This is a genomic window from Peptoclostridium sp. AF21-18 (genome assembly GCF_003478825.1).
Taxonomy (GTDB): Bacteria; Bacillota; Clostridia; order Peptostreptococcales; family Peptostreptococcaceae; genus Peptacetobacter.
In genome coordinates, this window is record NZ_QUGE01000001.1 from 1 (window position 1) to 230,686 (window position 230,686).

Annotated in this window: 219 protein-coding genes, 1 riboswitch and 4 other annotated features (1 of these 224 cut by a window edge); of the genes, 29 read left to right on the forward strand and 190 right to left on the reverse strand. The window is 31.2% G+C overall.

From position 1 onward, the window contains the following. A partial coding sequence (gene hflX, locus DWX74_RS00005; protein ID WP_118547951.1) for a GTPase HflX occupies window positions 1-956 on the forward strand: 956 nt, incomplete at its 5' end. A 245-nt stretch (window positions 957-1,201) separates the two neighbouring features. Here the strand turns inward: hflX and hdhA are convergent. From hdhA to DWX74_RS00055, 10 genes are all read right to left on the reverse strand, one after another. Next, window positions 1,202-1,999, reverse strand: coding sequence for a 7alpha-hydroxysteroid dehydrogenase (hdhA, locus tag DWX74_RS00010; protein ID WP_118547953.1), 798 nt, complete (start codon window positions 1,997-1,999; stop codon window positions 1,202-1,204). 155 nt (window positions 2,000-2,154) lie between these two features. Then, window positions 2,155-4,515: a ferrous iron transport protein B gene (feoB, locus tag DWX74_RS00015; protein WP_118547955.1), complete on the reverse strand. Its 2,361-nt coding sequence runs from the start codon at window positions 4,513-4,515 to the stop codon at window positions 2,155-2,157. A 181-nt stretch (window positions 4,516-4,696) separates the two neighbouring features. Next, window positions 4,697-5,623 (reverse strand): DUF4097 family beta strand repeat-containing protein, encoded by a 927-nt coding sequence (locus tag DWX74_RS00020; protein WP_158573201.1) that lies wholly within the window; start codon window positions 5,621-5,623, stop codon window positions 4,697-4,699. 369 nt (window positions 5,624-5,992) lie between these two features. After that, entirely contained in the window at window positions 5,993-6,415 is a 423-nt protein-coding gene (locus tag DWX74_RS00025) for a flavodoxin (RefSeq protein WP_118547959.1), read from the reverse strand. 64 nt (window positions 6,416-6,479) lie between these two features. After that, window positions 6,480-7,073, reverse strand: coding sequence for a DUF3793 family protein (locus DWX74_RS00030; RefSeq protein ID WP_118547961.1), 594 nt, complete (start codon window positions 7,071-7,073; stop codon window positions 6,480-6,482). A gap of 282 nt (window positions 7,074-7,355) precedes the next feature. Continuing rightward, window positions 7,356-8,312: a GTP 3',8-cyclase MoaA gene (gene moaA, locus DWX74_RS00035; RefSeq protein WP_118547963.1), complete on the reverse strand. Its 957-nt coding sequence runs from the start codon at window positions 8,310-8,312 to the stop codon at window positions 7,356-7,358. A gap of 171 nt (window positions 8,313-8,483) precedes the next feature. After that, window positions 8,484-9,851, reverse strand: a complete 1,368-nt coding sequence (locus tag DWX74_RS00040) for a GTP pyrophosphokinase (protein WP_118547965.1) — start codon at window positions 9,849-9,851, stop codon at window positions 8,484-8,486. A 170-nt stretch (window positions 9,852-10,021) separates the two neighbouring features. Then, window positions 10,022-10,948, reverse strand: coding sequence for an alpha/beta hydrolase (locus DWX74_RS00045; protein ID WP_118547967.1), 927 nt, complete (start codon window positions 10,946-10,948; stop codon window positions 10,022-10,024). Between the two features lie 30 nt (window positions 10,949-10,978). After that, on the reverse strand, window positions 10,979-11,926 hold the full coding sequence (locus DWX74_RS00050; protein WP_118547969.1) for a peptidylprolyl isomerase: 948 nt from the start codon (window positions 11,924-11,926) through the stop codon (window positions 10,979-10,981). A gap of 12 nt (window positions 11,927-11,938) precedes the next feature. Further along, on the reverse strand, window positions 11,939-12,823 hold the full coding sequence (locus tag DWX74_RS00055) for a polysaccharide deacetylase family protein (protein WP_118547971.1): 885 nt from the start codon (window positions 12,821-12,823) through the stop codon (window positions 11,939-11,941). A 207-nt stretch (window positions 12,824-13,030) separates the two neighbouring features. On the opposite strand from DWX74_RS00055, the gene DWX74_RS00060 reads away from it, so the two are divergent. Next, window positions 13,031-13,219, forward strand: a complete 189-nt coding sequence (locus DWX74_RS00060) for a hypothetical protein (RefSeq protein ID WP_006440214.1) — start codon at window positions 13,031-13,033, stop codon at window positions 13,217-13,219. 543 nt (window positions 13,220-13,762) lie between these two features. Here DWX74_RS00060 and DWX74_RS00065 read toward each other — a convergent pair. The 5 genes from DWX74_RS00065 to DWX74_RS00085 all read right to left on the reverse strand — a co-directional run bounded on the left by DWX74_RS00065 (window position 13,763) and on the right by DWX74_RS00085 (window position 19,501). Then, window positions 13,763-14,224 (reverse strand): MarR family winged helix-turn-helix transcriptional regulator, encoded by a 462-nt coding sequence (locus DWX74_RS00065; RefSeq protein WP_118547973.1) that lies wholly within the window; start codon window positions 14,222-14,224, stop codon window positions 13,763-13,765. A 356-nt stretch (window positions 14,225-14,580) separates the two neighbouring features. Further along, the gene (locus DWX74_RS00070) at window positions 14,581-16,863 is read right to left on the reverse strand and encodes a bifunctional dihydroorotate dehydrogenase B NAD binding subunit/NADPH-dependent glutamate synthase (protein WP_118547975.1); all 2,283 of its coding nucleotides are present in this window, start codon (window positions 16,861-16,863) and stop codon (window positions 14,581-14,583) included. A gap of 579 nt (window positions 16,864-17,442) precedes the next feature. Then, the gene (locus DWX74_RS00075) at window positions 17,443-18,180 is read right to left on the reverse strand and encodes a hypothetical protein (RefSeq protein ID WP_118547977.1); all 738 of its coding nucleotides are present in this window, start codon (window positions 18,178-18,180) and stop codon (window positions 17,443-17,445) included. A gap of 1 nt (window position 18,181) precedes the next feature. Next, entirely contained in the window at window positions 18,182-19,054 is an 873-nt protein-coding gene (locus DWX74_RS00080; RefSeq protein ID WP_118547979.1) for an ATP-binding cassette domain-containing protein, read from the reverse strand. Between the two features lie 87 nt (window positions 19,055-19,141). After that, the gene (locus DWX74_RS00085; protein ID WP_118547981.1) at window positions 19,142-19,501 is read right to left on the reverse strand and encodes a GntR family transcriptional regulator; all 360 of its coding nucleotides are present in this window, start codon (window positions 19,499-19,501) and stop codon (window positions 19,142-19,144) included. Window positions 19,502-19,770: 269 nt separating this feature from the next. Here DWX74_RS00085 and DWX74_RS00090 point away from each other — a divergent pair, with 269 nt between their 5' ends. After that, on the forward strand, window positions 19,771-20,625 hold the full coding sequence (locus DWX74_RS00090) for a sulfurtransferase (protein ID WP_118547983.1): 855 nt from the start codon (window positions 19,771-19,773) through the stop codon (window positions 20,623-20,625). A 232-nt stretch (window positions 20,626-20,857) separates the two neighbouring features. Here DWX74_RS00090 and DWX74_RS00095 read toward each other — a convergent pair whose 3' ends face one another. The 15 genes from DWX74_RS00095 to DWX74_RS00165 all read right to left on the reverse strand — a co-directional run bounded on the left by DWX74_RS00095 (window position 20,858) and on the right by DWX74_RS00165 (window position 35,315). Continuing rightward, window positions 20,858-21,574 (reverse strand): hypothetical protein, encoded by a 717-nt coding sequence (locus tag DWX74_RS00095; protein WP_118547985.1) that lies wholly within the window; start codon window positions 21,572-21,574, stop codon window positions 20,858-20,860. 410 nt (window positions 21,575-21,984) lie between these two features. Further along, window positions 21,985-23,040 carry a flavodoxin-dependent (E)-4-hydroxy-3-methylbut-2-enyl-diphosphate synthase gene (ispG, locus tag DWX74_RS00100; protein ID WP_118547987.1) on the reverse strand — a complete coding sequence of 352 codons (1,056 nt, stop codon included), beginning with the start codon at window positions 23,038-23,040 and terminating at the stop codon, window positions 21,985-21,987. 53 nt (window positions 23,041-23,093) lie between these two features. After that, entirely contained in the window at window positions 23,094-24,128 is a 1,035-nt protein-coding gene (gene rseP, locus DWX74_RS00105) for an RIP metalloprotease RseP (protein WP_118547989.1), read from the reverse strand. A gap of 37 nt (window positions 24,129-24,165) precedes the next feature. Then, on the reverse strand, window positions 24,166-25,323 hold the full coding sequence (locus DWX74_RS00110) for a 1-deoxy-D-xylulose-5-phosphate reductoisomerase (RefSeq protein WP_118547991.1): 1,158 nt from the start codon (window positions 25,321-25,323) through the stop codon (window positions 24,166-24,168). Window positions 25,324-25,722: 399 nt separating this feature from the next. Beyond that, entirely contained in the window at window positions 25,723-26,502 is a 780-nt protein-coding gene (locus tag DWX74_RS00115; RefSeq protein ID WP_118547993.1) for a phosphatidate cytidylyltransferase, read from the reverse strand. Between the two features lie 3 nt (window positions 26,503-26,505). After that, window positions 26,506-27,237: an isoprenyl transferase gene (locus DWX74_RS00120; RefSeq protein ID WP_118547995.1), complete on the reverse strand. Its 732-nt coding sequence runs from the start codon at window positions 27,235-27,237 to the stop codon at window positions 26,506-26,508. Window positions 27,238-27,265: 28 nt separating this feature from the next. After that, the gene (locus tag DWX74_RS00125; protein WP_118547997.1) at window positions 27,266-27,469 is read right to left on the reverse strand and encodes a hypothetical protein; all 204 of its coding nucleotides are present in this window, start codon (window positions 27,467-27,469) and stop codon (window positions 27,266-27,268) included. A 2-nt stretch (window positions 27,470-27,471) separates the two neighbouring features. Further along, window positions 27,472-28,029, reverse strand: a complete 558-nt coding sequence (gene frr / locus DWX74_RS00130; RefSeq protein ID WP_118547999.1) for a ribosome recycling factor — start codon at window positions 28,027-28,029, stop codon at window positions 27,472-27,474. Window positions 28,030-28,123: 94 nt separating this feature from the next. Next, complete coding sequence (gene pyrH / locus DWX74_RS00135; RefSeq protein WP_118548001.1) at window positions 28,124-28,828, reverse strand: UMP kinase; 705 nt, start codon at window positions 28,826-28,828, stop codon at window positions 28,124-28,126. Window positions 28,829-28,923: 95 nt separating this feature from the next. Next, on the reverse strand, window positions 28,924-29,832 hold the full coding sequence (gene tsf, locus DWX74_RS00140; RefSeq protein ID WP_118548003.1) for a translation elongation factor Ts: 909 nt from the start codon (window positions 29,830-29,832) through the stop codon (window positions 28,924-28,926). An 84-nt stretch (window positions 29,833-29,916) separates the two neighbouring features. Then, window positions 29,917-30,651, reverse strand: coding sequence for a 30S ribosomal protein S2 (gene rpsB, locus DWX74_RS00145; RefSeq protein ID WP_040410441.1), 735 nt, complete (start codon window positions 30,649-30,651; stop codon window positions 29,917-29,919). A 180-nt stretch (window positions 30,652-30,831) separates the two neighbouring features. Continuing rightward, window positions 30,832-31,851 (reverse strand): protein kinase domain-containing protein, encoded by a 1,020-nt coding sequence (locus DWX74_RS00150; RefSeq protein ID WP_118548005.1) that lies wholly within the window; start codon window positions 31,849-31,851, stop codon window positions 30,832-30,834. 168 nt (window positions 31,852-32,019) lie between these two features. Further along, window positions 32,020-33,435 carry a VanW family protein gene (locus DWX74_RS00155; protein ID WP_158573202.1) on the reverse strand — a complete coding sequence of 472 codons (1,416 nt, stop codon included), beginning with the start codon at window positions 33,433-33,435 and terminating at the stop codon, window positions 32,020-32,022. A gap of 171 nt (window positions 33,436-33,606) precedes the next feature. Beyond that, window positions 33,607-34,152, reverse strand: coding sequence for an NADH peroxidase (locus DWX74_RS00160; RefSeq protein ID WP_118548009.1), 546 nt, complete (start codon window positions 34,150-34,152; stop codon window positions 33,607-33,609). Window positions 34,153-34,433: 281 nt separating this feature from the next. Beyond that, on the reverse strand, window positions 34,434-35,315 hold the full coding sequence (locus DWX74_RS00165) for a DMT family transporter (RefSeq protein ID WP_118548011.1): 882 nt from the start codon (window positions 35,313-35,315) through the stop codon (window positions 34,434-34,436). 298 nt (window positions 35,316-35,613) lie between these two features. On the opposite strand from DWX74_RS00165, the gene DWX74_RS00170 reads away from it, so the two are divergent. Beyond that, window positions 35,614-36,285 carry a TetR/AcrR family transcriptional regulator gene (locus DWX74_RS00170; RefSeq protein ID WP_006440190.1) on the forward strand — a complete coding sequence of 224 codons (672 nt, stop codon included), beginning with the start codon at window positions 35,614-35,616 and terminating at the stop codon, window positions 36,283-36,285. Between the two features lie 46 nt (window positions 36,286-36,331). Here DWX74_RS00170 and tyrS read toward each other — a convergent pair whose 3' ends face one another. The 3 genes from tyrS to DWX74_RS00185 form a co-directional block, all read right to left on the reverse strand. Further along, the gene (gene tyrS, locus DWX74_RS00175) at window positions 36,332-37,546 is read right to left on the reverse strand and encodes a tyrosine--tRNA ligase (protein WP_118548013.1); all 1,215 of its coding nucleotides are present in this window, start codon (window positions 37,544-37,546) and stop codon (window positions 36,332-36,334) included. A gap of 48 nt (window positions 37,547-37,594) precedes the next feature. Further along, window positions 37,595-37,835: a binding site (T-box leader), on the reverse strand. A gap of 56 nt (window positions 37,836-37,891) precedes the next feature. Continuing rightward, complete coding sequence (locus DWX74_RS00180) at window positions 37,892-38,899, reverse strand: hypothetical protein (RefSeq protein WP_118548015.1); 1,008 nt, start codon at window positions 38,897-38,899, stop codon at window positions 37,892-37,894. A 145-nt stretch (window positions 38,900-39,044) separates the two neighbouring features. Then, window positions 39,045-39,542, reverse strand: a complete 498-nt coding sequence (locus tag DWX74_RS00185) for a DUF6560 family protein (protein ID WP_118548017.1) — start codon at window positions 39,540-39,542, stop codon at window positions 39,045-39,047. A gap of 151 nt (window positions 39,543-39,693) precedes the next feature. Here DWX74_RS00185 and DWX74_RS11050 point away from each other — a divergent pair, with 151 nt between their 5' ends. Further along, the gene (locus tag DWX74_RS11050; RefSeq protein WP_158573203.1) at window positions 39,694-40,719 is read left to right on the forward strand and encodes a GNAT family N-acetyltransferase; all 1,026 of its coding nucleotides are present in this window, start codon (window positions 39,694-39,696) and stop codon (window positions 40,717-40,719) included. A gap of 57 nt (window positions 40,720-40,776) precedes the next feature. On the opposite strand, the gene DWX74_RS00195 is transcribed toward DWX74_RS11050, so the two are convergent. Continuing rightward, a complete protein-coding gene (locus DWX74_RS00195; protein WP_118548019.1) occupies window positions 40,777-41,727 on the reverse strand; it encodes a helix-turn-helix transcriptional regulator in 951 nt (316 codons plus the stop codon). A 171-nt stretch (window positions 41,728-41,898) separates the two neighbouring features. Here DWX74_RS00195 and DWX74_RS00200 point away from each other — a divergent pair, with 171 nt between their 5' ends. Then, window positions 41,899-42,120 carry a hypothetical protein gene (locus DWX74_RS00200; RefSeq protein ID WP_118548021.1) on the forward strand — a complete coding sequence of 74 codons (222 nt, stop codon included), beginning with the start codon at window positions 41,899-41,901 and terminating at the stop codon, window positions 42,118-42,120. A gap of 96 nt (window positions 42,121-42,216) precedes the next feature. Here DWX74_RS00200 and DWX74_RS00205 read toward each other — a convergent pair whose 3' ends face one another. From DWX74_RS00205 to deoC, 4 genes are all read right to left on the reverse strand, one after another. Then, complete coding sequence (locus tag DWX74_RS00205; RefSeq protein ID WP_118548023.1) at window positions 42,217-43,494, reverse strand: zinc ribbon domain-containing protein; 1,278 nt, start codon at window positions 43,492-43,494, stop codon at window positions 42,217-42,219. A 154-nt stretch (window positions 43,495-43,648) separates the two neighbouring features. Continuing rightward, window positions 43,649-44,521 (reverse strand): SDR family oxidoreductase, encoded by an 873-nt coding sequence (locus DWX74_RS00210; RefSeq protein WP_118548025.1) that lies wholly within the window; start codon window positions 44,519-44,521, stop codon window positions 43,649-43,651. A 2-nt stretch (window positions 44,522-44,523) separates the two neighbouring features. Next, window positions 44,524-45,468 (reverse strand): class I mannose-6-phosphate isomerase, encoded by a 945-nt coding sequence (locus DWX74_RS00215; protein WP_118548027.1) that lies wholly within the window; start codon window positions 45,466-45,468, stop codon window positions 44,524-44,526. Further along, window positions 45,468-46,151, reverse strand: a complete 684-nt coding sequence (deoC, locus tag DWX74_RS00220) for a deoxyribose-phosphate aldolase (RefSeq protein ID WP_118548029.1) — start codon at window positions 46,149-46,151, stop codon at window positions 45,468-45,470. Before deoC ends, DWX74_RS00215 begins: the two co-directional genes overlap by 1 nt. A gap of 201 nt (window positions 46,152-46,352) precedes the next feature. Here deoC and DWX74_RS00225 point away from each other — a divergent pair, with 201 nt between their 5' ends. Next, window positions 46,353-47,060 carry a GntR family transcriptional regulator gene (locus tag DWX74_RS00225; protein WP_118548031.1) on the forward strand — a complete coding sequence of 236 codons (708 nt, stop codon included), beginning with the start codon at window positions 46,353-46,355 and terminating at the stop codon, window positions 47,058-47,060. Between the two features lie 49 nt (window positions 47,061-47,109). Here DWX74_RS00225 and DWX74_RS00230 read toward each other — a convergent pair whose 3' ends face one another. The 6 genes from DWX74_RS00230 to DWX74_RS00255 all read right to left on the reverse strand — a co-directional run bounded on the left by DWX74_RS00230 (window position 47,110) and on the right by DWX74_RS00255 (window position 55,275). Further along, window positions 47,110-48,510: a L,D-transpeptidase family protein gene (locus DWX74_RS00230; RefSeq protein ID WP_118548033.1), complete on the reverse strand. Its 1,401-nt coding sequence runs from the start codon at window positions 48,508-48,510 to the stop codon at window positions 47,110-47,112. 293 nt (window positions 48,511-48,803) lie between these two features. Further along, a complete protein-coding gene (locus DWX74_RS00235) occupies window positions 48,804-50,003 on the reverse strand; it encodes an argininosuccinate synthase (protein WP_118548035.1) in 1,200 nt (399 codons plus the stop codon). Window positions 50,004-50,207: 204 nt separating this feature from the next. Continuing rightward, window positions 50,208-50,422, reverse strand: a binding site (T-box leader). Between the two features lie 81 nt (window positions 50,423-50,503). Continuing rightward, the gene (locus DWX74_RS00240) at window positions 50,504-51,943 is read right to left on the reverse strand and encodes a sensor histidine kinase (RefSeq protein WP_118548037.1); all 1,440 of its coding nucleotides are present in this window, start codon (window positions 51,941-51,943) and stop codon (window positions 50,504-50,506) included. Continuing rightward, complete coding sequence (gene walR / locus DWX74_RS00245) at window positions 51,944-52,642, reverse strand: cell wall metabolism DNA-binding response regulator WalR (protein WP_118548039.1); 699 nt, start codon at window positions 52,640-52,642, stop codon at window positions 51,944-51,946. 24 nt (window positions 52,643-52,666) lie between these two features. Further along, complete coding sequence (locus DWX74_RS00250; protein WP_118548041.1) at window positions 52,667-54,103, reverse strand: hypothetical protein; 1,437 nt, start codon at window positions 54,101-54,103, stop codon at window positions 52,667-52,669. Window positions 54,104-54,114: 11 nt separating this feature from the next. Further along, the gene (locus DWX74_RS00255) at window positions 54,115-55,275 is read right to left on the reverse strand and encodes a THUMP domain-containing class I SAM-dependent RNA methyltransferase (protein ID WP_118548043.1); all 1,161 of its coding nucleotides are present in this window, start codon (window positions 55,273-55,275) and stop codon (window positions 54,115-54,117) included. Between the two features lie 260 nt (window positions 55,276-55,535). Between DWX74_RS00255 and DWX74_RS00260 the strand changes: the two genes are divergently transcribed. Next, on the forward strand, window positions 55,536-56,255 hold the full coding sequence (locus tag DWX74_RS00260; RefSeq protein ID WP_118548045.1) for a hydrolase: 720 nt from the start codon (window positions 55,536-55,538) through the stop codon (window positions 56,253-56,255). A 280-nt stretch (window positions 56,256-56,535) separates the two neighbouring features. Here DWX74_RS00260 and DWX74_RS00265 read toward each other — a convergent pair whose 3' ends face one another. The 7 genes from DWX74_RS00265 to DWX74_RS00295 all read right to left on the reverse strand — a co-directional run bounded on the left by DWX74_RS00265 (window position 56,536) and on the right by DWX74_RS00295 (window position 64,828). Beyond that, window positions 56,536-57,567, reverse strand: a complete 1,032-nt coding sequence (locus DWX74_RS00265) for an ABC transporter permease subunit (RefSeq protein WP_158573205.1) — start codon at window positions 57,565-57,567, stop codon at window positions 56,536-56,538. After that, a complete protein-coding gene (locus tag DWX74_RS00270; RefSeq protein ID WP_286164108.1) occupies window positions 57,549-58,610 on the reverse strand; it encodes an ABC transporter permease subunit in 1,062 nt (353 codons plus the stop codon). The genes DWX74_RS00265 and DWX74_RS00270 overlap by 19 nt, the downstream gene beginning before the upstream one ends. Further along, a complete protein-coding gene (locus tag DWX74_RS00275) occupies window positions 58,603-60,183 on the reverse strand; it encodes a sugar ABC transporter ATP-binding protein (protein WP_118548049.1) in 1,581 nt (526 codons plus the stop codon). The genes DWX74_RS00270 and DWX74_RS00275 overlap by 8 nt, the downstream gene beginning before the upstream one ends. Before the next feature lie 78 nt (window positions 60,184-60,261). Continuing rightward, complete coding sequence (locus DWX74_RS00280; RefSeq protein WP_118548051.1) at window positions 60,262-61,395, reverse strand: DUF3798 domain-containing protein; 1,134 nt, start codon at window positions 61,393-61,395, stop codon at window positions 60,262-60,264. Window positions 61,396-61,697: 302 nt separating this feature from the next. Next, complete coding sequence (locus DWX74_RS00285; RefSeq protein WP_118548053.1) at window positions 61,698-63,692, reverse strand: fructose-1,6-bisphosphatase; 1,995 nt, start codon at window positions 63,690-63,692, stop codon at window positions 61,698-61,700. 211 nt (window positions 63,693-63,903) lie between these two features. Continuing rightward, complete coding sequence (locus DWX74_RS00290) at window positions 63,904-64,335, reverse strand: CBS domain-containing protein (protein ID WP_199647488.1); 432 nt, start codon at window positions 64,333-64,335, stop codon at window positions 63,904-63,906. Window positions 64,336-64,627: 292 nt separating this feature from the next. After that, entirely contained in the window at window positions 64,628-64,828 is a 201-nt protein-coding gene (locus DWX74_RS00295; RefSeq protein WP_006440166.1) for a cold-shock protein, read from the reverse strand. 286 nt (window positions 64,829-65,114) lie between these two features. Here DWX74_RS00295 and DWX74_RS00300 point away from each other — a divergent pair, with 286 nt between their 5' ends. Both DWX74_RS00300 and DWX74_RS00305 read left to right on the forward strand, forming a co-directional pair. After that, complete coding sequence (locus tag DWX74_RS00300) at window positions 65,115-65,978, forward strand: pyridoxamine kinase (protein ID WP_118548057.1); 864 nt, start codon at window positions 65,115-65,117, stop codon at window positions 65,976-65,978. A gap of 25 nt (window positions 65,979-66,003) precedes the next feature. Continuing rightward, window positions 66,004-67,140 (forward strand): MGDG synthase family glycosyltransferase, encoded by a 1,137-nt coding sequence (locus DWX74_RS00305; protein WP_118548059.1) that lies wholly within the window; start codon window positions 66,004-66,006, stop codon window positions 67,138-67,140. Between the two features lie 76 nt (window positions 67,141-67,216). Here DWX74_RS00305 and DWX74_RS00310 read toward each other — a convergent pair whose 3' ends face one another. After that, window positions 67,217-69,118: a glutamine synthetase gene (locus DWX74_RS00310; RefSeq protein WP_118548061.1), complete on the reverse strand. Its 1,902-nt coding sequence runs from the start codon at window positions 69,116-69,118 to the stop codon at window positions 67,217-67,219. Window positions 69,119-69,387: 269 nt separating this feature from the next. On the opposite strand from DWX74_RS00310, the gene DWX74_RS00315 reads away from it, so the two are divergent. Then, window positions 69,388-70,200 carry a 3'-5' exonuclease gene (locus DWX74_RS00315; RefSeq protein WP_243411943.1) on the forward strand — a complete coding sequence of 271 codons (813 nt, stop codon included), beginning with the start codon at window positions 69,388-69,390 and terminating at the stop codon, window positions 70,198-70,200. A 58-nt stretch (window positions 70,201-70,258) separates the two neighbouring features. Here the strand turns inward: DWX74_RS00315 and DWX74_RS00320 are convergent, their stop codons facing one another. Next, on the reverse strand, window positions 70,259-71,011 hold the full coding sequence (locus DWX74_RS00320) for an exodeoxyribonuclease III (protein WP_118548065.1): 753 nt from the start codon (window positions 71,009-71,011) through the stop codon (window positions 70,259-70,261). A gap of 19 nt (window positions 71,012-71,030) precedes the next feature. Continuing rightward, window positions 71,031-71,999 carry a galactose-1-phosphate uridylyltransferase gene (locus DWX74_RS00325; RefSeq protein WP_243411944.1) on the reverse strand — a complete coding sequence of 323 codons (969 nt, stop codon included), beginning with the start codon at window positions 71,997-71,999 and terminating at the stop codon, window positions 71,031-71,033. 355 nt (window positions 72,000-72,354) lie between these two features. On the opposite strand from DWX74_RS00325, the gene DWX74_RS00330 reads away from it, so the two are divergent. Beyond that, window positions 72,355-73,554 (forward strand): pyridoxal phosphate-dependent aminotransferase, encoded by a 1,200-nt coding sequence (locus DWX74_RS00330; protein WP_118548069.1) that lies wholly within the window; start codon window positions 72,355-72,357, stop codon window positions 73,552-73,554. Window positions 73,555-73,737: 183 nt separating this feature from the next. Next, complete coding sequence (locus DWX74_RS00335) at window positions 73,738-74,550, forward strand: undecaprenyl-diphosphate phosphatase (RefSeq protein WP_118548071.1); 813 nt, start codon at window positions 73,738-73,740, stop codon at window positions 74,548-74,550. Between the two features lie 56 nt (window positions 74,551-74,606). Here DWX74_RS00335 and DWX74_RS00340 read toward each other — a convergent pair whose 3' ends face one another. Continuing rightward, window positions 74,607-76,412 carry an AAA family ATPase gene (locus DWX74_RS00340; protein ID WP_118548073.1) on the reverse strand — a complete coding sequence of 602 codons (1,806 nt, stop codon included), beginning with the start codon at window positions 76,410-76,412 and terminating at the stop codon, window positions 74,607-74,609. Between the two features lie 128 nt (window positions 76,413-76,540). Further along, window positions 76,541-78,082 (reverse strand): ribonuclease Y, encoded by a 1,542-nt coding sequence (rny, locus tag DWX74_RS00345; protein ID WP_118548075.1) that lies wholly within the window; start codon window positions 78,080-78,082, stop codon window positions 76,541-76,543. A 410-nt stretch (window positions 78,083-78,492) separates the two neighbouring features. Here rny and DWX74_RS00350 point away from each other — a divergent pair, with 410 nt between their 5' ends. Next, window positions 78,493-78,717 carry a hypothetical protein gene (locus tag DWX74_RS00350; protein ID WP_118548077.1) on the forward strand — a complete coding sequence of 75 codons (225 nt, stop codon included), beginning with the start codon at window positions 78,493-78,495 and terminating at the stop codon, window positions 78,715-78,717. A 70-nt stretch (window positions 78,718-78,787) separates the two neighbouring features. Here DWX74_RS00350 and recA read toward each other — a convergent pair whose 3' ends face one another. From recA to DWX74_RS00450, 20 genes are all read right to left on the reverse strand, one after another. Beyond that, window positions 78,788-79,867: a recombinase RecA gene (gene recA / locus DWX74_RS00355; RefSeq protein ID WP_118548079.1), complete on the reverse strand. Its 1,080-nt coding sequence runs from the start codon at window positions 79,865-79,867 to the stop codon at window positions 78,788-78,790. A gap of 256 nt (window positions 79,868-80,123) precedes the next feature. Then, window positions 80,124-80,666: a CDP-diacylglycerol--glycerol-3-phosphate 3-phosphatidyltransferase gene (gene pgsA / locus DWX74_RS00360; protein ID WP_118548081.1), complete on the reverse strand. Its 543-nt coding sequence runs from the start codon at window positions 80,664-80,666 to the stop codon at window positions 80,124-80,126. Then, window positions 80,650-81,987, reverse strand: a complete 1,338-nt coding sequence (rimO, locus tag DWX74_RS00365; RefSeq protein WP_118548083.1) for a 30S ribosomal protein S12 methylthiotransferase RimO — start codon at window positions 81,985-81,987, stop codon at window positions 80,650-80,652. Before rimO ends, pgsA begins: the two co-directional genes overlap by 17 nt. Window positions 81,988-82,048: 61 nt before the next feature. After that, window positions 82,049-84,394 carry a DNA translocase FtsK 4TM domain-containing protein gene (locus DWX74_RS00370; protein WP_442952062.1) on the reverse strand — a complete coding sequence of 782 codons (2,346 nt, stop codon included), beginning with the start codon at window positions 84,392-84,394 and terminating at the stop codon, window positions 82,049-82,051. 247 nt (window positions 84,395-84,641) lie between these two features. Then, window positions 84,642-85,844, reverse strand: a complete 1,203-nt coding sequence (gene dapG / locus DWX74_RS00375) for an aspartate kinase (protein ID WP_286164109.1) — start codon at window positions 85,842-85,844, stop codon at window positions 84,642-84,644. 25 nt (window positions 85,845-85,869) lie between these two features. Continuing rightward, window positions 85,870-87,114 carry a M16 family metallopeptidase gene (locus DWX74_RS00380; RefSeq protein ID WP_118548085.1) on the reverse strand — a complete coding sequence of 415 codons (1,245 nt, stop codon included), beginning with the start codon at window positions 87,112-87,114 and terminating at the stop codon, window positions 85,870-85,872. Window positions 87,115-87,246: 132 nt separating this feature from the next. Further along, window positions 87,247-89,334: a polyribonucleotide nucleotidyltransferase gene (pnp, locus tag DWX74_RS00385; protein ID WP_118548087.1), complete on the reverse strand. Its 2,088-nt coding sequence runs from the start codon at window positions 89,332-89,334 to the stop codon at window positions 87,247-87,249. A gap of 98 nt (window positions 89,335-89,432) precedes the next feature. Then, on the reverse strand, window positions 89,433-90,275 hold the full coding sequence (locus tag DWX74_RS00390; protein WP_118548089.1) for a DegV family protein: 843 nt from the start codon (window positions 90,273-90,275) through the stop codon (window positions 89,433-89,435). A gap of 135 nt (window positions 90,276-90,410) precedes the next feature. Then, on the reverse strand, window positions 90,411-90,671 hold the full coding sequence (gene rpsO, locus DWX74_RS00395) for a 30S ribosomal protein S15 (protein WP_040410435.1): 261 nt from the start codon (window positions 90,669-90,671) through the stop codon (window positions 90,411-90,413). A 128-nt stretch (window positions 90,672-90,799) separates the two neighbouring features. Then, window positions 90,800-91,738 carry a bifunctional riboflavin kinase/FAD synthetase gene (locus tag DWX74_RS00400; RefSeq protein ID WP_118548091.1) on the reverse strand — a complete coding sequence of 313 codons (939 nt, stop codon included), beginning with the start codon at window positions 91,736-91,738 and terminating at the stop codon, window positions 90,800-90,802. 64 nt (window positions 91,739-91,802) lie between these two features. Continuing rightward, on the reverse strand, window positions 91,803-92,711 hold the full coding sequence (truB, locus tag DWX74_RS00405; protein WP_118548093.1) for a tRNA pseudouridine(55) synthase TruB: 909 nt from the start codon (window positions 92,709-92,711) through the stop codon (window positions 91,803-91,805). Between the two features lie 10 nt (window positions 92,712-92,721). After that, window positions 92,722-93,723, reverse strand: coding sequence for a DHH family phosphoesterase (locus DWX74_RS00410; RefSeq protein WP_118548095.1), 1,002 nt, complete (start codon window positions 93,721-93,723; stop codon window positions 92,722-92,724). Further along, a complete protein-coding gene (gene rbfA / locus DWX74_RS00415) occupies window positions 93,713-94,096 on the reverse strand; it encodes a 30S ribosome-binding factor RbfA (protein WP_118548097.1) in 384 nt (127 codons plus the stop codon). The genes DWX74_RS00410 and rbfA overlap by 11 nt, the downstream gene beginning before the upstream one ends. Before the next feature lie 94 nt (window positions 94,097-94,190). Beyond that, entirely contained in the window at window positions 94,191-96,122 is a 1,932-nt protein-coding gene (infB, locus tag DWX74_RS00420) for a translation initiation factor IF-2 (RefSeq protein ID WP_006440142.1), read from the reverse strand. A gap of 16 nt (window positions 96,123-96,138) precedes the next feature. Then, on the reverse strand, window positions 96,139-96,456 hold the full coding sequence (locus DWX74_RS00425) for a L7Ae/L30e/S12e/Gadd45 family ribosomal protein (RefSeq protein WP_118548101.1): 318 nt from the start codon (window positions 96,454-96,456) through the stop codon (window positions 96,139-96,141). Then, window positions 96,449-96,721: an RNase P modulator RnpM gene (rnpM, locus tag DWX74_RS00430; protein ID WP_178411637.1), complete on the reverse strand. Its 273-nt coding sequence runs from the start codon at window positions 96,719-96,721 to the stop codon at window positions 96,449-96,451. Before rnpM ends, DWX74_RS00425 begins: the two co-directional genes overlap by 8 nt. 20 nt (window positions 96,722-96,741) lie before the next feature. Continuing rightward, the gene (nusA, locus tag DWX74_RS00435) at window positions 96,742-97,914 is read right to left on the reverse strand and encodes a transcription termination factor NusA (RefSeq protein ID WP_118548105.1); all 1,173 of its coding nucleotides are present in this window, start codon (window positions 97,912-97,914) and stop codon (window positions 96,742-96,744) included. 23 nt (window positions 97,915-97,937) lie between these two features. Beyond that, window positions 97,938-98,402, reverse strand: a complete 465-nt coding sequence (gene rimP, locus DWX74_RS00440; RefSeq protein ID WP_118548107.1) for a ribosome maturation factor RimP — start codon at window positions 98,400-98,402, stop codon at window positions 97,938-97,940. 210 nt (window positions 98,403-98,612) lie between these two features. After that, window positions 98,613-102,914, reverse strand: coding sequence for a PolC-type DNA polymerase III (locus DWX74_RS00445; RefSeq protein WP_118548109.1), 4,302 nt, complete (start codon window positions 102,912-102,914; stop codon window positions 98,613-98,615). 138 nt (window positions 102,915-103,052) lie between these two features. Continuing rightward, window positions 103,053-104,654 (reverse strand): SH3 domain-containing protein, encoded by a 1,602-nt coding sequence (locus DWX74_RS00450; protein ID WP_158573207.1) that lies wholly within the window; start codon window positions 104,652-104,654, stop codon window positions 103,053-103,055. A 138-nt stretch (window positions 104,655-104,792) separates the two neighbouring features. Between DWX74_RS00450 and DWX74_RS00455 the strand changes: the two genes are divergently transcribed. Next, window positions 104,793-105,548, forward strand: coding sequence for an NAD-dependent protein deacylase (locus DWX74_RS00455; RefSeq protein WP_118548113.1), 756 nt, complete (start codon window positions 104,793-104,795; stop codon window positions 105,546-105,548). A gap of 86 nt (window positions 105,549-105,634) precedes the next feature. On the opposite strand, the gene DWX74_RS00460 is transcribed toward DWX74_RS00455, so the two are convergent. The 7 genes from DWX74_RS00460 to DWX74_RS00490 all read right to left on the reverse strand — a co-directional run bounded on the left by DWX74_RS00460 (window position 105,635) and on the right by DWX74_RS00490 (window position 111,679). Beyond that, window positions 105,635-106,075: a MarR family winged helix-turn-helix transcriptional regulator gene (locus DWX74_RS00460; RefSeq protein ID WP_118548115.1), complete on the reverse strand. Its 441-nt coding sequence runs from the start codon at window positions 106,073-106,075 to the stop codon at window positions 105,635-105,637. Window positions 106,076-106,125: 50 nt separating this feature from the next. Continuing rightward, window positions 106,126-106,656 carry an SMC-Scp complex subunit ScpB gene (gene scpB / locus DWX74_RS00465; RefSeq protein ID WP_118548117.1) on the reverse strand — a complete coding sequence of 177 codons (531 nt, stop codon included), beginning with the start codon at window positions 106,654-106,656 and terminating at the stop codon, window positions 106,126-106,128. 1 nt (window position 106,657) lies between these two features. Further along, window positions 106,658-107,407 carry a segregation and condensation protein A gene (locus tag DWX74_RS00470; RefSeq protein ID WP_118548119.1) on the reverse strand — a complete coding sequence of 250 codons (750 nt, stop codon included), beginning with the start codon at window positions 107,405-107,407 and terminating at the stop codon, window positions 106,658-106,660. A 44-nt stretch (window positions 107,408-107,451) separates the two neighbouring features. Continuing rightward, window positions 107,452-108,042, reverse strand: a complete 591-nt coding sequence (locus DWX74_RS00475; RefSeq protein WP_243411946.1) for a site-2 protease family protein — start codon at window positions 108,040-108,042, stop codon at window positions 107,452-107,454. A gap of 202 nt (window positions 108,043-108,244) precedes the next feature. After that, window positions 108,245-109,519, reverse strand: a complete 1,275-nt coding sequence (locus DWX74_RS00480) for a glucose-6-phosphate isomerase (protein WP_118548123.1) — start codon at window positions 109,517-109,519, stop codon at window positions 108,245-108,247. A 190-nt stretch (window positions 109,520-109,709) separates the two neighbouring features. Next, the gene (locus tag DWX74_RS00485; RefSeq protein WP_118548125.1) at window positions 109,710-109,916 is read right to left on the reverse strand and encodes a hypothetical protein; all 207 of its coding nucleotides are present in this window, start codon (window positions 109,914-109,916) and stop codon (window positions 109,710-109,712) included. A gap of 86 nt (window positions 109,917-110,002) precedes the next feature. After that, window positions 110,003-111,679: a ribonuclease J gene (locus tag DWX74_RS00490; protein ID WP_118548127.1), complete on the reverse strand. Its 1,677-nt coding sequence runs from the start codon at window positions 111,677-111,679 to the stop codon at window positions 110,003-110,005. 508 nt (window positions 111,680-112,187) lie between these two features. On the opposite strand from DWX74_RS00490, the gene DWX74_RS00495 reads away from it, so the two are divergent. Beyond that, window positions 112,188-112,925, forward strand: a complete 738-nt coding sequence (locus DWX74_RS00495; protein WP_040410431.1) for a metal-dependent hydrolase — start codon at window positions 112,188-112,190, stop codon at window positions 112,923-112,925. A gap of 91 nt (window positions 112,926-113,016) precedes the next feature. Here DWX74_RS00495 and DWX74_RS00500 read toward each other — a convergent pair whose 3' ends face one another. From DWX74_RS00500 to DWX74_RS00580, 16 genes are all read right to left on the reverse strand, one after another. Beyond that, a complete protein-coding gene (locus DWX74_RS00500; protein WP_083780557.1) occupies window positions 113,017-113,472 on the reverse strand; it encodes a Fur family transcriptional regulator in 456 nt (151 codons plus the stop codon). A 96-nt stretch (window positions 113,473-113,568) separates the two neighbouring features. Further along, window positions 113,569-113,835: a DUF1292 domain-containing protein gene (locus DWX74_RS00505; protein WP_050754671.1), complete on the reverse strand. Its 267-nt coding sequence runs from the start codon at window positions 113,833-113,835 to the stop codon at window positions 113,569-113,571. A 173-nt stretch (window positions 113,836-114,008) separates the two neighbouring features. Further along, window positions 114,009-114,431, reverse strand: a complete 423-nt coding sequence (ruvX, locus tag DWX74_RS00510) for a Holliday junction resolvase RuvX (protein ID WP_006440123.1) — start codon at window positions 114,429-114,431, stop codon at window positions 114,009-114,011. Next, entirely contained in the window at window positions 114,418-116,637 is a 2,220-nt protein-coding gene (locus DWX74_RS00515; RefSeq protein ID WP_118548129.1) for a hypothetical protein, read from the reverse strand. The genes ruvX and DWX74_RS00515 overlap by 14 nt, the downstream gene beginning before the upstream one ends. 4 nt (window positions 116,638-116,641) lie before the next feature. Further along, window positions 116,642-116,899 carry an IreB family regulatory phosphoprotein gene (locus tag DWX74_RS00520; protein WP_006440121.1) on the reverse strand — a complete coding sequence of 86 codons (258 nt, stop codon included), beginning with the start codon at window positions 116,897-116,899 and terminating at the stop codon, window positions 116,642-116,644. Window positions 116,900-116,928: 29 nt separating this feature from the next. Beyond that, entirely contained in the window at window positions 116,929-119,565 is a 2,637-nt protein-coding gene (gene alaS / locus DWX74_RS00525) for an alanine--tRNA ligase (protein ID WP_118548131.1), read from the reverse strand. A 68-nt stretch (window positions 119,566-119,633) separates the two neighbouring features. Continuing rightward, window positions 119,634-119,856: a binding site (T-box leader), on the reverse strand. Window positions 119,857-119,943: 87 nt separating this feature from the next. Beyond that, on the reverse strand, window positions 119,944-121,017 hold the full coding sequence (gene mnmA, locus DWX74_RS00530) for a tRNA 2-thiouridine(34) synthase MnmA (protein WP_118548133.1): 1,074 nt from the start codon (window positions 121,015-121,017) through the stop codon (window positions 119,944-119,946). Between the two features lie 35 nt (window positions 121,018-121,052). Further along, a complete protein-coding gene (nifU, locus tag DWX74_RS00535; RefSeq protein ID WP_040410429.1) occupies window positions 121,053-121,493 on the reverse strand; it encodes a Fe-S cluster assembly scaffold protein NifU in 441 nt (146 codons plus the stop codon). Between the two features lie 99 nt (window positions 121,494-121,592). Then, window positions 121,593-122,789 (reverse strand): cysteine desulfurase NifS, encoded by a 1,197-nt coding sequence (nifS, locus tag DWX74_RS00540; RefSeq protein WP_040410428.1) that lies wholly within the window; start codon window positions 122,787-122,789, stop codon window positions 121,593-121,595. Window positions 122,790-122,906: 117 nt separating this feature from the next. Continuing rightward, complete coding sequence (locus DWX74_RS00545) at window positions 122,907-123,374, reverse strand: RrF2 family transcriptional regulator (protein WP_118548135.1); 468 nt, start codon at window positions 123,372-123,374, stop codon at window positions 122,907-122,909. Between the two features lie 89 nt (window positions 123,375-123,463). Next, window positions 123,464-124,756 (reverse strand): replication-associated recombination protein A, encoded by a 1,293-nt coding sequence (locus DWX74_RS00550; protein ID WP_040410427.1) that lies wholly within the window; start codon window positions 124,754-124,756, stop codon window positions 123,464-123,466. A 96-nt stretch (window positions 124,757-124,852) separates the two neighbouring features. Beyond that, window positions 124,853-125,638 carry a GTP-sensing pleiotropic transcriptional regulator CodY gene (gene codY, locus DWX74_RS00555; RefSeq protein WP_040410426.1) on the reverse strand — a complete coding sequence of 262 codons (786 nt, stop codon included), beginning with the start codon at window positions 125,636-125,638 and terminating at the stop codon, window positions 124,853-124,855. A 304-nt stretch (window positions 125,639-125,942) separates the two neighbouring features. Further along, the gene (gene topA / locus DWX74_RS00565) at window positions 125,943-128,018 is read right to left on the reverse strand and encodes a type I DNA topoisomerase (RefSeq protein ID WP_118548139.1); all 2,076 of its coding nucleotides are present in this window, start codon (window positions 128,016-128,018) and stop codon (window positions 125,943-125,945) included. Window positions 128,019-128,046: 28 nt separating this feature from the next. Continuing rightward, the gene (gene dprA, locus DWX74_RS00570; RefSeq protein ID WP_286164113.1) at window positions 128,047-129,168 is read right to left on the reverse strand and encodes a DNA-processing protein DprA; all 1,122 of its coding nucleotides are present in this window, start codon (window positions 129,166-129,168) and stop codon (window positions 128,047-128,049) included. Between the two features lie 52 nt (window positions 129,169-129,220). Next, the gene (locus DWX74_RS00575) at window positions 129,221-130,777 is read right to left on the reverse strand and encodes a YifB family Mg chelatase-like AAA ATPase (RefSeq protein ID WP_118548143.1); all 1,557 of its coding nucleotides are present in this window, start codon (window positions 130,775-130,777) and stop codon (window positions 129,221-129,223) included. A gap of 12 nt (window positions 130,778-130,789) precedes the next feature. After that, a complete protein-coding gene (locus DWX74_RS00580) occupies window positions 130,790-131,137 on the reverse strand; it encodes a YraN family protein (RefSeq protein ID WP_118548145.1) in 348 nt (115 codons plus the stop codon). Between the two features lie 166 nt (window positions 131,138-131,303). Here DWX74_RS00580 and DWX74_RS00585 point away from each other — a divergent pair, with 166 nt between their 5' ends. Beyond that, window positions 131,304-131,810: a flavin reductase family protein gene (locus tag DWX74_RS00585; RefSeq protein WP_118548147.1), complete on the forward strand. Its 507-nt coding sequence runs from the start codon at window positions 131,304-131,306 to the stop codon at window positions 131,808-131,810. Window positions 131,811-131,927: 117 nt separating this feature from the next. On the opposite strand, the gene DWX74_RS00590 is transcribed toward DWX74_RS00585, so the two are convergent. The 56 genes from DWX74_RS00590 to DWX74_RS00865 all read right to left on the reverse strand — a co-directional run bounded on the left by DWX74_RS00590 (window position 131,928) and on the right by DWX74_RS00865 (window position 185,019). After that, window positions 131,928-132,173, reverse strand: coding sequence for a hypothetical protein (locus DWX74_RS00590; RefSeq protein WP_006440104.1), 246 nt, complete (start codon window positions 132,171-132,173; stop codon window positions 131,928-131,930). 220 nt (window positions 132,174-132,393) lie between these two features. After that, window positions 132,394-133,410 carry an alpha-hydroxy-acid oxidizing protein gene (locus DWX74_RS00595; protein WP_118548149.1) on the reverse strand — a complete coding sequence of 339 codons (1,017 nt, stop codon included), beginning with the start codon at window positions 133,408-133,410 and terminating at the stop codon, window positions 132,394-132,396. An 87-nt stretch (window positions 133,411-133,497) separates the two neighbouring features. Further along, on the reverse strand, window positions 133,498-134,268 hold the full coding sequence (locus tag DWX74_RS00600) for a ribonuclease HII (RefSeq protein ID WP_118548151.1): 771 nt from the start codon (window positions 134,266-134,268) through the stop codon (window positions 133,498-133,500). Between the two features lie 146 nt (window positions 134,269-134,414). Beyond that, the gene (brnQ, locus tag DWX74_RS00605) at window positions 134,415-135,686 is read right to left on the reverse strand and encodes a branched-chain amino acid transport system II carrier protein (RefSeq protein WP_006440101.1); all 1,272 of its coding nucleotides are present in this window, start codon (window positions 135,684-135,686) and stop codon (window positions 134,415-134,417) included. A 406-nt stretch (window positions 135,687-136,092) separates the two neighbouring features. Continuing rightward, window positions 136,093-137,376 (reverse strand): branched-chain amino acid transport system II carrier protein, encoded by a 1,284-nt coding sequence (brnQ, locus tag DWX74_RS00610; protein ID WP_118548153.1) that lies wholly within the window; start codon window positions 137,374-137,376, stop codon window positions 136,093-136,095. A gap of 653 nt (window positions 137,377-138,029) precedes the next feature. Beyond that, window positions 138,030-139,328, reverse strand: coding sequence for a branched-chain amino acid transport system II carrier protein (gene brnQ, locus DWX74_RS00615; protein ID WP_118548155.1), 1,299 nt, complete (start codon window positions 139,326-139,328; stop codon window positions 138,030-138,032). 670 nt (window positions 139,329-139,998) lie between these two features. Then, window positions 139,999-140,892: a ribosome biogenesis GTPase YlqF gene (gene ylqF / locus DWX74_RS00620; RefSeq protein WP_006440098.1), complete on the reverse strand. Its 894-nt coding sequence runs from the start codon at window positions 140,890-140,892 to the stop codon at window positions 139,999-140,001. Between the two features lie 113 nt (window positions 140,893-141,005). Then, a complete protein-coding gene (gene rplS / locus DWX74_RS00625; protein ID WP_040410422.1) occupies window positions 141,006-141,359 on the reverse strand; it encodes a 50S ribosomal protein L19 in 354 nt (117 codons plus the stop codon). Window positions 141,360-141,476: 117 nt separating this feature from the next. After that, window positions 141,477-142,163: a tRNA (guanosine(37)-N1)-methyltransferase TrmD gene (trmD, locus tag DWX74_RS00630; protein ID WP_118548157.1), complete on the reverse strand. Its 687-nt coding sequence runs from the start codon at window positions 142,161-142,163 to the stop codon at window positions 141,477-141,479. A gap of 9 nt (window positions 142,164-142,172) precedes the next feature. Continuing rightward, on the reverse strand, window positions 142,173-142,691 hold the full coding sequence (rimM, locus tag DWX74_RS00635) for a ribosome maturation factor RimM (protein ID WP_118548159.1): 519 nt from the start codon (window positions 142,689-142,691) through the stop codon (window positions 142,173-142,175). 91 nt (window positions 142,692-142,782) lie between these two features. Then, the gene (locus DWX74_RS00640; protein WP_040410536.1) at window positions 142,783-143,010 is read right to left on the reverse strand and encodes a KH domain-containing protein; all 228 of its coding nucleotides are present in this window, start codon (window positions 143,008-143,010) and stop codon (window positions 142,783-142,785) included. 23 nt (window positions 143,011-143,033) lie between these two features. After that, the gene (gene rpsP / locus DWX74_RS00645; RefSeq protein ID WP_040410420.1) at window positions 143,034-143,285 is read right to left on the reverse strand and encodes a 30S ribosomal protein S16; all 252 of its coding nucleotides are present in this window, start codon (window positions 143,283-143,285) and stop codon (window positions 143,034-143,036) included. 39 nt (window positions 143,286-143,324) lie between these two features. After that, window positions 143,325-144,686 (reverse strand): signal recognition particle protein, encoded by a 1,362-nt coding sequence (gene ffh / locus DWX74_RS00650; RefSeq protein WP_118548161.1) that lies wholly within the window; start codon window positions 144,684-144,686, stop codon window positions 143,325-143,327. Continuing rightward, window positions 144,683-145,051 carry a YlxM family DNA-binding protein gene (gene ylxM, locus DWX74_RS00655; protein WP_118548163.1) on the reverse strand — a complete coding sequence of 123 codons (369 nt, stop codon included), beginning with the start codon at window positions 145,049-145,051 and terminating at the stop codon, window positions 144,683-144,685. Before ylxM ends, ffh begins: the two co-directional genes overlap by 4 nt. Before the next feature lie 221 nt (window positions 145,052-145,272). Further along, complete coding sequence (gene ftsY / locus DWX74_RS00660; protein ID WP_118548165.1) at window positions 145,273-146,616, reverse strand: signal recognition particle-docking protein FtsY; 1,344 nt, start codon at window positions 146,614-146,616, stop codon at window positions 145,273-145,275. Window positions 146,617-146,639: 23 nt separating this feature from the next. Then, window positions 146,640-150,194 (reverse strand): chromosome segregation protein SMC, encoded by a 3,555-nt coding sequence (smc, locus tag DWX74_RS00665; protein WP_118548167.1) that lies wholly within the window; start codon window positions 150,192-150,194, stop codon window positions 146,640-146,642. Window positions 150,195-150,235: 41 nt separating this feature from the next. Beyond that, window positions 150,236-151,303: an elongator complex protein 3 gene (locus DWX74_RS00670; protein WP_118548168.1), complete on the reverse strand. Its 1,068-nt coding sequence runs from the start codon at window positions 151,301-151,303 to the stop codon at window positions 150,236-150,238. A gap of 9 nt (window positions 151,304-151,312) precedes the next feature. Next, window positions 151,313-152,026, reverse strand: coding sequence for a ribonuclease III (gene rnc, locus DWX74_RS00675; protein ID WP_118548373.1), 714 nt, complete (start codon window positions 152,024-152,026; stop codon window positions 151,313-151,315). A 163-nt stretch (window positions 152,027-152,189) separates the two neighbouring features. After that, window positions 152,190-152,717: a CD1247 N-terminal domain-containing protein gene (locus tag DWX74_RS00680; protein ID WP_118548169.1), complete on the reverse strand. Its 528-nt coding sequence runs from the start codon at window positions 152,715-152,717 to the stop codon at window positions 152,190-152,192. Window positions 152,718-152,799: 82 nt separating this feature from the next. After that, complete coding sequence (gene efp / locus DWX74_RS00685) at window positions 152,800-153,363, reverse strand: elongation factor P (protein ID WP_006440085.1); 564 nt, start codon at window positions 153,361-153,363, stop codon at window positions 152,800-152,802. A 134-nt stretch (window positions 153,364-153,497) separates the two neighbouring features. Continuing rightward, the gene (locus DWX74_RS00690; protein WP_118548171.1) at window positions 153,498-154,016 is read right to left on the reverse strand and encodes a hypothetical protein; all 519 of its coding nucleotides are present in this window, start codon (window positions 154,014-154,016) and stop codon (window positions 153,498-153,500) included. Beyond that, complete coding sequence (locus tag DWX74_RS00695) at window positions 154,003-154,428, reverse strand: hypothetical protein (RefSeq protein WP_118548173.1); 426 nt, start codon at window positions 154,426-154,428, stop codon at window positions 154,003-154,005. Before DWX74_RS00695 ends, DWX74_RS00690 begins: the two co-directional genes overlap by 14 nt. A gap of 42 nt (window positions 154,429-154,470) precedes the next feature. Further along, the gene (locus DWX74_RS00700; protein WP_118548175.1) at window positions 154,471-155,115 is read right to left on the reverse strand and encodes a hypothetical protein; all 645 of its coding nucleotides are present in this window, start codon (window positions 155,113-155,115) and stop codon (window positions 154,471-154,473) included. Then, complete coding sequence (locus tag DWX74_RS00705) at window positions 155,108-155,353, reverse strand: hypothetical protein (RefSeq protein ID WP_118548177.1); 246 nt, start codon at window positions 155,351-155,353, stop codon at window positions 155,108-155,110. The genes DWX74_RS00700 and DWX74_RS00705 overlap by 8 nt, the downstream gene beginning before the upstream one ends. 180 nt (window positions 155,354-155,533) lie before the next feature. Next, on the reverse strand, window positions 155,534-156,388 hold the full coding sequence (gene aroE, locus DWX74_RS00710; protein ID WP_286164115.1) for a shikimate dehydrogenase: 855 nt from the start codon (window positions 156,386-156,388) through the stop codon (window positions 155,534-155,536). Between the two features lie 180 nt (window positions 156,389-156,568). Beyond that, on the reverse strand, window positions 156,569-157,816 hold the full coding sequence (locus tag DWX74_RS00715; RefSeq protein WP_118548181.1) for a peptidase U32 family protein: 1,248 nt from the start codon (window positions 157,814-157,816) through the stop codon (window positions 156,569-156,571). 2 nt (window positions 157,817-157,818) lie between these two features. Continuing rightward, complete coding sequence (locus DWX74_RS00720) at window positions 157,819-158,475, reverse strand: O-methyltransferase (protein ID WP_006440078.1); 657 nt, start codon at window positions 158,473-158,475, stop codon at window positions 157,819-157,821. Window positions 158,476-158,495: 20 nt separating this feature from the next. Beyond that, the gene (mltG, locus tag DWX74_RS00725; protein WP_118548183.1) at window positions 158,496-159,563 is read right to left on the reverse strand and encodes an endolytic transglycosylase MltG; all 1,068 of its coding nucleotides are present in this window, start codon (window positions 159,561-159,563) and stop codon (window positions 158,496-158,498) included. A 136-nt stretch (window positions 159,564-159,699) separates the two neighbouring features. Beyond that, complete coding sequence (locus DWX74_RS00730; protein ID WP_199647490.1) at window positions 159,700-160,578, reverse strand: tyrosine-type recombinase/integrase; 879 nt, start codon at window positions 160,576-160,578, stop codon at window positions 159,700-159,702. A gap of 88 nt (window positions 160,579-160,666) precedes the next feature. Beyond that, entirely contained in the window at window positions 160,667-161,737 is a 1,071-nt protein-coding gene (locus DWX74_RS00735) for a DUF3866 family protein (protein WP_118548187.1), read from the reverse strand. A gap of 6 nt (window positions 161,738-161,743) precedes the next feature. Then, window positions 161,744-162,568 carry a glycosyl transferase gene (locus DWX74_RS00740; RefSeq protein ID WP_118548189.1) on the reverse strand — a complete coding sequence of 275 codons (825 nt, stop codon included), beginning with the start codon at window positions 162,566-162,568 and terminating at the stop codon, window positions 161,744-161,746. Next, complete coding sequence (locus tag DWX74_RS00745) at window positions 162,568-163,266, reverse strand: glycosyltransferase family 2 protein (protein ID WP_118548191.1); 699 nt, start codon at window positions 163,264-163,266, stop codon at window positions 162,568-162,570. Before DWX74_RS00745 ends, DWX74_RS00740 begins: the two co-directional genes overlap by 1 nt. 10 nt (window positions 163,267-163,276) lie before the next feature. Beyond that, window positions 163,277-164,149, reverse strand: coding sequence for a copper transporter (locus DWX74_RS00750; RefSeq protein ID WP_118548193.1), 873 nt, complete (start codon window positions 164,147-164,149; stop codon window positions 163,277-163,279). A gap of 21 nt (window positions 164,150-164,170) precedes the next feature. After that, window positions 164,171-165,292 carry a putative cytokinetic ring protein SteA gene (gene steA / locus DWX74_RS00755; protein ID WP_118548195.1) on the reverse strand — a complete coding sequence of 374 codons (1,122 nt, stop codon included), beginning with the start codon at window positions 165,290-165,292 and terminating at the stop codon, window positions 164,171-164,173. 155 nt (window positions 165,293-165,447) lie between these two features. Beyond that, window positions 165,448-165,924: a sporulation initiation factor Spo0A C-terminal domain-containing protein gene (locus DWX74_RS00760; protein WP_158573209.1), complete on the reverse strand. Its 477-nt coding sequence runs from the start codon at window positions 165,922-165,924 to the stop codon at window positions 165,448-165,450. Window positions 165,925-165,988: 64 nt separating this feature from the next. Next, window positions 165,989-167,674 carry a DNA repair protein RecN gene (gene recN / locus DWX74_RS00765; protein ID WP_118548199.1) on the reverse strand — a complete coding sequence of 562 codons (1,686 nt, stop codon included), beginning with the start codon at window positions 167,672-167,674 and terminating at the stop codon, window positions 165,989-165,991. A 143-nt stretch (window positions 167,675-167,817) separates the two neighbouring features. Next, window positions 167,818-168,630 (reverse strand): TlyA family RNA methyltransferase, encoded by an 813-nt coding sequence (locus DWX74_RS00770; RefSeq protein ID WP_118548201.1) that lies wholly within the window; start codon window positions 168,628-168,630, stop codon window positions 167,818-167,820. 44 nt (window positions 168,631-168,674) lie between these two features. Next, the gene (dxs, locus tag DWX74_RS00775; protein ID WP_118548203.1) at window positions 168,675-170,531 is read right to left on the reverse strand and encodes a 1-deoxy-D-xylulose-5-phosphate synthase; all 1,857 of its coding nucleotides are present in this window, start codon (window positions 170,529-170,531) and stop codon (window positions 168,675-168,677) included. A gap of 19 nt (window positions 170,532-170,550) precedes the next feature. Then, complete coding sequence (locus DWX74_RS00780) at window positions 170,551-170,988, reverse strand: divergent PAP2 family protein (RefSeq protein ID WP_118548205.1); 438 nt, start codon at window positions 170,986-170,988, stop codon at window positions 170,551-170,553. A gap of 21 nt (window positions 170,989-171,009) precedes the next feature. After that, window positions 171,010-171,897 carry a polyprenyl synthetase family protein gene (locus DWX74_RS00785; RefSeq protein ID WP_118548207.1) on the reverse strand — a complete coding sequence of 296 codons (888 nt, stop codon included), beginning with the start codon at window positions 171,895-171,897 and terminating at the stop codon, window positions 171,010-171,012. Window positions 171,898-171,918: 21 nt separating this feature from the next. After that, window positions 171,919-172,137 (reverse strand): exodeoxyribonuclease VII small subunit, encoded by a 219-nt coding sequence (xseB, locus tag DWX74_RS00790; RefSeq protein WP_118548209.1) that lies wholly within the window; start codon window positions 172,135-172,137, stop codon window positions 171,919-171,921. Between the two features lie 21 nt (window positions 172,138-172,158). Then, window positions 172,159-173,559, reverse strand: coding sequence for an exodeoxyribonuclease VII large subunit (gene xseA / locus DWX74_RS00795; RefSeq protein ID WP_118548211.1), 1,401 nt, complete (start codon window positions 173,557-173,559; stop codon window positions 172,159-172,161). A gap of 28 nt (window positions 173,560-173,587) precedes the next feature. Next, complete coding sequence (locus DWX74_RS00800) at window positions 173,588-174,553, reverse strand: O-sialoglycoprotein endopeptidase (RefSeq protein ID WP_118548213.1); 966 nt, start codon at window positions 174,551-174,553, stop codon at window positions 173,588-173,590. Continuing rightward, entirely contained in the window at window positions 174,540-175,061 is a 522-nt protein-coding gene (gene nusB, locus DWX74_RS00805) for a transcription antitermination factor NusB (RefSeq protein ID WP_006440061.1), read from the reverse strand. The genes DWX74_RS00800 and nusB overlap by 14 nt, the downstream gene beginning before the upstream one ends. Window positions 175,062-175,206: 145 nt before the next feature. Beyond that, the gene (locus DWX74_RS00810) at window positions 175,207-175,551 is read right to left on the reverse strand and encodes an Asp23/Gls24 family envelope stress response protein (RefSeq protein WP_006440060.1); all 345 of its coding nucleotides are present in this window, start codon (window positions 175,549-175,551) and stop codon (window positions 175,207-175,209) included. Between the two features lie 239 nt (window positions 175,552-175,790). After that, a complete protein-coding gene (fabF, locus tag DWX74_RS00815; protein WP_118548215.1) occupies window positions 175,791-177,029 on the reverse strand; it encodes a beta-ketoacyl-ACP synthase II in 1,239 nt (412 codons plus the stop codon). A 57-nt stretch (window positions 177,030-177,086) separates the two neighbouring features. Beyond that, complete coding sequence (gene acpP / locus DWX74_RS00820; protein ID WP_270839983.1) at window positions 177,087-177,326, reverse strand: acyl carrier protein; 240 nt, start codon at window positions 177,324-177,326, stop codon at window positions 177,087-177,089. 111 nt (window positions 177,327-177,437) lie between these two features. Further along, the gene (gene fabG, locus DWX74_RS00825) at window positions 177,438-178,196 is read right to left on the reverse strand and encodes a 3-oxoacyl-[acyl-carrier-protein] reductase (RefSeq protein WP_118548217.1); all 759 of its coding nucleotides are present in this window, start codon (window positions 178,194-178,196) and stop codon (window positions 177,438-177,440) included. Continuing rightward, window positions 178,186-179,151 (reverse strand): ACP S-malonyltransferase, encoded by a 966-nt coding sequence (fabD, locus tag DWX74_RS00830; protein WP_118548219.1) that lies wholly within the window; start codon window positions 179,149-179,151, stop codon window positions 178,186-178,188. Before fabD ends, fabG begins: the two co-directional genes overlap by 11 nt. A gap of 12 nt (window positions 179,152-179,163) precedes the next feature. Further along, complete coding sequence (gene fabK / locus DWX74_RS00835; protein ID WP_118548221.1) at window positions 179,164-180,090, reverse strand: enoyl-[acyl-carrier-protein] reductase FabK; 927 nt, start codon at window positions 180,088-180,090, stop codon at window positions 179,164-179,166. An 8-nt stretch (window positions 180,091-180,098) separates the two neighbouring features. Further along, window positions 180,099-181,085: a beta-ketoacyl-ACP synthase III gene (locus DWX74_RS00840; protein WP_118548223.1), complete on the reverse strand. Its 987-nt coding sequence runs from the start codon at window positions 181,083-181,085 to the stop codon at window positions 180,099-180,101. A 24-nt stretch (window positions 181,086-181,109) separates the two neighbouring features. After that, the gene (plsX, locus tag DWX74_RS00845) at window positions 181,110-182,141 is read right to left on the reverse strand and encodes a phosphate acyltransferase PlsX (RefSeq protein ID WP_118548225.1); all 1,032 of its coding nucleotides are present in this window, start codon (window positions 182,139-182,141) and stop codon (window positions 181,110-181,112) included. Between the two features lie 12 nt (window positions 182,142-182,153). After that, the gene (gene fapR, locus DWX74_RS00850; protein ID WP_006440052.1) at window positions 182,154-182,711 is read right to left on the reverse strand and encodes a transcription factor FapR; all 558 of its coding nucleotides are present in this window, start codon (window positions 182,709-182,711) and stop codon (window positions 182,154-182,156) included. Window positions 182,712-182,967: 256 nt separating this feature from the next. Next, window positions 182,968-183,144: a 50S ribosomal protein L32 gene (gene rpmF, locus DWX74_RS00855; RefSeq protein ID WP_006440051.1), complete on the reverse strand. Its 177-nt coding sequence runs from the start codon at window positions 183,142-183,144 to the stop codon at window positions 182,968-182,970. A 16-nt stretch (window positions 183,145-183,160) separates the two neighbouring features. Beyond that, on the reverse strand, window positions 183,161-183,694 hold the full coding sequence (locus tag DWX74_RS00860; RefSeq protein WP_118548227.1) for a YceD family protein: 534 nt from the start codon (window positions 183,692-183,694) through the stop codon (window positions 183,161-183,163). A 128-nt stretch (window positions 183,695-183,822) separates the two neighbouring features. Next, on the reverse strand, window positions 183,823-185,019 hold the full coding sequence (locus DWX74_RS00865) for an acetate/propionate family kinase (RefSeq protein WP_118548229.1): 1,197 nt from the start codon (window positions 185,017-185,019) through the stop codon (window positions 183,823-183,825). A gap of 208 nt (window positions 185,020-185,227) precedes the next feature. Here DWX74_RS00865 and DWX74_RS00870 point away from each other — a divergent pair, with 208 nt between their 5' ends. Continuing rightward, window positions 185,228-186,574 (forward strand): nucleotidyltransferase, encoded by a 1,347-nt coding sequence (locus tag DWX74_RS00870; protein WP_118548231.1) that lies wholly within the window; start codon window positions 185,228-185,230, stop codon window positions 186,572-186,574. 175 nt (window positions 186,575-186,749) lie between these two features. Here DWX74_RS00870 and mscL read toward each other — a convergent pair whose 3' ends face one another. The 9 genes from mscL to DWX74_RS00915 all read right to left on the reverse strand — a co-directional run bounded on the left by mscL (window position 186,750) and on the right by DWX74_RS00915 (window position 195,048). Next, entirely contained in the window at window positions 186,750-187,169 is a 420-nt protein-coding gene (mscL, locus tag DWX74_RS00875) for a large conductance mechanosensitive channel protein MscL (RefSeq protein WP_118548233.1), read from the reverse strand. Between the two features lie 34 nt (window positions 187,170-187,203). Beyond that, on the reverse strand, window positions 187,204-187,731 hold the full coding sequence (locus DWX74_RS00880; protein ID WP_118548235.1) for a hypothetical protein: 528 nt from the start codon (window positions 187,729-187,731) through the stop codon (window positions 187,204-187,206). Window positions 187,732-187,898: 167 nt separating this feature from the next. Next, entirely contained in the window at window positions 187,899-189,089 is a 1,191-nt protein-coding gene (locus DWX74_RS00885) for a coenzyme F420-0:L-glutamate ligase (protein ID WP_118548237.1), read from the reverse strand. A 131-nt stretch (window positions 189,090-189,220) separates the two neighbouring features. Then, window positions 189,221-189,742, reverse strand: coding sequence for a hypothetical protein (locus DWX74_RS00890; RefSeq protein WP_118548239.1), 522 nt, complete (start codon window positions 189,740-189,742; stop codon window positions 189,221-189,223). Between the two features lies 1 nt (window position 189,743). Next, entirely contained in the window at window positions 189,744-190,247 is a 504-nt protein-coding gene (gene coaD / locus DWX74_RS00895; protein ID WP_118548241.1) for a pantetheine-phosphate adenylyltransferase, read from the reverse strand. After that, window positions 190,240-190,809: a 16S rRNA (guanine(966)-N(2))-methyltransferase RsmD gene (gene rsmD, locus DWX74_RS00900; protein ID WP_006440042.1), complete on the reverse strand. Its 570-nt coding sequence runs from the start codon at window positions 190,807-190,809 to the stop codon at window positions 190,240-190,242. Before rsmD ends, coaD begins: the two co-directional genes overlap by 8 nt. Window positions 190,810-190,883: 74 nt before the next feature. After that, complete coding sequence (recG, locus tag DWX74_RS00905) at window positions 190,884-192,950, reverse strand: ATP-dependent DNA helicase RecG (RefSeq protein WP_330415583.1); 2,067 nt, start codon at window positions 192,948-192,950, stop codon at window positions 190,884-190,886. 102 nt (window positions 192,951-193,052) lie between these two features. Then, on the reverse strand, window positions 193,053-194,687 hold the full coding sequence (locus tag DWX74_RS00910) for a DAK2 domain-containing protein (RefSeq protein WP_118548245.1): 1,635 nt from the start codon (window positions 194,685-194,687) through the stop codon (window positions 193,053-193,055). 10 nt (window positions 194,688-194,697) lie between these two features. Continuing rightward, a complete protein-coding gene (locus DWX74_RS00915; protein WP_118548247.1) occupies window positions 194,698-195,048 on the reverse strand; it encodes an Asp23/Gls24 family envelope stress response protein in 351 nt (116 codons plus the stop codon). Window positions 195,049-195,431: 383 nt separating this feature from the next. On the opposite strand from DWX74_RS00915, the gene rpmB reads away from it, so the two are divergent. Further along, window positions 195,432-195,620, forward strand: a complete 189-nt coding sequence (gene rpmB / locus DWX74_RS00920) for a 50S ribosomal protein L28 (RefSeq protein ID WP_006440038.1) — start codon at window positions 195,432-195,434, stop codon at window positions 195,618-195,620. Between the two features lie 694 nt (window positions 195,621-196,314). Here the strand turns inward: rpmB and pyrR are convergent. The 5 genes from pyrR to DWX74_RS00945 all read right to left on the reverse strand — a co-directional run bounded on the left by pyrR (window position 196,315) and on the right by DWX74_RS00945 (window position 200,514). Beyond that, window positions 196,315-196,848, reverse strand: coding sequence for a bifunctional pyr operon transcriptional regulator/uracil phosphoribosyltransferase PyrR (pyrR, locus tag DWX74_RS00925; RefSeq protein WP_118548249.1), 534 nt, complete (start codon window positions 196,846-196,848; stop codon window positions 196,315-196,317). A 69-nt stretch (window positions 196,849-196,917) separates the two neighbouring features. Then, window positions 196,918-197,874 (reverse strand): RluA family pseudouridine synthase, encoded by a 957-nt coding sequence (locus DWX74_RS00930; protein ID WP_118548251.1) that lies wholly within the window; start codon window positions 197,872-197,874, stop codon window positions 196,918-196,920. A 29-nt stretch (window positions 197,875-197,903) separates the two neighbouring features. Continuing rightward, entirely contained in the window at window positions 197,904-198,356 is a 453-nt protein-coding gene (gene lspA, locus DWX74_RS00935) for a signal peptidase II (RefSeq protein WP_118548253.1), read from the reverse strand. 409 nt (window positions 198,357-198,765) lie between these two features. Then, window positions 198,766-199,767: a tryptophan--tRNA ligase gene (gene trpS, locus DWX74_RS00940; protein WP_118548255.1), complete on the reverse strand. Its 1,002-nt coding sequence runs from the start codon at window positions 199,765-199,767 to the stop codon at window positions 198,766-198,768. A 48-nt stretch (window positions 199,768-199,815) separates the two neighbouring features. Then, a complete protein-coding gene (locus DWX74_RS00945) occupies window positions 199,816-200,514 on the reverse strand; it encodes a 5'-methylthioadenosine/adenosylhomocysteine nucleosidase (RefSeq protein WP_118548257.1) in 699 nt (232 codons plus the stop codon). 55 nt (window positions 200,515-200,569) lie between these two features. Then, window positions 200,570-200,778: a binding site (T-box leader), on the reverse strand. Window positions 200,779-200,963: 185 nt separating this feature from the next. On the opposite strand from DWX74_RS00945, the gene DWX74_RS00950 reads away from it, so the two are divergent. Next, the gene (locus DWX74_RS00950) at window positions 200,964-201,290 is read left to right on the forward strand and encodes a putative heavy metal-binding protein (protein WP_118548259.1); all 327 of its coding nucleotides are present in this window, start codon (window positions 200,964-200,966) and stop codon (window positions 201,288-201,290) included. Window positions 201,291-201,501: 211 nt separating this feature from the next. Here DWX74_RS00950 and DWX74_RS00955 read toward each other — a convergent pair whose 3' ends face one another. Next, window positions 201,502-202,152 (reverse strand): ECF transporter S component, encoded by a 651-nt coding sequence (locus DWX74_RS00955; RefSeq protein ID WP_118548261.1) that lies wholly within the window; start codon window positions 202,150-202,152, stop codon window positions 201,502-201,504. 181 nt (window positions 202,153-202,333) lie between these two features. Beyond that, window positions 202,334-202,476, reverse strand: a riboswitch (FMN riboswitch). A 152-nt stretch (window positions 202,477-202,628) separates the two neighbouring features. Here DWX74_RS00955 and DWX74_RS00960 point away from each other — a divergent pair. After that, on the forward strand, window positions 202,629-202,844 hold the full coding sequence (locus tag DWX74_RS00960; RefSeq protein ID WP_118548263.1) for a heavy-metal-associated domain-containing protein: 216 nt from the start codon (window positions 202,629-202,631) through the stop codon (window positions 202,842-202,844). 125 nt (window positions 202,845-202,969) lie between these two features. Here DWX74_RS00960 and DWX74_RS00965 read toward each other — a convergent pair whose 3' ends face one another. The 3 genes from DWX74_RS00965 to DWX74_RS00975 form a co-directional block, all read right to left on the reverse strand. Then, window positions 202,970-203,614, reverse strand: coding sequence for a cyclase family protein (locus DWX74_RS00965; RefSeq protein ID WP_118548265.1), 645 nt, complete (start codon window positions 203,612-203,614; stop codon window positions 202,970-202,972). Window positions 203,615-203,763: 149 nt separating this feature from the next. Continuing rightward, window positions 203,764-206,151, reverse strand: a complete 2,388-nt coding sequence (locus DWX74_RS00970) for a histidine kinase dimerization/phospho-acceptor domain-containing protein (RefSeq protein ID WP_147382051.1) — start codon at window positions 206,149-206,151, stop codon at window positions 203,764-203,766. Then, entirely contained in the window at window positions 206,138-206,857 is a 720-nt protein-coding gene (locus DWX74_RS00975; protein WP_118548269.1) for a response regulator transcription factor, read from the reverse strand. Before DWX74_RS00975 ends, DWX74_RS00970 begins: the two co-directional genes overlap by 14 nt. Before the next feature lie 310 nt (window positions 206,858-207,167). Here DWX74_RS00975 and DWX74_RS00980 point away from each other — a divergent pair, with 310 nt between their 5' ends. The 5 genes from DWX74_RS00980 to DWX74_RS01000 all read left to right on the forward strand — a co-directional run bounded on the left by DWX74_RS00980 (window position 207,168) and on the right by DWX74_RS01000 (window position 210,068). Beyond that, window positions 207,168-207,998, forward strand: coding sequence for a histidinol-phosphatase HisJ family protein (locus DWX74_RS00980; protein ID WP_118548271.1), 831 nt, complete (start codon window positions 207,168-207,170; stop codon window positions 207,996-207,998). 180 nt (window positions 207,999-208,178) lie between these two features. Further along, window positions 208,179-208,475 (forward strand): DUF2089 family protein, encoded by a 297-nt coding sequence (locus DWX74_RS00985; protein ID WP_118548273.1) that lies wholly within the window; start codon window positions 208,179-208,181, stop codon window positions 208,473-208,475. Between the two features lie 2 nt (window positions 208,476-208,477). Then, window positions 208,478-208,768, forward strand: a complete 291-nt coding sequence (locus DWX74_RS00990; protein ID WP_118548275.1) for a hypothetical protein — start codon at window positions 208,478-208,480, stop codon at window positions 208,766-208,768. 9 nt (window positions 208,769-208,777) lie between these two features. After that, entirely contained in the window at window positions 208,778-208,966 is a 189-nt protein-coding gene (locus DWX74_RS00995) for a cysteine-rich KTR domain-containing protein (protein WP_199647491.1), read from the forward strand. A 271-nt stretch (window positions 208,967-209,237) separates the two neighbouring features. Next, complete coding sequence (locus tag DWX74_RS01000) at window positions 209,238-210,068, forward strand: histidinol-phosphatase HisJ family protein (protein ID WP_118548277.1); 831 nt, start codon at window positions 209,238-209,240, stop codon at window positions 210,066-210,068. A 227-nt stretch (window positions 210,069-210,295) separates the two neighbouring features. Here DWX74_RS01000 and DWX74_RS01005 read toward each other — a convergent pair whose 3' ends face one another. Then, complete coding sequence (locus DWX74_RS01005; RefSeq protein ID WP_118548279.1) at window positions 210,296-210,931, reverse strand: HAD family hydrolase; 636 nt, start codon at window positions 210,929-210,931, stop codon at window positions 210,296-210,298. A gap of 315 nt (window positions 210,932-211,246) precedes the next feature. Here DWX74_RS01005 and DWX74_RS01010 point away from each other — a divergent pair, with 315 nt between their 5' ends. Continuing rightward, window positions 211,247-211,447: a helix-turn-helix transcriptional regulator gene (locus DWX74_RS01010; protein ID WP_006440023.1), complete on the forward strand. Its 201-nt coding sequence runs from the start codon at window positions 211,247-211,249 to the stop codon at window positions 211,445-211,447. Window positions 211,448-211,542: 95 nt separating this feature from the next. Further along, entirely contained in the window at window positions 211,543-212,010 is a 468-nt protein-coding gene (locus tag DWX74_RS01015) for a DUF6773 family protein (protein ID WP_118548281.1), read from the forward strand. A gap of 414 nt (window positions 212,011-212,424) precedes the next feature. On the opposite strand, the gene DWX74_RS01020 is transcribed toward DWX74_RS01015, so the two are convergent. The 3 genes from DWX74_RS01020 to rsgA all read right to left on the reverse strand — a co-directional run bounded on the left by DWX74_RS01020 (window position 212,425) and on the right by rsgA (window position 214,675). After that, window positions 212,425-213,075 (reverse strand): thiamine diphosphokinase, encoded by a 651-nt coding sequence (locus DWX74_RS01020; protein WP_118548283.1) that lies wholly within the window; start codon window positions 213,073-213,075, stop codon window positions 212,425-212,427. A gap of 61 nt (window positions 213,076-213,136) precedes the next feature. Next, window positions 213,137-213,790, reverse strand: a complete 654-nt coding sequence (rpe, locus tag DWX74_RS01025) for a ribulose-phosphate 3-epimerase (RefSeq protein ID WP_118548285.1) — start codon at window positions 213,788-213,790, stop codon at window positions 213,137-213,139. 3 nt (window positions 213,791-213,793) lie between these two features. After that, on the reverse strand, window positions 213,794-214,675 hold the full coding sequence (gene rsgA, locus DWX74_RS01030) for a ribosome small subunit-dependent GTPase A (protein WP_118548287.1): 882 nt from the start codon (window positions 214,673-214,675) through the stop codon (window positions 213,794-213,796). Between the two features lie 307 nt (window positions 214,676-214,982). Here rsgA and DWX74_RS01035 point away from each other — a divergent pair, with 307 nt between their 5' ends. Further along, a complete protein-coding gene (locus tag DWX74_RS01035; RefSeq protein WP_118548289.1) occupies window positions 214,983-216,092 on the forward strand; it encodes an acyltransferase family protein in 1,110 nt (369 codons plus the stop codon). 261 nt (window positions 216,093-216,353) lie between these two features. Here the strand turns inward: DWX74_RS01035 and pepI are convergent, their stop codons facing one another. The 13 genes from pepI to coaBC all read right to left on the reverse strand — a co-directional run. Beyond that, complete coding sequence (gene pepI / locus DWX74_RS01040) at window positions 216,354-217,238, reverse strand: proline iminopeptidase (protein WP_118548291.1); 885 nt, start codon at window positions 217,236-217,238, stop codon at window positions 216,354-216,356. A gap of 187 nt (window positions 217,239-217,425) precedes the next feature. After that, window positions 217,426-218,157: an elongation factor P 5-aminopentanone reductase gene (gene ymfI, locus DWX74_RS01045; protein WP_199647492.1), complete on the reverse strand. Its 732-nt coding sequence runs from the start codon at window positions 218,155-218,157 to the stop codon at window positions 217,426-217,428. A gap of 82 nt (window positions 218,158-218,239) precedes the next feature. Continuing rightward, window positions 218,240-220,144 (reverse strand): Stk1 family PASTA domain-containing Ser/Thr kinase, encoded by a 1,905-nt coding sequence (pknB, locus tag DWX74_RS01050; protein WP_118548295.1) that lies wholly within the window; start codon window positions 220,142-220,144, stop codon window positions 218,240-218,242. Between the two features lie 18 nt (window positions 220,145-220,162). After that, window positions 220,163-220,909: a Stp1/IreP family PP2C-type Ser/Thr phosphatase gene (locus DWX74_RS01055; RefSeq protein WP_118548297.1), complete on the reverse strand. Its 747-nt coding sequence runs from the start codon at window positions 220,907-220,909 to the stop codon at window positions 220,163-220,165. A 19-nt stretch (window positions 220,910-220,928) separates the two neighbouring features. After that, complete coding sequence (gene rlmN / locus DWX74_RS01060) at window positions 220,929-221,957, reverse strand: 23S rRNA (adenine(2503)-C(2))-methyltransferase RlmN (RefSeq protein ID WP_118548299.1); 1,029 nt, start codon at window positions 221,955-221,957, stop codon at window positions 220,929-220,931. Window positions 221,958-221,973: 16 nt separating this feature from the next. Next, a complete protein-coding gene (gene rsmB / locus DWX74_RS01065) occupies window positions 221,974-223,299 on the reverse strand; it encodes a 16S rRNA (cytosine(967)-C(5))-methyltransferase RsmB (protein WP_118548301.1) in 1,326 nt (441 codons plus the stop codon). A gap of 323 nt (window positions 223,300-223,622) precedes the next feature. Then, window positions 223,623-223,823 (reverse strand): hypothetical protein, encoded by a 201-nt coding sequence (locus DWX74_RS01070; RefSeq protein WP_118548303.1) that lies wholly within the window; start codon window positions 223,821-223,823, stop codon window positions 223,623-223,625. A 409-nt stretch (window positions 223,824-224,232) separates the two neighbouring features. Next, the gene (locus DWX74_RS01075) at window positions 224,233-224,940 is read right to left on the reverse strand and encodes a zinc metallopeptidase (protein ID WP_118548304.1); all 708 of its coding nucleotides are present in this window, start codon (window positions 224,938-224,940) and stop codon (window positions 224,233-224,235) included. Between the two features lie 15 nt (window positions 224,941-224,955). Next, window positions 224,956-225,690 (reverse strand): DUF116 domain-containing protein, encoded by a 735-nt coding sequence (locus DWX74_RS01080; protein ID WP_118548305.1) that lies wholly within the window; start codon window positions 225,688-225,690, stop codon window positions 224,956-224,958. Between the two features lie 8 nt (window positions 225,691-225,698). Then, the gene (gene fmt / locus DWX74_RS01085; RefSeq protein WP_118548306.1) at window positions 225,699-226,628 is read right to left on the reverse strand and encodes a methionyl-tRNA formyltransferase; all 930 of its coding nucleotides are present in this window, start codon (window positions 226,626-226,628) and stop codon (window positions 225,699-225,701) included. Between the two features lie 45 nt (window positions 226,629-226,673). Then, window positions 226,674-227,114, reverse strand: coding sequence for a peptide deformylase (gene def / locus DWX74_RS01090; RefSeq protein WP_118548307.1), 441 nt, complete (start codon window positions 227,112-227,114; stop codon window positions 226,674-226,676). Between the two features lie 71 nt (window positions 227,115-227,185). Next, a complete protein-coding gene (gene priA, locus DWX74_RS01095) occupies window positions 227,186-229,678 on the reverse strand; it encodes a primosomal protein N' (protein ID WP_118548308.1) in 2,493 nt (830 codons plus the stop codon). Between the two features lie 71 nt (window positions 229,679-229,749). Then, on the reverse strand, window positions 229,750-230,686 hold the 3' portion of the coding sequence (gene coaBC / locus DWX74_RS01100) for a bifunctional phosphopantothenoylcysteine decarboxylase/phosphopantothenate--cysteine ligase CoaBC (protein ID WP_040410404.1). It continues 266 nt past the right edge of the window; only the last 937 of its 1,203 coding nucleotides appear in the window; the start codon falls outside the window, past its right edge — the gene reads right to left on this strand; its stop codon occupies window positions 229,750-229,752.

The following is a 230,686-nucleotide window of genomic DNA, read 5'->3' on the forward strand; positions in this document are numbered from 1 at the left end:
ATAGGACAGCTTTAATACTAGATATATTTGCAAATAGAGCAAAAACAAGAGAAGCTAAGTTGCAAGTAGAGGTTGCAAGACTTCAGTATGAACTTCCAAGGTTAATTGGTGCAAATGAAAACCTAGGTCGTCAAAGTGGTGGAGTTGGTACTAAAAATAGGGGAGCAGGAGAAACTAAGTTAGAACTAGACCGTAGACGTATAGAAGATAGAATAGCTAGTTTAAACAAGGAATTAGAAATACTGAAGTATCAAAGAAATACTCAAAAAAATAAAAGAAAAAAATCCAACATACCTAATGTAGCACTAGTAGGATATACTAATGCAGGTAAATCATCAGTTATGAATGTATTAGTTGAAAATTTTATCAATAAAGAAGATAAAAAAGTATTTGAAAAAAACATGCTATTTGCAACATTGGAGACTTATGTTAGAAATATTAAACTGCATAATAACAAATCTTTTTTACTGTATGATACAGTTGGATTTGTAGGCGATTTGCCTCATAACTTAGTTAAAGCTTTTAGATCGACACTGGAAGAGGTTTGCGATGCAGACTTATTAGTTCATATTATAGATATATCTAATCCTAATTATAAAAATCAGATAGATGTTACTAATGAAACATTAAGCCAAATAGGAGCTGATAATATTCCTATGATTTATGTATATAATAAGATTGATTTAATTGATTTAGATAAATTAGATAATAATAAAATATTAATTTCAGCTAAAAGAGATATAGGAATAGATAGATTAATAGAATCTATTTGTGAAAAAGTATTTGAAGATTATATAAGATTTAAGTTAAAAATTCCATATTCAGAAGGAAAGATGATATCTAATATAATGGAGAATGCAACTATCTTAGACTCTGAATATATAGAGGATGGAGTAATACTCAATATTGAATGTAGTGAAAAAGAGTATGTTCAATATAAACAATACATAATTTAGCATTAACTTAGATATATGATATAAAGTATATTACTATAGTTGAGAATTAATTAAATTACAAAATTAATATATTACGAACAATTTATAATAAGCTATAGAATTAACCACATCTTAGAATTCAATGTATTGAAAAGTCTAAGGTGTGGTTATTTTTATGATATACTTATCACGAAGAAAGCTAACATAGCCAAATAAAAAAAAGTTAGGCATTACTTAAAACGCCTAACCTTTCATTTTGTATTAAATTATCTTCTGCTCTTCATTTCTATCATATCGCCATATACTGGTGTAGGCATTCCAAATCCACCAGATACGTCAACAACCTGTCCTGTTGTAAATGCTCCATCATCACTAGCAAAGTATAATACTGTTCCTGCTATTTCTTCTGGAGTTGCCATTCTCTTTATAGGAGTATGTTTTAAGAAGAATTCTTTGAAATCATCACTTAAGTTATCGCTTACTGCATCAGTTGCTGTCATTCCTGGAAGTACAGCATTGCATCTTACGTTATCTCTAGCTGCATGAGTAGCTATTATTTTTGTTAAGTAGTTTATTGCTGCTTTACTTGTTCCGTAAGCTATCTGAGATATATCTGGGCGTATACCACCTACTGAAGATATATTTATTATGCTTCCTCCACCGTTTTTAGCCATATGAGGTATTACAGCCTGAGAAGTTATAAATACACTTGCTAAATTTAAATCTATAGTTTTTATAAATGTTTCATATTCAGTTGCTTTTATATCTAAGTCTTTTTTAGGATTAGATGTACCAAAGTTATTAACTAATACGTCTATTCTTCCTTCTTTTGCTATTACTTCATCTACCATAGTCTGATATGATTCTTTTTCTGTTGCATCATTATACACTATATCTACTTTGCATCCTTCAGCATTTAATCTATCAGCCACACCCTGAGCTCTTTCTAGATTTCTTGCACCCATGTATACTTTTGCTCCTTCTCTTGCAAATCTTTCTACACAAGCAAGACCTATACCTCTTGTTGATGCTGTTATAAGAACTACTTTACCTTCTAATCTCATTTTAAAGTCCTCCTTAAATTGAAGTTATAATTTTTCGTGAAATAAAATCACTCTCATCTACAATTATACCCACTCCAATTAAGAACTTAACGACAAATAATGACAAAATTAAAACAACCGAGATACCGTTTTCTATATATAATACAACAAATTTGTTAAATTATTAGTGTTAATATTCCATAAGTTGCAAATGCTACAATCCAAGCTAAAACGCACTGCCATACAACTACTCCAATTGCCCATTTTACACCTAATTCTCTTTTTATAGATGCTACTGCTGCAACACAAGGAGTGTATAATAGGCAGAATACTAATAATGATCCAGCTCCAGCAGTTGTAAGTGTTTTTAATAATGCATCTGTGCTTCCGAAAAGAACTGTTAATGATGATACAACACTTTCTTTAGCTAAGAATCCAGATATTAGAGATGTAGTTATTCTCCAATCCCCAAATCCTACTGGAGTAAATATTGGAGCCATCATTCCTGCTATGTGAGCAAGTATACTCTGTTGTGAGTCGGCTACCATGTTGAAATTGTAGTCGAAGTTCTGTAAGAACCATATAACCATTGTTGCTAAGAATATTACTGTAAATGCTCTCTGTAGGAAATCTTTTGATTTATCCCATAGTAAGTGCATTATGTTTTTAGCTGCAGGTAATCTGTAATTTGGAAGTTCCATAACAAAAGGAACTGCCTCGCCTTTAAACATTGTCTTTTTCATTAATAATGCCATTAATATTCCAAGAGCCATTCCAAGTACATAAAGTCCTATCATTACTAATGCTCCATTATCTGGGAAGAATATCGCTGTAAAGAATGCATATATCGGTAATTTAGCTGTACAGCTCATGAAAGGTGTTAATAGTATAGTTACCTTTCTATCTCTCTCTGAAGGCAATGTACGGCTCGCCATGACCCCAGGAACAGTACATCCAAAGCCTATTAACATAGGTACTATACTTCTTCCAGATAATCCTAGTTTTCTAAGAAGCTTATCCATTATAAATGCAACCCTAGCCATATATCCACTATCTTCTAAGATTGATAAGAAGAAGAATAGTGTAACTATTATAGGTAGGAAACTAAGCACTCCACCTACACCGTTGAATATACCCTCTATTATAAGTGAGTGTAGTGCATCATTTACATTAGAATTTTTAAGGAATTGATCTACAACCTCTGTCAAAGAAGCTATTCCCATTTCCAATAATCCCTGTAAGAAACTTCCTATTACATTAAATGTAAGCCAGAATATTATTCCCATTATTCCTATAAATATCGGTATTCCTGTATATTTTCCTGTTAGAAACTTGTCTATTTCCTTACTTCTAACTCTTTCCCTACTCTCTTTTGGTTTTATAACTGTAGCATCGCATACAGATAGTATAAATTCAAATCTCATCTTAGCTATAGACGCAGATGCATCTAGTCCTGTTTCTTCTTCTATCTGTTTTACAATGTCGTTTAATATTCTTTTTTCTGTATCTGAAAGCTCAAGTTCTTCTAAAATTCTATTATCGCCTTCAACAATTTTTGTCGCAGCAAATCTAACTGGTATATTTTTTTCTTCTGCGTGATCCTCTATTAAATGCATAACTGCATGTAATCCTCTGTGTAATTCCCCTTTTGGAGTACAGAAATCGTGTCTTAGAGGCTGTTCTTGGTATTTTGCAACGTGAACAGCGTGTCTAGTTAGCTCATCTATCCCTTCATTCTTAGCTGCTGAAATAGGGACAACTGGCACGCCTAGTAGCTCTTCTAAATCACTTACCAATACAGAACCGTCATTTTTCTTTAGCTCATCCATCATATTAAGAGCTACAACCATCGGTATATCTAATTCTAGTAGCTGCATTGTTAAGTATAAATTTCTTTCTATATTTGTAGCATCTAGTATATTTATTATTCCTTTAGGTCTATTATTTAATAAAAATTCCCTTGTTACTATTTCCTCGCTACTATATGGTGACATAGAGTATATTCCAGGTAAGTCTGTTATTAGAGTATTACTGTATCCTCTTATAACACCGTCTTTTCTATCTACTGTGACCCCTGGGAAGTTACCTACGTGCTGATTTGATCCTGTTAACTGGTTAAATAATGTTGTTTTACCACAATTCTGATTACCTACTAAGGCAAATGTAAGAACTTCCTCATCTGGAAGAGGATTTTCTGTTTTTTTATCGTGGTATTTTCCTTCTTCTCCATATCCTGGATGGTCTTTTTCTATATTAAGAAATTTCTTTATCTTCATATCTTCTAAATTTTCATCTTTTTTAGATTTATGATGATGATTTTCTACAATTTCTATTTTTTCTGCATCTGCTAGTCTTATTGTCAGCTCATATCCATGAATTTTTAGCTCTATTGGATCTCCCATCGGAGCGTATTTAACTACACTAACCTCTACTCCAGGAATTAATCCCATATCTAAAAAGTGTTGTCTTAGCTGTCCTTCTCCACCAACTGACACTATTTGGGCACTTTTCCCAATTGGTAAATCTTTTAATGTCATACTTCCATTTCCTTTCTAAATCTTTAACTTTTGTTGAATCTCTACTGCTATAATATATACCTTTTGAGAATTTTTTTCAACAAAAAAATCACACCTGTTACAGTGTGATTTTTAATCGGCAAGTGTGTATCCTTTTAATTAATTCTTTATTTTTACTTTATGGTTTTAATTTTTACTTTTTTTAGTTTTTATTTACAAGGTCTAAGCTTATATCTCCGTCAACTGTATACATTTCTAATGAATGTTTAGGATCTTTAGCTTTCCATACATAAGAACTATTGCTTGAGTATTCATCTTCTGAAGTACTTCCACCTAAGTTCTGTTTAACTACACCAGCTGTAGTATCTGCATTTATACTCATATGATCTAAATCTTCTTTCATAAATTTAGCACTTAAATCACCTGTTGATGATTCTAAGACAGTTTTTCCTTCAAATTTACTTTCTGTTGAGGTTATATTACCGTCAGATACTTCTACACCAGAATCTTTTATTAAACATCTAGTTAAATCTACATCACCTGAAGATAATTTTATTTTTAATTCTTTAGAATGTAAATCTTCAACAGTTATTTTCCCTGAAAGTAAGTCTATTTTTGTTTTCTTTAGTTCTGCTCCTTCTGGAACATATATTGTTATATTATTTTTAACTTCTTTTTTATCTGTTAATTCATCTTTATTTGCGTCGGCATTGTCTTTTTTATCTTTGTCTGTTTTTTCTGTTTTAGTATCTTTCTTTTCGAAGTCTCCTTCTTTATTTGGATCGTCTCTTCTCTTGTCTTTTATAACTAATTTATCCCCGTTATCGCCTTCTGTTTTATAGACAAGCGGATCCTTTCCATTTTCACCTTCAAAATTGTAAGACATATAGAATTTGTTGTCTTCTGATCTTTTTATATTTATATTTGCGTCTAATACATCAGCTTTGATTTCTTTTAAATCATTTAAAGCTATGTGGTCATCAGAATATTCTTTTAAGTCTTCAGTTTTTTCTTCTTTTTTTACACTAGGTTCGTCTGAGTGATCTTTCCCGAATTTATCTCTCATTCCATATCCTACAGCCCCTATAATACATATTGCACAAACTATTGCTACAGCTTTTTTATTCATAACTATCATCCCTTTTCAGTATAATTTTATGCTTGTTATTCAATACCCCTGTTTTAAAGCTATGTAAGTTATTATATTTCATATAGAAACTTTACTGCACAAGCTGCCGACACATTGAATATAACGCTCAAGCTATATATAGTCAACAAGGTTTCTTGTTTTATCATTTAATTCTCAAATAAAATACACACTAAATTCTAATAGCTTTTTGTATATAGTATTTATATTTTCTTTAAATATTTTAAATATATTTTTTATTTTCAATTTATATTTAAAAGTATAGTTTTTAACAAAAGAAAAAGCACCCTTTTTGAAGAGATTTTCTCTTATAGGGTGCTCATTTTTATGCTAGATATATTTTATTTTTTATTATATTGCTTTTACTAATTTATCTGCTAGTTCTTTTAATTCTTTTTCTTCAGCTACTGTAGGTGCCTCGTTACTTATTACTGTACCTAATACTTCAGCTCCAGCATTTGTCATTCTCTCAGCCCAAGTTTCCATCCATTCTCCAGATCCCCATCCATATGATCCAAATAGAGCAATTTTTTTGCCAGATAATCCAGCTTCTAACTCTTCAACAAATGGCTCCATTTCTCCTTCTTCTAGTTCTTCATTTCCCATAGATGGGCAACCTAGTGCAAATACTGTATCTTCTAGTAATGTATCTTTATCTATATCAGAAACGTTAAATAACGCCGCTTCATTTCCTACTTCTTTTATCCCTTCAGCTAACATATTAGCCATACTTTCTGTATTTCCTGTTCCACTCCAGTAAACAACTTTAACCATTTTTCTATTCCTCCTTTGAGTCGATAAATTTTTTATTTAGCTACATTCTATATATTCTTTTGATTTATGCAGCTCTTACAGCAAATTCTCTACATTCAGAGCAAATCTGATGTATCTGTCTGCCGTTTTCAATTTGTTCTACAAAATATTTCTTTATATCTTTATATATTTTAAATAGCTGAATTTTTTCTTCAGCATTTTTGTAGACTTTCCAATAGCCAGAGTATATATAATTTTTTCCATTATTTTCTATAAACCCGGAAACATCTTCTAGTGGATATCCAAGAACTATACCCATTTCATGAGGAAACTCAGCTCTTCCTTCTTTAAATCCAGTATATCTACCTGCTAATTTTTCAATAACTGAATTAACACTAAAATCTTCGTATCCATACTGCTTTATAAATTTTCTGTTTTCCTCATCTAAAAGTGCTTTTTCTAGTTTTTCTCTGTTAAAAATTATTGATACAGATTCTTTTGACCCAGTATACAATTTCATATGTTCTGCTCCAGTGTTTTTAAGTTCTTCTGATATACACCCTTCACAATGATTGCTATATATTAATAAGTTTGAAGGTTTTATACCCGATAACACTAGTGAACACTGTAAAGCTATATTTCCTTTTATACTGCATCTTAGACATGATATATTATTCATTTCTTTATTCTCCTCTCTGTATCAATTATTTCTATTTTGAATATTTATTATTTGTATTTTATTGATATTGATTATCGTTTTTATTTTCTATGTTTATTATATTACTACATGTCTAAAATTAAATCAACCTTTTATTTGATAATTAGTATCATTTATTTATCATTTTCTATTTTCTTTTATCAATAACTCCTACAATCCTTGATTTAACTAGACTTATTTTCATCTGAAAAATTATATTTTCGCATAAAAAAGACACCTACCTCTCGATAAGTGTCGTTTATTTTATTTATTAACTTTTAAATCATTTTTTACAAATTGTCTTTTTATAAGATCATTATGTCTTGGTTTTATCCATATCAGCTTTTGAATATTTTCATTAAATAAATACGGCTTATTCAAGTAAGGTTTTAGGTCTATTTCACTTTTTGAATGTATGCACAGCCTCATCATACCATCAGCTGTTACATTTATCTTGTTGCATTTATTACAAAAAGAACATTCTAAAGGTGTTATTACACCTATTCTTCCTTTTGATCCTTTTACCTTGTAATAGCTGGCTATGCTTCCTTTATCAGTGTTTTCTATTTTTCTTATACCTGGTAGCTCCTCTATTACTGATTTTATATCATAATGTCCTCTGTTATAGATAGCTTTTGCTTCTCCATAAGGCATAAACTCTATAAACCTCACATCTACTGGTATTCTCCTAGATATCTGTATAAAATCTATAATCTCATTATCATTGAAGTCATTTATAGCAACACAGTTTATCTTTACTTTCATACCTAATCTAAGACATGAATCTATCCCGGTTAATACCTCATTTAAGTTGCCATTTCTTGTTACAGCGTGGTATTTATACTGTTTTAGAGAATCTATACTCACATTTACACTTGTAAGCCCGCTATCTTTTAGTTTCTGTGCTATTCTAACAAGAGTTGTTCCATTTGTAGTTAGAGATATATCTCTTATGCCACAATCTCTCGCACATTTTATAAAATCTGGCAGGTTTGGATGTAATGTTGGCTCTCCTCCTCCACCTACAAATTTTATTTTTTTTATTCCATTTTCGGCAAATGCTTTTATTAAGAATTTTATATCGTCAGCGCTTAATGTATCGTTTATATAATCAGGTCTGTATTTTGTATCTGCTGATTTACAGTACACACATTGTAAATTGCATCTATCTGTTATAGCTATCTTTAGGTAGTCAACTACTCTACCGTATCTATCTAGCATTTATCCTCTATCCTAAGATCAATTTATAAATCTTATAGCAATTTTTCGATTTTCTAAATATATGCAATTTTTTTCGTACATTTCAATCAACACTTTATTTTTCATATTATTACACTCCTGATTATTTTCATTTTTTATTATCTTTTTCTTTTAAAATTATAACATATAATCCTAATCTAGGATATCTCTTAATTTTTCGCTGAATACTGATTCAAATTCTCCTATTTCATTTTCAAACTCTTCACAGCTATCGTAGTTTTCACATATGTATATTACTACATCGTCTGTTGTAGCTGCTATCTTATCCAATGTTTCTTTGTAAAGTATTTCTATTCCTGTTATCTCTTCAAAGAAATCACCTATTACATCGTATATATCGTCTATTATTTTGTTTCCTTCTTCTCTTCCAAATTTATCTTTTATTTCATTTCTAGCCTCTCCGCCTAAAACAGTATCTCTTATATAGTAGATAAAGTTTTCAAAGTCACCTGTATTGCTACAAGGCTCTATTTCAAATAGTATTCTAAAGAATAAATTCCATGGGAATTCTGTATTAAGTCTTTTTCTAAACATTGTACCAAGTCTTTCGCCAAATGCTCTTCTAAATACTGGCTCTCTTTCAAATTCTATTTCAGAGTTGAAATCTATATCCTTAGTCACTATCTGACCAAACATACTAAATTCACTAAGCATATATTCTGGTATTTTTTCCTCAGATTCTACCTTATCTAGAGAATAGCCTATTATAGTTTCACATGGTTTTTTGAAGTCAACTATAAATCCTATGCTCTGAAGCATTTTCTGTGAGAATATATCATATACAAACTTAGCAAATAGTTTTTCTATCTCACTTCTACTTATATCCCGATTGAATACATGGGGTGTGTGGAACGTTTTGTAAAGACTAAGAAGCTGTTTATCTATCATTGTAAGGCTTTGCTTTATAGTCTTCATCATATCCTTTATAAATCCATCCTGTAGAAGATATGTGTTGTTTTTGTATATTACTTTATGTTCTATTTCACCCCAGAATACATTTACCATTGATTTTATCTGCAATTCAAAGTTTATATTTCTGTTAAGTATTTTGTATATTCCGTCAATTTTATAGATTTCAAATCCATTTTTCTGTCTGCACGGCTGTTTTTCAGAAAGTTTTAACTGTATATTTTTATTCGATTTATTGTAGTAATATACTTTATCATCTGTTTTATTAAAATATCTTCTAATAGCTCTATAAACCTTGTTTTCCTCTTCAATAAATCTGCACTCTATTCTTATCCCTATTAAATCTGGTAAAAAGTCCATCATTTCTGACGCAGCATCAAATTTAACTAGGTATCTATTTCTAATTATCTTTTCTCTTAAACTAGATTCTGATTTGACTCTAGATGACATACTTATATATTCTTGTTCTTTTTCTTGAAGTATTTTTTCAAAGTATGTTTCTATCTCATCTGCTATGTCTAAAAGCATAGGAGTCATATCATCGAGTATATTTACGGCATTGTCTATAAATTCAAATTCCTTTAATCCCATTTTATATTCCTTTCGAGTTTAAAATTATTATTACTTATAATCTATATTATAATACTTTATGAGATGTAAATCTATGCAAAAAAATATTGCACCCAAACTATTTTAGCTGAGTGCAATATTTTACTTTTATATTGTTTAGTTTTTTATTCGTTTTTGAGATAATTTTTAACTTATTTTGTTCCAAGCCATTCTACAATGTCCTGCATTACCTCATCACGATTGATTTCATTTAATATTTCATGTCTAGCATCTTTATAAAGCTTCATTGAAACATCTTTTAAACCGTATTTTATATATCTATCGTACAGATTTTGTACACCTTTTCCATTTTTTCCAACTGGATCTTTTTCTCCAGATATTATTAAAACGGGTACGTGATTAGTTAATTTTAATAAATTTCTTTTGTCTTCAATATATTTTAGACCATTTATAAAATCTCTATAAAATCCAGTAGTACATATAAAGCCGCATTTTTCGTCGGCTATATATTTGTCTACCTCTTTTTCATCTCTAGAAAGCCAGTCAAAGTTTGTTCTAGGATTTTTAAATTGTCTATTATTTCCACCAAAAATCAATTTATCTAAGAATTTGCTTCTATGTCTATCTCCGTGTACTAGCTTTACACATGATATTACAGGCGTTGCTAGTTTTAAAACAGACCCAAAATCTCCGCAAGACCCTGAAAGAATTATCGCATTTACAGAATCAGCATAGTCTATAAGATATTTCTGTGCTGCAAATGAGCCCATACTATGTCCGAAAAGATATACTGGGACTCCTTGATTTTCAGCTTTTATTATGTCTGTGAGAATCTTCATATCCTTGACAAGTATATCAAAGCCATCACTTTCAGCAAGATATCCTAAATCATCAAGGCATTTTTCACTTTCCCCATGACCTCTATGATCATTTATATATACTATATATCCAGATTTTGTAAGCTTTTCTGCAAAACGTTCGTATCTTTTTGCATTTTCAGCCATTCCATGAGAGATTTGAACAATACCTTTTATCTTGTATTCGTCTTCATTTTCCCATCTAATAGCAGATATTTCTTTCCCATCCGCTCCTTCGAATCTGAATTCTCTACACTTCAAATTAATACACCTTCTTAATTATCTAACCCTTTATTTTACTTCAGCTTTTTCTACAAGCTGTTCTACATGTTTTATATATTTTTCATCTAATATTTTTTTCTTTATTTCTTCTTTACATTTATCTAATTCTTTTATTTCAGATTTTATATCGTTTATTTTTACTATTTCATAGCCGTTGTTAGTAGCTATTAATTTAGATACATCACCTTTTTTAAGCTTGAACACTTCTCTTGTAAATAATGCATCTTTTGCATCTTTAGTGAAGTAGCCTAAATCCCCACCTTTTTCACCAGTTTTTTTGTCATCAGAGTATTTTTTAGCAAGTGCTGCAAAATCTTCTCCTGAAGCTGCTCTTTTCTGAACTTCTTCAGCAGTTTTTTTGATTTCTTCTTTTTTCTCATCTGAAACTGCATTCTGGTTTCTATCTACTGTTGCAAATAATATGTGTGATGCGTCTACCATATCCTTTTTGAATTCTTCTCTATGTTTAGCATAGTAAGCACTTATTTCTGCATCTGATACAGTCTGCTTTTCATTAAATGCATCTCTGTATGCATTTATTACATTATCTTTAGCTATGAAGTTTTCTAATGCTTCTTCTGTAACTCCATTATCCTCTAAATCTTTTTTGAATTTTGGATTTTCTTTTAGAGCTTCTTTTAATTCTGATGTTCTACTATCATTATCTTCAGATTTTACAGTTATTCCATCAGCTATTGCCTGCTGATATACAACTTCACTATCTACAAGGAATGTAGCTGCATTTTTTTCTAATTCTTCCTCTTCTTCTTTAGACATATCTTCTGCGCCTTTTCCTGTTTTATATTCGTTTACAGATGTTATTATCGCTTTTGCAACTTTTAAATCATCTGCTGTTATTTCTGTATCGTTTACTTTGGCTACAGTTCCCTTTGAACAAGCTGTTAGAGAAAGAACCGCTACCATACCTAAAGCTATTGCTAATTTCTTTTTAAACATTTTTCTTCCTCCTTAGTTTAAACTTAAATTCTGTAACCAGAAGTTTTTAGGTTTTTCGTTCTGCCCTACTGCTGCAAATTCGTATCCATTGTCAGCATAGTATTTTACTAAAGCATCAAATGCTTCTAGTGTCTGTGGTTTTTCATGCATTAATATTATTACATTGTGACCATTTCCATAAGTTTTTACTACATTCATTATCTGAGCTGCGTTTCCTCTCCAGTCGTTTGTATCAACGTTCCAGTCCCAGATTTTATATCCAGCAGCCACCATATTGTCATATGAAGCCTGTGTAGTATATGGTTTACTACCAAACGGTATTCTTATTACTTTTGAAGTTTTTCCAGTTATGTCTGTATAAGTTTTAGAGCACTGGTCAAATTCTTTCTTAGCTGCATCTGGAGCTTTGTATAACTGTTTTACATCATGAGTTACACTGTGGAATCCAGCTGTACTTGTACTATTTGCTATGTTTTTAACTTGCTGTGGGTAAGCTTTCATATTTCCATTTATCATGAAGAATGTAGCTTTAGCGTTATATTTTTCAAGTATTTTTAACATCTGATCAGTATATTTTGATGGTCCATCATCTATTGTTATATATACTGTTTTTCCTGATGTTTTTTCTGGACCTTTTTCAGCCTCTTTTGAAGTATTTTCAACCATTTCTGTAAGTGTTGTAGTTGTTAAATCCGCGCTTCTTGGATTTGACTTGTCATACACATTATTACCAGCAAGTACATTGAATAGTACCGCACAAACTGCAACTATTAAAACTACTGCACCTATTATAATTATTCTCTGCTGCTGTTTTTTCTTTCTTTTCTTAGCAGCTTTTGCAGCTGACTTCTTTTTACTCTGAGAAGTCGATTTTTTTGTTTCTTTATTGTCTGTCATCTTTAATCCTCCTAAAAAATTACCAACAAATATTACTCAATCACACAACTTATTACATTATACTACAAAATCATCTTTATATGTATTAAACTAAACTTTTTTCACCAAATTGTAACTCTCTCATTTGAAAATTGGTAATTTAATTATAGAAATTAACTTTTTTTTGTAGTATAATTAACTTACATTATAAATATAGGGGATGATTTTATGTATCAGTATGACGATTATATTAACTTAGAAAATTCGTTAGATTTGCCTACCGAGATAAGAGGTAAGTGTGTTCGTGTTGTTAGCGTTTTAGAAAATCTCGAAGATATTGTGATTGTACATAAATTCAAACTTTATGTAGTAAATGAAAAGTATATAGTAGGAATAAATTCAGATTTAAATAGATAAACGTAAGTACATATTAATGTATTAAATTAAAACTAAATAGCTTTTAATCAGTACCGTTTTTTAACGGTACTTTTTTTATTTTATTCTATTTTTATAATTTTTTGTTATCAATTATATTAAAATACAATTTCTTTACTACTCATTTTTTTTAATGACATTAAAAAAGAGATTGTTACAATTTTGTAACAATCTCTTCCACTTCGCAATATACGAGTTCAATCAATTATATATTATTTTTTAATAATAATAAAACAATATTACCCTTATTAGTATTTACAAATATATAGTTTTATAAACACCAATACACGTAATCTTATTCTTTTTCTGCTTAAATTTACTCTATTAAGTTTTTCAAATCACAAAATTTCAAAATTTATATCTTGGGATTGACTTATTGTCAACCTATTAAGATTTTTAATAGTTTAAAACTATTACACTCATTTCTTCTCTCTAAAAATGACCCTATATTGAAATTTAATAAATCATTTGAGTAAACTCAGTTTTAAGTTTTTAACCTTAGTCTATATTTCTTAATATAAGTAATTATTTTCTTTTCTTCTTATATATTCTTTTTTTATAGTTTTCAGTTATTGTTGTTAATACTTTTTCATATACTTCTTTTTCTTCTTCATTTACACCTTCGTATATGATTTCGTATATTTTGTCCATTATTTCATAGTATTCATTTTTGTATTTGCATCCTTCTTCTGTTGGATAGAATAATACATTCTGAATATCTGTTCCCTGGGCCACTCTATATATTAGCCCCTGTTCTTCCATATTTGAAAGCATTATTGAAACTGTTGATTTTGCAAGATCTGTTTCCTGGCATATTCCACTGAATACAATTCCTTCTTCTTTATTCTTCCATAATACTTCAAGAACTCTGAATTTAGATATAGATATATTTTTTATTCCTTTTTCTCTTAAAAATGCATTAAATAATCTTTCCTGAGAAAAATGTATTCCTGCTGAATATCTTATAACATCTTCTTTTTTTAACATAGTTCTCTCCTTCCTTATCGAAAAACTTTAATCAATTTAAGTCAGTTATAGTCAAAGTGATGTAACCATATATCCCTAAGTTTAGCTTACCTTAAATTTAAAAAATTGTAAAGATTTTGTAACAATTTTTGTCCTTATTTTTTTAATTTTTTACAAATTAAATTTTTTTGCGCGTGCAAAATTTATTAAAACTATAACTTAACTATTATTATAGTCTTTTTGTGCATATTTTTAAAGCTGTCAACTACTTTTTATAAAAAAAATACAGTGATTATAAAAAACTAATCACTGTATTTTTATTCTAAATTAATAATTTTTTTGTATAATTTTTAATATCTAATATTTTACTTTATATATTATTTATTTGCATGTTTTTCTTTTAAGTATTTATCTATAGAAGCTGCTGCTGTTTTTCCAGCACCCATAGCAGATATTACTGTTGCAGCACCTGTTACTGCATCCCCACCTGCATATACACCTTCTTTAGAAGTCTGTTCATTTTCATTAACTACTATACATTTCTTTCTGTTTACATCTAGTCCTTTAGTTGTTGAAGATATTAATGGATTTGGTCTTGTTCCAAGAGCCATTATAACTGTATCTGCTTCCATTTCAAATTCAGAACCTGGTATTTCTATAGGTCTTCTTCTTCCTGATTCATCAGGTTCACCTAATTCCATCTTAACGCATACCATACCTCTTATAGAACCATCTTCATTTACTAATATTTCTTTTGGATTAGTTAATGTATGGAAGATTATTCCCTCTTCTTTAGCATGGTGTACTTCTTCTGCTCTTGCTGGAAGCTCTTTATCACTTCTTCTATATACTATAGAAGCTTCTGATCCTAGTCTAAGTGCAGTTCTAGCTGCGTCCATTGCAACGTTTCCTCCACCAACTATAGCCGCTTTCTTACCTATATTTATAGGAGTGTCGTAAGAATCATCGTAAGCTTTCATTAAGTTTACTCTTGTTAAGTATTCATTTGCAGAAAGAACACCGTTAGCATTTTCTCCTGGTATTCCCATAAATGTTGGAAGTCCTGCTCCTGAACCTATAAATATAGCTTCAAAGCCTTCATTTTCTATTAATTCATCTACTGTTATAGTTCTACCTATAACAACGTTAGTTTCTATTTTAACACCTAGTTTTTTGATGTTGTTTATTTCTGACTGAACAACTTTCTGTTTTGGAAGTCTGAATTCTGGTATTCCATAAGTTAAAACTCCACCAGCTTCATGGAACGCTTCGAATATTGTAACATCGTATCCTTTTTTAGCTAAGTCACCAGCACAAGCAAGACCTGAAGGTCCACTACCTACTACAGCAACTTTTATTCCATTAGCTTCTTCTTCTACACCAAAGCTAACTCCATTTTCTCTCGCCCAGTCACCAACAAATCTTTCTAGTTTTCCTATTGCTAATGGGTCATTTTTTATACCTACTACACACTGACCTTCACACTGGCTTTCCTGTGGACATACACGACCACAAACAGATGGAAGTGAACTTGATATAGATATTACTTTTGCAGCACCTTCTATATCTCCTTCTTTAACTTTAGAGATAAATGCTGGTATGTTTATTTTTACTGGACATCCTTTAACACATCTAGGATTCTTACAGTTTAGACATCTTTCAGCTTCTCTCATAGCTTCTTCTTTATTATATCCTAAACAAACTTCTTCAAAGTTTTTAGCTCTTTCTTTTGGATCCTGTTCTCTTACTGGAACTCTTATTGATTTTTTCTTATCTTCCTGACATCCACAACTACCATTGCTGTGAGTATCTCCTTCTTCCATTTTTAGTATAGCTCTACCTTCAGGAGTTTTGAACATTGTCTGTCTTCTCATAGCTTCGTCGAAATCTACAAGATGTCCGTCAAATTCTGGTCCGTCACAACAAGCAAATTTAACTTCATCGCCAACAGTAACACGACATGCACCACACATACCTGTACCATCAACCATTATAGTATTTAAACTAACTGTAGTCGGTATATTAAGTTCTTTAGTAAGCATACACATAAATTTCATCATTATCATTGGGCCGATAACTATTGCTCTAGTGTATTTTTTACCTTTATTATCTATTAAGTCTTTTAAACAATCTGTAACTCTTCCGTTAAATCCATAAGAGCCATCATCAGTAGACACATAAACATCTCTAGCTATTTTTTTCATTTCATCTTCTAATATTATAAGGTCTTTAGATCTAGCACCTATGATAACATCACAGTCTATACCATGTTCTTTTAACCATTTAACCTGTGGATAAACTGGAGCTGCTCCTACACCACCGGCCACGAATATGATATTTTCTTTTTTAAGTTCTTCTATATCTTCATATATAAATTCACTTGGATTTCCTAAAGGACCAACAAAGTCATTGACAAAATCGTTTTCCTCAATCTCGGCAAGTTTTATTGTTGATGCCCCAACAGTCTGTAGCACTATTTTAACTGTACCCTTTTCTTTATCATAGTCAGCTATTGTTAGAGGAACACGTTCACCCTTCTCATCTATTTTGATGATTATAAACTGACCAGGGTTTGCTGCCTTAGCAACTCTAGGAGCTTCAATTTCCATTGCAAAAATCTTGTCTGTTAAGCGTTCTTTTTTTACTATTCTAAAACTCATATCACATTCTCCTATCTTTATTAAAAGAGTAAAATTTATACCTTTTCATAAAATTCGTAAAATTTTATGAATTATAAATCTTCTAGTTCTTATTTTTAATTATACTATATTTTTGTTCATAATGATAGTAATTATATCTTGTCAATTTTTTAGATATTTATTTTTTTATATGTATTTATACGTTTTTTTAACAATCTATATTGCACACTTTTGATTTATTTTTTTCTGAAAATTCCATAAAACAATTGAAATCTAGGCATTTTTATGTGATAACTCAGTATTTATTTTCGTTAATTTTTTATTTTTCTTTCTATTTTATTATTATATTTTTTTATCATTATATTAAATTATCATAAAAAAGTTTTTTGATTCTCTGTCGTACAAAAATATTTTTCTGAATATTTTTACATTTTAAAAGGTGTTAAAACCTTGTCATAGCCTAATTTCAATATATTTTTAACATTCTGTATTGTATTCTGTACTTGTTAACACAAAAAATAAAAACGGTTTAAAGCTTTGATAAATTTAAAACTTCAAACCGTTTCATAAGTTTACAAAATGAACTATAATTTTTAAATACTATTCATCTATTCTTAGTAAATTCTTTTTAGAGTATTCTTTTATAGGTGCTTTTCTCATAATTAACCAGTAAATAGTATACATTAATAGAGTAAATATAACAGTTAATATAACTTCATAGTTTTCTAAAGCAATTTCAATATAGTATAATATTTTATACCCTAGTGCCTGTATAAAACTACTTGGACTTACACCAAATAGTACTATTATTGATGCTAGTACAGTAATTCCTATCATCATTTTTATTCCGCCAAATCTGTAGAATAATGCTCCTAAAACAAGACCTGCAGAAGACTGAATTATTATCAATCCTAAATACTCCATAATATCCAATCTTTTATACACTAGTGGAATTGGACTTATTGCTTGCATTAGGTTCTCAGCTCCTATTAGAAGTATTGAGAATATAATCATACTAATAATTGTAAATTCTATTAAAGATATTGTTGATGCAATTATTATAGATTTTCTATCCGCTCTCATATTCATCATTGTGCTAAATTCTACTGTCGAAAGTAATATTCCATATACCATAGCCACTCCAGACATGCTACTATACATAGAGCTGAACGACATTCCACCGGCTTTTGTAGCAGCTCCACCCTGCACTGAGTCTAAGTATATATAGCTCATAACAAATCCAATTCCTAGTATTAATAACATTACAGTTGTTACTACTACGAAGTATGTCTTCATGTTTATCTTCAAATAATTTAAGTAAGGTTTTAATGCTGTCATCTTAATTCACCTCTTTCGTAATTGTTACGAATGCATCTTCAAATTCTGCCTTCCCAACTTCTATTCCCTTTTCTTTTATTGTTTCTAAATCATCACCTGATATATTTCCATAGTAGAAAATTGTCTTTGTAGATCCAAACTTTTTAAATTCCTTTGACTCTCCATAAAATGATAATTTCTTTAAATCTTCATCTTTTCCAGATAATAAGTTTGATTTACTTTTGAAATTATCTACATCTGTATCTATTGCAATTTTATTTCCGCCGATTATTATTAACTTTTCTATTATTCTTTCTATTTCTCCAACTTGGTGAGTTATTATGATGTATGTACCCATATCTTCTGAATATTTTTCCATCAACTCTTCATAGAATATTTTTCTATTAGCTACATCTAATCCTGTTGTTGGTTCATCAAGTATTGTTATTTCGGCATTTGATGCAAGCGCTGCTGTAACTGTTACAGCTGATTTTTGTCCTCTTGAAAGCTTTCCGTATGCTTTTTTAGTATTTATGCCAAATCTTTTAACTAATCTTTCTTCAGTTTCTTTATCGTAGTTTTCAAAGAAATAGCTATATGTTTTGAATATGCTTTTGACCTTAGTATCTGTAGAAAAAACATCGGCTTCTTTTACATGGCATATTCTTTTTAGCTGCTCTGGATTTTTTGCTATTTTTTCTCCGTCTAATGTAATCTCTCCCGTATCTGCAAATAGTTTGTCTGTTATTATATTGCAAAGAGTTGTTTTACCTGTACCATTTCTACCAAGTATTCCGTATATATGTCCTGGCTCTAATTCTAAATTTATATTATCTAATACTACTTGTTTTCCAAATTTTTTACTCAATCCTTGTATTTTAAGAGTTGCACTCATGATAATTCCTCCTTTTCATTTATATTGTTTACAATTTTTTTATCTTGTATCTTTTGTTATTCTATTCATCTCATTATTCTATATATCTTACTCTTTTCTAATTATGTCTACTAATTCTTCTCTACTTATCCCTAATTTTTTAGCTTCTTCTAAAAAAGATACTAGCGATTCATTTATAAATTTTTCTTTTCTCGCCTTTATTATTATTTCTTTTGCTCCTTCTGCCACAAACATTCCTCTACCTCTTTTTTTATATAGTATTTCTTGTTCTACCAATATATTCATTCCTTTTAGTACTGTAGCTGGATTTATTTCATACGTCTTTGAAATCTCGGTTGTAGATGGTACTTGCTCATTTTCTCCTATTCCATCTATGAGTATTTCATCCTCTATTGCCCTAGCTATCTGTATAAATATAGGTTCTTCGCTATTCAAAACAAATTTCATACGCTCCTCCTTTCTCAAATAACTATTTATTTGGTTGAAATTAATTTCTAGTTTATTGGTTAGTTAGTTGAGTAACTAACTCCTCAACTAAAATATATACTATACTTCCCTATATGTCAATATTTTTCAAAAAATTTTATTTTTTTGTTTTTATATATATTTACTAGTTATTTCTTTTGTACTAATATTAAAGTATACGGTGAATTTTTTAACACCTATATAATATGTTATTCTGCAATAATTGTAGATATAATACGGAGGCGATTTTTTTGAAAAACTTAATATCAGCAACTGATTTAATAAAAAAATTAGAAAATAACGAAGATATGGTACTTATAGACTGTAGATTTGACCTTATTGACAGAGGATACGGAGCTAGAGCATATAAAATGGGACATATCAAAGGAGCGTATATCTTAGATGTAGATAAAGATTTATCTGCTCCAATAACAGAACATGGTGGTTTTAACCCACTTGCAAACCCAGAAGAACTTGCTGCTAAGTTAGAAAAAATGGGTATAGACAACGATACATACATAGTTACTTACGATGAAGGTGATTTAAACGGACCTTCAAAACTTATGTATCAGCTTATGTATATGGGAATTAAAAATGTAGATGTTTTAGATGGTGGTCTTCCTGCATTTGTACATGCTGGTGGTAAATTAGAGTCTAAAATACCAGAAGCTAATCATACAGACAAGAAAATAACTTTAAACTTAGATAAAAATACAATGGTAGATATGGAATACGTTAAAGAAAGATTGTACGATCCAAATACTATAATAATAGACTCTCGTTCAAATGAGAGATATCAGGGAATAGTTGAACCTGCATATTCTAAAGCGGGTCATATTCCAAGTGCTAAAAACTACTTCTTTAAAGATATTTTAAATGATAATTTTGAAAATGGTTCATACAAAGATGCTGAATTCTTAAAAGAACATTTTAAAGATTTAATAAATACTGATAAAGAGATAATTTTATCTTGTGGTTCTGGTATAGCTGCTTGTGTTAACGGTTTAGCATTAAAACAGTTTGACGTACCACATAAAATATATCCTGGAAGCTTCTCAGACTGGATTACTTATGAAGAAAATGAAATAAAAACAGGAAACGAATAAAAATATATAGAGACTAAAAGAGATAAGGTATAACTGCTATCCGCTTCAGGCTTCGACGATTTCTTTCTTCTAGTTCGAACTCCGTTCGAATCTAGTGATGAAATCGTCTGTAGATTGGCGCTGGATTAGCAATTATAACCTTATCCCTATTTTTTATTCCTATATGAGTTATTTTTCTAGTTTCCTGTTATTTTATTTCATTTACTTCATTGCGTTGAGATGAAAAATTTATTTATATCTTCCACATTTCTCCGTTTGGCATTCTAAAAATACTTCCTTTTTCTACACTCTTAACTTCTCCACTCTCATAATCCCTAACAACTATAAAATCTTCATATTCAGGATTTTCATCCCAACTAGCAAAGTACATATCATCTCCATTTCTAAAATCAAATCCTTCTCTAACATCAATATTATATCTTTTCTTTTCAGGATAAATTATTTCAAAATATCCATCATTTCCCGCTCTTGTAATCATCATAGGACTAATTTTAAGCATTAAATTATAGCAATCCTCTACCTCTGATAAACTAATCTCAGCTTCAACATGCTTTATATCTTCAATACTTATATTACAAAATTTATCTTCATTACTTTCTTTGCCATCTTCAAAATTACTACTTATCAATTCTTCACTGTCTATATAAATCACTCTCATAACTTTTTTATCAAAATCAACTTCTAAGAAATAAATCTTCCCATTTAAAAAAACTGGCTTTTCTACATAAATATTCTCTTTAATTTCAAAAGGCTTAAATACTTTACCATCTGGATAATGAATAAGTGCACAACCCATACCAACAAAAGTATATCCATCATTAACAATCTCCTCGGCCTCATATAAATCACAAAAAGACTTACTTGAAACATGAGAATAATACCACTCAGAAGTACCTTCAATATTCTCAAAATAACCATTTTCCAAACCTTTAATCTCTCTAATAACCATAACCTACCTCCATAAAATACTTTTTAACAGTATAACCAAAACTAAAATCTCTATCAACATACTTTTAAAATAATTCAATTAAAATTCTATCTCTTAGCAAATAATATATTTTAAAATTAATAAAGTCATATTAATAAAAATTCATTCAAAGTTTGCATTATATCTCAATTATTCTGTCCCCCTCAAAATAGAAACATTTATAAAAGTAGTCTATTGCAAACTTTTTCCAAGTTTACTTACTTTTTGATTAAGCTCGCAAATAAATTTCCACCGACAATCTGCAAGCGACTCGCAACTGATAAATGTGTTACATAAAATTGCGAGTCGCTGAAGCCTGGAGGGGAAATTATTTGCGAGCTTAATCCCCAAAAGAAAAAGACTGTCACAAAATTTGCAACAGTCTCTCATTTTTATAAAGTTTCTATCTCTTTAACTAACTCATCTATTAAATTTTCAGCAGGTATTTTTCTTATTATCTCACCTTTTTTAAATAACAGTCCTTCTCCTTTTCCACCAGCGATTCCAATATCAGCTTCTCTAGCTTCTCCAGGACCATTTACAACACAACCCATTATAGCAACAGTTATGTCCTTATCAAGATTTCCTATTCTTTCCTCAGCTTCATTAACCATATCAATCAAATCTATCTGAGTTCTACCACAAGTTGGGCAAGAAATTATTTTTATCTTATCGTTTAAAAGTCCAAGACTTCTAAGTATATCCTTACCTACTTTCACCTCTTCAACAGGATCTCCTGTAAGTGAAATTCTCATAGTATCTCCTATGCCTTTCATTAAAAGACTTCCGACACCTATTGAAGATTTTATAGTTCCTCTTTTAATACTTCCAGACTCAGTTATACCTATGTGTAGTGGGTAATCGACCTTTTCAGACATAAGTTCATAAGCTTCAACAGTTCTGAATATATCTGAGTTTTTAAGTGATATAACTATATCGTGGAAATCTAAATCTTCAAGAATTTTTATATGTCCCATTGCACTTTCAACCATAGCTTCTGCACAAGGTTCACCGTATTTTTCTAAAAGATGTTTTTCAAGAGAACCTCCGTTTACACCGATTCTTATTCCTATATTATTTGCCTTACAAGCTTCGACAACTTCTCTAACTCTTTCCTTATCGCCTATATTTCCTGGGTTTATTCTAACTCCATCAATTCCCTGTTCTATAGCTTTAAGTGCAAGTCTGTAGTCAAAGTGAATATCGGCTATTAACGGAATATTTATCCCTGCTTTTATTTCTGCTATTTTTTCGGCAGCTTCCATATCAGGAACAGCAACCCTTACTAATTCACAACCAGCTTCTTCTAATCTCTTTATCTGTGCTATTGTGGCTTTTGCATCTCTAGTATCAGTATTTGCCATAGACTGGACTGATATTGGATTATCTCCACCAATTTTTACATTTCCACAAGTAACTACTCTTGTTTTCTTTCTCTGATAACTCAAAATTATCCCTCCTAATTTATATTATCTAAATATTTATTCTATATAAATTATATCTATCTAATCAGTTTTAAAATATCATTGTAAGTGATAAACACTATAAATGCCATTAGTGCAGCAAATCCTATCATATTCACAAATCCTTCTTTTTCTGGATCTAGTTTTTTACCACCTCTCAAGAATTCTATAAGAAGCATTAATAATCTAAATCCGTCTAATGCCGGGAATGGAACAAGGTTTAGTATACCTAAGTTTAAGCTTAATACAGCTATTACGTATATAAGATTTAAAACTCCTACCTTGCTTGCTTCATTTACCACAGAAACAACCGCAACTGGTCCACCAACAGCATCAGTCAATTTCATAGGAAGGTTTCCTGTAAATAACTGAACTACAAATGTAACCATCTGAACACTCATCTGCCAAGTAGATACTACGGCATTTTTAATAGCTGTAAAAGGATTTCTACTCATCTTAGCTTCTATACCAAGTATATATCCATTGTCCTTTGATTTTTCTGGAGTTATTTCAAATGTTTTTTCTTTTCCATCTCTGTCTACTACTATTTCTGTTTTCTTATTTCCTGATTTATCTACAGCAGCTGAAACATCTGCCCAATTTTTTATTTCCATTCCGCCTATTTCAACTACTTTATCGCCTGGCTCTATACCTGCTTCATAAGCTGGAGTTCCTTTAACAACATTTGCAAGCTCTGTCTGAGGAGTTCCCATATATGTAAATACCCCAGCTAAAAGTATTACTGTAAGTATTATGTTGAATATAGGCCCTGCTGCTATAGTCTGAACTCTCTGCCATATTGTTTTATCTCCAAATGAATCCATATTAGTTTCTTCTGGATCATTTTCTGCTCCGTCTTCTCCTGCCATAGCTACAAATCCACCTATTGGTATAAGTCTTATAGAATACTCTGTTTCACCTTTTTTAGTGCTCCAAATTTTTGGCCCCATACCAACTGCAAACTCTAAAATACCTATTCCACTTCTTTTAGCAAATATAAAATGCCCTAATTCGTGGAATAGTACCATAAAGCTGAATAACAATACTATAAAAAATATTTTTAAAATACTCATAGATTTCCCCCTTTATATTTTCTAACTTAATTTATTTCTAATTATTTTTTATTAAACCTTTTACATATTCTCTTGTATCTAGGTCTATTTTTAATATCTGTTCAAGAGTAGCATTTTCTATACTTTCATGTGCATCAAGTGCCATTTTTATGTATTTAGGTATATCGTAGAACCCTATTCTATCTTCTAAAAATTCATTTACAACTATTTCATTAGCTGCATTTAACACAGCACAATATGTTCCACCAGCTTTTAAACATTCATATGCAAGTTTTAAGCATGGGAATGTTTCTAAATCCGGTTCTTCAAATGTAAGCTGCGATGCTTTTCTAAAGTCTAGTCTTTCAAAATCAGTTTCCATTCTATCTGGATAAGTAAGTGCATACTGAATAGGAAGTCTCATATCTGGGCAACCTAGCTGAGCTATTACAGAGCTATCTCTATACTGTACCATTGAATGAACGATACTCTGTGGATGAACTACAACGTCTATATCCTCAGATTCTACTCCAAATAACCATTTAGCTTCTATAACCTCAAGTCCTTTATTCATTAACGTAGATGAGTCTATACTTATCTTTCTACCCATATCCCAGTTAGGATGTTTTAGAGCTTCATTTTTAGTTATATTTATTAAATCTTCTTTTTTCTTACCTCTAAATGGTCCTCCAGATGCAGTTAATATTATTTTTTCCACATCTCTTTTGTTTTCTCCATTTAAACTCTGGAATACTGCACTGTGTTCGCTATCCACAGGAAGTATTTTTACTCCATTTTCTTTTGCTGCCTTCATAACTAATTCTCCAGCAGTTACTAGAGTTTCCTTATTTGCAAGTGCTATGTCTTTTTTGCTTTCTATAGCACACATTGTCGGAACAAGTCCTATCATACCTACAACAGCAGTAAGTACAACGTCTATTTCATCTAGTGAAGATATTTTTTTAAGTCCTTCCATTCCAGATAATACCTCTGTTTCACATTCTTCTGGAAGTAAACTTTTTAACTCTTCTGCCTTTGATTCTTCATACATTACAGCGTATTTTGGTTTAAATTCTTCTATCTGTTCAAGTATCATTTTTACATTGCTATTTGCTGATATTGCAACTGCCTCAAAATCGCTTGGGTTCTTTCTTATTACGTCTAGTGTCTGTGTTCCTATCGAACCTGTTGATCCTAATATAGATATTTTTTTCAAAATAATATCTCCTTTCCAATCTATTTTTACAATAACTCTATTTTATACTATAATATTTACCTTTACTTTTGCTTTACTAAATTTGAAGATTTTTATAGTCTCTTCAAAATATTATACCATTTTAAATTAGATTTTACCTATTTTTTTATGTTTTGTATTTTTTTAGTAAATAATTTTTAATCATTTATACTATTTTATAACTAATTATTTTTTGTTAGTACCAATAAAAAAACAACCACTACAAAATTGTTTGTAACAGCTGTCTTTTATTTTATCTATTTAGTAAGATACTTATTAATGTTTTCAATATTTGCAGCAGAGCCGCCATACCAAGCATAGGACTTATAAAGTAGACATAAAAAAGAGGCTACTGAAAAATACACAGTAACCTCGTATCTATTATATTCCAAATAATTTTATTACATTGTACACAAATGGTGCAACAAGGATAACACTATCAAATCTATCTAGTATTCCCCCATGACCTGGTATAAGTTTTCCGTAATCTTTTATACCGACATATCTCTTTATAGATGATGCAAAAAGATCACCAAACTGGGCTATTATACTACCAACAAGCCCTATTACAACCATATGAACCATTTGCATCCCAAAGAAATGTCCTAAAATCATACATCCAACTGTACTTCCTAGAATACCTCCTATACTTCCTTCTATAGTCTTTTTAGGACTTACTAAAGGTATAAGCTTGTGTTTTCCAAAGAAGTATCCTGTAAAGTAAGCAAATACATCTGTACAGAATGATATTATAAATATCAACCATACATATATATCACCTTTTCCAAATCCATTCTTAGTCAATACTACAAAGTCAAAGAATATTGCTACGTAGAATATCCCAGAAAATGTAATTGAAACATCTATTATATTTTTCTTACCTTTTAACATATACACTATACATACTAGGAATAAACCAAATATCATCGCATAAGTGTACATAAGTGGAAGGTTAAAAATATTTTTTATTGCTAAATAAGCAGCAAATATATACCCAACTATAAATACTGGTTCAATTTCTTTAGCTTCAAAAGCTTTATAGAATTCATGTAGTGCAATTCCTACAACTACAAATTCTGCAATATAAAGAGGTATCCCTCCATATACTATTAATAGTAATAAAGGTAGAAGTATAAGTCCTGATATTATTCTAGTTTTCATTTTTTATTTTACTCCACCAAATCTTCTGTCCCTTTTCTGATATGCGTAAATAGCTTTTTCAAGCTCTTCACCATCAAAATCAGGCCAGTGTATGTCAGTATAATAAAATTCTGAATAAGCTATATCCCAAAGTAAGAAATTACTTAATCTCTGCTCTCCACTAGTTCTTATAACAAGATCAGGATCTGGTATTTCACCAGTGCTTAGATGTTTTTTAATTCTTTCTTCAGTTATATCTTCTAAACTTATTTTTCCTTCTTTATATTCTTTAGCTATTTCCACTACTGCTTCTCTTATATCGTTTCTTCCTCCATAATTAAGAGCAAGATTTAGATGTACTCCTGTATTATCTTTTGTCTTATCCATAGCAGAGTGTAGTTCCTTTACACATGCTTCTGGTAATTTTTCAAAATCACCTACTGCTGTTAGTTTGACATTATTTTTATGAAGTTCATCTATTTCATTTCTTAGATAAGTGACAAGTAGGTTCATAAGAGCATCCACTTCTAATTTAGGTCTTTTCCAATTCTCAGTTGAAAAAGCGTATAAAGTTAAATACTGTATTCCTAATCTGTCAGCTTCTTTAACTACTTTTCTAATTGTCTCTACTCCGGCTTTATGGCCAGCAGTTCTTGGAAGAAATCTTGATTTAGCCCATCTTCCGTTACCATCCATAATTATAGCGATGTGGGTAGGCATATTCTCTAAATCTATATCGTATTTTAGATTGTTCATAATTTCCCTCCATATTAATTCTGACTCCTTATAATAAGGAGTCAGAGAAGTATGTCGCTGTTATTTCTACACTATCAGCTATTTCAGATATTTTTATTGCTCTTGGATTAGTAAGTCTTTCCTTATCTTTTCCGCCTTCAATGTAGATTGTGTGGTGTTTTATATTCTTTTCGTCGAAATATTTTTCGACTTCTTCCACACTCAATCCTAATAGATTATAATATTTATTCAATATTATACCTCCATTATGTCTTTTTCTTTTTTAGCGTATAGTGAATCTATTTCTTTTATGTATTTGTCAGTTATTTTCTGAACTTCTTCAGTTGCTTTCTTTAATTCGTCTTCTGTTATTTCTCCATCTTTTTCGATTTTTTTAAGTTTATCGTTAGCGTCTCTTCTTTCGTTTCTTATTCTAACTTTGAAATCTTCTGATGCTTTGTGAGCTTTTTTAGCTAATTCTTTTCTTCTTTCTTCAGTTAATGCTGGAACTGATAATCTTATTACAGAACCATCATTTGAAGGAGTTAATCCTACATCTGAGTTAGCTATAGCTTTTTCTATTTCGTGCATAGATGATTTATCCCATGGAGTTATCATAAGAGTTCTTGGTTCTGGAACTGATATAGCTGCCATCTGGTTTATTGGAGTTAATGTTCCGTAGTAGTCTACTCTTACTTTGTCAAGCATTGCTGCATTTGCTCTACCTGCTCTTATTGTTCCGAATTCAAATTTTAAAGCATCGATAGTAGCATCCATTTTCTGTTCTAACTGTTCATGTACTTCAAGTCTCATAATTGCGCCTCCCTTGCATAAAAAAAAGTTTTAGTTAATTTATTTAATTCTATTCTATCATTTTCTAAATTATTTTTATATATGTATTTAAATATTATTCTACAGTTGTACCTATACTAGCACCTTTTACAGCGTTTATTATGTTTTCTGTTGATAATTCGAAAACTTTTATAGGTATATTATTATCTTTACATAAAGATGTAGCTGTTGAATCCATTACTTTTAATTCTTTCTGTATAACTTCCATGTAGCTTAATTTTTCAAATTTCTGAGCATCTGGATATACTTTTGGATCTTTGTCATATACAGCATCTACATTTTTAGCTAGAAGTATAACTTCTGCTTCCATTTCAAGAGCTCTAAGTGCTGCTGCTGTATCTGTTGAGAAGTAAGGGTTTCCTGTTCCCGCACCAAATATTACAACTCTACCTTTTTCAAGGTGTCTAACAGCTCTTCTTCTTATATAAGGTTCTGCAACCTGTCTCATTTCTATACCAGTCTGAACTCTTGTTGCAACATCTATGTTTTCAAGAGCATCCTGAAGTGCCATAGCATTCATTACAGTGGCAAGCATTCCTATATAGTCAGCTGTAGTTCTGTCCATTCCGTCACTAGTTCTACCTCTCCAGAAGTTTCCACCACCAACAACAACGGCAACTTCTACACCTAGTTCGTTGATTTCTTTTATAGCAATAGCTATCTGGTTAACTATATCGTTGTTTATTCCACGTTTCTGTTCTCCTGCTAGTGCTTCTCCACTTAATTTTAATAATACTCTTTTGTAAACTGGTTTATCCATTTTCAATCCGCCCCCTAAAATTTTACTTTGTAAAAATTGTTATTTTTAAAAAAGAGAACACTGACGTGCTCTCTTCTTAGTCAACTATTTAAAAATTACTGCATCTGTTTTGCAACTTCTTCAGCAAAGTTTTCTTCTTTCTTTTCTATACCTTCTCCAACTTCGAATCTAACAACGTTTACAACTTTTATTTCAGTTCCAACTTCTTTAGCTACTGCTTCAACTAATTTTTTAACAGTGAAGTCTGGATCTTTAACGAAAGGCTGTTCTAATAAGCAAACTTCTTTAAGTTCTTTTTCTAGTCTACCTTTAACCATTTTTTCAACTATGTTAGCAGGTTTTCCTTCGTTTAATGCCTGCTGAGTTAATACTTCTGTTTCGTGAGCTATGTATTCAGCATCAACATCATCTCTTGAAACGTATTTAGGGTTCATAGCTGCAACCTGCATAGCTACGTCTTTACCTAATGTAAGTATTCTTTCATCTCTTCCTTCAGTTTCCATTTCAACTAAAACTGCTATTTTACCAGCTCCGTGGATGTATCCAGCTACCTGTCCGTTAGTAGATACTTTAGCGAATCTTCTGAAGTCAAGTTTTTCACCTATTTTAGCAACTTTGTTGTTTAATACAGTCTGTAAGTCGTTTCCTTCTTCAGCTTCTTCAGTTAATAATTCTTCAACTGTAGTTTTTTCTGTATTTAAAGCCATTTTAGATACTAATTTTACGAAATCTTTGAAATCTTCGTTTTTAGCAACGAAGTCAGTTTCTGAGTTTACTTCTACAACAGAAGCAACTGTATTGTCTTCGTTCATTTCTATAGCAACAAGCCCTTCAGCAGCTATTCTATCAGCTTTTTTAGCAGCTTTAGCTAGACCTTTTTCTCTTAATACGTCTACAGCTTTTTCCATATTTCCATCAGTTTCTGTTAAAGCTTTTTTGCAGTCCATCATACCTGCACCTGTAGCTTCTCTTAACTCTTTTACCATTGCAGCAGTTATAGCCATTTTGTGTTCCTCCTAAATGTACAAATATTATTTCTTTTAATATTATAAATGGTAAGGGAATCCCTTACCATTCAATTTTTAATATTAGTTTTCTTCTGATACTTCTACTTCTTCAGCTTCTTCTATTTCTTCTTCAGCACCCTGTCTTCCTTCTATAACAGCAGTAGCCATAGCACCAGTTATTAATTTAACGGCTCTTATAGCGTCGTCATTTCCTGGTATTGGGAAGTCTAATTCTTCTGGATCGCAGTTAGTATCAACTATACCAACAACTGGTATACCTAATCTGTGAGCTTCCTGTATAGCTATATTTTCTTTTCTTGGGTCAACTACGAACATAGCACCTGGTAATTCAGGCATTTCTTTTATTCCACCTAAGTTCTTTTCTAGTTTTTCTTTTTCAGCTCTTAATTTTATAACTTCTTTTTTAGGAAGTACGTCGAAAGTACCGTCTTCTTCCATTCTTTCTAATTCTCTTAATTTGTTTATTCTAGTTTTTATAGTTTTGTAGTTAGTTAACATACCACCTAACCATCTTTCGTTAACGTAGAACATTCCGCATCTTTCAGCTTCTTCTTTTATAGCTTCCTGAGCCTGTTTTTTAGTACCTACGAATAATATTGGTTTTCCAGTTTCAGCTACTTCTTTAACGAATTTGTAAGCTTCTTCTACTTTTTTAACTGTTTTCTGTAGGTCTATTATATATATTCCATTTCTTTCTGTGAATATATATTTCCCCATTTTAGGGTTCCATCTTCTTGTCTGATGTCCGAAATGTACACCAGCTTCTAATAACTGTTTCATTGATATTACTGACATTTTTTGTCCTCCTTGGTTTTTTCTTCCTCCAGATTGTTCATCTCCCTAAAAAACCCTTTGGGCACCTTTTAAGGATCGCAATTCTGTGTGTGATTATTCATTTTTTCACCTATAAGATTATAACATAGTAATTTTATGATTTCAATATGTTTTTTCATTTTTTCTATAAACTTGACAGTGTTAAATATAATGTACAACTAAACCTAGTACAAACATTGAAACAAGCGCAATTACAATAGCTTTTTTAAATAACGAACTCTTTTTATTTTTAGTTTCTTTTTCTATTTTTTCGATTTCTAATTTTTGAGTTTGCATAAGCTTTTTATCTATTGCATTTAATTCCTCTTCAGGAGGATTTATTTTTATTTCTGCCGTACGATACATAATTCCTGTCATAGCCATTATAACTTCATTAAAGTTTTGGTACTTATTTTTTCTGCTCAATAGCCTTTTATCTATCTTAACAAGTTCTTCATACTCTTTAATCACAGTAAGATTACTATAATCAGGACCTCTATCTATCCTTTTTAACATATCATTTTCACCAAAAGCTATTCCAAAAGGTCTCTTTTTAAATATCATTTCATAAAGTATAATTCCAAATGCAAATAAATCGCTTTCATAATCCGTATAATCTATACAAAGCTGATGAGGCGACATATATTGATAATTCCCTTTAGCCCTTATGTTTTTCCCTCTATTGGCTGCTGTTATACCAAAATCTGCTATTTTGATATTATAATCCTTATCTACTATAATATCCTGCATTTTTAAAGAACCGTGATAGTTTATATTGTGCATCCCATCACTATACACTCCCTTATGTATTAGATTAACACTTTCCAATGCCTTTAAAATCTCTATAGAGATATTTATCATAGCTTCTGGATGTAGATAGTTTCCTTTTATAAGCTCTGAAAGCTCTACTCCCTCTATATATTCATAGGCTATGAAGTAATATCCCTTATAATCCTCATAATGCTCACCTACATCTTTTATTCTTAATATATACTTAGAGCCGATATCATTTATTACAGTAGAAACATCTATAAAATTTTGTATAAAATCAGCGCTGATATGTTTATTATGAGAGAATATTTTTATAAGCACTCTTTCATCTGTGCTCAAATCTCTCGCAACATATAATCTGTTCTCCTCCATCACGCCATCAAAATCGACTGCGTATCTATTTTGTATCATTAAAACCCCACCTACTATAAAATTATTATAATTTTTTCTTTTTATTATTTATCTTATCTTTTATTATATCAAATTAAATGACTCTATACACTAATCAATTAAATTTATCTGATAACTATTTTTCAAAACAAAAAAAGATGTCTCGAATTTTCAAGACATCTTTTTGATTTATTTTTTCATTTTTCTATATACGCCACCAGAAATATATTCTTTTTTAATTTCTTTTCCATTAGAATCTCTGTATATTCTATATGTTTTAAATTCAGTCGCATCTTTTTCATCTGCTTTAGCTTTATTTTCAACATTTATATTTATATTCTTTTTATCACCAGAGTTTCCGTATATTGTACAAGTAAGCTGTTTATTTTGAACAGTATTCTTTATATATACTGGATGGTCAAAAGTATTTTTAAATTTAAAATCAAGCCCCTCATCATTTACAGTAGCATCTCTTCCAAGTGGAACATATGTTAAAGATGAAGAATGGTTAGTAACACTTACAATATCCATACCTGATAATAATGCTGTGTTAAATATTGTAGATGACGTCTGACAAACACCACCTCCAGCAGACTGTTCTAACTTACCATTTATTATTACAGGTGCTTCTTGATATCCATTCTTAGAGTTTGTCTTTCCAGTATATGAGTTATAAGAGAATACCTGTCCTGGCATTAGAAGTATATCACTAGTTACCTTTGCAGATTTTTCTACGTTATGTGATCTCTGGTTATTAGACTTTTCAAAAGATGTAGTATACTCAGCTAACTTTGTATTAACTGATTCAACATCTGATGTTTTTACCTTAGCCTCATTTTTTTCCATTACCAAAGGTATTGTTTCTTTCTTTTTATTGTCTATGCTCTCTGTTAAATTAGAAAGTGTTTTAGAAATATTTAGCTTTATACCATCTGTAGATTTAGTAGTTTTTATGCTGCCATCTATTTTTATAGTAGCATCCTTAGGTTCTTTATCCAATTTCTTCGCTATTTTCTCTATTTCTGCTTTCATCTTAGCTTCATCGTAAACAACTTCTATATTCTTTTTCAAACTTTTGTTCTTTAATGAAAAATAGTTATATAAATCTTTGTAATAACTTCCATCTCTAGTATATCCATAAGCCTCATCTACAATCTGATCTATATTGTATTTTAGCCCTACAGTATCTGGAGCTATCTCATATTCTTTTCCATTGTACTCAAATTTTATATTATCCACTTTATATTTTTCGTTTAGCATTTCCTTTACATCATTAGGTCTTTTTCCAGCAACATCAATTCCTTCTATATATATATTTCTAGCAATTTTACCATTGTATATATATGTAAAGTTAAATGCCATAATAAATACAGTAATTAATAAGAATACCCCTAAAATACTCGCTACTATTCTTTGTTTTTTCTTCTGTTTTCTCTTTTTCTGAGAAACTCTCTTCTTTTTTCTGTTGTTCATATTCTTTTTTATATCATCAGAATTTTTCAAAGCCTTCTTTTTTGCTTCAAGCTTTTTTCTCTCATCTGTAGCTTTTAATGATTTTTTACCTGTAGTATTTTTTACTACTACTCTTTTCTTTTTTTCAGCCATTTTGGTATCACCTCTTTCCTCAAATGACTTAGATATTTCACAATTTATTATTTTAACATATATACAATTTTTCTTCCACATTTTTGAATTTTTATTCATAAAAAGCTAAAAAAGAGAATAAAAAAAGCTTCCGAGATTTTCTCGGAAGCTTTTTTATTAATTTAAGCTTTATTATTTAGCAAAGTATCTGTTAAGTAATCCTAAGAATGCTTTACCATGTCTAGCTTCGTCTTTGCACATTTCGTGAACTGTATCATGTATAGCATCTAATCCTAGTTCTTTAGCTCTTTTAGCTATTTTTAATTTTCCTTCAGTTGCTCCGTATTCAGCGTCAACTCTTAATTCAAGGTTTTTCTGAGTAGATGTTTCAACAACTTCTCCTAATAATTCAGCGAATTTAGCAGCGTGTTCTGCTTCTTCGAAAGCTATTCTTTTGTAAGCTTCTGCTACTTCTGGATATCCTTCTCTATCTGCCTGTCTTGACATTGCTAAGTACATACCAACTTCTGTACATTCACCAGTGAAGTTTGCTCTTAATCCTTCAACTATTTCTTCATCAACACCCTGAGCAACACCTATTCTATGTTCGTCAGCCCATACTCTTTCTCCGGCCATTTCTTCAAATTTATCTGCTCCTACTTTACATACTGGACATTCTGCTGGTGCAGTTTCTCCTTCGTGTATATATCCGCATACTGTACAAACCCATTTTTTCATTTTAGAATTCCTCCCTAAAGTTAATTTAATTATTTTTTATTTGATAATCAGTTGTTTCCAACCCTATGTCTATTATATACCCTGACTTAAATCTTTAAAACATTTTTTTAGAATTTTTTGTTATTTTTCTTTTAAATGTACTATTTTGTCTTTTCTATTTTAAATAATAGTAATGTAAATAAAATGTTATTTTTGTTAAGTCTAACAGGTTTTCTTTACTACGGTAATAATTATACCCTAGCTTCATTCTTCTAAACATTTAATTTATATTTTTTTTAATTTTATTGCTTATTTTTAAAGAACGGCAAGAATGATAATTTTGTTTCAGCTGTTATTACTGATGCAAATATTATTAAACTACCTATGATCATTCTAAATGTTACTGGCTCTCCAAGTATTATTATAGATAATATTGTTCCAAATACAGCCTCTGTAGAAAGAATTATCGCAACTCTTGTTCCGTCTACCATCTTTGAACATATTGTCTGAAGTAGGAAACATACTGTTGTACTGAACACAGCTAGGTATAGTATTCCCATATATCCAGATGCAGTTGAGTGAATACTTAATTCTCCCATAAATATCTGAGCGATAAATGATAAAACAAATGCTGTAAAGAACTGTATGGCAGTTAATGCTACTGGATTGTGGTTCTTAACAAATTCACTTGTAAAGAATATCTGGAATGCAAATCCAAATGCACATAATAATGTAAGAACATCTCCTACGTTAACTGTAAAATCCGCACTAAGAGATAAAACTGCTATACCTACTATTGCCATAAAACTACTTGCCATACCAAATTTATCAATTTTTCTTCTATAAAGTAATAATCCTATAAATGGAACTATTACAACATTTACTGATGTTATAAATGCATTTTTTGATGGAGTTGTATAATTTAATCCTAATGTCTGTAGGAAAAATCCTAAGAATAAACAAATTCCCAGTATAACTCCAACTTTAATTGTCCCCATAGATAAATTATTCTTTATCTGTTTAAAGAATATAACTGTCATTAACACCGCTGATATAAAAAATCTTAGTGTCATTATCTGTGATGTGGTAAGCCCACCATCTAATGCAGCCTGCGTTGCGACAAATCCGCCTCCCCAAATTATGGCTACTATAAAAAGACCTATTTCCCCTATGTATTTTTTCATAGACTCCCTCCAAATTTATAATATTAATATTAAACTAATACTAATTTTTATTTATTCTTAAAGAACGGTAAGAATAAGTATATCCAGTTTATAGCTTAATATAAAAAAAATATTTTGTAAATACATTTTCTAGTTTTGTTTTATCTATTTGCCTTTAAATTCATTTATATTTTCAAATCTTTAGATATTTGAAGTCACTGTTTTTTTATAATTTATTCGCTTTAATTTCATACCCTTTTGCTATAATTATACCAAAATTTAAAATAAATGAGATTTAATTAATCTTTAGGAGGATTTTATGAACAGATATAAAAAAGGACTTAATACTTGTAATTACATAGTAGAAGAGTCAAAAAAATTATTCTACACTAAAGGATATTCTAAGACGACTATCCAGGAAATATGTGATAATACAAACATAACTCTTGGTAACTTTACATATTACTTTAAAACTAAACAGGACTTATTAAAAAGAGTATACTTCGACTATTTAAAGGATATAGAAAACTTTGTTATTGAAAACTCAGAAGAATACCCTGATTTATTTGACAAATATTTAATGGTCTGTATGATATATAACTACAATATATTCTCTGATAAAAAAATATCTGACTTTAACTACAGTATAATAAAAAACGATACAATATATAATGATGTATTCCTTAACCTTCCAGCTGAAGATGTAAGATTTGCTTGTGGAAATACTGATGAAAACCTAAGCAAAAAAGAATTAAAACTTCTTTACTTATCAGATCTTGGAACAAGAAAAGAACTTACTCAGTACTATGCTGAAAATGAAGAATTATTTGATTCACCACTTGAATTTGCAGCATATATGGCAGAAATAGAATCAAGAATATACAAAGCTAACGATATAAATGTAAAAGAAAGATTCTTAGATAATCCAGATTTTGTAGAAAAAATAAAAAATAGTGGAATTACTTTACTTACAGCTCCAGAAGTTCAATAATAAAAAATTAACCCCCAGAAAACTGGGGGTTTTTGTTTGCTTTTATTTATTTTACAACTATTTTTATGAATTTCTTTTTACCTATCTGTATAACTAGTTCTCCATTTGCTTCAACAGCGTTTAAGTCGTTAACTTTTTCTCCGTTAACTTTTACTCCACCCTGTTTAGCAAGTCTTCTTATTTCACTCTTACTTGGAACTAATTTGTTTTCAACAGCTATACCAGCTATATCTAAATCAGCTGCAGCAGCTTCAACAGTTAGTATATCATCTGGTATATTACCTTTCTGGAATACACTCTTGAATCTGTTTTCAGCTTCCTGAGCTTTTTCTTCTCCATGGTATAGAGTAACTATTTCTTTAGCTAATTCCATTTTTATATCTCTTGGGTTAGCTCCACCTTCTAATTTAGCTTCTATTTCAGCTACAGCATCAGGATGAACGTCTGTTACTAAGTTGTAGTATTTTATTATTAATTCATCTGGTATTTCCATAGCTTTCTGGTACATAAGTCCAGCTTCTTCATCTATTCCTATGTAGTTTCCTAATGATTTAGACATCTTGTTTACACCGTCAAGACCTTCAAGTAGAGGCATCATTATAACTACCTGAGATTCTTTATCGAATTCTCTCTGAAGTGATCTACCCATTAAAAGGTTGAATCTCTGGTCAGTACCACCAAGTTCTATATCAGCATCTATTGCTATAGAGTCGTATGCCTGCATTAAAGGATAGAAGAATTCGTGAACTGATATTGGCATCTGTCCTTCGTATCTTTTCTTGAAGTCTTCTCTTTCAAGCATTCTTGCAACAGTTATTGTAGCTGCTAATTTTATAACTTCTTCAAAGTTTAATTTTCCTAACCATTCGCTGTTGTATCTTACTATAGTTTTGTCTTTATCTAATACTTTGAATATCTGTTCCTGATAAGTTTTTGCATTTTCAAGAACCTGTTCAGTAGTTAATGCTTTTCTTGTTTTAGATTTTCCTGTTGGGTCACCTATTTTACCTGTGAAGTCCCCTATTATTATTACTACCTGATGTCCTAAGTCCTGAAGCTGTTTCATTTTTCTAAGAACAACTGTATGTCCTAAATGGATATCTGGAGCACTTGGGTCAAGACCTAATTTTACTACTAATGGTTTGTCTTCTTTCTGTGCTTTAGTTAATTTTTCTTTAAGGTCTTTTTCATCTATAAGACTGTCTACACCTTTCATTACGATCTTCATCTGTTCATCTACAGATATTTTAGATATACTCATAACTTTTCCTCCTAAAAATTTTTTAAACAAAAAAACTCCCGTCCTAATAAAAAGGACGGGAGATATCTCTCGTGTTACCACCTTAGTTCTCAGATACCTCACGATATCCGACTCAGTGTGTCAAAATAATAGACACTGCATTATAACGTATGCAAATCGTCAAACCCTACTATATATTTCAGGTAAGCGGCTCCAAAATGTACTTCAGATATACAAAACTACTCCATCACACCAACCTGGAGCTCTCTGAAAATCCCATAAATCTTACTCTTTTCTTCTCAGCCTTTGTTAATTAAATTAAAACTTTAAATTTTAAACATATATTTATAATATATGTCTTTTCGCTTAATTTGTCAATAGAGTAGACATTTTTTCACAGTAAAACTCTCTAAGTCCATACTTCACATCTATACTCATAAAGTAAAGTATTGCTATAATCGCAGCTAACCAGAAATAGCTTAAAAGAATAAATAAGTATAGTATTGTAAATAGTCTTACCTGTCCCATACTCTTACCTTTAGTAAGCATATATCCCTGTATTCCCGCAATAGAATCTCTTATTAAGAAATAAAGACCTGAATAGAAGAAACAATTCATTATAGTATCAATATAAGCCATGTTTGTCTTTATTCCGTATTTATTCATAAGGCTAAAGGTCATAGTGTAGATAACCATTATGTAAAATAAATTTCTTGAACAGAACGTCATCCTAGAAAAAGTTCTAAAATGTCTTATAACTTCATATTTTTTCTTTGTTTCCCCTTTTAATACATTTAATCTATTCCCTACAAATAATCCTATTATATAAACACCTACTACGGTTCCAAGTGGTATTAATGTTATAGAAACATAGAATACTGTACTAAAATAGCTCTGTATAAATTCTGGTGGGAAATTACTAAAAGATGGAACATTTTTAGTCATATACTTCGCCATATAAGATATTGTTTCTTTGAAATCTTGAATAAAACTATATCCTATTAATTTTGATGCGTATATATCTATAAACACCATAATAATAGATCCTATAAGCGTTCCAAGAAGTAAATCGTCCATTAGACTAGTTTTCTTCTCTGATAAAATACCACATAGTATTCCCAAGATAATTCCCTGGCTCGCCCATATAGCAGTTCCTGGATTTCCAAGTACTGCAAAAACAATCATAAGACCTGACATAGCTGATAAAACAGTATATTTTGATCCGCATTTTAAATATATTATAAAGTAGAATAATGGAACAATATAATCTAAATATATCCCATATCCTATACCACTTCCTACAGATATAATCGTCACAACAACAAATATCGCAGTTAATAGCGATGCTTCGGTAAGTTTTCTTGTTTTATCCAAATCCTCTCCTCCTTTATTAATTATTAAATTAATTTGTTATTCAAAGCATAGTAGATAGTATAACATCAATTTATAGAAATTTACAAATAAATTTCCATTAATTAAAAAGGAGACTTTTTTAAGCCTCCTCATCAAACCATAATTATTAGTAGTCAATTCTAACCTTTTTTCTTTTTAAAACCTTCATTACTTCATTAAATCCTATAACTGTGTCGGCTATCGTAGCTACTTTTTTCCCATATGAATAGATAGTTTTTTTATTTTCTTCACATTTTAAACTATCTATTTCACTGTATGGTATAAATTTTTTACCAAAAAGATTTATTACTTCAATCCCATCTTTTTCTATTTCTATTCTCCAACTTTTCATCATCAAGAATTTAATAAAAATAATCGCTATTATACAGCTTATAACCATTCTTGGAGTTGCTGCTTTTTCCATTCCAAATCTAGCAGTCATTACAACTCCTGCAAGTCCAAAAGCTCCCATAGCTAATAAGAAGAACTTTTGGTACTGCACTCTATATTTTAGAGTATTATCAAATTTTTCCTTTGGTAGTTTTTTAGTTTTAGCTGTTACCATCTCTATAAACTGATAGACTACCGGTAAAGCACATATTATTGTTGTTAAAGTATTTAGCATTTTTCCCTCTCCTAATTTAAGTTTCCTTCACTATAATAACACAATAAAACGTTTTTTTAATCAAATTTTATAAATTAATAATCTAATATTTCTGTATTTTTTGTGAATATGGTATAATTTAGAAAAACTAATAAAATAGGAGTTGATATTTTTGTTTAAGATAAAGCATTTTAATGATCTTACAGTAGAAGAATTTTATGAAATAGCAAAAGCAAGATATGAAGTTTTTGCATGTGAGCAACATATTTTTGAAGAAAATGACTTTGACGATACAGATAAAGTTTCTTATCATGTATTTTCATACGATAACGATAAAATAGTAGCTTATTTAAGAATAATTCCAAAAGAATTTAGCCACTATGAAAATACCGGAATAGGTAGAGTTCTTGTTTTAAAAGAATACAGAAGATCTGGACTAGCAAAGAAAGTGGTAGATTTTGCTATTGATTTTATAACAGAAACATTAAAAGAAGATAGTATATCTCTTTCTGCACAGGAGTATGTTTGTTCTCTTTATGCAAAATGTGGTTTTGTTCCTGTATCTGATGTTTATATGGAAGCTGGAATACCTCACGTTGAAATGGAATACAATAAATTTCGTGATATAAAAGTTCTTATGGAAAAAAATAATCCAACAGAATACCCTAAATTCGACCTTCCAGAGGGATTTTCATTAGTTAAATATAAAGACGGTTATGAAAAAGATTGGTCTCAGATTCAGACTGATTTAGAGCAATTTGAAAATATAGAAGATGCTTTAAAATGTTTTAAAGATACTTTTTTAGATGGTACAGATGACGTATATAAAAAATGCTTCTTTATACAGAATAAAGATGGTAAAAATATAGCTACAGCATCTATTTGGAATGGAAATCATTTTGGAAAAACTCTTCAAAGAATTCATTGGGTTGCAGTTTCTAAAGAGTGCCAAGGATTAGGACTTGCAAAATGTCTAGTTTCTGCTGCATTAGATGTTTTTAATGAGTTAGGATTTAAAGATTACATCTATCTAACATCTCAAGTATCTAGCTACAAAGCACTTAATATATACTCAAAATTTGGCTTTACTCCATACACAGATAAAATGCCTATAAACTGGTGTATGGACGAAAAAGAATTTGAAAGAGATACAAAATACGCTTGGAAACAGATTAAATTACTTTCGACAAAAAAATAATATTAAATAAAAATTGGATGTTGTAAAACTTAGCTAATTACAACATCCTTTTTTATTTTAATAGTTATATGTATTCATCATTTTCTTTATATCTTCTTTTATATCATCTACTAGTTTTTTAGGCTCTAAAACAGTCACATTAGGCCCCATTCCAAGTATCCAGCTTTTCATCTGCTCATAACCCATCATTCTAGCTCTAAACTCTATACTTCCATCACTTAATTCCTTAATACTCTGTTTTGAGCTCCATCTTTTTTCACTTACTATAGTTGCAAATGGCTCTCTTATAATTAGATGAATTTCTATTTCTTCTCCTTTGAAATTTCCAATAGAGTTTTTAGTGTATTCATGTATATCAAAATCTTTGTCTATTTTATACTTTTCATCTATTATGTTAAGCTTGCTAATTCTGCACAGTTTGAAATCCCTAACTTCTTTTCTATTTTCACAGTATGCTATAAGATATGTATCGCCTTCATAGTTGTATATACCATATGGATGAAGAACTCTCTCAGACTCTCCTGATTTTATTGACTTATATCCTATTCCAATCTTCTTTTTCATAGAATATGCATCAGATATCTGCTCACAAAGTTTAATTTCTTTTTCCTTATTTACACTGCTACCTGGATAAATATAGAAATACTTAACCTGCTCGTCTATATACTCTCTCTTTTTAAAATTAGATTTTATTCTATTTATAGAGTTTTTATACTCATCTGAATACATATTATTAGACTTTGTTAAAAAATCAGATACTCTATCCAAAATACTAAGATCCATATCTCTAACGGGAATAGAAAGATATCTGCTTCCTGGAGCTATAGAATATCCACCATATTTTCCACTCTGAGAATTAATAAATATCCCAGCTTGTTCAAGCTCACTTTTATACTCCTGAACCTGTCTATTACTAACCTCTAACTCTCTAGCAATTTCTTCAATTTTCATTTTTCCGTTATTCTGTAGCAACATAACCATATTAAGTGCTGCACCTATTTTACCCATATCAATACCTCTCTTTTTTGTACTTATCTATAATATACATCTTTTCAAGTCATTTATATAGAATATTTTCTAAAAATTTTAAAATAATTTTCTTTCCTCACATTATACTGCGCCAATATAGTTTATACTTTAAGTATAAAGTAAAACAAAAGCAGATTCGGAGGCGATTTTATGAAAAATATAAATAATATCAATACATTAACTAATGAATCATTAGCAGCTATGATGAGTGAATTTGAAATTAAAAAGGCTATAGAGCTTTTCTCAGATTTGGATTCATTCTTAAATAAGTACAAATACTGCTCATGCTTTGTTGATAACGACGAAGATTTCGTTTCATTTTTAGAATATCTTGAAATAGAAGAAAATCTAAGAATGGGCTATCTTATATAATTTTAATTTTTTCATTTTTTTTACTACCTTTATTTATTATTGTTGTTTTGTTGAAAGAAAAGGGCTGTGCAAATTATGCAACATCCCTTTTCTCCTTTATTGAGGATTTATTATTCCGCCATTTACAAATATGTATTTGGCAACTTCTCCATCTATTGAATTATCCTTTATAAACTCAGGATCTATTAATAATTCTCCTTCGTCCACAAAACCATTTACTATTATTTCGTTTTCTTCACCCAATACTGCGAAATATGTTTGGCTATTTCCCTCTATTGTAAATGTATCTCCTATGTCCTTTCCAATCCTGTACATTCCAGTTTTTTTATTTTCATCATTTGTCATATCTAATTCTACCTGATCTGCTCTATAAAGCGTTCCATTATCTAGCTTAACTGTATCTCCATTGTCTAATTTTGCATAATAATTTCTATTAATATTCTCATACAATTCAGCATTTTCTCTGTCTAAAACAGAATATACTTCTATTCTTGCAAATGGAGTATCTTTATCATTCTTTACAAATAAATATTCTCCTGCAGGAATATCTCCTCCATCTCCTACACTAACCTCTTCTTTATCTGTTTTTATAACATCTTTTTCAGGTACAATATATTTTAATGGAACTTCTTTTTTATATTCTGAAAGCTCTATATATGACTCACTCGTAACTGGTTCTACAGTATAATCATTAGAATTTCCAGAGTCTACAAAAAATGAAATAAGTCCAATTGCAACATTTATTATCACTATAATAAGCACAAGTTTTCCTATCATAGGTGCAATAGTGTTTAAAAGACCTTTTGGATTTTGATCTTCTCCACATTTAGGACACACCTTTGCATCGCTGTACATCTGTGAACCACAGTTTTTACAAGTTTTGTATCCACCTGATTTTGACTTTTTATTAGACTTATTATATTGTTTAGAAAATCCTTTGTTTTTATTAGCCTCTGCATTACTCTGTATATTCTTATATTCATTTTTTAGAGTGTTGAATAAATCCTTAGACTCTTTACTAGCATTTTGTTCAACCCAAGATTTAGCCTTATTAAAAATATCATTATTTTCTTTATTAGCTGTACTATTATAATCATTACTTGTATAGCTGCTATCTAAATTATCGTAATCACTTTCATCGTAATAATCACTAGAATCATAATAGTCACCTAAATCATAATTACTATCTGATCTATCACTATACCCTATATGCCCTTCTTTGTGCATTTTTTTCTCAGCTCTCGACTTAGACATCTTTCTAAAAATACTTCCCTTATCATCGTAACTATAGTCTATAGCTGGATCTCGTCTTCTATCTATCTTTATCTGCTCCTCAGTAAAGTTAACTTCATCTTTGTAGTTTTCTTTTCTCATACAGATCCCCTCCGTATCTATTTTCTAGTTAATTTATTTTAACACATTCATATTAATATAAGTGGTAACAATTTTGAAATTTTTTAAAAATTCTTGCACATAATAGACATAAAAAAGCGACCTTTAACTAGGTCGCTTTAATTCAAGTTAATATTTATTTTGATAAAGAAAAATCTTTAAGTATTTCTCTTACATCTGATTTAAAATCTCCAAATTTTATTCCCATTTCTTCAAGTTTTGAAGAATCCAATCTGTAATCTCTAAATCTGTCGCTGTATCTTTCTGTGTTAGGAAGGATGTATTTTTCTATGTTTTCTTCAGTTATTCCCATTTCTCTAGCTACAAAGCAAGCACTCTCATATGTAGTCATATCGTTTGATGATGCTACATGATACACACCTGCAGGTAGTTCTGCTATCTTATCAAACTGTTCTGCTAGATGTTTTGCGTAAGTCATACATCTTCTTTCATTGCAAGTAAATAAAGTAGGTTTCTGATACATTATAGCATTTAAGACATTTTTAACTATGCTTGGACTAGCTTTAACCCCTGCAAATGAAAGTCCCATCATCCAAGAGAATCTAAGTATTACTGCATCTACTCCACTATCATTTATATATTTTTCGCAATCTATTTTATTCTGTCCATATACAGTTACAGCTTTTGGCTCATCTTCTTCTTTAAATGGACCATGATTTTCTTTTCCGTTGAATATCTGTTCAGTTGAGCAGAATATTAATCTTGCCCCTTTTTCTTTACAAGCATCTACAATTCTTTTAGTAGATTCTACATTTATATTGGCTGCAATTTCTGGATTTTCTTCACACACAGCAGTAGTTGCATTTGCTGCAGTATGTAAACATATATCAAATTTCTGTGATTTAACAAATTTTTCTACCTCATCTGGATTAGAAAAATCTGCATCATCTCTAGTCATTTTTATCCAATTAAATTTATCTTTGTTGCTATTTTGAATATAACTAGCTATATATCCTCTAGCTCCTGTTACAAGTATAGTTTTTTTCATAATTATATCTCCTTTCCCGGTTGGCTAAGCAGTATATGCGCTCCTTTTTCTATTGTTATTTTTTTAGACGCATAAGGCACAAATACATTTTCGTATTTTTGAAGAAGTATTTTTTCTCCATTCCATTCTATTATACAATCTTCTCCTATATTAGACACTATACAAAAATATTTATCTAGTAAAATATCCATATCATTTTCCAAATACAACTCATCTATTACATATTCATCAGATTCTATTAACCTTCTGCTTTTTTCTTCATTTTTTACAAATTCTGGCTGCTTAGAAAAATCTACAACATCAAATGATTCTTTTACATGTAGCTCTCTTTTTTTACCGCTTTTATCTACTCTATTGTAATCATAGAATCTGTATGTTGTATCTGAGTTTGTGCCTACTTCTAGAGCAAGTATATCCCGTCCTAGTGCATGTATCATCCCCTCTGGAATAGTTATAAAATCTCCCTTTGAAACTTCCCATCTTTTTAGATATTTTTCAAGTGTCCCATTTTCAAAAGCTTCTTTTATAACATCTGTATCATCTGTAGTAGTTCCTGCTACCAACTTTGCACCCGGTTTTGCATCTATTATGTACCAACTCTCCTTTTTACCGAAGTCATCAGAGTTTTTAATTGCATACTCGTCATCAGGATGCACCTGAATACTTAAAGAGTCTACCGTATCTAAATATCCAAGTCTCAACATTTCATGAAGAGTATATCCCTCACCAAGTATAGAGCTTTCATCCTCTTTTATAAATTCATAAAAATTTTTATCCGTTTCATAATTCTTTACTATATTTGCGCTCTTTTTATTTGCTGAAATTTCCCACCAAGTTCCGTAGCCTTTGTCGTATCCTCTTGCTTTACTTATATTGTTTCCGCCCCATATAGTTTCCACTTTTATACTTTCGACAAATATAGGTCTTTTATCTTCTCCACTGTACATTATTTTTCATTCTCCTTTTCAAATTCATCAAGTATTTTTAATGAAGAACTCGTACCTATTCTTTTAACACCTAAGTCTATCATTTTTTTAGCAGTTTCATAATCCCTTATTCCGCCAGCAGCTTTAACAGATACTTCTCCGTCCACTGTATCTATCATAAGTTTAACATCTTCTAATGTTGCTCCACCAGTACCAAATCCTGTACTAGTTTTTATAAAGTCTGGTTTAACTTCTTTAGCTATCTCTGCTAATTTTTTTATCTCATCCTTTTCTAAATAGCAGTTTTCAAATATAACTTTTGATATTTTATTATTTTTTCTACATATTTCTACTATAGCTTCCATTTCTTTTTTTATAAAGTCCCAATCGCCCATCTTTGCTTTACTTATGTTTATAACATAGTCTATTTCGTCGGCACCTTTTTTTATAGCATCCTCTGTTTCAAATAATTTTGTTTCTAATCCACACTGCCCTAGAGGGAATCCTATTGCAGCTCCAACGTGTATATCCGTACCATCTAGCTCTTTCTTACAGAATGTAACCCATTCAGTATTGATAGCCACCATAGCAGCTCCTATAGATTTTGCTTCTTCACATAACTTTCTAAGATCATTATCTGTAGCATATGCCTTTAAAAATGTGTGATCAAAGTATTTTGCTAGCTTATTTTTAGTTAATTTCATATTAGAACATCTCCTTTTTAAAACTTATAGGTATTATTTTTTAACTTTTTTGATTTATTTGTCTATAATATACCATTATGTAAGTAATATGTCAATATCTTATATTTATTATGTAATATATAATATTTAATATGTAATTATATTGTATATATTTTTTTTGAATGTTATAATATAATCATTAAAGATTAAGGAGATATTCTAATGTCAGCAATGTATTTAAAAATAAAATGCGATTTACTCGAAAAGATAAATAACGGAATATACAAGGAAGGAGATTTAATTCCTACTGAGATGGAGTTAGCAGAGTTTTACAATGTAAGTAGACCCACTGTTAGACAAGCTATCCAAATTCTTGTGGATGATGGTTATCTTGAAAAGAGAAGAAAAAGGGGAACAATGGTCTGTCAAAGGAAAATTGAGCAGGAATTTACACAGAAAATTTTAAGCTTTGATAAGGAAATGAATAAAAAAGGCCTAACTACAAGCACAAAGGTTATATCATTAAAAATAGAAAAAGTATCTAAAGAGGTTTCAAATGCTCTTGGAATTTCTTTATCAGAAAATGTTTGTAAGCTTATCAGACTTAGATATATCGACTCTAAGCCAAATGTTATCGTAACAACATATATACCATATAATAGATTCCCAGATATTGAGAATGTAGATTTTATAAATTATCGTCTATACGATTATTTTTCTGATAAAGGCAATCCAGTAACTAGAATTAAGAGAAAGTTAGAAACAATAAAAGCTGATGAAACAACAGCTGATTTATTAGATATACAGGAAAATGATCCTGTATTTTACTTCCATTCTTATGGCTACGGAAACGATAATAAAGTGATTGAATACTCTATTTCTAAGTATAGAGGAGATATAAACTATTTTGTATTTGATTTATACAGATAAACATAAAGGGACTACTGCAAATCATCATTGCAACAGTCCCTTTTATTTTTTAGTATAAAATTATTGGTGTTCCTTTTTCTATTGTTTTGTATATAGTAGCTGCTCCTCCATATGGACAGTTTACACATCCATGAGAACCATTACTTCTATATATTCCGCCACCGAAAGAACCTCTCCATGTAGCATCATGAAGACCTATATTTCCGTTGAATGGCATCCAATAGTTTACATGAGATCTGTAGTTCCGTCCTGTTAGATATGTATCTCTATCTTTGTAATTTAGAGGATATATACCAGGAGGTGTACCATTACCTTTACTTGTATTTCCAGTAACTACAGGGAAACTAGTTATAAGTTTTCCATCTCTATAGTACCATAAATACTGTCCACCTAAGCTTATTTCAACATAAGTATTTCCTATATCGTCTTTTGTACGGTGAAGTGCTGTCTGAGAGTAAACTGGTTCTCTTGTAACACTTTTTCCTTCTTCTATAACTTTTGTAAGTTCGTCTGCTTCTTTTTCTTTGTCGATTAACCAACCGTAAGAACCACCATATATAGTTATTTCTTTACCTGAAGATGCTTTGAACTTTCTAGGGTCTCCATAAGTACTATACTGTTTACTTAAACCTCTTAAAAGCTCTATCATTCTATCTCTATTGATAGTTATGTCATAATTTCCTTCTGAATCACAGTTTAAAAGCTGTGCTATTTCATATCCGCCAAAAACTTCTTTTCTATCTTCAAAGTCATAAGTAACTTTCATCTTAACTTTTTTATTAAGTTCTTCTACAGCTTTTGCAAGTTTAGAGTTATCAGCTTTATTCTTTGGCTGTACATATAATCCAGCTTCATCTATATTTATAGCTTTGTTTCCAGATAATATAGATTTCTGAACTTCTTTATAAAGTGCATCCTTATTGACCTTATTTCCATATATTTCAGGTCTTATTTCGTAAGAATTTGTTTTTCTACTGTATTCTGGATAAGCACTTTTGGGTTCTATTATATAGTTTTTATCAAATAATTCAAATCCATTGTATAATTTTTCTAGCTTAGCCTCGTCATATCTAACTGTATCTGCTTTATAGTCTTTGTTTTTGAATACTCCAACTATCCATCCAAATGAACTCTGACTATCCTTTATTTTCTGTATCTGACCTTCATCGTGGAATGTAAGGTCTATATCCTTTGATTTTATTGTAAATTCTTTATTTCTCTTATCAGTCATTGTAAGGCTATAGTCGTCAGAAACATGACTGAACATTTCCTCAACATCCGCTACAGTTTTCCCTGAACAGCTTTCTCCATTTATTACAGTGCCAAAATAGAAATGATTTGTGAAGAATACTGCTAAACCTATATATATTACAGCTAATACGCCAACTATTATTGCTGCTATCTTTTTCTTTGGGATATCTTTAATTCCCTTTGTTGACAATATACCCACTCCCTTTCCTTAAATTTTACAGACTTTAGATATAACTCAATAAAGCTCAAAATCTTTTTAAATAATTTCACTTTACCATTATAACGCAATTTTTTTTCATATTCTATATTTACATTTAGAATAATGTTTACAATTCCGTAAATTTTGTGAAATAGCCTTAATTTAATATTTTTAATCAAATAACTCACTAATACTCTTTATGATAACACATTTTCAAAAATACAACTACCTTCTATTCAAAAGAAATAAAAAAAGAACTGTTGCAATTTATACAACAGTCCCAATTTTTTTGCTTATTTTCCTTCTTTCATTGCTCTAATTTTTAGAGGTAATGTAAATAGGTTAATAAATCCTTCCGCATCATGGTGGTCATAGTATTCACTATTTCCGAATGAAGATATACTTTCATCATATAGTGGAGAATCTGCAAATATTCCAGCTGGTTTTATATTTCCTTTGTATAGTTTAACTTTTACTGTACCAGTTACATTTTCCTGAGTGCAGTCCATAAATGCTTCTATTGCTTCTCTTAATTTTGAGTACCATAATCCATCGTATATAAGTTCACCGAATTTTATAGCTACTCTCTGTTTGAAGTGAAGAGTTTCTTTATCTATACAAGCACTTTCTAATATATTATGAGCTTCGTATAGGATTGTTCCTCCTGGAGTTTCATATATTCCTCTTGATTTCATACCAACTAATCTGTTTTCTACTATATCTATTATTCCTATACCATGTTTTTTACCAAGAGCGTTTACTGCCTGAATTAATTCTACTGGCGCCATTTCAACACCGTTTAATTTTTTAGGTACACCTTTTTCAAAGTATATTTCTGCGTATTCTGGTGTATCACAAGCCTGTTCTGGAGTAACACATTCTTTGTATATATCTTCTTTGTGTTCGTTTTCAAGATGTTCTATATCTCCACCTTCAGTTGATACATGCCAAAGGTTAGCATCTTCTGAGTATATTTTTTCTTTTGTAGCTTTTACTTTTATTCCATGTTCATTTGCATAATCTATAGCATCTTCTCTTGATTTTATATCCCATATTCTCCAAGGCGCTATTACTTTTATAGTTGGATCTAATGCTGCTATTGTAGCTTCAAATCTAACCTGGTCATTTCCTTTTCCTGTACATCCATGGCAAATATATTTTGCTCCTTCTTTATGAGCTACTTCAACTAATTTTTTAGCTATTATTGGTCTAGCAAGTGAAGTTCCTAATAAGTATTTTCCTTCGTATTTAGCTTCAGCTTTTATAGCTGCATATATTGTAGTTGTTACAAATTCTTCTGATATATCGTCTACATATGCTTTTGATGCTCCACTTTCTAATGCTTTATTGTAAACATCTTCCATATTGTCATCCTGTCCAACATTTCCACAACAAGCAATAACTTCTATATCATCGTAGTTTTCTTTTAACCAAGGTATAGTTATTGATGTGTCTAATCCTCCTGAATATGCTAATACAACTTTTTCTTTCATTTTAAATTCCTCCCTTTGTCCTCTTCCTTTTTTTAATTTTTTAATTCTATATTTTACTTTTTTAATTTGTGATAATTAGGTAATAAAAAAGTCCCTCAGTGAAATTTTCACTGAGAGACGAATATTTCCGTGGTACCACTCTCTTTGATAGATTATTAATTCAATTAGTTTGGTTTTGTATAAAAAAAATCGCCTCTTGGAAAACCAAGAGACGAATTATAATCCGCGTTACCACTCTAATTGATAGTAAATACTATCCACTCTTTCCTTTAAGGCAGGATTACCTGTTGCTTATATCTTTTAAGATTTTCACAACAATCTCCAAAGCTCTATTCACTCTAGATATCAATACAAGGCTTCCACCGTCCCCTGCTCTCTATAAAATCTCTCTGAGTTACTTTCTTTTTCAACGATTACTCATTTATTTTTTAATATGTTTATATAATAAATCATATTTTCTTTCGTGTCAACACAAATTATCAGAAATTTTTAAAATATCGCTATATTTTTTTAATATTATTTATTAATTTATTTTTAAGGGTAAATGTTATAGAAGTACCGACGTTTTTCTTACTTTCTATGCTCATTTCACCGTTGTGTAGTTTTACTATTTCGTTACTTATAGCAAGACCTAATCCACTACCAGATTTATTGTAGTCTTCTTGGAAGAATTTATCAAATACTCTTTCAAGATTTTCTTTATCTATTCCTAATCCATTATCAGTAACTGATATTGTAGTAAATTCACTATCTTGATTTACTGTTATTTTTATAAATCCTCCAACATCTGTAAATTTAAGTGAATTCTGAACTAGATTTATAAGAACCTGTCTTAATCTATTTTTATCGCCCTGTATGTTTTTAACCTCACCACATTCAAACTCGAATAATAGTCTAATATCCTTTTCAGCTGCTTTTACTTTTAGCTGATTGATAACCCCTACAACCAGTCCTTCAACATCTACAGAATCTATCACTAGTTTTATTCTCTGTGATGAAAGTCTAGAGAAGTCTAATAATTCTTCAACAAGCTTGATAAGTCTTTCTGTTTCATCCTGAATTATTCCAAGCCCCATATCTAGCTCTTCTTTGTTAATTCCTTCGTATCCAAGAGTTTCACTCCATCCTTTTATAGATGTAAGCGGTGTTCTAAGCTCATGAGATATTGAAGATATAAACTCATTCTTTAATTTTTCATTCTTGTCGATTTCTATTGCCATTTTTTCAAATGTTTCTGCAAGCTCACCTATCTCATCATCTACAATCTTATTGCTTTTTAGCTTAACATTGTAATTTCCACAAGATAATTCGCTTGCAAATTTTTTAAGTTCTGTAAGAGGTGTTATTAAACTTTCAGCAAATTTCAAGCTTATTCCTATGGCAATTATAAGTATTACAACCCCTATCATAATCAACCACGCCATAAGCTTTATTATTTCTCTATCTATTGCATCTAGAGAAACTGTATACCTAACAGCACCTTCTACAACATTATTAACTTTTAATGGAACCGCAATACTCATTACATGTTCGTCAGTTGATGCTATTTTATATGTATATGGAACTAAACTTTTACCATTTCTCAAAGCTCTATTCACGTCGATAAAGTTTACTTTTTCGTGAGTTTTAAAGCCATACTGGTCTAATATCATATTTCTATTTTTATCTATTATAGAAATTCCGTATTTAGTATTTTTATCATTCATTTGCTTTTCGTAAATACTATTTACCTTATCTTCAAAGCTTACAGATTCCATAGATACCGTATTATATGAACCATTTATATACTCTACCCTAGATTCTAATGTCTGTCTTACTGAGTTGTAGTAGTAGTTCTGTACATAAAACATGAACAGTCCTTCAAAAAGTGCCACTACTATTATTATTATTACAAAATAGTTTTTGATAATCTTTTTTCTTAAACCTTCAAAATGTAACATTTACTCTTCCTTTCTAAAACAGTAACCATAGCCCCAAATAGTCTGTATATATTTTGGTTTTGAAGGATCGTCCTCTATTTTATTTCTTATTCTTCTTATATTTACGTCTACTATTTTAAAATCATATAGATAGTTTGTTCCCCAAACTTCTTCAAGTATTTTTTCTCTACTTAAAGACTGTTTTGCATTAGACATAAGATATTTAACTATAGAGAATTCTGTAGGTGTTAATTCTATTTCTTCTCCATTTTTGTAAAGCTTTCTTTTATCCACATCTAATAGGAATGGCCGTAAATCTATTTCGCTGTTTTTAGCAGGTGCACTTTCTTTTCTAACCCTTCTGATAAGAGCTGATACTCTAACCATTAATTCTTTTATACTGAATGGTTTTACCATGTAGTCATCTGCTCCAGACATAAAGCCTTCTATTTTATCTTCTTCCTGAGATTTTGCTGTAAGCATTATTATCCCTACCTGATCGTATTTAGCTCTTATGTATTTACAAACTTCAATACCACTCATATCTGGTAGCATAACGTCTAATAAGGCTATTGCTATTCCATCTTCAGAATCTATTTTTTCTATAGCTTCCCGACCTGTTCCAGCTTCTATTATGTCGTAACCTTCTCTCTTTAGATTTATGCTGACAAAGCTTCTTATTCCGATTTCATCTTCAAGAATTAAAATCTTTTCTTTCATCCTACTATTCCCCCTTCTATATATTTACTCATATGTGTTAGAAAAGCTTTCTTTTAGTTTTTTCTCTTCTACTCCATAATCTTTTAAAAGTTTTCTATTATTTATGATAATATCGTAACTATAATCTTCATTTTCTAATACTTGTACGATATCTTTTGAATTAGTTAAGCCTTTTTTATCATCTATAGTTCCTGTTTTAGGTTTTACTACTACAGTAAATGCTGTTTCCAACGTTCCTGTTTTTACATTAGTCGCTTTAAATTCTAATTGAATTTTTTCCCCTTCGTACTTTTGCTCAGTATAAAGTATATTTTGCATTTCTTTAGGTACAGTAAATCTAAAGTTGTACTGATAGTTGTAATAGCTCTGACCTATAATCTCCATATTATTTTCGTCTAAATTACCATTCCACTGATAATAAGTAATGTATGCATATGCTTTATCTATAAAAGAAGATCTATTTGCAGAAATAGATGGTATATCTATTATATTGTCTTTATTCATATCTCCTACTGGAACATAGTATGCTTTTTTCATATTCTCATCTTTGCAGCTAGCAACAATAACAAATTTATCATCTTTCACATACATAACCTCTGTTCCAACAGCACCATCTTTACCTATTGGTATATCTAAAATTATCCCCTTTTCATACTTAGATATATTTCCTATAGTTATATATGCCTCAGATATTCCATTTACATCATCTACTGTCTTTACGTCTTTTACAATAGCCCGCTCAGAAGTAAATTGTACTAGGCTTATTTTTAATACTCTATTATTAGAATTGTATCCTAGTACTATCATATCCATGTTGTTGTCGTCATTTATATAGCTTATTTTTATTTTTTTGCTATCTATATCTCCAACAGATACCGTTGTATTACCTGTATCGTATGGATTTAAAGCTAGTTTAGGTATTACATTTCCTTCACCGAATATCTCATCATCTAACTGATATTTTAAAGTTATTTTGTTATCTTTAAATCCGTATACTTTTAATCTAGATATATCATCTTGATCTTTATACTGCATTATTATTTCTTTGTTTCCATCTCCATCTAAATCGTAAAACCCTCCATACTCTATCTTATCTCCCTTTTCAAGTACAACTCCATCTTCTAAGAAAGAATAGCTTTTATTATCTTCTCTTAAAATTAAAAATCCTACTTTACTATCAGAGTTTATTTTTTCTTTTTTCTGGAATGCTACGATTTCATTTTTTCCATCCTCATCTAAATCAACGTAATTTATTTTTCCACTTTCTTTTAGATTTTCTGGAAATATTAAATTAACATTCTGATAAAGAACTTTTGATATTCCAGAGTTTAAAAGTGCTTTTTCTTCATCGTAATTAGGTTTAGTCAATAATTTTTCTGGAGATTTTGTGCTTGTGCTACACCCTGTAGTCGTTATTAACAGAACAACTGCAAGCAAAATAAGCTTAATTAGTTTTTTCATCTAATCCCCCCTTATTTTTCGTCAGTTTTATCTTTTCTAGGTGGCTTTGGTCCTGGATACTGATATAGATATGTTTTTAGCATACCATTGTAAAGTTTTCTTTTCTTAGTAGCTTCCTGACCAAATTCATACTCAAATTCTTCAAAAGAAGTTATTAGATAATAAGACCAATTTTTTAGTCTTCTAAATGCATACCCTAATTCTTTATAAAGTAATTTTACAGATTCTTCACTTTCAAGTCTTTCACCATAAGGTGGATTTGTAACTATAAATCCATATTCCTCATTACTTTTGAATTCTGTAGCATCTGCAACTGCAAAGTCTATATAATCTGCAACACCCGCTATTTCAGCATTTTCTTTTGCTATTTCTATACTCTCTGGGTCTATATCGTATCCGTAAATCTTGAAATCTAAATCTTCATTCATCTGGTCAAATGCTTCTCTTCTAGTATCCCACCAGATTTTTTTATCTATTGTTCTCCATTTTTCTGATATAAACTCTCTATTTAATCCTGGAGCCATGTTTAATCCCATCATAGCAGCCTCTATAAGTATAGTTCCAGAACCACACATAGGGTCTACTAATGTTCTTCCTGGTTTCCAAGGAGTTAGATACATTATCCCTGCTGCTAAAGTCTCTCTTATTGGAGCTTTATTAGCCTTTTCTCTGTATCCTCTCTTATGAAGAGCATCTCCTGTAGTATCTATTGATAAAGTTACTTTATTTTTGTGGATAAATACATAAATAGGATATTTCTCTTTATCCTCTTTTAGTCTTCCGCTTTCTAAGTAAGATTTCTTTAAGTTATCTACTATCGCTTTTTTTACTATTGACTGTACGTCAGTTGTACTGAATAGTTTAGATTTTATAGATGATGCTTTTGATACTGGGAACTGTGCTCCATAAGGTATATATTTTGACCAATTTATTCTTTTAGTATTTTCATAAAGCTCATCAAATGATCTAGCTTCAAATTCTGCAACTTTAAGATTTACTCTTTCCGCGCATCTAAGCCACATATTTGCCTTAGCTATACCATCTTCACCTGTTTTATAAGTTACTCTTCCATCTTCAGTTTTTTCTATCTCAAATCCTAAATTTTTTATTTCTGTCGCTAGCATTTTTTCCATTCCAAAAAAGCATGGCGATATAAGTGTATATTTTTTCATAGTACCTCCAATTTTATCATTTAATATATATTATTATATCACTAATCAGATGATTTAATAAGAGTATATTACAACTGTGTTTATTATATATTCTGCAATTTTTTTTAGTTATGTGATATTGTAGCATAGAATACGTTTTTTGCAAGAATTGTAATAATTTTTTTATTTCTCGTCAACAAATTTTATGATATCATTGAAGAATGACTATTAAATATTAAAAATATTATATATTAAACTTGAAAAGGAGATATTGGCAATTAATGGAAAATATTAAATTAAACGAAAATATGGTCTATAGACTAACTTCTGCTGAAGATTCTTTGGTTCCAGTTATAGAATCAAAGTTAAAAAATAAAATAGTATGCGTTCCAAAGGAAATAGATAGGGCCAGCGGAATAGTTATTTTTGGAAAGAGAATAAAATCTCTTATTTTTTCTACTGATATATCAATAATAAAAAATAATAATGCAGACGCTGTGTTGGCAGTCTATCCTTTCACCCCACAACAATCTATAAATGAAGCGGTAATGGATGTATCTCCTTCTCCAGTATTTTGTGGTGTTGGCGGTGGAATAACTACAGGGAATAGATCTCTAGCAATAGCATTAGATGCAGAGCTACATGGTGCATTTGGAGTTGTTCTTAATTCTCCAGCTAAAAACGCTTTAATAAGTGAGATGAAAGACACTATAAGCATACCTATAGTTGTCACTATTTGCCACGATCAGGAAGACATAGAAGCTAGAATTGATGCAGGTGCAACTATTTTAAATGTATCTGCTGGAAAAGATACAGCCTCTCTTGTTAGAAAAATTAGAAAAGACCATCCTTTCATCCCAATAATAGCTACAGGTGGAAACTCTCCAGAATCAATTATAGAAACTATTGATGCTGGAGCAAATGCAATAACATACACTCCACCTTCTGCAGCTGAAATATTTGGAGAGATAATGGAAAAATATAGAACTGAAAATCTATAAAATGGATGTTATAAGAATTTAAAAAGCCCTTCTTTTTCTAGATTGAAATTATGAATATTCTCATCTCCAGGCTTCGGCGACCCACCCATTAAACTAACACATTTCAATGTTGTGGGTCGCCTCCAGATTGTCGATATCGAATTATTCATAATCCCAATCAAAAAGAATTGGCTTTTTTAAAATTCTTTATAACATATTTTTATATCTTTTCAGTTCTTAAATACAAAATTAAAACACTACAAAGGCATTTTATATTTATATTTCCAATTTTATTTTATGTTTAGTCTGAGACCCCTTGCTTTTCGTTGTGTATGTTCATTATTAGAGATATTACTATTGTTGAATACGCAACAAAGCTTCTGAAGTATTCTCCGATTGCAACATTGCTAAATAGTACTTTTCCTGCCATAGGAGAAACTATGAACATTGTATGGAAAAGAACTACTCCTAAAAATACGTTCTTTAAGCTAGCTTTGTTTAATGTAGCTCCACCTGCAAGTATTGACGCACAGGCGAATACATCTACATTTAAATGTCCTGTGTACACATTTATACTACCTATATTAAGTACAAACATTATCTGCCCTGCTGAAGCAAGCATTGTAGATACAACTATAGCGTATCTTCTCATCTTGTCAACATCTATTCCTAGTGCATAAGCATTGTTCATATTGTCGCCTATTACCTTTAATTTAGCACCAAACTGCGTTCCCATAAGATATTTTGTTATTACAGTAGCTGCAACAATAAATAATATTGGTATATATGGATGTTCAACAATTACCTGTTTTAAAGGCATAAGATCTATCATAGTCTGTATACCTATACCTGTTGATAACATTATGTTAGGATTGTGAGGTTTTATTATTGTTCCGTATCCAGCTAAGAATATAAGCGTATATATACTTGTTCCCAGTAGACCTATTACCAAACTAGTTATCATTTCTCTACCTTTTGCCCTATTTAATATATATCCTATTATATTTCCACATACAAATGCAAGCACCTGAGCCAGTACAAATACCGAAACTATACCCATAGCACCTTCAATCTGTCTATCTACTATTATAATCGCTGCAAAATGAGTGCATAATGCTCCGATTACAACTGAGAAGTTTATCCCCATACCTGCCATTATGGGTATTAAAAGGGCAATTATCATAATAGTATTTCTTACAATTCTTCTATATAATTCATTAGCTAAGAAGTTTAATCCTACGTTAGAAATTAGGATCATGGATACACACATAACTATGAATATTATAGGAACTATATTTCTTTTAATAAATAATTTTATTTTTTCTTTTTCCATAATCCTTTTTCCCCTCCTTCGCATATGAATGCATAAAGTATAATTCCGTTACTTACTATCATTCTTAATGTTTCCGCAAGCTCTGGCATAAGTAATGCATTTGCTATTGGAATAGATAATAGATAAGTTGTCTGGAATAAGTATGTACCAACTACAGCGTGAATAACTTTAGTTTCTTTTCTCGAAGCTCCACCTATTAATATAGCGGAAACTGCTGGGAATGAGAAATTAAGTGGTACATCATATAACTGTACAAAACCGTAGCTCTGAGTGTACACACATATACCTATACCAGCTATTATTGTAGAAAGAATTATAGCTATTGTTCTATATTTATTTATGCTTACACCAGAAAGCTCTGCAAATTTTTCATTTTCTGCAATTACTTCCATTGTTTTACCTGCTCTAGTTTTGAAATATAACATTATTAAAAGAGTTATAAATCCAACAAACAGAAGTAGTCCCAATGGAATTACTATTTTCCCTATTTTTATACTTAGGAAATTATCTAATATTTTATTGTAGAAAAGTTCAAGAGATATTTTAGGTCTAAGCCCATGTCCTCCTATTGGATAAAGCATCATTCTATTTTTGAACGGTGCAACTGTCCAGAATATATTCATTATGAATACAAAAGAGTATCCACAGAACATACCTATAACATCTTCTTTTCCTTTTAGTCTATTAAGTATTTTAGAATATAAGAATCCAAATAATGCTCCAACAACAACTGTTATTGCTAGTGCTAATGTGAATCCTGCTACTCCACCTATTTCAAATTCTATAGATATACACATCCCTATAAGTCCTGCAATTATACCTATTGCCATACCAAAGTTCATACCAACTCCACATTTTAGCATAGGTATTAAAGATAGAACTAATACAAAGTTCATTGCAAATTTTATAAGAGAGTCGTTGAATATCGAATAAAGATATATATCTATTCTAGATATAAATGAAAGCATTATAAGAAGATAAACTGTTATTATTATCTGTGGTGCCTTCATCTTTGGAAGTTTTATATTTTTCAATTTATTCATGTTCTACCCTCCTTTTCCCTGAAATTGCAAGGCTGTATACCTCATCATCGTCTTCTGGAGATAGTATGTCGAATATTTTTCCTTCGTACATAACAATTACTCTATCGCAAATTCTTTTTAATTCATCTATCTCACTAGAAGCCATAACTATAGTAGTTCCCTTTTCTTTATTTAATCCTACTAAAGTATCTAATATTATTTCCTTAGAGAATATGTCTATTCCCCTAGTTGGCTCGCTTACAAATAGTACTTCTGGCTCAGTTATTACTGCTCTAGCTATACAGATTTTCTGCTGATTTCCTCCACTAAGCTCTCTTGCTTTCTGCTGAGGTGAGCTACATTTTATATTGTACTCTTTTATAGATTCATCTACAGTTTCCTTTATCCGCTTTTTATCTAATAATGATAATCCTTTTAGTTTAGGATATTTTAAGAATTTTCCCTTGCTGTAACAAGCTGTGTATATTATATTGTCTGTTACATCGCTTTCTAGTAAAAGTCCTCTTTCTTTTCTTTCATCTGGAACCATTACTATTCCACTCTCTATTGTCTTATCTGTTTTAGAAGTATTTAGTTTTTCGCCTTTGTATACTATATCTCCCTCTACTTTATGTATCCCCATAACCGCATAAGAAATATCAGTATGTCCATGACCTGCAAGACTTGTTATCCCTAAAATCTCGCCTTTTTTTATTTCCATATTTATATCAGAAATAACTTTATTATTCTTTTCTATTATAGAAACATTTTTTAACTCTAATATATTTTCTTTTTTCTGAGTTTGGTCTCTATGCTCATTAACAGCTTTAGATACTTTTTTACCAATCATATCTATAGCTATTTTTTCCACATCAAATTCGTCTTTTTGATAGTTAGCAACTACATCTCCATCTCTAAAAACAGTTACCTCATCACAAAGTTCTGTTATCTCGTCAAGTCTATGAGATATAAATATTATAGAAATTCCCTTTTCTTTAAGAGCTTTTACTATCTTCATAAATATATCTGTATCTTCTTTATTTAATGACGCAGTTGGTTCATCTAAGAATAAAACCTTTAAATTTTTATTACTTATTTCTCTAGCAATTTCGATAAACTGCTTTACACTGACATTAAGGTTTTCTAAAGACGATTTTACATCTACTTTTATACCCATATCTTTTAAAATTTCTGCTGCATCCTGTTCGTTTTTCTTTTTATCTATATATAAAAAGTCCTTATTTGTCTTTTCATTAGATGAACCAACAAAATTATTGCTATTTATCTTTATATTTGAAGCTATATCCATACTATTAACAAGCGCAAATTCCTGATATACCTTCCCCATACCTAATTCTATCGCTTCTCTGGTAGTGTTTATTTTCATTTCCTCGCCGTAGAATATTATCTTTCCTTCATACCCTCCAGTAAGGTGAATATTTCTATCCTGGAATAGTACATTTAAAAAAGTACTTTTTCCCGATCCATTTGCTCCTACTATTCCATGGATTTCACCTTTTTTTAAATGAAAGTTAACATTTTTGAATGCGTATATTCCAGAGAATTGTTTACTAAGATTAATTGTCTTTATCATAAATTCTCCTTTTATATTATAATTTAAAACCCCAGAAAAGATACTTCCTGGGGTTTTCTTTAACTAATCAATTTTTAATTAATATACTATCTGATCCATTACCATTAACTGGTAGTTGTCAGTATTGTCTTTAAGTTTTTCAAACTGAGTATCTATACCGAATTTGTCTTTAGCAAATTTCTGTAAGTATTCTGAGCTAGAAACATCTTCTTTAGTTAATCCGTTAGATACCATTTCCATAGCTAATTCAACAGCATATTCAGGTAGGAATACTGTCATTGGCATTGGCCATCCACCTAATCTACCTTTCATTCCCTGAGCATCTACTTTTTCAGATATCATCTGGTTCATTTTTTCGTAGTTCTGAGAATCTTCTTCAGCTATTTCTAAGTTTAGAACTGTTGGGTAAGCCTGAGTTGGCGTTGGGCAGCACTGTTCTGCTACACAGAATTTAAGTTCTAAAGCTTTAGCTATTATTACATCGTACATTGGGCAGTTAGATCCAAATATGTTAGTGTCTTTACCATATTTTTCTATCTGTCTTGGTATATCTTCATTTAAGAACTGCTGCATAGCTGCAACACCCTGACCAGTCTGTGGGTCTGGAGTCATAACTTCTACGAATTCCATTCCTTCTTTTTCACAAGTTTCTTTCATTTTATCTCTTCTAGTTGCTACAGATTCTTTTGAAAGATGTGTTGGGAATGAATAATGTATGAATGTTTTACATCCCATTTTTTTAGCTAGAGTAACTATAGTTTCCCCTCTTTTTGCCCAGTTAGCATCAAGGTTAACATCAACATACTGGCTCATCATATCTGGGTCATCCCATATTGGAGCTGTTATAGTTACTATGTCAGGTCTTTTTTCTTTAACCTGCTGTAATGCTGGAAGAAGTCCAGACTGTCCTGAAACTACTACTATAGCTTTCATCTGTTCGTCATCAGCTAAGCTTACTATCTGGCTTATAGCAGTTTCTATTTCAGTATTGAAGTTTTCTGGAAGAGTAACATGTTCTACCTGTCCTGGGTATTTTTCAACCATTGCTTCTGCTCCTCTGTATTCGTCTTCACTTACTGATAATGTAGGAGTTACTATACCTACTTTGAAGTCTTTGTTGTCAGATGCTTCTTCTCCACCACCGTTAGAGCATCCAACAGCACCGATTGCTAAGCATAAAGATAATGTTAGCGCTAATAATTTTTTTACCATTACTAAAATCCTCCTAAAAACATTTTATAAACTAAATTTGTTCATGTTTTTTTCATATTAAATTCTAACACAAGTTTTTAATGATTTATCATATAAAAAAGCTATGACAATATAGAAATATTCTATAATAAAGTTTAGTTACTATAGTTTTTTATTTTTAATATATTCTCCTAATATCTATATAGTATTTAAAATTATAACAATATTTTTTCTTTTATTATTATTTTGAATAATTATAATAAAAATAGCTGTTACAAAGTTTTGCAACAGCTATTTTAAAATTTATAAATTTTTAAAGTTTACTATATATTGTATTTCTGTTTTATTAAACCTTTCTGGTATGCTTTCAATAGCATTTTTAACTCATCAATTTCATTCTGCATTCTTTTACCTTCGTCTGTATCTCTTACCATTTTTCTTTCAGCTTTGTGTTCAACTACAACTGTAGTAGATATAATATCGTTTTCGTCGCAGATAGCTTCTTCCATAGAGCTAAATGGCTGGTGAGATACAAGCTGCATAGTTTTAGAGTTGTATATTAGTGTATATCCTGCTATACCAGTTTTATCTTGATATGCTTTTGAGAATCCACCGTCGATTACAAGTATTTTACCATTTGCCTTTATTGGACTTTCTCCACTCTTAGATTTTACAGGAACATGTCCATTTATTATATGAGAATCGTTTATATCTAACTCAAATTCATCAAATAATTTTTTACAAATATCCTCGTCTTCTCTAAGTGTATAGTATGGGTTTTTGTTTTCTACATGAGTTTCTTTTTCTTCTATAAAATATCTTTCAAATGTAGTCATATCGTCTTTTCCAAATAGTGATGAGCATTTTCCAGTCCACATATACCACATTATATCCTGTCCATACTGTTTATCCGGATCTGAATCTCTAGATATAAATCCTTCTCTCGCTATATTTTCCATCTGTATCATAAGCTCTCTACCACAATATGTTTTTCCTTTTAATTTCATAGACATAAAGCTTCCATCTTTATTAAGTGGAATACAAGCGTGTATAAGCAGATTTGAATTCGCTTTTAGGAATATGCTTCCCTTTGAGAATAAAAACTCAACATGTCTTTGAAGTTTATCACTTGTTCTAAATGATCTTGTAACTTTTTCAATTACATCTTTTTCCTCTGGAGTAAGTTTGTATGGATCTTTAGGATCTATAGTTGGGAAATTAGTATCTTTTAGTGCGTAATTTTTTCCCTTTATTCTTATAGTACCATTTTCATAGTTTATCATATTAAGAAGCAATCTGTGCTCCATTTCAAATTCAGGTCTTCTTCTAATTACTTCGCCCTCTAGTTTGAACTGTATTATACTTATTGCCTTGTGCATTTTAGCCATTAAAGTTTTTTCTGTAGTAGATACTTCTTCATCACCTATTTTAGGCATAAACTGTAGACATGGGTCATCTCCATATGTTTCTATAGCAAAAGTGGCAAGTGGAAGTAGATTTATTCCATAAATATCCTCTACAACGTCTAGATTAGCATATCTAGCTGATATTCTAAGTGCATTTGCAACACAAGTTTTTTCTCCTGAAGCTGCACCCATCCATAAAATATCGTGGTTACCCCATTGGATATCCACACAATGATGCTGCATAAGTTTATCTACTATTATATCTGGTCTAGGTCCTCTGTCAAAAATATCACCTATAACGTGGAGTCTATCTACAACCAATTTCTGTATCAATTCAGAAATAGCTATTATAAAATCTTTAGCTCTATCTGTTTCAATTATAGTTTCAATTATACTCTTATAGTATTTTTCTTTATGTTCACTGTTCATATGTTCGTGAAGTAGTTCTTCTATTATATACTTAAAATCATCTGGAAGTAGCTTTCTAACCTTAGATCTAGTATATTTACTAGATGCATACTTACATAATTTTATTAATCTATACATATTTATTCTATAGAAATCATCTATATTTTCTACTTTTTTCTCTAAGTACTCAAGCTTTTGCTCAGGATAATATACTAATGTAGCTAGTCTTTTCTTTTCATCCTCCATAAGCTCGCCGTCAAATAATTCGTCAATTTTTCTTTTAATTACACCAGAGCCATTTTTTAATACATGTACAAATGGTTCATATTCACCATGTATATCTGTTATAAAATGTTCTGTCCCCTTTGGAAGGTTTAATATTGCCTCTAAATTTATAATCTCTGTGCTGGCTTTTGATATATTAGGATAAAGCTTTGAAAGCAACTTTAGATAGTCCATTTTTTCATATAGCTCTCTATCAGATATATTGTCTATTTTTTTCATTTGTCCCCCTCCATTAAAAAACTTTATTATCTATTATAACACACTTTATTCCATAAAATAACTCTATTAGTGTATCTTTTTGTATTTATTTTATATTTATTTTCTGATTTCCACAAAATAAGATATCCTATTTACATCATTTGTAATTTTTTATATCATTTATAATTTTGCATAAAAAATAGAGCCTCTAAAAGCTCTATTTTATATTTATCTATATTTCTATCTCTTCAAATTCATGATTTTTTATATCTCTATTAAAGAAATATTCTATTATATCTCTTCTTTTTACTATACCTATAAATACATCATCATCATCGACTACTGGGATAAAGTTCTGATCCATCAATTTAAGAACAAGCTCTTCTATATTTTTATTGATGTTTACAGTTATATTCTCTACCCTTCTGTCTATACTCATAACAGATATATCTTCCATTTCTTTAATATCAAATTTTCCATCCTGCTTTATCTTCCAAAGTAAATCTCCCTCTGTTATAGTGCCCTTATATTTTCCATCTTCACCTAATATAGGTACTGCAGAGTATTTATAATAATCCATTTTTTCCATTACTTGTCTTAATGAATCATCTTCTGATACATATGCTACATCAGTTTTTGGAGTTAAAAAGAACAATACGTTCATAATACCCTCTCCTTCCAATCATTTCCCAACTTAAACCTTTAATCTTATAAATTATAGTATGACTTTATTTTCTTAACTAAAATCGTTTTTTTCAGTCTATACAGTCATATATATTCTATCACATTATCTATAATTTTTGTATTAATTTATTGTCATTTAATTTTACTTATTAAAATATTCTAAAAAACATATAATTATAATTTTTTGCAATAAAAAAGGAAACTACAAAGTAGTTCCCTTTTCTAGAATATCGAACTCATCTATATGAATTTATTCATAATCCAAATTATTATTATAATTTAACTACATTAGCAGCCTGAGGTCCTTTTGCACCATCTACTACTTCAAATTCAACTTTCTGTCCTTCTTCTAATGATTTGTATCCTTCAGTCTGTATAGCTGAGAAATGTACGAATACATCATCTTCTCCTTCTACAGATATAAATCCAAATCCTTTTTCGTTGTTAAACCATTTTACTACACCAGTTTTCATAATTAGTAAATCCTCCTAGAACTAAAACACTTAAGCTATTTAATTATATCCATTTAACAATATTATAAAATAAATTTCAAATATATATCAACTAAATAAGCCTATATCTAATATTAACATATAATGTACTTTTATGTCAAATATTATTTATTTTCTGATTTTTAATGTATTTAACTTTTTTTACTGTATCCATACATTTGCATTTGTCTTTAAATTTTAATTTCAAAGCTTTCTATAGTATGATAAAATTATTCTTGTTAAGTAAAAAATATTTTAGGAGGATAAAATGCAGAAAAAAATTGCAGCAATCAACGATCTTTCAGGTATAGGTAAATGTTCACTTACTGTTGCTATACCTATAATTTCAGCTTTAGGAGTACAATGCTGCCCTCTTCCAACAGCAATCCTTTCATCTCAGACAGGATATCCACACTTTACATTTTTGGATTTCACTTCTGAAATGAAAAACTATACAGATACATGGAAAAAATTAAATCTTTCTTTTGATACAATTTACAGCGGATTTTTAGGATCTATTGAGCAAATAGATCTTGTAATAGAATTTATTTCTAAAAATCCGGATGCATTTATTGTTGTCGATCCTGTTATGGGAGATGAAGGACAGATATACTCTGTTTTCTCAGAAAAAATAATTCATGAGATAAAAGAACTTGTTAAACTTGCAGATTTAACTACACCTAATATAACAGAGGCATGTCTTCTTACTGGAAAATCTAGTGAGTACGATACTCTTACAAGAGATGATATTGAAGATATAGCAAAACAAATATCTGAAATGGGTCCTTCAAAAGTTGTAATCACTGGAATTCATGAAGATAATAAAAAAACAATAACAAACTTCGTATACGATAGAGATACAAGCAAAAAAACATTTATTTCAAAAGATTATTTAAAATCATCTTACAGTGGTACAGGTGATATTTTTGCATCTATAGTCAGCGGTATGATTACCGGTGGATTTGATTTTGAATTTGCGGTAAATACAGCTGTAGATTTTGTTACTAATGCAATCGAATATACTTCTAATTTTGATATAAGCAGAAATGATGGAGTTATGTTTGAATACTATTTACAGGATTTAACAAAACTAGGAGCAAAAGTTTTTGAAAGAGATAAAACATTAAGATAATATTTTTGAGGTTAGGAGTGATAACTTGTCTATTCTTTCAGGTAAAACAATACTTATTCTTACTGCTGGCTTTGGTGCTGGACATGTAAGTGCTGCTAATGCTATAAAAGATGCTATTTTAAAAGATGAAGAAAATGTAAATATAGTTATAAGAAACTTCATAGATGCAAGTGTTCCGAAGCTAAATAAACCTATGGTAAAATTTTATGAAAATAACACAAAGTATACACCAGAACTTTATAATTGCTATTATTATTTAAAGAAGTCCTTTTCTTCAAAATACGATATAGCTCATAAAGTTTATACACCAAAGTTATCTAAGTTTATAGAGGATTTAAATCCAGACCTTATAATATCTACATTTCCTCTTGCCGCAGCATGTGTAAACAACTTTAGAAATTCTGATGATGGATACTTTATACCTGCTGCCACAGTAATTACAGATGTTGTGGATAGTATGGAGTGGATTTTTGAGAATACAGAGCTTTACTTTGTTCCATCAATAGAAATAAAAAATAGATTTATGCAGAGAGGCATTTCTCCAGATAAGGTTGAAGTTGTAGGTGTTCCTATAAGCAGTAAGTTTAGAGTTGAAAATAAAGAACATTTCCCAGGAAAATATAGAATAATAATACTTGGTGGTGGACGTGGATTATTTGATATATCTGAAGATTTTATGAGATGGATTGACGAATTTATCTCAACAGATGAAGGAAAATCCTTAGAAGTCACTATAGTCACTGGTACAAATAAAAAGCTTTATGACAATCTAACTGAAAAAGAACCTCTACAAAATATAAAGGTTTTAGGTTATGTAAATAATATGGATGAACTTTTAAAAAGCCACGATTTAATGATGACAAAACCTGGTGGAGCAACTCTTTTTGAAGCTATATACACAAAGACTCCTCTTATGGTAAAAATACCAAGACTTGGTCAGGAAATAGAAAATGGTAAGTTTATTATAGATAAAGGCATTGGGCTTATGTACAGCGATGAAAAAGATTTAAGAGAGATGTTAAAAAATATAGCCTCTGGTAAATCTAATTCTATACTATCATTTATGAATCACAATATAGAACAATTTAGACAGACGATATATCCTGAAAATATAGCCCTTTATTTGGAAAAACTATTGGAAAAATACCAAGGTAATAAATAGACAAAAGAGACTGTTTCATGCAGTCTTTTTTTGTGTAAAAAAGGTTGTTACAAATTTGCAACAACCTTTTTAAATATTAATATATATTCTTTTTATATTTTAGATATAGCTGTTCTATATCGTTCATTTTCTTTTTCATTTCTAACTGAAGTCTTGATGCTTCTGCATATTCTTTATTATCTACAGCATTTCTAACTCTAGTAAATAAAGACTCTTTTGTAAGAGTATCCTTCATTAAATCATATTTCATATCAGATATTGATTTCCATATAACTTCATCTATTGCATCCATATTTTCTGGTGTATGAAGTTTTTTAAGAGCTCTTATTCTAGTTATATTCTGCTCTATTAATCTTGTTTTTAATTTTTTCTGCCATTTATCTATAGCACCAACTTTGAATGACTGTATTACTGCATCTGTAAATACATTTCCCTGTTTTAAGCATTTTAATTTATATGAGAATTTTTCTATATTCTTCATATTTTCAAATACTGTAGCTGGAGGATTTCCGAATCTTTTTCTTCTTTCTTCTTCACTGTAGTACTCAAATATATCGTGCTCATCTCTGTATGCTCTATCTTTTTCTAGGTAGAATCCTTCTTCACCTGGCTGTTTAGATAATTCTTTTTCTAATTCTTTTGGACCAAATCCACTTTCTGCCGCAGCTCTTATACCTTCTATCATCGCCTGATACCCTGCTGCTATAACAAGATATTTATTTGATAATGGGTTTGGAGATCTAAGCTCAAATCTTAATGTTTTAGGGTTTCTCATATCTCTTATTAAACCTACTAAAACTGATCTATTTCTTGAAGGCTGTTCATAAGTATGTCCTAAAGAAGTTACTATACATATAGGAGCTTCAAATCCAGGCACTAGTCTGTTGAATCCATCTATTGATGATGTTACAAATGGATTTATAACTTCATAATTATAAAGCATACCCATAAGTGCTCCGTATCCTGCTATACTTAAATAATCATTTTTCATATCTACTGGCGCAAATACATTTTTTCTACTTCCATCTTTTAATAATACACTAACACCAAAATGAGTATGTCCACCATTTCCTGCAACACCGTCTATTGGTTTAGCTTTAAATGTAACTTCTAGCCCATGAGCGGTAAATACATCTTCTACAACATCTCTAACTAGTAGCTCGTTATCAGCTGCCTGTAGTGGTGTAGAGAATTTCCATGATATTTCTAGCTGTTCCATAGCGTGATTAGTCTTACCTTCTATACTTATAGAACTTGGTATCCCACCAACTTCTTTATGAGCCATTTCTGGGTCTATTCCCATTTTTCCAAGTATTATTAGCGATTCTTCTAGACAAGTTCTTATAACGCCGTGAGTTCTTTTCCAGTACTGTTCTTTTAAACTCTGAGATACATATAGTTTTTCAAGGTCTGCTTTATCTTCAGGTGTATTTACCCAGAATTCAAGCTCTGTTGCTGCAGTAAGACCAACTTCCTCTATATCATCAGCTGAATCTATTCCTAAGTTTTCTAGAACTTTTGGATAAGTTCTGAATATATCCATTAAAGATTCTTTAAAATATTTGTCTGCTTTCTGAAGTATCCCTCTTGAGCATACTTTTTTATTATCATGTATTAAGAATGCCGGTATTTTTAATGTACCTACAGGTAATCCAGTTTCATCATCTATAAATTCCATATTATAGTCTACATACCATCTACAATCTCTGTCTGGCATAAGATCGACTTTTGCATTATTTAAAGTAGCTATATTGTAAAGCTCAACACTTGAACCATCAGTCTGTACTGCTGAAGCTAAGAAATCATCTATATCATCAAGTAAAAATTTAACTGGTATTTTTTCATCAGTCGCATTTCCACCTAGGTCAACCCCCATTAACGATACAAATTTTATATTAGGATTTTCCTCAAGTATTCTTTTGATATCTTCTTTTGTATGCTCGTCTTTTTCTATTGTATATAGTAGTTCTTTTTCCATAGTATGCCCTCTTTTCTTTAAAGTGTTTTTTATGGTTTTCTGTACTTTTTTTATCTTGATAAAAAAAATATTCGTGTTTTTTATTTTCTTATTATATACCATATAAAGATTCTCTGCAAATATTTTTTGACAATTCAACGTTTTCACACAATATTTTTTTCGATAAATATAGTCTATTTTTTTATTTCCAATACAAATATTTTATTGATTTACTGATTTCGTTTTTTGTATTATACTATTTATATTAATTTCATTATTTTATGGAGGTTATGATGGAATATATAGTATTTGACCTAGAGTTTAATCAGGGCTTTAATAAAAAGACTAATAAGACTTTTTCTGATAATGCATGCCCCTTCGAAATTATTCAGCTAGGTGCTGTCAAATTAGATAGTAATTTTAATATAATTGCAGCCTTTGATACTTTTATAAAGCCTTGTCTTTATACATCTATGCATCCTTATGTGGCTAAAATTACGGGAATAAGTATGGAGGATTTAGAAAATGCTCCTACATTTAAAGAGGCCTTTAAAAAATTTACGGAATTTGTATCAAGTGACGATCCAATATTTTGCGTATGGGGAAAAAGTGATTTAAGAGAGCTTTATAGAAATATAAAATACCACAATCTTCCAGATTTATCTCTTCCAAAATCATACATAGATGTGCAGTACTATGCATCTGATTTTATAAATCACACAACTGCTCAGTCTATAGGCCTTGAAAATGCTGTAATTGCCCTTAATCTTGAGGATACTGTCGCATACCACAACGCTTTAAATGATGCTTATTATACTGCTAAGGTTTTTGCATCTATAAATCCTAAAGCTATCAAACCTAATATATACATATATACAAATTTGTCAGATAGCTCATCTTTTGGCTTAGATCCACTAGATGAGGATATTTTTCTAAAAGAATGTGATGATTTTTCCAAAGTATTAAATAGAAATCTATCTAAAGATGAGAAGAAAATTCTTAGTATGGTGCAATTTATAAAAAACAATATAAGCGATGAAGAGATATTGAGAAGACGTAATTTAAAGAGAAGATTAAAAAGACACAAAAAAAGAGACAGGTAGTCAAGACCTATCTCTTTTTTATTTTATTTTGTTTTATCGTTCGTTATATAACGTACATTTATTCTATAACTAATTCTACTGGACAATGATCAGATCCTAGTACTTCATTGTGTATTTTTGCACTTACTAATCTATCTTTCATGCTTTCTGATGTACAGAAGTAGTCAATACGCCATCCTGCATTGTTCTTTCTTGCATTAAATCTGTAAGACCACCAAGAATACATTCCTTCAACATCTGGATAGAAATATCTAAACGTATCTATAAATCCACTTTCTAAGAACTCAGTAAATTTATTTCTTTCTTCATCTGTAAATCCAGCATTTTTTCTATTAGTCTTTGGATTTTTTAAGTCTATTTCTTTGTGTGCTACGTTTAAATCACCACACATAACTACTGGCTTTTTAGAATCTAGATTTTTTAGATATGCTCTAAAGTCATCTTCCCATCTCATTCTATACTCTAATCTTTTTAACTCGGTCTGAGAATTAGGAGTATACACTGTTACAAAATAGAAGTCTTCAAACTCTAATGTTATTACTCTACCTTCGTGGTCGTGTTCATCTATTCCTATTCCATATGCTACTGATAGAGGTTTTTTCTTAGTAAATATAGCCGTACCAGAATATCCTTTTTTATCTGCATAGTTCCAATAAGACTCATATCCTTCAGGATTTAAATCTATCTGCCCTTCCTGCAGCTTAGTTTCCTGTAAGCAGAATATATCTGCATCTACTTCATTAAAAAAGTCCATAAATCCTTTTGTTACACAGGCTCTAAGACCATTTACATTCCATGATATAAATTTCATTACTTCTCTCCAATCAATTTTATTCTTCTTCGATCCTCATTTGTTTTGCTATATCTTCTGGTGGATAAGAGCTTACATACATACCTGTGCTCAATTCAAAGCCACCATAATTAAATTTTCTAGGGAATATGTGTATATGTAAGTTAAAATATTCCTTAGTTTCTATTCCATTAGGATGTGAGTGTACCCATATATTAAAAGGCATTATACCAAACATTTTTTTATAATTGGCAAAAATACCCTTAAAAGCATATGATAATTCATCTATATCTAAAGAATCCAAGTCCTCAAATTTCACACCTTTGTTAAAAATTATTCTAACTTCACTTGGGTTCTTACTAGCAGAAGGTATTATAGCTATAAATCTTGTTCCAGAATAAACAAGTCTTTCTTTATATTCTTTTTCTTCTTTTATAATATCTTCGTATAGATTCGTATTTTCCCATCCATAATAATCATGTGCTACTAACAATTCCTTATGTATTTCTGTAGGTATAATTGATAAAGCTGTTATCTGGGCATGAGGATGCATTAAGGATGCACCAGATTTTCTCAAAAAGTTTTTAAATAAATTTACATATTCTATGCCTTTTTGATTCATTAAATATTTATACCTACTTACATATAATTTAAACATTGTTTTGAATTCTTCTTCAGACATATTGAAAAAGTTGGCATTGTGTCTATAACTTTCTATTATTACCTCGTGAACTCCAAACACCTCATCTGAATTCATATCAACTATTGGATATTTATTTTTAATAGCTTTTGCAACCCATTTTCCATCTATAAATATTTCCTCAGTTGAATCATCAGTTTGATGTTCATTACCCCTACAGAAAGGACAGTTTTCTTCATATTCTTTTATTATATCATCCTCATCCATAGGCATGTTTTTTTTGACATTATCTAGAGGTCTAGATGCTCTTTCTCTTGCAAATATTATAATATCATTATTTGTAGGATCAACTCTTAGTTCTTTCTTCAAGTCGGCACCTCCTAGCACAATTCTTTTTTAAAATAAAATTTATAAATTCAATTTTTCTTTTGTGAAATTTATTAGTTTTATTATATCAGATTTTTATAAAAATTTGTCTTTTCTATGTGAAAAAGTCATATAAAAAGTTTTATTTTCTGAAAATTAGTTATTTTTTGTTAATTATATATTTGTCAATAAATTTTGAATAAATAGGGTGTTTTTTTCAATTGTATATGTTATTATGTAAGAGGAAAAGCTTTTTAAAAAGCTACACAATATTTAATATATCTTTAATTATATTGCACATTATTAATTTTAAGTTGAAATAATGTGTCATAGAGATTATTTTAGGGGGTACTTATAAATGAATAATTTTTCAAACAGAGTTACTGCTATGCAGGCATCACCAATAAGAAAGCTAGTTCCTTTTGCAACAGCTGCAAAAGCTGACGGTGTTAAAGTTTATCACCTTAATATAGGACAGCCAGACATAAAAACTCCAAGAGGATTCTTCGATGCAGTTAAAAACTTCGACGATGAAGTATTAGAATATGCTGTATCTCAGGGTATACCAGAACTTATAGAAGCTCTTCAGGATTACTACAAAACTTACGATATGCACTTTGACAAAGACGAACTTCTTATAACTAATGGTGGATCTGAAGCATTATTATTCGCTATGATGGCTACTTGCGATCCAGGAGACAAACTTTTAATACCAGAACCATTCTATACTAACTACAATGGATTTGGACAGTGTGTAAACGTTGGAGTTGCTCCAATAACAACTAAAGCTGAAAACGGATTCCACTTGCCATCTAAAGAAGAAATACTTTCTAAAATAGATGATAAAGTAAAAGCTATACTTCTTTCAAACCCAGGTAACCCAACTGGTGCTATATACAGCAAAGAAGAATTAGAAATGATAGCTGAAATAGCTATAGAAAAAGACTTATGGATAATATCTGATGAAGTTTACAGAGAATTCGTATATGATGGATTAGAATATACAAGCTTCGGTAACTTAAAACAGGTTGAAGACAGAGTTATAATAATAGACTCAGTTTCTAAGAGATATAGTGCTTGTGGTGCTAGAATAGGATCTATAGCATCTAAAAACAAAGAACTTATAGCTCAGATAATGAAACTTTGCCAGGGAAGACTTTGTGTTCCAACATTAGAACAGATAGGTGCAGTTGAACTTTACAAAACTCCAGTATCTTACTTCAAAGAAGTTAACGATGAATACAGAAAAAGAAGAGATGTTCTTTATTCTGAATTAATGAAAGTTGATGGAGTTATATGTGAAAAACCAACTGGTGCATTCTACGTAGTTGCTAAACTTCCAGTAGACAACGCAGAAGATTTCGTTAAATGGATGCTTACTGAATTCAGAGTTGACAATGAAACAGTAATGGCTACTCCAGCAGAAGGATTCTACGCTACTCCAGGACTAGGAAGAGACGAAATAAGACTTGCTTACATCTTAAAAGAAGAAGATTTAAGAAAAGCAGCTAAAATACTTAAAGAAGGTCTTGAAGCTTACGTTAAATTAAACAAATAATAAAATTTAATATATTTAAAAGAAGGATATTTATTATCCTTCTTTTTTTATGATTTCTTTAGATTTAATTTATTAAGTCTTACTTGTTAACTTTCTTGCATTATGATATTATATTTTAGGTGTAGCATTGTTAAAGGCTATATTGCAAATACACTTAAATTTGAATTTTAGGAGGTAACAATTTTGATAGAAATTCTTAAAGCCGTCCTACTTGGGATTGTTCAAGGTATAACTGAATGGCTTCCTGTAAGTAGTACTGGACACATGATACTTGTTGATGAATTTGTAAAGCTTAATTTTTCACCGACATTTATAAGTACATTCCTTGTAGTTATACAGTTTGGTTCAATTTTAGCAGTTTTACTAATATTCTTCAAAAAATTAAATCCTTTTGACTCTAGCAAGAGCAAGGTTGAAAAGAAAGAAACTCTAAGCCTATGGGCAAAGGTAATCGTAGCAGTTATACCATCAGGTATAATAGGGATTTTATTTGAAGAAGATATAGACCGTCTATTCTTCAACTCCACTACTGTTGCACTAGCTCTTATAATCTACGGGGTTATAATGATAGTTATAGAAAATAGAAATAAGAAACCAGCTGTTTCAGACTTCTCTCAGGTTTCTTTTAAGTTAGCTCTAGGAATAGGTCTATTCCAGTGTCTAGCACTTATACCAGGTACATCTAGATCTGGTTCAACAATAATCGGTGCAACTCTACTTGGTGCATCTAGATACGTTGCTGCAGAATTCTCATTCTTCTTAGCAATACCTACAATGCTTGGTGCTAGTTTACTAAAACTATTAAAAGCAGGATTTGTATTCTCAGGATTCGAATGGTTAGTATTAGGTGTTGGATCTGTTGTGGCATTTGTAGTTTCTGTTATAGTCATAAAATTCTTTATGGATTATATCAAAAAACACGACTTCAAAGCTTTCGGATACTATAGAATAGTTCTTGGTATAATCGTTCTACTATACTTTGGACTTGTTAAATAAAAATAAAGGGACTTTTATTTTGACAATAATATTGTCATTATAAAGTCCCTTTTCTTTTACATATTTATTATCTTTTCACTTTCGACAGTATCATTTATCACTTTGATAATATCGCTTGTATCCTCGCTAAATGTAGTTACAAAGCTTACGTAGTCAGTTGCTCTATTTACAGCATGATAAACCTTATTTATATCTCCTGCAAAGTCATTTACCTGATAATCTTGAGTTGTATCTGCTATCTTCTGATTATAAAGCATTTCTAATTCACATATTATAACAGCCTTAAACTCTAAGCTCTTTACAGTATATATATTTGATATTGTTACACCATTTTTCCTACTTAAACTAGTAAGATTTTCATCAGATACTATAACCTCTATTCCAGCATCGTCTAATGCTTTTTTAATCATATACTGGAAGTAGATTGTTTTTCCATTTTTCAGTCTCTTTTTATTGAACGGATATATTATAGCTATATCAGAATAATCCAAACCTTTTTTATTTACAAAGTACTCTATTTCCCAAATAACTGAGCTTATCTGGTCATCTAAGTCGCTCACCTTGATAAGTGCTACCTGATTCTTTCCAAGCTCTCTAACTGGCTCTGATTCCAAGAATACATTTCTCTTAATATCCGGTCTTATCTCCTTATAATAATTATCCGTATTCTGTCCAAGCTTATTAGAAAAATCTACAAGACTTCCTGTCTGTCTATAATTTTTCTTTAAATCTACAATTTTATCTATATGTATATTTTCGTATTTATTTTTGAATATATTCATATTATTTGTAAGATTTGTAGCTTTACAGTTAAATATATTGAAAATATGTTTTGTCTTGTATAAAAATTCTTCTAAGAATTTTATCTGTTCTTCGCTGAAGTTTTCAGCCTCGTCTATAAAAATACCTTTAAACATTCTTTTATTTTTTATAACATTTTTTGCCTGTTTTATCAGATTTTCAAATGTTTTTTCGTAGTCTTTTTTTAGCATTCCATAATCAAATACTAGATTATACATTCTAGCTAACTTAAATACAAATGAGCTAAATGTATGAACTTCTAGATTTGATACATCATTGCAAAGTACCTCTAGTTTCTCTCTTAAATCACTACTAGACTGTTTATTTTCCGTTATTATAAGGAATTTATGGTGTGGGTATATCTTTGATAGCTTTATAGCTCTACTAAGCATTAGAGCCGTTTTTCCCGTCCCTGACGCACCATTGTAAAGAGTTGTTCCATAATGTATTGAATCAGCTTCTACAATCTGGCTATTTTCCATAACAGCTGCTGTATACTCATATTCATTACTAAAGAAAGAAATCTTTTTAAAATCCTTATTGAGATGAAGTTTGCTGTCTAAAATGTAATATTCAGAGCAAACATCAAATAGGAATAAGTTTAAAATTATCTCATCATTTTCGTCCTTCATATAATCATCTAAAGATTTTTCATCGTTCATAAGCGCTTCAAATCCTTCTTTGTCGATTATATTATTCTTTACAAAGTCACCGTACTCATATACATCGTCTATGCTTACATAAGGCATTACAAACATATAGTCGTATGATATCTGATTGTGATTTTGCTGCATTTTTATTTTTAATAAGTCGTATTCTTCGCTCATTATCTCTAAAAGTTCTTCATCCAATATAGAGAATAACTCATCAGTAGTATTCATAAACTTAAGAAATAAAACTTTATTATCTTTTATGTAAAGCATGTCAGTATTTACACCTTTAAAAGGTATAACTTTAGGAATTATTTTTCCCTCATTTTTTATCTTTTCATAAAATGTTTTTTCTATTTCTTTAAGCTTCAGGGCCTCTAATTGCGAATTTATATTTTCGTAATAGTTCATTAAATCTCCCCCCTTATATTCTCTATTATATATTTAAACATATATATCTCTATTCCCTTTTTTTATAGCTATTAAATTTATATTTTATACATAAAAAGCTATCTCATACGAGATAGCTTTTTAATTCATTATTTTGCATATTCTATTGCTCTAGTTTCTCTTATTATGCTTACTTTTATCTGGCCTGGATATTCAAGTCCTTCTTCTATCTTCTTAGTCATATCCCTAGCTAATAGATGTAATTCTTCATCGCTAACTTCTTCTGGTTTTACCATTATTCTTATTTCTCTACCAGCTTGTATTGCAAATGATTTTTCTACACCTTCATAAGAATTGGCTATCTCTTCAAGTTTTTCAAGTCTCTTAATATATGCTTCTAGAGTTTCACGTCTAGCACCAGGTCTAGCTGCTGATATAGCATCTGCAGCTGTAACTAATACAGCTTCTATAGTCTGTGGTTCGTAATCTCCGTGGTGAGTTGACATAGCATGTATAACTTCTTTAGATTCTTTGTATCTTCTTAATAAGTCCATACCTATTTCAACATGAGTACCTTCCATTTCATGGTCAACAGATTTACCTATGTCATGAAGAAGACCGGCTCTCTTAGCTAATTTAACGTCTACACCTAATTCAGATGCCATTATACCAGCTATATGAGCAACTTCTATAGAATGTTTAAGAACATTCTGGCCATAACTAGTTCTGTAGTTTAATCTACCAAGAAGTTTTATAAGTTCTGGATGAAGTCCATGTACACCTGTTTCAAATGCTGCCTGTTCTCCATATTCTTTTATTATATTATCAACTTCTTTTCTAGCTTTTTCTACCATTTCTTCTATTCTTGCTGGATGTATTCTACCATCTGCTATAAGTTTTTCAAGAGCTATTCTAGCTACTTCTCTTCTTATAGGGTCAAATCCAGAAAGTATAACTGCTTCAGGAGTATCATCTATTATTAGATCTATTCCTGTTAATGTTTCAAGTGTTCTTATGTTTCTACCTTCTCTACCGATTATTCTTCCTTTCATTTCGTCATTTGGAAGATTTACAACTGTAACAGTTGTTTCGGCAACGTGATCTGCTGCACATTTCTGTATAGCATATCCTATTATTTCTCTTGCTTTCTTTTCTGCTTCGTCTTTTGCCTGAGATTCTACTTCTTTTATCATTATAGACATCTCACGTCTAACATCTCTTTCAGCATTTGTAAGTATAATTTCTTTAGCCTTTTCTGAACTTATTCCTGAAATACTTTCAAGTTTTTCAAGCTGTTTGTGCTTTATAATTTCTACTTCTTCCTCTTTTTTGTCTAATGCTTTTACTTTGTCTCTAAGATTTGCTTCTTTTGACTCAAGTTCAGATGTTTTTTTATCAAGGTTTTCTTCTTTCTGTAAAACTCTTCTTTCGTACTTCTGTACTTCGTTTCTTCTTTCTCTGTTTTCTTTTTCTGCTTCTGTACGCAATTTGTGAATTTCTTCTTTAGCTTCTAATAGTTTTTCTTTTCTTACTGTTTCAGAATCATGGTTTGCTTTATCTATAATTTCTTTAGCTCTAGTTTCGGCCTGACCTACTTTAGCTTCAGATATATTTCTTCTAACAAAATAACCTACTATTATTCCGACTATTGCGCAACCTAACGCCACTAATATCTTATCTATGACATCCACCTCCTCTTTAGTATTCAGAACTACCGTAAAAAACAGTAGTTTTCAGGATTCCTCCCTTAATTTGTTCATTTTCCACTTTCATATTAACTCTTGTATTTTAGCATCTTCAACTTTTTAAAGAATTTATTATTTTATTGTATATAGTTAAGTTTGGATAAAATACCCTCTTTTAATTTTATAATGTTTTCATAATCATGTCAAGATTGAGGAAACACAATGATAGTAATATTATTCACAATTTTTTCATATTTTTTATATTTATACCACTATTTATATTTTTTATTCTTATTTCAAAAAAATTTTTTATAATAATTATTTTAATATTTTATTTTGATTATTTTTACTTCTTGACTTTTTATTAAAAATCATTGTATATTATTCATATTAAAATTTAACTTAAGAGGTGTATTATGTTAGAATTTCAATTTTTAATAACAGCTTCTATAATTGGTTCTGGTTTGCTTTTTGGACCTGGTGCTGTTACATTTGTAAGTGTTTTATGGTGTATTGAAACAGTTGCTGTTGTTTTTATGCCTTGGGTTATGGCTATTCAGTTTGTAAATATAGCTATTTCTTTTTTAATTGGAAAAGTTGTGTGGGGTATAAGAAACTTTATAAGAAATCTTTTTAGATAATCGTAAACATAAAAAAAGAGAGTTTTACAACTCTCTTTTTTTTCGTTATATCTTTGAACTTTATCTTAGATTAAACTGTTTTCTCTTCTTTTTTATCATCCTTAGCTGCTTTTGTAGCTTTTGATTCTTCTACAGTTTCTTCTTCTGGAGAAGTACCATCTAAGTGATAGTAATGTCTTACCTTTGCTTCTATTTCATTAGTTAAATCCATGTTGTCTTCTAAGAATTTCTTAACATTTTCTCTACCCTGACCTAGTTTAACATCCTGATAGTTGTACCAAGAACCAGATTTTTTAACTACATCTATATCAGCTGCTATATCTAATAAATCACCTATTTTAGATATACCCTGTCCATACATTATATCAAATTCTGCCTGTTTGAATGGTGGAGCAACTTTATTTTTAACAACTTTTACTCTTGTTCTACTTCCTAAAACTTTATCTCCCTGTTTTATAGTGTCTATTTTTCTAACATCTAATCTTACAGAAGAGTAGAATTTAAGTGCACGTCCACCAGTAGTTGTTTCTGGGTTACCGAACATTATACCAACTTTTTCTCTTAACTGGTTGATGAATATTGCAACACAGTTAGATTTTTTTATTGAACCTGTTAATTTTCTTAAAGCCTGAGACATAAGTCTTGCCTGAAGACCGACATGAGAATCCCCCATATCACCTTCTATTTCGGCTTTAGGAACTAATGCAGCAACAGAGTCGACTACTATTATGTCTATAGCACCACTTCTTATAAGAGCCTCTGCTATTTCTAGTGCCTGTTCTCCTGTATCTGGCTGAGATATTATAAGATTTTCTACGTCTACACCTAATGCTTTAGCATATACTGGATCTAATGCGTGTTCTGCATCTATGAATGCTGCTATTCCTCCATTTTTCTGTGCTTCTGCTACACAGTGAAGTGCAACTGTAGTTTTACCAGAAGATTCTGGTCCATATATCTCAACTATTCTCCCTTTTGGAAGACCACCTATACCGATTGCTATATCTAATCCTATAGAACCAGTAGATATTGTATCTATTTCTAGAGAAGTAGCTTCTCCTAATCTCATTACTGAACCTTTACCAAAGTCTTTTTCTATTTTACCCAATGCTTCGTTAAGGGCTTTTAATTTTTCCTGATCTACACTCATCACGATTCTCCTCTCAATTTATATATCAAACGTTTGTTCTATCTTTTTCATATACTTATTATATCGTATAAAAACACACTCGTCAATAAATAAGATTCGTTAAAAAATTTTTATTTTTAAAACGATACAAAATATATAAATTCTCCTTCTATTTTATTTATTGACATATCAATTAAAATTCAAACAAATTTTTTATAAAAAAAGAACTATTACAAATTTGCAATAGCTCTTTTAATCGATTTGAAATAATTTAAAATTATTTTGAGTTCATAAATACGTGTCTATTTCCGTATAGATATTCCCATCCTGAGTAAAGAGTTAGAAGTGTAGCTATTATTAATAAAATATTTCCAACCATTAAAATTGTAAGATTTTCTAAATGTGCTCCAAATAGTAATAAAACTATTGAAACCATCTGAGTAGCTGTCTTCCATTTACCACTCTTACCTGCAGCTATAACAGTACCATCTGCAGCTGCTATTGCTCTAAGAATACTAACAGATAACTCTCTAGCAACTATTATAATAACCATCCAACCAGCTGCTAAATCAGTTTCTATCATACATATTAGTGTAGATATAACTAATAATTTATCTGCTAATGGGTCCATAAATTTTCCAAAGTCAGTAACTAGATTATATTTTCTAGCTATTTTACCGTCTAGCATATCTGTAAGTGATGCAACTATAAATATTATACAAGCTATTAAAAACTTAGCTGGTATATCCATCATCATAACAACTACTAGAATTGGTATAAGAAATACTCTGAATAAAGTTAATTTATTCGGCAAGTTCATCTACAACATCTCCTATCAAATCATATTCCATAGCTTCTGTTATATAAACATTTACAAAGCTACCTATTTCTAATTCTTCGTCTGAATTAACGTATACAACACTGTCTATTTCCTCAGCATCGCCCTGAGTTCTACCAACATATACACCATCTTCAGCCTCTTCTTCTATAAGAACTTCAAATACTTTATCTTCTCTTTTCTGATTTATTTCCTCAGATATTGCCTGCTGAACCATCATAACTCTATCTCTTCTTTCTTCTTTGATTTCTTCGTCCATGTGTCCATCCATTCTATCTGCAGGAGTATCTTCTTCTCTTGAATATGCAAATGCACCAAGTCTATCAAATTTTATTTCCTTCATAAAGTCGATTAATTCTTCTAGGTCTTCTTCTGTTTCCCCTGGGAATCCAACGATAACAGTAGTTCTTATTACAGCATCTGGTATTTTACTTCTTATCATTTCAACTTTAGATCTTATATCTTCTTTTGATGTTCTTCTGTTCATTCTTTTTAATACTCTGTTGCTTGCATGCTGTATTGGCATATCGAAGTAGCTACAGATATTATCGTGAGCAGCTATTACATCTATTAATTTTTCAGTTATTGATTCTGGGTAAGAGTACATTATTCTTATCCATTTTATACCTTCTATACCTGCTAATTCTTCTAATAATTCAGCAAGTTTAGCTTCTCCGTATAAATCTTCACCGTATCTAGTTGTATCCTGAGCTATTACAACTAACTCTTTTGCTCCTTCTGCAGCAAGAGTTTTAGCTTCTTCTACTATATCTTCTATTTTTCTACTTCTGTATTTCCCTCTTAATTTAGGTATTATACAATATGTACAGTGGTTAGAACATCCTTCACCTATTTTTAAATAAGCCATATGTTCTGGAGTAGATACATATCTAGGTAAAGTTTCATCAAATGCAAATTCTATATTACCTATTTCTGTTACATTCTTTTCGCTTTCTAATCTATCTATTATTTCAGATATATTCATAAAGTTACCAGTTCCAACTATTGCGTCTATTTCTGGTATTTCTTCTAATAATTCATCTGCATATCTCTGAGCTAGACATCCAGTAACTATTAGATATTTAAGTTTTCCAACTTCTTTTAACTGAGATAGTTCAACTATAGTGTCTATTGATTCCTGTTTTGCATCTCTTATAAATCCACAAGTATTAACTATTATTATATCTGCTTCGTCGAATTCTTCTTCAAATTCATACCCTTTTTCTTTTAAGATACCTGTCATTATCTCTGCATCCATTAAGTTCTTTGAACATCCTAGGGATTCAAGTGCTATTTTTAACATTTATTCTCCTTTCAATTTTAAAATTAAGGTGGAATAATATCCACCTTAATCATAATTTATATTATTTTTTCATTTCGTCTAACTGCTCTTTAGATATAAGGACTTTTCTAGGTCTACTGCCTTCATTCTGACCTACTATTCCTCTTTCTTCCATTGCATCTATCATTCTCGCTGCTCTGTTAAATCCTATTTTGAATTTTCTCTGTAGCATTGAAGAAGATGCCTGTCCATTATTTACAACGAATTCGATTGCTTCTGGAAGTAATTCATCTTCGTCGTCGTGTTCCATATTTTTTACAGCTGATATTGTTTCTATTATATCCTCTTCATATTTAACTTCCTCGTCTTTAAACTGTCCTTTGACATATTCTATTACGTTTTCTAGTTCTGAATCAGATATAAATGCTCCCTGAAGTCTTTCTGGTTTGGCTGCTCCTAGTGGATAGAATAGCATATCCCCTTTTCCAAGAAGTTTTTCTGCTCCTCCCATATCAAGTATTGTTCTTGAGTCTGTCTGAGAAGATACGGCAAATGCTATTCTTGAAGGTATGTTAGCTTTTATTACACCTGTGATTACGTCTACAGATGGTCTTTGTGTCGCTATAACAAGGTGCATACCAGCTGCTCTTGCCTTCTGAGCTAATCTACAGATATAATCCTCTACTTCTTTAGCACAAGTCATCATAAGGTCAGCTAACTCATCTATTACAATAACTATGCTAGGCATTTTTTCTTCTGCCTTTTCATTATAGCTTTTTATATCTCTAACACCTGTATCACTAAATGCTTTATATCTTCTATTCATTTCGCTAACAGCCCAATTTAAAGCATTTGCTGCTTTTGAAGGATCTGTAACTACTGGTATTAGAAGGTGTGGTATACCATTGTAGTTAGAAAGTTCTACTACTTTAGGGTCTATTAGAAGTAATTTAACTTCATCTGGTTTTGCTTTGAATAATATACTGTTTATAAGCGTATTTACACACACACTCTTACCAGAACCAGTTGAACCAGCTATTAAAAGATGTGGCATCTTAGCTATATCACTTACAAATATCTTACCAGAAACGTCTTTTCCAAGACCCATAGCAAGTGGAGATTTAAAGTCTTTAAATTCCTTACTTTCTATTATCTCTCTGATTCCAACCATCTGAGTTTCTTCATTTGGAACTTCTATACCTATAGCATTTTTACCTGGTATAGGCGCTTCAATTCTTATACTTCTAGCTGCTAAACTAAGTGCTATATCATCAGTTAAATTAACTATTTTACTAACTTTTACACCTGGTTTTGGCTGAACTTCATATCTAGTTATAGTAGGACCTACTGTAACCTGACTTATTGTAGCCTCTACTCCAAAATCAGAAAGAGTTTTTTCTAATAAACCAGCATTTTTTATAACTGATTTTTTTACATTTTCATTTGATTTTTTATTTACTTTATTTAAAAGAGTAACTGGTGGAATTTTATAATTTTTATACTTTTCATTTTCTTCTACTGCATCAAAAGGCATTGTAGCGTCCATAGTTTTAGGACCAACTGCAGAAGTTGTATTAACAGTTTCTTCTTCAAACATATTATTATATGCTTTTACGTCGTTGTTAGAGTTTGAAGAAGAATTATTTCTACTAAATATCTCATCCTCAGGTGCTCTTTCCTGGCTCTGTAATTCTTTTAATACATCGAGTTCAGACATAGTCTGAGTTCCTTCAAGTATTTCTAGATAATCGTCTTCTGCTTTATTGAATCCAACAATTTTTATAGTCTTGTCGTCGTTAAATTCTTCTTCCTCTGGTTCATCTTCTGCTTTATTGAACTTATTCTTTAAGCTACCAAACATACCTTTTTTGTCTTCTTTTTCATCTCTTGCAATCATAGTTTTGTCGTCCATTTCATCGACTTCATCAGTTACTAGATTTATTGCAGAGTCTTTCATTTTGCTAAGTCTTTCACGCATAGAAAGCCCACTATTTTTAGTTTCTTTAAATCTCTTGAACATATCACTAACAGAAACGTTGCATATATAAACTATACTTATAATTAGTGCAAATATAGCTACTAACCAAGCACCAACTGTACCGAATATTTTACACATATAGTATACGATTATAGTTGATATTAAACCGCATCCGTTTCCTGTTACTCCCTGATGCATTATTTCTGTCATCATACTCTGTTCAAATGGGCTACTTACAACTATGCTATTTGCGTGAAGTAGTCCATAGAATACAAACACAAATAGTATTATTACATAATAAACCTTTGTTTTTCTAAATCTATAGATATATTCATTTCCATCCATAAATCCTAGGACACCTGTCATTATAAGGAGAATTGGTATAAATATTGATAACCCTCCAAATAATCCTTTAAATATATTCTGTATGAACTGAGGTACCCAGCCCATAGAATTAGAGTTTAAGCTGTATAATAGGAATATACCTAAAAATATAGTTATAAGATTATGATATTCTGAGTTAAATCTTATTTTTTGTTTCTTTTTTCTTTTTTTCTTGTTTTTCAAATTCGCCAAAAATATCACTCCTTTTCCTTTCTAAAATTATAATATTTAACATTTTCAAAGTAAATTATCAAAATCAACATTATATTATTATATCACATATATGACATTTTCAACAAATTTAGATATTAAACTAACAACAGAATTTGCTGTGTATAGCATGAACAGCTTTTTCCATATCATTTTCGTCAACTAGGCAAGATATTGTCATACTAGAGTCAGATGTCTGTAATAGCGGTATTTCAGCCTCTTTAAGACCTCTTGCAACTTTAGACATTACTCCAGGTATTCCTGTCATAGATGATCCTATAAGAGTTACCTTTGCACAATTTGTTTTTATTTCGTAATTAACGCCATTATCTTTTAATATTTTTTCTAGTGAGTCCTTATCTTTTTCATCTATTACAAATGCTTTTTCTCCTATAAAGAAGTTTATCATATCCATACTTATATTTTTTTCTTCCATTTCAGATAATATATCTGTAAAAGTTCCGTTGTCTTTTATTTTTATTTGTACTATATCTCTTTTATTAGCTACAGCAAATCTTTCTTCTTTGCAGCAACATTCAAATCCATCATTTTCTATATTTTTTACTGAGCAAATTTTTGTTCCTTCATAGCTTGGATTTAATGTGTTTTTTATAGCTAGAGTTATATTTCCATCTTTTGCTATCTGAACAGCTCTTGGATGTATTACCTTAGCTCCTTTATCAGCCATCTGGAATACTTCTTCGTAATCAATGTAATCAAGTACTTTTGCATCTGGCTCTACTCTTGGGTCAGCAGTCATTATTCCGTCTACGTCTGTATATATTTCCACGTATTTACACCCTAAAGCTTTTCCAAGTGCAACAGCAGAAGTATCTGAACCACCTCTTCCAAGTGTGTTTATATCTCCTCTATCGTCTCCACCTTGGAATCCAGCTACAACTACAACTTTACCATCTTCAAGCTCTTTTTTTATTCTACTAGGATCTATGTCTTTTATCTTTGCATCTGAATAAACACCATTTGTCATCATACCTGCCTGACTACCTGTAAATGCAACTGCCCCTACTCCATTAGCAGTAAGCATACTAGCCATAAGTGTAGAAGATATTATTTCTCCACAAGACATAAGCATGTCTTTTTCTCTATCAGTAGGATTATTTGTAACCTGCTCTAAAAGACCTAATAGAGTATCTGTTGCATATGGATCCCCTTTTCTACCCATTGCAGATACAACTATAACTACATCATTTCCTGCTTCTTTAGTTTTTTTAACTATTTCACATACCTCAGCCATTTTTTCGAAATTAGCTACTGAAGTACCACCAAATTTCTGAACTACTATCATTATTAACCTCCTAAAATATGAGCTATTATAGCTCAATCTCACTTACGCCTTTTCCAACAACACAAACGCCCATTTTATTTATATCTAAGACATCTGATATCACCCTATTTATATCATCCATAGTTATTGAGTTTAAACCTTCTATAACATCTTCTAAAGTCTCAACTTTTCCTGTTATAAGCATATACTTTCCAATAGCATTCATTCTACTTTCTGTGCTCTCCATTCCAAGCATAAACTCACCTTTTAGCTGCTCTTTAGAATTATTTAATTCTTCCTCAGTTATTCCATTTTCATTTAAAGATATTATCTCTTCTTTTACTAATCTATATACATCCTCTAAATTTTCTGTACTCATACTAGCATATATTCCAAGTTCACCTTTTTCCCGGTAGAATTCTTGCTCTGAATATATAGAGTATACAAGCCCCTCGTCTTCTCTTATTCTTTGGAATAATCTTGATGTAGAACTTCCTCCTAGTACATTATTGATTATATCTATAGCATATACATCATTTGAGCTAGAGCCTATATTTTCACATTCAAAGCATATAGCTAAATTTGTCTGCTCATAATCTCTATCCTTTTTAATAATACAAGGATTAAATATTTCATTTTGTAAATTATAATTTGGCTTTTCTCCATGCCAATTTGCAAACTTATCTTCTATAAGTTTGACAGTTTCATCAAAATCAAAATTTCCACATATTGAAAGAACCGCATTTTCTGGAACATAGAATTTTTCAAAGTACTCTAAGATAGATTCTTTATTCATACTCTTAATGGATTCTTTGCTACCAAGTATGTTCTTTCCTATACCTTTATTATCATAGACTTTTTCAAGTAGTATGTCATATGTTAAATCCTCTGGGGAATCCTCGTACATTTTTAATTCCTCTGTTATTACACTCTTTTCTCTTTCGATGTCTTTTTCATCGAATTTAGAATTTAATATCATATCAGAGAGAATATCTATACCTATATTCAAATGTTCATCAAGGAGTCTTACATAATAACAAGTACACTCTCTACCTGTAAAAGCATTAATTACACCGCCTAAATTTTCAATTTCTGCAACCAACTGTTTTGATGTTCTATTTTTAGTACCTTTAAACATCATGTGCTCTATAAAGTGAGATACACCATCTATATAATTTTCTTCTGTCTTTATTCCAGATCTAAACCATATCCCCATAGAGATTGATTTTAGGTATGGAATTTCCTCGGCTATAATTGTAAGCCCATTGTTTAATTTCTTCGTTTTGTACATAACTCCTCCAAAAACATTTTTTATTTGCTCCATTATATCATTATAATTTACATAGAATATATTATCAACTTAATTACATAAAAAAAGAGATGCCTTAAAATTTTGGGCATCTCTTGATTATTCATTTATTTATTATAATAGAACTTTTCTTGAAAGGTTTATTCTTCCTTTTTCGTCTATTTCAGTTACTTTAACGTCTAATTCGTCGCCTATGCTTAGAACATCTTCTACATTGTTTACTCTTTCTTTAGATATCTGAGAAACATGAAGAAGTCCTTCTTTACCTGGAAGTATTTCCATGAAAGCACCGAAGTTCATTATTCTAGTTACTTTACCTCTGTATACTTTACCAACTTCTGCTTCAGCAACTATATTTCCTATAAGTTCTTTAGCTCTGTCTATCATAGCTTTGTCTGTACCAGCTATAAATACTTCACCAGTCTGTTCTATGTCTATTTTAACACCAGTTTCGTCTATTATCTTAGTTATAACTTTTCCACCAGGTCCTATAACATCTTTTATCTTATCTGGATTTATGTTCATTCTTTCTATTTTTGGAGCGTATGGAGAAAGCTCTGGTCTTGGTTCAGATATAACTTTTCTCATTTCTCCAAGTATGTGCATTCTACCTTCTCTAGCCTGTGCAAGAGCTCTTCTTAGTATATCTTCATCTATACCATCTATTTTTATATCCATCTGTATAGCTGTTATACCGTGTTCAGTACCTGCAACTTTGAAGTCCATATCTCCTAAGTGGTCTTCCATTCCCTGTATATCAGAAAGTACAACTACTTTATCGTGGTGTTTTATAAGACCCATAGCTATACCAGCTACCATGTCTTTTATTGGAACACCGGCATCTAATAATGATAATGTAGATGCACAAACACTCGCCTGAGAAGTTGAACCATTTGAGCTTAGTACTTCAGATACTAATCTTATCGCATAAGGGAAATCTTCCTGAGATGGTATTACTGGAAGTAATGCTCTTTCAGCAAGTGCCCCATGTCCTATTTCTCTTCTTCCTGGTCCTCTTGAAGGTCTAGCTTCACCTACTGAATAAGCTGGGAAGTTGTAGTGGTGCATATATCTTTTGTTTTCTTCTTCATCTAATCCATCAAGTTTCTGAACATCACCTAAAGCTCCTAATGTAGCTATGTTCATTACCTGAGTCTGACCTCTTGTGAATATTGCAGAACCATGAGTTCTTGGTATCATACCAGTTTCACACCATATAGGTCTTATTTCATTGTATTTTCTGTTGTCTGGTCTTACTTCTTCATCAGTTATTAAAGATCTAACTTCATCTTTTATTATAGCCTGAAGAACTTCTTCTATATCTCCAGCTACTTCTTCAAAGTTTTCTAATTTTTCTTCAAAGTAAGCGAAAGTTTCTTCTTTAACTTTATCCATATTTTCCATTCTTTCCATTTTTTCAACAGTCTGAACGGCTTCTCTCATTTTTGCTGAAGCAAATTCTTTTACCTGAGCTTCTATATCTTCATCAGCATGGTATAATTTTACTTCTTCTTTTTCTTTTCCTGAACCAGCTACTATTTCTTCTATGAACTCAACTATTTTCTTGATATGTTCATGTGCGAATAATATAGCTTTTAACATAGTATCTTCAGATACTTCCTGAGCACCTGCTTCAACCATCATTATAGCGTCTTTTGTTCCAGATACTACTAAGTGCATCTCACTTTTTTCTCTCTGTTCAGCGTTAGGGTTTACAACGAATTCACCGTCAACTAAACCTATACAAACTGATCCTGTTGGCCCATTGAAAGGTATGTCAGATATTGATAATGCAACTGATGAACCTATCATAGCTACTATATCAGGAGTACAATCCTGGTCTACTGAAAGAACAGTTGCAACAACCTGAACATCATTTCTAAATCCTTTTGGGAATAAAGGTCTTATTGGTCTATCTATTAATCTTGATGTTAATATCGCTTTTTCTGAAGGTTTCCCTTCTCTTTTTAAGAATCCACCAGGTATTTTACCTACTGAATATAATTTTTCTTCGTAATCAACACTTAGAGGGAAGAAATCTATTCCATCTCTTGGTTCTGCTGATTTTGTTGTGTTTACCATAACTACACTGTCACCGTATTTTACTATACAGTTACCATTAGTCATTTCACATATTTTTCCTACTTCTACAGAAAGTTCTCTACCAGCAAATTCTGTAGTATATATCTTATGTTCAACCATAATCTATTTTTCCTCCTAATTCTTCCGTTTTCTCGTCTCAATTAATATATTATCAAAAATATCAAACTTCTACAATATATTTAATCATTACTTAATTTTTAAAGAGAACTACTTAAAGCAATTATGTCTGGTCCAGTATGAGAACATATACATACTCCACCTCTTGTAAACATTACTTTTCTAGCTTTTATTCTCTTTCTAACTTCTTCTTCAAGACCTTTCATCTCGTCGTAATTTGCTCCACACCCTATTGTAACAATTTTATCTTCAAGTTTTCCGTCGTTCATATTTATAAGTACGTCAACCATTGTGTGAGGAACTTTTTTCGCACCTCTTATTTTTTCTAACATTTTTATATCTCCATTTTCAACGTAGAATAATGGCTGCACATGAAGAAGATTTCCTATCATAGCCGTAGCACTTGGAACTCTTCCACTCTTTTTAAGATATGTAAGTGTAGAAGGTACAAATAATAAATGTACGCTTTCCCTAATATTTTCTAATTCCTCTAGTACTTCTTCATAACATTTTCCTTCTTCTATCAATTCGCATGCTTTTATAACATACTGTCCACTTCCCAGAGAAAGGTTTAGTGTATCGAATACAAATATTTCTCCATTTTCACAATCTTCCTTCGCAAGTGTAGCACTCTGATAAGTTCCAGATGATTTTGAAGAACCTGTTATACATATAATTTTTTTACCCTCAGAAGTATACTTATCGAATGCTTCTTTAAATTCTATATATGTCGCTTGAGAAGTCTTTGGTATTTCTCCACTGGCCTTTACCCTTTCATAAAACTCCTCTTTACTTATGTCGATTCCCTCTCTAAATTCCTCTTTATCGAACATTACTGTCAACGGAATAACTTCTAAATAAGGCTTAGCTGCTATTTCGTCTGGTATATCGCATAAACTATCGCATAATAGCTGAATATTCATATTATACCTCCTTGTTTCTGTTATTGAATTTTCAATTGAATAAAATAAAAATCCCCTATTATTTATTTTATCTTTATTATATTTCTATTTGAAAAAAGCAGGTAATTATATACCTGCTTTTTACTGATAAATAAATTATTTTCTTAAACCTAATTTTGCTATTAAAGCTCTGTATCCTTCTAGGTCGTTTTCTTTTAAGTAAGAAAGTAAGTTTCTTCTTTTACCAACCATTTTTAATAGACCTCTTCTTGAGTGATGGTCTTTTTTGTGAACTTTTAAGTGTTCGTTTAATTCGTTTATTCTAGCTGTTAATATAGCTATCTGTACTTCTGGAGAACCTGTATCTCCTTCTTTTCTTCCGAATTCTTTTATTATTTCTGCTTTGTTTGCTAACATTTGTTTTTCCTCCATGTATTTATTTTTAATCGCCCTTCACTAGGCAGTGATCGGAGTGTTCAACTGCTGAGTGTGGGTTAATCACCTTAATTATATTAACATATCTTAAAAGTATTTGCAAATATTTTTTAGTCATTCATTTTATTATTTGATAAATACTTCTGTCTTACAAATCCAGTGTCTAAATCTAACTGCTTTCTCAATTCGTCAAGCGATTCAAATTTTTTCTCATCTCTAATTTTTTCTAAAAACTCAATTCTAACTCTTTTTCCATATATATCTTCATCAAAGTCTAGTATATTTGTTTCTATTGAAAGATATTTTCCATTAACCGTTGGATTCATACCAACATTAGTAGCTCCAAAATATTTCTTTCCATCTATGATTACTCTTGAAGCATATATTCCATTTTTAGGCTTTATAATTTGATCCTTCAAGCTTATATTAGCTGTTGGGTATCCCATCTTTCTTCCATTTGCTTTTCCGTGGATTATCTCTCCTTCTATTACATAAGGAGTTCCTAAGTACTGAGGTATCTCATCAACACGACCTTCAGAGATTAATTCTCTTATAAATGTACTACTTACTCTTATTCCATTTATTTTTATAGGCTGAACTATTTCAACTTCTATTCCATATTCATGTCCCATTTCCCTCAATACATCCACAGTTCCCTCTTTATTTCGTGCAAATGTAAAGTCATAACCTACAACTATTTTTTTTGCGTGAATTTTATCTTTTAATATCTTTACTATAAATTGCTCGGCTGATATCTGTGTCATAGCCTTATCAAATGGTATATCTATAAGATAATCTATTCCAAAGCCTTCTATCAACCGTTCCTTTTCTTTTTCATCAAATATATTCTTAACTTTTTCAGGAACAAAGTAGTTTATTGGATGATTTAAAAATGTAAAAACAGCACTTTTAATGCCTCTCGCTTTAGCATAAGTTGCAGTTTTTTCAATAAGCACTTGATGACCTTTATGTACACCATCAAAGTTTCCTATCGTAACAACTGTATCAAATTCAATATCTATATCTTTTATAGCTTTAATAACTTTCATATTAATACTCCGGTAGTTTTAATAGAATTTATTTTTATCTAATATAAATCAACAAAATATCATCTTAAACGAAAATTTTGTCGCTTTTCACACTGACCTTTCCATTTTCTCTTATTAGTCTTCCAACTCCGATAAATCCTTCATGACTATAAACTCTTACATACTCATCCTTATCTGTGTAATTTTTCTCATCAAATCTATAAGACTCTATAATTCCACCATTAGAATAGTATTTTACCGCATTATCTCTAAGCACTATCTTTGGATAGAAATCTAAAGTATAGTCGATATCAAAAGCATGCTCCTCTATAGTTCCCTCTTCTACAAATTTCTCTAACTCCTCAAAAGTTATAGAATTTTCTAGATTGAATTTTCCTGAAGATGTTCTAAGAAGGAAAGACATATGTCCTCCACATCCTAAAATTTCACCGATATCATAACATATACTTCTTATATATGTTCCCTTTGAACACTCGACATAGAATCTAACCTTGTTTCCTTCTATGCTCAATATCTCAATATTTTTTATAGTAACTTTTCTAGGTTTAAGAACAATTTCGTCCTCTCTTCCACTTCTAACTAAATCACACATTCTTTTGCCTTTTACTTTTAAAGCCGAATACTTAGGCGGATATTGCTCTATATCACCCATCTGAGATTTAAATGCTTCTCTTATAGTTTCCTCTTTATACTCAAAATCATCCGGAGCTTTAAATAATATCTCTCCAGATGAATCATAAGTATCTGTAGATGCTCCAAGAGTTAATTCACATAAATATGATTTTTCTTTATTTAAAATAAGCTCGCTTACCTTTGTTGCTCTCCCTATACAGATAGGAAGTACTCCAGCAGCGTCTGGATCTAATGTACCAGTGTGTCCAATTTTCTTTATTTTTAAAATTTTTCTAGCTTTTCCAACGACATCATTTGATGTCATTCCAGTAGGTTTTAAAATACTTATTATCTTATCCATATAGTTAATCCTAAAAAGCCCTTAAAACCCGCTCTTTTATAATTTTCTCTGCATTTTCAATAGTGTCGTTTATTGTGCACCCAGCAGCTCTCACATGACCGCCACCGTTAAACTGCATCGCAATTTTACTAACATCTATATCATTTTTTGAGCGTAGGCTTATTTTTATTTCGCCCTTTCTTTTTTCTTTTAGGAATATTCCTACTTCAACATTTTCTATATCTCTAGTATATGTTGTTACGCCATCTATATCGTTATAGCTTATAGAATGTTTTTTCATCATATCTATAGAAACACATATAGATGCTACAAGCTGTCCATTAGGTGCTTCGGCTATACTTAAAGTATTAAGAGCATCCCCAAGTAATCTATAGTAGTTTGGAGAATTACTCTGATATAATTTCTGTATAATCATATCTCTCTCAGCGCCATGCTCTAATAGAACCTTGGCCATTTCAAAGCTTGATGGTTCAGTAGATGAATACTGGAAGTTTCCTGTATCTGTTGAAAGTCCAGTGTATAGTCTAGTGGCTATTACTTCATCTATATAGTCCTCAGCTTTTAAATCGCCATATCTTCTTATTATGTTGTATACAAGTTCACATGTAGATGACGCCTCACTGTCTATGTAGTTTATCTCACAGAAACTCGCATCATTGCTAGCGTGGTGGTCTATACAAACTCTAACAATAGCATTTTTCTTAACATCGTCGCTTGTACAAATTCTTTTTTCATCTCCACAGTCAAGAGCTATCATTACATAATTATCTTCTTTTAGCTCTGTAGAGCTTATTTTCTCTACTTTCTTAGAAAGAAATACTAGATTAGAAGGGATATCATCATCTAGTACATGATATACCTTCTTCCCTAATTTTTCTAAAAATCTATACATTCCAAGAGTAGAACCTATATTATCTCCATCAGGACTGACATGTGAAGTAACTACGAAAATATTGTTGTCTTCAATGCATTTTATTACACTGTCCATCTGTGGGATAAATTTACTCTTCATCTTCTTCTACCTCTTTGCTGTTTTCCATATCGTGTTCCTGAACTTTCTTAATCAGACTATCCATATACATACCTCTTTCTATAGAGTCATCTACTTTAAACATTATTTCAGGTATGTATCTAAGTTTTACTTTTCTTCCAACTTCTCTTCTTATATAGCCTGCTGCACTTTTTAATCCAGCAAGAGATTCTTCTTCATTTCCACCTAATAAACTAACATATACAAACGCATATCTTAAATCATTAGTAACATCTACATCTGTGACACTTATCATAGATGTTATTCTAGGGTCTTTTATTCCGTTTATTAACATTTGCCCTATTATTTTTTTAATTTCTTCTGATATTCTTCTTGTTCTATTATATGATGTCATATCTTCGACCTCTTTCCTTTTGTAATTTTTAAATTAGCAGCCGACTTAAATATGTTTTAATCTCCTAAAATTAAGAGAAATATCTTATTATCTATTATAATGTTCTTTCAACTTCTTTAGTTATGTATGCTTCAACTATATCGCCTTCTTTTATATCGTTATAGTTTACAAAGCTCATACCACATTCGTATCCTTCTGCAACTTCTTTAACGTCGTCTTTGAATCTTCTAAGAGCAGCTAATTCACATTCGTGAACTATTATACCGTCTCTTACTATTCTAGCTTTACAGTTTCTGTATATTTTACCATTTGTTACATAGCATCCAGCAACTGTACCAACACCAGATATTCTATAAGTTTCTCTTATTTCTGCTTTACCTGTGTCTTCATCAACTATATCTGGATCAAGCATACCACACATAGCAGCCTGTATATCTTCTATAGCTTTGTATATTATTGTGTATGTTCTCATATCTACGTTTTCTTTTTCAGCTAGTGATTCAGCACCAGATACTGGTCTAACGTTGAATCCTATTATTATTGCATTAGATGCAGCTGCAAGAAGTACGTCTGTTTCAGTTATTGCACCAACACCACCGTGTATAGCTTTAACCTGAACTTCATCATTAGATAATCTTTCTAGTGACTGTTTAACTGCCTGAACAGAACCCTGAACGTCTGCTTTTATAACTATATTTAATTCTTTTAATCCATCATTCATCTGGTTGAATAAATCATCAAGAGATAATCTCTGGCTTGATTTTAACATTTCTTCTCTCTGCTGCTGCTGTCTTTTTTCTGCTATACTTCTAGCAACTTTATCACTTGGAACTTCAACGAACTGGTCTCCACCCTGTGGAACATCAGAAAGTCCAAGTATTTCAACTGCAGTAGATGGTCCAGCAACTTTAACTCTCTTACCTTTTGAGTTTATCATTGCTCTAACTTTACCACTTGCAACACCTGCTACTATTGGATCTCCAACTCTTAGAGTACCACCCTGAACAAGTACTGTAGCAACTGGTCCTCTACCTTTATCAAGCTGTGCTTCTATTACTGTACCAACAGCTCTTTTATCTGGGTTTGCTTTTAATTCTTCCATTTCAGCAACTAATAGAACCATTTCTAGTAAGTGGTCTATTCCTATGTTTTTCTTAGCTGAAACTGGAACTGCTATAACATCTCCACCCCAGTCTTCAACAAGAAGTCCGTGTTCAGATAATTCCTGTTTAACTCTGTCTGGGTTTGCTCCATCTTTATCTATTTTATTTATAGCAACTATTAGTGGAACTTCTGCTGCTTTAGCATGGTTTATTGCTTCTACTGTCTGAGGCATTATACCGTCATCTGCTGCAACAACTAGTATAGCTATATCTGTAACCTGAGCACCCCTTGCTCTCATTGATGTGAAAGCTTCGTGTCCTGGTGTATCTAGGAATACTATTTTCTGTCCATTTATTTTAACTTCTGAAGCCCCTATGTGCTGAGTTATACCACCGGCTTCACCTTTTGTAACATTAGTTTTTCTTATTGCATCTAGTAAAGAAGTTTTACCGTGGTCAACGTGTCCCATAACTGTTACAACTGGTGGTCTAGGTTTTAAATCTTCTTCTTTATCTTCTTCTATTTCCATTAATTTTTCTATTTCGTCTTCAGTTTCACTATCATCTGCTGTAGTTAATTCAAATCCGAACTTAGTAGCAACTAATGATGCTATTTCGAAACTTATTTCCTGGTTTATTGTCGCCATTGTACCCATCATCATAAGCTCTTTTATAACTTCTGATACAGTTTTACCCATTTCATTAGCTAAATCCTGTACAGTTATTTTTCCGCTAAGAGATATTACATTTCCTCTTTCAGCTATTACTTCTTCTTTTATCATTTCGTAAGCAAGTTCAAACTCTTCTCCTTCAAGAACATCTTCTTCACTTGTTACTTCTATATCGAAAGCTTTTAATTTATTTATAAGCTCCTCATTCGATATTTTTAATTCCTTTGCTAACTGGTCTACTCTTGTTGACACAAGACCACCCCCTATATTAAATTTCTTCTAACAATTCCAATATCTTCTTCGCAAATCCTTTATCCTCGATACCTATGACAGCACGAAAACTCTTTCCAATTGCGTTTCCAATTTCTTCTTTTGTTCCGTATTCAACCATCTTTACATTTCTAAAAGATGATTTATCTCTAAAAAGCTTTTTAGTATTATCTGATGCATCTGTTGCAACTATAACTAAATCCACTTTCCCTTTTTTTAAATCTTGAAGAGTCGTATCATCTCCTGATACAACCTTTCTAGCTCTAGTAGCTAGACCTAATAGTGACATTACTCTTTTTTTAGACATATTATTCATAATCTTCTAACTCCGTAAGTAATCTTTCATATACTTCTTGTGGTACTTCCATTTTAAAAGCTCTATTTAATGCTTTACTTTTTATAGCTTTTTTAAGACATTCAGCACTTTTGCAGATATATGCTCCTCTACCATTTGCCTTACCTGTTGGATCTAAAAATATTTCGCCTTCTTTATTTTTAACTATTCTTATAAGGCCCTTTTTAGAATCCCTTTCCTGACAAGCTATACATTTTCTCTGAGGTACTTTTTTCACTTTCTGCAAAACAATCCCTCCTAACTCATCTATTCTTCTACAGTTTCTTCTTTTACTTCTACGTCATCTGCGAATAAATCTTCATCTGAGAAATCTGCAAATTCATCATTGAATTCTAATTCGCTTTCTTCTTTTTTATCGTATACACCATTTGCTAAATCTTCTTCGTACTGAGATTCGCTTTTTATGTCTATTTTCCATCCAGTAAGTTTAGCTGCTAATCTAGCATTCTGTCCGTCTTTGCCTATTGCTAATGAAAGCTGATAATCTGGTACAACTACTAATGCTGATTTTTCTTCTTCATCAACTTCTACCTTAACAACTTTTGATGGGCTTAATGATGCAGATATATATTCAGCAAAATCATCGCTGTATTTTATTATATCTATTTTTTCATCGCCAAGTTCATCTACTATGTTTTTAACTCTTGATCCCTTAGGTCCTACACAAGCTCCTATTGGATCTATTTTTTCGTCTACTGATTTAACAGCCATTTTAGTTCTTGATCCAGCTTCTCTAGCTATAGATTTTATCTGAACTATTCCCTGTTCTATTTCTGGAACTTCAAGTTCGAATAATCTTCCAACAAGACCTTTATTACTTCTTGATACTATTATCTGAGGTCCTTTGCTTCCTTTTTTAACTTCTACAACGTAAACTTTTATTCTCTGACCTTCTTTATATATTTCGTTGTCTATTTTTTCGCTCCGTGGCATAACACCTTCTATTTTACCAAGGTCTACATATACAACGCTTGGAGTAGCTCTAGTTATTTCACCGTCTACTATTTCGCCTTCTCTTTCCATAAATTCGTTGTAAACTATTTCTCTTTCTGCTTCTCTTAATCTCTGAACAACTACCTGTTTAGCTGTCTGAGCTGCTATTCTACCAAAGTTACTTGGAGTTACTTCATTTCTTATAACATCTCCTATTTCGTAGCTTGGGCTTATTTTTCTAGCTTCTGAAAGTTCTATTTCTAAGAAACTGTCATAGTAGTCAGATTCATCAACTACAGTTCTAGTAGAGTATACTCTTATATCTCCATTTTCTCTGTCAAATTCTACTTCAACATTCCGCGCCTGACCAAAGTTTTTCTTATAAGCTGTTAAAAGAGCCTGTTCAATAGTATCTATAAGTATTTCTTTATCTATACCTTTAGTTTCTACTATCTCGTTTAATGCGTTTAAAAATTCCTGATTCATTTTTCCTCCTTGTGCATCTAAGACTAGAATTTTATAGCTAATCTTATTATTGCAACGTCCTTTCTATTGAATTTCATTTCTTCATTATTTATGATAACAACTATATTATTTTCTTCATCTAAACCTACTAGTTCCCCTTCGAACTGTTTAACACCATCTATGGCTTTGTAAAGTTTTATTTCCACATCTCTTCCTTTGTACTTCACAAACTCTTTATCTCTTTTTAGTGCTCTATCAATTCCAGGAGAAGATACTTCAAGATAATAATTTTCTTTTATAAAATCATTTTCGTCAAGTTTTGGGCTTAATTCTCTACTTACCTCTTCACATTCGTTAAGAGATATTCCACCTTCTTTATCAACCACTACTCTTAAATAGAACTGGCCTGCTTCTTTAACATACTCAACATCTACCGTTTCGTAGCCTTTTTCATCCGTTATAGCAGTTACCATTTTTTCAACTCTATCTACTATTTCACTTTTTTTCATTATTATCTATCCTCCTTATTCAATTGTAATTTTTCGTTCTTTTTCCATAAAAAAGAGTGAGAACAACTGCCTCACTCTTCCTTTCCTTGTAAAAGATAAACTGTATTAATTTATATATTATCACATATTTCCCATGTTTGCAAGATTTGACAATAATAAATTACAATAATTATAACATTGTCATTTCTTCTAAAAACTTGACTTTTATTTTTAGAATAATGAAAGCTGATTCTTATCGCTCATACTTCCAAGTGAGCCATGCTTGTCTAATGTTTCTACAACAGTTCTCGAAATCTTAGTTCTCTTTCTAAAATCTTCCTTAGAAATAAACTCTCCATTTTCTCTTTCCTCTACAATGTGTATCGCTGCATTTTCTCCAACTCCCTGAAGCGCTGTCATAGGTGGTCTTAAAAGTCCAGGTCCTATCACTTCAAATTCAGTTGCAGATGACTTATAAATATCAACAGGCGCAATTTTTATTCCCCTTGCGTACATTTCTTGTGCAACTTCCAAAATTATATACATTCCTTTTTCCTTTTGAGTTGCATCATTTCCAAGTTCTTCAATTTCTTTTTTCTTTGCCTTTATCGCATCGTATCCTTTTATAATAAGATCTGCGTCAAAATCCTCCACTTTTGTAGTAAAGTACGTCGCATAAAATGCCTCTGGATAATGCACTTTACAATACGCAAGTCTGAAAGATGTCATAACATATGCAACCGCATGTGCTTTAGGGAACATGTATTTTATTTTTTTACAAGAATTTATATACCAATCCGGAACATTATTTTCAATCATCGCCTCTTCATGTTCTGGCTTTAATCCTCTACCTTTTCTGACACTTTCCATTATTGTAAAACTCATCTTAGGTGGAAGTCCTTTAAATATCAAGTAGTTCATTATATCGTCTCGTGTAGATATAACTTCTTTTAGTCCAACTATATTTTCTCTAACCAAATCCTGTGCGTTATTTACCCAAACATCTGTCCCATGAGAAAGCCCAGATATTCTGACTAACTCTGCAAATGTAGTCGGCTTTGTATCTAAAAGCATCTGTCTAACGAATTTTGTCCCGAATTCTGGAATTGCAAGACATCCTATTTCACAATCTATTTCCTCAGGAGTTACCCCAAGTGCTTCAGTTGAAGTAAATAGTGACATTGTAGCAGGGTCATCAAGAGGAATATCAGTTATTGTTATTCCTGTTATATCTTCAAGCATTCTTATAATGGTCGGACCATCGTGCCCAAGTATATCTAGCTTCAGAATTCTACCACTTATAGAATGATAATCGAAGTGAGTAGTTATAACTCCACAGTTTACATCATTTGCAGGATACTGAATTGGAGTAAAATCGTAAACATCCTTGTAATCTGGTATAACCATTACCCCACCAGGATGCTGCCCTGATGTTCTCTTAACACCTGTACAACCTTCTGCAAGTCTAAGCACCTCAGCTGATGGAACTTCTATATCATTTTCTTCAACGTATTTCTTTGCATAACCAAATGCAGTTTTTTCCGCAACAGTACCAATTGTACCTGCTCTGTAGACGTGACCTTCACCAAATAGCTCCTCAGTATACTTATGTATAACTGGCTGATATGAGCCAGAGAAGTTAAGGTCTATATCCGGTTCTTTATCCCCTTCAAATCCTAAGAAAACTTCAAAAGGTATATCATGCCCATTCTTTATAAGTTTTTCACCACATTTTGGACAAACTTTATCTGGTAAATCTATTCCAGATCCCCATTCACCTATAGCATAGAAGTACGAATACTTACACTCTTTATTAGGACAAACATAATGAGCTGGAAGTGGATTAACCTCTGTTATATCACTCATTGTAGCTGCAAATGAAGAACCAACAGAACCCCTTGAACCAACAAGGTATCCATCTGAAAGTGATTTTGCAACTAGCTTCTGTGCAATTATATACATCACCGCATAACCATTACCGATTATAGAGTTTAGCTCTCTATTAAGCCTTTTTTCTACTATCTCTGGAAGTGGATCTCCATAAATATCCACAGCCTTTTTAAAGCACATCTCTCTAAGTTCGACATCTGAACCTTCAATTACTGGTGGATAAGTTTCATCTGGTATCGGTTTAACATCCTCTACCATATCAGCTATAAGGTTTGTATTTTCTACAACAACCTCATAAGCAAGTTCTTCTCCTAAATAAGAAAACTCGTCTAACATCTCGTCAGTAGTTCTAAAATGGAGATAAGTTTCCTCATCATCTAGCTTAAATCCTTGAGAGAATTTAAGCACCCTTCTAAGCACTGCATCGTGTTTATCTAAGAAATGAACATCTCCAGTAGCTACAGGAATTTTGCCAAATTTCTTGGCAGTTTCTACAACTCTTTTGTTGATTTCCTTTAACTCATCTTCGTCCTCAACATCTCCATTATCTATCATAAATCTATTATTATCTATCGGCATTACTTCAATATAGTCATATGGAGCTATAATCTTTTCCATTTCTTCATCCGGAAGTCTTTTCTTAACCGCATCGTATACAACTCCTGCTTCACAAGCAGACCCTACAATAATTCCCTCTCTATATTCATCTAATACACTTTGAAGAATTCTCGGTGCTCTGTAGAAATGATTAACATGCGCATCAGATACAATCTTATAAAGATTTTTGATACCAGTCTGATTCTTTGCAATCAATGTAATATGATGAGTTTTTAATTTTGTATAGTCCACCTTTCCAAGTACTGTATTTACATCTGATAATTTTTCAACCCCTTGTTTTTTTAACATTCCAAGGAATTTTATAAATATATTTGCAGTTGCCTCGGCATCGTCTACAGCCCTATGGTGGTTAAGTAGCTGCACACCGACTTCTTTTGCAACCTTGTCTAGTTTATATCTTTTTAAATTAGGAAGCATAATTCTAGCAAGCATCAGTGTATCTACCTTTTTATTCTTATACTCCAATCCCTGCTCCTTACACTTCTGCATGATAAATCCAGTATCGAAGTCCGCATTATGTGCAACTAATACATCATCTCCCACAAATTCCATAAACTTAGGAAGGATTTCTTCTATTGTAGGCTTATCTTTTACCATTTCATTGGTAATTCCTGTAAGCTCTTGCACTCTATAAGATATATCCTTTTCTGGATTTACAAGCTCACTAAATCTATCCACAATCTCAAAATCTCTTATCTTAACAGCACCTATTTCTGTTATCTTATCGTTTATATTTGAAAAACCTGTGGTTTCCAAATCGAATACTACAAACTCCTGAGATAAACTCTTATCATTTGCATCCTCTATGGCGTCTTTATTATCCTCTGTTAGATAACCTTCAACCCCATAAAGCACCTTTATCCCTTCTTTTTTAGCTGCATTCATAGCATCTGGGAATCCCTGTACAACACCGTGGTCAGTTATTGCAATAGCAGGATGTCCCCATTTTGCAGCACGAGATACAAGTCCTTTAACTGAGCAAATTGCGTCCATTGAGGACATCTGAGTATGTGCGTGTAGTTCCACTCTTTTCTTCTCAGCAGTATCTTTTCTTTCTTCTCTTTCTTCCTTTCTCATACCGCTGATTGTCATACTTATCTCTCTCTGGAATGTATCATAAAGCACATCTCCCTTTATCTTTATATACATACCTTTGCTTATTTTTCCAAGTACCCAGTCTTTATTAGTATCAGTAAGGAATATTTTACAAGTTATAGAACTTGTGTAGTCTGTAACCATAAGCATTAGAAGGATTTTACCATTTCTAAGCTCTTTTATTTCTATATTAAATATAGTTCCCTCTATACCTACAGTTCCAGAATTGCTATCTAGGTTTTCTATTTTTTCTGTAAGGACGTTTACATTTTCTCCATAAATCATATTTTCGTCCTTCTCATCTTTTATAACATATCCGCTTTCTTCTTCGGACTCACTAGTTTTATTTCTATTTTCTTTTTCGAGAATCATAATCTTTTCATTGAATTCTCTATCTATTTTTTCAACTAATTTCTTTCTATCAACCTTTTCATCGACTGCGCTCTCTATCTCTATATCCATATCAATTCCAAACTCCTCGCTTATTGTATGCTTTAGAGTTGTAGTGATATTCTTATTCATAATTCTTTGATAAAATATCCCCTTTGGAATCTTTATCTTGAGCTTATTATCTATGCATAAATACTCTATTTCTTTCTGCCAACCGGATATAGACGGGCAGATACTCTTTAGTATATATACTATATTCGGCCAATATTTTTTCATTATATCTTTTTCTGTTTTTCTCTCAAACCCTGTATACTCTATCTTAAACTTTATCTCTTTAAAGTATTTATTCTTAGCCTTTATTTCCCTCTGCGCTCTTTCTAAATACTCATAGGGAACTACATCTTTAGAAGATAGATAAAAATATACAGTTTTATTTTCTTTAAAGTAGATAACTTTCTTTATATAAACATCTTCCATCTTTTTTATAAGAGAAGTATTGCTTATATCCATTTTTATCATACATTCCTTTAAGCTCTCCAATCTTTTTTCTCTCCTAACAGTATTTAAAATTTACAAACCTCCACTTTTTTTTGTTTGCAAAAGTATATATTAACGTAAATAAAGAATCATGTACAAATTATCGCACATGATTCCATATATTCTATAAATTTATTTTTATTATTTATATTCTGGAATATCTATTAAAAGATTGTTTCCATTTCCATATTTTGTCATAAGTGATGACATCATTTTTGATATTCCATTAGCCCAGTTTACATCCGTTGCATACTGATGCCAAGTATATTCATAGCACCATCTCATAGAATAAACTGTATTCTGATTATATTTAGAGTTGTGGATATATCCGTCAGAAATCCATTTTGCAGCCCCGTCTATACCTTTTTCAACAGTTGTCCAACCATTTTTGTATGCAGTAATTTTACCGCCTTCAAGTGCATTTCCATCTGTAGCACCTATTCCAAAGAAGTTGTAAACTGTTACAGGTTTTTCAAGAGTTACTCCATCGACACTAGTTACAACCTGTCCTTGCGCAAGTTTAGATTTGCCATTTCCAGTTTCCCACATAGCATGAGATACAAAGTATAGTACATCTATATCGTACTTTTTAGCTGCATCTATAAATGCCTGACCTTTTCCGTTAAATACACATTCTGATCCTCTAGATGCAAAATAATTATCTAGTGATTTTGCTGTTATAGAATTTGTATATCTATCAAGTCTTACAAATTGCATTATTCCGTCTGTATGACTAGTAAAGTTTGATGGATCTAGGTAGTATTCTAATTCTTCCTTAGTAGGTGCCTCGTATGCTCTTGGATTAGTTCTCATAGCTTCTGTTGTGAATAAGCTTTCTTGAGGGTTTAATATATCAAGAAGTCTATTTGTCTGTCTTGATATTAAATTTCCACCACTCTGACCTTTTATATACTGAGCTTCTACCATATCATCTAGAGAGTAATCCTTTTGACTTCTCTGAGTATATGCACCTGGTATTACGTCTGAAGCAGTACCATTTAAATCAGTATCTTCGTCTTCTATCTTATCTGATATGTATTTTAAATATATAGAAGAAACATATCCATTCTTTCCGTCGTATTCTACTTTAGCCCAGTTATTCTCAATAGTTGAAACTACTACTTTATCACCTTTATGAAGTGTGTCTATTTTTGTATACTGGCCACCAGCTCCATTTCTAACATTTAATAGAGATGATGTTACCTCTTGTATAGTCTTCTTAACTCCCTGAGAATTTCCTGTACTTCCAGAGTTATTATTTCCTGTAGATACAGCTTTTAAGTATTCTGATGAAACATATCCTATTTTTGATCCAAATTGAATCTTAGACCATCCATTAGATTCTGATATTACATCGACCTCGTTATTTTTATATAATTTGCCTATTGATGTATACGATGTAGCTGGACCACTTCTTACATTTAATGTTGTAGCTGTTACTATCTTTTTTATGCCTCTAGCATCTTTTCTAATAACATCGGCTTTTAATGATATATATTTTGAAACAACCCAACCTGTTTTACCAGAGGCTGTTTTAATTTTGTACCAACCATCTTTTTCACCAATTACAGTTACCTTATTTCCTTTTTTTAACACTAACTGCAACTTTGCTGATGCTGAAGGAGAATATCTTACATTTAAATACGCTGAACTCACAATCCCTGTCTTAATATTTTCTGCATTTACATTCATCGTAAGCATAGGAATCATTGCTAGAGATGCAGCTGCCATTCTTTTTTTCATTTTAAAATCTCCTTTCATTTCTCTTAGTTAATATAATTATAATCTATTTTTGCAATGTAAGTAAAGACGATATATTTTTCACTATACGATTACATTTTTATTTTTTTGTAGTAATATAATAATATAAAACAAAAGGAGATGATTATCTTGTTCGAAAATGAAGTAAACGAATTAAAAAGATTAATAGATTCACACAATAATATCGTGTTCTTTGGAGGAGCTGGAGTTTCTACAGAATCAAATATCCCAGATTTCAGAAGCTCTAACGGTTTATTCAATCAAAAGTTAAATAGAAGATTTTCACCTGAAGAAGTTGTATCTTATTCTTTCTTTGTTAGATATCCAGAGTATTTCTATGAATTCTACAAAGATAAGCTTATTTATCAGGACGCAGAGCCTAACAATGCACATAAGGCACTCGCTTATTTAGAAGAAATTGGGAAGTTAAAGGCTGTTATAACACAAAATATAGATGGACTTCACCAAAAGGCTGGAAGCAAAAATGTTTACGAGCTTCACGGTTCTGTTCAGAGAAATTACTGTACAAAATGTCATAAGTTCTTTGATTTAAAAGATATGTTGGCTTTAGATGGAACTATTCCAAAATGCGATGTATGTGGTGGAATTGTAAAGCCAGATGTTGTTCTATATGAAGAAGCATTGGATGAAAACACTATAAATGGCGCTGTAAAAGCTATTAAAAATGCCGATCTTTTAATAATAGGTGGGACATCTCTTGTAGTTTATCCTGCTGCTAGCTTTGTAAACTACTACAGAGGAAAAGATTTAGTCCTTATAAACAAAAGCTCTACTTCTATGGATGGAAAAGCTACATTAAAAATAAATGCTCCTATAGGTAAGATACTATACGATGCAGTTTTAGCAGACAAATAAAAAAAGGAAGGAATTCTCATACCAACTCAACGTTGTATGTATGAGAATTCTTTCCTTTTTTATTTTTAATAGTTTTAGTTTTCCTATTATTTAAGAGTTCCTATTAAAGTATCAAATACAAAATCTAATGCTTTGTATAAATCTTCTCTTTTATCTTCGTCTATAAGCTCTATTTTTTTATTTATTATTTTTAAGATATCAGCTTTTTCTCTTTCTAAAACTTCCTTACCTTTTTCAGTTATTCCATAGAATGTATTTCTTCTATCTTTTTTATCTTCTTCTCTATAAACATATTCCTGTTCAACAAGTTTATTTAGAAGTATGCATAGACTTGAAGTAGACACATGTAATACCTTACTTAGATTTTTCAATTCCATTTTATCTATTTCCGCCATTTTCTTTAACGCAAAGAACTGTCTTTCTGTAAGTATTCTACTTTCATTTCTTTCACTAACTATCACTTTAACGATACTGTGGAATACATGTATGTTTTTAAGTAACATTATTGATAAATCTCTGTCTTCCATTTTTAATTCCTCCGCTCCACATTTAACTAGCAAATCATAAATTATACTCTTTAATTATTTTCTTCTATTTCCTCTATCTTAGGCAATTCATCTATAGATTCTATGTTGAGTAATTTTAAAAATTCGTCACTAGTCTTATATATTATAGGTTTCCCTATTTTGTTCAATCTTCCAGCCTCTACAATTAGGTCATTTTCCTGAAGTGTTTTAAGAGCTTTATCGCACTTGACACCTCTTATATTTTCTATTTCTAATTTTGTAACCGGCTGCTTATATGCAATTATTGTAAGAGTTTCAAGAGTCGCCTGACTTAGAGTTTTTTTCTTTTTAGGCTCAAGAACCATCTTTATATAATCTGCATATTTTTCGTTTGTACACATCTGGTACTTGTTTTCAAGTCTTATAATCTGAATTCCTCTATCATTTTCTTTGTACTCAGATATAAGCGCATCCATCATAAACTCAATTTCCTTATGAGAAAGGTCTTTATTTATAATAGCATTTAGTTCTTTTATACTTATCGGCTCTCCATATGCAAACATAATAGCCTCGATTATATTTTTTATATCTTCTCTCTTCATACTAATTCTCCTCAGAATATTCTAGTATATCATCTGTTCTTTTAACTATAACTATATCCTCAAAAAAATCGTCTTGAGTAACAATTATCTCTTTTTCTTTTATCAGCTCTAATACACATAAAAACGATGCTATTATATCTCCTCTATCACTTTGATCTACCGTTTCTAAAAAGCTTATTCTATCTTTTACAGATAATGCTCTTCTCAAAGATACTATTTTTTCCTCTACAGATATAATTTTTCTATTTACAAGTCTTTCTAGTACGTCGTTTTTAGTTTCTTCTTCCTTTTTGTCTATATTTTTCAACAACTTAGGAAGCAGCTCCATCATTTTTGCTATAGATACGTCTTCTAAACTAAGCTCGTCCTCTATTATAACTTCTTCTTTTTTTCTAAAGAATCTTTCGTGTTCTTCATCAGCTTTTTCTTTTAATTCTTTAGATACTTGCTTGTATTTTTTATATTCTTTAAGTCTTTCAACAAGTTCTATTCTTGGATCCTCTTCCTCAGAATCTTCTCTTTGAAGATAAAGTAAATATCTAGATTTTATTTCGACCAACTTTGACGCCATAGTTATAAATTCACTAGTTATTTCCATATCCATAGCTTCCATAGCATCTAGGTAATCAAGATACTGTTTTGTTATTTCTGAAATAGCTATATCCTTTATATCTATCTTATGTTTTGTCACAAGGTCGTACAAAAGGTCCATAGGTCCCTCATATACCTTTAATTGTACATTATATTTCATATAATCTCCTCTTTAAGTAGTTATTAGATTATTTTTATTAATTCTTAAAACATAAACATCTGTACTATTGTTGCAAATAAACCATGTATAGGATTTATTATTATTCTATACGCACCAGTTATAAGAAGTAGTATAAGTACAAATCCACTTATTCTTTCAAATTTGTACGCATATTCTCTCCACTGATATGGTATAAATGTTTCTATTACTCCCCATCCATCTAGTGGTGGTACAGGAAGTAAGTTAAATGCAGCAAACCCTATATTATATATTATACATGTATAAGCTAATACCTGTACTCCATATACAGGAACATTTTTGTAAATTATTGCACATACTATAGCTGTAAGTAGATTGCAGCATACTCCTGCAATAGATACTATAAAGTTCCCTACTCTGTAGTTTTTGTAATTCATAGGATTTACTGGAACTGGCTTAGCCCAACCTATGTGGAATATTATCATCGCAAGTAGTCCAAGTGGGTCTACGTGTTTTATGGGATTTAATGTCATCCTTCCATATAATTTAGCTGTATCATCTCCTAAAAGATGCGCTGAATAAGCGTGTCCAAATTCGTGTACTGATATTGCGATTGCTATCCCTGCAGCAGTCGCCACTATGCTAGCTATATCCATAAAATCTTTTCCTTTCAAAATTATTTTAATCATTATATTATATTAATTATTATATATTATAACTAATATATTCAGATTTATCAAATTAGGTTTTGTGGATATTTTTAAATTTTTAGCTTTATTTTTCAAAACTTTTTTTATTTTTATTCTTCTCATAAAAAAAGATGCCTCAGCTGGAGACATCTTTTACAAATCTATAATATTAGTTTTTTCCTAATAGTTTGAACATGTTCTTTTTATAAACTTCAACACCTGGCTGGTTGAATGGGTTTATATCTATCATGTAGCAAGTCATTGCACATGCTCTGAAGAAGAAGTAGCATAAGTATCCAAAGCTCTTAGCACTCATATCATCTACAGTTATTAAAAGGTTTGGTACTCCACCTGTATTTTCGTGAGCATCTAATGTCCCCTGCATTGCCATTTTGTTTATCCAGTCTACATTTTTACCAGCTAAGTAGTTCATTCCGTCCATATTTTCTTCATCTGAAGGGAATATAACATCTTCTATTGGTTTTTCAAATAATACTAATGTTTCAAATAAGCATTTAGTACCATCCTGAACAAACTGTCCTAATGAGTGAAGATCTGTTGAGAATGTAGCACTACATGGTAATACACCTTTTCCATCTTTACCTTCTGATTCACCGAATAACTGTTTCCACCATTCAGCAAGCATTGTTGTATTTAAGTCGTAAGTTACGAACATTTCTGCATTTTTACCTTTTCCTTCTAAAACTCTTCTAGCTACTGCATATGCATAAGCGGGGTTTTTAGTAAGGTCTGGATCTGCTAAATCGTTGTAAGCTTCTTCAACACCTGCCATTAAATCATCTATGCTTATTCCAGCAACTGCTATTGGTAATAGACCAACTGGAGTTATAACAGAGTATCTACCACCTATATCATCTGGTATTACGAAAGTAGTATAACCTTCTTTGTCAGACATAGCTCTTAATGTACCTCTTGATTTATCAGTTGTTGCAAATATTCTATTTTTAGCTTCGTCTTTTCCGTATTTCTTTTCCATGAACTGTTTTAATAAACGGAAAGCTAAAGCTGTTTCAGTTGTTGTTCCTGATTTAGATATTACGTTTACACAAACTTCTTTGTTTTCTATATATTTCATAACCTGTGCTATGTATGTAGAAGAGAATGTGTTACCAACAAATATTATTTCTGGTTTTTTGTCAGCATATAATCCGTTTATCATTTCTATAGCTGCACGAGCACCTAAGTATGATCCACCTATACCACATACAAGGAATACGTCGCAGTTTTCTCTTATGTATTTAGCACTTTCTTTTACTTTTTCAAATTCTTCTTTATCGTAGTTTTTATACCAATCTACCCATCCTAAAAAATCATTTCCTGTTCCTGTTTTTTCTACTATTTCTTTGTGAAGAGCATTAACTCTGTCCTGATGAGCTAATATTTCTTCCATTTTACATGCATGTGAAGCATCAAATTTTATCATGATATTTTTCTCCTTTGTATTTATTTTATATAGCTTTCCCACCTTAAAATATATACACTTTATAAGGATATATTATACCAATTTTTAATTTTAGTAAAGCCTAACTTTTGGCTATATTACTCGGTTTTAATAATTTTTTTCAAGAAATCGTTTTTTCTATTATATATAATAAATATCTCAAAAATATTTTTTATTTATTTTTTGTGGATTCTGTTTTTTTTATATCTGATATTCTTTTTAATTCGTAAATAGATACTGCTAAACATCCTGCAGCACTTACAAGCGTTATTGTAGATTTATCAATTCCACTAAAATATGCATACATACACGCTACTGTCAAAAATGCAAATCCAACAGCAGCTCCAAATCTAGTTTTTGTTGTAATCTTTTTTCTCAATTTAAACTCTCCTAACTCTAAAATTTAAACTTTTATATATAAAAAGCCGGAATAGAATTCCGGCCATTTATTTTTATTATACAATCCTATACTTCCATTATTATAGGTAGTATCATCGGATTTCTCTTTGTCTTCTGGTAAAGATATTCTTTTAGCTGTTCTTTTATATTGTTCTTTAGATATGCCCATTCTTTGATGTTATGTTCTTCGCATTCACTTAATACATCTTTAACTATCTGTTTTGCTCCATCCATAAGATCTTCAGATTCTCTAACATATACAAATCCTCTTGATATTATATCTGGACCTGCAAGTACTTTTCCTTCTTCTTTAGATATTGTTACAACTATAGTCATAAGACCATCTTCAGAAAGATGTTTTCTATCTCTAAGTACTATGTTTCCAACATCTCCAACACCTAAACCATCTACTAGTATATTTCCTGTTGGAACTTTACCTTTTATAGCAGCTTCGTCTTTGCCTACTTCTAGTATATCCCCATTATTTATAACGAAGATATCTTCTTTATTCATTCCAAGACCTCTAGCAAGCTCAGCATGTTTTTTAAGCATTCTATATTCACCGTGAGCTGGTAAGAAGAATTTAGGCTTAACTAATCTAAGCATTAATTTTAATTCCTGCTGACATGCATGTCCTGAAACGTGTATGTCTGCGATATCGCTAGAAACAACTTCAGCACCTTTTTCAAGTAAGAAGTTTATTACCTTAGATATCAGTTTTTCGTTACCTGGAATTGGATGAGCTGATATTATAACAAGGTCTCCTTCTTTTATTTCTATTTTCTTGTGTTCAGAATTTGCCATTCTAGCAAGTGCTGACATAGGTTCTCCCTGAGAACCAGTAGTTATTATTACTAGTTCTTTGTCTTCGTAGTTACCGACGTCGTTTAAATCTATTATCATATCGTCTTCTACTTCAAGATACCCAAGTTCTTTTGCTACGTTTACTACATTTAACATAGATCTTCCTGAAACAGTAACTTTTCTACCGTGTTTTTTCGCCGCATCTACAACCTGCTGTAATCTATGTATATTTGATGCGAATGTAGCAACTATTATTCTGCTATCCCCTGCTTTAGTGAATAAATCATCTAAACCTATTCCAACTTTTTTCTCTGATTTAGTATACCCTGGTCTTTCAGCATTAGTACTATCTGAAAGCATTAGGATTACACCTTCTTCGCTTAATTCGCATATTCTCCGGAAGTCCATAACATCCCCATCTATTGGAGTTAAGTCCACTTTAAAGTCTCCTGTGTGGAATATTACACCCTGGTCTGTATGTACAGCTATAGAATATGAATCCGGTATACTGTGAGTAGTTTTTATAAACTCTACTTCCATATTTCTAAGCTTTATAACTTCACGTGGTTTTATTATATGAAGTTCTACATTTTCTAATTTATGTTCTTTTAATTTAACCTCTAAAAGACCCATGCTTAATCTCGAACCGTATACTGGTATATTTATCTTCTTTAATAGATAAGGTAAAGCACCTATATGGTCTTCATGGCCGTGTGTTATAAATATCCCTTTTATTTTATCCCTATTTTTAACTAAATAAGTTATATCCGGTATAACTATGTCTATACCTAGCATTTCGTCTTCTGGGAAGCTCAGACCTGCATCGATTATCATTATCTCGTCTCTATACTCGATAACAGTCATGTTCTTTCCTATCTCATTCATTCCCCCAAGAGGAATGACCTTTATCTGTTCATCGTTTTTAAACAATAACATCATCTCCTTCTATTTATTTTTTATATTTTTCATTCAATCATAATCCTTTAAAATAATTTAAAACTCTAATCATTTTAGTGTATATATACGCTCTCCCTAAACTTATATCCAAATCTATATACACCTTATACCTACAAAAATATATCCGGTAAAACAGGATTCCTCCGCAATAAAATCCTAGTTATCTGCTACCGGAAATTTTTGTTTTACAGATTAAATTTTTAATAATTCTTCACGACCACTTTACCAGTTAATATTATTGTAACATAGATTACATTATAATTTAAGATTTATTTATATTTCTAAAATAATTAACATTTCACTATTTAACACAAATTCTCTATATTTCAATATCCTCGTTGAATTTTTTTAATTTTTCTCTATAAAAAATTCAGATATTTTTCATAAACATTTTTTATCTTTAAACTATATTTTCTTAAACAATATGATATAATTAATTGTAATTTATAGAAACACACGTTCTGTAAAAATATTATCTTGGAGGTAAAAAATGCGAGGTAAAACTCATTGTGCTGTAGGAATTATAGCCGGTATTCAATTATCACTAGTATTATCACAACCTATAACCCCTACTAGTATTCTGACTTCCGCTGTATTTTCCACGCTTCCGGATTTAGATAAATCCAACTCTATAATAGCTGGGACAATTTTTAGAAAGAAATTTTCAAAGTTTTTATATAAGTTGCTTATTTTTTCGCTGAATCTTTTTATATTTTTCCTATCTATAAAAGTCAGCAGTAGCTTTTTTATAAGCGCAGTTATTACTTTTTTTGCAATAGCATTTTTAGAAAAAAAGCTCACCCATTACAATATGAGAAAATCTCTTATTACAGCTACCTTGCTTCTTTTAGCATTGGTTTTAATAATTTCTAAAGTAGATATATCTTTTGTCATACCTATTTTAGTATTTTCGGTATTTCCATGGCTAAAGCATAGAAACTTTTCTCATAGTATTTTAATGGTTTTAATAGTTTATATAATTATGAATCCACTAGGAGAGTTTTTTAACTACGATTCATTAGGACTTATGGCTTCCTCTATGTATCTACTTCATATAATTTGCGATATGTTCACAAAACGGGGTGTAGCTATCTTCTACCCATTCTCAAAAAATATGATTTCTGTGGGATATATAAGAGTTGGTGGAAGATTTAGTAATATAATAGAAAATCTATTAGTCTTTGTTTTAATTTTATTTACAATATATCTTGTTTTTAAATTTGTATAAAAGACAATAAAAAAAGAACTATTTATAAATCTTTTGTTTATGATTTATATATAGTTCTTTATTATTGTCTAATTTTTTTATTTTTGTATATTTATTTATCTTTTTTCATCTCTCTATAACAGTCTTCACAATATCCATCGAATTTAAGATCATGATTAACTACATGGAATTTGTAGTTTTCCTGAATTTTCATTTCTATATCTTTAAGAAGATCTTCTTCAACACCAATTATTTTTCCACAGTTTTTACATACTAAATGATGATGATTGTGTCCTTCATTATCAAGGTCTATTTCATATCTTATACAGCCATCATCTAAATTTAACTTTGATATAGCTCCTATTTCGTCTAATAGCTGCATCGTTCTATATACTGTTGCTAAACCTATTTCTGGGCAATTTTCTCTTACTTTATCGTATATTTCCTCACTGCTAAGATGATAGTATCGATTTTCAAGAAGAACTTCTATTATAGCTCTCCTTTGTGGAGTAATCTTAAAGCCTGTCTTTTTTAGTTTTTCTTTTAAAAGATCCATTCCATTATTCATATTTACCACACCTTTTCTCATTTATTAATCAATATAAGTTAAAATAAATGCTGTAATAGAGCTTAACTCTACTACAGCATTATATAATTTTACTTATTATTCATCAAAGTTAAGACCTTCTTCTTCCATTAAAGCTTCGTAAACAGCTACAACAGTTGAATACTCATTGTCGTCTTCTAATGGAACTAGCATTTCTCCCTGTTCGTCTTCATCTATTCTATATATATATGCTTCTTCGTCTTCGTTGTCTTCTAGAGGCATTAATATAGCGTACTCTTTTTCTTCTGCTTCTAAAGTTAATATTATCTCAAAAGGTACTTCTTCTCCATTTTCATCAATTAGGTTTACTACATTTTCATTCATTTCTTCCATTGGTTTCACCTCATTACCTATTATTTGATTTTATTATATAACAAATTTTATATAATAACAATTATATTTTCTTACTTATTAATCTCTTCCATATGAAAATCAATTAATTATCATCTATTCTATATGATAATACCCAAATTTTCATACTTTATTCAATTTTTTTGTTATTTAACTTTAAAATCTAAATATCCTTGAAGAATTAATACCGCTGCCATCATGTCTATTACATTTTTTCTTTTCTTTCTGCTTACATCTGCAGTTATAAGAGTTTTTTCAGCAGCAACTGTAGTAAGTCTTTCATCCCAAAATTCTATTTCTAGTCCTGTTTCTTCTTTTATTAATTCACAGAATTTCTGTACTTTTTCGCCCTGAGGACCAACAGTACCGTTCATATTTTTAGGAAGACCAGATACTATTAGATTTACCTGTTTTTCTTTTATTATCTGTTTTATTTCTTCTATATCGTTCTTTTTGCTAGTTCTTTTTATAGTCTTGATACCCTGAGCTGTCATTCCCATAAGATCACTTACTGCAACACCTATAGTTTTATCTCCTATATCAAGGCCCATTATTCTACCTGTTAGCATCTATTTTCTCCTTTTTATCCTCGTTTAAAATCATATTTATAGTTATTATCATCACTGGTATAAGGATATATATAGATGCAGTAGAGGCTGCTACTATACCAGAGTCGTTTACTAGTAGAGTTATTATACAACCAACCATAGCTGCAACAAATCCTCTAAATACCATAGGATATTTACCTGCTATTACTCTAAAGTGTTTATTTGGTTTGAATATTAATGCTGCGATTATAACTATTCCAACTATTAATATATTAACCCATACACTAGTCTGTGCTAATTTAACATTCATCTGGATTTTTCTAGTAAATGTAAGAACTATTTCACCTGGTCCATTTAACATTATCTGCTGAACAAATAGTCCTAAGTGAGATGGACTTCCTGAAGATAAATCCATAAATGCAAATACTCCAACTACAGCTACAACTGCAAGACCTATTCCTACAATCTTTTTCCAGTCAACTTTAACATTGTACATAAGAAGCACAAATAGTAAATATGCAGCACATTCAGATATCGCACCACCAACATTTGCACCCATAGATGGATATGCACTAGTTATTAAAATCACACCAAATGAAGCTGCAGCAACCCATTTTGGTATTTTTTTGTAGTATAGAAGTACTGCAAATGCAAATACCGCACTTCCTATAGTAACACCTTCATATTCATTTCCTATACCGTAATATCTAGCACCTACCATAGCATCATAACTCATTATGTTATTTTTCATAAGATATGTTCCAAATACAGCATCTACGGCAATCAGAACTATAGTAACAAGTGCTATGAATCCCATCTGTTTTAGATCATCATCTTTAAACATAGCCTTAGCTATGAAGTAAATCAAGAATGTCACACCTATTACAGCTAAAGACATACTTACCTGTCCACTGAAATTAAATATTGGAGCTACAATAAATGATAACGGCATTATTATACCGAATTTAATAAGCTCTTTAAGTATAGTAAACAGTTTATCTTTATATTTTGGAGCAATTCTCTTAGCTAAAAGTACTGCTATTAAGCCTATTACCCAAGACGCAGACACTACTCCTACAAAAGTATTTACAACACCAGCTCTTATTAAAGCTGCTGAATTTATTTTTGAGTATTCTTTCTGAAGAAACTTTATATTATTTTCTTTTTCAACATTAGAGATAGTTCTACCTAACATCATTTCATTAGATAAACCAAAATGGTTAAGTATGTCTACACCTATATCCATATTTGCTATTATCCCATCTCTTCTTGTTGTAGCAGAAGTTAATACTCCTTTTCCAGAAACTCCTTTAGAGAATTTCATAACTGGAGAAAGTCTTTTCTTATTGCTGTAATCTAAATTGCTAGGGAATGCACTAACTATGTAAACAGTGTCATTTTCACCTACCATAGAAAATACTTCTTTTAAGTAAGAATTTATTCTGCTGTATGTTCTAGCTTTCATCTTAGCATAAGTATTTTCATTTAGATTCATTTTATACTCATCTAGTCTATATGTATCCCCTAGGTCTACATATATAGCATCAGTGTTCTTGTAAAGTTCTTTTGTTTCAGCTTTAAGTTTTTTATAATCTGTAGAGATTCCAAATGGCATACTATTATCTTTTATATTGATATCGTCTATATTACCATCATCAACTCTTCCATAATTATCCATAGCTGCAAATGCTATATTTCTATTTTTTACAAGCTGTCCATCAAAATCAACATAATCTGCATTACCGATTACTGATGTTTTGTATCCATTTTCAGAAAGAACCTGACCTACCATACCAAGTGTAGATTCAAATTCTCCTTTTTCAATATTTTCATTAGAAGACCTATTTGCCTCCATATTGACTATTTTTTTAGCTTTTTTGCCTGTAGAAGCTTCATATTCCTTAGCTTCGTCTGCATTTGGCTGTACAAAATCTACTGCAACTTTTTTATCAAACTGAGCTATTGTAGATCTCCCTGTAGCTCCCATAGTAGCTAAACTTCTTGCGTCGTCGTTACCTTGGTCACCCTTGATATTCATCAATCCTACATAGCCTTCTTTTTCAACTCTATTTCCAATCTCTTTTATGTTCATCATATTTTCAAGACTAGTTCTACTCATATTTATAAATATAACTTTTCCTCTTGCTGATTCTGCATTTACAGTAGAAAAAGCAGAACTAAAAATTATAAATAGAGATGCAAGTATTGATATAAACTTTCTGAACATTTATTTACCTACTTTCCTCTAGATATTTAGTTATAACCTCTTCAAGAATTTCATCTCTTTCAAATCTTCTGATTATCCCTCTTGCGTCCTTATAACTAGTTATATAACTAGAATCTCCTGATAGGAGATATCCTATTATTTGGTTTACGGGGTTATACCCTTTTTCTTTAAGGGCCCCGTAAACTATTTTCATCGCTTCTTCAACAGTCATTTTTTCCTGCTGTGCTCCTTCAAATTTCATAGTGAAATCCATATTATCCATTTATCTCATTCCTCCTCTTTTTAGAGAAATTATTTTACCTGAGATTCTATAACTTCCTTAGCATAATTTAAAGCTTCGTCAACTTTTGCTGGTTCTGTAGCACCTGCCTGAGCCATATTAGGTCTACCTCCACCTTTTCCGCCAGCTATCTTAGCTACTTCTCTTACTATATTTCCTGAATGAACACCTTTTTCTATAACATCTTTAGTTGCAGTAACAACAAAGTTTACTTTTCCATCAGCAACATTTGCTAATACAACTACACCGCTTCCCATTTTATCCCTTAAATTATCAGCAGTATCTCTTAAAGTATTCATATCCATATTTTCATATTTATTAGTAACTAGGCTAACACCTTTTACTTCTACTTTTGAATCTAAAGCAGAGTCAGCTGACTGCATACTTATTTGAGTTTTTAAATTATGTAATTCTTTCTCTAAGTTTTTATTTTCCTCTAATACATTTTCTACTCTGTGTAAAAGTCCATCTTCTTTAGCTTTTATTGTAGCACAAACTTTAGATATTAACTCATCCTTTTTGTTCATATATTCATAAACTGCTTTTCCAGTTACTGCTTCTATTCTTCTAACACCTGCAGCTACACCACCTTCAGATATTATTTTGAACATTCCAGCCTGTGCAGTATTTGAAAGGTGGGCACCTCCACAAAGTTCCATTGAGTAATCTCCCATAGAAACTACTCTAACTTCATTTCCGTATTTTTCACCGAATAATGCTGCAGCTCCTTTTGCTTTAGCAGCATTTATATCCATTGTTTCAGCTACTACATCATAAGCATTGAATATAGCATTGTTTACTTTTTCTTCTATTGTTTTTAACTCTTCTTTTGTAACTGCTTCAAAGTGAGTAAAGTCGAATCTTAATCTATCTGCAGTAACTAATGAACCTGCCTGGTTTGCATGATCCCCTAATACTTCTTTTAATGCTTTGTGTAATAAGTGAGTTGCAGTATGGTTTCTTGAACATGCCATTCTGTTTTCTCTATCTACTTCACAAGTCAAGACATCCCCAGCTTTTAATTCACCTGCTACTACTGTACCAAAGTGTTTTATACTTCCTGCTGGACCTTTTTTAGTATTTTTAACAACTACTGCACAATTATCATTTTTAAGAACACCGCAGTCTCCTGCCTGTCCACCACCTTCTGGATAGAAGTTAGTTTTATCTAATACTACAACAACATCTTTACCTTCAGATGCTGATTCTACTATTTCAGAATCTTCAACTATAGCTAATACTTTACCTTCACCTGTTAATTCAACGTATCCTACAAATTCAGATTCTACATTTTCTTCTTTAGCAAGAGGATCTTCTTTCCAGCTTTCACCGTCCATGTTTCCTCTAGCTGTTCTAGCTCTTTCTTTCTGTTTTTCCATTTCTTCGCTGAATTCTTCTTCATTAACAGAAAGACCTTCTTCTCTTAATATTTCAACTGTTAAATCTAGTGGGAATCCATAAGTGTCATAAAGCTTAAATGCTATTTCTCCGCTAAGAACTGTTTTTCCTTCTTTTTTAAGTTCTTCTTTATAAGAATTTAACATTTCCATTCCCTGGTCTATTGTTTCATTGAATTTTTCTTCTTCTATTTTTATAACTTTTTTGATGTAATCTTCTTTTTCTACTAATTCTGGATAAGCATCTCCACTAACTTTTATAACTTCATCAACTAATCCATTTAAGAATGTTCCTTTTATTCCAAGAAGTTTACCATGTCTAGCAGCTCTTCTTAATAATCTTCTTAATATATATCCTCTACCTTCATTTGATGGTAATACTCCATCTGCTATAAGGAATGATACGGCTCTTATGTGGTCAGTTATTATTCTTATAGATTTATCATTTGCTTTGTCTTTTCCGTATTCTACACCTGCAACTTTAGAAACAGCTTCTAAAACTGAATGTATAGTATCTACTTCGAATATATTGTCAACATCCTGCATTATACAAGCTATTCTTTCCAGTCCCATACCTGTATCTATGTTTTTATTTTCTAATTCGCTGTAGCTTCCGTCTTCTTCTTTAGAGAACTGAGTGAATACGTGGTTCCAAAATTCTAAGAATCTATCACAGTCACATCCTGGTTTACAATCAGGGCTATCACATCCGTATTCTTCTCCTCTATCGAAGTATATTTCTGAACAAGGTCCACATGGTCCAAGACCTATTTCCCAGAAGTTGTCGTCTTTTCCAAGTCTAACTATTCTTTCTTCAGGGAATCCCATTTCTTTTGACCATATATCAAATGCTTCATCATCTTTTTCATATACAGTAACCCATATTTTTTCTTCTGGTATGTTTAGCCATTTAGTCGCAAATTCCCATCCCCAAGCTAATGATTCTCTTTTGAAGTAATCTCCAAATGAGAAGTTCCCTAGCATTTCAAAGAATGTAGCGTGTCTAGCTGTAACACCGACATTTTCTATATCTCCTGTTCTTATACATTTCTGACAAGTAGCCATTCTGTTCTTTGGTGGAACTTCTACTCCTGAGAAATAGTTTTTAAGAGGAGCCATACCAGCATTTATTAAAAGTAAACTCTTGTCGTTATTTGGTACAAGAGGATAACTAGCTCCTACATAATGATCTTTAGTTTTGAAGAACTCTAAAAATTTACTTCTTATTTCGTTTAAACCCATTTTTTCCATAACATTTGCCTCCCAATTTTTATATTTTTTCATTTCGGAAAATAAAAAAACTCGCTCCCTATGATAAACATAGGGGCGAGTATTATTCGCGGTACCACCCTAATTTACAGATAAAATCTGCTTCTCCGGTAATCCTTAGCTATAACGTCGCTACCGTAAATCTCTAACAGTAAAATACGTTCAAGATTTATGCTCCAAGACTGCTTCAATCTGCCTATTCCAAGGGTTCTCAGCTATTCCCTCTCTCTGTGCAAAATCAGTAGATTTACTCCTTCTTTTCTTTGCATTTGATAAATATTTTTATTTATTCATATATTTAATATGATACTCGATTATTTTGACATTTTCAAGGTTTTTTTAAATATGCAAAAAATTTTTTTATAGTATATCGTCGATAATTCCTCCACCGACTAATATATCTCCATCGTACATAACTAAAGACTGTCCTTTAGTTATCGCTCTCTGTGCTTCTTCAAATACAACCTTAGCTGTATTGTCAGATAGTTTAGTTACAGTAGCTAGAGATGGTTTTGCTGCGTATCTAACTTTTGCATATACTTTAAACTCATCTACATCTGCAAAATCAAACGGAATTGTATTTACGTCTTTTATAACGAGTTCTTTTTTGAATAGATCGTCATTGCTTCCAAGTACTACTCTATTTTTCTTTGCATTTATATCAACTACAAACATAGGCTTACCAAAAGCTATTCCAAGCCCTTTTCTCTGTCCTATTGTGTAATTTATAATTCCATTGTGTTTTCCTAGTACTGTTCCATCAGCTTCTACAAATTCCCCCGTTTTGATTTTTATATCTGAGTTTTCTTTTAAATATCTTACATAGTCGTTGTCTTTTATAAAGCATATTTCCTGACTATCCTTCTTGTTGTGGACATCAAGACCTATTTTCTTAGCTATTTGTCTTACTGTATCCTTTTCATAGTTTCCTATAGGAAGTAGTATTCTTTCTAGCTGTTCCTGCTTTATATTGTAAAGATTGTATGTCTGGTCTTTTTTAGCAGATTCCCCTTTTTTAAGAACTAGTCTGCCAGTTTTTTCATCTCTTTCAACTCTAGCATAATGTCCAGTAGCTACATAGTCGCAACCAAACTTTTCTGCAACGTCAAAAAATAGACCGAACTTTATAAACTTATTACATACTATACAAGGATTAGGAGTTCTACCTTCTGCATACTCTTTTATAAAATCGTCTATTACCTTTTCTTTAAATTCTCTTCTAAAATCTAGTACATGTAGTGGAATATCTAACTTTTCAGCTACTCTTCTCGCATCTCTTATACTATCTTCTGTCATTCTTTTTTCTTCTTCAGTATTATCATTGGAAAGCATCATATTGACACCAATCACATCATAACCCTGTTCCTTTAAAAGATATGCAGCGACGGAGCTATCAACTCCGCCGCTCATACCTAGCATAACTTTCTTCTTCATCTATTTAACACCTCTAATGTTTTCCGAATTAATTGCTAGTCTTCTTCTATTTCTTCATGTTCATGCGCATCAGTTATTTCGTATCCTTCAAGCTCTGGTATAACTATATTATGTTTCTGAGCATAATCTATAAGAGCTGCTTTTACTGCCTGTTCTGCAAGTACTGAACAGTGCATTTTTACTGGTGGTAGTCCATCTAATGCTTCAGCAACTGCTTTATTTGTTAACTGAAGAGCTTCGTGTATGCTCTTTCCTTTTATCATTTCTGTTGCCATTGATGAACTTGCTATAGCACTTCCACATCCGAAAGTCTTGAATTTAACGTCTTTTATTATATCATCTTCTATATCAAGATATATTTTCATTATATCTCCACAAGTTGGGTTACCAACTTCTCCAACTCCACTTGCGTCCTCTATTGATCCCATGTTTCTTGGGTTCATGAAATGGTCCATAACTTTATCACTATACTGCATAATAATTTCCTCCATAATTTCGATTATATTTTTTCCGATTCTTTAATTTATTTATTTTGATTTACTTTTTTTCTTTTTACTTTTGTTTATAAATATTTCTTATTTTCCTTCAGCCTGTAAAGCTTCTTCATATAAAGGAGACATACTTCTTAATCTTTCTATTACCTTTGGTAATACTTCTAGTATGTAATCTATATCTTCATCAGTTGTAAAATCACCAACTGTTAATCTTAATGATCCATGAGCTATTTCGTGTGGTAATCCTATTGCTAAAAGTACATGTGATGGATCTAATGATCCTGATGTACAAGCTGAACCACTTGATCCAGATATTCCAGCGTGGTTAAGAAGTAATAATATTCCTTCACCTTCTATAAACTTAAATGCAAAGTTTGCATTTCCTGGAAGTCTATCTTCTAAGCTTCCGTTTATTCTAGTATAAGGTATTCTTTCTTTAACACCTTCTATAAGTTTATTTCTAAGTCTTGTAAGCTCTTTTATATGGTTGTCCATATTAGCTTTAGCAAGTTCTGCTGCTTTACCATATCCTACTATTGCAGGTATGTTTTCTGTACCAGCTCTTCTTCTTTTTTCCTGAGCTCCACCATGAACAAGATTATCAAATCTAAGTCCTCTTCTTATGAATAAAGCCCCTACTCCTTTAGGTCCGTATATCTTATGAGATGACATACTTACCATATCTACACCAAGTTCTTTAACATCTACTGGTATATTTCCTGCTGCCTGAACAGCATCTGTGTGGAATAGTATTTTGTGTTTTTTAGCAACTTCTACTAATTCTTTTATAGGTTCTACTGTACCTATTTCGTTATTTGCAAACATTATACTTATTAGTATTGTGTTGTCTTTTATTGCATTTTCTAAAGCTTCTGGGCTAACTTTACCTTCTTCATCTACATCAAGATAAGTAACTTCAAATCCGAAGTTCTTTTCTAAGTATTCGCAAGTATGTAGTATCGCGTGATGTTCTATTTTTGAAGTTATTATGTGGTTTCCTTTACCTTTTCTCTGAAGGTCAAAGGCAACTCCTTTTATCGCCCAGTTATCACTTTCTGATCCACCAGCAGTGAAGTATATTTCATTTGGTTCTGCATTTATAAGAGCTGCAACTCTAGTTCTAGCTAGTTCTAAAGCTTCTTTAGCTTCATGACCATAGCTATAAAAACTAGATGCATTTCCAAATCCTTCGTTAAAATATGGAAGCATTTCATCTAACACTTCTTTTTTAACAGGTGTTGTTGCAGAATAGTCCATATAAATTCTTTTGTTTTCCATAGTTTTTCCCCTTCCATTTGCCATTTTGCAAATTTCAAATATATTTTAAACTAAAACTTAATTCCATTTGATTCATATTATTATTTATATCCTAAATTTAACATTTCAACCATTTTTTTATTGTTTGTTTAAATCTATTTTATAAATATCTTTTTCATCACTAGACAATCCATTGTCACCTATCCGATCGTCTACCATATCTTGTAAAAAAGTAGTATTTACAACATCGTCTATTGCATTCTTCATCTTTTTCCATACTAGTCTAGTAGCACATTTATCTGAGTTGCTACAGACACCTTCTTCTTTTAGACAATCTGATATAGTTATAGGACCTTCTAGTACAGTTAATATATCTCCAACAGAAATCTCATCTGGCTTTCTAGCTAAGAAATATCCTCCTTGAGAGCCTCTTATACTTTTTACAAGGCCTGCTTTTTTTAATTTTGAGAATATCTGCTCCAAATACCGCTCTGAAACATTCTGTTTTTCAGATATATATTTTATAGATATAGGTTCTTCGCCATAGTTTAACGCTAGTTCAAACATTGCCTTTAATCCATATCTACCCTTTGTTGAAAGCTTCACTTTATCACCTTCTTTTAATTCCTACTGTTTTACTATGGTTTAATGATATTATATCCGACTATTTTTGTCAAGTATTATTTCCTACTATTTTAGTATGATTTATTTTTTCTATTTTCTTTTACCTGTTTCCAATAAGAATCATAAGCTTTTTCGTTTTTATTTTCTCCTGGAGTATAGTAAGTTTTTCCATTTAATTCACCAGGAAGATACTGTTGCTCTATCCAATGATTAGGATAATTGTGAGGATATTTATACTCTACTCCTCTTCCCAATTTTTCTGCTCCTGCATAATGTGCATCTTTTAAATGATCTGGTATATCACCTATATCAGAATTTTCTACATCGTACATAGCTTTCTCTATCGCATCTATTACAGAGTTTGATTTTGGACATTGAGCTAAATATATAGTAGCCTGTGCAAGTGGCAATCTCGCCTCAGGAAAGCCAAGCTGAAGCGCCGACGATACACATGCGTATGTTATAGACACTGCATTGGGCACAGCTAATCCTACGTCCTCTGATGCCACACAAAGCAACCTTCTAGTTATATTCTGCATATCCTCTGCTTTTATAAGTCTTGCTAAATAGTGAAGGGCTGCATCTACATCAGATCCCCTTAGAGATTTATGAAATGCGGATAGAATAGAATATCCATCATCGCCTTTTCTGTCGTAACTCAAAGATTTTGCTGTAGAGCTATCTAAAACATTTTGTAATGTTATATCTACCACTCCAGTAGCTATATTTATACCTAAATTAAATGCAAGTTCTAATCTATTTATAGCTGTTCTCATATCGCCGTTACTTATCCGAGCTATATGTTCTAAAGCTTCATCTTCAACATTTCCAATTGTATAAGTTTTATTGTCTTTTAATTTTTCTACACAATTTTTTAATCCTTCTACAACATCCTCTTTTTCAATAGGCTTAAATTCAAATACAACACTTCTGCTAAGTATCGCCTTGTATATTACAAAATACGGATTATCCGCCGTACTAGCTATCAATGTAACTGAACCCTCTTCTATAACTTCAAGAAGTGATTGTTGTTGCTTCCTATTTAATGCCTGGATTTCGTCTAGCATAAGTATTATTCCATTAAAAGAAAATAAATTTTCTCTCTTAGAAGATTCTATGACCTCTTTTATCTCCTTGACACCGCAGTTTACAGCATTTAGTTTTACATATTTTTTTCCTGTTGCGTTGGCTATAATATTTGCCAATGTAGTTTTTCCAGTTCCAGGTGGTCCATAAAATATCATATTTGGAATATTTCCACTCTGTATTATTCTATTCATAACCTTATTTTCACCGATTATATGACTTTGACCTACCATATCCTCAATTTTACTCGGTCTAAATCTATCAGCAAATGGCTGCATAATTTCACCCTCTTTTTAATTGCATTGTATTAAAAAAGGGATACCAATTCTGATATCCCTCTTACTTTTTAATTCATATTTTTTAACAGAAATAAATTATCTGTTTTCTTTTGTTTTAGCAAGTTCTTCTAATAACTTGTCGTTTAATATTCTTATATGTGTTCCCTTCATTCCAAGAGATCTAGACTCTATAACACCAGCACTTTCGAATTTTCTAAGGGCATTAACTATAACTGATCTAGTTATACCAACTCTATCAGCTATTTTACTAGCTACTAAAAGACCTTCTTTACCGTCAAGTTCAGCAAATATATGCTCAACAGCTTCAAGTTCTGAATATGAAAGAGTTCCTATAGCCATCTGAACAACAGCTTTCTTTCTCATTTCTTCTTCCATTTCTTCACTTATAGCTCTTAATATTTCAAGTCCAACAACTGTAGCTGAATATTCAGCAACAACTAAATCTTCATCGTTGAAGTCTTTTTCATATCTAGTTATTATTAATGTTCCTAATCTTTCTCCACTGCCGTGAATTGGAACTACTATTGTTTTTTTGTTTAATCTACCATGTTCATAAGGGAATATTTTTAGCATTTCTTCGCCAGTTATATTTTCCTTAGTATCTTCTATTTTTAATAGATTTTTAGTATATTCTTCTGGGAACCATTTCTGTTTTGTTATTTCATCTTCTATAACAGAACTATCAGCTTCATCAGTTAAATGAAGTCCTAATACCTTTCCTTTTGCGCTTATTATGTAAGTATTAGATTCTAAAACATCACCTAGTACTCCCGCAAGTAGGTTGAAAGATATATTACTACCACCGCTAGTCTGTAAAGTTTTGTTTATTTTTCTTGTTTTCTGTAATAATTCACTTACCATATCGAAATTCATCTCCTTGTCAAACTGTTCTACACAACAAATAAAGTAGTTTGATTAATTATAATAATTTTACCATTTTTTTGATTTTTCCACAAAATCTCATTTTTCTTTCTATACTACTAAAAAGATTATCACAACTTGAGTTTGATTTCAATATAATTTTGTTACTTTTTTTAATTTTCAATATTTTATATATTATTTTTAATTTTAATTTATTTCGGAATTGTTTGATTTCGAGCGACAATTCAAAAAGATTTCCACTCAAAGTCATTTTCCACTTAAATTAATTAATTTTTTCTTCTTTTTATTCTTCTATAGTTTTCTCAAATCCACATTCTTTGTTTGAGCAAATATGTTTCTTTCCTTTTTTAGATACTTTCTCTGTCATGTAAGAACCACATTCTGGACATACTTCCTCTACAGGTTTGTTCCATTCTATAAAGTCACAGTCTGGGTATTTACTGCATCCATAGAACGCTCTTCCTTTTTTAGTTTTTCTTACAATTATTTCGCCTTCTCCACATTTAGGACATTTTACACCTATTTTATTTACTATAGGCTTAGTATTTTTGCATTCTGGATAGTTTTTACAAGCCATAAATTTACCAAATCTACCGTATTTTATAACCATATTTGATCCACATAACTCGCAAATTTCATCAGTTTCTACATCCATATTTACTTTTTCTATATTTTCAAGTGCTTCTTTTATAGCTTCTTCAAATGGCTCGTAAGATTCTTTTACAACTTCTTTCCAATTAGCTTCACCTTCTTCAATTGTATCAAGCTCATTTTCAAGTTTAGCTGTGAAATCTACATCCATAAGTTTTGCAAAGTTAGCTTCAAGTATTTCAGTTACTAATATTCCTAGCTCTGTTGGCTGAAGACTTGAGCCACTCTTTTCTACGTATTCTCTATTTAATATAGTAGCTATTGTAGGTGCATATGTACTAGGTCTACCTATTCCAAGCTCTTCTAGTGTTTTTACTAAACTCGCCTCTGTATATCTAGCAGGTGGCTGAGTAAAGTGCTGCTCTGGGAATATTCCATTGACCTTTAAATCGTCTCCTTCTGATATTTCAGGAAGTATTCTATCTTCTCTATCGTAGAAGTTATATACTTTTGTATAACCATCAAATATCATTTTAGAGCCAGTAGCCTTAAATGTATAGTTTTCTATCTGACACTCTACATTCATAAGTTCAAATTCAGAATCGCTCATCTGGCTAGCAACAAATCTTCTCCATATTAGGTTGTAAAGTTTGTACTGATCTTTACTTAAAGAATCTTTTATACTATCTGGAGTTCTATCTACAGATGTAGGTCTTATTGCCTCGTGTGCATCCTGAACCTTTTTAGAACTTTTCTTTTCTGAAGATTTCTTTTCTTCTTTATAGTATTCATTTCCTAAAGTTTCTTTTATAAATACTTCTGCCTTACCTTTTGCCTCTTCTGATATTCTATTAGAGTCTGTTCTTATGTAAGAAATTAACCCTACAGTTCCTTCACCTTTTACATCTATACCTTCATATAATTCCTGAGCAATCATCATAGTTTTCTTAGTTGAGAATCCTAGTCTATTAACCCCTTCCTGCTGAAGTACACTCGTTGTAAATGGTTTTGGAGCAGATTTTTTTCTCTTTTTAGACTCAATTTTTACTACATGTAAGTCTTTATTTTCTATTATTTCTAATATTTTATTTACTTCTTCTTCATTGTGTATTTCGGCTTTTTTACCGTCTATAGCAGATAGTTTGAAGTCTATATCCTCACCTGTTTTAGACTCAGATTTTGCATCTATTGTCCAATATTCCACTGGTTCAAATGCATTTATTTCTTTTTCTCTATCACAAATTAATTTTGTAGTAACAGACTGAACTCTACCAGCACTAAGTCCTTTTCTAAGTTTCTGCCAAAGAACTGGACTTATCTGATAACCTAACAATCTGTCTATAACCCTTCTAGCCTGCTGAGCATCAACTAAATCTAAGTTAATTTTTCTAGGGTTTTTTATAGCTTTTCTTATAGCATCTTTTGTTATTTCGTTAAATTCTATTCTACAAGGCTCGTCGTTTTCTATACCTAGTATATGTTCAAGATGCCAAGAAATTGCTTCTCCTTCTCTATCGGGGTCGGTTGCAAGATAAACCTTGCTAGCTTTTTTAGCTGATTTCTTTAAATCTTTTATAAGATCCCCTTTACCTCTTATATTTATATATCCTGGTTCAAAGTTATTTTCTATATCAATTCCTAATTTACTCTTAGGAAGATCTCTAACATGACCAACAGATGCTTTTACTGTGTAATGGCTTTTACCAAGGAATTTTTCGATTGTTTTCGCCTTTGCTGGCGACTCGACTATAACTAATATTTTTGCCAAAAAACACACCTCCGTCATTAAATTATTCTTATATTTTCATACTGTAGACCCCCTTTTCAATTTCGAAAATAAGATCATACAGTTTTAATTTCTCTACAATTGGATTTATTTTTTCAATGCCAAATTTAGTTTTTAAACATAGAGAATCCATATCTATACTACCATTTTTTCTGATAATATCAACTAAAATATTCTCATCATCTTCTAAATCCGCATTTATATCGGCTTTTTCTATAGTATCATATTTTATTTCTTTTTCAAGTGCTTTAAACTTAAATACTTCAAATTCCTCTAAAACATCATCTATATTTTCAGTTAATTTTGCACCTTCTTTAATAAGTCTATGACATCCTTTGCTGTTTTCTGAAAATATACTTCCAGGTACAGCAAATACCGACCTTCCTTGCTCTGCTGCAAATTCTGCTGTTATTAAAGCACCACTTTTTTTAGCAGCTTCTACTATAATAACTCCATCACTGAGTCCACTTATTATTCTATTTCTATTTGCAAAATAATGTGGATGAACTTTTTTGTTTATTCCATGCTCTGATATCACAGCTCCACCAGAATCAACAATCTTATTCATCAGCCATATATTCGTCTTTGGGAGAGGATTATCTATTCCAGATCCTAAAACACCAAAAGTCTTTCCCTTACCTAAAAGGGATGCTTCATGACTTATGGCATCTACTCCTATTGCAAGCCCACTTATTATATCAGCTCCATAATCTGAAAGCTCTCTAGCAAGCTTTTTAGTACACTCTGCTCCATAAACAGTAGGTTTTCTAGAACCTACTATTCCAATCGAAAAATGTTTGCCTAGTGCAGACAAGTTTCCTTTATAGAATAATACTTTTGGAGCATCGTATATATTAGCCAGTTTATATGGGTAATCATCATCTCCAATAACCGAATATTTTACATTCTTTTTATAAAGAAGTTCTTTATAGTCATCTACGTTCATATTATTTTTATAATTAATGATACTACTCTTAACTTTATCATTTACTCTTTCAAGATTATATATTGTTTTCTCTGAAAAATCAAATATATCTTTTGTCCCCGGCATTTCTCTTTCAATTTTGTCTATAGTCAAATTATTACAACCAACAACACCATATAACCATAAATACGCATCTCTTTTATCCATTTTAAAATTCCCTTTCATTCATTATAATCACTTTTTAATTGTAATATATATACTAATCATGCAGTCTAGAAAAATATGTATAATAAGTCCTTCTCATAGAAAACGCCTCTAATATATCACTTTCTTTAATATTTTCCCTCTGATCTAAATCCGCTATTGTCCTCGCTACTTTTAGAAGTTTTATATAACTTCTATTACTCAATCTATACTTATTAAAAATCATCTCCAAAACTTTTTCGCTATTTTCATCTATCTTACAGTACTCATCTATATCAGAACTATTCATATCTCTATTAAGCTTTCCTGTATTTCCATTGAACCTCTTGTACTGCATCTTTCTCGCATTCTCAACTCTTTTCTTTATTTCTTCAGACGTTTCATTTTTTATTTTTGAATTAATCTCATTGAATGAAACTGATTTCATTTCTGTGAAAATATCAATTCTATCCAAAAATGGTCCTGATAACTTCCCTAGATACCTCTCTATGTTGTATCGTCTACATCTACATTCAATATTAGACCTATAATATCCACATGGACATGGGTTCATAGCTGCAACCAAAATAAAATCACTTGGATATGTTACACTATATTTTAATCTAGATATGTTCACACTTTTTTCCTCTATTGGTTGTCTCAAAGATTCTAGAGTTTTTCTATTAAATTCTGCAACCTCATCTAAAAACAAAATCCCTTTGTGAGCCAATGTTATTTCTCCAGCCTTTGCATCAGTTCCACCGCCGATTAAGGATATTCCTGTAGATGTATGGTGTGGCGCTCTAAAAGGCCTTCTTTCTATAAGCCCACTTCTCTCAACTGAATTTGAGCAAACACTGTATATTCTACTAACTTCAAGCATCTCATCCCTAGTCATATCCGGCAAAATAGTAGGCATTCTCTTTGCTAAAAAAGATTTTCCAGAACCTGGAGGGCCTATCATAAGCATATTATGACCACCCGCTACAGAAATTTCAGCACACCTTTTGACATAGGTATTTCCTTTTATATCATTAAAATCTATATTTTCATATTCTATACTATTCAATTCTTTCTCTTTTAAAATATCTGACTTCACACCTTCTATCTCCAGCTTTGTCATTCCTCCATTTAATATAGATATACAGTTTTTTAAACTATTTACAGGTACTATTTCTATATCATCTATGAAGCTACACTCTTTAAAATTATCTCTTGGTATAAATATTTTTTCATATCCATTTTCCCTTGCTCCAATTACAATTGGAAGTATCCCCTTTATAGACTTCACCGTTCCATCAAGCGATAATTCTCCAACAAATACTGAATTCGCCATTTCTTTATCTTTTGCACGAATTTTATCCCTTAATATCCCCAAACTTATCGGTAAATCTAAAAATAATCCCTGTTTTTTCATATCTGCAGGAGATAAATTTACAACTATTCTAGCATTTGGAAATCTGTACCCACTGTTTGTTATAGCTGACTTTACTCTTTCTCTAGCTTCTTTAATCTCTGTACTAGCAAGACCTACTATATTAAACGTCGGCATTCCCTTTCCTATATCCACCTCTACTTTTATATCGCAGCTATCTATTCCTATTATATTTCTCGAATTTATAGAACTTATCATAACTTTCCTCCATCAAAACGCATTGACTATATGTCTAATTTTTTTATCATTCATATATATCTCCACAACATCAAATCGTATCGAAACCCTATGTAAATTATTCTTAATTATATATTCCTCGGCTGTTTTCCTTATCTTATTTTGCTTGCTTTTACCCACAGCCTCTGCTGGAAAACCATATCTACAACTACTTCTGCTTTTAACCTCTATAAAAACTATTTCTGTTGTATTAAAAAAGGCTATTATATCGATTTCACCAAATCTGCCTCTAAAATTTCTTTCTTTTATAGTTGCTCCCTTCTTTTTTAAAAATTCTACAGCTATATCTTCTCCAATTTTTCCTTTTTCTACATTATTCATCTAGTTTTAAACCTCCAATCTATCTCCTATTTTTATTATTTTCATAGAATATATTTTTTATACTTTTCTTTTGAATTTTAATATTTTTATTTGATTTTATCTTTTGTATTTGTGATATTATATTTATAGAAGTTTTAATATTTTATGTTTTAAAGGAGGCTTTTCTATGTTAAAAAAAATAGATCCAAAGGAATTAAATGCAAACCCATTCACTCTTTTAGATGATGATTGGGCACTTCTTATGGCGGGAGATAAAGATTCTTTCAATTCTATGACTGTCAGCTGGGGTGGTGTAGGAGTTCTTTGGAGAAAAAATGTTACTACTGTATATGTTAGACAGAGTAGATACACTAAAGAATTTATGGATAATAGCGATTATTATACACTTACTTTCTTAAAAGATGGATTAAAGGATAAATTATCTCTTCTTGGTACAAAATCTGGCAAGGAAATTGATAAGATGAATGTAGAAGGGTTAAATCTTGTAGAATTAGAAAATGGTTTTGGATATGAAGAGTCAAAGCTAGTATTTGTTTGTAAGAAGTTATTTAAGAATGATTTAAAGGAATCTCAGTTCCTAGTTGATGGATTATTTGACGAATGTTACCCAGACAAAGATGACTTCCACACAATGTATATCGGTGAAATAGTTGGATGCTATATAAATGAATAAATTTATTTATCTCGCATTTATTCTTAAATAAAATAAAAAGTGCTATCATAATATTTTTTATGATAGCACCTATTTTTGATATTAAGTAGAATTTTTAAGTATTTTGTGAGCTAAAGTTTATTGCATTTCTTCTATTTTTTCTTTTACACACATGTAATAGTCTTTAGCTTCTAAGATTTGTGCTTCTAGCATGTCTATTAATTCCTGCTGCCAGTCAGCACATTTGTCTTTTAGTTCCATAGGAAGGGTTCTGTCTGCAATATATCTGTCTATCCAGTCACCAGCAGATTTTATGATCTCTTCTCTTTCTTTTACAAATTTTTCAATTTCCTTTAGTACTGTATCATAATTTCTTTCAGTCATCTGACTTCCCTCCTTATTTATTTGTATATATTATAATTCTATATTAAAACCTTTATTACCTTCTTTTTCTAAAAAATATTTTATTATTTTTATACTATTATTATCTTTTTAAAATTTTAATAAATCTACACCTTAAAAAGTTAACTTCATACGCTAACTTTTGTTTTTAAACACAAAAAGAGGCTGTCACAAAATTGCAACAACCTCATAAAATATTATCTTATCTATATATTACTTTTTCATCTATTTCAGATATGTTTGAACATCCTGTTAGTATCATAGCACCTTTTATTTCAGATTTTATTTTATTAACATAAGTTTCTACACCATCTGTAGCTCCACCGAATGAAGCTGTTACAAATGGTCTACCTATTAATACTGCATCTGCTCCAAGTCCTATCATTTTAACAACATCAACACCTGTTCTTACTCCACCATCTACAAGTATTTTTATCTTTCCTTTTACAGCTTTAGCTATTTCAGGAAGAACATCCGCAGAACCTGGTGTAAAGTCTAATACTCTACCACCATGGTTAGATACTACTATCGCGTCTGCTCCGGCTTCTACAGCCATTAAAGCGTCTTCTACAGTCATTATACCTTTTAGTATAAATGGTAGCTCAGTTGATTTAACTAATTCTTTTATCTGTTCTAAATCCTTAGGAACAACTGGTTTTCCATGTAAAGATAGAGTAACTAATCCGCAAGCATCTATATCAACACCCACAGCAAAAGCCCCTGCTTCTTCAGCTAATCTTATTTTTTTGATTATATTTTCATTGTCCCAAGGTTTTATAAATACTATACCATTTCCATCATGACATTTTAAAACATCTAAGTTTTCTATAAGGAATGCGTCAACTGCAGTATCTCCAACCATAGCATATATTCCAGCATTAGCACATCCTTCTACAACTGGTTCTATGTATTCTCTTTCTGTTAACTGTCCACCCATATTAAGTGTAGTTCCTGTTATTGGTGCTGCAAATATAGGTGCATCCATTTTTTTACCAAATAATTCTATTGAAGTATCAGGATCAGCTGCATTGTGGATAACTCTCATATTTAATTTAACTCTTTCAAGAGCTCTTACGTTTTCTATGAAAGCCTGTCCACTTCCTTTTCCACCCATACCAGGAACTTCTCCTGCACAAGCTACACCGTTGCAAACCTTACATACCTTACAACTTCCATTTAATTTTTCTCTAGCGTTTTTTAGCATTTCATTGTAATCCATTTTTTATCCCCCAGATTTAAAAAATTTTCAGACTATTATGCCTTATTTCATTATAACACAATAATTATATTATTTTCTTATTTTATGTTAATATATAACATTCTTTAAAAAACTTTTTCTATGTATTGGAGTTATTCCATTTTCATCTATAGCCTTGTAGTGCTCTGCTGTTCCATATCCTTTATGATGTGCAAATCCATATTCAGGATATATCTCATCATACTGATACATTAAAGAGTCCCTAGTTACCTTTGCTAATATACTAGCTGCAGCTATTGATATCGACTTAGCATCTCCTTTTATTATAGAGTTCTGATCTATATCTACATCTGGTATATGAACAGCATCTGCTAATATATAGTCAGGCTGTTTTTTTAGGCAGTTTAATGCCTTTCTCATCGCCATATATGTAGCATTTAATATATTGTACTCGTCTATTTCCTCATTTCCAACTATACCTATTCCATAATCTAAAGCTTCTTCTTTTATTATTTCAAATAGCTCATTTCTTTTTTCTTCACTTAATTTTTTAGAATCGTTTATTCCAGGAATTTTTGTTCCCTGTTTTAAAACTACAACTGCAGCTACAACAGGGCCCGCAAGAGGTCCTCTTCCAGCTTCATCTACTCCAGCTATATAAGTATACCCCTTTTCATACCCTTCATTTTCGTAAGCGTTTATTCTTTCAAGTCTTTCCTCTTCTAATCTTATCTTGTCTAATTTCTTAGCCAGACTAATAGCTATTTTATTTACAGATTTTCTATCATCGCCTTTTAATTCTTCTATAAACTCTAAATATTTATCTTCACTTAGATTATCTGCTATTTCTTTTATCTCTTTTACACTCTTATCTCTCATAGTATTCTCCTATTCTTTAATTAATTTGATTTTAATCTATAAATATAATTATACATTAAAAGAAGCTTTTATTCAGCAAAATAAAAGACCGTCAGTAAAACCGACGGCCATTTTATTGGAATATAATTATTTTTTAATTTCAATTATTATGCTGCTTTTTTTGAAGGTATAAAGTTACCTATTATAGCTGCTGCTGCAACTGGTAGTATCCAGTTAAATCCAAACTGATAACCAGGTAGTGTAACTATAAATTCAACACCTGCTATTGTAAGTACACTTATTACTAATGCCATGTATGTTGCACATTTGAATACATTGTCATTTTTAATTTTGTGTCCGAATAATGATAATATGATTAATGTTATTGTAGCTGGATATACTATGCTTAGTATTGGAGCAGAGAATTTTATTATTGTACTAACACCGAAGTTAGATATTACTGCTGAGAATACACATACAGCTACTACTATATGTTCATATTTTAATTTTCCATTTGTTAATCCTGAGAAGTATCTTCCTGCTGCTGAAGTTAATCCTATAGAAGTTGTTAAACATGCTAGAGCAACTATTATAGCTAGAAGTATTTTACCAGTCTGTCCTAATAATGCTTCAGTTATTGCAACTATTAATGCAGTCTGTTCTACGTCTATTCCGTACTGAGTAGAAACTGTTGCTCCTACGTAGCAAAGTCCACCGTATACAAGACCCATACCTATAACTGCTATTGCACCTGCACCTATAGTAGCTTTTACCATAAGTTTTTCATCATCGTATCCTTTTTCCATTATAGATACTATAACTATTGTAGAGAATACTGTTGCAGCTAATGTATCCATTGTCTGATATCCCTGGTTAACACCTTCTGCGAATACTGATGGAACTAATGTATCTGGTCTTATTTCTCCAAGTGGAGTTATTACACCTTTAACTATTAATATAGCAAGAGCTATTAATAATGCTGGTGTTAAGAACTGACCTACTATATCTACAACTTTTGAAGGTTTTATTGTTAATACTAATGTTAATGCGAAGAATATTACTGAGAATAATATTGCATTGAATCCAGGTCCTATTGTTGGTAATATACCCATTTCATATGTTGTAGCAGCTGTTCTAGGTATTGCTAGAAGTGGCCCTATACATATTACTATTGCTGAACCTAATAAAACGCTTAGCTTATGCCCAGCTCTGTCAAACATTTTTGACGTATCTCCTCTAAATCTTGTAGCTGCGATTACTGCTAATAATGCTAAACCACCATCTGCAAATAAGAATCCTGCAAATCCTGTAAACCAACTAGATCCTGATTCTACTCCAAGATAAGGTGGGAAAATTAAGTTACCAGCTCCGAAGAACATTGCGAATAATGCGAATCCAACTACCATTAAATCCTTAACTTCTATTTTCTGTTTACCCATTTTGGCACCTCCGTATTTGACTTATAATTCCTTAAGATTAATTAGTTATTATTTTTTTATTATTCCAAAAATTTCAATAATTACTTAACCTGGCTTTATTATACATTTTAAATAATGCGTGTGTCAATATATTTTTTTAATTTATAAAATTTTCACAAAATTTATAAAATAAAAGAAAACGCTGTACTAGTTAAAAATACAGCGTTTTTCATTTTAAAACTTTTTATTAATTTTTATTTTAATTTGGTAAAAAAATTATATACTATACATACAATTTATTTATTTTATTTTATAAAATTTAAACAAATTAATTATCGACATATATCTTTTTCATAATTCAGAATTTATATATATCAATTTGTTTAATTCTTAACCATTACTATTTTTGTAAAATTTCCTACTATTATTAGCAAGCTTTTTTAGGTTTTACAAAGTTTCCTATTATACCAGCTATTATTACTGGAACTATCCAGTTAAATCCTAGTGGTGCAAATGGAAGTGAGTTTATAAATGGTACATTTACTCCATAGCTCTGTAATACTGTTAATGTACTTATTATTAACGACATATATGTAGCAAATTTGTATACATTGTCATTTTCTATTTTTTCATTGAAGAATGCAAGCACTATAAGTACTATTGTTGGAGGATATACTATACTTAGTATTGGTGATGCAAATTTGATTATTGCTCCAACACCTATAGATGCCATACAAGCTGAGAATATACATACAGCTAATACTATTTTTCCATAAGAGATCTTACCTTTAGTTAGGTTAGCGAAGTACTGTCCTGTTGCTGAAGTAAGACCTATTGAAGTTGTTAAACAAGCTAGTGCAACTGCTACTGCTAGAACTGTTTTACCAACATTTCCAAGTAATCCCTGAGTTATATTAACTATAACCTGAGTCTGAACAGCATTTACATCGTTGAATGTAGAAACTGTTGCTCCTAAGTAGCAAAGTCCACCGTATACTAATGCTAGACCTACACAAGCTAATGCTCCAGCTTTTAGTATAGCTTTTAATTTATCGCTAGTTTCTGTATAACCTTTTTCATTCATAGATACTATAAGAACTGATGCAAGTGCTATTGCTGCAAAGGCATCCATTGTCTGGTAACCCTGTGCTATACCTTCACCTACAACACCCTGGATCATTGGTTCTTCAACTATTGGTCCAAGTGGTGATATAACACCTTTTACTATTATAACTGCTAATGCTATTAATAATGCTGGTGTTAAGAACTGACCTACTATATCTATAACTTTTGATGGTTTTATTGTTAATATGTAAGTTATTACGAAGAATACTATACAGAATATAACAACTGGTATTTTATCTCCAAATATTGGCATTATACCCATTTCGTAAGTTGTTGCTCCTGTTCTTGGTATAGCTAGAAGTGGTCCTATACAAAGTATATCTGCACATCCTATTGCTATTCCTAGTTTTTCTCCTGCTCTAGAGAACATCTTATTGAGATTTCCCTCGAATTTTGTCGCAGCCATAACTGCTAATAATGCAAGTCCTGCATCTGCAAATGTGAACCCTATAAATGATATTAACCATTTAGGTCCTGTTATAATTCCTAAGTATGGTGGGAATATTAAGTTCCCTGCTCCAAAGAACATTGCAAATAATGCAAACCCAAAGACTATAATGTCCTTACTACTCTTTTTGTGTTCCATTTCCTACTTCCCCCTTAAGTGAATAATTCTTTTAAATTTTAAATTTTTCCCTTTAAATAAAAAATTAAATTCGATTGCTAACGTTTGCAATCCGTAAAAAATAAACCTTCAAAATACGATTCTAATTATATATTTGAGAAAAATTTCTGTCAATAATATAAAAAATAGTCTTATTTTTTTGAATTTTCAAATGCATATTTTTGTCTTATATTTATCACGTATAATATACAAATACTACTATATAGCCATTTCAACTGACATTTAGATTAATTTTTATAATCTAATCTACTTTTGATACATTTAAATTTCTATGAATAATTTAAATCAATAATCTGATTTTTCTCTATATTTTCTTTTTTCTCTATAATGTTGATTTTTCAATAATTACTTTATTTCTATAATATATATTGTTAATTTTTTTCTTCTTGTCAATTTATTATTTTTTCATTTTACAGAATATTTTGTATTGTATGCTCATTTTGATGTTTTATCATTATTTTGTATACAACTATTTTTTTTCGAAATAATGATTTTATACGTTAAAAAATAAACCTCTTTTCCAAAATAAAAAACCGAGAAATTTTTGAATAATCTCTCGGTTTTATCTACTATTTTATATTAATTTTTATACTAACTAACCAAACTTTTCTATCTTATGCGTTTTCTAATTCAGAGTTTTTACCAGGAACAAAGTGTCCTATTACTCCAGCTATTAATACAGGTACTACCCAGTTAAATCCAAATTCTTTTAATGGTAGGTAGTCAAGGAATGGCATTGCCACACCGTAGCTCTGTATTACTGTTAATATACTTACTATTAAAGAAGTATATACTGCAAATTTGTATACGTTGTCATTTTGTATTTTTTCAGTGAAGAATGCAAGTATTACTAGAACTATTGTAGGTGGGTAAACTATGCTTAGTACTGGAGAAGCAACTTTGATTATTCCACCAACACCTATAGATGCCATACAAGCTGAGAATATACATACAGCTAGTACTACTGTTTTATATTTTAATTTTCCGCCAGATAGTTTTTCAAAGAACTGACCTGTTGCAGAAGTAAGACCTATTGAAGTTGTTAAACAAGCTAGTGCAACACACACAGCAAGTATAACTTTACCAGTCTGTCCTAAAAGACCTTCTGTTATATTAACTATTACCTGTGACTGCTGAGCATCTACACCATACATAGTAGAAACTGTTGCTCCTAAGAAGCAAAGACCACCGTATACTAATGCTAGACCAACACAAGCTAAAACTCCTGATTTCATTATAGCTTTTAATTTGTCGCTAACTGTATTGTATCCTTTTTCATTAAGAGATACTATAAGAACTGATGCAAGTGCTATTGCTGCAAAGGCATCCATTGTCTGGTAACCCTGTGCTATACCTTCACCTACAACACCCTGGATCATTGGTTCTTCAACTATTGGTCCAAGTGGTGATATAACACCTTTAACTATTATAACTGCTAATGCTATTAATAATGCTGGTGTAAGAACCCGTCCTACTATATCTACAACCTTTGAAGGTTTTATTGTTAATACGTAAGTTATTATAAAGAATATTGCTGCAAATACTGCTATTGGAATAGTGTTTCCTAATAATGGCATGATGCCCATTTCGTAAGTTGTAGCACCTGTTCTTGGTATTGCTAAGAATGGCCCTATACAAAGTATATCTGCACATCCAAGAACTATTGCAAGTTTTCCACCTGCTCTTCTAAATAATGCGATAACATTACCATCATATTTAGCTGTTGCCATAACTGCTAGAAGTGCTAACCCTGCATCTGCGAATGTAAATCCTCCAAATGCTGTTAACCATTCTGGACCAGTTATTATTCCTAAATAAGGTGGGAATATTAAGTTCCCTGCTCCGAAGAACATTGCGAATAACGCGAATCCAAATACTATTACGTCTTTGAAACTACCTTTCTGTTCAATCATAAGTTTTTCCTCCCCAAAATATAAGACTTAATTAAGATAACTAGAAAGCATTTTCCTTTCGTTTTATGCTTTCATTTCCCTTTACAAATTAATTTTATATTTCATTTCTTTAGATGTCAACAATTTTTTCTAAATTTTTGCACACTTCTGAATAATTAAAAAATATTGTTTCTATTTTATCAAAATAATTTTTATTTTTTATTTATTCAAATAATTTTTAATTAAATTTTTTTGTATATTTTTTATCTATAAAAATAATTTCATTTGCTAAACTAACTTCAAAAGTTTTTTCTATATATTTATTTGTATAAACTATAATATTTTTGACATATTGAAATTGCTCATTTTTTTATAATTTATATTACAATATTTTTCTCATTCATAAGTATAACTCTATTTATTTTTCTTTATACTCTCATTTATTTATAAATAATACTAAAATTTTTTATATTTTTGTCACATTTTATACATTTTTAAATTAATTATTTTATTTTGATTAATATAATTTTTTCAGAAAATTCTATTTAATAGTTAATAAAAAATCAATATTTTTTGGAGCTTTTTTATTCGATTTTATTATAAATCAACTAAAATATATTATTAAAAAATGGAGTATAATATAGATTTATTTCAATCTACAATATACTCCATTATTAATTAATTCTAGTATTTATTTTATATCTTCTGGCACTTCTAGCGTTATATTTCCTAATTTACCAGTTCTAAACTCATTAAGAACTGTTGTAGCTGTTCTTGTGTAGTCTATTTCTTTTCTACCAGTTATAAATCCTCTCTTCTGAGCTATCATATCCATAGTTTCTATTCCTGACTCGCCAAGCTCATCTAATTTATATCTAGCAGCTAATTTTTCTGGTTCTATTACCATAAGTTTTTCTATTAATCTAAGTGCTAATGTTTCTACATCTAGTATTTCGTCTTTTATAGCTCTTGTAAATGCTAAGTTTAATGCAACATCCTGATCTTCAAACTTAGGCCATAGTATACCAGGAGTATCTAGCAGCTCTAAGTTTCCTCTAAGTTTAACCCACTGTTTTCCTTTAGTTACACCAGGTCTATCTCCTGTCTGTGTACTTCTTCTACCTGTAAGCTTATTTATTAGAGAAGATTTACCAACGTTAGGAACACCTACTATCATTATTCTTATTGCACGTTCTTTTCTTCCCTTTTCTTTTAAAGAATCCATCTTATCCTTTACAGCATTTTTACATTCGTCAACTATTCTATTAACCCCTGTACCCTTCATAGCATCTATAGGGATAGCTTTTATTCCCTGTTCTTTATAGTAGTTTATCCATTTGTTTAACTTTGCTCTATCAGAGATATCACTCTTGTTTAAAAGCACTACTCTTGGTTTTCCAGCCATTAATGTATCTATATCAGGGTTTTTACTACTGTATGGTATTCTTGAATCTAAAAGCTCTACTACAACGTCTACAAGCTTTAAATTGGCTTTCATAAGGTCCTTAGTTTTTTTCATATGCCCTGGATACCAGTTTATATTAAGATTATCGTCTCTTAGGTAATCATATTCTTTATCGCTCATTCTTTCTTCCTCCTTTACTAAAATAATTATTTATTTTTAATTATTATTTTTCCATATTATAGAAAAAGGACTGATAGTGTATCAGTCCCTGTTCTCTCATATTAAATCAGATCTTATTTGTATCCTTTTGCTTCTTTAACTTTAGCAGCTTTACCAACTCTAGATCTTAAGTATCCTAGTTTAGCTCTTCTTACTTTACCTCTTCTAGTTACTTCTATTTTTTCTACTTTTGGTGAATGTACTGGGAAAGTTCTTTCTACACCGCAGTTGAAAGACATTTTTCTAACAGTGAAAGTTTCTCTAGCTCCTCCACCCTGTCTTTTTAATACTACACCTTCGAATACCTGTATTCTTTCTCTTTTACCTTCCACGATTTTAACGTGTACTTTTACTGTGTCCCCAGGTCCAAAGTTAGGAACTTCATTTTTTAACTGTTCGTTTTCGATTGCTCTTATTATTTCGTTCATATTTCCTCCTAAGTTCATAGACGTTCATTAATGCTTGACCGGTGCACAGAGGAACGCCCGTATTTTCAACAAGTTATATTATACTATAAAAAAAATCAATTTACAAGATTTTTTTCACTATTTTTTGTCCAAAAGATCTGGCCTTCTTTCCTTAGTTATCTTTATAGATTCTTCCAATCTCCACTCATCTATTTTCTTGTGATTTCCAGAAAGCAATACTTCTGGCACTTCTCTTCCCTCATATACTCTAGGTCTAGTGTACTGAGGATATTCTAATAGATTATTTTCAAAAGATTCATCTTCAAAAGATTCATTCTGACCAAGAACTCCTGGAATAAGTCTAGAAATAGAGTCTATTACTACTAATGCAGCAAGCTCCCCACCTGTAAGAACATAATCTCCTATAGATATCTCATCTGTAACAATCATATCTATTACTCTTTGATCTATACCTTCATAATGTCCACAAAGAAGGATTACATCCTCCTCTACAGATAGTTTTTTAGCTATTTCTTGACAATGTACTTTCCCCTTTGGAGTAAGATAAATTACTCTAGGGTTTTCAATTTTATTTGTTTCTACTATATGTCTGTATGTATCAATTATAGGCTGAGGAGTCATTACCATACCTGCTCCTCCACCAAATGGATAATCATCTACTTTTTTATGTTTATTTTCAGAAAAATCTCTTATATTATATACTTTACAATCTATTATCCCTTTTTCTATCGCTCTTTTCATTATACTTTCATTCATATAAGAATTAAATATTTCGGGAAATAGAGTCATTATGTGAAATCTCATATCAATCACCTAGTCGTCAAGCATACCTTTTATAGGGTCTATTATCATTTTACCTTCTTCTATATCTATTTCTGGTACAAATTTCATAACAGCCGGTATAAGATATTCTTTTCCTTCTTCATTTTTTATAACATAAACATCATTAGCTGAATACTGAAGTACTTCTTTTAAAACACCTACTTTTTCGCCTGAAACAGTATATACATCCATGCCTATCATGTCAGCTATAAAGAATTCTCCTTCTTCAAGCTCAAATGACTCATCTCTAGATACATATATATCTTTTCCTACAAGCTTTTCAGCCTCTTCAACCCTATCTATTCCTTTTATTTTCATTATGACAAGGTTGCCTTTATATCTAACATCTTCAACTTCCCAAGGATTTTCTCTATCTTTTCCTACATAAAATTCTTCAAGGTAGTCAAATCTGTATATATCATCCGTTGTAGGATAAACTCTTACATCACCTTTTAGGCCCTGTGTTTTTACTATTTTACCAACCTTAAAATGAGTTACTTTTTTTGCCATAATCTCCACCTTAATCTTTTTGTAAGTTCTAGTTTATTTTGCTATTATAAAAGGTTATTAAAAAGGATTAGGCCATAAGACCTAATCCAACTTATACTATCTCAAGAGATACTTTTATTTTCTCTTTATTTGCAACGGATCTAACTACAGTTCTGATAGCTTTTGCTATTCTTCCCTGTTTTCCGATAACCTTTCCCATATCGTCTGGAGCAACAGTAAGTTTTAGGATTATTTCATCCTTTTCTTCTGAAACGCTTACTACTACTTCATCTGGGTTATCAACTAGAGCCTTAGCTATATCTACAACTAGCTCTTTTATCATAGTTTTACATCTCCCGTTTATTATTTAGAAGTTTTAACACCGTTCTGTTCTAATAATTTTTTAACAGTTTCTGTTGGCTGAGCACCTGTAGCTAACCATTTTTCAGCGCTTTCGTTGTTTATTTTTAATACTTTTGGTTCTACTACTGGGTTGTAGTATCCTATTTCTTCTATGAATTTACCATCTCTTGGAGCTCTAGAGTCTGCTACTACTATTCTGTAGAAAGGTTTTTTGTTTGCTCCCATTCTTTTTAATCTTATTTTAACTGCCATTACAGCCACCTCCGAAAATTTTTCTATTTTTATTTTTTATTATTTAAAAAAAGGTAATCCGGCAAAACCGCCCCTTTTCTTTTTACCCTTGCCTTGTGTCATTCCAGTAAACATCTTCATCATTTTCTTCATTTCATTTAACTGTTTTATTAATCTGTTTACTTCCTGCACTGATGTTCCGCTTCCTTTTGCGATTCTTTTCTTTCTAGAAGCGTTTAATATTGAAGGATTTCTTCTTTCCTCCACTGTCATCGACTGAATTATAGCCATACTTCTCTTCATATCTTTATTATTCTGTAGGTCTACATCGCCGATTTGATTTTTCATGTTTGCCATACCTGGCATCATGCCTAATAACTTATCCATTGAACCCATTTTTTTAAGCTGCTCAAACTGATCTAATAAATCCTCAAAGTCAAATTCTTGTTTTCTCATTTTTTTCTCAAGTTCTTTGGCCTTTTCGATATCGACAGCTTCTTGAGCTTTTTCAATCAGACTTAAAACATCGCCCATACCTAATATTCTAGATGCCATTCTATCTGGATGGAATGGTTCTAAATCTTCTAATTTTTCTCCCATCCCTATGAATTTAATAGGTTTCTTTGTGACAGCTCTTATTGATAATGCTGCCCCACCCCTTGTATCACCATCTAGCTTAGTAAGTACTACTCCGTCTATACCTAATGCTTCATTGAAACTTTCAGCAACATTTACTGCATCCTGTCCTGTCATAGCATCGACAGTAAGAAGGATCTCATGAGGTTTTACTTCTGATTTTATATTTTTAAGTTCTTCCATAAGAACTTCGTCAACATGAAGTCTACCAGCTGTATCTATTATAACCATGTCATTTCCATTTTTCTGTGCATGGCTTAGACCTGCTTTTGCTATATTTACTGGATTTTCTTTATCTCCCATAGCAAATACTGGTATATCTAGTTTTTCTCCTACAACCTGTAACTGTTTTATAGCTGCTGGTCTGTAAACGTCACAAGCTACTAATAACGGTTTTTTACCTTGTTTCTTAAAGTATCCACCTAGCTTACCAGCTGTAGTTGTTTTACCTGCCCCCTGAAGACCAACCATCATTATTACTGTTGGTGGCTTAGATGCTATCATTATTTTACTCTGAACATCTCCCATTAAGGTAGTAAGCTCTTCATTGACTATTTTTATTACATGCTGACCAGGAGTAAGACTTTTCATTACTTCCTGTCCAACGCATCTTTCTTGAACTTTCTTTATAAAGTCTTTTACAACCTTGAAGTTAACATCGGCTTCTAATAAAGCTAATTTAACTTCTCTCATTGCATCCTTTACATCTTTTTCAGTAAGTTTACCTTTTGATCTTAACTTACTAAAAGTATTTTGTAATTTATCAGATAATCCTTCAAATATCATTCTATCATCCCCCTACATAAGTCTTCTATTTCATCTAGCTTAGGGATTAATTCGCCACAATCTTTATTGTGCAATAAATCTTGTTTAAAGTCAGCAATTTTTTCTATCATATTCTTTACAGTTTCATCTTTTTTCTGAAGTTCCGACAAAAGATGAAGTTTCTGTTCATAATCTCTCATTACTTTTTCAGCTCTTTTAAGAGTATCGTACACACCCTGTCTTGATACATTAAGATTTTCACTTATTTCTCCAAGTGAATAATCTTCTTCATAATAAAGAGAAACTATTTCTTTTTGTTTGTCTGTAAGAAGGTTCTTATAAACCCCGAACAGTTGTCCAACTTCTATCATCTTCTCCAAATTCATTTTTTCACTTCCTGAATAATTATTAAGTTCACGAATAAGGTCTTATAATTATTAAATACAAACCATTTTTAATGCTTTTTGTATCTGTAAAGGTTAATCACTTTACACTACTATTGTATTTTATATTATAAGACCTCTCTTGTCAACGGTTTTTATTGAAATTTTGACATTTTTATACAGTATTTTTATTCTCTACTTTGATTTAACAATTCTAACTTATATTAATTTCCAAATAGAGCTGCTGTAAATTCTCTCGCATCGAAATCCTGTAAATCCTCAGCCTTTTCTCCAACACCGATTAATTTTACTGGAACATCTACTTCTGATTTAACAGCTAGTACAACTCCACCTTTTGCAGTACCGTCTAACTTAGTAAGAACTATTCCAGTTATATCTGCCACTTCTTTAAAACTTTTAGCCTGAACAACTGCATTCTGTCCTGTAGTTGCATCTACAACTAAAAGAACTTCTTTCTTAGCTTCTGGGAATTCTTTATCTATTATTTTGAATATTTTTCCTAACTCGTTCATTAAGTTAGCTTTATTATGAAGTCTTCCTGCCGTATCGCATATAAGTACATCTGTTTTTCTAGCCTTAGCTGCTTTTATAGCATCAAATACTACTGCACCTGGATCTGCACCTTCATGATGTTTTACTATTTCTGTGTTAGTTCTCTTAGCCCATATATCAAGCTGTTCTGTTGCAGCTGCTCTAAATGTATCTGCTGCAGCTAGCATAACTTTCTTGCCTTCAGATTTATATCTAAGTGCTAACTTTCCTATAGTAGTAGTCTTACCAACACCATTTACTCCTACCATTATTATAATAGCTGGAGAAGGTTCTAGATCTAGCTTAGAATTTCCTTTAGATAAAATTTCTTCTACTATTTCTTTTAATTCTTCTCTGACAGCCATCGGATCTGTTATCTTCTTGCTTCTTACTCTATCATTTAAGTCGTCTATTATCTGCATAGTAGTATTAACACCTACGTCAGCTGTTATTAGAACTTCTTCTAAGTCCTCGAATAACTCATCATCTACACTTGTATATGATTTTAAAACCTCATCTATTCTATCAGTTATTCCCTGTTTAGCCTTTGTAAGTCCCCGTTTTAATCTAGCAAATAGACCTTCTTTTTTAGCCGCTGGTTTTTCTCTACCTTCATTATTACTTTCTTCTGTAATAATTTCTTCTACCTCCTCAACAGCTTCAACTATTTCCTCTACAGGCTCAGAAACTTCCTCTTCTACAGATTTTTCTTCTATTTCAGCCACAGTTTCTTCAAATATAGAAACTCCTTCTTCATCTAAAACAGCATTTATTTCCTCACATTCATCAACTTCTTTTAATGCTTCCTCTGCTGATTCTGGCTGTTCTGATATTTCTTCCTCAACAACTACTTCTTCTACTTTAGTTTCATCCTTAGTATCTTCTTTTTCTGATTCTAAAGTTTCTAAAAATCTTTCGTCGTCTTCTTTAACTTCTTCTTTTTCAACTTCAGAAACTACTTCGTCTACCTGAGTTTCTTCTTTTTTCTTTCCAAAACCAAATAACTTCTTAAACAATTTACCGCCTCCATCTCTAAAGCTTATATAATTCCAGCAAATTTTTCAGCTTCCTGAAGCTTTAGACTTATTATTTTTGATATTGCTCTTTCCTGCATAGTAACTCCATAAATATATTCTGCTGCTTCCATAGTACCTCTTCTATGTGTAACAGCTATGAACTGAGTTTCCTGTGATAATTCTTTTAAAAATTCTCCAAATCTGTATACATTTATATCGTCTAGTGGTGCCTCGATTTCATCTAGTATACAGAATGGTGTCGGTCTAGAGATAATTATAGCAAACAGTATACAAATTGCTGTAAGCGCCTTTTCTCCACCTGATAAAAGATTTATATTCTTCATTTTTTTACCTGGTGGCTGAGCTGTTATAATTATATCGCTTTCAAGAATATTTTCTTTGTCAGCTATAGTTAATTCTCCAGTTCCTCCTCCAAATAATTTCTTATATACATTCTTGAAATTATTTGAAATCTCTCCAAATTTTTCAACGAACTCTTTTTTCATATTGTGCTCTAATTCTTTTATAAGCTTAGTTATACCTGCTATAGACTCCTCTAAATCAGCTTTTTGACTGCGATAAAGGTCGTATCTTTCCTTTGTTTCCTTATACTCCTCTATAGAATCCAGATTTACACTTCCTATAGCTCTCTTCTCTCTTTTTAAAGAGTCTATTTCTTTCTTGCTTATCTGAAGTTCGTCATTTCTAAATTCTGATGCCTGCATAAATGTCATATCGTACTGCTCAAACATCTTATTCAGATATCCTTCTCTATTAGACTTAAATCTTTCTAGTTTAGAGTTAATCTTATAAAGTTCCTCTCTAAACTCTAGAACTTCTCTCTCATTTCTTTTTATTTCCTTTGATTTTTCATCTAAACTATTCTTAAACTCTGCTTTTTTAAGCTTTTTATCTTCTAATATTCTATTAGCCTCTAAGTGCTCTTTCTGTAAATTAGATTTTTCTAATTCCTCAGCACTTATAGTTTTTCCAAATTCTTCTACAGCTTTTAAATCCTCTTCTATTTCTTTCTTCATACCATCAATTTTTATAACGGTATTTTCATTTTCCATAGAAATTCTACTAGTGTTTGAATTGAGCGATTTTAAATCATTATTTAAATTTATTAGCTCTATATTTAACTCTTCAAAATCTTTTCTCTCTTTATCGTAAAGGTTTTTACTTTCTTCAAGCACTTTATTAAGCTTCTCAACTTCTTCTCTAGTTTCTTCTGATTTTTTATCTATCTCTTCTATTTTTTCATTGGCAGATTTTAATTTGGATATAGTGTATTCCATATTAGAGCTAATACTTTCTTTTTCTCTTTCTAATTTATCAATATTAGTTCTATATTCTGAAATTTTTTCCTCTAATTTCTTTATCTCTGCTTTCTTTAAAAGTATATTTTTCTCAATTGTATTTTTTTCAGAATTAGCTTTATCTTTTTCTGTGTATAGATTAGTTTTTTCTTCTTTTAACTGTTTAAGTTCTGATTCTTCTTTATCTATACTTGCAGAAAGCTCTTCTATTTTTTCAGTATACTCGCCTATAATTCTCTTTCTAGATAATAGATTTGCGCTATTTTTTATACTACCACCAGTTATAGATCCACCTGGTTTTAGTATTTCTCCATCAAGAGTAGCAATTTTTATCTTATACTTAGTATCTCTTGCAAACTGTATAGCCTTATCTATATCTTCAATTACAACAGTTTTTCCAAGTAGTCCCTCTACTACGTTTCTGTATTTTTCATCAAATTCTAATAGTTCTGATGCTATTCCTATAGGCTCTACCTTAGATTTTACATCTTTTAAATCTATTAAATTAGGTGTAACTACATTTAATGGAAGGAATGTAACTCTTCCACTCTCTGTTTTCTTTAGGAATTCTATCGCTTCTTTAGCACATTCTTCGTCTTCTGTTATTATATTTTGCATAGCAGCTGCAAGTGATGCCTCTATTGCCTTTTCATACTTTTCAGAAACAGAAATAACCTGTGCTACAGCTCCATCTATCCCTCTAAGTTTTTTATTTTTTAATACTTCTTTTACTCCACGATTAAAACCGTCGTATTGGTTTTCCATCTCTACATATATTTTTTTCTTAGATTCGAATTCATTTAACTTATACTTATTATCAGTTATATTCTTGTTTAACTCATCTATTTTTTTAGATACATTTTCTATCTGTTTTGTGTTTTCTTCTATTTTTTTAGATACACTTTCAAACTCAAAATTTATATTTTCAAGTTCTTCTTTTTCTTTTTCAATAGATTTAGAAGTACTTTTTATAAATTTCTCATTTTCGTCAGTAGATTCATCTATCGACTGCCATCTCTGATTCATATTATCTCTATTTGCTTCAAGAGAAGATACATTATTAGATATAGACTGTTTTTCATTTAATAGATTTATTCTATTATCTTTCAATTCATCTATTTTCTTTTCAATGCTGTCTATATTTTCCTTTTGTTCTTTGTTTTTTGCTCCTTTTTTATCTAAAGTAGCCTCAAGTTCTTCTTTTTTAGAGTTTAAAATTTCTATCTTCTGAAGATTTTCCTTTTTATCCTCGTCATTTTTTTCTGATAGAGTACTAAGTTTTTCTATTTCTTCTTTTTTTCTATCTATTTCTTTTTTCTTATTATTGCTCTTTTCTGTTACAAGATTTATATCTGACTCTTTCTGAGCTATCATTTCCTTAATTGAAGAAATATATTCATTCCCTTTTTCAATTTCTTCATCTAAAACCTCAGCCTCTAATCTTAAATCTTCGTATTCTTCTTCTAAAGATTTATTTTTTGCTTCACCAGTATTTATCTTCTTTTCTCTTTCTTCTAAAGTTACTTTTATATCCTTAGCTTCTTTATCTATCTTATTTATTTCTCTTAAAAAGCTATTTATCTCTAACTCTTTAAGCCTTCCAGATATTTCTAAGAATTTCTCAGCTTTTTCCTTCTGATTTTTCAATGGATTAATCTGTTTTTCTATTTCTATATAAATATCATTTATTCTCTCTAAGTTTTCTGCTGTATTTTTAAGATTTCTTTCAGCCTCTTGTTTTTTATATCTGTATTTAGCTATTCCGCAAGCCTCATCAAATACTTTTCTTCTAGCTCCCGGATTATTACTCAATATTTCATCTACTTTCCCCTGCTCTATAATTGAATAACTGTCTTTTCCAATACCAGTATCTAAGAATAATTCTTTGATATCCTTTAATCTACATGGCTTTCCATTTAAGAAGAACTGACTTTCACCGTTTCTATAAGCTCTTCTTTTTATTGTAAGTTCTGTAAATTCTATATCTATTTCTCCATCAGAATTATCAATAGTTAGAGATACCTCACAGTAATTCATAGGTTTTTTCTTGTCTGATCCAGCAAATATAACGTCTTCTAACTTATCTCCTCTAAGACTTTTTATACTCTGCTCTCCCAAAACCCATCTCACAGCATCAGATATATTACTCTTTCCACTACCATTTGGTCCAACTATGGCTGTTATCCCATTTTTAAATACTATATCTGTCTTTTCTGGAAATGATTTGAACCCTTTTAATTCGAGCTCCTTCAAATACATACTCTCATCTCCTCTCTCAGCTTAATTTTTATCCTGAATATCTATAATCCATAAATTTCTAGTAATTTTTTATTTATTTCATCTACAGATGCTTCAACTAATAATCCTTTTTCTCCGTATAATCTAAATGTATCTTTATCTATATCTTCTTCTTTTACTTTTAGATTCATATTTTTATTTTCTTTTAGGTATTTTACGTTTGATTTTTTATTTCCTATAGCTTTTGATATGTTTTTCTTGTTAACACCTAAAGATATATTTTTTTCGTCGTTCTCTTCCGCTATATGTATAATATAATCTCTTATCATTTCAGATTCTACAAGTTCTCTAAACGCTGGATGATATGGACCATCTATAACATCCTTTCCAAGCTGGATATCATCTGTTGCCTGAAGTCCAACTCTTATTACGTTTATATTGTTTACATAGTATAAGACAAGTAATTTTTTTACAATCTCTATACTTTCTGATAATGTGAATGGCTTATACGCTCCAGATTCAAGCCGTCTTTCAAGTCCAGTTTCTTTTATTACTAGAGTAGGATAGATTCTCACACAGAACGGATCCATTTTTATAAATTCTCTAGCTGTAAATAAACATTTTTCTTCTGAATCACTCGGAAGACCTACCATCATCTGAAGACCTAAGTTTATTCCGTGATTTTTAATCATTTCGGCACTTTTATAAACTACATTTGAATTATGTCCTCTTATACTGTCTAAAAGAACTCGTTCATCTAGTGACTGAACACCAAGCTCTATTATAGTAGTCCCGTATGATTTTACCATTTCTAGTATTTCATCTGTTATACAGTCTGGTCTAGTAGACATTCTTATATCTTTAACTATCCCTCTATCTTTATATTCTTTTGCAACTGCTAAAAGACTTCTCTGTATATCCATATCTATAGCTGTAAAGCTTCCTCCAAAGAATGCTATCTCAACTTCAGCATCCTCATCTATTGTAGGAAGACATTCTTCTATTATATCTCTAACTATCTCAGGTGTAACTGTAGTGCATACCCCTGTTATTTTCTTCTGATTACAGAATATGCAGTCATTTGGACAACCTTGATGTGGTACAAAAATAGGTATTATTCTCTTTTTCATCGTATTCACCTATCTTTCAGCATCTATCAAGTTTGATATTGCTGCCTTTGCTGCAGCTTGTTCGGCTTCTTTCTTGCTTTTGCCTTTTCCTACGCCTAATTCTTTTTTATCCACACCTACCATCATTATGAATGTTTTATTGTGGTCTGGTCCATCTTCATCAATTAATTTGTACCATATATTTCTAGTTCCATTTTTCTGTATTTCTTCCTGAAGCTGAGTCTTATAATCTCTAAATATCTTTCCATCTATTGAATCTTTTATTATATTTGATAAATTAGATAGTATAAATTTAGAAACATTTTCTATTCCACCATCTAGGTATATAGCTGCAATAACCGCTTCAAATGCATCTGCAAGTATAGATTTTCTCTCTCTACCACCTGTAGCTTCTTCACCTCTACCTAAAAGAATATAATCTCCTAGGTTTATATTCTTAGCTGCTTCACTAAGTGAACCTTCACAAACTATGTTAGCTCTTAATTTTGTAAGTTCCCCTTCTGGAACCCCTGTTTCTTTTTTAAATATATGATCACTTATAACAAGTCCAAGTACTGAATCCCCTAAGAATTCCATTCTTTCATTATATTTAAACTTCTTATTTTCATTTGAATAAGAACTATGTGTTAGAGCTTCTAATATATATTCTCTGTTATTAAATTTGTAGCCTATAACAGCTTCAAATTTATCTATATTTTCTTTTATTTCATTAAAAGATTTCATGTGCATATTTTTGCCTCCAATTTTTATGATAAATTTTGTATTTTATCAAATTTCTCCGTGCATTTCTATGATTAATTGTATCATAAAAAAATGCCTATGAAAAACCAATCTCATAGGCATTTTTTAATTTTACATAGATTTTTACTTTTCTATAAAGATCGATTTATTCTTCGTCTTCTCCACAGCATCCTTCGCATGAACAGCATCCATCTTCGCATTCATCATCGAAGTCTTCTGAAGATAATATAACTTCTTCACAATAAGGACAAACTATATCTAAATCGTCATCGTAAAGTTCATCTTCGTCTATTTCTACTAGTTCACCGCAGTATGGGCATTCCATTTCAATGTAGCCGTAATCGTCGTCATCTTCATCATCACAATCACAATCGCATTCACATTCATAAAGATCTTCTATATCTTCTTCCATGTCTTCTAATTCATCGTATATATCGTCTATGTTTTCTTCTAATTCTTCCATATCTTCATACATATCTGCTAAATCTGAATCCACGCCTTCTATATATTCACGAAGCTCTTCATTTTCATCCTGAAGTCTGTTTATAGCATTAGCAAAATGATCTAAAGTTTCTATCATTTTATCTATTACTTTACCATTTTTACCTTCTTTTGCTATTTCAAGTCCTTCTGCTAATCCTTTTAGGTATGCAACATTTTCTTTTACTTTCATGTCCTGCCCCTCGCTTTCAATGCTTTGTTTTACATCGACTTTAGTCGGTGCCACACATTTTAATTTGGTTTGAAATTTGATATTAGTTGTTTACTCTTGATAAATATTCACCAGTTCTAGTGTCTATTTTTATTTTGTCTCCTTCATTTATGAATAAAGGAACCTGAACAACTGCTCCAGTTTCAACTGTAGCTGATTTTGTTACGTTACTTGCTGTATTTCCTTTTATACCAGGTTCTGTTTCAGTTATTTCTAACTCAACAAAGTTTGGTCCTTCAACTTCGAATGGACTTCCCTGGAAGAATCTTATTGTAGCAACTTCATTTTCTTTCATGAATTTTATAGCATCTTCAACCCGTACGTAATCTAATGCTATCTGATCAAATGTTTCCTGATCCATGAAGTAGTATAATTCACCATCGTTGTATAGATACTGCATCTGTTTAGTTTCTATCTGAGCTTTAGGGAATTTATCACTTGGGTTAAAAGCTTCTTCTCTAGTTGCTCCTGTTATAAGATTTCTGTATTTTGTTCTAACGAAAGCAGCCCCTTTTCCAGGTTTAACGTGCTGGAAATCTACTACTAGACATGGCTGACCGTCTTTTTCAAAAGTTACACCTTTTCTGAATTCACTTGCTGTTACCATATATATAACCTCCAATAAATATTACTTAACCTCTAAAGGCTATTTTGTGTATTCTTATAATAATTCATAATCCTACTGATAACATAATATCATAAATCATATGATTTAAACAAGTATTTTTACATTTGACAATATCAATTTCTTAACCTTATATTTATTATATCATTAAATTGATTATTATTTTTGTTAAGTTTAAGTTTAATTGAAAAAGAATTATCGGAATCCTTTTTAGCTTCAATTCCTTCAGCATAATTTCCTATTTCATAATTTCCTCCGTTATATGATATGAATAGCTTTTTATTATACTTATTTACGTGTATAGATTTATCTTTTACCTTTACAACACCCGACTTAACATCATCAAACCGAGATATTTTGATTTTGTCCACCGCTACAAAGTCATCTTCTGGCATTATATTTTTATTATTTTTGTAAAACTTTATATTATTTGAATTTCTCAGCTCTCTTTTTAAACTCGATTTTATCTCGTTAAATTGCTCCATTAACTCAATTCTATTATCTGTTTGCTCTACAAGTGATATGGATTCATTGAGCATTAAATTGACAGTACTCATAACAATCAATGATATACAAATAGCTACAAATACCTCTACCATTAAATATCCTTCTTTTTTCTTGCTATTCTTTATCATTGGAGTATATTCCCTCCTTAAATAAAATCCTTCCAGATATAGGTGTTATAGTTATTGTATATGTCTTTTCCTTATATCTTACTTCAATAGTACCAGAATCCATAGGTATACCATCTGATTTAAACATTATTCTTTTTATATTACTTGCAACTTTGATATCCTTATCTACATACTTTTCTTTTATAAGTTTCAAATCAAAAAATGTCCTGTAACAACTCCTATTATTTACCTTAGCTATACGCATATACTCACCTATTCCAGATAGGTTTTTCCTTTTCAATAGCCTTAGTTCAGAACATAGTTTTCTCCGTTCCCATTCAGATTTCATATATCCAGAATCAGCCTTTGGAACTACAATTCCTACAAGCAATATAACAAGACTCATCCCTATAATAAGTTCAGCTAAGCTCACATTCCTTCCCTCTTCATAAAAACACCTCTATATTTACAATTATCACTCTTTTACTACTCTAAATATAAGTGCATCCCTTGCATCTATATTTTCTATAATATCCTCTTCAGGTTCAATCTCAGGTGGCTGCTCTTCTACATTTCCACCAGGATTTTCCTCAGGATTAACACCATTTTCTTGTTCTATATTATTTTCATTATCTTCCTTGATAGGTCTATCTTTTCTCAAATTCTTTAAGGTAACACAGAGCTCTAACTTTCTTTTCATATTGTACTCTTTTTCATATACAGTTACATTTACCCAGAATTTATAGAGCAATGAGCCATCCTCTGAAATATCATCCTTTACAACATCAATTTTTACATTTTCCATATTTACATCTGACAAATTTTCTATCTCGGATACATACTGCTTTCTATACTCAAAACTCTCTATTCTATTTTTAAAATCGTCTTTATAAGGACTTATATCGTATAATCTTTGAGTTGCCTCTACAATTTTTTCCTCTGTGATTATCATCGCACCTTCAGATTTTCTTAAAAGATTTTCAGATTGTACATCTATCCACTCACTTTTCCCATAATCTATCAATCTATTTTGAATCGACATACAAGAAAGCGTTAAAAGTGTAAGGACCATTATAGCCATAATAGATGCACTTCCAATTCTTTTTTTTAATTTACTCATCTAAAGACAATCCTTCTTCTACACCCGCATATCTCTCGTATCCCTGTAGCTTAATAGTTTCATCATCTTTTTTAGCATCTACTGTAACCATATATACACCTCTTGCCTTGTCTACGATATTAATACTTTTTCTTATCTCTATCTCATTTAAATTGGAATTGGTTTTAGTTTTAGTTTTTTTATTAAAACTTCCATTTTTTATATTATCCAACTCTAAATTTAGTTCTTTTTCCGCCATATACACAAGTTCCTTATATTCCTTTTTCTTGTTCAAGATAAAGTTAGTATTGCTATTAAATGTAGAAAATAAATACATCGCTAAAAATAATATAGATACTGCAATAATTGCATCGGTTATTATAAATCCATTCTTGTGTTTATTAAATTTTAGGAACCCATTTGCATCACCCTCTGTTGTTTAGATTCTTTCTGATTGGAACATCTCCTTTAGAATTTCTGCATCCTTTGAATCAACAGTCTTTCCAGTCCATATTTCAAATGCATCTATACCTTGGTTTATAAGCATATCTATTCCATGTATAACTTTTAAATTATTTTTCTCTGCCCATTTGATCAAATTGGTTCTATGAGGTTTGTAAACTATATCGTACACCACTATATCGCTAGATACATCCATACTCTCATCTATAGGGCATTCTTCGCTTTCCATGCCTATTGGAGTAGTATTTATCAGAAAATCATACTTTTCTAAATCATTCTTATTGACCTCTTCTTTTGAATATACAACCTCTGTCCCAAATACAGAATTTACTCTTTTAGCTATTTTTTCTGCATTTTCAAGACTTCTATTTCTTATATCAATTTTTTTAATTCCATTAGATGCCATTTCAATAGCTATACTTCTACATGCACCACCGCAGCCAAGTATAAGCGCACTCTTACCTTTTATAGATATACCTCTATCTGTAATAGCCTTTACAAATCCTCTTCCATCTGTATTGTACCCTTTTAAAATTCCATCCTCATTTTTGACAGTATTTACAGCACCTATTAATTCTGCATTTCTATCAATCTCATCTATTCCTGCCATTATATCCGTCTTGTATGGAATAGTTACATTAAACCCACCTGTGTTTAATATTCTCATAGCTTCTACAGATTTATATATTTTTTTAGGCTCTATATCAAAACATAGATACGCTCCATTCACACCGTATTTTTCAAATAAATAACTGTGCATATTAGGTGAAAAACTATTTTTAACTGGATGACCTAAAAGCGCAAAGATTCTTGTTTCTGAATTTGTTCCCATAATTTCTCCTTTCATATATATAATCTTCAAAAGTTTTTTATTATATACATTTTCTCATTATTTTTTATATTTAAACACTATCTATTATCAAAATAAATCCGTAAGTATACAATCGTTTACAAATTATTATACAAAAATAGGCCCTCCCTATTGAATAGAGAGAGCCCACTAAAATTCCTATTAATTATCTACTTTTTCTTCTATAGGTTTTCTAAGCATATAATCTTTTTCAACTGGTACATCTAGTTTCATTTTTACTATCTGTCTTGGATGTGGAGCTGATTCTATTGGTTCACCGTCTTCATTGTACATTTCTAATATCTTAGCATACATAGTTTCTTTGTATGGAGCCATTATTTCTATATCTTCTCCAACAGACATTTTATTTCTCTGTTCTACTATTGCAAGACCAGTTTCCTCATCATGTCCTCTAACAACACCTATAAAATCGTAGTTTCTTACATAAGATGCAGATTCGTAGTTCTGATCTTCTGTATCTGGTTTGTGTAGGTAGAATCCTGTTGTAAAGTGTCTGTGACTTCCTTTTTTAAGCTCTTCCATCCACATTGGGTTGTATGTCCAGTTTTCTGGATCTTCATAATATGCGTCTAATGCCATTCTATATGCTCTAACAACTGTTGCAACATAGTAAGCTGTTTTCATTCTTCCTTCTATTTTTAAACTCATTATACCTGATTCAACAAGCTCTGGTATATGTTCTATCATACAAAGGTCTTTTGAGTTGAAGAAGAATGTTCCTCTTTCATCTTCGTATATTGGGAAGTATTCACCTGGTCTTTTTTCTTCCATTAGGTAGTACTGCCATCTGCATGACTGTGCACAAGAACCTTTATTAGCTTCTCTACCTGTCATGTAGTTACTTATTAAACATCTTCCAGAGTAAGATATACACATTGCACCATGCATAAATGCTTCTATTTCTAAATCATCTGGAGTTTTTTCTCTTATTTCTTTTATTTCTTCAAAAGACATTTCTCTAGCAACAACTACTCTTTTTATTCCCTGGTTATACCAGAAGTTTGCACTTTCAAAGTTTGTAGTATTAGCCTGAGTACTTAAATGTAATTCCATTTCTGGAACAACTCTCTTAGCTACACTTATAACCCCTGGGTCAGATACTATTATCGCATCTATTCCTATTCTCTGTAATTCTAGTAAATATTCATCTAAGTATTTAAAGTCTTCGTTGTGAGGTATTATATTAACTGTTACATATACTTTTTTTCCTCTTGCATGTGCGAATTCAACACCTTCTGCCATATCTTCTATACTGAAGTTTTTAGCAGCTGATCTCATTCCAAATACTTCTCCACCTATATATACAGCATCAGCACCGTATATTATGGCAGTTTTTAATTTCTCAAGGTCTCCCGCTGGAGCCAATAATTCTGCTCTTTTCATTTCCATAATTACTTTCTCTCTCCTTCTTTATAACTTAACGCTACACCATCTCCTATTGGTATTAGAGATGTGCTTAAATAATCACAAGTGCATATATAATCCAGATAATTTCTCATTCTCTTAACTATTGTTTTCTTTCTTCTTACAACGAAATCGTCGTGAGCAACCATTCCTTTGTAAAGTATATTATCTGAAACTACAAGTCCACCTTTTTTTAGTCTATCTATTACAAGATCAAAGAATAACTGATACTGACCTTTAGCTGCATCTATAAATATCATATCAAATTCTCCGTCTATTGTTTTTAATGTTTCTTCTGCATCTCCTTCAAGAATAGTTATCTTATCCTCAAGTCCTGCTCTTTTTATGTTTTCTTTTGCTTTTTCTATCATAACTTCATTTCTTTCAGTCGTTATAATTTCAACATCTCCACCTAAAACAGATGCAAAGAATATTGACGAATACCCTATTGCACATCCTATTTCAAGTATTCTCTTAGGTCTATGTATTTTTAATATAACTTTTAAAAGATCTGATACCTCTTTGTGAATTATAGGAACACTATTTTCGTGGGCATAATCTTCTAATTCTTTAAGTAACCCATCTTTTTCAGCTAGTGTTTCTCTTATATATTCTTCAACAAGGTCGTTTACTATATTGCTCATAAAATCTCTCCACTTCCTAATTAATTTGTCTCAGTTTCTTTATTTTGAGTTTCCTGTTTCTTTTTTTCTCTCTGTTCTTTATACTGTTTTTCGTATTTTAAATGCTCTTCATAAGTTTTAGCGTAGTTATTACCCCCACCATCTGTTTTAGCAACAAAGTATAGGTAATCTGTTTCAGCAGGGTTTATAGCTGCTTCTATTGATTCCCAAGCTGGATTTGCTATAGGTGTAGGTGGTAGCCCTTTGTATTTATATGAATTGTATGGTGATTCAACCTTCAAATCATTGTAGCTGACAACCTTTCTTCTTTCCTTAAACGCATACTGAACTGTAGCATCAGATTGAAGTAGCATATCTTTTGCTAATCTATTGTAAAACACACTCGCAATTAAAGGTCTATCCTCATCTAAAACAGCCTCTTTTTCTACTATAGATGCCATTTTCATAACATCGTAGAAGTTAAGGTCTTTATGTTTTTCCATTTCTGGTTTTATTTTAGCTTTATATATTTCGTCGAATTTATTAAGCATTCTAGAGATTACTTCTCTTTCACTCTCTCCTTCAGAGCAGAAATATGTGCTAGGATAAAGGAATCCTTCTAAGCTTTTTATGTTCTTATCTTTTAAAAACTCATACTTATCTCTAAACTCATCTGGATTGTTTATAAGTTTTTCATAATTTTCTTTGCTTCCAAGTTTTTTCTTAACTAACTCGTCTATTATCTCAGCAGAAGTAGCTCCCTCTTTTACAGTAACTTTAGGACCAGAATGGTATATTTTACCAGCTGCTATATCATCTATTATCTCTTCATTAGTGTATGATTGGTCAAACTGATATTCTCCGGCTTTAAACTGAGATGCTTTCCCGCTCATTTTTACATTTATCTTAAATACTAATTTATTTTTTATAAGTTTTGCATCACTAAGTATATCAGCTATATTATCTGTTCCAGAACCAGATGGAATGTTTACTACTACCTTTTTTTCTTCATTTACATCATATGCACCAGACCGCTTTTTAAAATATATACCCCCAGATGCTGCTATTACAACAAAAAGTACCAAAATAACTAAAAACTTTTTTTTCATATTTTTTCTCCTTTTTTATTGGATTATAACTCTGCAATTATAAATTATAACAGTAACATAAAAAAAAGTCTAACAAATAATGTTAGACTTTGTATTTTATAAGTATTTTATAATTCCATTTTATTTGTACTCAGTATTATTTTCTCGGGTGTCTTAGATTCATTTCTTTTCTCATATTTTGATCTATGCAGTTTAAATATGACTGTATACTAGATAAATTAGTATTTCCTAGAATTTTATTTACAGACGCTATATTGGCACCCTTATTTATCATATGTATTGCAAATGAATGTCTTAGCATAGTTGGATTGATGTTTTTATTTATATTTGCCTTTTGAGAATATCTTTTAATTATTTTCCATAATCCCTGTCTTGTAAATCTATGCCCTAATGCACTTACAAATAAAGCGTTTTCACCCTCAGCGGCTACATTATCTCTAGCTTCATTTACATAAAGCTCTAAGTATTTCTTAGTTACATCTATAAGAGGTATAACCCTTTTATTCTTAGTTGAAGAACAAGTTATACTACCCATTTCAAAATCTATATCGTCTATATTAAGGTCTATCAGCTCAGATACCTTCATTCCTGTGCCGTACAACACCTCAAATATAGCCTTATCTCTTTTTAATTTATTTGAGTCTAAACTTTCGAAATTTAACAGAGCTTCTATTTCTTCTTCTGTTAAAATCTCAACTGCTTCTTTTTTTATCTTTGGCTTTTTAATATTTTTAGCCGGATCTGTTTCACAAATCTTACTAAAGAATAGATAGTCGTGGAAAGATTTTATAGATGATGTAGTTCTAGCTATAGTAGAAACAGATGTATTGTTCTTTTCTAGATCAACTAGATAGTTTAATATATCTGTTTCTACAACATCTTTGATATCTATATTTTTTTCCTCTAAATAATCCTTATATTTTTTTAAATCTATTCTATAAGATGAAACAGTGTTTGAAGATAATTTTCTTTTATTTTCTATATAATCTATATATTCTTTTATTAAATTGTCCATCCTAAACTCCTCATTCGATTTCTTACACATCGTATGCCCTCATACGAAATCTTTTAAAGTCAGGTTCTTTAATCCCAAAATTTTAGAATTATTTATTTTCTGTTATATAAATCGCTACAGACGACGCTGAGTCAAAGAATTCACTATCCTGTTCGTAGTTTCTTCCCATGCTCTTAACTTTTAGTCCATAGCTATCTATATCTTCTTTTGTTCTATTATTTTTTATGTATTCTATTTTATGTTTTTCGTCTAATTTATTTTCTTTTATCTGATTTTTTATTATGCTATCTTTTTCCTCACTATAAATAGTTATTGGTATTTCAACCCCTACATTAACTATTTCATCAAATATAGTTATACTGTGGTGAGATATCCCTCTATGTCTATCTCTCATATCAGCAAAACTTATTCTAGGTATTGCTATAGGTCTACCACCTAATTTTGATATTGCATCTAATATTGGTCCTTGTTCAATTCCTGTAAATCCGTATTTTGTACCAGTTCCAGCAATTCCAGGTCCCATACTTATAAATACAGCATCTGCTTTAGCTATTTCTTTAGCAGTTATTAAAGCTGTATATATGTTTATACATTCGTAATCTCCACCAAATGCATTTCCAAATGTTATTGTAGAGTCTATTAATCCTTTGTCCTTTAGTGTAGCTGCATTCATACTGAAATATATAGGAAGTGCAGCTCCGTCAGTCATTATGTATACTAGTTTTTTGTTTGGATTAAGTCTTTTGTACGTTGCTGCAAATGGAGTTAACATACTGTGCAGAGTTCCAACAACTACAGGCATTCCATCAAGTGTTTCAAATTTTTCAAATACATCGTGGTATTTGCTTTCGTGATCCTCAACTGAGTCAACCCTAACCTGCATAGGAGTATATCTAAGCTTCATTATGTGCCCCTGACCTTCTAAATTAGCCTCCATGTTGTCTAGGTTAGATATTACATAGTGATATCCACCTGTACCAAGAGAAAGCTCTACAGCTGTCGTATTTAGAAGCACCTTATCTCCAACTTTTACTTCTCCAGTCATTTTAGGATAGTTGTACGCTCTAAATATTTCTCCTTTTATTTCAACTCTTATATCGTCAAGCTGTCCATTTTGTTTCTTTATTTCAACTACATCGCCGATTTTTCTACTCAACATAAATGACTACCTTCCTAATCTGTCCAAGAAATTAAGGACTTTATTTTTTTCTATTATCTTAGTTAGGGAATATTTTTCAGTTAAGATATGTATAAGTACTAAGAATACTAACCAACCTATTTTAACATTTATAGAATATCCAAGTGCCATAAATATACCTATTGATATACCAAGCACATTTGAACCAGCATCCCCCATCATACACTTAGCTTTTAAATCCTGATTGAAGTAAGCAAGCACTGCTGGAACTATTAAGAATGGTAGTATTCTTGTAAATCCAGTAAGTGTAGCTATCATGACAATCATTATAACTAAATATACTTTTATAGCTCTTCCCGGTCTTAAATCCATTAAGTTCATAAGATTTGTAGAAAGTGCTATTATAAGTGTATTTAAAACTATTTCAGGTATGCTTCTTGTTAAGACTACTGATATTAATAATCCAACAAACCCTCCGTAAAGTGCTTTAAATCCACCTGTTGTAAGAGTTCCTTTAAAAAGACTTTTGAAATGTCCTTTTAAACCACTTACATTTCTATTTCCTATTATATCGTCCATTATCCCTGCAAATGACATAGATAAAGTTGCAAATAAGAACATAAATAGGTATTTCATATGCTCAGGATCTCTATCTATATAAGCAAGCACCATAGCTGATATAACAAGCATTGGAACGAATACTATCCCCATACTTACAGGTATCATATCCTGTTTGTAGTTAGGTCTAACTATTTCGCCTTCTATTAACATTTTTTTGAACATAGGAATTATAAGAAGAGTACCTACAAATCCTACTAATGCAAGTATAAGCATAATGTATATATCTGCCATTACTTAGCACCCCATTCCTTTTTCTTCTGTCTTACAACCTTTTTAATATGGTAATACTGTTTACCTCTGTGGATAAATCCTTTTAAATCTCTTCCAGTTTCATTGTGAGTCATTTCCACTGGAACTTCTTTAATTCTGTATCCCCATTTTAATATGTCTATAGACATACCAACTTCGACACCGTATCCATAAGGTATTGTGTCAAATCTTTCTATTACTTCTTTTTTGAATATTCTCTGACCTGATATACTGGCATTTAATTCAACACCAGTCATTTCATATACAGATTCTTTAGCTAGTCCTTTTACAAGTCCTAAACCACCCTTTTTCTTAGCTCCAGGGAACTGTGCTATTGTCACATCTGCCTCATCATCGAATACTGGTTTTATTATTTTTATTACTTCTGAAGAACAAGACCCTAAGTCTGCATCTAAAAATCCTATTATATCTGCATTTTTTAGAGCTTCTTTTAGACCAAAGTTAAGGGCATATCCCTTACCTCTATTTTTATCAAGTCTAAATACTTTTACTTTTTCGCTGTCTACACTCTTAGCTTCTGCTTCTGTGTTGTCAGAAGAACCATCGTCGACAACTATTATTTCATTTATTTCTTCTATACCAACAATCCCTTCAAGAGTAGCTTTTATTCTGCTACCCTCGTTGAATGCTGGCATTATTATACTTGTATAATGTTCCATTTTTTTCTCCTTATTTTTCCATTGGGATTAGAGAAGATGCTGTATCTAATCTTCCGAAATTACCTACAAGATTTTCATCCTGTATTAGAGCTACTAAAGAAAGTACTCCTGTTTTTTCATCTATATTATCTACAGTTGCTGCTTTATTTTTAGCATACTGTTCAACGTATGAAGTCTTAGCTCCTGTTGCCTGTGCTTCAACTACATATTTATTTTCAGATTTTAATTTTGATACTACAAATTTGTCAAGTTCGTTGAACTGTTTTGCTGGATCTGATGATTCTGATGATGCTGATATTACAACAGATGAGAAGTTTGCAATATCTTCATTTTCAGAGTTTAAGTCTATCATTTTTAATTCTTCTAGTGGAGCTAAAGATTCAGCGTTACCTCTTTTTACTATGTCGAATACATAATTCACTACATCTTCAGTTGATTTAAATTTTTCTCCAGTTTTTTCAGCGGCCTGTTTTATCAATTCTTTATCAGTTATTTCTTTATTGAATATTAATTCAAAAGATACTGAACCATCATAGTGATTTACTATTTTTTTTAATTTATCTACATTTTCTGTTCTACCGTAAGTAGATACAACAGCAACTTTTTTACCTGATAAAGAGCCTGACATTAAGGCATCTGCATTTTCATTTACATACTCTACTAAAGCATTGTACTTTTTATCAGTATTTTTTAAGTCAGATGATAATGTATCATTTTCTTCCTGGATACTGTTGAATTCTTCATCAAGCTGCTCTATTATAGCTGCCTGCTGTTTGTTCATTTCTTCGTTATTGTTTAGATTGAACCCAACAAGTATCCCTATACCTAACGCTAGGAATATTGCCCCAATCGAAACAATGTAGTATTTCATATTTATATGCATAATATTTTCCTCCTGCTAAAACTACATATTAAGCATTATTCTTAATTTTAATTGAATAAGCTGTATAAACTGCTGCATTCTTGGAGATAGTGATGCCAGTATTAATACTGGGAATAATGCAGTAGCTATTAATGCCCAAATATATTTTATTTTTAATTTACTTCTGTATAAAAGGTTAACGCCTTTTGCATCTATAAGCTTTGCACCTATTTTCATTCTAACTAGAAATGTACTCGCCATACCTTTTCTACCTTTTTCAAGGAAGTCTATTATATTAGAATGAGTTCCAAGTGCAACTATAAGCTCAGCATTATATTCATATGCTATAAGCATAGCTATGTCCTCACTTGTTCCTGGTGCTGGGAATACTACAGCATCAAGTCCTAAATCCTGTACTCTTTTTAGTCCAGGTGCTCTACCATCTGTGTATGCATGTACAACTATTTCTCCAGCTGCCTTTAATGATTCATCGCTTACACTATCCATATCCCCTACAACAACATCTGGTTTATATCCAAATTCCATAAGTGCATCTGCTCCACCATCAACACCTACTAGAATAGGTTTTACTTCTTCAATATAAGAAATCATTGTAGCTAAATCTTCCTTATAATCCTGTCCTCTTACAACTATAAGTACTTGTTTTCCCTGATATTTTGTTTTAACTTTAGGTATTTCAACTTCACCAAGTATAAAACCTTTTTCTTTTTTAGCATACTCTATAGTATTGTCTATAAATCTATCTAGTTCTTCACCTAAGTTATCATACGCTAACTTTATCTGAACAGATACTTTTTCTCTAGTAAGTACATCTCCTTCTCCTATTAGCTCATCACCACGGAATATTTTTCCATCCTCTACTAGTAATGTTTCGCCTTCAGATACATTGTTAAAAAGATCTTCTCCTACTCTATCTATTATAAGTATGTTGTTTTCTGTTAAAATCCCAGGTCCCTTGTTAGGATATCTACCACTTATAGACTCAGCAGCATTTATAACTAATTTGACCTTAGCTTCAACTAAAGAATTTGCTGCAACCTCATCTATATCAACATGGTTGATGACTGCTATCTCACCAGGCTGAATTCTTTTAGCAAGCTTCTTTGTTTTGCGGTCTACCCTTATCGGTGCCTTGACTATCATATCAAACCCTCCAAATTTCATAAAATCACATTATATTATACCATATTTTTTTATTTAAATATAAATTTTTATAAAAAAAATAGGGAAGTTGATTTTATCAACTCCCCTAATATAGACTTATTTTTCTTTATTTAACCTTTTAACTTTATAATATTTTAATGTTTTTTCCACATATAAGGACTTTTTATAGTTTTAGAGTTTCTTATTTTTTCAGCTGCACAAAATACAAATTCCATATTTGTAGGAATATCATTTTTAGAAAAAATATCACACCCTAAAATTTGATTGAGCTCCTCATAATCCCTATTCTTTTTTAAATCTTGTATAGCATATCTAATACTTCTCTCTATATTTGTCTTTTCGGTATTATTTTTATTTGCTATAGCACCTATAGTAGTGCTATCCTCTTTTATATCGTACTTTGTATCTCTTAAAAGCTCAATATATATAGATTCCTTTATATACCTATACCCTTTTAATTTCGAGCGAATTCCCAAATAATTTATAAATTCGCTTGTATCTGCTTCTATTGAACTTATGCAACGTATATCATCAATATTCAATTCTTCATATTGATCTTCTTCTATATACCAGCATATAGTATTATATAATGGTCTATCAATATACCTCATTTTTTCTCCCCCATTTCTCCCAAGTTTATTGATAAGTTTACCTATTATACTTATATAAATACAACTATCTACATTTGTATTCTTCTGCAAGAGAAAGTATTTCTTTTGCATGCTCGATTGTTTTTTCTGTTATCTGCTTTCCAGATATAAGTCTTGAGATTTCTCTCTTTCTACCATCGGCATCCAATTTTTCAACAATGGTAAATGTTCTTTCACCGTCTGTTTTCTTTTCTATACAATAGTGCGTATCCGCGTTGGCTGCAATCTGTGGAAGGTGTGTTATACAGATTATCTGCTTCTTAGTTGCTATATCAGATAATTTTTCACCTACATTCTGTGCGGCAATACCACTTATTCCTGTATCAATTTCATCAAATACCAATGTTTCTATCTCATCTGTATCAGCTAAAATTGTTTTAAATGCAAGCATAAATCTCGATATCTCCCCACCTGAAGCAACCTTAGAAATAGGTCTTAAATCCTCTCCAACATTGAAAGAAATCATAAATTCTGCAAAATCTCTTCCCTCTGCAGTAAAATCTCTATCACTAAACTCTGTACAGAATCTTACATTTTTCATATCCATACTATCTAGCTCTTCAATTAGAAGTGCAGCCATCTTTTCAGCTTGCTCTTTTCTAATTTCGGTTAATACTTCTGATTTTTTGTATAGCTCTTTTTCTATAGATTCTAATTTTTCCTTTAATCTCTCTTTTTCCTCATCTCTATTTAAAATATCGTACAATCTTTTAGATATTTTTTCGTGGAATTTAAAGATATCCTCTATAGTATCCCCGTATTTTCTTCTAAGATTATTAATATCATTTAATCTAATTTCTATCTGCTCAAGTTCATACGGTTCAAAATTTATACTATCCTTATAATCCCTTATTTCTCCAGATAAATCCTGAAGCTCATACATTATTCTCTCTACCTCATTGTAAATATCCCCTATTTTCTTATCAAAAGACGCTATAGAAGATAACTCACTTACAACTCTACCTACTATATCAATAGCATTTATCTCGCTATTGTGGATTGCTTCATATGATACATTTAGATTATTGAATATTTTTTCGCTGTTTCTGAATACATCCCTCTTTTGGATAAGATCTTCATATTCTTCAGGATTTAGATTTGCCGCTTCTATCTCATCAATTTGGAATTTTAGCAAATCTATTTCCCTCTGTATTTCCATCTCATCTTTATTGTCATTCAATCTTAATAGCTCTGACTTCACCTTAGAATACTCAGAATAAAGCTCTTTATAATCCATTTTTTCATCCACTATTGTTTCTCCAGCAAATGCATCTATAAATTTCAAATGTCTGCTTGGATCAAATAACAACTGGTTTTGATGCTGCCCGTGGACATCTATTAAGTATGATACTATCTCTTTAAGCAGAGATAGTTTAACAGTTCTTCCATTGACCCTAGCAGTACTCTTCCCGTCAGAATATATTACTCTGGCTATAGTAATAATTCCGTCTTCCATATCAATATCATTTTCAGACATTATTCTTTTTAAATTTTCATTTTCAGAATAAAAAACTGTTTCTACAAAACCTTTATCAGTTCCTTTTCTTAAAAATGATTTATCATATTTATTTCCAAGACACAGACCTAACGCATCTATTATTATAGATTTACCAGAACCTGTTTCCCCTGTCAAAATATTCAAGTTTTTGTCTATAGTGAGCCTCAGCTCCTCTACAAGAGCACAATTTTTCATATATATTTCGAGAATCAAACCAATATGTAGTATACCTATATACTACAAACTCACCTCCAAGCTCACAAATCATATCGATTTGGTGCAAATTTTTACGTCTTTAATATTTAATTTATAAAATTTATTTTTTATGAATTAGCAAAATAACCCTATATTACGGGTTATTTGCTAAGCTGATGCGATTTTTCAACAACTTCTCTTATATTTTCAAAGTGTTTTTCTCTATCATAAGTAAATCCTTCATTAGATGTACATAGATGTATTAAGTATTCTATATTTCCTTCTGGCCCTTTTATAGGCGAGAAATCTAGATTTTTAATAGCAAATCCATTTTCTACCGCAAAATCAGAAATCATTTCTATAACTTCTATATGAGTTGAAGTTTCCCTTACGACACCTTTTTTACCAACTTTTTCTCTTCCTGCTTCAAACTGTGGTTTTATAAGAGCTACTATTTCTCCACCATCTCTAAGTAGTTTTTTAGCTACAGGAAGTACTAATTTTAATGATATAAATGATACGTCTATAGAAGCAAAATCTGGGAATTCTTTTAAATCCTCAGTTGTGACGTTTCTTATGTTAGTTCTTTCCATACAAACTACTCTTTCATCACTTCTAAGCTTCCATGCTAACTGTCCATATCCAACATCTATAGAAAATACCTTTATAGCTCCGTTCTGAAGCATACAATCTGTAAATCCTCCTGTAGACGCTCCTATATCCATACAAATTTTTCCCTCTAGTGTAAGGTCAAAATTCTTCATAGCCTTTTCTAATTTTAATCCCCCTCTACTTACATAAGGGATTGGATTTCCTTTAACTTCTATATTTGCATCTTCCTTTACTTCTGTTCCAGCCTTGTCACATCTCTGATTATCTACAAAAACTAATCCAGCCATTATAGCTTTTTTAGCTCTTTCTCTACTTTCAAAGTAACCCTGCTCAACTAGAAGCACATCTATTCTTTTCTTCATATTAATCCTTTCCAGAATTTATACTCTATATACAATTATAAACTCTAAATTTTTTTTATTCTTTCTACAATTTTATTTGCTGATATTCCAGCTAATTCCTGTAGCTCTTCGCAGCTACCATGAGGAATAAATTTTTCTGGTAATGCTATGTTAATTACCTTGTTATTATATTCCTTTTCTGACGCATACTGCAATATCCTGCTTCCAAAACCACCGATGATTATATTATCCTCGACAGTAATAATATTTTTATATTTAGAAAACATCTCATCTAATAACTTTTCATCAATAGGTTTTAAGAATCTAGCATTTACAACACCAACACTTATACCTTCTTTTTCTAGCACCTCGGCTGCTTCAAGAGCATTTTTAACCATATTCCCTATAGCTAAAATTACTGTATCTTTTCCTTCTTTTAAAACCTCATATGTACCAGTTTCTATTTTTCCATATTTTCCAACATTTAACTCATAACAATTTCCACGAGGGTATCTTATAGCACATGGTCCATCTATTTCTAGAGATAAATCCATCATAGACATAAGCTCTTTTGAATCTTTTGGAGCCATAACAGTAATTCCTGGTATACTGTTTAAATACGATAAATCAAATTCTCCATGATGTGTTTCCCCATCATTTCCTACAAGACCAGCTCTATCTATAAGGAATGTAACATTTTTTCCTGTAATACAGACATCGTGTAAAACCTGATCGTACCCTCTCTGAAGGAATGAGGAATATACCGCAAAATAAGGCTTCATTCCATTTTTCGCAAGTCCCGCAGAAAATGCAACTGCGTGCTGTTCTGCAATTCCCACATCGTAATATCTATTAGGATGATTTTTTTCAAATATATTAAGCCCTGTTCCTGAAGGCATAGCAGCAGTTATTGCTACTATTCTATCATCTATACAACCCATCTGAGATAGCTTTTCTCCAACAGCTGCAGATATGCTTTTTTTATCAGATGGTTGTACACCAACTTTTATATCAAACTTAGAAACACCATGGTATTTATCTGGATGTTCCTCAGCATATCTATATCCTTTACCTTTTTTAGTTATAACATGTAAAAGCATAGGGCCTCTTCTTTCCTTTGCATTTTTTAAACAAGCTATTAAATCACTTATACTATGACCATCTATAGGACCATAGTATTTAACCCCTATAGAATCAAAAAATGCACATTCTTGTGGTACAAAACTATACATTATAGTATCTGTGAGTCTGCTTGCAGCTCTAGATATCTGCCCTCCTGTACTAGTCATATTTAAAAATCTATCTACTTCACCTTTCATTTTGTGAACTTTAGAATTTCTAATCAAACCAGACATATAAGTAGACATCCCACCTACATTTTTATCTATAGACATTTCATTGTCATTTAGAATAATAATCATATCGTTTTTTATATACCCAAGCTGGTTTATAGCCTCAAGAGCCATACCACCAGTTATAGAACCATCACCTATAACAGCTATAACACTTCCATCTTCACCTTTTATATCCCTCGCGCACGCAAGTCCAACTGCTGTTGATATAGAAGTAGAGCTGTGTCCAGTATCTATTATATCGTGACAACTTTCTTTTTCTTTAGGAAATCCACTCATCCCATCAAGCTGTCTTAATGTGTCAAATTTATCTTTTCTTCCTGTAACAATCTTATGTACATATGACTGATGACCAACATCCCATACTATTTTATCTTTCGGACTATCAAACACTTTATGCAGTGCCAATGTCAATTCAACTACTCCTAAATTAGAAGCTAAATGTCCTCCTGTTTTTGATACAGATCTCACTAAAAACTTTCTTATATCCTTTGCAAGAAGATCTAGTTCCTCTATACTCATATTTTTTATATCTTTAGGAGAGTTTACTTTATCCAAATATTTGTACATTATCCTCACCTCTACTTTATTACATAAGTACAAGTGCCACTATTATTCCTAATATAGCACCACCTAAAACCTCAAAAGGCGTATGTCCAATAAGTTCCTTTAATTTTTCATTTTGTATTAATTTACCGTGTTGAAGGTCTTCTAACATCTGATTTAATATAGTTGCCTGTTTACCTACAGCTCTTCTAACTCCTGCTGCATCGTACATTACAATAGCAGCAAAAACTACAGCTATTGCAAAGTTTGTAGAGTGGAACCCCTCTACCATTCCAACAACAGTAGCTAAACTAGTTACAAAAGAAGTGTGAGAACTAGGCATTCCTCCAGATGTAGTTATTCTTTTTATATCTATTCTTTTTTCTTTTCCAGTAAATATTTTTATAAACTGAGCCAAAAAACACGCTATTATACTTATAGCCAATGCTCCGTTATGTGAAAATTCCATAAGGTATTTCATAATATACCTCCTTATCAAAAATTAGTGATCTCTAGATAATATATAATCAGCTAAACCATCTAGGAATCCTGTATCATCAGTTACCTTTGATATACTTCTTTTAGCATCCTCAATTAATTCTGTAGCTATTTCTCTAGATTTTTCAAGTCCCATTAAAGATGGATATGTAGATTTATTATTTTCTATATCACTTCCAACATGTTTTCCTAGCTTAGCTTCATCACCTACTATGTCTAGTATGTCGTCAACTATCTGAAATGCTAACCCTATTTTATTTGCATAATCTGTTATAAGTTCCATCTGTTTTTCATCAGCTCCACCTATAGCAGCTCCTGCTCTCATACAGCCTACCATCATGGCTGCAGTTTTATTTTCGTGTATATAGTCTAATTTTTCCTTAGGTATCTGCATATTTTCACTCTGAACATCTACAACCTGTCCACCTACCATACCGTATATACCTGCTCCTTTTGCTATTTCATATGTAGCTCTTAAATATCTTTCTGGATTTTCTTTTCCTATAGATTCTTTAAGCATTGTTTCATACGCAAAGTTAAGAAGTGCATCTCCTGCAAGTATTGCCATAGCCTCACCAAATACTTTATGGTTTGTAGCTCTACCTCTTCTTAAATCGTCATTATCAAGCGCAGGAAGGTCATCATGTATTAGAGAATATGTATGTATCATCTCTATAGCTGCTGCAAATGGAATTGCATTGTCTGTATCTCCACCAACTATTCTACAAGCTTCAAGAGTAAGAACTGGTCTTAATCTCTTTCCACCTGAGCTTAAACTATAATTCATTGCTTCCATTATAGTTTTCTGATAACCAACTTCCTCTGGCATATACTTTTTAATAATTTCTTCAGCATATTTAGCTCTTATTTTTAATTCTTCTTTAAAGTCCATTTTTATTTCCTCCTAAACAAACTATTTTTCAAAATCTTCTTCTAATCCTAATTCATTAAACTTCTTAACCTTCATTTCAGCCTCATCTAAAAGAGCCTTACATCTTCTATATAAAGCTATTCCTTCTTCGTACATCTCAAGTGATTTATCAAGACCCGTACTCTTATCTTCTAATGCTCTTAAAACTTCTTCTAATCTTGAATACGCTTGTTCATAAGTCATATTTTCTATATTGTTCATTTGATTACCTCTCAATTCAAATTATTTCTTTTCTATAGAATTAACTGTACAGTTTGCACTCCCGTCGCTCATCATAATACTCAAAGACTCACCAACATTTATGTCTTCTGTACTGTTGACTGTTTTTCCTTCTTTTTGTACCATACAGTATCCTCTATCTATCGTAGCTAATGGACTTAAGCTATGTAGTAAAGCTCCTGTATTTCTCATATTTTCTTTCTTACTGCTCATAATCTGTTCCATACTATTAACCATATTCACAGATGCAGTATCTAATCTATATTTTTCAATATCTATTTTATTAGATATACTATTTTCAATTCTATTTGCTATAACCTTTAAATTATTCTTACCCTCTTTTATAACTTCATTCTTAACTATAGAACAAATTTCCGAAAAATTATTTTCTAGCTGATACTTTTCTTTTTCTATCTTAGACTCTATAGCTCTAGTCAATTTATTTGAAATTAACTCTAAGTTACTCTTTCCTAAATTGATAACATCATTTTTTACAATAGTACATATAGCATTAAACGTATTATCAGCTTTATTTCTATCTCTCTCTATAACTGAAGACATATTGTTTTTTATCCGATTTTTACAATTATCTAGTCTATATAACACTTCATTCAAATCTGGCACTGCAATTTCTGCCGCTGCAGAAGGTGTTGGCGCTCTCATATCTGATACAAAATCGCAAATAGTGTAGTCCACTTCATGTCCAACTGCAGAAATTATAGGTATATCTGATGCAAATATAGCTCTTGCCACCTTTTCTTCATTAAAAGACCAAAGCTCTTCAAGTGAGCCCCCACCTCTACCAACAATCATAGTGTCTACATTCTGCATCTTATTGAAAAATTCTATCCCCTTTACAATTTCATCCGCAGAATTTGCTCCCTGCACAGCAACTGGGTACAAATATACATTAACCTTAGGGAACCTTCTCCTAACAACATTTATTATATCTCTAATTACCGCACCTGTTTGTGATGTTACAACACCTATACTCTTGGGCATATAAGGTATTTTTTTCTTAAACCTCGGATCAAATAGCCCTTCCCGATTTAACTTCTTCTTCAATTTTTCAAATTCTATATGAAGGTTACCTACTCCATCTTTTTCTACTTTTCGTATATATAACTGATAAGCTCCATCTCTTTCGTATACCGATATATATCCATTAGCAACTATTTTCATTCCATCTTCTAGCTGTAATGACTTGTCGTAATTTCCCTTAAAAATTACACACTTCATCTTAGATGTTTCATCTTTTAATGTTAGATATACATGTCCGCTAGAATTTATCTTAAAGTTGGAAATCTCACCTCTAACCTTTAAGTTGTATAATATTGGATCATTAGATAAAACTTTCTTTATATATGAATTTGCCTCGCTTATTTCAAGTGCTCTAATTTCCATATTTAATTCTCCTAAATAATTATCTAAATTATATTACAAAATTATCTAATCCTATTATAGCACAACCACATGCATTATCTGACGAGTATGCACCATCTGTAAAGAAACTGTTAATATTATTTCTCTGAAGCTTTTTCGACAACTTCTTTGAAATATATTTACTAGATGCAACTCCACCTACAAACACAACATCTTCTATACTGTATTTATCGCACACAAATCTTAATGCTTTCTCTAAGCTTTTTATAGCTGCATTCATGACAGCCTTAGAAACATAGTACTTGTCCTTTTCTTCCATTAGTTTGTACACCTGGTTCTCTAATCCAGATATATTCATATATCCGTCTTTTACAGATGTTTTTAGTCCACTCGCAACTTCTTCCTTACATAAAAGTGCATTTTCATCTACATACTTTCCTGCTGGGAAATCATATCCCATCTTTACACCTACTCTATCTATCAACTGCCCAAAGCTTATATCCTTTGTTCCACCTACTATCTCCGTCTTATATCCTTTATCACCTTTTTCTGTAAGTAGAATTTCCATAGTCCCACCAGACATATGTACAGATATAAATCTTTCTAAATCTTCTTTGTCGCAGCCATAAAGAGATGCCGCTATATGATTTTCTTGATGTGTAGTTTCTAGCATCTCACAGTCAAATATAGCTGCCATTGTCTTTGCAAAATTTTTCCCAACCTCAAAAACAGGCATATATGACTCCTCTACATCTCTAGGTTTAGCCGATGCACAAATCATTTCTACCTTATATTCCTTTTTATGAATATGTTTTTTTAATCTTTCCGAAATCTCTCCAAAATTTTTAATATGCTGAAAAACGGCATCGCTCTGTCTAAGCCCACGCTCTCCATTTTTTACATTTAGCATTATCTTTTCATTAAATACTATTTCTCTATTTAAAGTTATAGCTGCTATAGAAGTTGTATAGCAGCTAGTATCAATCCCTATTATTATTCGATTATTTTCTGTCATTTAAGTAACTACCTAAAACCCCATTTATGAATTTTGGAGATTTATCATCGCAGTACATTTTTGCCATTTCTATAGCTTCATTTATAGATACTTTTTCTGGTATGCTATCTATAAATCCTATTTCAGCTATTGCAAGTCTTAATATTGCAACGTCTACTTTTGGCATTGTCATTATAGACCATCCTTTAGCATATTTATCTATTGCTTCGTCTATTTCTTCGTGTTTTTCTTCGTATATTTTACAAACATTAGACACATAATCTAGGTTTAAATAGTTTTCTAGATCTATTTCTTCTTCAGTTTCCATAGATTCGTGTACATCGCTGTCATTTGAACTCTGAAGTTTTAATTCTTCAAATCTATTAACTATATACTCCTCGTTACCTACTAAAAATTCCTTTACCTTGTTTTCTAAATCCGATAAATCGTCTTTTACAACATCTAAGTTGTATATGAATTTCATCATATATTCTCTTGATGTTACTGTCTTCACTCTATTGAATCCCATAAATTCCCTCCTAAATTTTTTCCGCACTATTTTTTAGTATATTTATTTATTAAATCAAATTTTTCCGTTTAATTCAATAAATTTTTTCAATTTACAAAAATATTTTGTCGCTTAAAAAACCCTCTGAAAAATCAGAGGGTATCCATTAATTTTTCTTAGCTTCTTCTTTATCTTTTTTGAAACTTACACCCTGAACATGTATGTTTACCTGAGATACGTCTAGCCCTGTCATTGTTTCAACAGCATTTTTAACATTTTCCTGTACTTTAAATGCTACATCTGGTATAGCAAATCCAAATTTAACAACTACCATAATGTCTACAGTTACAACTTCTTCTTCTAGCTGTATTTTTACTCCATTATTTTTTAATAATTTATCTGCGATACTCTGAGAAGATTCTACACCTTCAACTTCTAGCGCTGCTATCCATGCTATTGTAGAAACAACTTCATTTGATATTTTTATCTGTCCACAATTATTATTTTCCATTTTATATTTACCTCCCGTGTATTAGGTATTATTTACTCAATTATTTTAAAGCACTTATAGATATAATAATACCAAATTGAAAGAAACAATGCAATAACGTAATATTTTTAGCAAAAGAAAAGACAAGATAATAACCAATCTTTACGCTATACTAAAATACTTAAAAATAATGGTTACTTCTCTTGTCTATATTTTTATGATATCCAATAAAGTTAGAAAACTTTTTAGCGAAAATTTTTCTATTCGTATTTTTTTAATACTATAGTAGCATTATGTCCTCCAAATCCAAGCGAGTTGCTTAGAGCGTAATTTATAGTTCTTTCTTTACCTTTATTTGGAGTGTAATCTAAATCCATTCCCTCTCCAGGATTTTCTAAGTTTATAGTAGGTGGCACAAAATTATCCTTTATAGCAAGTGCGCATACTATAGCCTCTATTGCACCAGATGCACCAAGAAGATGTCCTGTCATAGATTTTGTAGAAGATATAGAAACATTTTTAGCATTTTCACCAAATACTGATTTAATCGCCATAGTTTCGTATAAATCATTGTAATATGTAGAAGTACCATGTGCATTTATATAGTCTATTTTTTCTGGCTCTATACCTGCATCGTTTATAGCCATCTGCATTGATCTAGCTGCACCTTCTCCATTTTCAGCAGGAGTGGTTATATGATATGCATCTGAAGTCATTCCATATCCTACTATTTCAGCATATATTTTTGCATTTCTTTTTATAGCACTTTCTAATTCTTCTAATATTAATATTCCGCATCCTTCTCCCATTACAAATCCATCCCTATCTTTGTCAAATGGTCTTGATGCCTTCTGAGGGTTGTCGTTGTTGGTAGACATAGCCTTCATATTGCAGAATCCTGCTACTGCAAACTCAGCTACTGCAGCTTCTGTTCCCCCTGCTATCATAATATCTGCATCTCCTCTTTGGATTATCTTAAAAGCATCTCCTACAGAGTTTGTTCCAGATGCACATGCTGTACATATATTAGTACTTGGTCCCTTTGCCCCAAATTCTATAGCTACCTGTCCTGCAGCCATATTTCCTATCATCATAGGTATGAAGAATGGGCTAACTCTTCTATTTCCTTTTTCAAGAAGGTTTTTATGCTGAGCTTCTATTGTTTCTACTCCACCAATTCCTGTACCTATTACAGTACCCATTCTGTTTCCGTCTATATTGTTTAAATCTAACTCAGAGTCTGCAACAGCTAGCTTAGAAGCTACCATTGCAAACTGAGTAAATCTATCCATTTTTTTTAGTTCTTTTTTACTTATATAATCTTCTGGTGTAAAATCTTTTACCTCACCTGCTATCTGTGTCTGGTAATTTGTATAATCAAATCTAGTTATCTTATCTATACCTGATACACCACTTTTTATATTTACCCAGAAATCGTCTTTTCCTGTTCCAACTGGAGTTACGCATCCTAAACCAGTTATAACAACTCTTTTTTTCATAATTTCCTCCAATTTTCAATCTATCTTAGATTTACTATTCTTTTTTATGAAAATTTATTATTTATTAGCTTCTATATATTTAACTATATCGCCTATTGATTTGAATTCTTCAGCTGCTGTATCTGGTATTTCCATATCGAATTCATCTTCTAAAGACATTATTATTTCTACAGCGTCTAATGAATCTGCTTCTAAATCATTCATTAAAGAAGTTTCCATTGTTATTCCTTCGTTTTCAACACCTAACTGATCTACTATTATTTCTACTACTTTATCAAACATTTTAATTTCCTCCATAATTACCTTTTTAAATTTTTAATTTTTTAGTTTAGTTTTAGTTTTCTATTTTGAGTTTTTATATTTTAAATTTAATTTTGTTTTAATAGTCTTTAAAACTTTTAATTAAATTTACATAACCATTCCACCGTCTACGTTAATAACCTGACCTGTTATATAACTAGACATATCACTTGCTAAGAATAGAGCAGTATCTGCTATATTTTCAGCATTTCCTATACATTTTTTAGGAATTTGCTCAAGCATTTTCTCTTTAACATCATCTGATAAGACATCTGTCATATCTGTTTCTATAAATCCTGGTGCTATAGCATTTACATTTATATTTCTTGAAGCTAATTCTTTAGCTACAGCTTTAGTAAATCCTATTACACCTGCTTTAGATGCACAGTAATTTGCCTGTCCAGCATTTCCTACAACACCTACTACAGAAGACATGTTTATTACTCTTCCATATTTTTTCTTCATCATAAACTTAGTAGCAGCTTTAGTCACATTAAAAACGCCTTTTAAGTTTATATCTATAACTTTATCAAAGTCTTCTTCCTTCATTCTCATAAGCAATCCGTCTTTTGTTATTCCGGCGTTGTTTACAAGAATATCTATTTTTCCAAATTCAGCTACTACATCTTCAACCATTTTTGTAGCATTTTCAAAATCTGAAACATCGCATTTGATTATTTTGCAAGTTTTTCCTAATGCTTCTATTTCTTTGCTCACTTCTAATGCAGCTTCTTCATTTGATGTATAGTTTATAGCAACATCTGCTCCATTTTCAGCAAATGCAATCGCTATTGCTCTACCTATACCTCTTGAGCCACCAGTCACGAGCACCGACTTTCCTTCAAGATTTAGTTTATTAGTTGCCATTGGTTTCACCTCCAATTGACTCGATAAATGCATTTACATCAGCCGCTGTATCTATATTTATTATTTCTACATCAGCTTTTTTCTTAGATGCTATTTTTTTAATAAAAGCTCTAAGTGTTTTCCCTGGTCCTATTTCTATAAATCTATCAAAACCTTCATCGATTAATTTAGATATAGAATCTTCCCAAAGAACTGAGCTATATACCTGTTTTACAAGTATAGCTTTTATTTCATCTGGATCTTTGTGTATATTTGCATCCACATTAGATATAACATCAACACTTGGCTCTTTCATATCGACTTTATCTAATTCTAGTTTTAATTTTTCTCCAGCTCCCTTTAAAAGTGAAGAATGGAATGGACCACTTACGTCTAGCATAATTGCTCTTTTAGCTCCATTTTCTTTTAAAAGAACTGCTGCTTCTTCTACAGCTGCTTTTTCACCTGATATTACTATCTGTGCTGGCGAATTATAATTCGCAATCTCAACTGTACCTGATTCTAATTTGAGAATACACTCTTCTATAAGTTCTCTACTTGCTCCTATTACAGCGCACATTGCACCTTCTCCATCTGCAACTTCATTGCTCATTATAAGTCCTCTTTTTCTAACAAGAGATACTGCATCTTTAAAATCCATTGCATTTGCAGCAGTTAGAGCACTATACTCTCCAAGAGATAATCCTAAACAAGCATCATATTTAAAGCTTTCATATTTAGATAGTATTTCCATTATAGCCATACTATGTGTTAAAAGAGCTGGTTGTGTGTTTTCTGTCTTAGAAAGCTCACTTTTTTTATCTTCATCGTGCATCATACTTATCAAATCAAAATCCATTAAAGAATCTGCTCTATCAATAACTTCTTTTGCAACTTGAAAACTTTCGTATAAGTCTTTTGCCATTCCTGTATACTGAGCTCCCTGTCCAGGAAATACTAAGGCTGTCTTACTCATATCTAATCCCTCCTAAAATATTCCCGGCATTATATCTAAAGCCTGTTTTGAAATTTCCTCTACTATTTCTTTACAAGGTTTGATTTCTCTAACCATTGCTGCACTTTGTCCTGCCATAAAAGATCCACCATCTTTATCGCCTTCTACAACTGCTAATCTAAGTGCACCTGCTCCTAATTTTTCTAATGCTTCAGGAGATGCTCCTTCTTTTTCCATTTTCAAGAATTTTTTAGCTAATTTATTTTTTAGAGTTCTAACTGGATGTCCTGTTGGTCTTCCTGTTACAACTGCATCTCTATCCTTAGCTTTTAATACCGCATCTTTATAATTCTGATGTATGTTACATTCTTCAGAACATATAAATCTAGTACCTATCTGAACCCCTTCTGCACCTAGTGCAAACGAAGCTGCCATTCCTCTACCATCTGCTACACCACCAGCTGCTATAACTGGTATGTTTAGAGCTTCTGCAACCTGAGGAACTAACACCATAGTTGTAAGCTCTCCTATATGTCCTCCAGCTTCTGTCCCTTCAGCTATTACAGCATCAGCACCTAATTTTTCCATTCTCTGTGCTAAAGCTACTGTAGGAACAACAGGAATTACTTTTATTCCAGCTTCTTTTAATCTATCCATATATTTAGCTGGGTTTCCAGCACCAGTTGTTATCCCTGCTGGTTTTTCTTCTATTATTAAATCTATAACCTCATCCGCATTTGGAGACATTAACATTACATTTACTCCAAATGGTTTATCAGTTAATCTTCTACAATTATCAATTTCTTTTTTAACTATATCGGCAGTAGCACTACCAGTTCCAATTATCCCAAATCCTCCAGCATTTGATACAGCTGCAGCTAAATTTGAATCAGCAACCCAAGCCATACCACCCTGGATTATAGGGTATTTTATATTTAGTATTTCACAGATTCTATTCATAAATCCTCCTATATACTCCACTCTACAACAGAAGCGCCCCAAGTAAGACCTCCACCAAATCCAACAAGTACTACCTTATCGCCTTTTTTTAGCTTTCCTTCTCTAAAAGCTTCATCTATTGCCACTGGAACAGATGCCGACGACATATTTCCGTATCTTGTTAAATTTACATATACCTTATCTTTTTCTAACTTTAATCTTTTTGCCGACGAATCTATTATTCTTATGTTAGCCTGATGTGGTATAAGAAAATCTATATCTTCAAGAGTTAGATTTGCAGCTTCTACAGCCTTAACTGATTCATCAGCCATTTTTCTAACAGCAAATTTGAACACATCATTTCCTGCCATCTGAACTGTATGAAGCTTATTTCTAATACTCTCCTCACCTGCTTTTATTCTGGATCCTCCAGCAGGTATTTTAAGATAATCTTTACCAGAACCATCCGCACCATTAGTAATAGATAGGATACCACCATTTTCTACAGCTGAGATAACAGCAGCACCTGCTCCATCTCCAAATAGAACCGCTGTAGATCTATCGTCGTAATTTATAACACTAGATAAAGTTTCTGCTCCTATTATCAGTACGTTTTTATATGCTCCTGATTCTACAAACCGTTTCGCAATATTCATAGCATATAAAAAACCAGAACAAGCAGCTGCTAAATCAAATGCTGCAGCATTTACTGCTCCGATATTTTCCTGAACAATACAAGCAGTAGCTGGAAGAGGGCTGTCTGGAGTAATAGTTGCAAGGATTATCATATCTACATCTTTTGGCTCAAGTTTTGCACATTCTAATGCTTTTAATGCAGCTTTTGATGCAGTATCTGACGTTGCCTCTCCTTCTGTAACCTTTCTTCTCTCAGAAATTCCTGTTCTCGTCCTTATCCACTCATCTGACGTGTCCATTATCTTTTCTAAATCGAAGTTGGTTACTACATTCTCAGGAACATAGCTTCCAACTCCTATAATACCTGCTTTTATATCCATATTTCCTATTCTCCCATAGTGATTTTATTCTTCATCACCGCTGGCTTCTTCTTCCTTCTTAGAATACTCATTTATGAATTCTTTTATATCCTCAACAACATTTCCTTCAGCAAATTTAATAGCCTGTCTAACAGCATTTTTTATTGCTTTGGCATCAGAGCTTCCGTGAGCTTTTATAACCCCACCTTTAACTCCTAGTAGAGGTGCTCCTCCGTATTCTGAGTAATCCATATATGCTTTTAATTTTCTAAGATCATCCTTAATTAAAAGAGCTCCAAGCTTTCCTTTTGTACTAGACATAAGAGTTTCTTTTATTAATCCCATAAGCGAAAGGGCTATACCCTCAGCGGATTTTAGAAGTATATTTCCAGTAAATCCATCACAAACTATAATATCTGTTTTATCATTTATAACATCTCTGGCTTCTACGTTTCCTATAAAGTTTAAATCAAGCCCTTTTAATTCTTCATATGCTTTCTTAACTAGGTCGTTACCTTTACCTTCTTCTGCACCGACATTAGCAACTGCTACTCTAGGTTCTTCTATACCTAAAACTTTTTTAGAATATATATCTGACATTGCAGCAAATTCAACTAAGTTTCTTGGCTTACAGTCTGCATTTGCACCACCGTCAGCTATTATTGTCATTCCTTTTTTAACATTAGGTATTGCTGGACAAAGGCAAGGTCTATCTATACCTTTTATTCTTCCAACAACGAAAAGTCCTCCTGCAAGAAGTGCACCAGTATTTCCAGCTGAAACAACAGCCTCTGCTTTTCCTTCTTTGACCATTCTTAAAGCTACTACCATAGAAGAATCTTTCTTGCTTCTTATCGCCTTTACAGGTTTGTCTTCATTTTCAACTACTTCTGTTGTGTGTATTATTTCAAGTCTATTTTTATCAAATTCGTATTTTGCAAATTCTTTTTCAAGAATTTCCTTATCTCCTGTAACAATTAATTCTACATTTTTGTATTCATTAATGGCGTCAACTGCTCCTTTTACATTTGATACTGGAGCGTTATCTCCACCCATTCCATCTAAAGCTATTCTCATATTAAGTTCCTCCTATTCCATTTCTTCAAATATAAATTTACCTCTAAAAATTTGTTCCTGTTTTTTATTATTGATGACAACTTTAACATAGTGCTTTTTGTCGACATTTCTATAAATTTCAGCCTTTGCTATTAGTCTATCACCTTTCTCAACAAATTTTATGCATTTTATATTTGCAACTCTCATTATTACTTTAGGCGTATCTATTATCGCCATCGCTAGCGATTCCGCAAGCGAGAATATATACGCATCTTTTAGAGTTCCAGTCTTAGAGTAAATCATATCCTCATTCACTTCTAGCATAGAAATCCCAAGCTCACCTACAGAGATATCTATTATCTCTCCAGTTATTTCTTTCATGCCTAGGGTTCTTACCTTTGTGCTCTGTGATTCAGCTATATTTTTAACTCTTTCTCTGAGTTCTGGAATATTCAGACTCATACGGTCTAGCCTTATAGTCTGTACACTGACACTGAATACTTCAGCAAGTTCTTCATCTGTGTAGAACGGATCTGTCTTTAACATATCAACAAGTTCCTTCTGTCTCTGAACTTTACTTCTCTTTTTCATGTTACCTCCAATTTTTATAGCTAGTTTTTATGACCAGCTACTAATAGTAGTATATATTATATGATCATTTTTTTCAACACTTAATTTTTCACTTTTTTTCTATTTACCCCTAGAAAAAAAATATTCTCAGCATTTTGAACAAAAATTATCCTAATTATACATTACCACAAATTAAGACCAAGTACAAAAAAATGAACAAAATGCATAAAAAAAACATGTAGATTACTCTACATGCTTTTTTCTATTTGTAAACTTATTATTTTTCTACGATTTCTTTACCTTTGTAATATCCACAATCAGGGCAAACTCTGTGTGGTAATTTTGGTTCATGACACTGTGGGCATTCTACGAAACCTGGTGCAACCATTTTTGAGTTAGCTGCTCTTCTCATATCTCTTTTTGATTTAGAAGTTTTTCTCTTTGGTACTGCCATTTAGGACACCTCCTCTTTATTCATTTTTCAGTAATTCTTTTAATTTAGCAAAACGTGGATCAATATTATCCTCGTCATTTATCTTTTCGCTGCATCTGCAATCCTCTTTATTAAGGTTTGCTCCACATCCTGGGCAAAGACCCTTACAATCTTCACCACAAAGAACTTTATGAGGCATATTAAATTCTAAATTCTGAGTTATTATTTCTAAAAGGTCTACATTTTCGTAGTCTTTTACAATAAATGCATCGAATTCTTCATATTCATCCTCAGTATAATTGTTCTCCTGCACTATAAAGCCCTGTATATTGAAATCTAAAGGAATCTCAACTTCTTCAAGACATCTAGAACATCTGTCCACAACTGTCATCTTGACGTCTGAATTTATATACAGCTCTTTACCATTACGAGTTACTTTACCCGTAACTTCAATAGGTGAAGCTAATTTATATTTTTCATCACAGTAACTAATAGTATCAATTTCTTCGCAAAAATTCAAGTTAATTTTATCAATTTCTTTTCCGCGTAGTTTGTCGACATTAATTATCATAAAGCTCACCTCTTTGCATTTACCTAATTATTATACAAATCATAAATTTGTTTGTCAAGTATTTTTACTTGATAGGTAAAATTTTGTTTAAATTTTGTATCTTTTGTAGTCTAATTCAACTAATTTTATTATTTTACTAATGCTAAAGTATCTCTAGCTATCATTAATTCTTCGTTAGTTGGTATTAATAACATTTTAACTTTAGAGTCTTCTGTAGATATTACAGTTTCTTTTCCTCTAACGTTGTTAGCTTCTGCGTCTAATTTCATTCCTAAGAATTCCATGTTAGAAGCTATTTCAGCTCTTATTCCTATTCCGTTTTCACCAACACCAGCTGTGAATACAACTGCATCTAATCCGTTCATTTCTGCTGCATAAGCACCTATGTATTTCTGAACTTTTTTAACATAAGCATCTAAAGTAGCCTGAGCTAATTCATTTCCTTCTTTAGCTGCTGATTCTATATCTCTGAAGTCTGAAGATATACCAGTCATTCCGTATACACCAGATTCTTTGTTCATTAATTTATCAAGACCATCTGCGTCTAATCCTTCTTTTCTCATTAAGAATGGTAGTATAGCTGGGTCTATGTCACCACATCTAGTTCCCATTATTAAACCTTCAAGTGGAGTGAATCCCATAGAAGTATCTACACATTTTCCACCATCTACAGCTGCTATAGAAGCACCGTTTCCTAAGTGGCAAGTTACTATTTTAAGGTCTTTTATGTCTTTTCCTAGCATTTCTGCTGCTTTTTTAGATACGTAGTTGTGAGAAGTACCGTGGAATCCGTATCTTCTTACTCCGTATTTAGTGTATAATTCGTATGGAAGTCCATATAAGAATGATGATTTAGGCATTGTCTGATGGAAAGCTGTATCGAATACACCTACCATTGGTACATCTGGTAATATTGCTCTACAAGCATCTATTCCCATTAAGTTTGCTGGGTTGTGTAGAGGAGCTAAGTCTATACATTCTTTTAAAGCTTCTTCTACTTCTGGTGTTATTAATGCTGAAGATGCGAATTTTTCTCCACCGTGAACAACTCTGTGACCTACTGCATCTATTTCTTTCATATCTTTAACTGCTCCAACTTTTTCGTCAGCAACAGCGTTTAATACAAGCTGTATAGCGTCTTTGTGGTCTTTCATTGGCTGTTCAACAACATATTTGTCTGCTAAACCTTCTTTTTCGTGTTTAAGAACAGAACCTTCTATTCCTATTCTTTCTACTAAACCTTTACATAAAACTGATTCATTTTCCATATCTATTAACTGATATTTTAATGATGAACTACCGCAGTTTAAAACTAATACTTTCATTATTTATACCTCCAGAAATTTGTTGTCATTTTTTTGCTGCACTATTTCCCTCAATACTGCAACTTTTACTTATATAAAAACCGAATTAACATTACTAATATATCATTTTTTTGCGTAAATTTAAAGTCTTTTTCCTTTTTTATTTCATTCACTTGAGTTATACTTTCTTTATTAGAAGAAATTTTTTAAAAAAGGAGTTTAATTTTATATGAATATAACTGGCTTAATAGTCGAATACAATCCGTTTCACAACGGTCATATATATCATTTACAAAAGTCTTTAGAAAAAACAAACGCCGATGCATCAATCGCAGTTATGAGTGGAAATTTTATACAAAGAGGTGAACCTGCTTTATTTGATAAATTTTCAAGAGCAAAGGCTGCTGTTGAATCTGGTGTAGATTTGGTTGTAGAACTACCATCAATTTACTCATCTCAAAGTGCAGAACTTTTTGCCAAAGGATCTGTTGCTCTTTTAAATTCTCTCGGCTGTGTAAATTCAATTTGTTTCGGAAGTGAGGAGGGAAATATCAATGCTCTATATCTAATAGCCTCTATACTTTGCCTAGAGCCTCAGGAGTTTAAAGAAAAACTATCTTCATACCTAAGTGAAGGAATGTTATTTCCTACTGCTAGAAACAAGGCGTTATTTGATTATATAAATTCTCCAGATTTTTCATTTGGAGATAATTTTAATAATATTGATTTATCTGAAGAAAGATTAAACGATATTTTAAGCTCTTCAAACAATATTTTAGGAATTGAATACATAAAACAATTAATCTCATTAAAAAGCGAGATAAAGCCTTTTACAATAGGAAGAATTCATTCTGAATACAATTCAGAAGAAATATCTGGAAACATAAATTCCGCAACTGCAGTAAGAAAAAAACTGTATGAAATAATATCATCTAAAGAAAATAATTCATCAGATTTCGACGAATTAATTAAATCAATACAAACTTCTACAGATATAACTAATTCTATTCCGGAATCTACTTTAAATATGATTACGTCAAATATAGAAAAGGGATTTTTACCGATGTATCCAGAGTACTTCTTTGAAACACTTATATCAACTATAATAAGGGATAAAAAGAATTTAGAATCGTATTTTGATATATCTGAGGGAATAGAAAATAAAATATTTAAAGCTGCACTTGTTGCGAAAGATTACAATGAGTTACTAAACTTAGTCAAATCTAAAAGATACACAATGACTAGAATAAAAAGATGCTTAAACAATATACTGTTGGGTGTTACAAAAGAAGACATGGAATTTGCAAAAAAAATAGACACTATACCTTATGTAAGAATATTAGCATTTAACTCAAAAGGTAGAGAAATCATAAGAGAAATAAAAAAATCCTCTGAAATAAAAATAATAAACAAATTCTCAGAAGTAGAACACTTCATGGACGACAAAAACTTCAAATTCCTGATAGAAAACGACATAAAATGCACTGACATATACAACACAATTTACTACAAAAAAAATAGACCCCTACTAAAAGGATCCATGGACTACTTTATAAAACCGATATACATAAGATAAACTTTATTACAATATATTTTTTACCGTATCATCAAATTTACAAACTAAGGGCAAGAGATATAACTGCTCGTATGCGACAATACTGCAAGCGCCCCACATCCGCTAAATGTGTTACTCTAACAGTGTGGGGCGCTGAAGCCTGGAGCCAAGAGCAGTTATACTCTTGCTCTTTTACTTATAAATTTGATGTGCAATGTGGACATCTTGTCGCATCTATTGCTATTTCAGTTTTACAGAATGGGCACACTTTTGTAGTTGGTGCTGCCTGTTCTTCTTCCTCTTTTTTCTTAATAGCTAACCTAGCAGAAAAACCATTCATTAGCTTGATTATTGCAAATAGTACTGCAGCCATTATCAAGAAATTGATAACCGCTGTTATGAAGCTTCCATAGTTTAGAGTAACATCTCCAACTATATTCCATTTTAAATCACTAAAGTTCATTCCTCCAAAAATACCAAGTATAGGGTTTATAATATCATTTACAAAAGAAGAAACAATTCCTGTAAATGCACCACCTATAATAATCCCTACTGCCATATCCATTACATTTCCACGGCTGATGAATTCTTTAAATTCCTTTAAAATCTGCTTCATACCAATTCTCCCTCTTCTTTATTATATTTTTATATTATTTTTTTATAAAATTAGCCTCGTTACCTAAAGAAATAGTCTGTTTTTCTTTTTCGTCCCCATTTTTATACTCAAACACAAGTTTATGCTGATTTAATAATTTTTTTATACCAGCATTATCAAGACCTTTAGTATATAGTATAAAGTCCTCATCATATTTATACACTCTGTCTATATCATTTTCACTAGATGTAGCATTTCCTGAAACATATCTTTCTATAGAATCTACAGTACCACATTTTCCTTTGAATGTTGGTATAGTCATCTTCATATCAGAATATTTATCACTGTAATTAGTGTAAACTGATATATTTACAACCTTAAACTCATCTCTGTTTATATTTCTACCTAACTGCGGAATTTCTATACTTTTAAATTCTTCTATATTAGGTTTTGCAATATCTACCTCAACCTGTATATTAGGGTCTTTTGCTTCTTCTTCATCAGTTTTTTTACATCCAGTCATTAAAACCGATGAAAATACAATTGTAGAAGCAAGTAAAAGTGCTAATAGCTTCTTTTTCATTTTCTTAACCTCCAACAAATCTTTTTATAAATTCTATTTAAATATTATAACATAAAAACTTTGTTTATATTGCTTATAGGCAAATTTTTCATAAACTATCCATATTTATTAACAAAAAAGAGGCTAATGCAAATTTGCAACAGCCTCTGTGTAATCTAATTATTTGATTAGTTTGTGAAGTTATCGAAGTATCCCTGTATATGTACTATTGGAGTACCTTTATCTCCACTTCCTGAAGTAAGGTCACATAATGAACCTATAAGGTCAGTTAATCTTCTTGGAGTAGTACCCTGAGATACCATTTCTCCTACTAGATCGTTATCTTTATTTTTTATGTATTCAGATATAGCGTCTTTTAATTCATCACCTTTTAAATCAGCGAAATCATTGTCTGCTAAGTATTTTAGTTTAACTTCGTTTGGAGTTCCTTCTAATCCTGAAGTATAAGCTGGAGAAACTACTGGGTCAGCAAGTTCCCATATTTTTCCTACTGGGTCTTTGAAAGCTCCATCTCCGTATACCATAACTTCTACGTTTTTACCAGTTATTTCTTTGAACTGTTTCTGAACTTCTTCAACGAAATCTTTACAATCTCTTGGGAATAATTTTACAGTTTCTTCAGTTGATTTGTTTGTTCCTAGTAATCCGTAGTTTTCATTGAATCCACTTCCGTTTACTGATTTAGTTAATATGTCATCAAGACCTATTACAACTTCAGCTCCTGCTTCTTTTAATATTCTCTTAGTTCTTTTTCTTGTGTGTATATCACAAGTTAAAACATTTTTAGTGTAGTTTAATATAACTTTTGGGTTATTAGCGAATATAACTTCTACTTCAGCTCCTGCTTCTCTTATTAATGAAGCATAGTAATCTACATAGTCAACACCTGTGAATGTGTGTTTATTTTCTCCAAATAATTCTCTATATTTTTCAAGAGTAAGTACATCTGAGTATGGGTTAACACCTTTTTCATCAAGAAGTTCTATATCAACTAAATGATTTCCAACTTCATCAGATGGGTAGCTTAGCATAAGAACTACTTTTTTAGCTCCTCTAGCTATACCTTTTAAGCATATAGCGAATCTATTTCTACTTAATATAGGGAATATAACACCTATTGTTTCTCCACCTAACTGAGCTTTTACATCTTCAGCTATATCATCTATTTTTGCATAGTTACCCTGTGCTCTAGCTACTATTGCTTCTGTAACAGCTACAACGTCTTTATCTCTCATTTCATAATTTTCGCTTTTAGCTGCATCTAATACAGATTCTACTACTATTGTTGCTAGATCGTCTCCTTCTCTTATGATTGGAGCTCTTACTCCTCTAGAAATTGTTCCTACTTTTCTCTCCATATTGGTATCACCTTTCTTTATATAAATTAATTGGTTTTAACAAATTTATCGCAAAATTTTATATCTATTAATAAACAATCCTTAACTAGTATATAAAAAAATTAGGTTAATGGCAAATATTTTTTTGATTTTTACTTAAATTCTTCGCGATTTTTTCTAATTTCGTCTAAAATAGTGACTATATGCTCTTCAACTTCAGATAAAAGTTCGTCAGCATACTCAGCAGTACCAACTTTTATTTCTTCAGAAACAGCTTTTGCATTGCTGATTATTTTCTGTGCTTTTTCTTCTGCTTCTAAAACAGGTTTGCTGCTATTTATATAATCGTTTACAGCATCTTCTGTATCTAGTCTTATTTCTTCAGCCTCAGCCTTAGCTTCCTCTATTATTTCTACTGCTTTCTTTTCAGCATCGTCTAACATTTCCTGAGCTTCAGCTATTGCTCTGTTCATTATATCTTTACTTTCTTCGGCTACACTCTTGGCCTGTTCTAATTCTCTTGGAAGAGCTCTTTTTATATCGCTTATTATATCTAGTGCATCCTGTCTTTCTATACTACACTTGTGAGAATTAAACGGTACTGAAGAAGCCTCCTGAATAAGAAACTCTAATTCTTTTATAAGGTCTATTATGTGTGAATCTTCTATATGCATACTATATCTCCTTTTTATTCATCTTAATTTTTAATTCTTTTAGTACCTGCTCTGGAACCAAATTCTGTATATCTGCTCCAAAAGATAGTACCTCTTTTATAAGTGAAGAGCTTATGAAAGAAAATTTAGTATTGCTTGGAAGGAAAATAGTTTCTATAGATGAATCTAGTTCTCTATTCATATGAGCCATCTGTAATTCGTAGTCTACATCTGCAGCACTTCTTATTCCTCTGACTAATGCATCTATTCCATTCTGCTCGCAATATTTTACAAGTAACCCATCAAACGAGATTACTTTTACATTGTCTAAGTCAGATGTACAGTCCTCTATTAATTTTATTCTCTCTTCTAAAGTAAATAATGCCTTTTTATTAGGATTTATTAATATCCCTACTTGAAGCTCTCCAAAAAGTTTTGATGCCCTTCTTATAATATCTAAATGACCATTTGTAATAGGGTCAAAACTACCAGCAAAAATAGCTTTTTTCACATTGCATTTATTCATCGCTATCCTCCACACTTAGCTTATAAAAACTAAGTACTGTTATTCCATATTTTTTTTCCTTTACCTTGACTATATTTCCTATCTCGTCTGGTAGCTCATCTTTTTTGTCATGCTCTACCACAATCACTCCATCCTCAGAAAGTATCTGGTTCTTATCTATTCTTTCTATACAGTCTACAAAAAGTCCTTCATAATATGGCGGATCTAGCATAATTATATCAAATTCTTGTTTTTTAATACCCATATCCGATATAACATTTTTATAATCCTTATTTATTACTGTACTTTCCCGCTCAACTCTAGCTTTTTTTATATTAGACTGAATTATCTTTATACTTTCCTTACTCAAATCTGAAAATACGCAATGTTCAGCCCCTCTAGATAGACACTCTATCCCAAGCGAACCCGATCCTGCAAAAAGGTCTAAAACATTTGCATCCATCACGTATGAATTTATTATATTAAAAAGTGATTCTTTTACTCTATCAGTTGTAGGTCTTACACTCTGATCTTTAGGTGGATTAAGTTTCAATCCCCTAGCTTTTCCAGAAATAACTCTCACGTTTTTCTCCTTTCAATTCAAATTATCATATCTATTATTATATCATATAGTAACTACTATTGTATTGATATAAATTAATTCATAGTTATATCTTTTTCTATTTTATCTTTAAATTTAGATTCTATTTCTCTTTTCAATCCTCTATATTCTTTAAAATCTAAAGTAGAATCTTCTCCAATTATAATTCTAGCCTCTTGCTGCACAGTCTTTAGTATTTTCATATGCTTAAATAAATTTGCAACTTTAAGTTCTGGAACACCGTGCTGCATAGTTCCAAAAAATTCTCCAGGACCTCTTATCTCTAAGTCTTTCTCAGAAATTTTAAATCCATCGTTAGTTTCTTCCATTATGCTCATTCTTTTTCTACAAACTTCACTATTTGATCCATAGATTAAAACACAATAAGATTGATGTTTTCCTCTACCAACACGTCCTCTAAGCTGATGTAACTGCGCAAGTCCAAATCTCTCTGCGTTTTCTATAATCATAAGAGTTGAGTTTGGCACATTTACCCCAACCTCTATAACCGTCGTTGACACAAGGATATCTAATTCGTGGTTTTTAAATGCTGTCATAATAGCATCTTTTTCAGATGGTTTCATCTTTCCATGAAGTAGCCCAACTCTTAAATCCGGGAAGAAATCTCTTTTTATTTCTTCAGCAGTTTCTGTAGCAGAAGTTATATCTAAAGTTTCACTTTCCTCCACAAGTGGACAGACTATATAAACCTGTCGTCCCTTGTCTACCTCTCTTCTGACAAGTGAGTTGTACACCTTATCTCTTTTTTTCTTTTCTACAGCTATTGTTTCTATAGGCTGTCTTCCTGGTGGAAGCTCGTCTATTATAGAAATATCCAAATCTCCATAAAGTATTAGCGCAAGAGTTCTCGGAATTGGAGTTGCTGTCATAACAAGTATATCTGGACTTTCACCTTTAGAAGATAATTTTCCTCTCTGTCTAACCCCAAAACGATGCTGCTCATCGGTTATAACAAGTCCAATATTCTTAAACTCTACATTATCTTCAATAAGTGCATGAGTCCCTATAAGAATATCTATCTCTCCATCTTTAGCCCTCTGTAATATACCTTCCTTTTGTTTTTTTGTAACACTTCCTGTTAATAGCTCTACATTTATTCCAATATCTTCAAACGTTTCTGTAAACGACTCATAATGCTGTTGTGCAAGTATCTCAGTTGGAGCCATAAGTGCACCTTGATATCCATTAAACACACACTCAGCAAGTGCAAGAAGTGCGACAACTGTCTTACCACTTCCGACATCTCCCTGTACAAGTCTATTCATAACTTTTTCTGAGCACATATCGTCAATTATTTCATTTAAAGCTTTATTCTGAGCTCTTGTAAGGCTAAATGGCAATGACTTAAGCACCTCATCTAATCTCTGATTTCTTTTGAACAATATACCTTTTTCATCGCTACTTCCACCCTTGTACATAAACAGTCCAAGCTGTAGCACCAATAATTCTTCAAAAATTAATCTGTATAGAGCAATTTTTAAAGACTCTTTATCTTTTGGAAAATGAATATTTTTAATTGCATATTCTATTCCACACAATCTATATTTCTTTAAAAGATATTCTGGCATATACTCTGGTATTTTTATATCCTTATTCTCAAATACCATCCTAACCGTATTCATAATATCTTTATTTGTAACACCATAGCTAAGTGGATAAACTGGCACTAACTTTCCTATATTTTTAGGTGATGCGGATAGATATTCTAGTTCACACGAATTAAGCTCTACAAATCTTCCATTTTTCTTTACCTTTCCAAATGCTAGTATACTATCTCCTACTCTAAAAGTATTTTTTATATACTCCTTATTGAAAAAAGTAAGCTTTGCAAATCCTGTATCGTCTTTTACATCTATTCTAGTTATAGTCATTCCCTTTTTGGGTGTATAGCTCTCTATATTTGTTATAAGTGCCTTTACAGTCACTTTTTCTTCATCTTCAAGCTGAGCAATTTTTTTGATTATGCTTCTATCTTCAAACTGTCTTGGAAAATAATAAAGTAGATCCTTTATCGTATAAATTCCAAGTTTATTCAATTTTTCTGCTTTTTTAGGACCTATTCCCTTAACATACTGTATGCTCTCATTTATTACTCCGAACAAATTTATCACCTGCCTAAATTTTTATTCTTCTTAGAGCAAAAATAAATCAAAAAAATCCTGTACAACATATATCTCAGTCATACAGGATTGATTTACTTATTTTTATTCAACTGATATTAGGTAGTAGTAAAGAGGCTGTCCACCGTAGTAAAGTTCTACATCTATGTCCTCGAATTTTTCTTCTAATTCTCCTCTTAACTCTTCAGCCTGTTCTTCTGTAACATCTTCACCGTAGAATAATGTTATTATAGCTGAATCTTCATCAACTAATTTTTCTACTAGTTTCTTTGCTACTTCATCAACTTCGTCACCAGCTGCAATCATTTCTTTTTCAGCAATACCGATTATATTACCTTCTCTTATTTCTATTCCATTCATTACAGTATCTCTAACTGCAAAAGTAACCTGTCCTGATTTTACATAGCTTAATGCTTCTACCATGTTAGCTTCATTTTCTTCAGCTGTAGCTTCTGGATTAAATCCAACAAGTGCACTTACAGCCTGTGGAATATTTTTAGTAGGTATTACTATTATATTTTTATCGCTAAGTTCTTTAGCCTGATTAGCTGCCATTATTATATTGCTATTGTTTGGTAATATGAATATATTTTTAGCATGTATTTTATCTATTGCTTTCATGAAATCTTCAGTACTTGGGTTCATAGTCTGTCCACCTTCGATTACATGATCAACACCAAAATCTTTAAATATGCTAGCTAATCCATCACCCATAGAAGTAGATATGAATGCAAATTCTTTTTCTTCTACTGGTTCTTCGTATTCAGCATTTTCTGCAACACCTTCAAGTATATTTTCATGCTGCATTCTCATATTTTCTATTTTTATTGTTAGTAACTGTCCGTATTTTAATGCTTCCTGAAGTACGTTACCTGGTTCGTTAGTATGAACGTGTACTTTTATAACACCTTCATCTCCAACTACTGCTAAACTATCTCCATATCCTAGCATTATATCTCTTATTCCAGCATCATCTATTTTATCTGATTCTAATATAAATTCAGTACAGTATCCGAATTTTATATCTTCAGTAGATGTAGTATCTGCTGATGATAGAGATACATTTTTAAGTTCTGTTTTTTCTGCTGTTGCTGGAACTACTGCTTTTCCAACTATTGCAAGATAGAACCCTTCTAATATAAGTGTTAACCCTTTACCACCTGAGTCTACAACTCCAGCGTCTTTAAGGTTTTTAAGTAGGTTAGGAGTATTTTCTAATGATACATTAGCTTCTCTAACTACTTTTCCTAAGAATTTTTCAATATTATTTTCTCTCTTAGCTAATTTAACCGCATATTCAGCAGTTTCTCTTATAACTGTTAGTATAGTACCTTCTACTGGTTTTATAACAGCTTTGTAAGCAGTATCTGAACCACCTTTTAAAGCTTTTGCTAAATCTACAGTTGAAAGTTTATCCTTACCTTCAACAGATTTTCCTATACCTCTGATTATCTGTGATAATATAACCCCAGAGTTACCTCTAGCACCCATTAAAGATCCTTTAGATAACGCCTTTGCTATTTTAGTTATATCGTCTTCTCCTACTTTTTCTAATTCCTTCATTGCATAAGATATAGTAAGTGACATATTTGTACCAGTATCTCCATCTGGAACTGGGAATACATTTAATTTATCTACTAAATCTTTACTATTCTGAAGATTATTAGCACCCGAAACAAACATTTCTCTGAATGCTTTGGCTTTTATATATTCGGTCATTTTTTTCCTCCTATTTTACTCTTATACCCTGTACATTTATATCTATTTTAGTTACTTTAACTCCGATTAATTTTTCGACTGTGTATTTTATCTTATCTATTATATTGTTAGCAACTGTAGATATATTGATTCCATACTGCATTATTACGAAAAGTTCTATTTCGACAGTATTATCTTCAGTTTCTTCTACTTTTACACCTTTTGTCGCATTTTCACCCTTTAAAAGTTCAACTATTCCTTTAGTTCTTGATGCAAGTCCAACTAGCCCATAACTTTCCATAGCTGCTCTATATGCAACCTGTGCTATTACATGCTTATCTATTTCTATACATCCGTATTCATTTGTTATTTTTGCGGTCATGGTTCTGAACCCCCTCTTAAAAGTTTTTTGCCAATTTAATTTTATCCTCGGCAATAAATACATAAAGTATCTATTTTCTAGTCGATATAAACAATATGATACTATAATCTGGTTATAATTTAAACCTATATAGCATATAATAATCTAACTTTAACAATAATATCAAGTCTTTTTATCAAATAAACTTTTTTATTTTTACAAATTAGAAAACTTTTTGTTTACATTATCAGCATTTATATATATAATTTTATATGATAAATAGATATTCTTCAATATCTTCAAAAGAAATATATTTTTTTCTTGCAAAACTTTGTTGTTTATGATATTATAAATATGTTTTTAGTCTTTAAATAGTTATTTATTTTTTAAGGAGGTGCACGGTAATGTCAAGAGTATGTAGCGTATGTGGTAAAGGTAAACATTCAGGAAACACAGTATCACACTCAAATAAACACAACAAAAGAACTTGGTCTGCAAACTTAAGAACTGTTAGAGTTGTAGAGAACGGAACTCCAAAAAGAGTTAAAGTTTGTACAAGATGCCTACGTTCTGGAAAAGTTGAAAGAGCTTAATTAAAATTTTGTTCGTGAGATCAAAGGTCTACCAAAAGGTAGACCTTTTTTTATTGCTTAATATATGGAAAAGAGTGAAGAAATATGTCATTTCCGCTCCAGGCTTCGACGTGCGTGTAAGGAAAGTGTTTCGTTGTAATTAAAACCCACGTCTGCAGATTGTCGCTGGCTCTGACATATTTCTTCACTCTTTCACATTATTAACTCCCTAAAAATGCGGAAATAAGTATTTATATTCTTCTCATCTTTTATAAATAATACGAAACAATGAATTAATATATATCTAAGTAACTTACTTACAAATTTACAACATTTCTCTCATTTCCCTCGCTTAGAAAGCTGTTAGCAATAATTTTACAACAAGGTATTTTTATTGCTCAGTCTTCTATAAAATCACTTACTTATAAAGAGTGGTATAAATCAAAATTTACAAGTCTATTGATATTATGTAGCATATGAGTTATATAGACAAAACTTTTTCGACAATCTGGAGACGCGTATTTTAGAAGCACCAAACCTATTTTTCGCTCACGCGTCGAAGCTGGAGAAAAGTTTGTCTATATCTCATATGCTTCGCATAGTAACAAATGGTGGCAAATTTTGATTTAGCCACACTTTTATCAAGAAAGAGATTTTTTATAGTAGATTAGGCAAAAAAATAGCTGTTGCAAATTATTGCAACAGCTCCAAATTTTTATTCATTGATTGTTACTGAGTCTTCTCCATCAATTTCTGATAGTTTTACAGATATAAATTCATTTTTTGATGTCGGTACGTTTTTTCCTACGTAATCAGCTCTTATTGGTAGTTCTCTGTGTCCTCTGTCAACAAGTACAGCAAGCTGTATTGCTTTAGGTCTACCATTGTCTATTATATAGTCTAACGCTGCTCTTACAGTTCTTCCTGTATAAAGAACATCATCTATAAGTACAACAGTTTTTTTGTCTATGTCAAAAGAAGTATTGTCGTCGCTTAAGTTACCTTCTACTCTTCTTTCACTTATATCATCTCTGTATCTACTTATATCTATATCGCCAACTGGTAGCAATTTACCTTCTATTTCTTCTATTTTTAGCTGCACTCTCTTAGCTAGAGGAATTCCTCTAGTCTTTACCCCAACAAGAACAAGGTCTTCTATCCCCTTATTTTTTTCTATTATTTCATGACTTATTCTAGTTATAGCCCTCGCCATAGCTTTTTCATCCATTAACTGAGCCTTTTCTATCATATCAAACTCTCCATTCCGAAAATATTTAATCAAATAATTTCACTTAAATATTAATACCTTATATTTGTATTATTTTCTTAATTTTTCCAACAGCTTCTGGAAATAATCCGGTAGCTCTGAATCAAACTCTATGTATTCCTTTGTCGTAGGATGTATAAATCCTAATTTTTTAGCATGAAGTGCCTGACCATTTAATTTTATCTTTGAATTTTTAGGTCCGTACACTGGATCCCCTACAAGTGGATGATTAATAGACATAGCATGTACTCTTATCTGATGAGTTCTTCCTGTTTCAAGTCTAGCTCTGACGTGCGTATATCCATTAAATCTTTCAATCACTTCAAAATGAGTCACAGCTCTTTTCCCATTTGGAACGATAGCCATCTTTAATCTATCCTTAGGATTTCTTCCTATTGGCCTATCAACTGTAACATTATCTTCTTTAAATACACCATAACAGATAAATTCATACTCTCTTGTTATAGAGTGATCCTTTAGCTGCTCAGCAAGACAATTATGTGCATTGTTGTTTTTTGCAATCATAAGTATCCCAGAAGTGTCCTTATCAATTCTATGTACTATCCCAGGTCTTATAACACCGTTTATAGAAGAAAGATTTCCTTTACAATGATATAAAATAGCGTTAACCAAAGTCCCCTCGTAGTTTCCAGGCGCAGGATGAACTACCATCCCCTGAGGTTTATTTACTATTATAATATCATCATCCTCATATACAATTTCTATTGGTATATCCTGTGGTACAACCTCCAACACCTTGGGTTTTGGAATTTCTATCACAATCTTATCTTCCTCTTTTACAAGATACTTAGCTTTTTCAATTTTTCCGTTTACAGTTACCTTTTTATCTTTTATTATCTTCTGAATATAGCTCCTAGACATATCGACGAATTGGTCCGCAAGATAAACATCTAGTCTATCCCCTTCCTCGTCTTCTTCGACTAAAAATTCTCTAATCTCCTCGCAACTAACATCAGATAATTTTTCTTCATTTATATTATCTAACATCTTACCTCCTATTAAACACAGTTTCTAATTTACTCCTTCAAATCCGAATACTTCCATATATAGAAGCACAACAATATTGTTCCACATACAACAAGAATATCGGCAAAATTAAAAACATACTGCCAAATTATTCTAAAATCAAAATAATCCACAACAAATCCCAGTCTAAGTCTGTCTATTAAATTACCTATTGCCCCAGAAACAATCATTATAATAGACGCTTTCCCAATTATGTTTATTTTTTCCTTATTCTTATGTAGCCAATAAAGTCCGATTACTGTAGCAAGTCCAGCTATTATCACAAATATAATCTGGTTATTCTGAAGCATTCCAAATGCTGCTCCTCTATTTTCTACATAAGTTAGATGAAACACACCATCTATAACAGGTATACTTCTTTTTTCTTTAAGTACATTTAAAACACCGTACTTTATCGCCTGGTCAATACCTATCAAAATGGCAATTATTACCTCATATATCAAAAAACCACCCCTATTTTTATTTATTATACTTTCATACATAGTTATACATATTCTATTATATCACAATAGCATATTACTTTATTATTTGTTTTTTACATTTGACATTGATTTTTTTATAACATTTTCTTGATAATTTCTTGACACTTTTATAATTAAATTGTATAATTTATTTATAGATTGAAAATAACAGATTAACCTAAATATAATATAAATTGTTAATCTTTGATTCTACTTTCCCCAAAAGTAGTAATAACCTTACCCTTTTGATGAGCTTCGATGGCTCATTTTTTTTTACGCAAATTTATTTTTACAAAAAACTATGTACAAAAATAAGGACTTGATTCGGTTAAAAATTTTAATCGAAAACAAGTCCTCTTTTTACTATTAAAATATTAAATTCGTCAAATTATTAATATTTTCTTTCTAAGAAACCAACTTTTTTGTATACTTTTCTAAGAGTTTTTCTAGCTTTTGCTTCTGCTTTTTTAGCTCCTTCACAGTATATTTTTTCAAGATATTCTTTATCCTCTAAAAGTGCTAGATATTTCTGTCTCATAGGCTCTAATACGCTTATTATAACTTCAGCAGTATCTGCTTTAAATTCTCCGTATCCTTTACCTTCGTACATTTTTACTATCTCATCTATTGATTTTCCTGATAAAGCTGAGTATATATCAAGAAGATTTTTTATACCTGGCTGTTCTGGTGAATATCTTACCACACCTTCAGAGTCAGTCACGCATTTTTTAATTTTTCTTCTTATTGTATCTGGATCATCTTCAAGAAGTATAAATCCATTTACATTTTCATCAGATTTACTCATTTTTTTAGTAGGATCCTGTAAGCTCATTACTCTTGCTGCTTCTTTTGGATAATATCCTTCTGGTATTTTGAATGTATCTGAATATCTATTGTTAAATCTATTTGCTAAATCTCTAGCTAATTCAAGGTGCTGTTTCTGGTCATCACCAACAGGTACTAAATCTGTCTGGTAAAGAAGTATATCAGCTGCCATTAAAACAGGATATGTAAATAGACCTGCATTTAAGTTAGCTTCAGATTTCCGCGCTTTATCCTTGAACTGAGTCATTCTGTTTAACTCACCCATGTATGTCATTGTATTTAATACCCACATTAATTCAAGATGTTCTTTAACATGTGACTGTATAAATATAATATTTTTTTCTGGATCTAGTCCACAAGCTATATACTGAGCTAATAATTTTTTAGCATTTTCTCTAAGAACTTTTGGCTCCTGAGGAACTGTTATAGCGTGTAAATCTACAACACTAAATAAACATTCGTATTCGTCCTGAAGTTTTGTCCAGTTTTTTATCGCACCTAGGTAGTTACCTAATGTCATTTTTCCTGATGGCTGAGCACCACTAAATATTACCTTTTTTTCGCTCATTGTAATCCCTCTTTCTATTTTAGACTTATATATTTTCAAATTTTAAAATTATATTGTTTCAAGCATATCCATAACTATATTTGCTGAAGTAATAGCAGCTTTTTTAGAGAATTCTTCAAAAGTAACATCTGCACTTCCGTCAGCTTTATCAGACATAGCTCTTATTATAACGTATGGAGTTTTGTTTAAGTAGCAAACATGAGCCATTGCAGCTCCTTCCATTTCACAGCAGAATCCACCGAAGTCGTTTACTAATTCGTTTTTAGTTTCCATATCTGCAACGAATAAATCTCCAGTAGCTATTCTACCTTTCATAACATTATGCCCTTTATTTTCTTTAACAGCTGCTTCAAATGCTGCATTTATTAATCTTTCGTCAGCTTTAAATTCTGAGCAATCCATTCTTGGTATAGTACCTTTTGGATCACCAAATGCTGATGCATCCATATCGTATTCTATTGCATCTGTTGAAATTACTATATCATTTACGTCTAATTCGTCATTTAATGCACCTGCAACACCTATATTAACAAGAGCTTCTGCACCGAATTCGCTTATTAATATCTGAGTACACATAGCAGAATTTACTTTCCCAACTCCACATTTAACAACTATTACGTCTTTTCCTCTTAATTTTCCAACGTAGAACTCAAGTCCTGCTTTATCTACTTTTTCTTCTAATTCTATTTTTTCAAGAAGTAATGCTACTTCTTCTTCCATTGCACCTATTATTCCTATCTTGTTCATAATATCCTCCTAAAATTAATTTTTCCAATAAAAAAAACGCCCTCGTGTTAAAAAACACTAGGACGATATTACCGCGGTACCACCTAAATTATACACTTATCGTGTATCTCTCTTCTGCGTAACGTGCAGTGACGGTTCGGCTACTATAATTCACCTATCTCCTCGTGGACCCATTCACCGAATCTATTTATGCTACAATCTCAGCTACTTGCAACTCTCTGTATCAAACTCAACTCGACTACTCTCTCCAGTCTTAGAATTTACAATTTAAAATTTTCTATATTTTTATCATACAAGCAATCTTTTTTTATGTCAAGAAAATAAATTTAAATTTTATCTAAATTTCCAAAGGAATTTTCTTTTTTCCATAGAATATATAAATAAACCAAAATTCATATAAATTGGTTAAAAATCAAAATAAATTTTACCTACAAAAGGGGGTCAAGATTATGATAATAACTACAACACCATCAATAGAAGGATACAAAATAGTTGAGTATAAAGGAATAACTTACGGAGAAGTTGTTTCAGGGGTTAACTTCTTCAAAGACTTTGCAGCTGGATTATCTAATATATTCGGTGGAAGATCAAATTCTTATGAAGACGAATTAAAAAATGCCAGAGAAAAAGCTCTTGAAGAATTAGAAGGTAGAGCAGCTGCAAAAGGTGCAAACGCAGTTGTTGGAGTTGACACAGACTATGAAGTACTAGGTGCTGACAATGGAATGCTAATGGTAACAGTATCTGGGACAGCAGTAGTAATAGAAAGAATATAATGAAAAATGGGCTGTTGCAATATTTTGCAGCAGTCCTTTTGCGTGGTGTCAAGAGTTAATCGACTCGACAATCTACAGACATGAGTTTTAATTACAACAAAACATTTTACCCACACGCACGTCGAAGCCTGGAGAGGAGATTATTCTTGATGCTACGCATAAGAAAGGACTGTTACAAAATATGCAACAGCCCACATTATATATACTCAAATTAAATTATTCCTTTCATTGCTAGTACTAGCATTACACATGTTACTATTACTAATACCGCTACAGCCATTACACCTGGATGTACTATCATTTTTGGTGCATCTTTAGATTCTGATTTTAGAACAGTTCTTCTAAGTGCAGAAACTATTGGTTTATATATTAATAAAATTATCGCTGAGTCTATTCCACCTTTTATTAGGTTAAATGGCATTATCGCTGGAACTAAAAGTTTTACAACTTCTGCTCTTGGAATTCCCATATATATTGGTGTTACTAAGTAGTTCCATAACATCATAACAACTGTAAGAAGTATTGTACCGCTTACTAAACCTATTATAGAACCTCTTAAAGTTCTATCTTTTTTGTATATAAAAGCTGCAGTACAAGAAAACGCACATATTGAAATTATATTCATTACAAGCCCTATTATACCGTCTTCACTTATAGTTAAAAATTCTATAAACGCTGTTACTACTGCCACCATCAACGACATGAATGGTCCCCAAATAAATCCACCTATTGTTATAATTACGTTCTTTGGATCATATTCTAAGAATAATACCATTGGTATTCTTATAAATAATACCGCTGCAAATGCCAGTGCACTTAGCATTGCCACCCTTGTCATTGTTTTTGTCTTGCTTTCCATCATCTTTCATCACTCCTAAAATTTAAAATAAAAAACACCTGATAGACTAAGTGCCTTTCAGGTGTTGTAACTCTCTATTAAAAAAATATATCTTGATTATTAGTATGTAAAATATATCCTAAATAAATAGGATTTAAAAATTCACATCATAAAAAATCTAGCTCAATTAAATAGATTATTATTAACACATCTTCTCTCATCCAGACTATACTGTCGGTTTTGGAATTTCACCAAATCCTGAATTGAACTTCTGCCAATTCCTGCGTTTAAAAAACGCTCGCGGACTATACCGCCGGTCGGGAATCTCACCCTGCCCTGAAGACATCTTAACTAATTCAGTTGTCTATTATTAAATTATCACAAATAAAAAATAAAAGCAATACCATATTGACATTATATTCTAACAATAATATAATCAAACTATAGAGAATATACCCCCACTAGGTATATAAGATATCAAAATTTCTGGAGGAAATATTATGAAAAAGATAATAAAAATAGATGGCATGGGATGCCAGCATTGTGTAAATAGAATAACTGAAGCACTTTCTGCTATAGATGGTGTTGATGTGTTAGAAGTTAGCTTAGAAGACAAAACTGCAACTGTTTATGTTGAAGAATCAGTTGCTGATGAAGTTTTAATGGATGCTATAGACGAAGAAGGTTTTGAACCTATAGAATGTTTCTTAGCATAATATAATTTTGCTCACCAATTTAATAATCATAAAAAAAGAGCTTTTATCTCCCCATACAAGATAAAGCTCTTTTTTACTGCTCATAATTCATGATTTACTGTACATAATTCAAACTAAAAATATCTCTATTCAAACCAAGCAATTGCTCTAACTGGAGCACCATCACTATTTTCTATTTTTAAAGGACAACAACTAAATTTAAAAATCTCCTCTCCACAGAGCTCAAGATTTTTTAGATTCTCAATATTTACAATATCCTTATCTTTAAACAACTTCTTATGTCTAGAAAGATTTTCATCTAAAACAGGATCTATCCCTATAGTATCAAATCCAATTCCTTTATAATTTCCATTAACCACATAATCTAAAACATTGTCATTTACACAAGGATAATCGCCAAAATATTTATCAGTTCCCCAATATTTATCCCAGCCAGTATTAAATAATAAGAAATCAACTTCCTCAGCTTTTTTACCATATTTTAAAATACAATCTAGTGTAATATCCTCACCTTCATTTAAATCTCTACAATTTATCACAAGTCCTTTTCCCACAAATTGACTTGCAGGAAACTCATCTAAAGTAGTTCTGTCTGGATATATATGTGCAGGTGGATCCATGTGAGTCCCTACATGAGAATATATACTAATAGAAGTTTCCCTAAAACCATCTTTTTCATAATTACTTGTGTTAATTAACTTTGGCATTTCTGTACCTGGAAAAACTGTCATCTCTTCTTTTATTGTATAAGTTAAATCTATTACTTTCATAATATTCACCTCTTAGTACTCTATCTTGCTTATTATTTTAATTATATCATATACAAAATTTTTAATTATATAATAAAAAGTAGGATGAACAAATTATCTCTCAAAACTCATCACTTATTCGATAATCGTCATCCTACTTTTCTAAAAAACTATACTTCCTTACTTTCCTGCTTCTTATCTTCTTTCTTTAAATTTCTCTCATTCTTAAAAGTAAGCACTACCTTAAATAAATCTCCATCTGAGCTTACCTTCATCTTACCGTCCTGAAGCTCTGTGAAGCTCTTAGCTATTGCAAGCCCAAGTCCACTTCCCTCAGTATTTCTCGATTTATCCCCTCTAACAAATCTTTCTGTTAGATTTTCAACATCGCAGTTTAATTCCTCTGCTGAAATATTCTTAAACTCTATCTCTGTATTTTCTGCATCTCTCTTAACATTTATGTATACTCTAGTGTATGGCATTGAGTATTTTGATATATTAGATATTAGATTTGAGAATATGCGGAAAGTTCTCATACTATCTAATTCTAGTATCACCTTTTCTTCTGGGAAATTCCCCTTAACCTCTAAGTGAGCTGCATTCAATTTATCCTCAAGCTCTACTAAAGTCTGTTTTATTAAAGATACAACATCCACCTTCATAGGGTTCATTGTAACATTTCCACTTGTAGCCTTACTTACTTCAAATAAGTCTTCAATAAGAAATTTTAATCTATTTGATTTTTTATCTATAGTATCAAGATATTTCTGTCTTTCTTCTTCTGTTATTCCCTCTTTTTTAAGAAGGTCTACATAAGTGATTATTGAAGTAAGTGGAGTTTTTAAATCGTGTGAAACATTAGTTATAAGCTCTGTTTTCATCTTCTGGCTCTTAACTTCTTCACTAACCGCTGCACTAAATCCTTTTTCGATATTTTCTAGGTTTTCTTTTATAGGATTGAATACTCCTAAATCCTCTTCTGGAACTGATCCAAAATCGCCATTTGCTATATCTTCAGTTATTGTTTCTAGCTTGTTGTAGTCTTCTAATACTTTGCCAAATTTTTTCTTAATTAATCCGTAAAGTATCACTGAATATATTGCTCCTGTGATTATACCAAATCCCCAAATTGAAGAGCATATTGTTATTGCTAGGAAGTTTACTCCTAATGCTGCTAATATGAATTTTTCATATCCATCTTTTAAATCTAGATTATTCATCCAACTAAAGAACTTTTTAACCTTTGAAATCATCCATTTCACAACTCTAACTGTTATGCAAGAATTGAATATTACTTTTCTATCGCCCTTAGCAATCATATCTCTTAAATATATACCACCCATTAAGCATAGTGCAAATAATATCATCCAATATCCTAAATTTCCTATCACTACTCCCCATGAAGCTGTAGTTGCTGATATAGGAACCATTTGCATAAGTATATTTGCCAATGAATCTGATGTACTAACATCTATAACCTGTATTGGATTTATCACAGTTGCAAACGCCGAAGATATTAAAAATACAAGTATCACTATCACTTCTATCGGAACTTTTATCACACTGCTCATTGCAAATACATCATTTCTTATGCTATTAGGTAAAACAAATCCTAATAAAGCATATACGCACATTATTATAATAGCTACCATTGCTATCTGATTTAATGTATGCATCTTATCCCCTGAAAGAAGATAATAAATTCCATTGTAATTATATCTGCTTGAATTATATGGATTAGATAATATAGTGAATGCATCTCTTTTTGTTAGCCCTATTGTAAAAATCGCGTCTTTTATAGGAGGTAATTTATAACTTAAAGGACCTCCACCGCTATTATTGTGTAAATTTTGACTTCTTACCTTCCAGTCTGAAGTTGTTCCTAACATAGCACTTTCGCATTTATTTATATCTATTCCGTGTAAAGTTTTGAAGCTGTAGTTTCCGTCTTTATCAAAATCTAAAACCATGTAGAATAAATATTTATCCAATATTTCTTCTGTTTTAGCACTACCTTCTTCATTTAACTGACCTAATGCCATTTTTCTGATAAGATCTAATTCATTTTTTTCATTTCCAATGTCCTTTTTGTTTGTTTTGTCATAAACATTATACTTGATAGGTTTATTGGCTGCATTTAAAGCTATTTCCGAATACTCCATATCATTTCCAAACGCTTCATTAAAGTCCTCTATTATATCTTCTTTTTTTAGTATTACATCTCCATCGTCATTCATTTCATCTGTTAATTCTTCTGGTGTACCTAAGTCTATGTCTATGTTTCCAAAGGCACTTTTAATATTTTCTTCTGTTAAAAATAAATCTGAAGGTTTATCTACATTCCCCTCACTACTCTTCAATTTCCAGTACATTGGATATATCTGATCTAAAAAATAACCAGCTGCATTTTCAGTATTTAAAATCTGGTCTTCTATTTTTAAATTATCCGTCATTTTTCTGTATGTGCTCATAACACCAAACGCACTTGCAAACAAAATAACTAATACGACTAAATTGGCTACTATTTTCTTTGATTTATCGTCCTTAAATTTTTTCAATTTTGTATCCAACTCCCCACACCACCTTTAAGTATCTTGGATTTTTCGGATCCAATTCTATTTTTTCTCTTATATTTCTTACATGTACCATTACAGTATCTGTGTTTATTGCAGCCTCATTCCAAACTCTTTCGTAAATTTCTTCTGCTGGAAATACTCTGCCAGGATTTTTTATAAGTAATCCTAAAATCTTAAATTCTATTGGAGTCAGCCTTACTGGATTTCCGTCAACAGAAACCTCTTTTGTATCGTCATTTAACTCAAGCCCTCCTATTGTGTATATATTTTCATTCACAGCTTCATCTTCTATTGAACTTGCCTTTTGAATGTTCATATATTTTGTGTATCTTCTTAGCTGAGAATTTACTCTAGCTAAAAGTTCAAGCGGTTTGAAAGGTTTTGTAACGTAATCGTCTGCTCCTATGTTTAGTCCCATTATCTTATCTACTTCTTCAGATTTTGCTGAAAGCATTATTATCGGGAAATTGTGATTTTCTCTAGCTTTCATAGTGAATGTTATTCCGTCCATTACAGGCATCATTATATCCACGATTGCTAAATGTATTTCTTCATTTTCTAAAACCTTAAGGCCTTCCATTCCGTTGAAAGCCTTAAAAACATTGTATCCCTGATTTAATAAATATATTTCAACTGCTTCTGCTATTTCTTTTTCATCTTCAACTACTAATATGTTATATGCGTTCATAATATTTCTCCTTTGTCGTATAATTTCTACTCTTTAATTATACAACAGTATGCAGTTATTAGATGAAATTTTATTATTACTATAATTTTTATTAATATAAATAGATAATGGCTTTTTTAATTTTTTCTTTTCAGTCCTTTCCATCTCTCAAACTTCCTTTCTCTCTTTTGTTAATTATATTGTATTGAATAATTTTAAAGATAGACTTTGTATAATTTTAAAGAATTTCTTAAGAGTTTCTATATATTGAATTTAGTTTTGTCGGTGATATAATTAAAAGTATAACTACAGAAAAAAAGGGGGCGTTTTTATGTTTTGCGATTACCATACTCATACAGTATTTAGCGACGATTCAAATTATCCAATGGAGGAATGTGTAAAAGATGCAATTTCTCTCAGAATTAAAGAAATTTGTTTTACAGATCATGTAGATTACGGTGTTAAATACGATTTAAAAGATTTAAAACCAGAAGAAGTTGAAGGTAAGGTTTTAAATGTCGATTTTGAAAAATATTTTCCAGAGATAGAAAGAGTTAAAGAGCTTTATAAAGACAAGATATCTATAAAAACTGGGCTTGAATTTGGTGTTCAAAAGCACACAATTCCACAATACGAGGAGTTATTTAAAAAATATCCTTTTGATTTTATCATAATGTCTGTTCACGAAATAGACAATAAAGAACTTTGGAATCATAGTTTCCAGGACGGAAAAACTGAGGCGGAATATTATAGCCTATACTTCGAAAATATATACTATCTTGTTCAGAATTTCCATAACTACTCTGTTTTAGGTCATTTAGATTTATTAAAAAGATATGACGAAAAAGATGGATACAACCCTTTTATAGAGAATAAAGAGATTATAACTAAGATTTTAAAATACATTATAGCTGATGGAAAAGGCCTAGAATTGAATACTTCTACTAAAAAATATCACTTAGATGACTTAATGCCTTCAAGAGATATTCTTAGATTGTATTTAGAATTAGGTGGGGAAATCCTGACTATCGGCAGCGATTCTCACTGTAAAAAAGATCTTTGCAATTCTCACATAGAAGAACTAAAACAAGAACTTCGAGAAATAGGTTTTAAGAAATTCTGCACATTCGAAAAAATGCAGCCTACATTCCACGAATTATAAAATTAATCTGCTATTATATAAATAGTGTTATTTAAAGACTGTTACATATTTTGTATCAGTCTTTTTTTATTCATAAAATATAGTTTAAAATAATAAAATTGAATTTTATATAACCATTGACTTTAATATTATTTATGTTATACTTAATATAATTAAAGTTAAAAATAAAGGAGTGATAAAATGGATATAGATAAAATACCACAATGGATACTTGCACTAGAGATGGAAGACATTACATTTTTAAAAAATTTTGTTCTAAAATCAGGATCACTCAAGGAAATTGCAAAGTTGTATGAGGTTTCTTATCCTACTGTACGTTTAAGACTTGATAAACTCATTCAAAAAATTGAATTGAGCGACCAAAAAGACGAAGAACCATTCTCTGCATTTATTAAAGGTCTTGCGGTTGACTCTAGAATTGATTTAGAAACCGCAAAAATGATCATTGAAAAATACAAACAGGAAAGGAAGCGGTGATTATGCTATCTAAGATTATATGGAGTATTTCCACAATAGCACTTACTTTAACTATATTTGGAACACAAAGATACTTAACTACAAGAAAAGCATGGCAACTAGGAGCCATTGTCCCTTCAATTTCTCTCGTTGCTATGACAGCATTATATTTTGTTAAACAAGTAGCTTTTTCTGTAGAATTTGTTGTACCATGTGCGATTATTTTAGCTTTAGAATTATTTATGTGGGTTGATGGAAGACACCAATATCATAAAAATGAACTTCTTAAAATGAAAATAAAAGATATTGAATAGAGGTGTAATATGTTGAACGAACAATGGATACTATGCCCTGTTTGTAAAAATAAAACAAGATTAAAAATAAGAGAAAATACAGAGCTTAAAAACTTTCCTCTTTATTGTCCAAAATGCAAACAGGAAACACTAATAAATCTTAAACAATTTAATATAACAGTTATCAAAGAGCCAGACGCTCAGACGCAGAGCCGATAATATATAAGGTATATTCCCTTGTTATTATCGGCTTTTTATTTTTTATAACATATATTTGCAATTTCTAAAATTTTATCACTAATATAACATTTATTATAGTATCAATTTAGAATAATTATCAAAAGTTTACTATAATATTCTTAAAAGTTATAGAAAAAGATGGTAGTAACCATCTTTTTCTTTTTGTAATTATATTTTATAATATATAGGTATAGTTTTTACCAAAATTTTAAATTATACTATATAATTAAACTAAAAAAGGAGATTTATTATGTTTTGTGATTACCACACCCACACTATTTTTAGTAGTGATTCAATGTATCCAATGGAAGATTGTATAAAGGATGCTATTTCTACAGGCATTGAGGAAATTTGCTTTACAGATCACGTCGACTACGGGATAAAAGATGATTGGGAAGACCTTAGAAATAACAAAGCTACTAAAAAATACTTCAATGTAGATTATGACAAGTATTTTTCTGATTTAGAAATTCTTAGAGAAAAGTATAAAAATCAGATAACTATAAAAAATGGACTTGAATTTGGAATACAGAGATACAATATTGAAAAATACAACAAATTATTTGAAAAATACCCTCTTGATTTTATAATCCTTTCAGTTCATCAGATTGATGATAAAGAATTTTGGAACCACAGTTATCAAGATGGAAGAACAGAAAAAGAATACTACGAAGATTATTTCAATGAAATATATTACCTAGTTCAAAACTACAGCAACTACTGTGTTCTTGGGCATTTAGATATGATGAAAAGATACGACGAAAAAGACGGTTACAATCCTTTTGTAGAAAATAAAGATATAATAACTAAAATCTTAAAACGTGTAATAGCCGACGGAAAAGGCATAGAATTAAACACTTCTTCTATAAAATACAAACTAGACGATTTAATGCCATCAAAAGATATACTAAAACTATACTTAGAATTAGGTGGAGAAGTACTGACAATAGGCAGCGACTCTCACTGCAAAAAAGACCTAACAAACTCGCATATAGAAGAATTAAAGCAGGAACTTAGAGATATAGGCTTTAAAAAATTCTGCACATTCGAAAAAATGAAACCTATATTCCACGAATTATAGACTTTTCTAGTCTAACTTCAAATGCAAAAATAGCTGACTTCTCTGATATTACAAACATCAGATATATTTAACTAAAATAAATGACGATAATTTTCTATAAAAAAACTCCTTTTGCTTGACATCATTACTGAAATGAACTCGACAATGCAACTTGATCGCCTGGAGAGGAATTCAGTAATGATGGCTAGCTTTTAAAGGAGTTTTTTAGAAATTATCGCCATTATTACTTAGTTAAACATATCTAGTTTTAATAAATCAGAGAAATCAGCTATTTTAGCATCATACTCCTCTACTGTGTCAAATCCATATTCCGCATATATAAACGGTATTCCAACAAATTTTGCACTTCTCGCATCTCCTGGAGTATCACCTACATATACAGGATTTTTTAAATTATTTCTTTCTATCACTAATTTATTATTTTCGCCTTTCTGAAGCCCTGTATTTTCAGCATTTTCTGTATCCTCAAAATATTTTTCAAGCCCATTTATTCTTAAAAATGCTTCAATATATCCCTTCTGGCAATTACTTACTATAAATAATCTGTAGTCTTTAACAAGCTCATCAAGAGTTTCTTTTACATTCGGGAATATTTTTCCACCATTTTTTCTATCTATTGTCTGAGCTTCTATACTTGCACACTCATCCATCATTATTTTTCTAGTTTCTTCAGGTATGTGCCCTAACATCTGTTCCATTGCTTCATCGTAAGGCATCCCCATATAACTTGCCACTATTTCACCAGTTAAACTAGCTTCAAATCCATACTTCTCAAAAACTTCATTCCATATTTCTGCGACATCATCTCTTGTGTCCCACATTGTTCCGTCTAGATCAAAAATTATCGAGTCTGGTCTATTCATAATTTTACCCTCACTTTATTAATTTTAATTTAGATTTCAAAATCTATCTACTTAATTATATCATCTTTAAACTATTTTGGATATATTTTGCACTTATTTTGTATATACATATTATAAATATTATTTACATATCATTTACTTATTATCTTAATTTTTCCTTCTATCTTTGTCTTTTTTCAAATAATTCCATGTATTTTTGTAAATCTCTCACACCTAAAAGTAATATTTATTTATATAAAAGTAAAATATATTTGACTTTTTGTATTATATATATTATATTTAAACTAAAGATAAGGATAGAAATGAGGTGAGCAAATGCCTAAAAATTTAAAAATAAAATCAGCACGAGCAGCTTTAGATATGACACAAAAGGACTTAGCAGAAAAAGTCGGTGTAACTAGACAGACAATAAGTGCTATAGAAAAAGGCGACTACAATCCTACAATAAATTTATGCATACAAATTTGCAAAGTGCTCGGAAAAACATTGGACGAATTATTCTGGGATAACGAATAAAATTTGGCTATTAAAATTATTTTTAAGTTTAGTCAAAGATAAATAAGCGAAATACAAAAAGATAAATAAACACAATATGATTGGAGGAAAATTTTATGAGAAATATATTTAAAAGAAATTATTTAGATGAAATGCAAGAACAAAAATTATTAAAAATAGAAAGCCATGGGGTTTGGATTACATTCTCGCTACTTGTAATATCTATGTTTGTACAAATGGCATACGCAAATTACACTGGAACAGAGCCTCATATATTAGGAGAAGTTATAACATTTTTTGCATTAGACATATACATGCTATTTAGCTGCATAAAAAATGGAATATGGGCGAGATCTATAAAAGCCTCTAACAAAACAAATGCAATTGGAGCAATAATAGCAGGTGTAATAGTTGGATTATTAAACGCATTCACATTCCCACACGAAACTGAACAAGCAATAGTTGGTGCATTTATAATGTCTGCACTATTCACAGGAATACTAACATATATCCTACTACAAATCTGCATGAGCATAACAAACAAAAGAAGAAACAAACTCGACGAAAGCGACGACGAAGAATAAAAATTATTCTGACATCCCCAATTTTTTTCGGATATGGATATAAAAGATGAGATGTTACAGTATCTTGTATTGCAGTCCACTTTTATTATTTAAGCTTTTTTAATTTAATGCATTATTATAGAGTGCTTTAAATTAAAATTTGTCAAGACTATTAATAATATGTAGCATATGAGTTATATAGACAAAACTCTTTCGACAATCTGCAGACGTGGGTTTTAATTACAATAAATCATTTTACCCACACGCACGTCGAAGCCTGGAGAAGAGTTTGTCTATATCTCATATGCTTCGCATAGTAACAAAGGATTGTCAAATTTTGATTTAGCCACTCTTTACTATGCACTAAATTAAAAAAGCTTAAATCAAAAAAGGACTGCTACAAGATACGTAACAGTCCCTCTTCTTTCTCTATATTTATACTTCTTTTAAATTGCGAACAACAATTGCTGAGCCATTTTTTATCTCTACTGTGCACTCATCTCCAAGCATCACATTAGATATTCCTCTAGGCTGAGCATAGTCCATAGTGAAATTATCAAGTGGATACTCTAAATTGTAAAGGCTAATCCCTGCTGCATCCCCTCTAATAGGAATAACAGATAAAGTATCTCCCTTATTACCCTTAACATTTAAACTACCATTATGAACAAGATAAAGTATCTCGTCCTCAGTTATAATCCTCGGAGTAATACCCTTTCTTCTCATATAATCTAATAACTTCACATTTGCTAAAGTGTGGTCAATTCTTCCACCAAGAGCTGCATACAAATCAACTTCCTTAGAACCAAGCATATCAGCTAATATAATACAAAGCTCTGAATCCGTTTCATTTTTCTTCTCTGGGAATTTCTTAAATTCCACACCATTTTCTTTATAGTATTCTACAATTTTCGGATTAACTGAATCCAAATCACCTATAATATATCCCGGAGTCATCCCCATTTTATAGACGTGATTTGCACCACCATCCGCACAAATTATATTATCGTAATTCTCTGATTCTATCTTACTTTTTATATCTTCATAATCGTAAATAGAACCATTTAAAAATATACAAGTTTTCAAATCTTTCTCACTCTGTTTCTAGTTTTATTTTAAGACACTAACTATTTATCTCAAATACTGACTATTTTGCGCTTTCTCTAAGATCTTTAACAGCTGCATCTATATCATCTTTACCGAATATAGCAGAACCAGCAACACAAACATCTGCACCGGCTTCTACTACTTCTTTTATGTTAGATGGTTTAACTCCACCGTCAACTTCTATTTCAACATTTAGACCTCTTTCGTCTATCATTTTTCTAAGTTCTTTTATTTTTTCAGTTACACATGGTATGTATGACTGTCCACCGAATCCTGGGTTAACAGACATTAAAAGAACCATATCAACGTCATCAAGAACGTATTTTATAGTATCTAAAGATGTAGCTGGGTTTAAAACAACCCCTGCTTTTATACCATGAGATTTTATGTTCTGTATAGTTCTGTGAAGATGAGTACAAGCCTCAACGTGAACTGTTATTATATCACATCCTGCTTTTACGAATTCTTCTATGTAGTTATCTGGATTTTCTATCATAAGATGTGCATCAAATACCATATTTACATCTTTTCTTAAACTTTTAACTATTCCAGGTCCAAGAGTTATATTTGGTACGAAATGTCCGTCCATAACATCTATGTGAAGATACTCACATCCTGCTTTTTCAACTTTCTTTACGTCTTCTAGTAATCTAGCAAAATCTGCTGATAATATTGATGGCGCTAATTTAACCATAACCTAATACCTCCTACTGTTTTTCTGTCTTATTTCGTTTAATAACTGTAGATAACTTTCATATCTCTGTTTTGATATCTCCCCATTTTCTACAGCCTCTTTTACGTCGCAAGCTGGCTCATTTTCATGCACACATTTAGAACCAAATTTGCATTCGTCATATTTATCGAATTCAATGAAATACTCTTTTAATTCCATTTCATCAATTCCATCTAATTCAAGTGAGCTAAATCCTGGAGTGTCTGCTACAATTCCTCCACATTCTAGTTTTAATAGCTCTGCATGTCTAGTAGTGTGTCTACCTCTACCAATTTTTTCACTTACTGTTCCTGTTTTTAACTGGAAGCTTTCATCTATCTGGTTTAATAAACTAGATTTACCAACACCTGAAGGACCAGCAAACACAACAGTATTTCCTTTTAATTCTTCTTTTACTTTGTCTATGTTTATATGTTTTTCACTGCTGACAGGTATAACCTTGTATCCAGCTTTTTCATATATTTCAACTAGTTCATCTAGTGAGCCATCGTCTAAATCCATCTTAGTAAATATAATCACTATCTCAAGATTTTCTCTTTCGGCATGGACAATAAATCTATCTAAAAGAGATAAATTAGGTTTTGGATCTTTAACGGCAAACACAATTAGAGCCTTGTCTACATTTGCAATAGGTGGTCTAACAAGCTCAGTTTCTCTTTCTTCAATTGTTTCAACAACACCTTTTTTATTTTCCTCATCTACTATGCTTATCTCAACATTATCTCCAACAAGAGGTGTAATTTTTTGCTTTCTAAAAATTCCTCTAGCCTTGCATTCATATAAACCGTTTTCTGTATCTACATAGTAAAATCCGCTAAGACCTTTAATTATTTTTCCCTTTAGCATTACATCGCTCCTTTTTATATAAGTTATTACTCTTTCTATTTTATCATAATTCTAATTTTTATTCTTTAAATACTTCCATTTTTTATTCTTTAATTTTCTAAAAAGTATGCTATTGTATGAAAATAATTTTTAAAAAATAATCTAGTAAATTTTTATTTATAATTTAAGCACCAATAAAGCTTTAGTTATTATAATATTTTTAGAATATGATATAATAAGAATTGTTCAAATTTAAGATTTTTTAAAAGATTGATTATTTAAAATAAAATTGATACTTATTTAATACGAAAAAGGGTGATTGTTTAATATGAAAGAAAAAAATTTGAGGATGACAGCTTTTAAAGCTCTCGGCATAATTGTCGTGGTAAGCTGTCATTTAGATGAAAATCTATTTAATTTGATAGGAATACCGATAACTTCGAGCAGGGAACTTTTCCCTGAATACTCTTACCATATACCACTGTTTGTATTTGCGTCGGGGTATTTCTACAAAAGAATATATGAAAGTGATTATTTAACATTGGTTAAAAAGAGATTTAAAAATATAACAAAATACTACAAGGCAAATTTATTTTACTTCTTCCTTACTCTAGTATTGGTTGGACTTGGACTTTTAGAAAGGGAAATACACTTTAATCTGCACAGCATTTTTATCGAGCCATTTTTAGGAGGATTCCAATTCTACTTTAATGGCCCTGGATGGTTTGTTCCATTCCTGTTTACTGTGCGGATTGTCTTCCCACTTACAAGAAGATTCTTCTCTTTATTTGTAAAATCATTCAAATTTGGAGAGGAAAAGAAATTACTTGATGAAAGTATGTTTACAATCTTCCTTTGTGTAGTTGGATTATTTGCAGCTCACTTTGCAAACATGTATCCTGTACAAAATCAAGATGTAGCATTATTCCATGCTATGCTTAGAACTGCATGGGGACTTCAATTTATGCAAATTGGACTTTTCTACAAAGAATTTGTAGAAGAACATATAAAATACACAGTAAAAGGATTTATTGCAATCGTGGCTACAAAAGCAGTATTTTATCGGATATTTGGATACTGCACATTCTCACTTAGGACTGTAAGCTTCAACGGACACACATTTATAAGCCTATTTACTTCTATCTTAGGAATATTATACGCATTGTATCTAGCAGAATTTATGTGCAGACTAGCGCTAAGATTTAAAAGAAAACTGCCAGAACTGATAAACTTTGTAGGAAACAACACTTGGAGTATAATGATACACCATTTACTAATAAAATGGTTACTAACACAATTTGCAGACACAGGAATACTAGGAAACTCAAGAGAACTATTTGACTACTTCATCTCTCCTGTACTATGCCTCGTACTACCACTTGTATTTGTACATATCTGCAATAAAATAAAAGAAAACAAAGAACTAAAACAAGCATAAAAACAAAAGAGATTAATCGACTAAATAATCAAAAATCGACTAATCTCTTTTTTATATTCCTTTCATAAAATCAATTACCATAATAACTTAAAACAATACAATTTACTAACTTCTCCCTTTATCAACGATTAACATATAACTTACTAAAAAGAAAAAAATCATATCCTAATACCAGCGCCAATCTGCAGGCGGAGGCTTCGCCGTAGCTGAAGCCTGAAGCGGTATAGGATATGATTTTTTCTTTTTTAATAACTTTATATATTAATCGTTTGCATTTAACCAATCTATTAATAGGTTTATGTATTTTTCGTTGTCTTCAACGAAGCACATGTGACGACAATCTCTAAATAATTCCCATTTAGAATTAGGTATTCTGTCGTACATATATTTAGCTATATATGGAGTACATAAGTCGTTTCCTCCTGATATAACTAGAGCTGGTTCTTTTATATCTTTTAACTGTTCTGTAACATCGTAAGTTTTTAATGTTCCAAGAGGAGTAAATTCATTTGGTCCCCAACCAACTACGTATGCTTCAGCACCTTTTTTAACTGGTCTAGTTAAGCATTCTGGATCTCCTTCACCGTAAGAACCTGCAGCGTGACGTCTCATGTATTCAGCTTCAGCTGCCTGATATTCTGGAGAAGAATAATCATTGTTTGCAGTTGCGTAGTCTATAGCTTTCTGCATATCTTCTGGAAGCATAGATATTAATCTTTTCCGTTCTAATCCCCACATCCAAGATGCTGGAAGTGTACTTGAAAGTATTATACTCTTAACACCTTCTGGTTTGTAGTTACAGATATATTCAAGAAGCTGCATTCCACCCCAAGACTGTCCAAGTATATGAACTTCATCAAGTCCTAAATGTTTTCTTAAAGACATTAATTCTTCTATCCAAACTTCTTTGTTCCATAAGTCAGGTCTATTTTCAACGAATGATTCTCCACAACCTATCTGGTCGTACATTATTATCTGTCTGTTGTCCATTTCTGCCATTTTATCTAATACTTCAAAGTAGTTGTGTGTAGACCCTGGTCCACCATGAAGTAATATTATAGGAGCTTTTTCTGGATTTGGTTCCCCTACTATACGATAATATGTTTTGTACTCTTTAAAAGGCATGTATCCTTCTACTATTTTCATTAAATTCACTCCTCACTTGTGATTTTATTATTCCATTAAATGGCATATCAAAAATTTGCCATTTGACTATATTATAACAATAGTATACTAGTTTTACAAGTAATTTTATAATAGTATTTTCCAATATGTGCATATTTTTTTAAATCAGAAAAACGTTTTTTATAATTAATTGTAATATTTTACAAATTTATATAACCATTCCTCCATTAACTCCTACAACCTGACCAGTTATAAATGATGCTTTGTCTGCTAAATAATATACAGTTTCTGCAACATCCTCTGCTTTTCCTAACCTCATTAAAGGAGTTTCCTCTTTTAGTTCATTTAAAGTTTCCTCTCCATAATATGCGCACATATCTGTCATTATTACACCCGGAGATACTGCATTTACTCTTATATTAGAAGGCCCAACTTCCTTAGCTAGTGCCTTTGTCATACCTATTATCGCAGCTTTTGACGCTGAATAATGTACCTCACAAGAACCACCAGTTTCACCCCACATAGATGTTATATTTATTATACTTCCACTTTTTTCCCATATCATATGCTGAAGTGCCTTTCTAGAGCAGTTAAATACACTTGTAACATTTACAGACATCATTCTTTCCCATTCCTCATCAGTTATATCTGTAAATAATTTATCTTGACTTATACCAGCATTATTTACAAGTACATCCAATCTTCCAAACTCTTTTAAACAATAATCTATCATAGCATCTGCTTCAGCACTTTTAGACACATCGGCTTTGAAAATCCTTATATTACATCCGTCTTCAATTAATATTTTTTCTAGCTCTTTAGCTTCTTTTTCTGAGTTATTATAATTTGCCAATACATTATATCCATTTCTTGCAAATTCTATAGCTATTGCTCTTCCAATTCCTCTAGAAGCACCTGTCACTACTACTGTCTTATTCATTTCATTTTCCTCCAAATTATCATAAAAAAAGTATCCCCCGATTGAAAGGATACTTTTTTATTTATTTTAAATTATTATTTTCTTATTCAGCAGATTCTCCGCCACCAGATTCTCCGCCTGATGAACCGCCTGAATCTCCTCCTGATGAGCCACCATTGTCAGATCCACCGCCTGATGATCCACCTGAATCTCCTCCTGATGAGCCACCATTGTCAGATCCACCACCTGATGAACCACCACTATTATCAGATCCACCGCCTGATGAACCACCGCTGTTATGGTCTCCACCACTTGATGAACCACCATTGTTGCTTGAGCCACCGTTATTACTTGAACCACTATTGTTGTTTGTTCCAGTATTATTGTCAGTATTCTGATCATCTGTATTTGGAACAGTTGGTTTATTTGCTGTATCTTCACCTTTACTTACTACAAGTGATATCTTACCATTTGAAGTACTCTGTTCTAAAACAGTTCCTTCTTTATATGCAGAACTAAATTCATAAGTTACATTACCAACTGCAAATCCTTTTGCCTGAATCATACTCTGAGCCTGACTTAAAGTCATACCAATTACATTAGGTTCTTCTTTATTATTATTACCTTTACTTACAACAACTGTAATTGTATCGCCTTCTTTTAATTCAGTACCAGCATCTGGATCCTGAGAAATTATTTCATTTTCAGCTGCCGAATAGCTGTATTCATAGCTAGTTATTTCTAATTTTAATCCCATTTCTTTAAGTGTAGCTTCAGCCTGAGTTACCTGCATACCTTCTACATTAGGAGCCATTAATTCATTATCGCCTCCACCAAATATACTTGAACCAAATAGTTTGAAGAATAATCCTACCTGTGCTAGAAGTATTAATGATAGTATAACCGCAGCTATTTTTAATCTCTTCTTAGTCTTAGGAGTTTCTTCTTTTATTACTTTTTTCTTTTTCTTTCTTTTTCTCTTTGGAACGTAATCTTCTTCTTCCTCTTCATCATCGTATAAATCATCATCATACTCGTCATTATCATCGTAATAACCAGCATCATCGCCGTCTATATCTGCTATAGCAGATGGAGCTATTCTAGGTTTTCCAACTGTATTTAGATTTCTTTCATCTATGTGTTTTGTTGCAAAATCATCGTATTCTTTTATAAAATCTAAGTCTATATTTTTTTCGATGTATTCTATATCTTCTATAAGTTCCTCAGCAGTCTGATATCTATCAGCGCTATTTTTTTCTGTAAGTTTTTTGATTATAGTTCTTACACTCTGAGGTATTCTTATTTTTTCTTCTTCTGTAAACTCTATATCATCATTTATGTGCTGAAGAGCTATAGACACAGGCGTATCCCCTCTGAAAGGTAGTTTTCCTGTAAGCATTTCATAAAGCACTATACCTAATGAATATAAATCGGCGTTGTTTGTAACAAATTTACCTTTTGCCTGTTCTGGAGAGAAGTAATGTACAGAACCTATTACCCCACCTATATTAGTCATTGTAGAATTTGAAACAGCCTTAGCTATACCAAAATCTGCAACCTTAGCTATACTTCTACCTTCGTTTGATATAAGTATATTGTGAGGTTTTATATCTCTATGTATTATTCCCCTTTTGTGAGCACAACCAAGAGCCATAGCTATCTGTTTAGTTATGTCTAAAGCTGTGTACTCATCAAGAGTACCTTCTTCCTGTATTATTTCTTTTAAGTTTTTACCGTTTACATATTCCATTACTATGTAATGAACTTTACCGTCTTCTCCAACGTCGTAAACATTAACTATATTTGGATGCGAAAGACTTGCAACCGCTTCAGCCTCTCTTTTAAATTTCTTTAAGAATTCCTGATCATCTACAAACTCAGGTCTTAAAACTTTAACAGCAACTACTCTATTCAGCAATTTATCCTTTGCTTCATAAACATAGGCCATTCCACCTTCGCCAATTTTCTTTTCTATCTTATATCTATTTCCTAAAATTGTATCTCCCACGTTATATCACCGTCCCAACTAAACTCTAACTAGTATTACGGAAACATTGTCGTTTCCAGCATTATTGGCTGTATCAATTAATTCATCGCTCATATCTTCAAAATCTTCATTTTCTTTAATTATCTCTTCTATTTTAGAATCGATAATGCAACCTGTAAGACCATCTGTTGCTAAAAGTATTATATCACTTTTTTCGATATTTTGTTTAAATATATCAACTATGACAAAAGGATCTGGACCAATTGCTCTAGTTATAATACTTCTATTTGGATGAGTTAAAGCCTCTTCTTCTGTAATTTCATTGCTTTCAACCAATCCCTCAACATATGAATGATCTCTTGTTATTCTTTTTAATCCATTTTCTTCACTGTAGACGTATCCTCTACTATCGCCGACATTAGCTACATACAAATAATTTTTGTACAATATAGCAGTTGTCAATGTAGTTCCCATTCCTGAAAAGCTTTCATCTTCTTCGGCTTTTTCAAAAATTAGGCTATTCACATTATTATACGCTTGTTTTAGTATATCGTCTATATATTCTATCTTAATTTTGCTAGTTTGAAGTAAGTTTTCTTTTAGAAATAAGATAATATTCTCGGCTGCCATCTTGCTGGCTACCTCTCCTTTTTTATAGCCTCCCATACCGTCAGCTATTGCAAACAAGCCAATTTCTTCATTCTCTACTTCAACAATCTCACATTTACAATAATCCTCATTATTTTTTCTAACCAATCCCACATCAGAGGCAAAATAAAATTCCATAAAATCCCTCCTTTTCAGATTACTTGTGTTTTCTTCTTAACTGTCCACAAGCTCCACTTATATCAGAACCCATAGAAATTCTGACAGTCGCTGGAATATTTCTTTCTTCAAGATAATCTCTGAATTTATATATAAATGCCTTATCAGGTTTTTTGAAATCTCTCTCATCAACTTCATTTATAGGTATTAAATTTACGTGGCAAAGCATTCCTTTTAATAGAGCTGCTAGAGCTTCAGCTTCTTTCTTGCCATCATTTACACCCTTTATTAAAGAATATTCAAATGTAACCCTTCTATTAGTCTTTTTAATATAATATCTACAAGCATCTAATATTTCATTGATACTGTATTTATTAGCAACAGGCATTATTTCTTTTCTCTTATCGTCATATGGAGAATGAAGGGATATCGCTAAGTTTATAGGAATTTCTAAATCTGCTAGTTCGTAAATTTTAGGAACTATACCACATGTAGACAATGTTATATGTCTGTATCCTATATTTAATCCATTTTCATCATTTACGATTTTTAAGAACTGTTTTGTATTATCGTAGTTGTCTAATGGCTCCCCACTTCCCATAAGAACTAGGTTAGACACTCTCTTTCCAGTATCTTCCTGTATTTTCATTATCTGGTCTAATATTTCCCATGGCTCAAGGTTTCTAACTAATCCATCCATAGTAGATGCACAGAATCTACATCCCATTCTACAACCTACCTGATTAGAAACGCAAACAGTAACCCTACTATCGTAATCCATCATAACTGTTTCTATTATATTTCCATCATTTAGTAAAAATAGATATTTTTTAGTTTTACCGTCTTTAGACTCTAATTTTAATTCTATATCTATATTACCTATGTAAGAAACTTCTTCCAATTTTTCTCTAAGAGATTTTGGAATGTTTTTCATATCTTCGAAAGTTTTAGCACCTTTGTAAATCCAAGAATAAACCTGAGTTCCTCTAAATGCTTTTTCTCCGATTTCTTTCATAAATTCTTTCATCTCAGCTTCTGTAAAATTTTTCAAAGCCTTTTTATTTTCCATAATATTACCTCATTTATTATTTAACTCTTTTCATTTTTGCTATAAAGAATCCATCCATTCCATGAACATTTGGATATATTTTTATATATCCTTTTTCCTGCTCATCTGGATCTACATTTATTCCTTCTATTGGAACTAATTCGTAGTTTGGATTTTCTTTTAAGAATTTCTCAACAACTTCTATATTTTCACAGTCCTGAACTGTACAAGTTGAATATACTAAAGTTCCATTTATTTTAACATATTTAGATGCATTTTCAAGTATTTTACTTTGAATTTTCGGTAAATCTACCAATTCTTCTTTAGCTTTATATTTTATTTCTGGTTTTCTTCTTATTATTCCAAGTCCAGAGCAAGGAACATCTGTAAGAACACAGTCAAATTTTTCTATACTATTTTCGTCTAAATTAGCTGCATCAAATTCTTCAGCTTCTATATTTGTTATACCTAGTCTTTTCGCAGCTGCCTTTATTACTTTGATTTTGTGGTCAAAAACATCTCTTGATACTATCTTTCCTGTGTTTTTCATAAGCTCAGCCATGTGAGTACTCTTTCCACCTGGCGCACTACACATATCTAATACCATATCGCCTTCCTTAGGAGCTACTACCTTTGCCACAAGCATAGAACTTATATCCTGAACTGTAAATAGTCCTTCTTTATATAATCTAGAGCTTTCTATTCCCTTGAAGTTTTCAACCATTATAGCCTCTTCTGGTAACATAGCCTTACTTGCCTTAATTCCCTCTTTTTCAAATTCTTTTAAAAGTGAATCTCTATCTATTTTTAAAGTATTTGTTCTAACATATAAATCTGGTCTTTCGTTTAAAGCTTCAAGAAGCTCCTCTGCAAACTCTATACCAAAGTTTTTAACCCAATCTTCTACTATCCACTGCTGATATGAATACTTAACAGCTAATCTTCTGATTGGATCCTCTATATCTATGTATTTTATAGTTCTCTTCTGTCTTATCTCATTTCTTAAAATAGCATTTACAAATCCCTTAGACTTTCCATCGTATTTACTAGCCAGCTTAACTGTCTCATTAACAGCAGCATGGTCTTCAATTTTGTCTAAAAATAAAATCTGATATGTACCCATTCTAAGAATTATCTTAACAAAACTAGACATCTTCTTAACTTTTATCTTTGATAATTTATTTATTATAAAATCTAAATATTTTCTATTTTCTATAACTCCATAAACAAGCTCTGTCGCAAGTCCTTTATCTTTATCACTTATCTTTTCATTCTTAAAAATTTTATTGATTGCCATATTAGAGTAGTTTTTCTCTATCTCAATATCACAAAGAATCTTAAATGCCGCCTCTCTTGCGTTCATATTCTAACCTCTCTATCTTTATGCAATAAACTTGCATAGTAATCTAATATTAATTATACACCAAATAATAGAATTCTGTCACTCAAAAAAGAAGATGATATAGCCAACGCACTCCAGGCTTCGACGACACGCTATTTCATGTAACACATTTATAAGTTGCGTGTCGTCTGTAGATTGTCGTAGCTTTTGGCTATATACATCTTCTTTTGAGATAAAAATTCTATCATTTTGTGTATAAATTAATTTTATCAACTCAAACTGATTTCCATACAAAAAAAGCAATATTTATTAGATTGCTAATTTCCTAAACTTTTATTTTTTCATTATTTTTCGTCTAATATTTCTATTTTTTCTATACTTGATTGTACCTCAGCGAAGTCATCGTCTATAAATAACATTGATTCTTCATCTTCATCAGCTGGAGCTTCATAAGATACACAAAATCCTTCTTTTGTACTACCATCATCAAAAATAAGTCTTACTCTTTTACCTTCCGCCTCTTTCATTTTTTCTATACTAATCATAATCTCAACCTCCCTTCTTAGATTGATATACTTTCATTATAAGTATTTTTTATTCAAAACTCAATATTTCATACTTAAAATAGATAAATCATTGGCTGTTGCAATCTTTTCAATTGCTCTTTTATCGAGTAATCACAAATTAATTTGCATCGACAATTCTGCAAAAAGTTCATACATTTTACTTTCTTATATCTTTTTACCCTTAGGCCTGGCTGGCACATATATTTTGTTGGCAGTTCTTTTTTGTCTTGAATAATTATTTGAAATGAACTCGACAATCTGGAAATGCCCCGCAACAGATTTAAGGTTTTATATAATTTTGCGGGGCATTGAAGCCTGGAGAGGAATTCAAATAATTATTCAAGGCATAAAAAAAGACTGCCACAAAATATTGTGACAGCCCCTCCTATTAATCATCTCTATTGTTTGCTATTAGTAATAGTCTTGCAAGTTGTAGTATTGCAGTTAATGCCGCAGCAACATAAGTCATCGCAGCTGCAGATAGCACTTTTCTACTTTCCTTAGCTTCTCCACTATCCACAATACCTAAATCCTGTAACTGAACTAATGCTCTACTTGATGCATTAAACTCTACTGGAAGTGTTATTAACTGGAAAATTACTGTTGCAGAGAACATTAATATCCCAAGCTGTAACATTGTATTATTTCCTGAGAAGAATAAACCTACAAATATAAGTATCCAAGATAAACTAGATGCAAAGTTTACAACAGGAACTATTGCCCCTCTTATTGTAAGTGGTGCATATCCATAAGCGTGCTGTAGTGCGTGACCACATTCATGTGCTGCAACAGCAACTGATGTAATAGAAGTACCATAATATACCTCTTCTGATAATCTAAGTACTTTTCTTCTTGGATCGTAATGGTCAGTTAAAGTCCCTCTTATCGGAACTATTCTAACATCTCTTATTCCATTAGCTGCTAAAATTCTCTCAGCAGTCTGCTGTCCATTATATCCACTACGAGATTTTATTCTAAAAAATCTATTTGTAGTTGATGATACTTTAAACTGTGCGTACATTGTAAATAGTATCGCAGGTATTAAAATCATCATTGTTGGGTCGTAAAGCATACCCATTCCATAATATGGCATCATTTTAAAATCACCTTCCTATTCCCCTTTAAAAAACGATACAGCTTCTCTTACCATATCCATATTTACCCTAGTGTCAAAGCAAGGTCCATTAGGTCTTTCATTGTAGACACCAAGTACTGGAATTCCCTTAACATCAATAATTCCTTCAGTTAAATCTCTCTCACAAGCAACTGCAATTACAGCTTTTGGTCTATTTTCTATTATGACCTTTCTCGCTAAAGTCCCCCCTGTTGCTATAAATACGTGTACGTCTTCATCATCACCTAACTTTGCAAGATCTGATATATTACATAGCCCACATCTAGCACAGTTTTCTATTGTAGAAGTAACTCTGAATTTACATGTATGTTGCTGTAAACAGTGAGGTAATAGCACTAGTATATCCTTACCCTTTAAAGAATATTTTCCAGTTCTGACATAGCTATTATTTAACTTAATAAAAACTCTTCTAATTCCACTCTTAGACATACCAGCTAATTCTGAAATAACTACAATTATAGGGTATAGTAATTTTACAATTCTATAATTGATTTTCATTAAGCTTGGACTAACTTTTTTATCATTTAAAACTTTTTTAGTAACAATTGCAGAAAACAATAATATCGCTGCAATCAGTAGAAGTATCGCAATGCTAATATATATTATTAAACTAGGCGTACCTACAATTAAAAAGTCTCCAATTAAAGTTATTGCAAGTAGTATAGAAAATAAAATAGCTATACTTATTGAATACTTCTTCATATCTGACATGATATCACCTATGAAAGAACAGCTCCAGTTTCTATACTGTTACCTTTTATATATTCAGATACAGGCATTCTCTTTTTATTTGGCATCTGCATTTCTTTTATTAAAATTACGCCATCACCTGTACTTACTTTTATCCCCATTTTATCTGTGCCTAGTATAGTACCAGGCTCTTTATTGCTAGTTTCGTTTAATACTTCTGTTTTCCAGATTTTCATCTTTCCTTCATTGTATATAGCATAAGCACTTGGCCAAGGATTAACTCCTCTAACTAGGTTGTGTATTTCTTTTGAAGTTTTGCTAAAATCTACATGACCTAATTCTTTATCCATTGTAGGTGCATAAGTAAATTCTGCATGATTCTGCTGAGTTCTTGGAGCTTTTCCTTCTGCTATTAAATCAACAGTTTCTTTTAATACTTCTGCTCCTTCAACCATCATTATATCGTGAAGTTCACCAGCAGTTATCTGATCATCTAACTTAAATTCTCTTGTCAGTATCATATCACCTGTGTCTAGTCCTTCATCCATATACATTGTAGTAACACCAGTTTTTTCTTCACCATTTATTATTACCCAGTTTATTGGCGCTGCTCCTCTGTATTTTGGAAGTAAAGAAACATGCACGTTTACACATCCAAATTTTGGTACTTCTAGTATTTCTTTTGGAAGTATCTGTCCAAATGCTACAACTACTATTAAATCTGGATTTATTTCTTTTATAGTCTGTACAAACTCTTCATCTCTTGCTCTAACTGGCTGATACACTGGTATATCGTACTCAACAGCTAATTCTTTTACTGGTGGCATTGCCAGTTTTTTACCTCTGCCCTTTGGTTTATCAGGCTGAGTAACTACAGCTAGTATATCATGCTTTTCATCTATTAATTTCTGTAAGCATGGAACAGCTATATCTGGAGTCCCCATAAATACAACTTTCATCTACATTCATCCTACTTTCTCGTTTACTATTTTCTAATCTATCAATTATTTTTCTATTCTATCAACGAATAATATTCCGTCTAAATGGTCTAACTCGTGGCAGAAAGCTCTAGCTAATAATTCTTCACCTGCTAATTCAAATTCATTTCCATGTCTGTCCTGAGCTTTTACTTTTACAAAGTATGGTCTAGTAACAGGTTCGTTTATATTATCTACACTTAAACAACCTTCTATATCTGTCTGTTCTCCAGCAGTTTCTATTATTTCTGGGTTTATTAATTCTATAAGCCCTTCACCGATATCTATAACAACCGCTCTTTTTAACATACCAACCTGAGGTGCAGCAAGACCTACACCATCTGCTTCGTACATAGTATCAGCCATATCATCTAATAACTGTCCTAATTTTTCATCGAATTTTGTAACCGGTTTACATTTTTTTCTTAATACTGGTTCACCCATTTTTGTAACTCTTCTTAAAGCCATTTTTTCTTCCTCCTAATAGCAGCCTTTTACTGCCGTTATTTTATAAATTTTAACACATTTAATTTTTTATTTTAAAGTACGCTGTTTGGATTAACCGAGATAGAAATATTTATTCCCTTGTCAAATACAACATCTCGTTTTGTTATGCATACATATTTAATTATACCCTTTAAAAGATTAATTTCAACACCATCATCCTTAAATAATATCTGCCATCTATAGTTTTTATTTATCCTAGAAATAGCACAAGGATTTGGCCCTAATATAAAGCTTAAATCCTCAATTCCTCTTCCTTTAAATAAATATCTTAAAGAATTGTACATTGAGTATGCGTTTTTTTCTACTAATTTTTCATTTTCTCCACTTATAACAACACTTATCATATTATTAAATGGTGGGTATTCAAAAGTTTCTCTGATTTTAATTTCATTTTCATAAAACTTCTCAAAATCATAATCCATCGCACATCTTATCGCATAATGATCTGTGTTATAAGTCTGTAGCACAACTTCTCCTTCTTTATCAGCTCTACCTGCTCTTCCTGCAACCTGTGTAATCAACTGGAATGTTGTTTCAAAACTTTTAAAATCAGGGAAGTTTAACATCATATCCGCCGAAATTATTCCTACAAGTGTAACATCAGAAAAATCTAGTCCTTTAGAAATCATCTGAGTTCCTATCAAAACATCAGCCTCTTTATTTCTAAATTTCTCTAAAATTTCCTCAGTAGCTCCCTTTCTAGCCGTAGTATCCTTGTCCATTCTAAGCACCTTAATACCAGGAATTAAGTGCTTTAGTTCTTCCTCAATTCTCTGAGTTCCAGTTCCAAATGGTCTTAAATAACTACTACCACATTCTGGACACTCCTGCGGAACCTGCTTTTCGTATCCACAGTAGTGGCATCTAGCAGAGTTGCTTCTTTTATGATATGTAAGAGAAATATCGCAGTTTTCACATTTCATAACATAACCACAACTTCTACAAGATACAAAGTTTGCATATCCTCTTCTATTTAAGAATAAAATCGTCTGATTTTTTTCTGCAGTATTTTTCTTTATCTTATCTATCAAAACAGAACTGAATATACTCTTATTTCCCATACCCAGCTCTTCTTTCATATCCACAACCTCTATTTTAGGCAGCGGTTTAGAATTTGCTCTTTTATCTATCTTTAATAGTTTGTATTCTCCATTTTTCGCTTTATAGTATTCCTCTACTGAAGGAGTTGCTGACCCCATCACCAAGGTCACATTGTTTTTAAAAGACATATATCTCGCAACCTCAAGTGCACTAAACTTAGGATTCATCTCAGATTTGTACGAAGCCTCGTGGAATTCGTCGATTATTACAACTCCCAAACTTCTAAATGGTGCAAATAGAGCTGATCTTGCTCCGATAAGTATTCTTATCTCGCCTTTTTTAACAGCTCTGAAAACATCGTGCTTTTCTCCTTCAGATAGCTGACTGTGGAAAACTCCTACTATATCGCCAAATCTATTCTTTATTCTAGCAACGGTCTGAGGTGTAAGTGAAATCTCTGGAACTAGTATTATGCTGTCCAATCCTTGAGATAATGCGTATTCTACTATATCCATATATACCTCTGTCTTACCACTTCCTGTTATCCCATGAAGTATGTATGGCTTTTTGTCCTCTTCAAACATCTCATTTTTTATAATATCAGCAACCTCTTTCTGTTGCTCATTTAGCTCTATTTTCTTTGATTCAGCACCATATCTGGATTCAGGCTTTCTATAATATGCCTTCATTGTAAAATCAACTAAACCTCTATCTTTCAATGAATTTATACTCTGCTTAGAAACCTTTAAAATCTCAACAATATCATTTATCTCAGCTTCCTCATTTAATTTTAAGAACTCTATAATCTCTCGCTGCTTATTTCCAATTCTTATCTTATTCTCAGAAATATACTCCTCTGTATCATCTTCATCGTATCTCAGACTCACAAAACACATATTTTTTTCATTTTTTGTGTTAGTATATTCCCATTTTATATCTACAACACCTTTATTCTTCATTCGGTGTAGTATATTATTAATATTTTCCAAGTATTTTAGCTTTTCTACCTTAATTTTTCCTTTATTTCCCGAAATTTTTACTGCAACTTTTCTCTCATCATCAGATAGAGAATTTAGCTTTTCCAAATAATCATTTTTTAAAACTGCAACTTTATAATTTTTTAATTTAAGTCCCTTTGGATAAATCATATTTATACATTCCATATATGTGCAAATATATCTATTCTTCATCCAATGAACTAACTCTAGCTGCTCAGGTAAAAATAAAGGTTCCTCATCCAAAATATCTTCAATCTCTTTTATCTTAAATTTTTTATCTGAATTCTCTTCCTCTAAACCTTTTTCATCTCCAAAATTATTCTTAATCTTAAAGACAAATGCCTCTATAGGCTTATTACCCTTTCCAAAAGGAACTAAAACTCTATGTCCTATTCTAACAATATCCTCTAGAAATTCTGGGATTTTATAAGTGAAGAGATTGTCTGTGTAAACCGTATTACTCCTGACTATAACCTCTGCATACATTCACAAATCCCTCCTAATTCTAAAATATTATGTGAAAAAATAGAGGAGTTACCTCCTCTATTTTCTAATTATTACTGATTTTCTATTATTGCCTTTACCTTATCAAGTATTATATCCGCAACATCTTCTTTGCTCATCTTTGGATAGTCTTCCATATTTCCGTCAGCATCTATTATCTTAACTATATTAGTATCTGTATTAAATCCGGCACCTTCTTTAGTTAAGTCGTTTGCAACAATAAAATCTAAGTTTTTAGATTCTATTTTTCTCTGAGCGTTCTGAAGTAAGTCATTTGTTTCAGCTGCAAATCCAACTAAAACCTTGTCCGCTTTTATTTTACCCATTTCTTTGGCAACATCTTTAGTTCTAGCTAATTCTATTGAAAGATCTCCATCTTTCTTTTTAACCTTTTTCTTTGAATAATTCTTAGGTTTATAATCCGCAACTGCAGCACTCTGTATAAGTGCATCACAATCTTCAAAATTATCATTTACAGCATTATAAAGACTTTCTGCAGATGAAGTCTGTACAAATTTGTGTACTCCTCTAGGTCTATCTAAACTAGTTGGCCCAGATATAAGAGTTACTTCAGCACCTCTCATAATTGCTCTTTTAGCTATTGAATAACCCATCTTTCCAGAAGATCTATTAGTTATATATCTTACTGGGTCTATATCTTCAACTGTAGGTCCTGCTGTAACAGTTATTTTCATACCTTTTAAGTCATCGCTTCCAAATAGAGAAACATAAACTTCATGAACTATATCGTCCACATCTGCTAATTTTCCTCTACCTAAATCTCCACAAGCAAGTCTACCAGAAGCTGGCTCTACAAACTTGTATCCGTATCCTTTTAGTTTTTCGATATTATCCTGCACTATAGGATTTTCGTACATATTTGTATTCATAGCAGGTGCTATTATAACTGGTGCTTTTGTAGCCATAACTGTAGTAGTAAGCATATCATCTGCTATACCTCCAGCTATCTTCCCTATCACGTTAGCAGTT

Coding starts and splice junctions, on each gene's coding strand:
- dprA (WP_286164113.1), bottom strand. CDS start 129,168: ATGGATAAAAGAGATGCGTATTTATGGTTATATGGTGTTGTTGGTTGT.
- fabK (WP_118548221.1), bottom strand. CDS start 180,090: ATGAATAGAATCTGTGAAATACTAAATATAAAATACCCTATAATCCAG.
- acpP (WP_270839983.1), bottom strand. CDS start 177,326: ATGGAGGAAATTAAAATGTTTGATAAAGTAGTAGAAATAATAGTAGAT.
- DWX74_RS00575 (WP_118548143.1), bottom strand. CDS start 130,777: ATGATAAGTTCTATAAATTCGAGAAATATAATAGGAATAGATAGCTGC.
- DWX74_RS00705 (WP_118548177.1), bottom strand. CDS start 155,353: ATGGCGGAAAAAGAACTAAATTTAGAGTTGGATAATATAAAAAATGGA.
- steA (WP_118548195.1), bottom strand. CDS start 165,292: ATGATAGTCAAGGCACCGATAAGGGTAGACCGCAAAACAAAGAAGCTT.
- DWX74_RS00455 (WP_118548113.1), top strand. CDS start 104,793: ATGATTATCTTGTTCGAAAATGAAGTAAACGAATTAAAAAGATTAATA.
- DWX74_RS00890 (WP_118548239.1), bottom strand. CDS start 189,742: ATGCATATAGAAGATTCACACATAATAGACCTTATAAAAGAATTAGAG.
- DWX74_RS01055 (WP_118548297.1), bottom strand. CDS start 220,909: ATGGAATTTTATTTTGCCTCTGATGTGGGATTGGTTAGAAAAAATAAT.
- DWX74_RS00470 (WP_118548119.1), bottom strand. CDS start 107,407: ATGAAATATAATGTACAATTAAAGGTATATGAGGGACCTATGGACCTT.
- DWX74_RS00025 (WP_118547959.1), bottom strand. CDS start 6,415: ATGGTTAAAGTTGTTTACTGGAGTGGAACAGGAAATACAGAAAGTATG.
- DWX74_RS01080 (WP_118548305.1), bottom strand. CDS start 225,690: ATGTCAGATATGAAGAAGTATTCAATAAGTATAGCTATTTTATTTTCT.
- rimM (WP_118548159.1), bottom strand. CDS start 142,691: ATGGCAAAAAAAGTAACTCATTTTAAGGTTGGTAAAATAGTAAAAACA.
- DWX74_RS01010 (WP_006440023.1), top strand. CDS start 211,247: ATGCCTAAAAATTTAAAAATAAAATCAGCACGAGCAGCTTTAGATATG.
- nifU (WP_040410429.1), bottom strand. CDS start 121,493: ATGCAGTATAGTGATAAAGTTATGGACCATTTCATGAACCCAAGAAAC.
- rpsP (WP_040410420.1), bottom strand. CDS start 143,285: ATGGCAGTTAAAATAAGATTAAAAAGAATGGGAGCAAACAAAAAACCT.
- pnp (WP_118548087.1), bottom strand. CDS start 89,334: ATGGTTGAACATAAGATATATACTACAGAATTTGCTGGTAGAGAACTT.
- DWX74_RS00980 (WP_118548271.1), top strand. CDS start 207,168: ATGTTTTGCGATTACCATACTCATACAGTATTTAGCGACGATTCAAAT.
- rlmN (WP_118548299.1), bottom strand. CDS start 221,957: ATGGAAAATAAAAAGGCTTTGAAAAATTTTACAGAAGCTGAGATGAAA.
- DWX74_RS00020 (WP_158573201.1), bottom strand. CDS start 5,623: ATGAATAAAAAAGCTGTAGCAATAGTTTGTGCAATATGTATTATAGGG.
- DWX74_RS00515 (WP_118548129.1), bottom strand. CDS start 116,637: ATGTTCAGAAAGTTTATATCAATACTTGCATCTCTATTTATAATTTTT.
- mnmA (WP_118548133.1), bottom strand. CDS start 121,017: ATGAAGAAGAAAGTTATGCTAGGTATGAGCGGCGGAGTTGATAGCTCC.
- rimO (WP_118548083.1), bottom strand. CDS start 81,987: ATGTTAAAAATAGCACTTGAATCCCTAGGATGTTCAAAGAACTTAATG.
- DWX74_RS00330 (WP_118548069.1), top strand. CDS start 72,355: ATGAATAATTTTTCAAACAGAGTTACTGCTATGCAGGCATCACCAATA.
- deoC (WP_118548029.1), bottom strand. CDS start 46,151: ATGAAATTAACTAAAAATAAGCTAGCAAAATACTTTGATCACACATTT.
- DWX74_RS00595 (WP_118548149.1), bottom strand. CDS start 133,410: ATGGATTACAATGAAATGCTAAAAAACGCTAGAGAAAAATTAAATGGA.
- DWX74_RS00265 (WP_158573205.1), bottom strand. CDS start 57,567: ATGGAAAAAGAAAAAATAAAATTATTTATTAAAAGAAATATAGTTCCT.
- DWX74_RS00160 (WP_118548009.1), bottom strand. CDS start 34,152: ATGAAAAAATGGGTTTGTACAGTATGCGGATATATACACGAAGGAGAA.
- DWX74_RS00095 (WP_118547985.1), bottom strand. CDS start 21,574: ATGGTTATTAGAGAGATTAAAGGTTTGGAAAATGGTTATTTTGAGAAT.
- DWX74_RS00060 (WP_006440214.1), top strand. CDS start 13,031: ATGTATCAGTATGACGATTATATTAACTTAGAAAATTCGTTAGATTTG.
- DWX74_RS00945 (WP_118548257.1), bottom strand. CDS start 200,514: ATGAACAAGATAGGAATAATAGGTGCAATGGAAGAAGAAGTAGCATTA.
- DWX74_RS00170 (WP_006440190.1), top strand. CDS start 35,614: ATGAACAGATATAAAAAAGGACTTAATACTTGTAATTACATAGTAGAA.
- scpB (WP_118548117.1), bottom strand. CDS start 106,656: ATGAAGAGAGAAGATATAAAAAATATAATCGAGGCTATTATGTTTGCA.
- DWX74_RS00520 (WP_006440121.1), bottom strand. CDS start 116,899: ATGGATAATATGGATTTCACTATGAAATTTGAAGGAGCACAGCAGGAA.
- DWX74_RS00200 (WP_118548021.1), top strand. CDS start 41,899: ATGAAAAATATAAATAATATCAATACATTAACTAATGAATCATTAGCA.
- DWX74_RS00735 (WP_118548187.1), bottom strand. CDS start 161,737: ATGTTGAGTAGAAAAATCGGCGATGTAGTTGAAATAAAGAAACAAAAT.
- DWX74_RS00745 (WP_118548191.1), bottom strand. CDS start 163,266: ATGGAACATTATACAAGTATAATAATGCCAGCATTCAACGAGGGTAGC.
- DWX74_RS01000 (WP_118548277.1), top strand. CDS start 209,238: ATGTTTTGTGATTACCACACCCACACTATTTTTAGTAGTGATTCAATG.
- rbfA (WP_118548097.1), bottom strand. CDS start 94,096: ATGACATCATATAATAGAACAAGAAGAATATCAGAAGAAATTAAAAAA.
- DWX74_RS00030 (WP_118547961.1), bottom strand. CDS start 7,073: ATGAATAATATATCATGTCTAAGATGCAGTATAAAAGGAAATATAGCT.
- DWX74_RS00065 (WP_118547973.1), bottom strand. CDS start 14,224: ATGTTAAAAAAAGAAGATGTTATAAGATATTCAGCAGGAATACATTTT.
- brnQ (WP_118548153.1), bottom strand. CDS start 137,376: ATGGAACACAAAAAGAGTAGTAAGGACATTATAGTCTTTGGGTTTGCA.
- aroE (WP_286164115.1), bottom strand. CDS start 156,388: ATGGGAACAAATTCAGAAACAAGAATCTTTGCGCTTTTAGGTCATCCA.
- frr (WP_118547999.1), bottom strand. CDS start 28,029: ATGAGACTTGAAGTACATGAACAGTTAGAACAGAAAATGGATGCTACT.
- priA (WP_118548308.1), bottom strand. CDS start 229,678: ATGTATGCAGAGGTTATAGTCAGGAGTAATACGGTTTACACAGACAAT.
- DWX74_RS00425 (WP_118548101.1), bottom strand. CDS start 96,456: ATGAATAATATGTCTAAAAAAAGAGTAATGTCACTATTAGGTCTAGCT.
- DWX74_RS01035 (WP_118548289.1), top strand. CDS start 214,983: ATGAAAGAAAAAAATTTGAGGATGACAGCTTTTAAAGCTCTCGGCATA.
- DWX74_RS00700 (WP_118548175.1), bottom strand. CDS start 155,115: ATGAGTAAATTAAAAAAAAGAATTGGAAGTGCATCTATTATGGCTATA.
- DWX74_RS00995 (WP_199647491.1), top strand. CDS start 208,778: ATGTTGAACGAACAATGGATACTATGCCCTGTTTGTAAAAATAAAACA.
- trpS (WP_118548255.1), bottom strand. CDS start 199,767: ATGAGCGAAAAAAAGGTAATATTTAGTGGTGCTCAGCCATCAGGAAAA.
- DWX74_RS00390 (WP_118548089.1), bottom strand. CDS start 90,275: ATGAATATTCAGCTATTATGCGATAGTTTATGCGATATACCAGACGAA.
- tyrS (WP_118548013.1), bottom strand. CDS start 37,546: ATGAGTATATCTAAAATATCTGTAGATGAACAGATGAAGATCGTAATG.
- DWX74_RS00750 (WP_118548193.1), bottom strand. CDS start 164,149: ATGCATATAAATATGAAATACTACATTGTTTCGATTGGGGCAATATTC.
- DWX74_RS00280 (WP_118548051.1), bottom strand. CDS start 61,395: ATGGTAAAAAAATTATTAGCGCTAACATTATCTTTATGCTTAGCAATC.
- DWX74_RS00680 (WP_118548169.1), bottom strand. CDS start 152,717: ATGAAAGTAAAAGAAAATGTTGCATACCTAAAAGGATTAGCAGAAGGA.
- ffh (WP_118548161.1), bottom strand. CDS start 144,686: ATGATATTTGAAGGATTATCTGATAAATTACAAAATACTTTTAGTAAG.
- DWX74_RS00250 (WP_118548041.1), bottom strand. CDS start 54,103: ATGAAAAAACTAATTAAGCTTATTTTGCTTGCAGTTGTTCTGTTAATA.
- mltG (WP_118548183.1), bottom strand. CDS start 159,563: ATGAAAAAAAAGTTTTTAGTTATTTTGGTACTTTTTGTTGTAATAGCA.
- DWX74_RS01075 (WP_118548304.1), bottom strand. CDS start 224,940: ATGATGCCATATTATGGAATGGGTATGCTTTACGACCCAACAATGATG.
- DWX74_RS00785 (WP_118548207.1), bottom strand. CDS start 171,897: ATGGACTTTAAAGAAGAATTAAAAATAAGAGCTAAATATGCTGAAGAA.
- DWX74_RS00275 (WP_118548049.1), bottom strand. CDS start 60,183: ATGATAAAGACAATTAATCTTAGTAAACAATTCTCTGGAATATACGCA.
- DWX74_RS00950 (WP_118548259.1), top strand. CDS start 200,964: ATGATAATAACTACAACACCATCAATAGAAGGATACAAAATAGTTGAG.
- DWX74_RS00715 (WP_118548181.1), bottom strand. CDS start 157,816: ATGGAAATGAAAAGAGCAGAATTATTGGCTCCAGCGGGAGACCTTGAG.
- DWX74_RS00350 (WP_118548077.1), top strand. CDS start 78,493: ATGTTAGAATTTCAATTTTTAATAACAGCTTCTATAATTGGTTCTGGT.
- DWX74_RS00205 (WP_118548023.1), bottom strand. CDS start 43,494: ATGAGAAAAGAAAACTACAAAGATGAAGTTAACTTTACTGAGGAGCAG.
- DWX74_RS00910 (WP_118548245.1), bottom strand. CDS start 194,687: ATGACCGAATATATAAAAGCCAAAGCATTCAGAGAAATGTTTGTTTCG.
- DWX74_RS00290 (WP_199647488.1), bottom strand. CDS start 64,335: ATGAACGTATTGTTCTTTTTAACTCCAAAAACTGATGTAGCATATGTA.
- rpmF (WP_006440051.1), bottom strand. CDS start 183,144: ATGGCAGTACCAAAGAGAAAAACTTCTAAATCAAAAAGAGATATGAGA.
- DWX74_RS00315 (WP_243411943.1), top strand. CDS start 69,388: ATGATGGAATATATAGTATTTGACCTAGAGTTTAATCAGGGCTTTAAT.
- DWX74_RS00225 (WP_118548031.1), top strand. CDS start 46,353: ATGTCAGCAATGTATTTAAAAATAAAATGCGATTTACTCGAAAAGATA.
- DWX74_RS00985 (WP_118548273.1), top strand. CDS start 208,179: ATGGATATAGATAAAATACCACAATGGATACTTGCACTAGAGATGGAA.
- def (WP_118548307.1), bottom strand. CDS start 227,114: ATGGCTTTAAGAAGAGTTACAAAAATGGGTGAACCAGTATTAAGAAAA.
- DWX74_RS00500 (WP_083780557.1), bottom strand. CDS start 113,472: ATGAATAATGGAATGGATCTTTTAAAAGAAAAACTAAAAAAGACAGGC.
- moaA (WP_118547963.1), bottom strand. CDS start 8,312: ATGCTAGATAGATACGGTAGAGTAGTTGACTACCTAAAGATAGCTATA.
- DWX74_RS00495 (WP_040410431.1), top strand. CDS start 112,188: ATGCGAGGTAAAACTCATTGTGCTGTAGGAATTATAGCCGGTATTCAA.
- DWX74_RS00285 (WP_118548053.1), bottom strand. CDS start 63,692: ATGAAAAAAATAGACAATATATCTGATAGAGAGCTATATGAAAAAATG.
- DWX74_RS00690 (WP_118548171.1), bottom strand. CDS start 154,016: ATGATAAAGAATAGCAAGAAAAAAGAAGGATATTTAATGGTAGAGGTA.
- rpsB (WP_040410441.1), bottom strand. CDS start 30,651: ATGTCAGTAATATCAATGAAACAGTTATTAGAAGCTGGTGTACATTTC.
- ymfI (WP_199647492.1), bottom strand. CDS start 218,157: ATGAATAAGACAGTAGTAGTGACAGGTGCTTCTAGAGGAATTGGAAGA.
- mscL (WP_118548233.1), bottom strand. CDS start 187,169: ATGAAGCAGATTTTAAAGGAATTTAAAGAATTCATCAGCCGTGGAAAT.
- walR (WP_118548039.1), bottom strand. CDS start 52,642: ATGAAAGAAAAGATTTTAATTCTTGAAGATGAAATCGGAATAAGAAGC.
- trmD (WP_118548157.1), bottom strand. CDS start 142,163: ATGAGATTTCACATAATGACTCTATTTCCCGAAATATTTAATTCTTAT.
- DWX74_RS00055 (WP_118547971.1), bottom strand. CDS start 12,823: ATGACAGACAATAAAGAAACAAAAAAATCGACTTCTCAGAGTAAAAAG.
- truB (WP_118548093.1), bottom strand. CDS start 92,711: ATGGATAAGATAATAAGTATTTTAAAACCTACTGGAATGACATCAAAT.
- coaD (WP_118548241.1), bottom strand. CDS start 190,247: ATGAATAAATGCAATGTGAAAAAAGCTATTTTTGCTGGTAGTTTTGAC.
- DWX74_RS00115 (WP_118547993.1), bottom strand. CDS start 26,502: ATGAAAACTAGAATAATATCAGGACTTATACTTCTACCTTTATTACTA.
- alaS (WP_118548131.1), bottom strand. CDS start 119,565: ATGGAAAAAATGGGTTTAAACGAAATAAGAAGTAAATTTTTAGAGTTC.
- hdhA (WP_118547953.1), bottom strand. CDS start 1,999: ATGAGATTAGAAGGTAAAGTAGTTCTTATAACAGCATCAACAAGAGGT.
- DWX74_RS00840 (WP_118548223.1), bottom strand. CDS start 181,085: ATGGATATAAAAGCAGGTATTATAGGAGTTGGAAGCTATGTTCCTGAG.
- rseP (WP_118547989.1), bottom strand. CDS start 24,128: ATGAGTATTTTAAAAATATTTTTTATAGTATTGTTATTCAGCTTTATG.
- DWX74_RS00340 (WP_118548073.1), bottom strand. CDS start 76,412: ATGAACTATTACGAAAATATAAATTCGCAATTAGAGGCCCTGAAGCTT.
- codY (WP_040410426.1), bottom strand. CDS start 125,638: ATGGTAAGTGAATTATTACAGAAAACAAGAAAAATAAACAAAACTTTA.
- DWX74_RS00720 (WP_006440078.1), bottom strand. CDS start 158,475: ATGAGCAATATAGTAAACGACCTTGTTGAAGAATATATAAGAGAAACA.
- DWX74_RS00295 (WP_006440166.1), bottom strand. CDS start 64,828: ATGAAAACTGGTGTAGTAAAATGGTTTAACAACGAAAAAGGATTTGGA.
- fapR (WP_006440052.1), bottom strand. CDS start 182,711: ATGAAAAAGAGAAGTAAAGTTCAGAGACAGAAGGAACTTGTTGATATG.
- DWX74_RS00075 (WP_118547977.1), bottom strand. CDS start 18,180: ATGACAGCATTAAAACCTTACTTAAATTATTTGAAGATAAACATGAAG.
- DWX74_RS00990 (WP_118548275.1), top strand. CDS start 208,478: ATGCTATCTAAGATTATATGGAGTATTTCCACAATAGCACTTACTTTA.
- DWX74_RS00475 (WP_243411946.1), bottom strand. CDS start 108,042: ATGGATATAGCTAGCATAGTGGCGACTGCTGCAGGGATAGCAATCGCA.
- xseA (WP_118548211.1), bottom strand. CDS start 173,559: ATGGAAATTAGAGCACTTGAAATAAGCGAGGCAAATTCATATATAAAG.
- DWX74_RS00240 (WP_118548037.1), bottom strand. CDS start 51,943: ATGTTACATTTTGAAGGTTTAAGAAAAAAGATTATCAAAAACTATTTT.
- DWX74_RS00120 (WP_118547995.1), bottom strand. CDS start 27,237: ATGAACAATCTAAAATACGATATAGATTTAGAGAATATGCCTACCCAC.
- DWX74_RS00810 (WP_006440060.1), bottom strand. CDS start 175,551: ATGGAAAATAATAATTGTGGACAGATAAAAATATCAAATGAAGTTGTT.
- nifS (WP_040410428.1), bottom strand. CDS start 122,789: ATGGAAAACAAAAGAATTTATATGGACTATTCTGCAACAACACCTGTT.
- DWX74_RS00155 (WP_158573202.1), bottom strand. CDS start 33,435: ATGGCTGAAAAAAAGAAAAGAGTAGTAGTAAAAAATACTACAGGTAAA.
- DWX74_RS00235 (WP_118548035.1), bottom strand. CDS start 50,003: ATGAAAGAAAAAGTTGTATTAGCATATTCAGGAGGATTAGACACATCA.
- DWX74_RS00600 (WP_118548151.1), bottom strand. CDS start 134,268: ATGAGAGATAAGAGTGTAAAAGAGATAAAAGAAATAGCAGATAATCTA.
- dxs (WP_118548203.1), bottom strand. CDS start 170,531: ATGTACAAATATTTGGATAAAGTAAACTCTCCTAAAGATATAAAAAAT.
- DWX74_RS00210 (WP_118548025.1), bottom strand. CDS start 44,521: ATGAAAAAAACTATACTTGTAACAGGAGCTAGAGGATATATAGCTAGT.
- DWX74_RS00505 (WP_050754671.1), bottom strand. CDS start 113,835: ATGAATGAAAATGTAGTAAACCTAATTGATGAAAATGGAGAAGAAGTA.
- DWX74_RS00780 (WP_118548205.1), bottom strand. CDS start 170,988: ATGAAATACCTTATGGAATTTTCACATAACGGAGCATTGGCTATAAGT.
- DWX74_RS00870 (WP_118548231.1), top strand. CDS start 185,228: ATGAATATAACTGGCTTAATAGTCGAATACAATCCGTTTCACAACGGT.
- DWX74_RS00255 (WP_118548043.1), bottom strand. CDS start 55,275: ATGAAAAAATATACACTTATATCGCCATGCTTTTTTGGAATGGAAAAA.
- DWX74_RS00380 (WP_118548085.1), bottom strand. CDS start 87,114: ATGTACAAAACGAAGAAATTAAACAATGGGCTTACAATTATAGCCGAG.
- DWX74_RS00585 (WP_118548147.1), top strand. CDS start 131,304: ATGTTAAAAAAAATAGATCCAAAGGAATTAAATGCAAACCCATTCACT.
- DWX74_RS00050 (WP_118547969.1), bottom strand. CDS start 11,926: ATGTTTAAAAAGAAATTAGCAATAGCTTTAGGTATGGTAGCGGTTCTT.
- DWX74_RS00885 (WP_118548237.1), bottom strand. CDS start 189,089: ATGGAGAGAAAAGTAGGAACAATTTCTAGAGGAGTAAGAGCTCCAATC.
- DWX74_RS01015 (WP_118548281.1), top strand. CDS start 211,543: ATGAGAAATATATTTAAAAGAAATTATTTAGATGAAATGCAAGAACAA.
- DWX74_RS00770 (WP_118548201.1), bottom strand. CDS start 168,630: ATGAAGAAAAGAATAGATGTGCTTCTAGTTGAGCAGGGTTACTTTGAA.
- DWX74_RS00800 (WP_118548213.1), bottom strand. CDS start 174,553: ATGACAGAAAATAATCGAATAATAATAGGGATTGATACTAGCTGCTAT.
- fabD (WP_118548219.1), bottom strand. CDS start 179,151: ATGAGTAAGACAGCCTTAGTATTTCCTGGACAGGGAGCTCAGTATACA.
- nusA (WP_118548105.1), bottom strand. CDS start 97,914: ATGAATCAGGAATTTTTAAACGCATTAAACGAGATAGTAGAAACTAAA.
- DWX74_RS01005 (WP_118548279.1), bottom strand. CDS start 210,931: ATGAATAGACCAGACTCGATAATTTTTGATCTAGACGGAACAATGTGG.
- DWX74_RS00760 (WP_158573209.1), bottom strand. CDS start 165,924: ATGAGGTATATTGATAGACCATTATATAATACTATATGCTGGTATATA.
- rpe (WP_118548285.1), bottom strand. CDS start 213,790: ATGGTTAAATTAGCGCCATCAATATTATCAGCAGATTTTGCTAGATTA.
- pgsA (WP_118548081.1), bottom strand. CDS start 80,666: ATGAACTTGCCGAATAAATTAACTTTATTCAGAGTATTTCTTATACCA.
- DWX74_RS00270 (WP_286164108.1), bottom strand. CDS start 58,610: ATGAATAAATTGAAAAATATAAAACTTCCAAAGATGAAGGCACCACAG.
- pyrR (WP_118548249.1), bottom strand. CDS start 196,848: ATGATAGAAAAGGCTCAGTTAATGGATGAAAAAGCTATGGCGAGGGCT.
- DWX74_RS00320 (WP_118548065.1), bottom strand. CDS start 71,011: ATGAAATTTATATCATGGAATGTAAATGGTCTTAGAGCCTGTGTAACA.
- DWX74_RS00955 (WP_118548261.1), bottom strand. CDS start 202,152: ATGATGGAAAGCAAGACAAAAACAATGACAAGGGTGGCAATGCTAAGT.
- xseB (WP_118548209.1), bottom strand. CDS start 172,137: ATGAACAATATAGAAAATATGACTTATGAACAAGCGTATTCAAGATTA.
- DWX74_RS00150 (WP_118548005.1), bottom strand. CDS start 31,851: ATGATACAAAATAGATACGCAGTCGATTTTGATGGCGTGATGGAGGAG.
- DWX74_RS00370 (WP_442952062.1), bottom strand. CDS start 84,394: ATGGGCTGGGTACCTCAGTTCATACAGAATATATTTAAAGGATTATTT.
- rpsO (WP_040410435.1), bottom strand. CDS start 90,671: ATGTTAGCAAACAAAGCAGAAATAATAAAAGAATTCGGAAGAAAAGAA.
- DWX74_RS00215 (WP_118548027.1), bottom strand. CDS start 45,468: ATGTACAGTGGAGAAGATAAAAGACCTATATTTGTCGAAAGTATAAAA.
- DWX74_RS00965 (WP_118548265.1), bottom strand. CDS start 203,614: ATGAAAGTAATAGATTTAACTTATACAATAAAAGAAGAGATGACAGTT.
- DWX74_RS00300 (WP_118548057.1), top strand. CDS start 65,115: ATGCAGAAAAAAATTGCAGCAATCAACGATCTTTCAGGTATAGGTAAA.
- fabG (WP_118548217.1), bottom strand. CDS start 178,196: ATGGCAACTAATAAACTAAATCTTGAAGGAAAGTCGGTGCTCGTGACT.
- DWX74_RS00085 (WP_118547981.1), bottom strand. CDS start 19,501: ATGAAATTTGTTTTGAATAGCGAAGAACCTATATTTATACAGATAGCT.
- efp (WP_006440085.1), bottom strand. CDS start 153,363: ATGGTAACAGCAAGTGAATTCAGAAAAGGTGTAACTTTTGAAAAAGAC.
- DWX74_RS01070 (WP_118548303.1), bottom strand. CDS start 223,823: ATGATTAGTATAGAAAAAATGAAAGAGGCGGAAGGTAAAAGAGTAAGA.
- rnc (WP_118548373.1), bottom strand. CDS start 152,026: ATGAAATCTTTTAATGAAATAAAAGAAAATATAGATAAATTTGAAGCT.
- DWX74_RS00310 (WP_118548061.1), bottom strand. CDS start 69,118: ATGGAAAAAGAACTACTATATACAATAGAAAAAGACGAGCATACAAAA.
- ylqF (WP_006440098.1), bottom strand. CDS start 140,892: ATGAGCGATAAAGAATATGATTACCTAAGAGACGATAATCTTAATATA.
- dapG (WP_286164109.1), bottom strand. CDS start 85,844: ATGATAGTAGTTCAGAAATTTGGTGGTACTTCAGTAGCTAATTTCGAA.
- nusB (WP_006440061.1), bottom strand. CDS start 175,061: ATGGGATTCAATAGAGTGAAGACAGTAACATCAAGAGAATATATGATG.
- plsX (WP_118548225.1), bottom strand. CDS start 182,141: ATGAGAATAGCTTTAGATGGAATGGGTGGAGATAACGCTCCAGTATCA.
- DWX74_RS00080 (WP_118547979.1), bottom strand. CDS start 19,054: ATGAGTGCAACTCTTAAAATACAAGGATTGAGTAAAAAATTTGGAAAA.
- DWX74_RS00730 (WP_199647490.1), bottom strand. CDS start 160,578: ATGGACAATTTAATAAAAGAATATATAGATTATATAGAAAATAAAAGA.
- DWX74_RS00450 (WP_158573207.1), bottom strand. CDS start 104,654: ATGAAAAAAAGAATGGCAGCTGCATCTCTAGCAATGATTCCTATGCTT.
- DWX74_RS00580 (WP_118548145.1), bottom strand. CDS start 131,137: ATGAATAATGTAGAAAAAGGAAAAATTGGAGAAGATATAGCTGTAGAA.
- DWX74_RS00860 (WP_118548227.1), bottom strand. CDS start 183,694: ATGATAATTAATGTCGACAAACTACGCGGAAAAGAAATTGATAAAATT.
- DWX74_RS00930 (WP_118548251.1), bottom strand. CDS start 197,874: ATGTTAGATAATATAAATGAAGAAAAATTATCTGATGTTAGTTGCGAG.
- fmt (WP_118548306.1), bottom strand. CDS start 226,628: ATGAAAGTTGTATTTATGGGGACTCCAGATATAGCTGTTCCATGCTTA.
- pepI (WP_118548291.1), bottom strand. CDS start 217,238: ATGAAAATAGTAGAAGGATACATGCCTTTTAAAGAGTACAAAACATAT.
- rsmB (WP_118548301.1), bottom strand. CDS start 223,299: ATGAACGCAAGAGAGGCGGCATTTAAGATTCTTTGTGATATTGAGATA.
- pyrH (WP_118548001.1), bottom strand. CDS start 28,828: ATGGATAAACCAGTTTACAAAAGAGTATTATTAAAATTAAGTGGAGAA.
- DWX74_RS00865 (WP_118548229.1), bottom strand. CDS start 185,019: ATGAAAGTATTAGTTTTAAACTGCGGTAGTTCATCATTAAAATATCAG.
- ruvX (WP_006440123.1), bottom strand. CDS start 114,431: ATGCTAACAGGTAGAATAATGGGCCTTGATATAGGAGATAAAACTATA.
- DWX74_RS00670 (WP_118548168.1), bottom strand. CDS start 151,303: ATGAAAAAGAGAATAATACCTATTTTTGTACCACATCAAGGTTGTCCA.
- smc (WP_118548167.1), bottom strand. CDS start 150,194: ATGTATTTGAAGGAGCTCGAATTAAAAGGGTTCAAATCATTTCCAGAA.
- DWX74_RS00960 (WP_118548263.1), top strand. CDS start 202,629: ATGAAAAAGATAATAAAAATAGATGGCATGGGATGCCAGCATTGTGTA.
- ylxM (WP_118548163.1), bottom strand. CDS start 145,051: ATGAATTTGGAGAAGATGATAGAAGTTGGACAACTGTTCGGGGTTTAT.
- brnQ (WP_118548155.1), bottom strand. CDS start 139,328: ATGATTGAACAGAAAGGTAGTTTCAAAGACGTAATAGTATTTGGATTC.
- brnQ (WP_006440101.1), bottom strand. CDS start 135,686: ATGGGTAAACAGAAAATAGAAGTTAAGGATTTAATGGTAGTTGGATTC.
- rpmB (WP_006440038.1), top strand. CDS start 195,432: ATGTCAAGAGTATGTAGCGTATGTGGTAAAGGTAAACATTCAGGAAAC.
- rplS (WP_040410422.1), bottom strand. CDS start 141,359: ATGAACGAAATAATAAGAGCAATCGAAAACGAACAGTTAAAAAATGAA.
- DWX74_RS00550 (WP_040410427.1), bottom strand. CDS start 124,756: ATGCAGCCATTTGCTGATAGATTTAGACCGAGTAAAATTGAGGATATG.
- rimP (WP_118548107.1), bottom strand. CDS start 98,402: ATGAAAAAAAGTGAAATAGTAGATAGAGTTGAAAAAATGGTAACTGCT.
- DWX74_RS00480 (WP_118548123.1), bottom strand. CDS start 109,519: ATGATAAAATTTGATGCTTCACATGCATGTAAAATGGAAGAAATATTA.
- DWX74_RS00460 (WP_118548115.1), bottom strand. CDS start 106,075: ATGGAAGACAGAGATTTATCAATAATGTTACTTAAAAACATACATGTA.
- DWX74_RS00260 (WP_118548045.1), top strand. CDS start 55,536: ATGGAAAATATTAAATTAAACGAAAATATGGTCTATAGACTAACTTCT.
- tsf (WP_118548003.1), bottom strand. CDS start 29,832: ATGGCTATAACTGCTGCAATGGTAAAAGAGTTAAGAGAAGCTACAGGT.
- DWX74_RS00040 (WP_118547965.1), bottom strand. CDS start 9,851: ATGGGATTAAAGGAATTTGAATTTATAGACAATGCCGTAAATATACTC.
- DWX74_RS00410 (WP_118548095.1), bottom strand. CDS start 93,723: ATGAAGAGTAAATTTATCCCACAGATGGACAGTGTAATAAAATGCATT.
- DWX74_RS00185 (WP_118548017.1), bottom strand. CDS start 39,542: ATGCTAAATACTTTAACAACAATAATATGTGCTTTACCGGTAGTCTAT.
- DWX74_RS00490 (WP_118548127.1), bottom strand. CDS start 111,679: ATGATGTTATTGTTTAAAAACGATGAACAGATAAAGGTCATTCCTCTT.
- DWX74_RS00400 (WP_118548091.1), bottom strand. CDS start 91,738: ATGAAAGTTATTAAAGCTATAAAAGATATAGATATTGAATTTGATACA.
- fabF (WP_118548215.1), bottom strand. CDS start 177,029: ATGAAAAAAAGAGTTGTTATAACTGGTTTAGGATGCGTAACTCCAGTT.
- recA (WP_118548079.1), bottom strand. CDS start 79,867: ATGAGTGTAGATCAGGAAAAATTAAAAGCCCTTAACGAAGCATTGGGT.
- feoB (WP_118547955.1), bottom strand. CDS start 4,515: ATGACATTAAAAGATTTACCAATTGGGAAAAGTGCCCAAATAGTGTCA.
- DWX74_RS00975 (WP_118548269.1), bottom strand. CDS start 206,857: ATGAACGCATATAACATATTAGTAGTTGAAGATGAAAAAGAAATAGCA.
- DWX74_RS00915 (WP_118548247.1), bottom strand. CDS start 195,048: ATGACCGCAAAAATAACAAATGAATACGGATGTATAGAAATAGATAAG.
- rsgA (WP_118548287.1), bottom strand. CDS start 214,675: ATGCTAAAGGGAAAAATAATTAAAGGTCTTAGCGGATTTTACTATGTA.
- DWX74_RS00590 (WP_006440104.1), bottom strand. CDS start 132,173: ATGACTGAAAGAAATTATGATACAGTACTAAAGGAAATTGAAAAATTT.
- DWX74_RS00165 (WP_118548011.1), bottom strand. CDS start 35,315: ATGAAAAAATACATAGGGGAAATAGGTCTTTTTATAGTAGCCATAATT.
- DWX74_RS00740 (WP_118548189.1), bottom strand. CDS start 162,568: ATGGCAGATATATACATTATGCTTATACTTGCATTAGTAGGATTTGTA.
- DWX74_RS00195 (WP_118548019.1), bottom strand. CDS start 41,727: ATGGGTAAAATAGGTGCAGCACTTAATATGGTTATGTTGCTACAGAAT.
- DWX74_RS00070 (WP_118547975.1), bottom strand. CDS start 16,863: ATGAGTTTTAGAATAGTAAAAAAAGAACGCTTAACAGACAAGATTTTT.
- DWX74_RS00880 (WP_118548235.1), bottom strand. CDS start 187,731: ATGAAAAAGAAGCTATTAGCACTTTTACTTGCTTCTACAATTGTATTT.